We start from the raw sequence: 212,885 nt of genomic DNA on the forward strand, positions 1-212,885 counted from the left end.
GCTGCCGTCGGGCAGCAGGATGTCGCAGAACATGCGGGCGGACTCGCCGCTGGCGCCGCCCTCGAAGGGGAAGACCTGGAAGGTCGTCGGGTCGGGCATGGCCACCATGTCCGACTCGTAGACCCGGGCGAAGCCCTCGATGGCCGAGCCGTCGATGCCCATGCCCTCCTCGAAGGCGGACTCGAGCTCGGCCGGGGCGACGGACACACTCTTCAAGGTGCCCAGCACGTCGGTGAACCAGAGCCGGACAAAACGGATGTCGCGCTCCTCGAGAGTGCGAAGCACGAACTCCTGCTGTCGGTCCAACGTTCACTCCATCGTCCGTGGTGGCCTAGCAGGCCAGTCTTCCCTGGTCCGGTTACGCCGACATTACGCTGACCGGGGGCTGTGAGGATGTCCCGGGTGGCGATAGGCGTGCGGCGTCTTGGGGAAGAATAAGGGTCATGCCCACGCTGCGGATCGCCCTGGCCCAGGTCAACTCCACGGTTGGCGACATTGCCGGAAATGCCGCTTCTGTGCGGTCGTGGACCCGGCGCGCCGCGGACGAGGGGGCGCAGCTGGTCGCCTTCCCCGAGATGATGCTGACCGGCTATCCCATCGAGGACCTGGTCTTCCGCAACTCGTTCGTCGACGCGTCACGCTCGGCCCTGTCCGCCCTCGCCGGTGATCTCGCCGCCGACGGCCTGGGAGATATGGCGGTCGTTGTCGGATATGTCGACTCGGACGGGCCGCCGCACACCAGCGCCGACGCGGTCCCCGGACGGGGCCGGCGGGACGCCTCGGCCCTGCTGCTGGGTGGCGAGGTCGTGGCCACGTACTACAAGCACCACCTGCCCAACTACGGCGTCTTCGACGAGGACCGCTACTTCGAGCCGGGCACGTCACTGACCGTGGTGCGCCTGGGCGGGGTCGATGTCGCACTCACCGTCTGTGAGGACATCTGGCAGGCCGGGGGGCCGTTCACGGCGGCCCGGGAGGCCGGCGTGGGGCTGGTGGTCAACATCAACGCCTCGCCGTACGAGCTGAACAAGGACGACGTGCGGCTGCCGCTGGTCAAGCGGCGGGCGGCCGAGGCCGGGGCCACGGTCGCGTACGTGAACATGGTCGGCGGGCAGGACGAGCTCGTCTTCGACGGTGATTCGCTGATCGTGACCGCCGGCGGGGAACTGCTGGCCCGGGCCGGGCAGTTCTCGTCGCAGCTCCTGGTGCACGATTTGTCCCTGCCGGCGGCGGATCCCACGCCGAACGTTTGCGGTAAAACCGATGAAACGGACGTTCCGCCCGGCGAACAGCACATCGATGACGACATGGTGATCAACCGGGTGGGCGCTTTGGGTGATCTGCGGCCGCACCCGGGCGACAAGCGGGACGGCGGGATCGCCGAGCGCGTGGTCGACGAAGAGGAGATCTGGTCGGCCCTGGTGCTCGGCCTGCGCGACTACGTCGACAAGAACGGGTTCCGCTCGGTGGCGCTCGGCCTGTCCGGCGGCATCGACTCGGCCGTGGTGGCCGCCATCGCCGTCGACGCGCTGGGCGCCGACCGCGTCACCGGCGTCTCGATGCCCAGCGGATACTCCTCCGAGCACTCCAAGGACGACGCCGCCGACCTGGCCAAGCGCACAGGCCTCGACTACCGCACCGAGCCCATCCAGCCGATGGTCGACGCGTTCCTGGCCAACATGTCGCTCTCCGGCCTGGCCGTGGAGAACCTCCAGGCCCGCGTCCGCGGTGTCATCCTGATGGCGCTGTCGAACCAGGACGGGCACCTCGTGCTCACCACGGGTAACAAGAGTGAGCTTGCTGTCGGTTACTCCACGCTCTACGGCGACTCGGTCGGCGGCTTCAATCCGCTCAAGGACGTGCCGAAGACGATGGTGTGGAAGCTGGCCCGCTGGCGCAACACGCGGCCGGGCACGCCGCCCATCCCGGACAGCTCGATCACCAAGCCGCCGAGCGCCGAGCTGCGGCCGGACCAGAAGGACTCCGACTCGCTGCCCGACTACGAGTTGCTCGATCCGATCCTGGCCGGCTACGTCGACCACGACATGGGCCGCGACGACCTCATCGCCGCCGGGCACGACCAGGCCCTGGTCGACCGGGTCCTGCGCCTGGTCGACCTGGCGGAGTACAAGCGGCGCCAGTCCGCTCCCGGCACCAAGATCTCGGGCAAGGCGTTCGGCCGCGACCGCCGCCTGCCGATCACCAACAGGTTCCGCGAAGGGCTGTGACAACCTCCACTGCCGCGCGGGCGCGCCAGGTGCGACGATTCGAACGTACCCGGGGACCGCATCACGGCGGCCTCGAGGGAAGGAGTCGGAAATGTCGGAAATTCCCACGCTGTACGGGGGGCCGGCCACTCGCCGGGTCCGGACCCGCGACCTCCAGGCCGCCAAGGCCAGGGGCGACCGCTGGCCCATGCTGACCTCGTACGACCAGTACACCGCCGCGATCTTCGACCAGAACGGCGTACCCGTCCTGCTCGTCGGCGACTCGGCCGCCAACAACGTCTACGGCTACGAGACCACCCTGCCGGTCACCGTCGACGAGCTGCTCCCGCTGGTCCGCGCCGTCGTCCGCGCCACCACCACCGCGCTGATCGTCGCCGACCTGCCCTTCGGCAGCTACGAGGAGGGCCCGACCCAGGCCCTGCGCACCGCCGTCCGCTTCATGAAGGAGGGCGGCGCCCACGCCGTCAAGCTCGAGGGCGGCCGCCGCGTCGCCGCCCAGATCGAGGCCCTGACCGGCGCCGGCATCCCGGTCATGGGCCACGTCGGCTTCACTCCGCAGAGCGAGCACACGCTCGGCGGCTATCGCGTGCAGGGCCGCGACGACTCGGCCGCCCAGGTGGTGGCCGACGCTCGCGCGGTGGCCGACGCGGGCGCCTTCGCCGTCGTGCTCGAGATGGTTCCGGGCGAGGTCGCCAAGACCATCACCAAGGAGCTCGACATCCCGACCGTGGGCATCGGCGCCGGCCCCGACACCGACGCCCAGGTGCTCGTCTGGCAGGACATGGTCGGTCTGCGTACCGGCAAGGCGCCGCGCTTCGTCAAGAAATACGCCGACATGTCGGGCATCTTGGCCGAGGCCACGCGCCAATACGCGGCGGAGGTCCGAGGCGGCGAATTCCCTTCGACCGAACACACCTTCTGACTCAGTGTCCTTCTTGGGCCGGGCCGTTCGTGGAACTAGTGTCCGGCCTGAACCGAGAGGGAGCGACCATGACCGAGTACCTGATCACCTTCAATGACGAGTGGGTGCAGGAGCACACCTCCGACGAACTGGCCGGCAAGGCCAAGGCGGCGCGGGTCGTGCTCGACGAGATGCGCGACCAGGGCGTTCTGATCTTCACCAACGGCGGGCTCGACCGGTCCACCGCGGTGTGCAGTGTCGAGGCGGTCGACGGGAAGCCGGTCTTCACCGACGGCCCGTACGTCGAGACGAAGGAGCACCTGGGCGGCTTCTGTGCCGTGGAGGTCCCCGACGACGAGACGGCCCGCTACTGGGCCGGCCGGCTCACCGTGGCGCTCGACTGGCCGCAGGAGGTGCACCGGTTCCGGGGCCCGGGCGTCACCGCGAAGTGATCGACGCCGAGCAGGCGATCATCCGTGCCCACCACGAGGAGTGGGCGCGGGTGGTCGCCGGCCTGGCCCGCCGCTTCGGCGACCTCGACCTGGCCGAGGAGTCGGCCGCCGACGCCTTCGCCGCCGCGGCCGAGCGGTGGCCGCGTGACGGCGTACCCCCTAATCCTGGGGGTTGGCTCGTCACCACCGCCACCCGCAAGGCGATCGACTGGCTCCGTCGCGAGTCGCAACGCGACGCCAAGCACGAGGCGGCCCGGATCATGCACCCCTTCGCCGAGCCGGCCGGGCCGATCGAGGACGACCGGCTCCGGCTGGTGTTCACCTGCTGCCATCCCGCGCTGGCCATGGAGGCCCGGGTGGCGCTGACCCTGCGCCTGCTCGGCGGCCTCACCGTGGCCGAGATCGCCCGCGCCTTCCTGGTGCCGGAGGCGACCATGGCGAAACGTCTCACCCGGGCCAAGACGAAGATCAAGGCGGCCCGCATCCCGTACCGGGTGCCGTCAGCGGCCGACATCCGCGACCGGCTGGCCGGCGTCCTGGCCGTGGTCTACCTGGTCTTCAACGAGGGCTACCTGGCCGGCGACGGCGACGATCCGATCCGCGCCGACCTCACCGACGAGGCGATCCGCCTGGGCCGGCTGCTGCGGAGTCTCCTGCCCGGCCGGGGCGAGGTGACCGGCCTGCTGGCCCTGATGCTGTTCATCGACGCCCGGCGCCCGGCCCGGATCTCCGCCACCGGCGAGCTGGTGACCCTGACCGAGCAGGACCGCGCCGCCTGGAACGGCGACCTCGTCGCCGAGGCCCAGGCCCTGATTCGCGAACGGATCGCGGCGGTCGCGGCCGGCGGCGACCCACCGGGCCGCTACCAGGTGCTGGCCGCGATCAACGCGGTCCACATGGAAACCGGGGGCACCGACTGGCCGGCGATCGTCGCCCTCTACGGCACCCTGGCCCGGCTCGACCCGTCACCGATCGTCCACCTCAACCGGGCGGTGGCGCTGTCCGAGGTGGACGGCCCGGCCGCCGGCCTGACCGAGATCGACCGCCTGGCCGGGCCGCTCGACGGCTACCACGCCTTCCACGCGGCCCGCGCCGACCTGCTCCGGCGCCTGGGCCGCGGCGGGGAGGCCCACGCCGCGTACGGCCGAGCCCTGGCCCTGACCGGCAACTCAGCCGAGCGGGCCTATCTCGGCCGCCGCCGCGATCAGCTCGATGTCGCTTCCCCAGCTGTCGATTAGGTCGCCGTGCCCTCCGCGACGGGCCAGATCGATCACCGCCGGGAACAGGCGCAGCGCGGTGTCGCCGCCCGAACAGCGCGAACACGGTACCGTCCCGGCGGCTCTTGGCACACCGACAAAGCTGATTGATGTACGAGTCCAGGTGGTCCCCGGCCATCGCCGGCGCCTCCTCGGCGGACAGCGTGGCCTTCCGCTCGACCAGCTCGGCGATGCCCCTGTCGAGGCGGTCGAGCAGCGCTTTCGCGCCCCGGTAGGAGTACCGGTTCCAGTGCGGCGAGAGGTTGGCGAGCGCCGCCACGGTCCCGACCACCTCGTCCAGCACGCTGGTGCGGGTGTCGTGTCGCCACGGTTGTTCCTGCTCGGCCACGACGATCGTCACGTCGTAGTCGGACCGGGCCGTCTCCACGCCCGGGCCCGCGACCCGGTGAGGATCACGCCGCGCACGTTGGGGTCCGAGGCCGCCCGCTCGAGCACCTGATCGAGGACGTCCACGCGCTGATTGGTACCAGACCGCGTCAGACGCCCCGCGGGTCACCAGGATCGACCACCGCTGATCGCCGTCGGGCGTGACCGAGAGCTTCACCGTGCCCCGGGGCATCGCCTCGTCCCGGCCGCGGTTCACCTCCGTCCCGCCGCAGCCCGTCGTGATCGAGGCCGACTTCCCGTACTCGACGGTCACGGAGCCGCCGCCGGCGCAGGTGACGACCACATCGAGCGCGCCGGTGTCCGTCGCGGCGCCGACGGTGGCCTGCCAGGGCCCGATCTGGTCCTCACGGCGAACGAGGGCGCGCCCACCCGGATCGCCGAGCGCCGCCGGCGCCGATGCCGAGTGGGCCGGCGCCGAGCCGGCCGACGGCGACGGCGCCGTGGTCGGGGCCGCGATCGGAGCCGGCTCGCCGGTGCACGCCCTCACCGACAAAAGCCCCAGAACTACCATGGCGAAGGCGCGGTGAGGTCGATGCACGCCAAGATCAACGGAAGGGCGGACATATGGTCACGCTGGAGACCGAGCGGCTGGTTCTGCGCGAATGGCGGGATGAGGATCTCGACGCGCTCGCCGCCATGAACGCCGATCCTGAGGTGATGCGCTACATCCTCGACGGGGCCGTGCTCGACCGGGAACAGAGCGCGGAGCGGCTGCGGCGGATGCGGGAGGTCTGGGCGCGGCACGGGTTCGGGCTTTTCGCGGTCGAGGGGCGGGACGAAGGCGTACTCCTGGGGTGGGCCGGCCTTTCCGTTCCTGAGTTCCTGCCCGAGGTCATGCCGGCCGTGGAGATCGGGTGGCGGCTGGCGCGGCCGCACTGGGGCAAGGGCTACGCGACCGAGGCGGCGGCCGAGGCTTTGCGGTTCGGCTTCGAGGATCGTGGGCTCGAGCGGGTCGTCAGCATTCGCCACGTCGGCAATGGACGGTCGGGGCGGGTCATGGAGAAGCTCGGGCTGCGGCACGAGTTCGACACTGTCGTGCCGGGGCACGGGCAGCCCGTCGCGGTTCACGCCCGGGACAGGTAGGGCTGGCACCACCATCGATCGGCCAGCTCACCGGATCGGTTGTGGGCAGCCTGCTGCCTAGCGTCATTGCCATGACGACGACACAGCTCGAAGCCCCGGTCATGGCCGTCCGCCCGTTCGCGCGGGTCGGCGCCGACACCCGTTACGTCCTCACCGGATTTCCGGTCGGGATCGCCGCCCTCACCGTCGGCGTGACCGCTTTCTCGCTCGGTCTCGGCCTCGCGGCGGTCTGGATCGGCGTGCCCATTCTCGTCGCCGCGCTGTTCGCGGCCCGCGGCTTCGCCGCCGTGGAGCGCCGCCGCATCGGCGCGGTTCTGGGTCAAAGGATCCAGGACCCGGTTTACCGTACGGGCTCGGCCCGGCACCGCCTGGCCGACCCGCAGGCGTGGCGCGACCTGGCACACGCCCTGATCCGCTTCATCCCGAACACGATCGGGTTCTCCTTCGTGGTGGCCTGGTGGTCGGGCCTGCTCGGCGGCCTCACCTGGTCGGCGTGGGGCTGGGCGCTGCCGGACGGCCCGGACGACCATGGCGTGCCGCACTGGCTGGGGCTCGGGGAGGCGTACAGCACCTCGGTCGTCTTCTATCTCGTCACCGCCCTGGCCTTCGCCGTCACCCTGCCGCTGGTGGTCCGCGCGGCCGCCCGTCTCGAGGCCCGCTTCGCCCAGGCCTTGCTGGCTCAGTAAACGGTGTGCTTGGTCACCTGGGGCCCGTGCCGGGGCCCGGACCAGGGAGTTTCCCTGGGTTGGCTGGAGTGGGCGGCATGTGAACGTGAGTTGCGCGTCCACAGTCGATCTCGCCAGGAGGCTCCTTCCATGGTCACCAACAACCCCCGACGTCAATTCCTGCAAGCGGCCGGCTCGGCCGCGCTGGCCGCGGGTGTCGCCCCGCTCGTCATGGGCGGCGCCGCCGAAGCGGCGGCCCCGGTCACCAGCAGCAGCACCCGGGCCGGGCACTTCGGCCCGGTGCGGCAGATCGACGCCGGCGTCCTCAACCAGGGCTACGTCGAGCTCGGCCCGGCCAAGGGCACCCCGGTCGTCCTGATGCACGGTTTCCCGTACGACATCCACAGCTATGTCGACGTGGCGCCGCTGCTCGCCGCGCGCGGCTACCGGGTGATCGTTCCCTACTTCCGCGGCCACGGCAGCACCACGTTCCGGTCCGCGTCGACGCCGCGCAACGTCGACCAGGCCGCGTTCGCCCTGGACATCCTCGCGCTGATGGACAAGCTGAAGATCCGTCGCGCGGTGCTGGCCGGCTACGACTGGGGTTCGCGGACCGCCGACATCATCGCCGCCCTGTGGCCGGAGCGGGTCAAGGCTCTCGTCTCGGTGACCGGATATCTGATCACCAACCTGGAGGCGAACCTGTCCCCGCTCGAGCCGGCGGCCGAGAACGACTGGTGGTACCAGTACTACTTCGCCACCGAGCGCGGCGTGAAGGGCCTGACCAAGTACACGTCGGAGATGGGCCAGTTCATCTGGAAGTTCAACTCGCCGACGTGGAAGTTCTCGCAGGCCGTCTACGACCGGACGGCCGCCGCGTTCAAGAACCCGGACTACGTGCCGATCGTCATCGGCAACTACCGGTGGCGGCAGAGCCTGGCCCCGGCCGAGCCCGAGTATGCCGCGATCGAGAAGAAGCTCCAGGTGCTGCCCCCGCCGCCGATCTCCGTACCGACCATCACGATCGACGGCAAGTACGACCCGTTCACGCCGGAGGGCAACGGCAGCTCGTACCGGACGCACTTCACCGGCAAGTACCGGCACCGCACATTCAACGTCGGTCACAACGTCCCGCAGGAGGCCCCGCGCGAGTTCGCGCAGGCCGTGGTGGACGCCGACCGCCTGTAGAGCCACATTGGGGGGAGGGTGGCCGCCCGGCGGGGCACACGCCGGGCGGCCATCGGCAACAATGTCCCGATGCCCATCGATCTTGAAGTTGAGCTGACGCCGGTAACCGCCGGAAACTGGCGCGACTGCGCAACCCTGACGGTGCACCCCGACCAGCAGCGCTTCGTCAACGCCGTCACGTACTACCTGTGCCTGTGCAACTACGGCAACTTGTGGAACCCGTTGGCCATCACCCGCGACGGCGAGGTGGTGGGCTTCGCCATGTGGGCAAAGGACGACGACGGCAGCGCCTGGATCGGCGGCCTGGTCATCGGTTCACAGCACCAGCGCCAGGGCATCGGCCACGCGGCCGTACGAAAGCTCCGCGAGCAGTTGATCGCCGAGCCGGGCACCCCGAACGTGGCCCTGAGCTACGAGGCCGACAACACCGCGGCCCGGCACCTTTACCGCACCCTGGGCTTCCACGAGACCGGCGAAACCGAGGACACGGAGCTCGTGGCCCGCTGGACCCCCTGACCCGGACAGTGCGTGGGCCGGTAACGGCAATGCCTCGAGGGTCGTGACCCGGGTCGATGTTCGGCTACTGAGACAAGATGCTGGTGTACGCGGGAGCAGTGGTCAGAGCACTCGTCGTCTTTCCGCCAGAACGCAGCGTGCGCCTGGCCCATGGCCGAGCGGATCGCGGCAGATGAGTGCAGACCTTGCCTGCATCCGACACTCTTACATAGTGGACGACTCCAACGAGAGTGCTGTAACTGCGCCGAAAGAGCGGTGCCCAAACTGTGGCACTCTGACGAACCAAGAAACCTGTCCCTGCTGCCAAAGATACATGTGGCCCTGTGATGATCTAGTCGACGACCCTCGGCCTCATTCAGGAGCTGCCCTGTGGGAGTCGGCTGCGGTATGGATCGCCGGGTCGATCGGCTCTGGCGTACTCGGCAATGCCGCATACGACGGCCTTCGTCAGTTGGTTGCGAAGATCCGTCGCGGAGGACCTCGGAAGCGGGACGACGCTGTTCTGCTTGCGACCCTTGCGGTGATCATTCGTTGCAAGCAGTCCGGAGAGACACCGCCGGCACAAGAGGACCTGAAAGTGCAGGACATTACCCAATATGTTCGGGGACTCTGGAAAATCACACTTTATGACGGGCGCAACACATTCTTGGCGACCGTCCCCTCAGGAGACCTGGCGAACATAAGCGTCACCGTTTCGAGGCCGATCACGATCAGCCCGCCTGCATCATTTTTGGCAGAAATCGACCCGGACGACATAATATAGGACAGGCAAGTTCGACTTGAATTAATGGAGTCGGTCGATACGCACTTAAGAGGCGTGAGCGGCACAATCTCATCGGCATGAGCGCGCAATCAGCGCTTACGGTTTCGCGGCGGTCTCGGTGGTCGACCGCGCACGGGGCGGTGGCATGAGCGGATGGCCCCTTGGCGCCCTCAGGAAGCGGGCTGCCGCAGGCGAAGCCCCGTACGGTACAGCTCGATGAGCAGCGGGCGCAGCTGGTGCCCGGAGTGGGTGAGCGAGTAGGTGACGCGGCTCGGGAAGCCGGTGGTGGACCGGCGCTCGACGAGGTGCTGCGAGCGGAGACGGCGGAGCCGCTCGTCCAGCACCTTGTCGCTGAGCTGCGGGAGTGCGGTGCTGAGGTCACTGAACGACAGCGGGCCGTGCATCAGTTCGCGTAACACCAGGGTGGTCCAGCGTCCGCTGATCGCGGCTAGGGCCACCTCCACGGGGCATTCCGCGTCGGGACGGTCGGTGCGGCCGGCGTCGTCGGGGACCAGGTCGCCGTCCCATCGGCGGCTCACCGTTTGGTGAGCCACGATGCCGTCCTCTTGGCTGTGGTCATGGCTGGACATGATGACATCGTGGCTCGGACCGCCGATGCGGCGCACCATCCGGCGGCCTTCGCCGCGGCGTTCGGCAGCGGCGATCCGGTTGCCGTCGAGGCGATGTACGAGCAGGGTGCGATTCTCGTGCCGGAGCCGGGTTCACCGGTGACCGGGGCGCACCGGGTCGCCGCGAACGAGCGGTTTCTGGCGCTGGGGCTGCCGATGCGGGTGCGTCCCCGGCACGTCTATGTCGTCGAGGACATCGCTTTGATGATCGTTGACTGGACGATCGAGGGCGCCGGACCGGATGGCGAACCCGTACGCATCGAGGGCACGGCCACCGATGTCGCCCGGCGCGGTGCGGACGGGACCTGGCGGTATGTGATCGACAACCCGTTCGGTGTGGCGTGAACGGGTGTCAGTCGTCGGCGGGGGTGCGGCCGAAGTCGCCTATGGCTGTGGAATGGGTTCGGCGCACCTCGGGGAGGTCTTCGATGATGGCGGCGGCGACCATGATGAGGACCACCGCTATCAGCTGGGCCAGGGCCAACGTGTGGCCCAGCGGGATAGTGGCCAGCGCGACCGCCGCCGCGGCCAGGCGGTGGTAGACGCCCCGCAGGCGTAGCAGGGCCAGGAAAGCGGCGTGGCCCACCAGATAGAGCGCCACCCCTCCGCCGAGGGCCAGGGCCGGGCCCCAGCCCAGGCCGTCGGAGGCGTGGCCGACCGTCTTCTTGACGCCGACCGCTGTCACCACGATGCCCAGCACCATCGGGTAGTGGGCGAAGCCCCAGCCGTTCAGGGCCAGCCTCGCCCGCCGCAGCGGGTCGGTCGTGGCCGCCAGGACTCGTTCGGCCCGGGAGTCGTCGCCGGCGAAGTAGAACCACCACAGGTAGTACGCCACGCAGAGGCCCAGCACCGCCACCAGGACCTCGCCCAGGCCCAGGTCGACGCCGTGGAAGCCGAGGCCGATGGACAGGATCGACTCGCCGATGGCCACGATGACCACCAGGCCGTGGCGTTCGACGAAGTGGCCGGCGGCGATCGGGAGGCGGTCGAGCCGGCGGAGGTAGCCGGTGCCGATCTGCACCAGCGGCGCGGCTATCCACAGGATGTGCCGCCACGGCTCCGGCGCCAGGCCGCCGCCCAGCACCAGCAGCGCCGACACGATGTTCAGTGGGGCCAGCAGCCGCATCGCGGGGCGGGTGGCCGGGCCCGTCGTGAGGAACAGCGCCGAGTGCACCAGGTTCACCACCAGGTACGCCACGCCGAACAGCCAGCCGTATCGGCCGAACGCCTCGGGGATGGCCAGCGCCATCACCAGGAAGCCGGCCATGCCGGTCAGCAGCAGCGTGCGTCTTGTCGTGCTGCTCGGCGCCACCGCGTTCGTCAGCCAGGCGTATCCGGAGTACATCCACCAGACCACGAACAGGATCAGCATGATGTCGCCGAACGTGGCCAGGCTGAGGTGGTCGGAGAGCGTCTCCGAGAGCTGGATGACCGTGAACACGAAGACCAGGTCGAAGAAGAGTTCCAGCGTCGAGACTCGTACACGCTGCGGCGCTGTCATGGGTGAACACGTTAGCCTCGTGGACGTGGCGACCGCACTTGTCATCGAGAACGATCCGAGCGACGACCCGCGCCGGCTGGGGGAGTGGCTGACCGAGGCCGGCCTGGAGCTGACCGTGCTGCGCCCGCATGCCGGGGACGAGCTGCCGGCCGACCTGGACGGCTTCCTGGCGCTGATCGTGCTGGGGGGCGACCAGAACGCGTACTCCGACGCCGAAGGCTCCCCCGGAGCGCCCTGGTTCCCGGCGCTCGAAGGGCTGCTGCGCAAGGCCGTACGTCACCGGGTGCCCACCCTCGGCGTCTGCCTCGGTGGCCAGCTGCTCGCCTCCGCGCACGGCGGACTGGTCGAGCGCAGCACCTCCGGCCCCGAGATCGGGCCCGGCCTGGTCGGCAAGCGTGACGCGGCCGACACCGATCCGCTGTTCAAGTGGGTGCCGCTGCTGCCCGACGTGATCCAGTGGCACCGCGACGAGATCACCGAGCTGCCGCTCAAGGCCGTCCTGCTCGCCGCCTCCAGCCGCTACCCGCATCAGGCGTTCCGCCTCGGCGACCGGGCCTGGGGCGTGCAGTTCCACATCGAGTGCGACGCCGTGATGATCGAGCAGTGGGCCGCGAGCGACCGCGAGAGCATCGACGAGCTGGGCTACGACGCCGAAGCGGTCGTGTACGCCACGGCCCAGATCCTGGCCGACGTCGAGGAGGTGTGGCAGCCGTTCGCGGCCCGGTTCGCCTCGCTCGCGCTGGGCACGCTGCCCGACGCCGACATACCGAACCCCGGCACCGGCCGCACGCTCCCGCTGCTGGGGCAGTAAGCCGTGACCAGGCCCAGCCGGCTCGCCCGGTACGGCTTCGCCGACGACGGCGTGCGCGCGGCCGACCTGGCCGGGCCGAGCGGCCTGCGGCTGTGGGACGTCGAGGCGCAGGCGCCCACCGGCGCCGAGGCGGCCGAGCTGCTCACCGCCCTGTCCCGCGCCGCCGACCCGACCCTGGCCCTGCGCCAGCTGCACCGGCTGGTCGACGCGGCCGGCCGGGCCGCCGCCCGGGTCAACGGGGGCCCGGTCACCGGGCCGGGCGGCGAGATCACCATGAACACCGCCACCGGCGAGGTGTTGAAAGCATTGGCCGAGGACACCGGCCTGCGCCGCCGCATGATCGCGGTGCTGGGCGCGTCGTCCGCGCTCGGCGACCACCTGGTGGCCAATCCGGACGACTGGCGGGTGCTGGCCACCGGCAAGACCGGCATGCCGCCGAACGCCGAGGGCGGCCTCGAGGTCGACGGCGTCCCGAGCATCCCCGACCTGCGCCGGGCCTACCGTGTCGCGTTGCTGCGGATCGCGGCGGCCGACCTGACCGGCGGGCGCGGGCTCGAGCCGACCATGGCCGCTCTGTCGCGGCTGGCCGACGAGACGCTCGGGGCCGCGTACGCGATCGCTGTCGCCGGGGTGAAGACAGAGCCCCGCCTGGCCGTGGTCGCGATGGGCAAGTGCGGCGGCAACGAGCTGAACTACGTGTCCGACGTGGACGTCATCTTCGTCGCCGACAGCGACGAGGACCTGAGCGCCGGCACGACGGTCGCGGCCCGGCTGATCGAGATCTGCGGGCAGGTCGCGTGGCCGGTCGACGCCGCGCTGCGTCCCGAGGGCAGCCGCGGCCCGCTGGTCCGCACGCTGGCCAGCCACCAGGCGTACTACCGGCGCTGGGCCCGCACGTGGGAGTTCCAGGCGCTGCTCAAGGCCCGTCCGGCCGCCGGCGACCTGGCCCTCGGGCAGCAGTGGATCGACGACCTGGCCCCGCTGGTCTGGCAGGCGGCCGAGCGGCCCGAGGCGGTGGCCGACGTCCGCGACATGCGCCGCAAGATCATCGAGAACGTGCCGGCCAACCAGGTCGACCGTGAGATCAAGCGCGGGCCGGGCGGGCTGCGCGACATCGAGTTCGCCGTCCAGTTGCTCCAGCTCGTGCACGGCCGCGTCGACGAGACGCTGCGCTCGGGCGGCACGTTGCCGGCGCTGCGCGCGCTGGTCGCCGGCGGCTACGTCGGCCGCGAGGACGGCGAGACCCTCCTGCGCGGCTACCGCTTCCTGCGCGGCGTCGAACACCGGCTTCAACTGCAACAACTCCGGCGTACGCACACCGTGCCCGACGATCCGGAAGGGGTGCGCTGGCTCGCGGCGGCCCTCGGATATACGGCCATGCCGGGCCGCGACGCGGTCGGCGCGTTCCGCTCGGACTGGGTCGGCCACGCCGCCCAGGTACGCCGCCTGCACATCAAGCTGCTCTACCAGCCGCTGCTCGAGGCGGTGGCCCGGGTGCCGGCCGAGGCGCTGCGGATGACCACCGAGTCGGCCGGCCGCCGGCTCAAGACGCTCGGCTTCGCCGACCCGGCCGGCGCCCTGCGGCACCTGCAGGCGCTCACCGGCGGCGTCACCCGCACCTCGGCCATCCAGCGCCACCTGCTGCCGATGCTGCTCCAGGAGTTCGCCGACGCCCCCGAGCCCGACCGCGGCCTGCTCAACTACCGGACCGTCTCCGACAAGCTCGGCAGCACCCCGTGGTATCTGCGCCTGCTGCGCGACGGCGGCCCGGTCGCGCTGCGGCTGGCCCGGGTCCTCGGCCTGTCCCGCTACGCGACCGACCTGCTCACCCGCGACCCCGAGGCGCTGCGGCTGCTGGCCGACGACGCCGAGCTCCAGCCCCGCCGCCGCGCGTCGCTGATCGACGGCTTCGCTGCGGCCGCCGAGCGGCACGCCGAAGATCCGGTCAAGGCGATCACCGCCATCCGGGCCCTGCGCCGGCGCGAGCTGTTCCGGCTGGCCTGCGCCGACATCCTGAGCCGGGCCGGCGAGCTGGCCCCGGCCCAGCCGCTCGACGTGGACGCGATCGGCATCGCGCTCTCCGACGTCACCGACGCCACGCTCAACGCGGCCCTGTCGGTGGCCCGCCGGGCCAAGCCGGGCCCGCCCGGCATGCGCTTCGCGATCATCGGGATGGGCCGGCTCGGCGGCTACGAGATGAGCTATCCGTCCGACGCCGACGTGCTGTTCGTCTACGACGGCGCCGACAACGGCGCGCCCGCCCTGGCCATGGCCGAGGAGCTGCGCCGGTCGCTGAGCGCGCCCGCGCCCGACCCCGAGCTGGGCATCGACGCCGACCTGAGACCGGAGGGAAGGCAAGGTCCGCTCGTCCGCAGCCTGGCCGCGTACCAGCAGTACTACGCCCGCTGGTCGAAGGTGTGGGAGGCGCAGGCGCTGCTGCGGGCCCGCTTCGTCTGCGGCGACGAGACGCTCGGCCGCGAGTTCGAGAAGCTGGCCGACCCGATCCGCTATCCCGACGGCGGTCTCACCCGCGAGCAGGTGGTGGAGATCCGCCGGATCAAGGCCCGGGTCGAGGTCGAGCGCCTGCCGCGCAACGCCGACCCGCATACGCACACCAAGCTCGGGCGCGGCGGTCTGTCCGACGTGGAATGGGCGGTGCAGTTACTGCAATTGCTTCACGGGTACGCCGTGACGGGGCTGAAGAAGACCCGCACGCTCGAAGCTCTCGACGCGGCGGTGAAGGCCAAACTGGTCGACAAGGTCGACGCGGCGGCCATGGCGGCCGGCTGGACCCTGGCCGCCCAGGTGCGCAACGCCCTGACGCTGGTGCGCGGCCGCCCGACCGACCAGCTGCCCCGGCACGGTGTCGAGCTGGCCGGCGCGGTGCAGCTGCTCGGCGGCGGCGACCCGGGCGAGTTCGTCGACCGCTATCTGCGCCTGACCCGCCGTTCCCGGGCCGCGATGGAACGGGTGCTCGACTCTTGACCCGTTCGCTGGTTCCCCGGCTGCCGGTCGCGCCCGGCGTCTACCGGTTCCGCGACGAGCGGGGCCGCGTGCTCTACATCGGACGGGCCACCGAGCTGCGCTATCGCGTCGGCTCGTACTGGACCGATCTCGGCAAGCGCCGCCACCTGGCCCGGATGGTCCCGCAGATCACCCGGATCGAGGCGTTGACCTGCGCCTCCGTCCACGAGGCGGCCTGGCTCGAGCGGAACCTCCTGGAACGTTCCAAGCCACGCTGGAACCGGATCCGCGGCGGCTTGGAGGTGCCGTTCTGCATTCGTCTCGCCGACGACACGCTGCAGGCGGTGCACTGGCCGCCGGTCGCTCCCGGCGGCCTGGTCTTCGGACCCTATCTCGGTGGTACGCAGGCACGGCTGGCCGTCTCGGCGCTGGAGCGGGTGCTGCCGCTGCGCTACACGAGTGACCGCCTCGGCGGATCGCAGCGCGACATGGCGGCGATCCTCGGCGTCGGCGCGGGCGATCGTGACCGCTTCGTCGCGCTGATCACCGCGGTCCTCCGGCGCGAGCCGCCGGCGGTGTCCACGCTGAGATCAGGGCTGCTCGAGCTGCGGGACCGGGCCTCGGAGCGGCTCGGCTTCGAGCTGGCGGCCCGGATCCAGCAGGAGATCGAGGCGGTCGACTGGATCCTGGCCGAACAGAAGGTCACGACGCTGACGCCGGGCGGCGACGCCGAGGCGTACGGATGGTCCGATGGGGTATTGGTTCGTTTCCAGATCCGAAGTGGTCGCTTGAGCGGCTGGGAGCAGCGCAAATGCTCCCGGGCGGCGGCGGAGCCGCACCTGGCGCGGACCGCGCCGCAGTGGCGGGACTTCGCGGACCGGAACGCGGAGCTGGCCACACAATTGGTCGCGGAGAGTGTTCGACCCGGTTCCTAGGGGTATGTACGTTCCATGATTTTCAGCCTGATTCGCCGTTTCGTCATCATGGCCGTCGCGATCCCCCTCGCCGCCGCCGGCTTCCGCAAGCTGAGCGACCGGCTGGAGGCCCGCAAGGGCCCGACCCGCACCACCCGCTACATGCGCCAGGGCGCCGACCTGCTGGCCGGTTTCGGCCGCCAGCCCCAGAAGAAGCGCCGCCGCTTCGCCTGGTGACCCGCGCCTTACTCCGCAGTCTCGGCTGGTGCCCGGGCCTTTGGCCGCCGCTTCGGCTGGTGCCCGGGCCTTTGGCCGCCGCTTCGGCTGGTGCCCGGGCTTGGCCGCCGCTTCGGCTGGTGCCCGGGCCTTTGGCCGCCGCTTCGGCTGGTGCCCGGGCCTTTGGCCGCCGCTTCGGCTGGTGCCCGGGCCTTTGGCCGCCGCTTCGGCTGGTGCCCGGGCTTTAGGCCGCCGTTCGGCTGGATCCGGGCTTCAGCCGCCGCTTGGCTTGTTTACTCGCGCTTTTCCGATGCCGGTTCGGCGTGCCGGCTGATCCGGCGCTCGGCTTCGGCGGCCGCGGCCGACGCCGGGGTGACGCCCTCGCGCTCGGCCGTGGCGAAGACGCCGGCCAAGGTGGTGGCTATGCCGTTCAGGCGGGCGGTCACCTGGGCCGGCGTCTCGTGGTGCAGTTCGACGGCCGTGGCGCGCAGGACGCCGCCGGCGCTGACGATGAAGTCGGGCGCCCACAGGATGCCCCGCTCGTGCAGCAGGCCGGCGGTGGACGGGGCGTCCAGCTGATTGTTGGCCGGGCCGGCGACGGCGGCGCAGCGCAGGGTGGGCACGACGGCCGGGGTCAGCAGGCCGCCCAGCGCGGCCGGGACCAGCACGTCGACCTCGGCCGTCAGGCACTCGTCCGGGGTGGCCCAGGTGGCGCCCAGCTCGGCGGCCACCTCGCGCCGCGCCGGGTCGATGTCGCTGACCACGAGCTTGGCCCCCGCCTCGGCCAGCAGACGGGCGACGCGCTCGCCCACATGCCCGAGCCCCAGCACAGCGAAGCTCCGCCCGGCCAGCGAGCTCCCGGCGGTGCTCCTGGCGGACAGCGAGCTCCCGGCGGTGCTCCTGGCGGACAGCGAGCTCCCGGCGGTGCTCCTGGCGGACAGCGTGTTCTCGGCGGCGCTTCGGGTGGCCAAGGTGGCGCAGACGGCTTCGAGGGCGGCCACTGTTCCCAGGGCGGTCGCGGGGGAGGAATCGCCGCTGCCGCCGGACTCGGCCGGGCGGCAGAAGACGTGGCCGGTGCGCTCGGCGATCGTGAGCATGTCGGCCGGGCCGGTGCCCACGTCGGGGCCCGTCGCGTACAGGCCGCCCAGCTCCTCGATCACCGTGCCGACGTCGTGCAGGGCGGCCGCCCGGTCGAAGGAACGCGGCGCCACGACCACGGTCTTGCCGCCGCCGTGGGGCATGCCGGCCAGGGCGCACTTCTCCGACATCGCCGCCGACAGGCGCAGGGCGTCCTCCAGGCCGTCCCGCCAATCGCCGTACTCCTTCATCCGGCATCCGCCCAGCGCCTGCCCCAGGACGGTCGAATGGACGGCGACGATGATCGGCAGGCCGGATTCGGGGCCACGGCGGATCACCACTCGTTCGTGCGGGAGCATTGCTTCCTCCGTACAAATAAATCGGTCTCTGCTGCGAAAGCTAGACGCCTGGCCGGACCCAGCGCAGACTTGCCGAACGAAGTTCGGCGAGAGCCGGAAAGTGGGGGACGGTGGACGACATTGATTCGGCGATCGTGCGGGAGTTGCAGCACAACGCGCGGCTGACCAACCGCGACCTGGCCCGGCTGGTTGGCGTGGCCCCCTCGACGTGCCTGGAGCGCGTGCGGCTGCTGCGTGACCGGGGCGTGCTGACCGGCTACCACGCCGAGGTCGACCTGGGCGCGCTCAACCGGCACGTCCAGGCCTTCCTCCACCTTCAGGTCCGGCCGATGAGCCGTGACGTGATCGAGGGAGTCAAGGCGTACGTCACCGGGTTGCCCGAGGTTTTGTCGGTCTTCGTGGTGGCGGGCGGCGACGATCTGCTGGTGCACGTGGCGGTGCCGAGCGTCGACGCCCTCCACTCCTTCCTGATGGACAAGTTCAGCCAGCGGCGCGAGATCGTGGGCTTCCGCAGCTCGGTGATCTACCAGCACACGCGCAACCGGGTTCTCGGGGCCTTATAGCTCCAGTCTCGGCCAGTCGGACAGATCGGACAGCAACCGCCGGTCGTGCGTCGCCACGATCACCGCCGCCGGCGTCGTGCGGATCGCCTGGGTCAACTCGTCCACCAGGGCCGCCGACAGGTGGTTGGTGGGCTCGTCGAAGATCAGCAGATCGGGCCGGGTGGCCAGATGGGCGGCGAGGTCGAGGCGGCGCCGCTGGCCCAGCGACAGCCGCTCGGCCGGGGTGCGCAGCGCCTCGGCGTCCAGCAGCCCGAAGTGCTCGCGCGGGACTGTGACCGCCGAGACCTCCTGCTCGACGAACGCGATCCGGTGGAACCGCCGCACGGTGCCGGCCGTCGGTTCGAGCCGCCCGGCCAGCAGGGCCAGCAGCGTCGACTTCCCGGCCCCGTTCGGCCCGGTCACCAGAAGCCGGTCACCCCCGTCGACACTCACGGTGAGTGGGTGGTCCAGGCGACCTTCCAGCTGTACGCCGTGAGCCCGCACCAAAGGCAGTCCAGGCCGGACCTGGAGCTCGGGGAACCGCAGCGCCGGCGGCGGCGCGGGCGCCGTGACACGGTGCGCGTCGAGGGCCTCCCGCTCCCGGTTGAGGGCCTGCACGACACCCGGCGCGCGGGTCTGGCGCTGATGCCGGCCGGTGCCCTTGGGCGGGCGCCAGCCGGTGCTGAGCCGATCGCGGGCCTTGCCGACCGCGGTGGTGAGCCGCTGGTGCTCGGCCTGCTGCTCCTCGAAGTCCTGTTCCCAGCGCCGCCGATCACGCCGGCGCCCTTCCTGCCAACCCTCGTAGCCACCGGCGTACACCCGGGGGAGCCCGTCCTCGGTGGGGTCGAGGTCGAGGAACTCCCCGGCCACGTCGCGCAGCAGTGCCCGGTCGTGGCTGACCAGCGCGAACCCGCTGCCGTGCTCACGTAGCCGCTGGGTGAGGAAGTCGAGCCCGCCGGCGTCGAGGTGGTTGGTCGGCTCATCGAGCAGGAGCAGGTCATAACGGGCGCCGAGCAGACAGGCGAGCCGCACCCGGTACCGCTGCCCGACGGAGAGGGTCCGCAACTCCCGCTCCCGGTCGGCGCAGGCCCCGAGAGCTTCGAGCGCGATGTCGACCCGCCGTTCGGCGTCCCAGGCGTCCAGCCGGGTGGCCAGCTCGAGCGCGGCGGCGTAGCGGTCCTCCGGGCTCGCACCATCGGCGCCGACGTTCGTGTCGGCGCCGACGGGGCCGTCACCGCGGGCGGCGTCGGCGTTGGTGGGGCCCTTGCCGCGGGCGGCGTTGGTGTTCGTGCCGGCCAGGTCGTGGGTGGCCTGGTCAAGGGCGGCCAAGGCGGCGTGGGCGTCGCGGAGGGCCTCGCCGGTGAGGGTGCCTACGGTCAGGCCCGGGGTGGCGGGGAGCGCCTGGTCGGCCAGGCCGAAGCTGCCGGCGCGGTGGACGCGGCCCTCGTCGGGAGCCAGGAGGCCGGCGAGGACACGCAGCAGTGTCGTCTTGCCGCGGCCGTTCTCGCCGACGATGGCCAGGCGGGACCGGGTCGAGACGGTGACGGAGACGTGGGTGAGGATCCGGCGGGCGCCGAGGGTGACGCTGACGTTCTCGGCGCGCAGATGCGCGTGGTCGCCGGTGAGGTGGTCGCCGGACGCGGCCGGCGTGAAGGTGCGAACAGACACAGGGAAGCTCCGCAGCTCGGAAAGGGAGCCGGGGCAGCGTCGAACGGCCGCTCCGGCGGGAACACCGAGAGACGGCGGCGACAGAAGAACGAGATGCGCCGCCGTCAGCGGCGGGTGCGCAACCTCATGAACGCCATGCCTGTGTACATGGCGGCAAGGTTATCGGGCCTCGCGAGCGACGGCATCCGAATTAATTCAGCTGGTCAAGGTGTACCGGCCGGGCGCGCGGAGGTGGACGCGGACCCAGTCGCCGTCGCGGTCGACACGGGCGCCGTTCGAGGCGGTGAGCCAGCGGGAGAAGCGGACGCGGAGAGCCACGTCGCCGGCGAAGGGGGCGTCGAAGGTGATCGAGCTCGCGGTCTGGGTGACCAGTGTCGCGGGCGCGCCGACGAGCGGGCGGGCGGGCGTGACGGCGTACAGGCGCCAATGCTCTCCGCTCCACACCTGCGTCAGGTAGGGGAGTCCGCCGGTGATGAGCTCCGCCTCGGGACGGCCCGACCAGGAGAGCTCGGCGTCGGGTACGGCCACGAACTGCACCGCCAGCTCGTCGAGCCAGGCACGGTACGTCTCGGCGGTGAGCGGAACGCCCGTGCCCGAGGTGCCGGGGATCTCGGTGAAGAAGAGCGGGTTGCGGTCGATGTCGGCCTGGCGCAGCCATCCGCGGGCCAGCGGGACGTCGCCCATGTGGGCGGCTTCCCAGTAGTCCCGCGTCGAGGGGATCTCGACCCGCCCGGTCAGCTTCTCCCGGGCGAGCCGGTCGAGAAGGGGAGTGAAGTAGCTCCGCTCGGCGGTTGGATTGCCCATGTCCCGGAGGTCGCCGGTCACGACGGGCGGCTGCCACCAGCAGGCCGCCACCAGGAGGAGCGCGACGGCCCACAGCGGCGCCGAGCGTTCGCGGGACCGCCAGGAGGGCCACGTCGCGTAGGCGGCCAGCACCGGCAGCGTGAACATCACCGCGAGGCGGGTCGCGTTGAGCCCCACCGGGGTGTGGATCAGCGCGGAGGCGAGCACGCCGGCCGCCGAGAGGAGAGCGGCCACCCGCACGGGCCGGCGCGGGACGAGAACGGCCACGGCCAGGCTCGCCACCACGGCCCGGACGGTGTCGGTCCGGCTGATGTTCATCCAGCCGCCGTCGCCGAAGAAGAGGGAGAGCGCCGCCAGCGGGATCGCGGCCGGCACCGCGATCAGAAGCCCCCGCCAGACCCGCCCGTGCCCCGGATCACCGGCCGTCGGCACCGCGCCGGCCGTCGGCACCGTGCCGGCCGTCGGCACCGCGCCGGCCGTCGGCACCGCGCCGGCCGTCGGCATCGTGCCGGCCGTCGGCACCGCGCCGGCCGTCGGCGCCAGGCGGCCGCTCGTGGCCAGGGCGACGCCAGCCAAGCCCAGGAACAAGCCGGCCACCGGGCTGGTGGCGCCGGCGAGCAGGGCCGGGATGGCGGCCAGTCCGGGGCGGCGGCCGGTCACCAGGACAAGGGCGGCAAGTCCGAAAAGTACCCCGAGTCCATACGTGACGCGGCCGCTGGCCAGGTTTCCGGCTATGCAGACGGTGCCGGCCAGGGCGCCCAGCCACGGGCGCGGGGCCGCGGTGGCGCGCAGCAACATCGCGAACAGGGCGGCGGCGCCTACGAGAGAAAGGGCGCCGGTCAGACGTACACCCAAAAATGCCATAAAAGGCTGGGAGATCAGGCTGTAGCCCAGCTGGTTGACGCCGGCGTACCACCGCAGGTCGATCGGGGTGTAGCCGTGGGCGGCGAAGAACTCGGCCCGGGCGACCTGGGCGGCCAGGTCGGAGCCCATCGGTGGCAGCAGGAGATAGACGGCACCCAGCACCGCCGCGACCACGGCGGTGACCCACTCCAGCCGGTGCCGAGCCCACACGCGCCCGACCCTACCCGGCGTTGCAGCGCGTCACGGTAGGGTGCTCGCCATGCCCCGCCCCACCGCCGTCCGATATGTGGGCCTGGCAGGAAGTCTGCTGCTCGCGGGGTCGGCCTGGCTCGGCGGCGCCAGCAGCCCGTGGGAGCCCACGGTGACGCCGCGCACCATTTTCGCCGGGGAGAACGGCGTCGCGCTTCCGCTCACCTGGCTGCTCGGCACCCTCCTGATCATCGGCGCGTGGGTGGCCGGCGTCCGCGCCGCGCCGACGGCCCGGTGGGCGTACGTCACCGCGGGTCTGTGGGCGGTTCCATTGCTGCCGTTTCTCCCGCTGGGGAGCTATGACGCGTTCTCGTACGCCTGTCAGGGCTGGCAGCAGTCGGCGGGCCTGGACCCGTACGCCGGTGGGGTGACCGACCTGGGCTGCCCGTGGGCCGACGCGGTGGCGCCGACGTGGTTGTCGTCGCCCGCGCCGTACGGCCCGGTCTTCCTGCTGCTGGCCGCCCTGGCGGTCAAGGTGGGCGGCTCCCTGACCGGCACCTTGGCCGCGTTGCGGGTGATCGCCCTGCTCGGCGTCGTGCTGATTGCCGTGTGCCTGCCGAGGCTGGCGCGCTGGTCGGGCGTACCCCTCGGTCGTGCTGTCTGGTTGACCCTGGCCTGCCCGCTCATCCCGATCCACCTGATCTCGGGCGCTCACAACGACGCCGTGATGGTCGGATTTGTGGTGGCCGGGCTGGCGGTGGCGATGGGCGGCCGGTGGACGTGGGCGGCGGGGCTGCTGTTCGGGCTGGCGATCGGGGTGAAGGCGACCGCGGTCGTGGTGGTGCCGTTCGCCTTCTGGGTGGCTTTGCGCTCGCGGAGAGCCGGTCCCCTGCGGGTCGGCGGTGAGCTGGTCGCCGGCGTGCTGGTGGCGCTGGCCGCGGCGTCCCTGATCTCCGGGCGGGGCTTCGGCTGGATCACCGGCCTGGCCGGGAGCGGAGCCTCCGTCCAGTGGACCTCGCCGGCCACCGCGATCGGCATGACCATCGACCTGTTCGGGCCCGATGCCGTGCCCGTCACCCGGGTCGCCGGCATCGTGCTGCTGTCCGTCCTGCTCGTGCTGCTCTGGTGGCGGGCCCGCGTCCGCGATCCGCTCCTCTACACCGGCTACGCGCTGGCCGCCACGGTTCTGCTCTCGCCGGTCTTTCATCCGTGGTACGCCGTCTGGGCGCTCCCCGTGCTGGCCGCCACCCTGCACGAGCACCTGCGCTGGCTGATCGCCCCGTGCGCGGTGGCGGCCGCCCTCTGCCTGCCGGACGGCTACAACCTGGCCCTCGCGGTGAAGGCCCAGGGCGCCATTCTCATGACGGCCTTCGTAATCTATTCAGCGTGGAAAGCACTACATGAAGCGAAAAATCGGAATCGTAGCGGTCCTGGCGCTGATCGCGCTGTTCATCGTCTACCTGGCTGAGACGCGCAACGGGTACTTCGACTCGAAGGTCTACTACGGCGCCATCCAGTACTGGTTCCGCGGCGACGGCGGCATGGTCTACGACTGGCTGCGCCCCGGCACGCCGTACGGCTTCACCTATCCGCCCTTCGCCGGACTGGTGATGGCGCCCATGGCGTTCCTGCCGTTCGGCGCCGTCGTCGTGATCGCCGTGATCGCCACGGTGCTGACCACCGCGCTGCTCACCTGGTGGTTCGTCTCTCCGCTGATCAAGCGCAAGGGCTGGACCGTCTGGTTCGCCTTCGCGATCGCGGTGTGCCTCGCGATCGCCTTCGAGCCGGTGCGCGAGACGATCACCTTCGGGCAGGTCAACACCCTCCTGCTGACGCTGGTCGCCGGTGACCTGCTGCTCGGCCTGGCCAAGGGGCGCAAATGGGCCGGCGTCGGCATCGGCCTGGCCACCGCGATCAAGCTCACCCCGGGCGTCTTCATCCTCTATCTGCTGGTCACCCGGCGCTGGCGGGCCGCGATCACCGCCTCCGGCACCGCCGCCGGTGTGACGCTCGTGGCGGCCGCCGTCTTCCCGGACGAGTCGCGCGAGTTCTGGACCTCCGCGCTGTGGGACACCAACCGGGTCGGCGTGCTCTCGTTCCTGTCCAACCAGTCCGAGCGCGGCTTCCTGGCCCGCCTCCCGATCGACCAGGCCGAGTCGAAGGTCTGGCTCGCCTGCGTCCTCCTGACCCTGGCCGGCTGGGCCTGGCGGGTCCGCAGGGAGCCGGACGACATCATGGGCGGGCTGGCCCTGACCGGCGTCCTCGGGTGCCTGATCAGCCCGGTCACCTGGATCCACCACTGCGTCTGGCTCATTCCGGCCATCGTGCGCTGCGTCGACGCGGGACTGTCCGGAACGGACAAGCGGCCTTTGTGGCTCGGCGGGGCCGCGTACGTCATCATGACCTCGCGTTTGACCTGGCTCTGGGAGAAGCGGCCGCGGCCGCCGCTGGAGCTGATCGGCGGGAACTTCTATGTCTGGTTCAGCCTGGCCCTGCTGATCTGGACACCCATCGGCACCCGTCGTTCGTCTGACGTCCATCAGGAGGACAAGATCCTTCTGTAGTCAAAACCCATGTCAAAGCGCCGTACCACCTCGGCGATCGCTCTCGCCGCTCTCGTCGGAGCCGCCGGCTTCTCCCCGCCGGCGTCCGCGCACCACAAAGACACCGCATTCCAGCGCCTCGCCACCTTCCCGGCCTACCTGAACTCGTCGATCGACGACACGGCGGCCGCCGAGATCTCCACGGTGACCGAGGACGGCCGTACGGTCGTCTACACCGACAGCCCCGGTGAGCGCCTCGGCTTCGTCGACATCACCAACCCGGGAAAGCCCCAGCCGAAGGGCACCCTGGCCGTCGGCGGCGAACCCACCTCGGTGGCGCACCTGGGCCGCCTGCTGCTGGCCGGCGTGAACACCAGCGCGAGCTTCACCGACCCGTCCGGCAAGCTCGTCGTCATCGACGACCGCACCCGCAAGGTGGTGCGCGAGCTCGACCTGGGCGGCCAGCCCGACTCGGTGGCCGTCGCCCCGAGCGGCCGCTACATCGCGGTGGCCATCGAGAACGAGCGCGACGAGGACGTCAACGACGGCGCGATCCCGCAGCTGCCGGCCGGCTACCTCGTGGTGATCGACACCAGGACGTGGAAGACCGCCCGGATCGATCTGGCCGGGATCGACCCCGAGCCCGAGTACGTCAGCATCAACTCCCGCGACGAGGCGGTGCTCTCGCTCCAGGAGAACAACCAGATCGCGATCATCTCGCTGGCCTCGAAGAAGGTCATCCGCCAGTTCGACGCCGGCCAGGTCACGGTGTCCGAGGTGGACACCAAGGACGACGACAACATCACGCTCGACGGCACGATCACCGCCAAGCGCGAGCCGGACGGCGTGGCCTGGATCTCCGACGACTACTTCGCCTCGGCCAACGAGGGCGACTACGAGGGCGGCAGCCGCGGCTGGACGATCTTCAACCGCGACGGCAAGGTCGTCTGGGACGCGGGCAACACGCTCGAGCACATCGCGGTCGAGCACGGCCTCTATCCGGACAAGCGCTCGGACGCCAAGGGCATCGAGCCGGAGAACGTGGCGTTCGCCCGTATCAACGGCACGCCGTACGTCTTCGTCAACGCCGAGCGCGGCAACTTCACCGCGGTGTACGACGTGTCGAACCCCCGCAAGCCGAAGTTCCAGCAGCTCCTGCCGACCACGAACGGCCCGGAGGGCGTGGTCGCGGTACCGTCCCGCGGCCTGGTGATCGTCTCCAGCGAGGAGGAGATCCCCGACGCGAACATCCGGGGCTCGCTCAACATCTACGGCCTGGGCAAGGCTCAGTTCCCGTCGATCGTCTCCGACCACGAGATCCCGTTCGGCACGCTGTCGGCCCTCTCCGCGGTTCCCGGCACCCGCGACAAGCTGGTCTCGGTGACCGACTCGGCGTACACCCCGACCCGGATCTTGACTGTCTCGGTTTCGCGCAGCCCGGCCGAGATCACCCGCCAGCTGACGGTCACGAAGGACGGCAAGCCGATCGGGTACGACGCGGAGGGCATCGCCGCGCGCAAGACCGGCGGTTATTGGCTGGGCGTCGAGGGTTCCGCTTCAACCCCCAACTTGCTCGTACGCCTGGACGCGCGTGGCGCCGTACAGCAGGAGATCCCGCTGCCGGCGGAGATCGCCGCCGCCGTGACCACAAACGGTTTCGAGGGCGTGGCCGAGACGAACGGCGCGGTGTGGGTGGCCATCCAGCGCCCGCTGAAGACGGACCCGGCCAACGTCGTGCGCATCGGCCGCTACGACATCGCCAAGGCCACGTGGTCGTGGCTGGCCTACCCGCTCGACACGGCCCCGCTGGGCTGGACCGGCCTGTCCGAGCTGGTGGCGGTCGACGGCAACACGTTCGCGGTGATCGAGCGCGACAACCAGAGGGGCCCGCAGGCCTCCATCAAGAAGGTCTACAAGTTCGACGTCCCCACCACGTGGACGGGCGTCCCCACGCTGAAGAAGAAGCTGGTCAGGGACTTGCTGCCGGCTTTGAAGGCCGACAACGGCTGGGTGCAGGACAAGGTCGAGGGCTTGGCCATCGCCGGCAACGGCCAGGCCTACGCGGTCACTGACAACGACGCCATCGACGACGCGACCGGCGAGACGGTCTTCCTCCGTCTGGGCCGCCTCTTCTGATCTCAGCGGCGGTCACGTCCGGCTCCCGGGCGTGGCCGCCGTTCAGGTCCTGGCGGCAGCGGTCAAGATCCTTATCGTCCCTGACCGTCGTCTGCTTCGGTCGGCCGGTCCGCCGCCAGGTAGGCGTAGACGAGGTTGTCCCGTGTGGCCAGCGTGGTCGGGTGTCCCTCGCCCAGCAGCCGCCGGCTGTCCGCGAACACGCTTTCGAGCTCGCGAACAGCCTCACCGAGCCGACCCGCCGCCCAATAGGCGCTGCCAAGGTTGTTCCGTGTGATCAGTGTGTATGGATGATCTTCGCCCAGCAGCCGCCGGAGATCGGCCAGCACGCCTTTGAACCCGCGGACCGCCTCATCGAGCCGCCCTGCCGCCTGGTAGGTGCCGGCGAGGTTGTTCCGTGTGGTCAACGTGTCCGGGTGATTGTCGCCCAGGAGTCGTCGCCGGTCGGCGAGCACACTTTCGAACCCGCGGATCGCCTCGTCCAACCGTCCCGCCGACTGATAGACGCCGGCAAGACTGCTCCGCGAATTCATCGTGTTCGGGTGTTCGTCGCCCAGCAGTCGCTGCCGGTCGGCGAGCACACTTTCGAATTCGCGGATCGCCTCGTCCAAGCGCCCCGCCGCCTGATAGGTGATGGCGAGGTTGTTCCGTGTGGTCAGCGTCTCCAGATGTTTGTCGCCCAGGAGCCGTCGCCGGTCGGCGAGCACACTTTCGAGTTCGCGGATCGCCTCGTCCAAGCGGCCTGCCGCCTGGTAGGCGCTGGCGAGGTTGTTCCGTGTGATCAGCGTGTTCGGGTGTTCCTCGCCCAGCAGCCGCTGCCGGTCGGCAAGCACTCCTTTCAGCTCACGGATCGCCTCATCGAGTCGTCCCGCCGCCTGGTAGGTGTTGGCGAGGCCTTGCCGCGAGGTCAGCGTGTCCGGGTGTTCGTCGCCCAGGAGTCGTCGCCGGTCGGCGAGCACACTTTCGAATCCGCGGACCGCCTCATCGAGTCGTCCCGCCGTCAGGTAGCTGTCGGCGAGGCCTTGCCGCGAGGCCAGCGTGTCCGGGTGTTCGTCGCCCAGGAGTCGTCGCCGGTCGGCGAGCACGGTTTCGAATCCGCGGATCGCCTCGTCCAAGCGCCCAGCCGCCCGGTAGGTGTCGGCGAGGTTGTGCAGGGAGGCCAGCGTGTTCGGATGTTCCGCGCCCAGCAGCCGTCGCTGGTCGGCTGTCACGTTCCCGTACTCGCGGATCGCCTCGCCCAGCCGCCCCGCCGAATCGTAGGCGCTGGCGAGGTTGTGCCGGGAGGTCAGTGTGCTCAGGTGCTCGTCGCCCAGCAGCCGCCGGCTTTCGGCCAGTACCAGCTCGAATTGATCGATCGCTGCCTTGGTCTGGCCTTGGAACTGCCGATAGGTGGCGGCCCGATCCCCGAGTGGAATAGAGGTTCCGATCAGGTGATCATCAGGGAGGCCGGCGATGAGCGCGTCAATGTGAGGCAGCAGGGCACTCCAGCGGGGCCATCCCCGGGCGTTGTTGATCGGATCGTCGGGAATCGCCGCGGCAAGCAGCTCGGCGGTGTCCTGCTGCGCGGCTTCGGCGGTGGCGTTCTCCTGCTGGCTGTGCCGTGTCACGGCCTGGACGAGCCGGTGCACACTGACCAACTCGCCGACCTGGTTGATCATGCTGTAGGACGCCAGGAGGGCCAAGGCGTCGTAAACGTCCGCGGGATCGTCGGCCAGAGGAGTCAGGACCTCGTCGGGCAGGTCGTCGGGAGCCAGCCAGGCCAGCACGTCCATCACCTGTCCGGCCAGGGGACTGCTCTCGGCGATGGTGGACATGGTCAGCGTCCACACCAGGGAGACGGCGCGGTCGTCCTTCCCGCCGAAGCCGGCGGCCGAGGCCACGCGCGCGAACTGGCTGTTCAGGAGGGTGCGGTAGTCGTCGAAGCTCATCCGGGCGTGCTGGCTGACGTACGCGGCGGCCTGCTCCAGCGCCAGCGGCAGATCACCCAGGTCGTCCGCCAGCCGGTCGGCGCCCTCTCGATCGCCGGCGCGGCCGGTCAGGCGGGTCAGCAGGTCGATCGAGGCCGGCCGGGCCAGCACGCCCAGCCGGAACGGGGTCAGGCCCAGCGTCGCCCAGCGGGCCGCGCCCAGGTCACGGCGGGTGGTCACCAGGATCTGGCCGTTGCCGCCGACTATGCCCAGCAGGTCGGCGATGTCGTTGACGTCCTCGACGTTGTCGAGCACCAGCAGCCAGCCCGTGTTCCCCTGCAGCCAGCCGAGCGCCCACGCCTGCGCGTCGGCCAAAGTCGCCACCGGGTGCAGTCGGCGGGTCAGTGCGGCCAGCCCCAGATTCAGGTTCTCGACGTTGTCGGCGGTGATCCACCAGACCAGCGAATAGCGCGACAGATATTCGCGGGCGTAGTGGTTCACCAGCTCGCTTTTGCCGATGCCGCCCAGTCCGTGTACCGCCCCGGCTTGGCCGACCACCACGCCGACGTCGTCGCCGCCGAGCTGGTCGGCGAGCACGCGCAGGTCGCGGCCGAGGAACACCGCCGACTGCCGCGGCAGGTTGTGCACCACCGCGCCGGCCGCGGCCGACTGCGGTGGCGGCAACCCGCCCGCGTCCACACCGATGTTGGTCTGGGTGTTCCCCGAACCGACCTGCACACCTTGGCCGCCGGTGACGTCGACTGTGAAGTCGCCGGTGCTCACGCCGGCGACGTGAAGGTGTTCGTCTGGGTGTTGTGAGAGCCGATCTGCACGCCCTGACTATCGGAGACGGTCACCTTGTACCGGTCCGCGCCGACCCCGGCCTCACCCAGAATCTGCGACAGGTCCTGCCTCAGCTGCGGATCCTGCGACAGGGCCTTCAGCAGCTGGGCCCGCAACACCGCCGCTGACGCCTCGTCGTCGGGGGACTCGCCGACCTCGACCACCGCGGCCTCGATCTGGTCGCGGCGGCCGGAGGTGAACAGCCGGCGCAACAACCGCCGTCCTATCCCCACTGTCGCGTCCGCTCCCGCGTCGGCGGCCGCGTCGGTGACCTTCTGCACCACGGCGCCTCCGTACACCCCGGCCGCGGCCGTGACGTACGGGACAACGTCCTGAACCAGCACTCCAAGATCAGCCACAGGTGATCAGCTCCTCGCGCAATGTCACCATCCGGTCTATCAGCATGTTGCAACGCATGCGGCACCCCATCCACCGAGCGGATGACCGATTCCAGGAAGGCCGCCGTTCAAGCAGTGTCCAACTGCGGTGGCTCCGGCGCGAACCAGGCACGCACGCTCGGCCTTGTCAGCAGGAAGGGATAGACCGCCGGACCCACGATCTGCGCGACGGCGCGCAGCCCGAACAGCCCGATGAGCAGCGCGCCGAGCAGTGCCGACACCGTGCAGATCACCACCATGACGCGCCACGTCCAGCGCTGTCCCAGGTGCAGCGCCACCGCCAGCCCGATGAGGACCACGGCGTACAAGCCCCGGCCCCACACGGGCCGCCGCTCTTCGCTGAGGTCAGTCGGAGTTGGGCCAGATGAGGATGCCGGGGCCGTCCGGGGTCTCGACCGGGATCCAGGCCTCGTCGACGTCGGCCAAGCGGGACTCGTCGAGGTTCAAAGGCTTCGGTTCCTCGCTGCGGCCGTCGTCGGAAGCCCAGTACGAGACCTCGCCGATGACGCGGCGCAGATGGTCGAGCTCGTCTTCCGGCCAGTGGTAGTTCCACGTGCCGACGCTGTCCAGGTGGACCTCGAAGATTTCGCGGAGCTCGTCGAGGGCGCTGAACGCCGCCAGCGGGACCAGGAAGCCCTCCTGCTGGCCCTGGCGGCAGGCCGTGCCGCCGTACTGATGGTGGTAGACGACTCCGGTCGGGGCGGCGACGAGGACGCACAGGCCGGCTAGGCCGTCCGGGTCGAGGGAGACGTGCCGGGGGGCGCGGATCACCGGAGGATTCTCGTCCTTGATCGTCGTGTAGCGCCACCCCACCAGGGAAGAATCGGGGGATGCAGACATTCCTGCCTTACCCGGATTTCGTCGCTTCGGCGGAGGCGCTCGATCAGAAGCGGCTGGGCAAGCAGCGGGTGGAGACCATTCAGGTGCTGCGGGGGCTGGTGGTCGAGGGGTACGGCTGGCGCCACCACCCGGCCGTGAAGATGTGGCGGGGATACGCCGAAGGGCTGGTCCGCTACGGCCTCGACATGTGCGCCGTCTGGACCGCTACCGGGCGCTCCGACACCTGCGCGGCGACCCTGGTGGCCGATCTTGGCTTGGGGCATCCCATCCGTACGCAGAAGGAATTGGCGGTTGTGAACGAACTTCCCCCGTGGCTCGGAGACCCGGACGTCCATCGGAGCCACCAGTCGGCGCTGCTGCGCAAGGATCCGGATTTCTATCGCCCGCTGTTCGGCCCGGACGTGCCGGACGATCTCCCCTATGTGTGGCCGGTAAGTTGAAGGCGTGACCGAGCGGGAGATCCTGACCTGGGACGACTTCGGGCGGGCGGGGCGCGCCCTGGCCCAGCAGATCGCCGGCGACGGCTGGCGGCCGAGCCTCATCCTCGCGGTCGCGCGGGGTGGCCTGTTCGCGGCGGGCTCGATCAGCTACGCCCTCGAGATCAAGAACCTGCACGTGATCAACGTCGAGTTCTACACGGGTGTCGACGAGCGCCTGGACACCCCGGTCATGCTCGGCCCGGAGCCCAGCGTGGCCGACATGACGGGCGCCGACGTGCTGATCGTGGACGACGTCGCCGACACCGGCGAGACCATCAAACTGGTCCGCGATTTCTGCGCGGCCCACGCGGCCGAGGTGCGCACCGCCGTCATCTACGAAAAGCCACACACCATCACCCCTTGCGAGTACGTCTGGAAGCGCACCGACAAGTGGATCAACTTCCCCTGGTCCAGCCTCACCTGAGAACAACCGATTTGCCAGAGCGGGCAGAATCGTACGGGTGGAGATCGCGGTTCTCGGGCCGGTGGAGCTGCGCGCCGACGGTGGTGAGACCGTGCCGGTGGCGGGCGTGCGACTCCGTACCCTCCTGCTGCTCCTCGCCCTCGACGCCGGCCGGGTGGTCTCGGCCGACCGGCTGATCGACGGGGTCTGGGCCGACGATCCGCCCGCGGCGGCCGGCAACGCGCTCCAGGCCCTGGTGTCGCGGCTCCGTAAAGCCGGGCTCGTCATCGAGAGCGGACCGGGCGGATATCGGCTGGTCGTCGAGGCCGACCGGGTCGACGCCCACCTGTTCACCCGGCTCGCGCCGGCCGACCCGGCGGCCGCGCTGCGGCTGTGGCGGGGCGAGCTCGACTTCCCGGATGTGGCGCGGGCCGAAGCCGTACGGCTGGAGCAGTTGCGGGACACCGCGCGGCGGCAGAGCCTCGCCGCCGAGATCGGCACGCGCGACACCGTACCCGAGCTGGAGGGTCTTTTCGCCGCTCATCCGCTGGACGAGCGACTGGCGGCGGTGCTCATGCGGGCGCTGCGGGCCGGCGGCAACCCGGGCCGCGCGCTCGAGGTCTTCGCACAGATCCGGCGCGGACTGGCCGACGCGCTCGGCGCCGATCCGTCGGCCGAGCTCACGGCGCTCCATCGGGAAACGCTCCGCGAGGAGCCGGCGAAGGGGCGCGGCAACCTGCCGGCCGAGGTGAGCAGCTTCGTCGGCCGGGAGCAGGAGATCACGTACCTCCAATCCGAAATTCGGGCGAATCGTCTCGTCACCCTTCTCGGTCCGGGTGGCAGTGGAAAGACTCGCCTTTCGGTCGAAGTGGGCGCCAGGGTGCCGGGCGAGGTGTGGCGGGTGGAGCTGGCCCCGGTCACCGATCCGGCCGAGGTGCCGCAGGCCGTGCTGAACACGCTGGTGCCGCGCGGCCAGCCCGTCCTCGACGTGCCGGGCCGGGTGCCGCTCGGCGAGACCCTCGGCCGCCTGATCAGCGCGGTCGCCGGCCGCGAGATGCTGATCATCCTGGACAACTGCGAGCATCTGATCGCCGCCGCCGCGCAGGTGGCCGACGCCCTGCTGCGCGCGGCGCCGGGCGTCCGCCTGCTCACCACGAGCCGCGAGCCGCTGGGCATTCCGGGCGAACGGCTCTGCCCGGTCGAGCCCCTGGCCCTCCCGCCGGTGGGTGCGGGAGCTGCCGTCGCTTCCGCTTTCCCGGCCGTACGCCTCCTGCTCGACCGCGCCGCGGGCTTCACGCTGACCGAGGAGAACGCCGAGGCGGTCGTACGGATCTGCCGCGCCCTGGACGGCATGCCGCTCGCCATCGAATTGGCCGCGGCCCGGCTGCGTACCCTCCCGGTCTCGGTCCTGGCCGACCGCCTGGCCGACCGTTTCCGCCTGCTGACCGGCGGAAGCCTGGTGTTGCCCCGGCACCAGACGCTGCGGGCGGTGGTCGACTGGAGCTGGGACCTGATCGACGAGCCGTCGCGCCGTCTGTGGCGCCGGTTCGCGTTGTTCTCCGGGGGCGCCGACGCCGACGCGGTCGAGCGGGTCTGCGGCACCGGCCTGGACGTGCTGGGCGGTTTGGTGGACAAGTCGCTGCTGGTGCTGGGCCCGGACGGCCGCTATCGCATGCTGGAGACGATTCGGGAGTACGGCTTGGAACAGCTGGCCCAGGCCGGCGAGACCGAGTCGCAGCGGCTCGCCCTGGCCGCCTGGCTGATCGAACTGGCCGGCGAGGCCGACCCGCAACTGCGCGGGGCCGACCAGCTGGTGTGGCTGCGCCGCCTGGCCGCGGAACACGACAACCTGCACGCGGCGGTCCGGGCGGCGATCGACGCCGGCGACACGGTGACCGGGGCCGCGCTGGTGGCCCGGCTCGGCTGGTACTGGTGGCTGAGCGGCCACCGCTCGGAGGGCGCGGTGCTGGCGGCCGGCGTCTCCACGATGCCACCGGGCGAGGCCGACATCGACGAGCTGGCGCTGGTGCACACGTACGCGGCGATCAACGGTCTGGAGGGGGCGCTGGGGCTGGAGGAGGTCGAGCGCGAGTTCCGCCTGGCCCGCGACACGGGCGCCCACAGCCAATCGGCCCATCCGGCCCTCCGCATGATCGGCCCGCTGTCGGTGATGTTCGACGACCGCAACGACCCCGAGGCCGGCTTCCGCATGACGGAGCCGCTGTTCGACGACCCGGACCCGTGGCTGCGCGCGGTGGCCAAGATGATGGTGTCGCAGCTGCGCCTGAACTTCGGCCAGAGCCCCGAGGTCGCCGAGCGCGAAATGCGCGAGGCCCTGGCCGGCTTCCGGGCGATCGGCGAACGCTGGGGCATCGGTTTCACGCTGAGCTCCCTGGGCGACATGGCCGCGTCCCGGGGCGACTTCGCCCAGGCGGTGACCTGGCAGCGTGAGGCGATAGCCCTGGTCCGCGAGGTGGGCGTACGCGAGGACCTGCCCCAGATGGAAGTCAAACTGGCCCACCAGCTGTGGCTGGCGGGCGAGGCGATAGAGGCCCGAACGGTCCTGAAGAAGGCCCGAGCGGCCGCCGAGGAGATCAACCTCCCCGAGGTGAACGCGTCGGTGGCCTACGGAAGCGCCACGTTCGCCCGCATGGAGGGCGACCTGGAAGAAGCCAGAAGAAGCATGGAGGCCGCCGTACGCCTGATGCGCCACCCGGCAGCGGTACCCCAGTTCCGGGCCATCACGATGAGCACGCAGGGCCTGGTGGACGCGGCATCAGGCGACTTGGCGGCGGCCCGAACGTGCCACGAGGAGGCGATGGAGGCGGCCATGTCCTCCCGGGACTCCCCGGTGATCGCGGTGGTCCTGGTCGGAATAGCCGACCTGGTACTCCGAGAGGGCAACCCGTCAAAGGCGGCGTTCCTGCTGGGCGCGGCCGACGCCGTACGAGGATCAGAGGACAGGGCAGTCCCCGACGTGGACCGCATAACCGCCGAGGCCCGAGCCGCCTTGGGCGATGTCGCCTTCGACGAGGCTTACGCCCGAGCCGCCGGCGTCACAGCGGCAACCGCCGCCGAGGCGGCCGGCCTGTCCTGACCCTCCTCGGGCATCACAGTGTGACCATCGTGGGTGCGCACAGCCGGCCCGTCCGGCCGGAGCGCGCCGAGAATCCGGACGGCATGAACGGCGTCCATCCGCCCGCTGACAGTTTCCGGGGCCCACCACTCGGCCCGGGCCGTCTCACGCCGGACGCCGTCCAGGATGGACTCGTCAAGCTCCAGCACACCACCGGGCGGCTCCCAGCGCCCGTTGTCGCGGCGCTGGATGACAAGCACCCACCCGCGCTCGTCGACCACCGTGGCAGCGACGCTGACCGAGTGACGAGGGCCCCGGCAGTGACCGGGCGGTCTACCGGCAGATCGCGGACGCGCTCCGAGCGTCGATCGAGTCGCGGGATCTGCCGCCCGGCGCGCAACTGCCGCCGGAGAGCAGGCTGGTCGCCGACTACGGCGTCAGCCGGGTGACCGCCCGGCGAGCCCTGTCCGTGCTCGTGACCGAAGGCCTGGTCACGGCCGAACACGGTCGAGGCTGGTTCGTGCGGCGTCAGCCACCGGTCCGGCGCCTGTCCTCGGACCGTTTCGCCCATCGGAGCGAGGGCAAGGCCGCCTTCACGGTCGACATGGAGGCCGGCAACCGCGCGTTCACGGTCGACGTGCTGTTCGTCGGCCGGGGAAGCGTCCCACCCGGAGTAGCGGAACGCCTGTTACTGGAACCCGAAGCCGACGCCATCATCCGGCGCTGCCGATATCTGGCGGAGGGCCAGCCGATCGAGCTCGCGACGTCGTACATCCCGCTCGACATAGCCGAGGACACGCCGATAGCGGAAGCCAATCCCGGCCCCGGTGGCATCTACGCGCGCATGGAGGACAAGGGCTTCGTCTTCGAGCGTTACGACGAGGAGGTGACCGCCCGGATGCCGTCCGGCGAAGAGAGCCGGGCCTTGTCACTGTCGCCCGGTTCCCCCGTGATCCATCTGGTCCGCACCGCCGTGGCGTCCGGACGAGCGGTGGAGGTCTGCGACACCGTCATGGACGCGGCCGCGTTCGTCCTGCACTACAGGCTGCCCGTCAGCTGAGCGCACGCTTTGCCCCATAACGCCGTTCTGTCGAGCAGCACGCAGGTTCCCACTTGCTGATCCGCAAGAGACAAAACGGCGGCCACGCCGGCGGGAAGCCGGACGTGACCGCCGTTTTCGACGTCAGTGTGGGTCAGACGTTGTAGTACATCTCGAACTCGTGCGGGGTCGGGCGGAGGCGCACCGGGTCGATCTCGTTGGAGCGCTTCCAGTCGATCCACGTGCTGATCAGGTCGTCGGTGAAGACGCCGCCGGCCGTCAGGAACTCGTGGTCGTTCTCGAGGCTGTTCAGGACCGCGTCCAGGGAGCCCGGGACCTGCTTGACGGTGCCCCACTCCTCCGGCGGGAGGTCGTAGAGGTCCTTGTCGATCGGGGCCGGGGGCTCGATCTTGTTCTTGATGCCGTCGAGGCCGGCCATCATCTGGGCCGAGAAGCTCAGGTACGGGTTGCCCGACGGGTCCGGTACGCGGAACTCGACGCGCTTGGCCTTCGGGTTGCTTCCCGTCACCGGGATGCGGGTGCAGGCCGAGCGGTTGCGCTGCGAGTACACCAGGTTGACCGGGGCCTCGTAGCCGGGGACCAGGCGACGGTACGAGTTGACCGTCGGGTTGGTGAACGCCAGCAGCGAGGGCGCGTGGGCGAGCAGGCCGCCGATGTACCAGCGGGCCGTGTCGGACAGGCCGGCGTAGCCGGTCTCGTCGTAGAACAGCGGCTCGCCGTTCAGCCACAGGCTCTGGTGGGTGTGCATGCCCGAGCCGTTGTCGCCGAACAGGGGCTTCGGCATGAACGTCGCCGTCTTGCCGTGCTCCCAGGCCGTGTTCTTGATGATGTACTTGAACATCTGCATCTGGTCGCCGGCGTGCAGCAGGGTCGAGAACTTGTAGTTGATCTCGGCCTGGCCGGCGGTGCCGACCTCGTGGTGGGAGCGCTCGACGGTGAAGCCGACGTCGATCAGGCGGCGGACCATGGAGTCGCGCAGGTCGCTGTAGTGGTCGACCGGGGCCACCGGGAAGTAGCCGCCCTTGTACGCGGTCTTGTAGCCGCGGTTGCCGCCCTCCTCCTGCTTGCCGGAGTTCCAGGCGCCCTCGATCGAGTCGATGTAGTAGAAGGCCTGGTGGGCGCTGGTCTCGTGGCGGATCGAGTCGAAGATGTAGAACTCGGCCTCGGCGCCGAAGTACGCGGTGTCGGCGATGCCGCTGGAGGCCAGGTAGGTCTCGGCCTTCTTCGCCACGTTGCGCGGGTCACGCGAGTACGCCTCGCGGGTGAACGGGTCGTGGATGAAGAAGTTCAGCGCCAGCGTCTTCTGGATGCGGAACGGGTCGATGAAGGCCGTCGTGACGTCCGGCAGCAGCATCATGTCGGACTCGTGGATGGCCTGGAACCCGCGGATCGACGATCCGTCGAAGGCGAGGCCGTCGGTCACGACGCTGTCGTCGAACGACTCGACCGGCATGTTGAAGTGCTGCATCACGCCGGGCAGGTCACAGAACCGCACGTCGACGAATTTGACGTCCTCGTCCTTGAGGTATCGCAGGAGTTCCTCGGGATTGGCGAACAACACGTCCTCCTGGCGCGAAAAATCGATACCGGGGCGGCGTGGTTCCGCCGCGTGGCTAGGCTGGCAGCGACGCTATGGGGTGGGAGTTGCCCCGGCGTATCCCAAATGTTTCTGCCGTGTTACGAACACTGTGGGTGAGGCTATCGCGTGTCGGCCGAGGCGTGTGCCGGGTCACCGAAACCGCCCCGCGTACCCTTTCACGCATGGCGGAAGCGATCGACCTCAGACAGGTGCAGCTCGCGGGCTTCGGCCGCCGGCTCGTCGCCCTGGCGATCGACTGGGCACTGGCCACCCTCGTCGCCACCTTCTTCGTCGACGACCTGCGGACCAACCCCTGGGCCCAGCTGGGCGTCTTCGTCGTGGTGCACGCCTTCTTCGTGGGCCTTTTCGGACAGACGCTCGGCATGATGCTGGCGAAGATCCGCATCGTGTCGGTCACCGACGGCGGCGCCATCGGCATCGTCCGCGCGCTGATCCGGGCCGTGCTGCTCGCCCTGGTCATCCCCGCTCTGATCAATGACGGTGACGGGCGCGGCCTGCACGACCGCGCCGCCAAGTCCGTGGTGATCAGAACAGAGAAGTGATCAGAACAGAGAAGCAGTAAGAGGAGACACCACCGCAAGAGCGTCCCGCAGCCGAGGCTCGGCTGAGGGCGGAGCGCCGAGCGCATCCATGGCCAACAGCGCCGCCCCCGTGATCGGCGGCACGGAAGGCACGGAGATCTCCACGTGCGGGGCCTGCCGCCGCGCCCCGGCCACCACCTCGTCGTGCAGTTGCGGATGCCGAGCCCTCAGCACGGCGCCACCCAGCACCAGCGCGTGCGGCCGCCACAGCAGGTCGAGCCGTCCCGCCGCCACCCGATGCTGGGCCAGGATCTCGGTCGCCTGCCGGCTGACCAGCCCGGCCGCCACCACATCGCCGGCCGCCGCCACCTCGAAGAGCAGCTCGCTCAGCGACGGCACCTCGTCCCGGTCGATCTCTCCGAGGTGCAGGGCGATCGACACCGCCTCGACCGTGGGCCGGCCGAAGTGGGCGGCCACGGCCGCGCTCAGCGCCGTCGGCCGGCCCCGGCCGTCCTCGCCCCGGGCGGCCAGCCGCAGCGTGTGCTCGGCCAGGTCATGACCGCCGCCCCAATCGCCGGAGATCGGTCCCAGGGCGACGAACCGGGCCGTACGGCCGTCGGCCGCCCGCCCCACGCAGTTGGTGCCGGCGCCGCAGACGACGGTGACCGCGTCGGGCATCGACGTGCCCGAGCGCAGCAGCGCGAAGCAGTCGTTGTCGACCAGCGCCCGCGAGGCCCAGCCCGCCGCCGCGACCGCCTCGTGCAGGCGGCTCACCTCGATCGGGAGGTCGGCCCCGGCCATGTAGGCCGCGACCACGTCGACCGCCGTCCCGGACGGGACCACCGACCGGACGAGCTCGTCCAGGACGGCGATCGCCCCGTCGAGGCCGACGTTGTGCGGTGACGACGTGCCGCCGCGGGCCACGCCCAGCACCTCGCCGGAGGCCGTGCCGAGCACCACGTCCGTCTTCGAGTTGCCGCCGTCGATCGCCAGGTAGAGCCCGCTCATCGCGCCCACGCGAGGTGGTCGCGCCCGCTCGCGATCAGCCGGTCGGCCAGCGACAGGGCCACCGAGTGCTGTCCGACCAGCGGATGGGCGAGAAGCGCCCGGTACACCCGCTCGCGGCCGCCCCGCAACGCCGCGTCGAGCGCGAGTTCCTCGTACCCCCAAACGTGCGTGACCAGACCGCTCAGATCGGGCGGCAGGGGGTTGATCGGCAGGATCGAGGGGCCGGAGACGCCGGCGCGGGCCGAGACCTCGATGACCGCGTCGTCCGGCAGGAACGGCAGTGTGCCCTCGTTGCGCACATTGACCGAATGGACGGCATTGTCGTCATAGCCGTGCAGCGAGGCGATCAGCCCGACCGCCGCCTCCGAGTAGTAGGCGCCGCCGCGCTGGCCCAGCAGCTCCGGCTTCTCGGTGAGGCCGGCGTCGCGGTACATCTCCAGCAGCGTCGCCTCGATCTCCGCGACCCGCTGACCGCGGGTCGGCGCGTCGAGCGATTCCCGCACGTGACGGTCGTGCTCGTAGAAGTACGACAGGTAGTACGACGGAACATTGCCGAGGGTCGTCAGCACGTGCGGCGGCAGGTCTACCTCAGCCGCCAATTCCGGCAGAAAGGACGCCAGTAGATCGGGAAGCCGATCGACGCCGTCCACATAGGCCGCCCGTTCCCACGTCAGGTGGTTGAGGCCAACGTGCTCCAGCGTGACCTGCGACGGCTCGACGCCGAGATGCCCGGCGAACCGTCGCTGGAAGCCGATCGCCACGTTGCAGAGCCCGACCGCGCGGTGGCCCTCGTCGAGCAGCGCGCGGGTGACGATGCCGACCGGGTTGGTGAAGTCGATGATCCACGCATGCGGCGCCGCGCGACGCCGGACGCGGCCGGCGACATCGAGGACGACCGGCACCGTGCGCAACGCCTTGGCCAGCCCGCCGGCGCCCGTCGTCTCCTGCCCGACGCAACCGCAATCGAGCGGAAAGGTCTCGTCCGCGATCCGGGCATTCTGGCCGCCGACTCGCAACTGAATGAGCACGACATCGGCGTCGGTCACTCCCGCGTCCAGATCGGAGGTCCACCAGATCTTCGCCGCATGACCGTGGTGGGAAAGGATCCGGGCCGCGAACGAGCCCACGATCTCGAGCCGTTCGGCGGCCGGATCGACCAGGACCAGCTCGGTCACCATCGGTCCCAGACGGGCAAAACCATCGATCAATTCCGGTGTGTACGTCGACCCGCCGCCGACGACCGCGATTTTCATCCCTTGAAGCCTGTCAGTGTGATGCCCTGCACAAAGGCGCGCTGAGCGAAGAAGAAGATGACGATGAGCGGGGCCATGGCCAGCACGGTGGCCGCCGTGACCAGATTCCAGTCGACGTGATGGACGCTGTGGAACGACGCCAGCCCGAGCGACAGCGTCCACGAGCTCTCGTTCTCGCTGGTGTAGAGAAGCGGCCCGTAATAGTCGTTCCAGCAGTAGAAGAACTGGAACAGACCGGCCGCCGCGATGCCCGGCCGGGCCATCGGCAGCACCACCCGCAGCAGGGTCCGCCACTCACCGCAGCCGTCGACCCGGGCCGCGTCCAGATATTCGGTGGGGATGGTGAGCAGGAACTGCCGCAGCAGGAAGATGCAGAACGCGTCGCCGAACAGCGCCGGAATGATGAGCGGCCACAGCGAGCCGGTGAGGCCGTACCGGGCCCACATCAAATAGAGCGGCACGGTGACGACCTGCGGCGGCAGCATCATCACGCAGATGACGAGCAGGAACAGCGCGTTGCTCCCACGGAACTTCAACTTCGCCAGGGCGTACGCGGCGGGAACGCTCGACAGGAGCACGAGAGCCGTCGACGTCACCGCGTAGATGACGGTGTTGAGCAGATAGCGGGGGAGTGGCGTGACCTCGAAGACCCGGATGTAGTTCTCCGGATGCCACGTGTTCGGCCAGTAGTCGCTCGTCAATGCCTGGTCGCTGGTCATCAGCGAGAGCAGTACCAGATAGACGACGGGGGTCACGAACATGACGCCGATCGCGATGGCGATGCTGTGCTTGGCGATCCAGGCGAGCCTTTTTTGCCGGCGGACGCGCCGATCGGGCGCCGGCTCGATTTTCAAGGGCGCTTCGAGAACGGCCGTCACGATTCCTCCCCGGAGAAGGCCTTGGCCCGGCGCAGCAGGATCAGGGTGACCGCGAGGGCCACCACGAACAGGCCGATGGCCAGCGCGTTCGCATAGCCGAGGGCGCTGTAACGGAAGCCCACGGTGTAGAGCCACAGCGGATAGGTGAAGGTCGAGCCCTCAGGGAAGCCGAAGTTCGACGAGATCCCGCCGCCGACGGTGGCCTGCCCGCTGGCGATCGAGCCGGCCACCGCCGCCTGGTCGAAGTACTGCAACGTGTAGATCACGCCGGTGACCGCGGCGAACAGGACCACCGGGCGGATCGTCGGCAGCGTGATCGACCGGAAACGCTGCCAGGCGTTGGCGCCGTCCAGCGACGCGGCCTCGTAGAGGCTGGACGGCACGCCGAGCACGGCGGCCAGGAAGATCACCATCAGGTCGCCGATCGCCCACAGGCCGAGCAGGACGAGCGACGGCTTGGCCCACGCCGGCGAGTTGAACCAGAGCGGGCCGTCGATGCCGATCTTCTCCAGGAAGTGGTTGACCGGGCCGGTGCCCGGCTTGAGCAGATAGACGAACGCGATGGTGGCGGCCACCGGCGGCACCAGGGCCGGCAGATAGAACAGCGTCCGGAAGAAGCCGGCGCCGCGCTTGAGCTGGGTGAGCAGCATGGACAGGCCGATCGCCCCGACGATCCGCGCCGGGACGAAGACGGCCACCATCCACAGGGTGTTGCGGATCGACTGGAGCAGGAACGGGTCGTCCGCCATCCGCCGGTAGTTGTCCAGTCCGACCCATTCCGGCACCGAGAGCAGGTCGAATTTGGTGAACGAGAAGTAGACCGCCGAGCCCAGGGGATAGAGGAAGAAGACGGCGATGCCGATCAGGGCCGGGGCCAGGAAGGAGAAGGTCGTCAGGCCTCTCCGCACTTTGGCGGACATCGGCTATCCGCCCAGGGTCATGACGCTGTTGACCTGCTTGTCGGCGTCGGCCAGACCGGCATCGAGGTCCTTGATCTTGCCGGACTGGTAATTGTTGAGGAACTGCCCGAAGGTCTCCTGATAGGCCGGTCCCGAAGCGGACGGCGGGGTGGTCGACGAGTTCGGGTTGCTGAAGATGTCGATGAACGTCTTGAAATCGGCGTCCGACTGCAGGCCCGGATCGGCGATGGCGGCGGTCGTGGTCGGGATGTTCTTCAGCAGCCCGGCCAGCTTGATGACGGCCTGGTCGTCGGTGGTGAGATATTTGATGAGCTCCCACGCGGCCTCGGGATTCTTGGCGTTCTTGCTGATGCCGAGAATGTTGCCGGTGACGTAGCCGCCGCCGTACTTGGCGGGATCGCCGGCCGGGATGGGCGCCACGCCGTACTTGAGGTTCGGCGCCTGGTCCTTGACGAAGGCGAGGCGGTACTCGGCGTCGATGTTGATCGCGACCTGGCCTTTCTGGAAGGCGTTGTCGGCGCTGTACTCGTCGCCCAGGCCGGCCCGGAACTTCGTGAGGTTCTCGTAGCCGTACCAGTCGACAAGGTTTTTCTGCCAGGTCAGCAGCGTCTTCCAGGCCGGGTCGGCGCCGATCGCGGATTTGCCGTCGTCGGTCAGCCATTTCGCGCCGACGGCCGGGGCGAGATGGGCGGCCGCGTTCTCGTAGAAGTCGTACAACGGCAGGAACCCGACCGTCTTCAGTGACCCATCGGCGTTCTTGACGGTCAGTTTCTTGGCGTACGCCGTGAGTTCGTCCAGCGTCTTGGGAGGCGCGGTGAGCCCGGCCTTGGCGAACAGGTCCTTGTTGTAGAACATGCCGTAGGCGTCGGCCAGGAACGGCATCGCGCAGCGCTTGCCCTGGAATTCGGTGTACGAGCGGGTGGTCGCGTTCAGCTTGCCCAGGTCCACTTTGTCGCGGTCGATGTACTGCTTCAGGTCGACCCAGGCGCCGGAGGAGCAGAACTTGCCGACGGTGTCGGTGGAATAGGACAGGCCGACGTCCGGGCCGTTGCCGGCGCCGATGGCCTGGGTGACCTTGGAGTCGTCCTGGCCCGCCTTGATCGTCACCTTGATCTTGGGGTGCGTGTTCTCGAAGTCCTTGACCACCTGGGCGACCGCGTCGGCCTCCCGCTCGGTGAAGAAGTGCCAGAGCTCGACGGTGCCGGACACCTCCGTACCGGGATCGGCGATCTTGTTCTCCTTGGGCGCGGGCGTGCAGGCCGCCGTGACCATAAGCGCGGTTGTCAGGGCAAAAAGGGCATGGGGGAGCCGTTTGTTCACAATGGCCTTCCTTGGGGTGAGGGTCAGCTATCGCGGATGGTGGCCAACAGGGCGTTGTGCACCGCGGTGAGACCGGCGTCGAGCGCGCCGAGCAGCACCGCGTCGTCGTCGATGGCGGTCACGGCGATCTCGCTCTCCAGAGGGGCGGCCTTCTTGAGGGCCGCCCGGACCGCGGAGAGGAGCGTGACGCCGCCGGCCTGAGCGATCGGGCCGGCCAGTACTACCAGGTGGGGGTCGAGCACCGCGATCACCGCGGCCACGCCGACCGCGATCCGGTCGGCGATCTCAGCCAGAAGCCCGCCTTCGGCGTCCCGGGCGACGTCAGAGGCGGTCCGGCCTTTGTGCCCGGCCGGCTGTTCCTGGACTGTCTTGTCACCGTCCGGCCGGGCGTCGGCCGGCCTTCGACCGGCCAGCCGTTCTGTGCCAGCCGGCCGTTCTGTGCCGGGCAGATGTTCCGTGCCGGGCAGTCGTTGCGTGCCGGGTGGTTGTTCCGCGCCGGCCCGTCCTTCCGTGCCCGACAGTTTCTCTGTGCCGGGCGGGCCTTTCTCGTCGGCCAGTTTGAGGAGGGCGGGGCCGGCGATCAGGTCGTGCAGGTCGTGCTTCTCGCCCGGCGCGTAGAGGGGCATGTAGCCGATCTCGCCGGCGCCGCCCCGGGCGCCGCGCATCAGCGTGCCGCCCAGGTCGATGGCCAGGCCGAGGCCGTCCTCGCCCAGCCAGAGCAGGGCGAAGCTCTCGGTGTCGCGGCCCACGCCGCGCCGCCGTTCGGCGATCGCGGCCAGGTTGACATCGTTGTCGACGCCGATCTCGGTCTTGAGCGCCGCGGCGAGGTCGGCCACCAGGCCGGTGCGGCCGAGGCCGGGAACGTCGACGTGGTGGATGGTGTCGGTGCGCGGGTCGTAGGACCCGGGCACCCCGAGCTGCACGTGCCGGACCCGGTCGGCCGGGACGCCGGCCGCGACGCAGAGCTTCTCGAAGACGCCGGACAAAGCGGCCAGAGGCCCGGCGCTCTCGCCTTGCCCGGCGCCGCCGTCTTGCCCGGTGCTGTCGCCTTGCCCAGCGCTTCCGTCCTGCCCGGCGCTTCCGTCCTGCCCGGCGCTTCCGTCCTGCCCCGCGCTCTCGCCGTGCTCGGCGCCGCCGTCGTGCCTGGCGCTCACGCCGTGCTGCCTGGCGTTCTCGGCTGCGAAGTCGATGGCGCACTCGAGGCGTGCCCGCACCTTGCCGGTCAGGTCGCAGAGGGCGGCTACCACCGACGGGGCGGCGCCGGGGGCTACGTCGCGGATGGAGAGTGCGGCGGCGTACGCCGCGTCGGGGTTGGCGTTGTAGATCTCGGCCGAAGGGCCTGGGCGGCCGCTGTCGTGGCCGGCCACGACCACCAGGCCGGACTCGGTGAGGCGGCGCAGCACCTCGGAGATCGTGGGGGTGGAGAGCGCGGTCAGCTTGCGCAGGTCGGCGCGGGTGAGCATGCCGGGGTCCAGCAGGTGGGCCAGCGCCGCGCTCTCGTTCATGGTGCGCAGCAGCTTGGACGAGCCGGCCGGACGGGTCACGTCGCCCCCCAACGTTGATTGGCAAACTCTTTAACAGTTGGGCCGGACGTTAGGCCGTACGATCGACGGGTGTCAAGGTTTTCGGTCCTTGCACGCGAAAAAGGCCGGCGCCGCACGAGCGGCACCGGCCTTTGTCAGCTTTGTCAGCGTGGACGCTGCTGCCTGAACGCTCCCTTGCTGGGGCGCATGTTCTTGGGGATGGCGCCCTTCGGCATCTGCGGGCGGGCCATCAGCGCGCCGAGGCGCTTGTCGAGCGAGTTGACGTCCTTGCCGGTCAGATTTCGCGGCATGCGCATGAGCGTGGTGCGCAGCTTCTTGATCGGGAGCTCGCCCTCACCGTTACCGATGATGTAGTCGTACAGCGGCGCGTTTCCGATGACCTTGGACAGGCGCTTCTTCTCCTGGCCGAGCAGGCCGCGCACGCGCTGCGCCTGGCCCTCGGCCAGCAGGATCACGCCGGGCTTGCCGATCACGATGTGCACCATGTCGAACTGCGTCGTCGACGAGGCGGCGGGACGCACCCGCCAGTCGCCGCGCATGTTCTCGACCAGGGAGGCCGCGGCGCCGGGCTGGCCCTCGGCCGCGTTCATCATCGCGGTGTTCGACCGCAGGTTGAGCACGATCACGGCGGCCAGCAGGGTGACCAGGATGCCGACCGGGATGTAGATCCAGCCGGCGCCCAGGAGCACGACGAGCACGGTGAGCGCGAGCGGGATGACCACGGCCGCGATCAGCAGCGGGACGAACCACTTGTCCTGCTTCGCGGTGAACGAGAACACCTGCCCGATCTGCTTCAGGCGCGTGCCGAACGACACCTTCTCCTGGGGTTTTGCCATAACACGGAAGTGTAGTGGTGTGCGTACGCCTTACGTGGGGTGGGCGGTCTTACGTCTCCCGGAGCCGGTGGGACGGGTGTAAATAAGGCTCCTGCCTCATGCCCGCGGGGTGCCTTCGGGCGAACAGTTATCGGTGTTCCCGCTGAAGGAGGCACCGATGTTCCCGTACAACGACCCGCACATCCAGCTCGACCTGCACCACCAGCGCGTCGCCACGCTGATCGACCAGGCCGCGGCGCGGCGGATGGTCCGCACCGCCCGCCCTCGCCGCTCTCGTCGCCGCGACCGGGCGGCCACTCCGTGAGAAACGGGGGAGCGGAGTTGTCGTACCCCCATGGGATGCTCGACCTCGTGACGGCTTACAGCGAGGTTCTGGTCGGGCGCGAGCCCGACCTGACAGCGCTGCGCGACGCGCTGAAACGCACCCGTTCCGCCGAGCCGTCGACCATGCTGGTCGGCGGCGAGGCCGGGGTGGGCAAGACCCGCCTGATCGAGGAGTTCCGCCGCGGGCTGGCCGGCGAGCCGGTCCGCGTGCTCACCGGCCAGTGCCTCGAGCTCGGCGAGGAGGGCCTGCCGTTCGCGCCCTTCGCCGGCGCGGTCCGCGACCTGGTCCGGGCCGAGGGCACGGCGGTGCTCGACGGGCACGAGCGCGAGCTCGCCCTGCTGCTGCCCGAGCTCGGCCCGCCACCGCAACAGCGCGGCATCCTGTTCGAGGCGGTCGGTGCCCTGCTCGGCCGGCTCACCGCCGAGCAGCCCCTGGTGCTGGTCATCGAGGATCTGCACTGGGCCGACCGGTCCACCCGCGACCTGATCGGCTTCCTGGTCCGCGCGCTGCGGCTGCCGCGGCTGCTGCTGATCGCCACCTACCGCACCGACGAGCTGCACCGCGGCCATCCGCTGCGCCCGTTCCTGGCCGAGCTCGACCGGGTCCGGGGTGTGCAGCGGCACGAGGTCGACCGCCTCGACCGCGACGGCACGGCCGAGATGCTGGCCCACCTGCTCGGCGCCGAGCCCGACCCCGGCGTCGTCGACACGGTCAACGAGCGCGCGCAGGGCATCCCGTTCTTCATCGAGCAGTTCGCCGCCTCGGCCGACCCGGCCTGCGGCGACATCCCGGGGAGCCTGCGCGACCTGCTGCTCGCCCGGGTCGACCAGCTGCCCGAGCCCGCCCAGCGGGTGCTGCGGGTCGCGGCGGTGGGCGGCACCCGGTTCGGCCACGAGCTGCTGTCCCGCGTCGCCGGCATGGCCGAGTCCGACCTCGAGTCGTCGCTGCGCGCGGTGGTGGCCGCCCAGCTCGTGGTGGTGCTCGACGACGACGGTGGCTACGAGTTCCGGCACGCGCTGGTCCGCGAGGCGGTGCACGACGACCTGCTGCCCGGCGAGCACGCGCGGCTGCACGCCCGCTTCGCGCGCGCGGTCGAGGCCGAGCCCCACCTGGCCGGCATCGGCCGGGCCGCGGCCGAGATCGCCCACCACTGGCACGCGGCCCGTGACCACCCCCGGGCGCTGGTCACCGCCAAGGTCGCGGCCGACGAGGCCGGGCGCCGCTTCGCCTACGCGGAGCAGGCCCGCCTGCTCGACCGGGTCCTCGAGCTGTGGGAGGACGTGCCCGACGCCGAGACCCAGCTCGGCATCGACCACCTCGACCTGCTCGAGGAGGCGGCGCTGGCCGCCATCGAGTCGGGCGACCACATGCGCTCCCTCAGCCTCACCCGGGCCGCCCTGAGCGACCTCGACGCCGAGGCCGAGCCGCTGCGCGCCGGCCGCCTGCTGGTCCGCCGGGCCAAACTGCTGCGCACCGCGGGCAAGGCCGACGGCGCCGCCGAGTGTGAAAAGGCCTTCCAGCTGCTGCGCGTGGCGCCACACGGCGCCGACCGCATCCGGTTGCTGGCCGATCTCGCCCACGTCTTCGCCGGCATCGACCGTGATCGCGCCGTCGAGGTGGCCGAGGTCGCCAAGTCCGACGCCACCGACCTCGGCGACCTCAGCTCCCTGGTGCGGGCCGAGATGGCGTACGGGCTGGCCTGCGCCGGCCGCATCCCACCGGCCGAGGCCCGGCCCACCATCCTCGCCGCGATCGACCGCGCCCGCGAGGCCGGCGACGTGCCCAGCCTGGCCCGCGGCCTGGTCAACCTCTCCGACCAGCTGTACGAGACCGGCGACTACGAGGAGTCGGCCGAGGCGGCCGCCGAGGGCCTGCCCAACGCCCACCGGGTCGGCGTCAGCCGCACCATCGGCGTCTACCTGCTGGCCAACTACGCCGAAGCCCTGATCGCGCTGGGCCGCTGGGACGAGGCCGACGCCCGCCTGGCCGAGGCGGCCCGCCTCGACCCGCCCAACACCCTCGCCCTGCACTGGCTGCGCCTGCGCGCCCGCATCCGTCTGGCCCGCGGCGGCGACGGCGCCGAGGCCCTGGTGAGCCGCTCGCTCGGCTTCCTGTCCCGGCCGTTCCTGGTCACCGAGGTCCGCCTGGCCATCCATGAGCTACGCGTCCTGGCCGCCCTGGCCGCGGGCGACCCCCAGGCCGCGGCCGAGGTCGCGCGCTCCTCCCTGGCCGAGCCGGCCACCGGCAGCCTCCCGCGCTACACGTGGCCCATCCTGGCCGGCGCGGCCCGGGCCGCCCAGGCCGCGGACGACACCGCCCTGGCCGGCGAGGTGAGGGAGAAGGCGGCCGCGCTGCCCCGCCGGTTCCCGGCCGAACGGGCCTACGCCGCACAGACCGAAGCCCTCCTGCACGGCGGCGAGCCGGCTTGGCGGGCCACGGTCGACGCCTGGCGCGCCGACGGACACCCCTACGAGCTGGCCGTGTCGCTGCTCGCCCTGGCCGAGACCCTCGCCGCCGACCGCTCGACATCCCGAGCCCACGCCGCTGACCGCTCCCAGGCCGCTGACCGCTCCCAGGCCGCTGACCGCTCCCAGGCCGCTGACCGCTCCCAGGCCGCTGACCGCTCCCAGGCCGCCGACGGGGCCGCCGCCGGCGTCGGCGCCGCGGAGCCCGGGCTGGCCGAGGTGATCGCTGAAACGGCCGCGATTGCCACTGGCCTGGGTGCCACGCCCTTGATCGACGCGGCCGACACCCTTGCCCGCCGGCTGGGTCTCCGCGCCGCGGCCGCTACGCCGGGCACCGAGATTCTGACCGCGCGGGAGCGGGAGGTCCTCCGCCTCGTGGCCGAGGGCCACAGCAACAGCCAGATCGCCGCCGGGCTCTACATCTCACCCAAGACGGCCAGCGTCCATGTCTCCCGCATCATCGCCAAGCTCGAGGTCGCCAACCGGGTCGAGGCCGCGGCCGTGGCCCACCGCCTCGGGCTCTACTGACGCGGCGCCGAGACGCCGGGCGATCTTCGCTAAGGCCGCCCGCAGTTCGGCCGGGTGGATCTCGCTCAGCTCGGTGTCGAAGGTGATGAACAGGCCCGCTATGCCCACCCAGGACCAGCCGCCGATGGTCAGGCGACAGCGACGTTCGCCGATCGCCTCGACCACCGACCCGCCGGGCGCCCAGCGGGCGACGATGTCGGCGGGCACCTCCAGGACCGCGGCGCCCACGCACTGCCACCGGCCCGGCGTGTCGCCCCGGCGGGGATTCTGGACGACGAGGCGGGTGAGGTCGTCGGCGGTGAGCGGCAACGGGTCGAAGGCGGCGCCCACGGGACTGCGGGGGTGGATCCGGTCGACACGGTAGGTCTGCCACCTCGGATGGCGGTGGTCGCGGGCCAGGAGGTACCAGCGGCCGGCCCAGACGACGAGATGATGAGGCTCGACCTGGCGGGGAGGCCGGTCCGGGACGCGGCCGTCGGGGCCGGCGTAATCGAAGCGCAGCACGCGGCTGGTGCGGATCGCGGAACCCACGGCCCGCAGGGTGGCGACGTCGACCGGTGGGGCCGAGAACTCCCAGTAGTTGCGCAGGCTGGTGACCTGCAAGGCCTCGCTGGCGGCCCGGAGCCGGGCCGGCATGACCTGGCGCAGGGTGGTCAAGGCCCGGGTCACGGCGTCGTCGATGCCGGTCACGGTGGCCGGCGCCGTCTGCAGCGCCAGGGCGATGGCGATGGCCTGGTCGTCGTCCAGCACCAGCGGCGGCAGCTTGCCCCCGCGCCCGAGCCGGTAACCGCCGCCCGGGCCCTTGACGGCATCGACCGGATAGCCGAGCTCGCGCAAGGTGTCGATGTCACGGCGCAAGGTCCGGGCCGAGACGTCGAGGCGCTCGGCGAGCTCACCGCCGGCCCACTCGACGCGTGCCTCGAGAAGGGACAGCAGGCGCAGGATGCGTGCGGAGGTGTCGGCCACGCCGCCACCCTGGCAGAGGTAGCGGCCATTCGATGTCCGCTACCTCTGTGACGGTGTTCGGCATGACCACTTCCACCACGGTTTCCCCGTCCCCGGGCGCGGCGTCCGTCACGGGCCGGCGCGCCTCGCTGGTCCTGATCGTCGTCCTGCTCGCGTCGTTCATGGATCTGCTCGACGTCACCATCGTCACCGTCGCCGCCCCGGACATCGCCGCCGATCTGGGCGCCGGTCAGGCCCAGCTGCAGTGGACGGTCGCCGCGTACACCCTGGCCCTGGGGTCGGGCCTGATCACCGGCGGCCGGATCGGCGACGGCTACGGCCGCCGCAAGGTCTTCCTCATCTCGCTCGCGTGTTTCGCGGCGGCGTCGGCGGCCTGCGCCCTGGCACCGAGCGCCGGCGTCCTGATCGCGGTCCGTGCCCTGCAGGGGCTGGCCGCCGGGTTCATGGTCCCGCAGGTCTTCGGGATCATCCGTTCCTCGTTCCCGCCGGCCGCGATGGCCAAGGCGTTCGGCGCCTACGGGGCGGTGCAGGGTCTGGCCGCGGTCGCCGGCCCGCTGCTCGGCGGCGCGCTCGTCGAGGCGGATCTGCGGGGTCTGGGATGGCGCACGATCTTCTGGATCAACCTGCCGGTCGCCATGGTCGCCCTGGTGCTGGCGGTCCGGGTGCTGCCGGAGTCGGCCACCCCGGCGCGGGCGCGGCTGGACGTGGCCGGAGCGGTCCTGGCCGCGGCCGCGGTGGTGCTGATCCTGCTGCCGCTGGTGCAGGGCCGTGACTGGGGCTGGCCGGTGTGGGGCTGGGTCATGCTCGCCGTGGGCCTCGGTCTGCTGGCCCTGTTCCTCGCCTACGAGCGGAGCGTGGCGCGCCGGGGCGGGCAGCCGGTCCTGGACCCCGCTCTGCTGGCCGTCCGGCCGTTCACCGCCGGCCTGCTCGTCTCGGTGTTGTTCTTCGGCGCGCTGGCCTCGTTCTTCCTGGTCCTCTCGATCTATCTGCAGGCCGGGACCGGGCGTACGGCGTGGGAGACCGGCCTGGTGATCCTGCCGTACGCGATCGGGTCGCTGGTCACCTCCGGCGTCGGGGTCGCGCTGGCCGCTAAGGCCGGCCGCGCCCTGGTCATCACGGGGGCCCTGAGCCTCGCCGCGTCACAGGGGCTGCTGTGGCTCCTCGTCCGCGACGGTTCCTCGCCGGGGTACTGGGCTCTGGCCGGCGTCATGTTCCTCGGCGGTCTCGGCCTCGGGCTCGGCGCTCCCATCCTGGTGAACGTCGTCCTCGCCGGCGTGCCCGGTCGTCAGGCCGGCGCCGCGGGCGGGGTCCTGTCGACGGTCAACCAGATCGGTGGCGCCCTGGGGATCGCCATCCTGGGCACGGTCTTCTTCAACGCCCTCGACGCGGGCCCGGCCACTGGGGAGTCCGCTCTGGCCTCCGCTCTGGCCGAGGTGATGCTCTGGCAGTTCGGCGCCTACGTCGTGGCCGCCGTCGCGATGCTCGCGCTACCGAAGACCGCCACCCACGAGCGTTGACGGCGCCGGGTCAGTGGAAGACCTTCAGGCCGATGATGCCGGCGATCACCAGCAGGAGGGAGAGCACCCGGGGGAGGCTGGCGCTCTCGCCCAGGGCGACGATGCCGACCACGGCGGTGAGTACGGCGCCGATGCCGACCCAGACGGCGTAGCCGGTGCCCACCGGGATGGTGCGCAGGGCGTAGCCGAGGCCGGCCATGCTGAGGAGCAGGCTCACGGCGAAGACGACGCTCGGCAGCGGGCGGCTGAAACCGGCACTGCGGTCGAGGGCGATCGCCCAGACGGATTCGAGCATGCCGGAGACGACAAGAACGAGCCAGGCCATGGCGGACACACCTTCCTCGGTGGTCGTCTTGTCAGGCCGGGTACGACTCACACTCGTCCGGGATGTCCGCGAGGCGGCATCGCCTCCAGCATGTCACCTCAGGGCTCCTCGCGGAGGGTTCGGAGGACCCGGACCAGCAGGAAGCCGCCGCCGACCATCAGGAGCAGGCCCAGGGCGATGGCCAGGACACTGCCGGTGCTCATGGTGGAACTCGACGTGGAGGCGGTGGCGGCGGCCGGCGTGGTCGGAGTTGCCGGGTACCAGGCGCCGGCGTCGGTGAGGTCGGCGGTGGTGGTCGTGGCGGAAGGGGCGGAAGCGGCCGGAGAAGCGGGGGTGGAGACGGGGGTACCCGCGCCCTCGCCGCCGGTGGTGGTCGTGGGAGTCGGGGTGGAGGTGGCCGGTGGGGGCGTGGTGGCGCATGTCGTGGGGCGGCGCCAGGAACCGGCGTACGTGGTGAAGGTGTTGGTCCGGACGGTCATCGTGGTGCCGGCCTTGGCGGTGAGCTTGCGGGACTCGCCGGGGGACAGGCGCAGCAGGCGGTCGCCGGTCAGGAAGACGGCGTCGGTGGCGGCCTGGTCGCCGTTGGCGAGGGTGCCGGTGAACGAGCCGTCGCAGTCGTTGTCGAAGGTGACGGTGGGTGCGGGGGAGCACTGCCTGGTGCCGCCGCTGTAGGTGGCGGCGGGGAGGAGCGCGGCGGGGGCGTTCGTGCCCTCGTACGCCAAGGCGGTGCCCCGGATGGCCTCGACCTGGGTGTAGCAGGCGGGGACGGTGACCTTCAGGGACAGGGTGCGCTTCGCTGACGTGATCGACCCGCGGTCGGTGGAGTAGACGAACGGGCGGGCGTTCGAGGACGGGGCGCCGGCCGTGTACGAGGCCAGGGCGAACGTCTGGGTCTGGCCGGAGCAGAGCGGCTTCGTGGCCGTCACCGTGGCGGAACCGGATGGGCCGTCGAAAGTGTGGCTGTAGGTGGCGGCGGCCGCTGAGACGCAGGCCTGGTCGGTGATCGGTGTGGCGGCGTACGCGGCGCCGGGCGCGAGCACGGCGGATGAAGCGGCCAGCAAGATGACGAAACGACGCAGCACGGCCGAGCCCCCCAGTTCGGTCATGGCGAAATCCCCGAAAAATGAGATTAGGGGGATTTGTGCCAGGGAGCCATAGCTGACGGCGGCGGGAAACAACACACGCGGTTTCCCTCAGGAACGCAGCAAGGCGGGCGAGGAAGCGGCACGGCTCGCGCGATGGGGAGGGGGCGAGGGCGCGCGACGCGAGGGGGCGAGGGCGCGCGGCGCGAGGGCGTGAGGGGGCGAGGGCGTGAGGGGCCGAGGGCGTGAGGGGCCGAGGGCGTGAGGGGGCGAGGGCGTGAGGGGGCGAGGGCGTGAGGGGCCGAGGGCGTGAGGGGGCGAGGGCGTGAGGGGGCGAGGGCGTGAGGGGGCGAGAAACGACGATGCCCCGGCCGTTGAGGGCCGGGGCATCGTGGGAGCCGGTTACTTGCGGGCGTCGAGAGCCTGCTGGTAGAGGCGGCCCGCGCGGTACGACGAGCGGACCAGGGGGCCGCTCATCACGCCGGAGAAGCCGATCTGCTCAGCCTCCTCGCGGAGCTCGATGAACTCCTCGGGCTTCACCCAGCGCTCCACGGGGTGGTGGCGCGGGGTCGGCCGGAGGTACTGCGTGATGGTGATCAGCTCGCAGCCGGCCTCGTGCAGGTCGCGCAGGGCCTGGGAGATCTCCGCGCGGTCCTCGCCCATGCCCAGGATCAGGTTGCTCTTCGTCACCAGGCCGGCCGCTCGGGCCTGGGTGATGACGTTCAGCGAGCGCTCGTAGCGGAAACCGGGGCGGATGCGCTTGAAGATGCGCGGGACCGTCTCGACGTTGTGCGCCAGCACCTCGGGGGTGGCGCCGAAGACCTCGGCCAGCTGGGCCGGGTCGGCGTTGAAGTCGGGGATGAGCAGCTCGACGCCGCAGCCGGGCTGAAGCTTGTGGATCTGGCGGACGGTCTCGGCGTAGAGCCACGCTCCGCCGTCGGGCAGGTCGTCGCGGGCGACGCCGGTGACGGTGGCGTAGCGCAGGCCCATGGTGGCGACCGACTCGCCGACACGACGGGGCTCGTCGGCGTCGAACTCCGCCGGCTTGCCCGTGTCGATCTGGCAGAAGTCGCACCGGCGGGTGCACTGGTCGCCGCCGATCAGGAAGGTCGCCTCACGATCTTCCCAGCACTCGTAGATGTTCGGGCAGCCCGCCTCCTGGCAGACCGTGTGCAGGCCTTCTTTCTGCACCAGGCCGCGCATCTGCGTGTACTCCGGGCCCATCTTGGCCTTGACCTTGATCCACGGCGGCTTCCGCTCGATGGGAGTTTCGGCGTTGCGCGCTTCGATGCGCAGCATGCGGCGGCCCTCGGGAGCAATAGTCACAGCCCCGAGATTACGCCTGTGGAGACCTCTGCCTAGACAGGGGCGACGAGGCTCACTAGGCGGCTCATGTGACTGCGCTCACATAACACGTGTAAATGCGCTTTCGCACGCTGGTCGCCTGCTGTTAACGTCCGGCCGACGGCGAAGACGGAACCGAGTACCACCCCGATCCGACGGTCGAGAGAGCCACCGGCAGCTGTGAAGGTGGCCCGTTCGCCGGGGTGCGAAGACACTCCCGAGCCGTTGCACGACCAAGAGGCGCCTCCAAAAGAGGCGCGAAGGTGTGGTGGCACCGCGAGGATCCCGCTCGCCCACACCTCCCTGGGGCCGCGTTGCAGTCACCAGAGGAGGTCCCCGCCATGCAACGCATCCTCTCCACCCAGTTGGCGTCCCACGTGCACGAGACCGTGACGATCGCCGGCTGGGTCCACCGCCGCCGCCTGCTCAAGTCGGTGGCGTTCCTGATCGTCCGCGACGCCGAAGGGCTCAGCCAGGTCGTCGTCACCGACCAGAAGATCCTCGAAGGGCTCACCGAGGAGAGCGTCGTCGAGGTGACCGCCACGGTCACTCCCAACGAGCAGGCACCGGGCAAAGTGGAGCTGACCGGCCCGGAGATCCGGGTGCTCAGCGCCGTCTCCGCGCCGCTGCCCTTCGAACTGCACCGGCCCGAGCTCGGCGCGAGCCTGCCCACCCAGCTCGACCACGCGGCGCTGGCGCTGCGTCATCCGGCCCGCCGGGCCGCGCTGAAGGTCGCGGCCGCGGCCACCGAGGGTTTCCGGGCGGCGCTGACCGAGCAGCGGTTCGTCGAGATCCAGACGCCGAAGATCGTGGCGTCGGCGACCGAGTCGGGGGCGAACGTGTTCCAGCTCGACTACTTCGGACGGCCGGCCTACCTGGCGCAGTCGCCGCAGTTCTACAAACAGCTGATGGTCGGCGTCTTCGAGCGGGTCTTCGAGGTGGGGCCGGTGTTCCGGGCCGAGCCGAGCGACACCGTGCGGCACCTGTCGCAGTACACGTCGCTCGACGCCGAGATGGGTTTCATCGAGGACCATCGGGACGTGATGGCGGCCCTGACCCGGACGCTGACCGTGATGATGGAGACCATCACGATGCGTGCCGGCCTTCCCATAAAACCGGTGCCCAGTGAGATCCCGGCCGTGCACTTCCGCGAGGCACTGAAGATCGCTGGGGCGCCGGAGGGCGAACCCGACCTGGCGCCGGCGCACGAGCGGGCGCTGGGGGAGTGGGCGCTGAAGGAGCACGGGTCGGAGTTCGTCTACGTGACGGGTTATCCGATGCGAAAGCGGCCGTTCTACACGCACCCGGACCCGGTCGACCCGGCGTACTCAAACGGCTTTGACCTGCTCTTCAAAGGTTTGGAGATCGTCACCGGGGGTCAGCGGCTGCATCGATATGAGGACTATGCCCGGGTTTTGAAAGGACAGACCGAACCGTACGAGGGCTATCTGGACGGCTTCCGCTACGGGATGCCGCCGCATGGGGGCTGGGCGATCGGCCTGGAACGGTTCGTGTCCCGGCTGATGAACATCAAGAACGTCCGGGAGGTCACCGCGTTCCCGCGGGACCTGCAGCGGATCACTCCCTAGACGAAGTAGGCGATCGTCACGGCGGCGACGATCACGAGAGGGACGATCGTCATGCAGACGAGGATCGTCCAGGCGATGGGGTGGCCGAAGTTCAGGACCACCCCGCCGCCCTTCTTGGGCACGAAGACCCGCTTGTCCTGCGGATTGCGGTAGAGCGGCATCAGAGCAGGGTACGCAGGTGCCTCTCGACCACCGGCAGCACCTCCGCGACTCCCACGTCACGGCCCAGCTCGGCGCTGAGCGAGGTGACGCCCGCGTCGCGGATGCCGCACGGGGTGAAGCGGTCGAAGTTGGCCAGGTCGCAGTCGCAGTTGATGGCGAAGCCGTGCTGGGTGACGCCGCGGGCCACCCGGATGCCGATCGCGGCGATCTTGCGGTCGGGCCCGCGGTCGTCGGCCAGCACCCAGGCGCCGCTGCGGCCGGCGATCTCGGATCGGGCGGCGACGACGCCGAACTCGGCGCAGACGTCGATCAGGAGCTGTTCCGTACGGCGGACGTACGCCACCACGTCGATCGGGTCGGGCAGCTTGAGGATCGGGTAGCCGACCAGCTGACCCGGCCCGTGCCAGGTGATCTTGCCGCCGCGGTCGACCTCGACCACGGGCGTGCCGTCGATCGGCAGGTCGGCGGGCTCGGTGCGCTTGCCGGCGGTGAGGACGCTGGGGTGCTCCAGCAGCAGTACGGTGTCGGGCTTGTCGCCCTCCACCACGGCCTCGTGCAGGCGGCGCTGCTCGTCCCAGGCCTCGCGGTAGTCGACGAGGCCCCGGCGCAGCACGGTGAGCGTGGGTGTTGTCACGCCCCAACCGTACTGCTGCCACTACCTATCGATCGGATCCACTCCTGGCCGAATGCGCCACACCAGGGCGTCCTCCACGTGTTCCGGCTTGCCCAGCAGGTCGGTCGCGGTGGTCTCCACGGCCTGGCGGAAGAGCGGGCCCTCGGGGCCCGTGATCTCGCCGTCGGGCAGGTAGACCGCGGTGACGCCCCAGCGCTGGAAGTCGGCGCGGGCCGAGGCGCGGTCCCAGTTGTCCAGGTCGGCGATGTATCCGTACAGCGCCGCCCGCAGGAACAACCAGTCGGTGGCGCGAGGGATCGCGCCGATCCGGCCCTTGCCCTCCTTGCCCTGCACGTCGGGGCCGAGGAAGTAGCCGTCGGGGATCCGGAACTCCTCGCCGCCGCGGGCCATCGTGTACGCCTGCCAGCGCTGGCCGTCGGCGGCCACGTTGATCGCGAACGGCAGCGCGCTGATCACGCCGCCGTCGGTCGTGTAGTCCTTCCACGCGCCGCTGCTGATGAACTTCGGCTCGGCCGCCCGCTCCCGGTAGAGCAGCGGCAGCGGGTAGATCGGCAGGAGCGCCAGCACCAGGGCCGCCACCAGCGTCTTCCGGTGCGCCGAGGCGTACAGGCGGTCGATGATCAGCGCCAGCACCACCGCGAACACGCCGACCAGCACCAGCGCGAACCGCAACGGCAGGGCCGCGTCGAACAGCGGGAGCTTCTGGAGCAGCGCGTACGGCAGCGGGATCGGCGTCTCCGTGTCGAGGACCCGCAGCCTCGGGCCGAGCGCCACCACGAAGAAGACCACGCCGACCACGATCAGGGCCCGCAGGGTCGCGCGCCGGGCCACGTCGGCCCGGCGCCACAGGACGATCAGGGCGCCGGCCATCAGGACCATCAGGGGCACGCCGAAGAAGGACGTCTCCTCCGTCGGGTTCGGGGCCAGATCACTGCCGAGGCCCAGACCGGCCGCGATGCTCCGGTCGGCGAACGCGAAGAACGAGATGATGTCCTCGGAGTAGTGCCGCTGGTTGAACCCGGTGCCCTTGAACGTCTGCGGACCGGCGAAATGCATATAGAGGGGGTACGCCAGCAGCGCGCCGGCCACCACGGCGGTGAGACCCAGCGCGCCCAGGAACCTCGGCAGCAGCTTGCGCGCCTCGGCCCGGTTCGGCTCGGCCAGCGCCCACGCGATCACGAAGACGCCACCGGCCAGCGCGGTGAAGAACAGGCCCTCGGCGGCGATCGAGAAGCTCACCGCGAGCACCACGCCCAGGATCAGGCCGCCGCGCACCCAGTGGCGCTGGTCGCGCATGCGCAGCAGCTGCCAGAGCACGAGCGGGGCGATCCAGCCCGAGGTCCAGTTGAGGTGGCCGTTGGCGTGCGAAATGAAGCCGGGCGCGAACCCGGCGAACAGCCCGCCGACCGCCGCCGCGACCCGGTTCGGGGTCACCCAGCGGCACAGGAACAGGTACCAGGCGAAGGCCGAGCCGGCCAGGTTGAGCGTGAGGATCGTGACGAAGGTGACCTGTGGCCCGGCCAGCATGGTGAGCGGGGCGAACAGGATCGCGTACACCGTGATCGACGTGTTGGCGGCCAGGTTGACGCCGTCCGGCGCGTTCAGCAGGTCGGTGAAGAACGGATCACCGCCGTGCTGGAGCAGGTGCACGCCGTACGACAGGACCCACTCGAAGAAGGCCTGGTCGCCGACGTTGTCGGCGACCGCGTGCCGGTAAGGGTTGCTCCACAGTCCGGAGGTGACGTAGAGCGCGAGAGCGAGGGCGGCGAGGGCGACCAGCAGATGAGCGCGGAGGCGCCTCGTCGCCGCTCGGGCGTCGGGCGCGGCCGGCCGGTCTGCTGCGGCTGGGGTGGTGGGGGCGGCGACGGACATCAGCCGCAGGTTAGCAAGGGCTCGCCGTCTATCAGTGCGATGCCGCCGGTTCCTGACCCAGGGCCGCGTGCAGGGCCGAGGCAACTGTCGGATATGTCCATTGGAATCCGGCCCTTTCCAGCACGGCCGGCACGACCCGCTGATTGCGGCGGGCCTCGCCGCCCAGCTCGCCGACCGCGAGGTCCATGGCCGGGCCGGGCACGAAGAACAACGCCGGTCGATGCAGGATGCCGGCCAGGGTGCGGGTGAACTCGGCGTTGGTGACCAGCTCGGGGCCGACCAGGTTGACCGGGCCGGCGATGTCGTCGCGCTCCATGAGGAACTCGACCGCGCCGAACCAGTCGGCCAGCGCGATCCACGGCATCCACTGCTTGCCGCTGCCGAGCTTGGCCCCGGCGCCGAGCTTGAAGAGCGGCAGCAGCGGCTTGAGGATGCTGCCCTCCTTGTCGAGCGAGGGCGCGGTGCGCAGCAGCACGAGCCTGGTGCCGGCGTCCTCGGCCGGGCGGGCGGCGGCCTCCCAGACCCGGCACAGATCGGCCAGGAAGGTGGTGCCGGCCGGCGCCTCCTCGGTGACCGGAGTGTCGCCGGTGTCGCCGTACCATCCGGCGCCGGACGCCTGGAGCAGGGTGCGCGGCCGGTCGGCCTCGGGCAGCAGGCGGATCACGCGGGCGATCGTGCCGGTGGTGTCGACCCGGCTCGAGCGCAGCACGCTCTTGTAGCGGGCGGTCCAGCGCTTGTCGCCGATGTTGGCGCCGGCCAGGTTGATCACCACGTCGTGGCCGGCCACCACCGCGGGGTCGAGCTGACCCTGCGAGGGCTGCCAGGTCGCCTCGCCGGGCTTCTCGGCGGGCCGGCGGACCAGCCGGGTGACGTCGTGCCCGGCGTCGCGCAGGCGCTGCGCGAGAGGCGTGCCGAGATAACCGGACGCACCGGCCATGAGGATCCGCATGCCTTCGATTGTGCCCCGTCTCGAACCCGTTCAAAACGCGAAAAGGCCCGCTCGATCACGAGCGGGCCTTTTCGGTGACTAATTACGCGAGACCGAGGTCTCCCTCGAAGTGGCCGCCTTCCAGGCGCTCCTTCAGCGTGACCAGGAAGCGGGCGGCGTCGGCGCCGTCCACGATCCGGTGGTCGTAGCTCAGGGCCAGGTAGACCATCGAGCGCGGGACGATGATCTCGCCGAGCTCGGGGTCGCTGACGACCACGGCCCGCTTGACCACCGAGCCGGTGCCGAGGATGCCGACCTGCGGCTGGTTGATGATCGGCGTGTCGAAGAGCGCGCCCCGGCTGCCCGTGTTGGTCAGCGTGAACGTGCCGCCCGAGATCTCGTCCGGGCCGATCTTGTTGTTCCGGGTGCGGTCGGCGACGTCGGCGATCCGCTTGGCCAGGCCGGCCAGGTTGAGGTCGCCGGCGTCCTTGATCACCGGAACGATCAGGCCCTTGGGGGTGTCGACCGCGATGCCGAGGTGCTCGGTGTCGTGGTACGTGACGGTGCCCGCCTCGAGGTCGATCGAGGAGTTGACCACCGGGTGCTGGCGGAGCGCCTCGACCGCGGCCAGGGCGAAGAAGGGCAGGAAGCTGAGCTTGACACCGTTCTTGGCCAGGAAGTCGGCCTTGGCCTTGTTCCGCAGCTGGGCGATCTTGGTGACGTCCACCTCGACCACGGTGGTGAGCTGGGCCGAGATCTGCAGCGACTCGACCATGCGCCGGGCGATCGTGGCGCGGGTGCGGGTCAGCTTCTCGGTGCGGCCACGCAGCGGGCTCGGCGCGGGAGTGGCCGGCTTCGCGGCCGGGGCCTTCGCCGCGGGAGCAGCCTGAGCCGGAGCCGCCTTGGCGGCGGCGGCCTTCTCGGCGGCGTCGATGACGTCCTGCTTGCGGATGCGGCCGCCGACGCCGGTGCCGGTCAGGCTCGACAGGTCGACGCCCTTCTCGGCGGCCAGCTTGCGGACCAGCGGGGTGACGTAACCGGCGTCGCCGGCGCCGTTGGCCTGCACCGACTCGCGGGACGGGCTCGACGTCGGCGCCGGGGGCTCGGCGTTGCGCTCGGCCGCGGACGGGTCCTTGGCCACCTCGGCCTCGGGGGCCGGGTCGGCGTACGACTCGCCGCCGGAACCGAAGTCGGGAGCCGGCTTCGACTCGATCTTCGGAGCGGCCGGCTGCTGCGGGGCCGGCTTGGGGGCCTCGGGAGCCGGGGCCGGCTTGGAGTCCGCCGAGCCGATGATCGCGAGGTCGGCGCCGACGTCGGCGGTCTCGTCCTCCTGGACCTTGATCTCGAGGACCGTGCCGGCGACCGGCGACGGGATCTCGGTGTCGACCTTGTCGGTGGAGACCTCGAGCAGCGGCTCGTCGACCTCGATGGTCTCGCCGACCTGCTTGAGCCAGCGGGTGACGGTGCCCTCGGTGACGCTCTCGCCCAGCGCGGGCATCTTGACCGCGGTGCCACCGGACGACGAGGAGGCCGTCTGGGGCGCGGGCTGCTCCTGCTCGACCGGCTTCTCGGTCGAGGGGGTGGCCGGCGCGGCGGGCTCCGGCTCGGGCTCCTGCTCTTGCTGCTTCTGCTCCGGCGCGGGGGCCGAGCCCGCGTCCTCGCCGTCACCGGCGATGACGGCGAGCTCGCTGCCGACGTCGGCCGTCTCGTCCTCACCCACGACGATCCGGGTCAGGACCCCGGCCGCCGGCGAGGGGATCTCGGTGTCGACCTTGTCGGTCGAGACCTCGAGGAGGGGCTCGTCCGCCTCGACGCGCTCACCCTCCTGCTTGAGCCAGCGCGTGACGGTGCCCTCGGTGACACTCTCACCCAGCCGCGGCATGGTGACCGATACCGGCATGTCTCAGTACTCCTTAACCACGTCTTTGACGACGATCAGCTGTGTGCGTGCAGGGGCTTGCCGGCGAGCGCGAGGAACGCCTCACCCAGCGCCTCGTTCTGCGTCGGGTGGGCGTGGACCAGCTGCGCGACCTCCTCGGGGAAGGCCTCCCAGTTGTAGATCAGCTGGGCTTCGCCGACCAGCTCGCCCATGCGGGCGCCGACCATGTGCACGCCGAGCACCGGGCCGTCGTTGAGACGGACCAGCTTGACGAAGCCCGCGGTCTTGAGGATCTGGCTCTTGCCGTTGCCGCCGAGGTTGTAGTTGTACGACGTGATCTTGTCAGCGCCGTACTTCTCCTTGGCCTTGGCCTCGGTGATGCCCATCGAGGCGACCTCGGGGTCGCAGTAGGTCACGCGCGGGATGCCGGCCTCGTCGATCGGGGCCGGGTTGAGCCCGGCGATCTCCTCGGCGACGAAGATGCCCTGCTGGAAGCCGCGGTGCGCGAGCTGGAGGCCGGGGACGATGTCGCCGACGGCGTAGATGTTGCCGACGCCGGTGTGCAGGCGCTCGTTGGTAATCACGAAGCCCCGGTCGAGCGTGATGCCCTGCTGCTCGTAGCCCAGGTTGGCCGTCGACGGGCCACGGCCGACGGCGACCAGCAGCACCTCGGCCTCGACGGTCTCGCCGCCGGCGATGGTGGCGCGCACGCCGTTCTCGGTGTGCTCGACCTTCTCGAACGGCTTGCCGACCTTGAAATTGATCTTGCGCTTGCGGAACGCGCGCTCGACCGTCTTCGAGATGTCCTCGTCCTCGGCCGCGACCAGGCGGGGCAGCGCCTCGATGATGGTGACGTCGGCGCCGAACGACTTCCACACGCTGGCGAACTCGACGCCGATGACGCCGCCGCCGAGCACGATCGCGGAGGAGGGCACGCGGTCGAGCTTGAGGGCGTGCTCGCTGGCGATGACCCGCTTGCCGTCGATCTCGAGACCCGGGATGGAGCGCGAGTAGGAGCCGGTGGCCAGGATGACGTTGCGGCCGGTGTAGCGCTTGCCGCCGACCTCGACGGTGTCCTTGCCGACGAGCTTGCCCTCGCCCGACACGATCGTGATCTTGTCCTGCTTCAGCAGGCCGGTCAGGCCCTTGTACAGGCGGGAGACGACACCGTCCTTGTACGCGTTCACGCCGGCCATGTCGATGCCGACCAGGTCGGCCTTGACGCCGAACTGCTCGCTCTCGCGGGTCTGGTCGGCGATCTCGGCCGCGTGCAGCAGGGCCTTGGTCGGGATGCAGCCGCGGTGCAGGCACGTGCCGCCCAGCTCGGCCTTGTCGATCAGCGCGACGGAAAGATTGAGCTCGGCCGCGCGCAGGGCGGCAGCATAGCCGCCGCTACCGGCGCCGAGAATGACGATGTCGAAGTTTCCGCCGTTCGGCTGGCTCACGTTGACTCCAGTGTTCGCGTCGTTGCCATGCGGGTCACACAATGGAAACGGTCACAGTATGTCCAGGCCATCTTGTCACTTGTGGAACCGGTCGATGCAGCCAGGTTCCCCACAGTCATGCCCCTTCGACGTACTCTTGCGGCACACGAGAGCGTGAGGAGCGGGTGTTGGCCTGGTTTCGGCGGAGCCGGGAGCCGCGTCGGGCGGCCGGCCGGCCGGTTGACCGTGCCGATCTTGAGTATCTCGCGGAGTTCGTCCGCAGTCGTCGCGGGGTCGAGGCGTTCATCGAGCCTCGCACCACGGTGACCGAAACCACCGTATTGCTTGTGGCACACGACGGCGAGTGGACCCGCCGACGGATCGAATCGCCGGAGATTGCCCGGCGATGGGCACACCAGCTCAGCGTACCGATCTACGACATCCGCCTGCTCGGTTATCCGCAGCGGATGCGCGATTACATGGCACGGCAGAAAAAGCTCGGCCGTGATCCCGGGGGCTCCGGGGCGTACCGCCCCGAAACCCCCGCCTGAGCCTTAAGCGAGGCTGTCGATCGCGGCCAGGAAGGTGCGAACCGGCACGCCCGTGCCGCCCTTCGCCCAGTACCCGGTGGCCTCACCGGTGTGGTAGCTCGGGCCGGCGATGTCGATGTGCGCCCACTCGACGCCGTCCTCGACGAACTCGCGCAGGAAGACGCCGCCCTGGAGCATGTGCCCGGCCCGGTCGAGGTTCGCGTTCGTCTGGCAGATGTCGGCGATGTCGGACTCCATGCCCTTGCGGACCTCCTCCGGCAGCGGCATCGGCCACACCGGCTCGCCGACCGCGTCGCCGGCCGCCTTCACCAGGTCGATCGCGCCCTCCGAGCCCATCAGGCCGGAGATCCGCTTGCCCAGCGAGATCACCTGGCCGCCGGTGAGCGTGGACGCCTCGAGCACGTAGTCGGTGCCGTCGGCGCAGGCCCGGGCGATCGCGTCGGCCAGCACCAGGCGGCCCTCGGCGTCGGTGTTGAAGATCTCGACCCGCTTGCCGTTGAACATGGTGAGCACGTCGCCCGGCCGGTAGGCCGAACCCGACGGCATGTTCTCGGCGATGGCCAGATAGCCACTGACCGCGACGCCCGGCTTGAGCGCGGCGATGGCCAGCATGGTGGCGCCGACCGCGGCCGCGCCGGCCATGTCCGACTTCATCTCCCACATGCCGGCGGCCGGCTTGATGCTGATGCCGCCGGTGTCGAACGTGATGCCCTTGCCGACCAGGGCCACCCGCGTCGGGTCCTCGACGCCCTCGGGCACGTAGGTCAGCTTGACCAGGCGCGGCTTGGCCTCGGAACCCTGGCCCACGGCCACGATGCCGCCGTAGCCACCGGCCTTGAGCTCGTCGAAGTCGAGCACCTCGACCTCGAGGCCGGTGCCCTTGGCGGCGGCCACGACGGCGTCGGCGAACTCCGGCGGGCGCAGCGCGTTCGGCGGGGTGTTGACCCAGTCGCGGGTCAGGCGCACGGCCTTGGCCACAGTCTCGGCCCGGGCCACCTCGGCCGCGGCCGCCGCGTCGGAGGCGTCCGGCACGTGGATCTGCAGGGCGGCGACGGGCTCGCGGCGGTTCGGCTGCGGCTTGGTCTTGTAGCCGGCGAACTTGTACGACCCGAGCAGCGCACCCTCGAGGATCGCGCGCAGCACGCCAGGGGCGTCCGCGTCGTCGGGCAGCGGCAGGGCGAGCGCGACGGTGCCGCTGCCGGCCAGCGCGCGCACGGCGGCGCCGGTGCCCCGGCGCAGGGTCTCGAGGTTGGGCGCGGAGCCGGACGGCTCGTCGCCGAGGCCGACGGCCACGATCAGCGGCGCGCTGACCGTGCCGAGGGTGGCGAGCTTGGTCACCTCGCCGGGGGCGCCGCTCGCGCCCAGCAGGGCCAGCGTCGAGGTCAGCTTGCCGTCGAAGGCGGCGGCGATGCTCTCGGCGCCGGCGGCCGGAAGCAGGGCGCCGCCTTCGTCGGGCTGACTGTGCAGGCCGATGACGATGGCGTCGACGGCCAATTCGGCCGGGTCGGTGTCGACCAGGCTGAGGCTGGGCTGGCTCACTCGGGCTCTCCGCGGACGTTCAGGGCCGGGCGCCTCTTGGGCGCGCGCCGGCTGGTTCGATGTGGGGTGTCCCCGCGACTCTAACCACATGCAAGGTCACGGGTAAGTTGACTCTCATGTCTGCCGAGGTCACCGATGCCCTTTTCCGGTCTCCCCTGCACGAGCGCCACATCGCGCTGGGTGCCAAGTTCGCCGCCTTCGGCGGATGGGAGATGCCTTTGGAGTACGCCGGCGGCGGTGTCCTGAAAGAGCACGCGGCGGTCCGCGAGGCGGTCGGTGTCTTCGACGTCTCCCACCTGGGCAAGGCCCGGGTCCGCGGAGCGGGCGCGGCGGCCTTTGTGAACTCCTGCCTCACGAACGACCTGGGGCGTATCGAGCCGGGCAAGGCGCAGTACACGCTGTGCTGCGACGACAACGGCGGCGTGGTGGACGACCTGATCGCGTACCTCATCTCGGAGGACGAGGTCTTCCTGATCCCGAACGCGGCGAACACGGCCGAGGTGGTGCGCCGGCTCGCGGCGGCGGCGCCGGCCGGCGTCGAGGTCGTGGACGAGCACCAGGCGTACGCCGTCCTGGCCGTGCAGGGACCGCAGTCGGCCTCGGTCCTGGCGAAGCTGGGCCTGCCGACCGACCACGGATACATGTCGTTCGCCACGGCCACGCTGGACGGCGTCACGCTGATCGACTGCCGCACGGGGTACACGGGCGAGCACGGCTACGAGCTGGTGGTGCCCTGGAACGACGCGGCCGCGGTGTGGGACGCGCTGATCTCGGCCGGAGTGCGGCCGTGCGGTCTCGGCGCCCGTGACACGCTGCGCACCGAGATGGGCTATCCGCTGCACGGGCAGGAGCTGTCGCTGGACATCTCGCCGGTGCAGGCGCGCTCGGGGTGGGCGGTCGGCTGGAACAAGCCGGCGTTCTGGGGGCGCGAGGCGCTGACGGCGGAGAAGGCCGAGGGGGCACGGCGGACGCTGCGCGGGCTCGAGCTGACCGGGCGCGGCATTCCGCGGGGGCACATGGAGGTGTACGCCGGCGAGCAGCGCATCGGCGAGACCACGAGCGGCACGTTCTCGCCGACCAAGAAGGTGGGGATCGCGCTGGCCCTCGTCGACACCGCGGCGGGTGTGGCCGACGGCGACCTGGTTCAGATCGACATCCGGGGCAAGCGTGTCGAGGCCCGCGTGGTGAAGCCGCCGTTCGTGCAGCCGTCGGTGCGCTAACGGAGCGACAGGACGACTAGTGCGGCCGCCGTCGACAGTTCGACGGCGGCGCCCAGGACGTCGCCGGTGATGCCACCGAAGCGGCGGACGCAGTGCCGGACCAGCAGCGTCGTCACCGCGAGGGAGAGGGCGACGGCGAGCGGTCCGTGCCACGGGTGGACGGCCGCGGCGGCGCCGGCGATCACGACGGCCGCGGCGGCGACGACGGGCAGCGGGACGGTGCCGGCCACCAGCGCGCCCAGGCCCTCGGGGCGCGCCGCCGGGACTCCGCGGCGGCAGGCGAGCGGGATGGCCAGGCGGCCGGCGGCCCACGCCACGATCAGCGCGGCCGGGGTGAGAGCGTTGATCGTCGCCGTCTGGATCAGCATCGTCGCGGCGATCGCGGCCACCCCGAACGGGCCGATGTCGGACTTTTTCATGATTTCCAGGGCCGCGTCGCCTCGGCGGTAGGAACCCAGGGCGTCGATGGTGTCGGCCAGGCCGTCCAGGTGCATGCCGCGGGTCAGCAGGGCGGCGGCGGTGACGGTCACCGCGGCGGCGACCAGGGACGGAGCGTGCGCCTCCCGGAGCAGCCACAGCACGGCGGCCAGGATCGCGCCGAGCAGGGCGCCCACCGCGGGGGCCGCGCTCATGGCCACGGCGGCGGTCGCGCGGTCCACGCGGCCGCCGCGTACGGGCAGGACCGTCAAGGTGGTGAGGCTGAGCCTCAGGCCGTCGAGCAGGGTCACTCGGTGGTCGAGGCGGGGCCGGGGCCGCCGGGTTCCGGCTCGGCGAAGTCGACGTCCTCGTCGTCGTTCGGGACGATCAGGTCGGACGCGCCGCCGTCGCCGAGCTCCGCCAGCATGGCCGGGTGGACGGCCACGGTTCCGGCCAATCCGATTGCCGTACGCAGCAGGGGCAGCGTGGCAAGCGCATTGGCGCCCTCACCGAGGCCGAGCCCCAGGTCGAGCACCGGGGTGAGGCCCAGGAAGTCGCCGCCCTCCTTGACCAGCTGCAGGCCGCCCGAGTCGGCCAGCAGGGACCAGTGCTTGGCCTGGCTGCCCAGGTCGCGGGCGATCAGGCCGGCGGCGACGCCGAGCGGGCCGTCGACCAGCACCGGGAGCTTGCGGGCGGTGGCGCCGAGCAGGGCGCCGACGGCGATGGCCATGTCGGCCCCGCCCAGCTCGCGGAGCAGGTCCTTGGCGCCGCGGGGCTCGCGGCGGATGCGGTGCAGGGCGTCACGGACGGCGCCGGCGCGGCGCATCCAGGACTCGTCGTCGTACGTGCCGCCGGGCAGCAGCACGCGCGGCAGGATGGCGACGGCCTCGGCGCCGGTGGTGGCGGCGGTGACGGCGGCGGCCACGGCGTCGGTGCCGACGCCGATCGCGGCGAGCACGAGCAGGTCCTTGCCGGCGTCGGCGGCGGCCTCGGCCAGCTGCCAGCCGGTCTGCAGGTTGTTCTCCACCTCGTCGGCGGACAGGACGGGGCCGTCCTCCATGGCGGTCGACTCGCCGGTGCGCAGGATGGCGATGTCGGCACCGGCCGCGCCGGCCAGGCGGCTGAGGACGCCCTCGCCGTTCTCGACCTGGGCCACGCGGCGCTCGACGTCCACGACGTCGTCGCCGGCCCCGGCGCCGCCGGCGTGGCGGCCCGAGAGCAGCAGCACGCGCAGGGACGACCAGGGCTGCGGAGTGACGGTGCCCTGGGTGGCGGCGGCGAACTCGACGGCGCCGACGAGGGCGCCCAGGCCGGAGCCGGGGAAGTCGACGGTGGCCAGGCGGTCGCGGGCCTCGGGGCCGGTCTCGGTGTCGGGCAGGGGCAGGTCCATGCCGGGCTCGAAGACCGGGCGGGCGCCGATCGCCGGGAGGCTCATGGTGGGCTCGTCGAGCACGCGGGCCAGCGGGGTCGCGGCGGGCGCCGCGACTGTCGCGGCCGGGGCGGCGAGAGGGGCCGCGGCTGGGGTGGCGACCGGGGCGGGCTGGACGACGGGGGGCTCGACCGGCGGCGGGGGCTGGATCGGCTCGGTCGGCGGCTCAGCCGGCGATGAAGCCGGCGGCGAGGCGACCGGCGTCGCCGCGACCGGGGACGCGGTGGGGGCCGGCGCGGCCGGTGCGGCGGTCACGCGGTCGTGGACTGTCGAGGCCGTCGGCTGCGGTTGGGTGGTTGTGTAATTCCGTACATCTGCCGTTTTAAGCCAGACGGCCTGGCCCGCGATGATCAGCGCGACCCCGTCGCAAGCTTGCGCCAAGGCCTGGTTGGTCGTGCCGAGAGCGTCGGCGAAAGCCCGGCCCACCGGCGTCGTCGGCACCAGCGTGAGGCCCACCTCGGGGCTGACCAGCACGACACGCGCCTCGCAGTCGCGGACCGCCGCGGCCAGAGCGGCCACGTCGGCCTCGTCGTCGTTGGGCTGGCGGGCCGGGTCGAGCAGCGCCGCCACCCAGCCGCCCAGATCGTCGATCAGCAGCGTGTCGTCCGGCTTGGCCCCGGTCAGCAACTCGGTCAGCCGGGCCGGATCGGCGCCGGTCTCCTCGGTCGACCAGGCCTGCGGGCGGCGCCGCTGATGCGACTCGATCCGCTCCAGCCACTCCGGATCGTCCTCACCGCCCACGGCCGTGGCGACATATCGGACTGCGGGGGCGTCCGCCACGAGCGATTCCGCGAACTCGGACTTGCCGGAGCGGATGCCGCCGAGCACCAGGACGCTGTGCCACCGATCATCGGACATGCCCCGTACCTTAAGGCCGGGGCGCACAGCGTGACGCCGTAGGGTGGAGACGCACCGACCGAGGACGTGAGGGGGCGGCGAATGCCGTGGAGTTGGCGGTACGAGAACGTCGACGGGCAACCGGTTGCCGGTCCGCCGGAGACGTTCAGCAGCCAGTCCGACGCCGAGTCGTGGATCGGCCAGGAGTGGCGGCAGCTGGCCGAGTCCGGCGTGGCGGGTGTCGTGCTGGTCGAGGACGACCGGGTGGACTACCGGATGAGCCTCTTGCCGGCGGAGTGACGTGACTTACGAACCGGTCTACACGCGGACGCCGCGCAACGCCTTCATCCCGAGCCCGGTCTTCGTCGGCATCGTCGCGATCTTCGCGGTCAGCGGCTGGATGACCTGGACGGGCTTCGGCAACGTACGCGTCGACGTCTTCCTATTCATCGTCTCCGGCTGGCTCGTGTCGCTCTGCCTGCACGAGTACGCGCACGCGCTGATCGGATACTTCTCCGGCGACCACACCGTGGCCGAGCGCGGATATCTGCGGCTCAACCCGCTGAAATACACGAGCCCGCTGCTCTCCATCGTGCTGCCGGTCGTCGTGGTCATCCTCGGCGGCATCGGCCTGCCCGGCGGCGCGGTCTGGGTCGACCACCGGTACATCCGCAGCAAGGTCAAGGATTCGCTGATCAGCTTCGCGGGCCCGTTCACCAACGTGATCCTGGCGCTGGTGGTGTCGATCCCGTTCCTGATCGGCGCGGGTCCCAAGCTGGTGCCGTCGCTCGGGGGGTACGCCCTGACCGGCTCGACCGACCACCTGGAGTTCTGGGCCGCGCTGGCCGCGCTGGCGTTCCTGCAGATCACCGCGAGCGTGCTGAACTTCCTGCCGATCCCGGGCCTCGACGGCGGCGGCATCATCGCGCCGTGGATGAGCCCGGCCTATCAGCGGGCGTGGAACCTCTTCGCGCCGTACGGCTTCATCCTGCTCTTCCTGCTGCTGTGGCAGACGAAGGTCGGGCAGTACTTCTACGACGTGGTGTTCTGGCTCGGCGAGAAGATCGGCCTGTCCGAGGCCCTGATCCAGGTCGGGCTCGAGCTCATGCGCTTCTGGAGCTGAGCTGGCTGGCTCCGCTTCGCTCCGCGGGCGATCGCCTTGTAACCGGTGAGATGGCAGGCGGTTCTCCGCCACCCGCAAACCCCGCGGGCGTCGAAGAACCGACTGCCATCTCACCGGCGGCGATCGCGGGTGAGGGGCTCGACTGGGATCAGGGCCGGCGGGCCGGTGAGCGGGTCTGGGCGGGGTCGCGTTCGACGACCTCGTCCAGGGCCGCGTCGATCGCCTTCATGAGGTCGGCGTCGAGCTTCACGCCGGAGGCGGCCGCGTTGTCACGCACCTGCTCCGGGCGGGACGCGCCGATGATGGCGGCCGAGACGTTCGAGTTCTGCAGCACCCACGCCACGGCCAGCTGGGCCAGCGACAGGCCGGCCTGCTCGGCGAGCGGCTGGAGCTTGGCCACCGCGCCCAGCACCTCGTCGTTCAGGTAGCGCTGGATGAAACCGGCGCCGCCCGACTGGTCGGTGGCCCGGGAACCCTCCGGCGGCTGCTGGCCCACCTTGTACTTGCCCGTGAGCACGCCCTGCGCGATCGGCGAGAACACGACCTGGCCGAGACCCAGCTCGATCGAGGTGGGCACCACCTCGGCCTCGATGACCCGCCACAACGCCGAGTACTGCGGCTGGTTCGACACCAGCGGGATCTTCAGATCCTGGGCGAGCTCCCACCCGGCGCGGATCTCCGAGGCGGTCCACTCGGAGACGCCGATGTAGAGCGCCTTGCCCGAGCGCACCACGTCGGCGAACGCCTGCATGGTCTCCTCGAGCGGCGTCGAGTAGTCGTACCGATGGGCCTGGTAGAGGTCGACGTAGTCGGTCTGGAGCCGGCCCAGCGACGCGTCGATCGACTCCATGATGTGCTTGCGGGACAGGCTGCGGTCGTTCGGCCCCGGCCCGGTCGGCCAGAACACCTTGGTGAAGATCTCCAGCCCGGCGCGGCGCTCACCCTTCAGCGCGCGGCCGAGCACCTCCTCGGCGCGCCCGCCCGCGTACGCGTCGGCGGTGTCGAACGTGGTGATGCCGACGTCGAGCGCGGCCCGCACGCAGTCACGCGCGGCGTCCTCCTCGACCTGCGAACCGTGAGTGATCCAGTTGCCGTAGGCGATCTCGCTGATGAGCAGGCCGGAACGGCCCAGATGACGAAACTCCATGCCCTGACACTATTGCCTTCTCACAGAACCGGCCGGGTGGCCGGCACACGCCGTTCGATCTCCTCGATCACGTCGGCCCGCTCGGAGTGCGTCAGCTCGACCATCGGCGCGCCGTCCCGCCCGAGAGCCCCCCACAGCCCGAACCGGTCGGCGACCAGGAACGCGGCCGGGTGGATGCGCACCTCGGCGTGCTCCAGGGGAAGAACGACCTGCCCGGTGCGGTCGATGACGCCCTGCCGGCCGTCGCTCTCGACCACGGCCAGCCCTTCGGCGGTGAAGCCGTCGATCGTCCCGCCCCCGGCGAGCACGGTGGCGAACCGGTCGTACCGGGCCTCGACCACGACCTGCCCCTGCTCGTCGACGGCGCCCCAGCCGTTCTCGTCCTGGAAGAGAGTGGGTCCCACGGCCGGCCGAAGGCCGCCGATCTCTTCTTCGGTACGCGGGTAGGGCCCCCACCCCTCGGTGGTCAACCCGGTGATCGTGTCGAGGGCCAGCTCGATCCGCTCGACCAGATCGGGGTCGGTGCCCTTCCGCAGGTCGAGCGCGGTCTCGAAGTGGTTGACGGCCTCGAGATAGCGCCCCTGCTCGAACGCCGACCGCCCGGCCAGCTCATGAAGCTCGGCCAACAGCCGGGTAGGCAGCTCGGGCGAGGAGGCCTCGGCATAGAGCCGGTCGGCCTCGGCGTACTCACCCCGCCAGTGCCGCACATGGGCGAGCCGCCCGAGGACGGTCGCCTCGAGAACAGGATCAGCGGCCCGGCGCGCGTGCTCAAGCCCGGCTTCGGCGTCTTCGAGGGCGGGATCGAGCTCGTCGAGGAGCCGCTCGGCGACGGCGCGAAGGCTCAGGAGGCGGGCCCGGACGGAGTCGCGCTCGGCGTACTCCAACTTGTCGGTGAGGCGGTCGATGACAACCCCCATGGGGTCGGTCTCCTCGATACGCTCACGCAGGGTCGCCGGATCAAAGACCCAGGGGTACGCCGAGAGCACCTGCTCGGGATCGGCACGGCGATCCTGCGGCCCGACCTTGTCCCCACGCTGCCGAATGGGCACGGCCGGCACGCGGGGCACCGCCACGAGACTGGGCGCCGTCGTCGTCGTGGGCATTTCGGGCGTTTCCGGCTCGGAGTCCGCTGCCGGCTCGGGCTCGGCTTCCGCGGCGTCCTCCGGCGCGGCGTCCTCCGGCGCTTCGTCCTCCGGCGTTTCGTCGTCCTGCTTTTCGGGCTCGGCGTCCGTCGGCTCGGGATCCGGGCCCTCTACCGCGGCGGCAAGCTCCGGCCGCGACTCATCGACCAGCTCGGCGTCGACGATCTCGTCCGCGGGCTCCTCGGCCGGCGGCTCCGGCGTAGGCTCCAGAAGCTCGACATCGACGGCTTCCCCATCGGCCGACTCCGCCGAACCGAACTCAGCCGAAGGCGCCTCAGCCACCTCCAGCAGCTCGTCGACCGTGGGCTCGGCCTCCGGCGCCACTTCATCGTCCTGAGCCCATTCGGGCCCCAGCTCGAACTCGATGTGCGGCGCCTCGTGATCCTCAACGACCGCCGAGTCGTCGTCATCCACCGGCTGCTCGTCCGCGTCCGATGCCACAGCCCCAGCGGCTGAATGGTCGTCGGCCTGTTCGGCGTCTTGAACCTCGACCGCGGGTCGTTCGTCTTGCCGCTCGACGTCCAGAACTTCGACGTGCTCATCCTGCGGCTCAGCGACCTGATGATCAACGGCTGGCTGGTGATCGGAGGCGGCCGGTGTCTCCGTAGCCGGGTGTTCGAAGGAGGGCTGCTCGTCCCACAGCTCCGCAGCCGGTTGATCCACAGCGGGCTGGTCAGCTTCGGGCTCGGCAACCGGGTTGGTGTCGAGGTCCTCCGCAGCCTGATCGTGCGTGTAGGGCTCCGGCTCGACCGCATAGTCGGCGGCGGCCTCGTCCGCTTGCGGTTCCGAGTCCAGGTGGTCGGCGGCGGCCTCGGGGGCCTGCGGTTCCGAGTCCAGGTGGTCGGTGGTGGGCTCGTCGGCTTGCGGTTCCGAGTCCAGGTGGTCGGTGGTGGGCTCGTCGGCTTGCGGTTCCGAGTCCAGGTGGTCGGTGGTGGGCTCGCCGGCTTGCGGTTCCACGTCCAGGTTGTCGATGGCGGGCTCGTGGGCCTGCGGTTCCGGGTCCGGGTGGTCAGCGGCGGGCTCGGGGGCCGGGTGTTCGGCGGGTGACAGGTCGACGTCGAGTTCTTCCAGTGGGAACTCGAGGACGGCAGGTTCTTCCGCCGGGATCTGCTCAGTCCGGGACGGAGCGGCCGCGTACTGGTCGGCTTCCGGCTGCTCGGTAATGACCGCGTGGTCATCGTCGGCCACGGTGTCGAGCTCGTCGTCGGCGGGCGGGACGAACCAGTTCTGCTTCTCCGGGGCGCCGCTTACCGGCTGGATCTCTTCGGGCTCGGGCTCGGGGACCGGCTGCTCGATCATCGCCAGCAGAGGCTCCGGCGGCGGCAGCGGCGTGATGGCGCCGAGGCCACTCTGCGACAGCAGCCAGCCGAGCCCGCGGGGCTGCTCGGCCGCCGGCGATCCAGCATCGGGAGCCTCGACGGCGAGCCCTTCAGTAGCGGACCTCGATGCCCCTGCGGCGGGGAGATCGACGGCTTCGGGAGCGGCGACCGGCTCGGTTCTGGGGCCGGCGACCGGGCCGGTCGGCAGCGGGTGATCCGTGGGTAGCGAGGAGACAGGGCTGACCGACGGGTCGTACTGCTCGAGGCCGATGGCTCCGGCGTCGGCAACCAGGTAGGGCGGTGCGGTGACAGGCTCCGGGCGGTCGTACTCGGCCGCGTCACGGTCGGGCGTGGTCGTCTGGTCCGGGCGCGGCTCGTAGTACTCGCCCTGCCGGAACTCGCCGACTACCGGTCCGTGCTGCGAAGCGTTCGCGTCGAAGTCCCCGGGAGCGGACACCGGGTGGACCGGCGAACCATGCGCTCCCGCGCTCGGCTGCACGACCCCGGAGACCGGCCGCGCCGAGTCTTCCGACCGGACAGGAGCCTGAGCGTGCGACTGCCCGGCGTGCGGGTGATCGCCCCAGGCCGACCCGGACTGCACAGCGCCCGAAGCCGGCCACACCGATTCCCCCGGCTGCGCAGGCCCGAAAGCAGGCTGCGCGGATCCGGAGATTGGGTGCGTCGGCTGGACCGGTCCGGAGACGGGCGGCACGGGCCCGGAGCCAGGCTGGGCGGCTCCAGAGACCGGTGGCACCGGCCCGGAGCCGGGCTGGGCGGCTCCGTAGGTGGGTGGCACGGGTCCGGAGCCGGGCTGGGCGGCTCCGTGGACGGGATCTGCGGGGCCGGAGACAGGCTGCGCAGATCTGAAGTCGGGCTGTATAGGTCCTGAGATGGGCCGTGCGGGTCCGGAAACCGGGTTGGCGGGGCCGGAGACGGGAGGGGTGGGGCCTGAGCTTGGGAAGGCCGGCTCGGGTGCGGGATATGCCGGACCGGAGGTGGGGCGGATTGGTCCGGAAGGGCCGGATTGTCCGGGAATCGCCGCGGGGTGGGCTGTGCCTGCTGAAGGCCAGGAAGGTTCGCCCGCTGGGACCGGTGCGGCGTGAGGCGGTGAAGACGCGGGGTTGGCCGAGGCAGCGGGCTGCATGGGAACGACGGGCGGCTGGGCCGGGGCCGATACCGGATAGGCCGGGGCTGAGTGGATCGGTCCCGGGCCGGAGACCGGGTGAGCCGGCGCTTGAACGGCGGACGGCTGGATCGGCGCTTGGGCGGCGGACGGCTGGATCGGCGCCGGGGCGGAAGCCGGGTAGGCCGGGGTAGGGGCCGAGACCGGGCGGACGGGGGCGGAGGTCGGCTGGACCGGAGTGGGGGCCGAGACCGGGCGGACTGGAGCAGAGGCCGAGTGGGTCGGAGTGGGGGCCGAGACCGGGCGGACTGGAGCAGAGGCCGGGTGGGTCGGAGTGGGGGCAGAGGCCGGGCGGACTGGAGCAGAGGCCGGGTGGGCCGGGGCCGACGCCGGGTGGGTCGGGGCCGGGGCCGAGACCGGGCGGACCGGGGTCGGGGAAGGGATGGCGGAGCCGGGGGCGGTGGGGTACAGCGGGGCGGGGTCCGCCGGGCGCTGTGGAGTGACGCGGGTCGGCTGTGGGGCCGGGCGGGACTGGGCGGGGGCGCCCCGGTCCTGTGGGGCCGGGCGCAGGTCGAAGGGTGTGTCGGAGTCGCGGCCGTCGCGCTGGCCGGGGGCCGGGCGCTGGCCGGGGCGGGACGGGAAAGCGTCGGCCGGGGCCGGGCGGGCGTTGCCGTAGGCGCCGGAGGAGACCGGGCGCGGAGTGTCCTGTTGTTCCTCGTCGGTGGTGTGGCGGCGGCCGTAGTAGGCGCCGTCAGGTGTGGCAGCTGCCGGAGGGCGGGCGGCGCCGTAGACGCCGCGGCCGGGGGCGGCGGGGGACTCCGGGGTTGGTGAAGGGGACGCGTACGGGTTGGCGGCCCGCGGGCCGGCCGAGGAATAGGGGGCGCCGGGTGGGTAGGGAGGCTGCGGCACGACGGCGGCGCGGAACGCATCACGTGGGGGGAGGTCGCGCTGCTGGGCCGCGGGCTCCGAGGCGCCGCGCTGCGCGGGGCCGCCTTGAGGCTGGTTGCGCTGGGGGTAGCCGCCCTGGGACTGCTGGGGGTAGCCGCCCTGGGGTTGCTGGGGAAGGCCACCCTGGGACTGCTGGGAGTAGCCGCCCTGGGGTTGCTGGGGGAGGCCGCCCTGGGGCTGGTTGCGCTGCGGGAGGTCGGTCTGCGGGCGCTGCGCGTGACGCTGGGGCAGCTCGGCCGGTGACTGGCCCCGGGGATCGCGCGGGGGCGCGTCCTTCCAGCCTTCGCCGCCGGCGGGGGACTGCGGGCGGGGCTCGGAAGCGGATCGGCCGTAGACGGGGGCCGCGCCCCGGCGCTGGTCGGCTCGGTAGGCGTCGGGGGCCTGCTCGCGTGGCGGCATGGCGTGGCTCTGGGCGGGGCGGTTCCACAGGGGCTGGGTGTGCTCCGGTGAACCCTGCGGTGGGGCGCCCTCCCAAGCGCGGCCGGGCGAATCGGCGTACCTCGGCGGGGGTTGATCCTCAGGGCTGGACCACGACGCGGGGGAGGCGCCGTCCGAAGCCTCGTAGACCGGCGTGTGTACGGCCTTTCGGCGGCCCGGGTCGCCCGGGTAGCGCTGGCCCGGCACCGGCTCCCACTCCCAGGTGATCTCGTAGACCCATGCCGGCTCGTCGGCCCAGGCGCCCCAGCTGCTGGCGCCGCCGCCCGAGGAGGAGTCCGAAGAAGAGCCCCAGCCCTTCATTGGCGACGCTCCGTCACGGCGAGATCCACTTCTGGTCGTAATTCTGAGGCAGCCGTCCGGGGATCCGGGTAAGGTCGCCCGGCTTTCGTAAGGGAAAAGGGCACTAGGAGGTTAACGGCGTGAGCGGGACTGACGCCAGGGTGCTGACGATCTCTCCCGGCACAAGGTCGCGGGCCTCCATCGCTACTTTCGGTGCGCTCGTCTGGTCAGGTTTCCGGCGGTACGCGACCTATCGTCAGGCCACCGCCGCCGGAGCGTTCACCAACATAGTCTTTGGCTTTCTCCGCTGCTACGTGCTCCTGGCCGTTGCCGCGGGGGCGCCGGGCGGCCGGCCCGGTGGTTACGACACCGAGCAGCTCGCCACGTTCGTCTGGGTGGGCCAGGGGTTACTGGCCGTGGTGGGCATCTGGGGATGGACCGACCTTTCCGACCGGATCCGCTCGGGTGATGTCGCGGCCGACTTGTTACGACCGATCTCTCCGGTGACCGCCTATCTGGCCGCCGATCTGGGCCGTGGCCTGCATGCCGTGCTCACCCGGTTCATCCCGCCGGTGATCGCCGGGGCGATCTTCTTCGATCTCCGGGAGCCCGAGCGCTGGCAGACCGTGCCGCTGTTCGCGGTCTCGGTCGTGCTCGCGGTGGTCGGCTGTTTCGGGTGCCGCTATCTGGTCAACGCGACCGCGTACTGGCTGCATGACGCCCGTGGTCCGCTGATCCTCTGGACCTTGGCCAGTGGGGTGCTGGCCGGCCTCTACTTCCCGTTGCGTCTGCTTCCCGACTGGCTGACGGTCACCCTCTGGGTGTCCACCCCGTTGCCCGGACTGCTCCAGACGCCTCTGGACGTGCTGGTCGAGCGGGACGGCCCGGGCGTACAGGCTGGTCTGGTCGTGTTGCAGGCGGTCTGGGCCGTGATCATGATCATGGCCGCCCATGTCGTCCAGAAGAGGGCGGAACGCAAGCTGGTGATCCAGGGTGGCTGATCTCCAGAACCCCTATCTGGCCCTGCTCGGCGGCAAGCTGCGGTCGATGGCCAGCTACCGGGTCAGCTTCGCGGTCGAGCTGTTCACCAACGCGTGCGCCACGGTCATCGACGTGGCCACGGTCTTCGTGCTGTTCGGGGCGGCGGCCACGATCGGCGATTTCTCCCTGGCCGAGGCGCTGATGATGACCGGCATCACCAGCGCCGGATTCGTCCTGGCCGACATGACGGTCGGCAACATCGACGATCTGAGGACGTACGTCCGGACGGGCGCCCTCGACGCCGTGCTGGTCCGCCCACTCGGCGTGCTGCCGCAGCTGGTGTGCATGGATCTGCCCCTCCGCAAGCTGATGCGCATGCTCGTGGGCATCGGGGTGCTGGTCACCGCGGTCGCCATGAACGACATCGACTGGACGCCGGGCCGGGCCCTGCTGCTGGTCGTCTCGCCGGTGTCGGCCGGGGTCTTCTTCGGATCGCTCTTCGTGATCGCCGGGAGCCTGTCGTTCTGGTGGGTCGAGTCGGGCCAGGTCGGCAACGGTTTCACCTACGGCGGCCGCGACTTCGCCTCCTATCCGATCACGGTCTACGGCGGGTGGTTCCGGGCGGTTTTCGCGTACGCCCTGGGCTTCGCCTTCGTCGCCTATCAACCGGCCCTCGTGATCCTGGGCCGTACCGACCCGCTGGGCCTGCCGGCCTGGGCGGGATACACCGCGCCGTTGGTCGCGCTGGCCGCGGCGGGCATCGCCGGGCTGGTGTGGCGCACCGGCGTCCGTCACTACCGGAGCACCGGCTCATGATTCACATGCGGGACCTTCGCAAAGATTTCACCGTACGTCTGAAGACCGGCCGCCTGAGACGCGAGAAGCGCACGGTGAGCGCGGTCGACGGGGTGGACCTGGCCATCGAGCGGGGCGAGATGGTCGGGTACATCGGCCCGAACGGCGCCGGCAAGTCGACCACGCTGAAGATGCTCACCGGCGTCCTGACCCCGACCAGCGGAGAGGTGCGCGTGTGCGGGCTGGAGCCCGTACCCCGGAGAACGAAGTTGGCCCTTCAGATCGGTGTCGTCTTCGGCCAGCGGTCGCAGCTGTGGTGGGACCTGCCCCTGGCCGAGTCGTTCCGGCTGCTCCGGCACATCTACCGGGTCGATCCGGCGGCCCACCGGGAGCGGCTGGACCGGTGCCGTGAGCTGCTCGACCTCGACGCGTTCATGGACACCCCGGTGCGGCAGCTCTCGCTCGGCCAGCGCATGCGCGGCGAGCTCACCGCCGCCCTCCTGCACGGCCCGAAGGTCCTGTTCCTGGACGAGCCGACGATCGGCCTCGACGTGGTCAGCAAGCAGGCGGTCCGCTCGTTCCTGGGTGAGCTCGGCCGGAGCGGCGACGTGACGCTGGTGCTGACCACGCACGACCTGGCCGACATCGAGCGGCTGTGCCGCCGCCTGGTCGTGATCGACCACGGCCGCGTGGTCCACGACGGCACGATCGAGGAGCTGCATTCCCGGTACGGCTCCCGGCGGCGCCTGGTGGTCGACCTGGACACGCCGCTGCCGCCGAACTTCACCCTGCCCGGCGCCACGATGACCGGCACCGAGGCGGACGGCCACCGGGTGACCTTCACCCTCGACTCGATCGCCGCCGGCGCCGCGGTGGCCGGCCTGGTCGGAGCGGCCGCGGTGCGCGACCTCTCGGTGGTCGAGCCGGACATCGAGGACGTCGTAGCGAAGCTCTACACCTCGTCTTGACGGAGTTAGGCCGGCGGCATAGATTACCAATCGGTTATGAACACTGATCTAGACGCCACCTTCGCCGCGCTGGCCGATCCCACGCGGCGTGCCATCCTGGCCCGGCTCGCCCAAGGCTCGGCAACCGTCACCGAGCTGGCTTCGCCGTTCGCGATGACGCAGCCGGCGATCACCAAGCACCTCAAGGTCCTCGAACGGGCCGGTCTGGTCTCGCGCGGGCCGGGCAACCGGCGCGCGCCCTGCCGCCTGGAAGCGCGGCCGCTCCGCGAGGCGGTCGGCTGGTTGCAGGACTACCGCGAGTACTGGGAGGAGTCGTTCCAGCGCCTCGACGAGGTGCTGGCCTCCCTCGAGGAGGAGCCGTGACCCTCGACGTCTCCGCGCCCGGCGACCGCGACATCGTGCTGACCCGTGCCTTCGCCGCCCCGCCGTCGCGGGTGTTCGCCGCGTGGACCGAGCCCGCCCTGCTGACCCGCTGGTACGGCGCCCGCGGCTGGCACCTGGTCGAGTGTGAGATCGACCTGCGGGTCGGCGGCGCCTACCGGTTCGTCAGCGAGGGCCCGGGCGGCGACCGGATGACCCAGCGCGGCGCCTACCGCGTCGTCGAGCCGCCGCACCGGCTGCTGCACACCGAGCGCTTCGACGACCAGTCCTACCCCGGCGACACCCTGATCAGCCACGAGTTCCGCGCCGAGGGGGCCGGAACCGTGCTGACCACCGTCGTCCGCTACGCCACGCCTCTCGGCCGTGAGCGTGCGCTGTCGTATCCGATGGCGCGCGGGATCGGCGAGGGATTCGTACGACTCGACGCTTTGCTCTCTGGAGGAACATCGTGAACTGGACCCTGGAAGTCGTCGTCGTCCCCGTCACCGACCTGGACCGCGCGAAGGAGTTCTACGCCGACCGGCTCGGCTTCACCGTCGACCACGACACCCGGGTCGGTGACGACGTGCGCATCATCCAGCTCACCCCGCCCGGCTCCGGCTGCTCGGTGGTGATCGGCAAGGGCGCCGTGCCCGAGATGCCGCCAGGCTCGCTGAAGGGCCTGCAACTGGTCGTCCCCGACATCCGCAAGGCGCACGCCGAGCTGGTCGAGCGCGGCGTCGAGTGCACCGAGGTGCAGGTCCTCGGCGAGAACCCGCGCCCGATGCCCGACCCGCTGGACAACGTCGGCTTCGTCTTCTTCAACGACCCCGACGGCAACAGCTGGGGCGTGCAGCAGATCTCCAGCCGCGCCTAGCGATGCTCCATGACGAGCACGGCCCAGGCCGGCTCCAGCGCCTCGTAGTAGTGCGGCACGTCGCCCGGGAATGACACGTAGTCGCCGGGCCCCAGCTCCACCTGCTCGCCGGCCGGGCCCGCGAGGATCCGGCCGGCCGCCACCACCAGGTGCTCGACGCTGTCCGGGATGTGCGCGGCCGCCTCACGCGCCTCACCCGGCTCCAGCTCCATGACGTAGAGGTCGCGCCGGACATGGGCCGACCCCGCCGCGAGCAGCGTGGCCACGAAGTCGGCCCGGTCCGACTGCACCCGGGGCCCCTCGCCGGCCCTGATCACCCGCACCCGCGTGGGCGGCGGCTCGACCAGCCGGCTGAACGGCACGCCCAGCGCCACCCCGAGCGACCACAGCGTCTCGATGCTCGGGTTGCCGGTCCCCGCCTCCAGCTGCGACAACGTCGACTTGGCCAGCCCCGCCCGCCGGGCCAGCTCGGCCAGCGAGATCCCCGCGCGTTCGCGCTCCCGCCTCAACGCGGCGGCGATGGTCGCGAGCGGCGGCGCCGATTCGTGCATGTTCGCTCCATCGATCGAGTCGTTCGGTTTGACGAACGCGGCCGTAGCGTTCACTATTCTGAACCATGCGTACGTTACAGCGAACGCCCGACTCGCTGCTCCGCGACGCCGCCGCCATCGGAGCCGCCATGATCGCCGTGGGAGCCTCCTTCGGGGCCATCACCATCGCGTACGGCCTGCCGACCTGGCTTCCGTTCCTGATGTCCACGGTCGTCTTCGCGGGCGGCTCCCAGTTCCTGGCCGTGGGCCTGTTCGCCGCCGGCAACCCGATAGCCGCCGTACTGGCCGGCCTGCTCCTGAACGCCCGCCACCTCCCTTTCGGCATGGCGGTGGGCACAGCCATGGGCACCAGCCTGCGGGACCGCCTCCTGGGCAGCCACGTGATGACCGACGAGGTGGTCGCCTTCACCCTGGCCGAGCCGGCCCCGGCCCGCCGCCGCCACACGTACTGGCTGATCGGCATAACCCTCTTCACGTCGTGGAACATCGGCACGGCCCTGGGCGTGCTCCTGGGCGGCGCCGTCTCCGACACGGACGCCCTGGGCCTGGACGCCGCCTTCCCGGCCGCGCTGATCGCCCTGATCCTGCCGTCCCTGAAAGACCGCCGGACCCGCCTGGTCGCCCTGACCGGCGCGGTCATAGCCGTGGCCCTGACCCCGCTGCTCCCCGCCGGCCTGCCCATCCTGTGCGCCTTGCTGGGCCTGCTGACCCTGCTCCGTCGCCCCACGAAGGAGTCCTGATGCTGATCGCCGCGGTCGTCATCCTGGGCATCGGCACCTACACCATGCGCCTGGGCGGCGTTCTGCTGCGAGAACGCCTGCACCTCTCCGACGCCATGCAGCGCCTGCTACCGATGGCCGCCGCCGCACTGCTGGCAGCCCTGGCCGCCACCTCCACCATCATGGCCGGAAGCGACTTCGCCGGCGTGGCCCGCCCCGCCGGCGTAGCCGTAGGCGCCCTCCTGGCCTGGCGCCGGGCCCCGTTCGTCGTTGTCGTAGTGGCCGCCGCCGCTTCCGCCGCCCTCCTGCGCCTGGCCGGCCTGCCCTGACGCGGCCGGCAGCGACGCGAGGAGCTGGAGCCGCTCGGCGTCGCCGCTGCCGGGTTCGGCCGTGAAGACCAGCAGGACCGGCCCCGGGCTGCCCGGCAGCGGATAGGTGTCCCAGGCCAGGTCGATGTCGCCGACCTCCGGCACCCGGAACGTCTTGGTGCCGGACACCCGCTCGCGGACGTCATGGCGGCCCCAGAGCCGGCGGAACTCGGCGCTGCGGATGCTCAGCTCGCCGACGATCGCGGTCGCCCTCGGATGGGTCGGGTCGGTCGCCACGGCGGCGCGCATCATGCCGATGTAGTCCAGCGCCTGTCGTTCCCAGTCCGGGCAGCTGCGCCGGCTGGTCAGCGTGTCGTCGAACATCAGCAGGAGCATGTTGAGCCGGTCGGCCGGGTAGCCGTCGGGGTCACCGAGCAGCGCCTCGGCCATCCGGTTCCAGTCGAGCAGGTCCAGGTGGCGGCCGAGCACGACGGCCGGGGTGTCGAGCACCCGCAGCAGTCGCCGGGTGCTGTCGGGCACACGCTCGGGCATGGCCTCGGCCCGGGCCGGCATCGGCCGGCGGGCGGCGCGGGCCAGGGTGAACAGATGCCGGCGTTCCTGGTCGTCGAGGGCGAGCGCGCCGGCAATGGCGTCCAGGGCGCCGTCGGACGGGTGCACCTCCCGGCCCTGTTCCATCCGCTGGTAGTAATCGGTGCTCAACCCGGCCAGCAGGGCCAGTTCCTCGCGGCGCAGCCCGGCCACCTTGCGCCGGCCGCCCGGCTCGAGGCCGACGTCGCGGGGGCTGAGGCGGTTGCGCCGGGCGCGCAGGAAATCGCCGAGCTCACGGGCGTACGGATGGGTCATGCCGCAAGTGTCCCGCCCGGCGTGACCACCAAGGTAGGTCTCCCGGAACGACCGAACTCCTCCCCGGCACGCCTAGCGTCGCCGTGACCGCACCGACCCGAGGAGCAGCAGATGACCGGATGGACCGCCGACCGCATCCCCGACCAGCACGGCCGGACCGCCGTGGTGACCGGCGCGAACTCGGGGCTCGGCCTGATCACCGCGACCGAGCTGGCCCGGCACGGCGCCCACGTCGTGCTGGCCGTCCGCAACACCACCGCCGGCCGGGAGGCGGCCCGCCGGATCGGCGGTGACGTCGAGGTCCGCGAGCTGGACCTGGCCTCCCTGGCCTCGGTGCGCGCCTTCGCCGCCGGGCTGGCCACCGACCACCCCGTGCTCGACCTGCTGGTCAACAACGCCGGCGTGGTGCTGCTCGGCCCGCGCCGCACCACCGCCGACGGCTTCGAGCTCCATCTCGGCACCAACATGCTCGGCCACTTCGCCCTGACCGGCCTGCTGCTCGGCCCACTGGCCGCGGCCCCGGCGGCCCGGGTGGTCAGCCTCAGCTCGATCACCCACAAGAACGCCCACCTGGACTTCGACGACCTGATGTACGAGCGGAACTACCGCGCCGCCCCCGCCTACGGCCGTTCCAAGTTGGCCACCACGATCTTCGGCTTCGAACTGGACCGCCGCCTGCGCGCCACCGCTTCACCGATCGCCAGCACCCTGGCCCATCCCGGCCTGACCCGCACCAACCTCACCCCGCGGGCCTGGGAGCACCGCCCCCGCCTGGGCCGCCTCATGGCCTGGGCCGGCCTCCTAGCCACCCAGCCCCTGAACCAGGGCACCCGGCCCCAGCTGCGAGCCGCCACCGACCCCAACGCCCACAGCGGCCAGTTCTTCGGCCCAGCGCACTGGGCCGAGACCAGAGGCCCCGTAACCGAGGCCCGAGCAAGCCGCGACGCCCGAGACCCGGCCACAGGCGAACGCCTCTGGAAAGCAGCCGCAAACCTGACCGGAGTCACTTACTTGGATCGCGTCCACCGAAGTGGTGCATGACCTGCGCTTCCCCCGCATGCGGTCTGTTCGGCGAGACCACGCCGACGAGGCGGATGATCACGCCCTGCCGCAGTTTCGGGATGGCGAGCTCGACGGTGGCGGTGCGGGTGTCCCCATCGCGGTGTCGGTAGCCGTTGCGGGAGTTGATCCGCTCGTCGCACCCGCCCAACCCGCGCAACCGGCCTGGAATTGCCGATGGACCCACCACCCAGCGTGCCTGCGTGACCGTCCCCGCCGCCCAAACCACAGCGCGGCAGCGAACAGCACCCATAGGCGCCACCGCGAGGTGACCACAGACCCCGGCCCCGCGCTCAGAGACCAGCAACCAAGTTCCTGGCAGCTACAAAGCGACCATGCAAGGTTGGGGGGAGGGGGTGCCCCAACAGAGCATCAAGCCTGACGGGTCTGTTGGGGCACCCCCTCCCCCCAACCGTCCCAGCGCAGGAGAGTCAGACAGCCTGACCGAGATCAACCTTAGGCTTGGGCACCCGCATCCGCCGGAACGTGAGACCACGCATCACGCCGTAAAGCTGAAGCGACCCCATCCGCTGCGTGTGCTTCGGGAAGCGCTCATTGACGAGCCGCTTCACCTTGCGCGAGATCAGAACGCTGTCCACGATCACACCGAGCGCCAACAGCAGCCACAGCACATTGCTCGCCAGCTGCACCGCCGCGATCTGCACGGTCGACCCGATCAGCACGATCAGCGCCCCACCGAAGAACCACGTGCCCACCGTGCGGCGCGCGTCGACGATGTCGCGGACCAGCGACCGCTCCGGCCCCCGGTCGCGGGCCAGCAGGTAGCGTTCGTCCCCCGCCTTCATGCCCGCCGAGGCCTCCGCGCGCTCTTCGCGCTGGCGCTCACGCATCTGCTTGAGCTGCTCTTTGCGGTTCGTCGGCGTCGGCTCGGACACGCGGCGGCCCGTGCTCGTCCGCTTGGGCGTGGCCACACCCAGCTCTTTCTTGCTGGGGGTGTAGCTCTTGGGGCGCGCAACCTCGGGCGTCACCTCCTCCACGACCTCGGTGGTGGGGGCGTCGTCTTGCTTGCGGCGGAAAAGCGAGGGCACGCTCAGAGAGTAGCCAAGCGGCGCGGTGTCTTTCACACCGCGCCGCTGATAGTGATGAAACCGGAGCCTGTTACAGCCTCTCGACGTGTGCGCCGAGGGCGGCCAGCTTGCCTTCGAAGTCCTCGTAGCCCCGGTTGATCAGGTCCACCCCGTACACCCGGGAGGTTCCTTCCGCCGCCAGCGCCGCGATCAGGTGGGCGAAGCCCGCCCGCAGGTCGGGGATGACCAGGTCGGCCGCGTGGAGCTTGGACGGGCCGGCGATGACCGCCGAGTGCATGAAGTTGCGCCGGCCGAAGCGGCACGGGGTGCCGCCCAGGCAGTCGCGGTAGACCTGGATGGTCGCGCCCATCTGGTTCAGCGCGTCCGTGTAGCCGAGGCGCTGCTCGTACACCGTCTCGTGCATGATCGAGATGCCGCGGGCCTGGGTGAGCGCCACCACGAGCGGCTGCTGCCAGTCGGTCATGAAGCCCGGGTGGACGTCCGTCTCGAGGGCCACCGCCTGGAGCTCGTGGCCCGGGTGCCAGAACTTGATGCCACCTTCGACCGCGGTCACGCCGTCGCGGGCCACCCGGTCGTCGGTGATCTCGCATTCGCCGCCGATGGAGCGGAAGACGTTCAGGAACGTCATCATGTCGGCCTGGCGGGCGCCCAGGACCTCGATCTCGCCCTTGGTCGCCAGCGCGGCCGCGGCCCAGCTCGCCGCCTCGATCCGGTCGGGGATCGGCTTGTGCTTGTAGCCGTGGAGCTTGCGGACGCCCTGGATCTCGATGACCCGGTCGGTGTGCACCGTGATGATCGCGCCCATCTTCTGCAGGACGCAGATGAGATCGATGATCTCGGGCTCGATGGCGGCGTTGCGGAGTTCGGTCACCCCTTCCGCCCGTACGGCGGTGAGCAGCACCTGCTCGGTCGCGCCGACGCTCGGGTAGGGCAGTTCCAGCTTGGCCCCGTGCAGGCCGTTGGGCGCGCTCAGGTGCATGCCCTCGGGCGCCTTGTCGACGACCGCGCCGAACTCGCGCAGCGCCTGGATGTGGAAGTCGATGGGCCGGGGGCCGATGTGGCAGCCGCCGAGGTCCGGGATGAACGCGTGCCCGAGGCGGTGCAGCAGGGGACCGCAGAGCAGGATCGGGATGCGGCTGGAGCCCGCGTGCACGTTGATCTCGTCGGTGCTGGCGCTCTCGACGTTCGTGGGGTCCATGACGATCTCGCCGTCGTCGGCGCCGTCGCTGACCTTCACCCCGTGCAGCGCGAGCAGGCCGCGGACGACCTCGACGTCGCGGATGGCCGGCACGTCGTACAGGTGGCTCGGTGACTCACCCAGCAGGGCGGCGACCATCGCCTTGGAGACGAGGTTCTTGGCGCCACGGACCCGGATCTGACCTTGCAGCGGCGTACCGCCGTGCACGACCAGGACGTCGTCGGTCAACGTAACCTCCAGCTGGCGGGCGTTGGGGCGCCCGAGATGATCGAGGGGGCGGAAGCCGGATGGGGGTACCCGCTTCTGCAACCGAGGAAGCATAGCGCTGAGTGACAAATTAGGAAGCCATCACAACGCCCAGCGGGCGGTAAATAGGACAGAGTTAAGAATCCCGGACGCGCTGCGGATCTTGATGACTACCCAGAGTCACTACGGCAATGCGAGCATCTGGTCCAGCGCGACACGCGCGTTGTGCGCCGTGTCCTCGTCCACCGTGATCACGTTCGGCACCCGGCCGGCGACGAGCTCCTCGAGCGCCCACACCAGGTGGGGCAGGTCGATGCGGTTCATCGTCGAGCAGTAGCAGACCGTCCGGTCGAGGAACATGATCTGCTTGTCCGGGTGGGCCAGGGCCAGGCGGCGTACGAGATTGAGCTCCGTACCGACCGCCCAGGCCGACCCCGACGGCGCCGCGTCCAGGGCCTTGATGATGTATTCGGTCGAGCCGACGTAGTCGGCCGCGCGCACCACGTCGTGCCGGCACTCGGGGTGGACCAGGACGTTGACGCCCGGCACCCGCTCGCGGACCTCGCGCACGCTGTCGATGGTGAAGCGCCCGTGCACCGAGCAGTGCCCGCGCCACAGGATCATGCGCGCGTTCCGCAGCTGCTCGTCGGTCAGGCCGCCGCCGGGCTTGTGCGGGTCGTACAGGACGCAATCATCAAGATCGAAGCCCATTTCCAGTACGGCTGTGTTGCGCCCCAGGTGCTGGTCAGGGAGGAAGAACACCTTGCTGCCCTGCTCGAACGACCAGTCCAGGGCCCGCTTGGCGTTCGACGACGTGCAGACGACGCCCTTGCTGCGGCCGACGAAGCCCTTGATGTCGGCCGACGAGTTCATGTACGTGACCGGGACGATGTCGCCCGCGATGCCCAGGTCCTCGAAGCGCTCCCACGCCGTCTCGACCTGGCCCAGCACGGCCATGTCGGCCATCGAGCAGCCGGCCGCGAGGTCGGGCAGGATCACCTTCTGGTCCGGCTTCGTCAGGATGTCGGCGCTCTCGGCCATGAAGTGCACGCCGCAGAAGACGATGAACTCGGCGTCGGGGCGGGCCGCGGCCTGCTGGGCGAGCTTGAACGAGTCGCCGGTGACATCGGCGAACTGGATGACCTCGTCGCGCTGGTAGTGGTGGCCGAGCACGAAGACGCGGTCGCCGAGGGCGGCCTTGGCCGCGGTGGCGCGGGCGACCAGGTCGGGGTCGCTGGGTGCGGGCAGGTCGCCCGGGCAGTCGACGCCCCGCTCGGAGGCGGGGTCGGTGCCCCGGCCGAGCAGCAGCAGTGCGGTAGCGGTGTTCGAGGGTTCGGTCCAGGTCGACGTCACGTTGGTCATCGTCGCACAGCGCGAGATGGTCATCGCTTCCTGAAGGAGTGGGCTGTCACACTCATCGCGTGCGCGTATTGATCTGCCCCGACAAATTCGCCGGCACGCTGTCCGCCCCCGAGGTCGCCGAGGCGGTGACCGAGGGATGGACCGGCTCGGGCGACGAGCTGATCAGCCGCCCGATCGCCGATGGCGGGCCGGGCTTCATCGAGGTTCTGGCCGGATCGCTCGGCGGACGCCGCATTCCCGTCGACACCGTCGACCCGCTGGGCCGGCCGACCTCGGGTGAGGTACTTCTGGTGGGTTCCACGGCTTATGTCGAGAGCGCCCAAGCCTGTGGGCTGCACCTGTTGACCCGCGAGGAGCGGGACCCCAACACCACCAGCTCGTACGGGCTGGGCCTGCTGCTCCTGGCGGCCGTGGAGGCGGGTGCGGCCGAGGTCGTGATCGGGCTGGGCGGCTCGGCCACCAACGACGCCGGGGCCGGGATGCTGGCCGCGCTCGGCGCCCCACCGGTAGACGTAGCCGGGTACGCGCTCCCGTACGGGGGCGCTTATCTGAACGCGGCCGCCTCGCTCGGTGGGACGCCCATGCTGCGCCAGGTGAGCCTGATCGCCGCCACTGACGTCGACAACCCGCTGACCGGCCTGCATGGGGCCAGCAAGATTTTCGGGCCGCAAAAGGGCGCGAGCGAGGAAGACGTCTACCGCCTCGACGCCGCGCTCGAACAGTTTTCCGGCGTCCTCGAAAGAACGTTCGGTCTCACAGATCTGGAGGTCGCTCCCGGTGGGGGAGCGGCCGGTGGGATCGGAGCCGCGTTGATCGCCCTCGGCGGACGGGTCGTGTCCGGGATCGGCCTGGTCTCGACCGCGATCGGCCTGGAGAAGGAGCTGGACGCGGCCGATCTGGTGATCACGGGAGAGGGATCTTTCGACCACCAGTCGCTGCGGGGAAAGGTCGTGGCGGGCATCGCCGGAGGCGCCCGGGACCGCGGTCTGCCCTGCGTCGTGCTCTGCGGCCGGAACGAGACCGGCTTCCGGGAGGCCGCCTCAGCAGGCGTCACCGAGACTTATTCCCTGACCGAGCACTTCGGCAGCGAAGAGACCGCCATGCGGGAACCCGCCCGTGGCCTGCGAGAACTCTCGGCCCGCCTGGCGAATCAGTGGAGCCGGTGAAGTAAGCCACCCCAATTGGGAATCTCAGGGAATGGGGTTAGCGTTGGCAAGTACTGCACCTGACCGCACCCTGCAGGGAGATACGCAGTGACTGCTGAAGCGCACACCCCGTCGACCGAGGCGACTGCCGCCCCGACCGGCGTCCTCTTGACCGACGTCGCCGCGGTGAAGGTCAAGGCCCTGATCGAGCAGGAAGGCCGCGACGACCTGCGCCTGCGTATCGCCGTGCAGCCCGGTGGCTGCTCCGGCCTGCGCTACCAGCTCTTCTTCGACGAGCGCTCGCTCGACGGCGACGTCGTCAGCGACTTCGGCGGAGTCGAGGTCGTCGTCGACCGCATGAGCTCGCCCTACCTGGCCGGTGCCACGATCGACTTCGCCGACCGCATCGACGCGCAGGGCTTCACGATCGACAACCCGAACGCGCAGAACTCCTGCGCCTGTGGTGACTCGTTCCACTGACAGCGCGTCAAAAACAGAACCACCCAGCAGGCCGCTCCGTTAACGGGGCGGCCTGCTGTGCGTTACCCAGCCGGTAGGCTGCGTACGTAAGCCCCCCGTTTCCCGACCCAAGGGCCCATCATGAAGATCGCCGTGACCGGCTCGATCGCCACCGACCACCTGATGCACTTCCCGGGACGGTTCGCCGACCAGCTCATCGCCGACCAGCTGCACAAGGTGTCGCTCAGCTTCCTCGTCGACGACCTGGTGGTCCGGCGCGGCGGCGTGGCCCCCAACATCGCGTACGGGATGGGCAAGCTCGGTCTGCACCCGATCCTGGTGGGCGCGGTCGGCGCCGACTTCGCCGACTACCGCTCGTGGCTCGAGCGGCACGGCGTCGACTGCGACTCGGTGCACATCAGCGACGTCGCGCACACCGCCCGCTTCGTCTGCACCACCGACGAGGACCTCAACCAGATCGCCTCGTTCTACGCGGGCGCGATGGCCGAGGCCCGCAACATCGAGCTGGCCCCGGTCGACGCCCGGGCCGGCGGCCTCGACCTGGTGATCATCGCCGCCAACGACCCGGCGGCCATGGTGCGCCACTCCCAGGAGTGCCGCGCGCGGGGCTTCAAGTTCGCGGCCGACCCGTCGCAGCAGCTCGCCCGCATGGACGGCAGCGACGTGCTGACGCTGATCAGCGGCGCCGAATACCTGCTGACCAACGAGTACGAGCGCTCGCTCCTGGAGACCAAGGCCGGCCTGACCGCGGAAGAGGTGCTCGACCAGGTCAAGATCCGGGTGACCACGCTCGGCAAGGACGGCGTCGAGATCACCGGCCGCGGCATCGAGCGGATCCACGTGCCGGTCGCCCGCGACGTCATCCCGGCCGACCCGACCGGCGTCGGCGACGGCTTCCGCGGCGGCTTCTTCGCCGCGATCTCGTGGGGCCTCGGCCTGGAGCGGGCGGCCCAGGTCGGCTCGCTGGTGGCCGCGCTGGTGCTCGAGTCGGACGGCGCTCAGGAGTACGACGTGCGCCCCGGCGACTTCGTCAAGCGTTTCGCCGACTCGTACGGTGACGATGCCGCCGCCGAGATCAAGTCGTTCCTGCCGGTCGTGTAAGGAAGAACCATGGTGTTGGCGGTCTTTGCCGGTCTGCCCGGCGTGGGGAAGAGCACGCTCGCCGCGAAGGTGGCCACCGAGCTGCCGGCGTGCGTGCTCGCCGTCGACACCGTCGACTTCACCCTTCAGCGGTACGAGGTCACGGAGCCGCGGCCGGGCTATGCGGCCTACGGCGTCGTGGCCGCCCTGGCCGAGGTGCAGCTGGCCAACGGCCAGCACGTGATCATCGACGCCGTGAACCCGGTGAAGGCGGCCCGGCAGCTCTGGGTCGACCTGGCCGAGCGCCTGGGCGTGCCGCTGCGGGTGGTCGAGGTGGTCTGCGGCGACGACGCCGAGCATCGCCGCCGGGTCGAGAAGCGCTACGAGGCCCGCGACCACGACGGCGTCCCCGACTGGGTGCGTGTCCTGGAGCGGCAGAAGGAGTACGAGCCCTATCTGGGGCGGCGCCTGGTCGTCGACACCTTCTTCGCGAAGGACCCGGTCGGCCCGGTCCTCGAATATCTCAGCTGATACGTCTGACCTCGAATGCCTCCGGTGAAGGGGAGCCCAGGTACTCCTGTTCCTTCATGCGGCACCAGGCCGGGATGTCGTTGGCCGCGGCCGGGTCGTCGGCCAGAACCCGTACGGTCTGGCCGATCTCGACGTCTTTGATCTTCTTGGCCAGATGGATCACCGGCAGGGGGCATTTCTCGCCCCGGCAGTCGAGCTCGATCACATCCCCGCCTCCTTCCGGATCTTTTCCACCAGCCCGGGGAGTACGCCGAGGAACCGCTCCACCTCGTCCCCGGTCGTCCCACGGTGCAGCGAGATCCGCACGTTGCCGTGGCTCAGCACGCCCATCGCCTCCAGCACGTGGCTGGGCCGCAGCGTGGACGCTGTGCACGACGAGCCGGACGAGACCGCGAACCCGGCCCGGTCCAGCGCGTGCAGCAGCGCCTCGCCGTCCACATAGAGACAGGAGAAGGTGACCAGGTGCGGCAGCCGGTCGACCGGGTCGCCGACCACCTCGACGTCGGGCACCGTTGCCGCCACCCGCTCGCGGATCCGGTCGACGAGGGCCGACAGCCGTACGGCCTCGGTCCGCTCCTCGGACAGGACGGCCCGCAGGCTCGCCGCCGCGGCCACCACCGCCGGTAGATCGACGGCGCCCGACACGCCCGGGCGATAAAGATCATCCTGGGGAAACGGCGAGATCCAGCGCACACCTTTACGTACGATGAGGACGCCGACCCCGGGCGGGCCGCCCCACTTGTGCGCGCTCGCGCTGAGCAGCGACCAGCCCGGCGCCACCGGCGCGCGCCCGATCGACTGGGCCGCGTCCACGTACAACGGAACGCCGGCCTCGTCGCAGTAGCCCGCGGCCGCCGCGACCGGCTGCTCCGTGCCCACCTCATGGCTCGCGCTGATCAGCGCGGCCAGCGCGACGCCCGGAGTGGACACCGCGCTGTCCCAGGCGCCCAGGTCGAGCCGGCCGAGACGGTCCACTCCCACCTCGACCGCTTTGCCGCGGCGGGCCGCGTGCAGCACGGCCGAATGTTCGATCGCCGAATGCACCAGCGTGTCGCCCTGCCGGGCCCGTCCACCCAGGGCGCCCAGCACCGCCGCCTGCGCCGCCGCGGTGCCCGAAGGCCACAGGGACACCTCGTCGTGGCGTACCCCCAATGCCTCGGCGAACGCGGCCGTCGCCGCCTCGGAAAGCTGTTGGGCCCGCCGGCCCGCGGCATAGAGGCGGGCCGGGTCGGCCCATCCGTCGTCGAGCGCGGCCAGCAGCGCCTCGCGGGCCACCGGATGCAGCGGAGCGGCGGTCGCAGCGTCCATGTATGCCGCCGGACCACCGGGAACGCCCATGTATTCCACTCGGGAACGGTATCGTCCGGTTGTTGAGGGGTAACCGTGCACCGTCGAAGATCCGACCCCCCGGCCCGGAGGTTAGGGCCAGGTCGAGTAATCTGCGACCGACGGTGACGCCTTGCCGCTCGGTGTCCGGTTTCGGGCGGGGCGGCGCTGCTAAGGGAGGCAAAAGCAGGTGGGCGCAAAGAGTTCGGCCGCACGGCCGCGATCGGCAGTCCGGTTCGCCGGGCTCGGCCTCGGCGGGGCGACCCTGCTGTTGCTGCTCTCGGGCTGTTCGGTGAACGGCATCGGCGACGCGTTCAGCCACTTCGGATGGCCGAGCAACGGCATCAGCCTGCAGGCACACCGGATGTACGACCTGTGGATCGCCTCGGTGATCGCGGCCCTCGTCGTCGGCATCTTCGTGTGGGGCCTGATCTTCTGGTGCATCATCCGGTACCGCAAGCGCGGCGACGAGCTGCCCGTGCAGACCCGGTTCAACATGCCGATGGAGGTGCTCTACACGGTCACCCCGGTGCTGATCGTGGCGGTGCTCTTCTACTACACGGCCATCATCCAGACCGACGTGGACAAGCTGTCGAAGAACCCCGACCAGGTGGTCGAGGTCGTCGCGTTCAAGTGGAACTGGCAGTTCAACTACCGCGACGGGCTGGGCGAGGACGCGAACACGGTGGCCTCGACGGTCGGCTCGTCCGACGTCATCCCGCTGCTGGTCCTGCCGACCGGTGAGAAGATCCGGTTCGAGGAGACGAGCAAGGACGTCATCCACTCGTTCTGGGTTCCCGAGATGCTGTTCAAGCGCGACGTCTTCCCGGGCAACGTGCGCAACCAGTTCGAGGTGACCCTCGACCGCGAGGGCCGGTACGTCGGACGGTGCGCCGAGCTCTGTGGCACGTACCACGCGTTCATGCAGTTCGAGCTGGTCGTGGTCTCGCCCGAGAAGTTCGACCAGTACCTCGCGGCCCGCAAGAACGGCGCCACCACCCAGGAGGGCATGGCGGCGATCGGCTACACCGGCGACCAGCAGTACGCGGTGACCACCGAGCCGTTCGACACGCGCCGCCAGCAGCACAGCTGGAACCAGACCAACTCCGTCGCCGCCGGCACCACAGCGGGGAAGTGAGCTAGACCGTGAAGACCGAATACAAGATCTTCGTCGGGGTCGCCGCCTTCCTCTTCGGCGCGGCGATCGTCTACGGGTTCTACTCGCAGAGCTACGAGGGCCACGTCGAGTGGATCGGCACGGTCGCGCTGATCCTCTCCGGACTGCTCTGCTCGATGTGCGGCGGCTTCTTCTGGTTCGTCTCGCGGCGCATCGACCTGCGCCCCGAGGACCGGGAGGACGGCGAGATCGCCGAGGGCGCCGGCGAGATCGGCTTCTTCAGCCCTGGCAGCTACTGGCCGTTCGGCATCGCGCTGTCGGCCACGATCGCCGGCATCGGCCTGGCGTTCTGGATGTGGTGGCTGGTTGTGGTCGGCCTGATCCTCGTGATCGTCGCCTCGAGCGCCATGATCTTCGAGTACTACTCGGGAACCCGGCACCCCGCCGAGCACTGAGCTGGCTTTGGAGAAGGGCCCGCGGTCATCGACCGCGGGCCCTTCTTTCATGCTGCTTGGCGTTGCCTCGGGGCTATCTTGCGGGGCCTGGTGGCGCCGTACCAGTGGACGACTATCGGTGCGACGACCTCGGCCGCGCCACAGCGGGTGCAGACCATCTCGGGGCAGTCGTCGTGGCCGTCCGAGCAGGGCGGCACCTCGAACATCATGTCGCCGTCACAAATGACGCAGCGCATCTCGCGATCCGACACGGGTGGGCTCCTCTCTTCGCCGTCTCTTCGCCGGAAGGTGGATATACCCGAATTCGATTCTGACGCTGCCACGGAAATGGGGCATCGTGGTGTATTAGCGACGGCGTGTTACCTGTGAATCTGCCTTACTCGGCAGCTTTGGCCGCCTGCGCCACGGCCACCCAGCGCTCCAGGAGGGCCGTGGCGGCCCCGGAGTCGATCGTCTCCTGGGCCCGCGCTATTCCGGCCCGCAGCGTGTCTCTGAGATCGCCGGGGAAGCCACCCTGTGCGGCCAGGGCGGCCGCCACGTTGACCACCACAGCGTCGCGGACCGGGCCAGGCTCGCCGGCGAAGGTGCGGTGGGCCACGTCGGCGTTGTACGCCGAGTCGCCACCGCGCAGGGCGGCCGGCTCCGAGCGGGGGAGACCGAGCTCGACGGCGTCGATCACCAGTTCCTCGACCTTGCCGCCGCTCGCCTGCCAGACGCGGGTGGGCGCCGCCGTGGTGAACTCGTCGAGGCCGTCCTCGCCGCGCATCACGATGACCGAGTCGCCGCGCCGGGCGAAGACCTCGGCCATCACCGGCGCCATGCGGACGTCGAAGCAGCCCACGGCGCCCGCGGTCGGGCGGGCCGGGTTGGTCAGCGGGCCGAGCACGTTGAAGAACGTGGGCACGCCCAGCTCACGCCGCGGCACGGACGCGTGGCGCATGCCGGGGTGATAGCGGGCGGCGAAGCAGAAGCCGATGCCGGCCTCGGACACCGTGCGGCCCACGCCGGCCGGGCCCAGGTCGAGCGGGATGCCGAAACGCTCGAGCAGGTCGGCCGTGCCGGTCGTGGACGACGCGGAGCGGTTGCCGTGTTTGACCACCGTCACACCCGAAGCGGCCGTGATTATCGCCGCCATGGTGGAGATGTTCACGGTGTTGGCCCGGTCGCCGCCGGTGCCGACGACGTCGACCGCCGACGTGCGGACGTCCTCGGGCAGCGGGACCAGGGTGGCGTTGTCGAGCATGGCCTCGACCAGGCCGGCCAGCTCGCCCGGCGTCTCGCCCTTGGCCCGCAGGGCGATGGCGAAGCCCGCGATCTGGGCCGGTGTGACGTTGCCCGCCATGATCTCGCCCATCGCCCAGGCGGTGTCGGCCGAGGCGAGCTCCTCACCGCGGAGCAGGGCCATGGTCAGGTTGGGCCAGGTGCGTACGCCCATGTCTCAGGCGAGCTTGCCGAGCGTGCCCAGCGGGATCGCGCCGTCACGGCGGGCCCGGAGCATCGCGGCCACGGTCTGACCGGTGGTGACCGGGTCGAGCGGGGCGACGAGGGTCTGGTCGACCTGCGAGTACGCCGCCAGCCAGCGGTCGGCCGCGCGGGCGATGACCACGCAGACCGGCGGGGGAGTGGCGTATTCGTCCTTGGTCTGCCGGGCGATGCCCAGGCCGCCGGCGGGCGCGGCCTCGCCGTCGAGGACCATCAGGTCGATCTCGTACTTGTCGAGCAGATTGCGGCAGTCTTCCCAGGTGGCGGCGTCCGCGAACTCGACCTTGAGGTCGGCCGCCGGACGCTCGCCGATGGCGAGCCGGATCCGGTCGCGCACCGCGGGATCGTCGCTGTAGAGCAATACCGTGTACTCGTCGCTCATGATCGACTGCCTTCAGTCCGGTTAAGGGTGGTGGCGGGGTGGTTGGAAGGGGGCCCCGGTTCACGTCGTAGGTGCCGACAGATCGTAACGGACCCGCTTACTCGGTGGCGGACCCCGGTCGTCCGGCGCTCTCCACATTTGTGATCTTGGCGGCAGCTTTGAGCTCCTCCGCCTCCTGGCGGTCCAGGGCGCGGTCGATCCGGCGGGCCTCACGCTCGGACTGGCGGATCCACTGGAGGACCAGGATGCCCAGCATCGTGACGCTGACGATCTCGCCGCCGGCCCAGAGGATGCCGCCCGCCGTGACCTGGTCGCTCTTCGGATCGGCCCAGCTCAGGCCCAGACTCGGGTAGTAGTCGCCGGCCAGCAGCGTGCTGGCCTGCATGATCGTCAGACCGAGCACGGTGTGGAACGGCACCGACAGCACCATCAGCAGGGCGCGGCCCGGATAGGGCCAGCGGTTGGGCAGCGGGTCGAGGCCCAGCAGCGGCCAGAAGAACAGGCAGCCGGTGATGATGAAGTGGATGTGGATGAACTCGTGCAGCCACGGGTGCAGCAGCGTCTGCCGGTAGAGGTCGGTGAAGTAGAGGACGAACGGGTTGGCCACGAAGATGCCGAACGCGACCAGCGGGAACGTCAGGACCCGGGCCACCCGGCTGTGCACCACGGCCAGCAGAGTCTTGCGCGGACTCGTGGGCAGCACCCGCAGGGCCAGCGTCACCGGGGCGCCCAGGGCCAGGAAGATCGGGCCGACCATGGACAGCGTCATGTGCTGGATCATGTGCACCGAGAGCAGCGCCGTGTCGTACTTCTCGATGCCGGTCACCGTGACGGCCGCGATGGAACCCAGTCCACCAGCGACGAAGGCCACCGTGCGGCCCGCCGGCCAGTGGTCGCCGCGCAGCCGTAACCGGTAGACGCCGTAGCCGTACAGCGCCGCCGCCACCACCAGGAACAGGGCGACCAGGCTACCGATGTGGATCTCGGTGAAGATCGCGGCCGGCGTGAACGGCGGAAGAACAGTATCCCCGCTGGACGCGGCGAGTGTGGGCGTTTCGGCTAGGTGCACCATTCGAGGCTAGGCCCATCCGGTCGGGACCACTTCTTCCGGGCTGGAATCTCATGACGGATTCGACCCCCCGCATCACCTTGGACTGATCGCGGGGCAATAATGAGCCTCGTGACAGCGGCCTCAGCCATCGACAAGAGCAGGATCCACTCGCTGACGCGACCGAACATGGTGAGCGTCGGCACGATCGTGTGGCTCTCCAGCGAACTCATGTTCTTCGCGGCGTTGTTCGCCATGTACTTCTCGATCCGTGCGGCAGCGCCCGAGTTGTGGGAAGAGCACACGCAGCACCTCGAGATCCCGTACGCGACGACGTTCACGGTGATCCTGGTTCTCTCCTCGGTCACCTGCCAGCTCGGCGTGTTCGCCGCGGAGAAGGGCGATGTGTTCGCGCTCCGTCGCTGGTTCACCATCACCTTCGTGATGGGCCTGATCTTCGTGCTCGGGCAGGCGAACGAGTACCGCAACCTCGTCCACGAGGGCATCAAGCTCAACGGCGACGGCTACGGCTCGATGTTCTATCTGACCACCGGCTTCCACGGCCTGCACGTGACCGGCGGTCTGATCGCGTTCATCGTCTACATGATCCGTACGACCATGGGTAGGTTCACCCCGGCGCAGGCCACCTCGGCGATCGTCGTGTCGTACTACTGGCACTTCGTGGACATCGTGTGGATCGCGCTGTTCGCCATGATCTATTGGCTTCAGTAGCCCGCATCCGTCCATGAGCTTCAGGTCAAAACCCAGAGGGACTCAGCCCATGACTTCAGACACCCCCGCCAAGCGGCGTCTCAGGGTGTTCTCCCGGGGGCGCAAGGCGCCGAGCCGGGCGCGCCGGCGGTTCGGCGCGGCGGTGCGCATGCTCGCCGCCCTCGCGCTCGCCGGCGGCATCTACACCGCCTTCGCCCCGGGAGCCTTCGCCGAGGACAACCGGCAACTCTCCGCGGCCGCGCTCGAGGGCAAGCAGCTGTTCGACAACAGCTGCATCAGCTGCCACGGCCGCGACGCCGAGGGTGTCGACGACAAGGGACCGAGCCTGATCGGCGTCGGCGCCGCGTCCGTCGAGTTCCAGGTGGGCACCGGCCGCATGCCGATGACCCGGCAGGAGGCTCAGGCCGAGGAGAAGAAGCCGCAGTTCGACGAGACGCAGACCAAGCAGCTCGCGCAGTACATCCAGGAGCTGGGTGGAGGCCCGCAGCTCCCGCAGGGTGAGCTGACCGAGGATCTCAAGTCGAACCCCGAGGCGCTGGCCCGCGGTGGCGAGCTCTTCCGGGTCAACTGCACCTCGTGCCACGGCTTCGGCGGTGGCGGTGGCGCCCTGTCGTCCGGCAAGTTCGCGCCGGCCCTGCACGACGCCACGCCCGAGACGATCTACGCGGCCATGCTGACCGGCCCGCAGAACATGCCGGTGTTCGGCGACAACCAGCTCACGCCGGACGAGAAGCGCGAGATCATCACCTACATCACGGTGCAGCTCCAGCAGGACCGTGACCCGGGTGGCCTGTTCAACCTCGGCCGTTACGGCCCGTCGACGGAGGGCGTGGCCGTCTTCCTGGTCGGCATCACGCTGCTGGTCTTCACGGCGCTGTGGATTGCGGGGAAGTCATGACGACTGTGCACCACGACACCGAGCCGGCCCAGCCGGTCGATGTCCACGACCCCAAGATGACGCGTTTCGACATCGTCAAAGAGGGTCTGCGCCGCGACGAGATCGAGATCATCACCTACGAGTCGCAGTTCCAGGGCCGCGACTCCAAGGCGGAGAAGCGGGTCGTCCGCAACATCGCGCTGCTGTTCATCGTCTCGGGCCTGGCCGCCCTCGTCTTCCTGGTCGCCTACATCTGGTGGCCGTGGCGGTTCGAGCTCGGCGAGACCACGAGCGACTTCTACACGCCGATCCTCGGCATCAGCCTCGGCATCTCGCTGTTCGCCCTGGGCTTCGCGATCCTGGCCTGGGCCAAGAAGCTGCTGCCGCACGAGGTCTCGATCCAGAAGCGGCACGACGGCGCGTCGCCCAGCGACGAGCAGCTGATCACCGGGCAGACCGCGCTGTTCGTGGGCGACGAGCTCGCCGGCGGCGTCCAGCGCCGCCCGCTGCTCAAGGGCGCGATCGGCCTCGCCGCCGCGCCGCTGGGCATCGTGGCCGCGGCCCCGCTGATCGGTGGCCTGATCGAGAACCCGCACAAGGGCTCGCCCCCGCCGCTGTTCTCGACCGGCTTCAACCCGGTGCACAACAACGGCCAGCCGGTCCGGCTGGCCCGCGAGGACGGCACCCCGATCCGGCCCGAGGACGTCAGCGCCGGCGGCCAGGCGACGGTCTTCCCGGGCATTCCGCACGGAGCGACAAATGAGTACGCCGACTCGCCCACCCTGCTGATCCACCTGCGTCCCGACGACGCCGAGGAGACGCGGCGCAACGCGGAGGGCGACCGGCGCAACGCCGGTTCGATGTACGGCGACTACGTGGCGTACTCGAAGATCTGCACGCACGCCGGTTGCCCGGCGAGCCTGTACGAGCAGCAGACCAACCGGCTGCTCTGCCCGTGCCACCAGTCGCAGTTCCTCATCACGCGGAACGCGCAGCCGGTCTTCGGCCCGGCCAGCCGCCGTCTGCCGATGTTGCCGCTGGGCGTGGACGACGAGGGCTACTTCGTGGCAAAGTCCGACTTCAAGGACACTGTCGGACCTGACTTCTGGGAGCGGCCGTGAAGCGGCGCAAAGTAGACCTCGCGCAGGCCCCGGTGGCCGTCGCGCGAGGCACCGATGAGCGGTTCCAGGCGGCGACCCCGCTACGAGCCCTGCTCAACAAGGTGTTCCCCGACCACTGGTCGTTCCTGCTCGGCGAGATCGCGCTCTTCTCGTTCATCGTCCTGCTGCTGACCGGTGTCTTCCTGACCCTCTTCTTCGACCCGTCGATGAAGGAGGTCGCGTACGACGGCCCGTACTCGGCCCTGCGCGGCACCGAGATGTCGGCCGCCTACGAGTCGTCGCTGCGGCTGTCGTTCGAGGTCCGCGGTGGTCTGTTCATGCGGCAGATGCACCACTGGGCGGCGCTGCTGTTCATGGCGTCGATCGTCGTGCACATGGCCCGCATCTTCTTCACCGGCGCCTACCGCAAGCCGCGCGAGATCAACTGGTTGATCGGCATCATCCTGTTCCTCCTCGGCTTCTTCGCCGGCTTCACCGGCTACTCGCTGCCGGACGACGGCCTGTCGGGCACCGGTCTCCGCATCGCGTCGGCGATCATGCTGTCCTTCCCGATCATCGGCACCTGGCTCTCCGCCGCCGTCTTCGGCGGCGAGTTCCCGGGCCACCTGATCATCGGCCGGTTCTACATCGCCCACGTGCTGCTCATCCCGGGCGGTCTGCTGGCGCTGATCAGCATCCACCTGGCCCTGGTGTTCAAGCAGAAGCACACCCAGTGGCCCGGCCCGATGCGGACCAACACCAACGTGGTCGGCGAGCGCATGTTCCCGCGCTACGCGCTCAAGCAGGGCGGCTTCTTCATGGCCTGCTTCGGGACGATCGCGCTGCTGGCCGGTCTCTTCCAGATCAACCCGATCTGGCTGTTCGGCCCGTACCGCGCGTCCGAGGTCTCCTCGGCCTCGCAGCCCGACTGGTACGTCATGTTCATGGACGGCCTGGTCCGTCTCATGCCGAACTGGCAGATCTACATCGGCGACTACAGCATCCCGCCGCTGTTCTGGCCGGCCGGCGTCGGCCTCGGCGTGATCTTCACGCTGCCGATGCTCTGGCCGTGGCTCGAGGCGCGCAAGTCCGGCGACAAGCGGATCCACAACCTGCTCGAGCGTCCCCGCGACAACCCGGAGCGGGTCGGCATCGGCGCCATGGCGTTCACGTTCTTCCTGGTCGCCACGCTCTCCGGCGCCAACGACGTGATCGCCGACAAGTTCCACATCAGCCTCAACGCGATGACCTGGGCCGGACGTATCGGCCTGATCGTCGGGCCGCCGCTGATGTACTGGCTGGCCGTCCGCATCTGCCTGGGCCTCCAGCAGCACGACCGCGAGGTGCTGGCGCACGGCGTGGAGACGGGCATCATCCGCCGCCTGCCGAACGGCCAGTTCATCGAGGTCCACCAGCCGCTCGGCCCGGTGGACGACCACGGACACCCGGTGCCGCTGGAGTACGGCGGCTGGGTCGTCCCGAAGAAGATGAACCGGGTCGGCGCTCTCGCGCCGGCGATCAAGGGCTTCTTCTTCCCGGTCGAGAAGCCGGCCGAGGCCCCGGTCTCGCCCGGCATGCCGCCGGTCTCCGGAGAGGACCGCGAGGAGATCACCTCCGGCCGCTGATCCGGCACGCTGTCACAAGAAAGGGGCCCGCTTCGGCGGGCCCCTTTCTCTCTCTAAGATTGATCGGTCCACTCCCTCAGAGGCGAGGAGCCCGCTGGTGAACACCGCGATCGTGCACATCGACTGCGCCACCGACTCGATTCCCGAGGTCGCCGAGGCGCTGGCGGCTCTGGACGGCGTCAGCGAGGTCTACTCGGTGGCCGGCAACGTCGACCTGATCGCCATCGTGCGGGTGCCCCGCTTCGACGACATCGCCGAGGTCATCGCCGGCAAGATCTCCAAGACCCCCGGCGTGATCAACACGGAGTCGCACATCGCGTTCCGCGCCTACTCCAAGCACGACCTCGAGGACGCCTTCGCCATCGGCCTCCCCGACGCCGACTAACTCACCCCGGGGACTCTCACCGTTATCGGGCCGGGGGCGCGGATGACGTCGACCAGCTTCTCGCCGGCGGCGACCACGGCGCCCGGCCACACCACGCAGCGGGTGATCTCGCCGTGGACGGTGGCGCCCGCGCCCACCACGGCGTCGGTGACGGTTCCGGTGATCGTGGCCGAGGGGTCGATGAGGGCGCGGGCCTTCGCGGCGTGCAGATTGGCCGTGAGGTAGTCGCCGGGCGTCCCGGTGTCGATGTAGGAACCCTCGTAGTTGATCAGCTCGAGCGCGCCTTCGGCCTCGGCCGGGCGCCACACCGTACGGACGAGGTTGCTCATCTCGGTCGACAGCTCGCGGACGTAGCGCCACGGCAGCAGTGAGAAGCCCGCGAACCGGCGCCCGCTGAACCCGCCGGTCGCGCCGGGCGGATTGGTCTTGGTGAGCATCCGGACGGTCTCGCCCGACCAGCCGTCGAGCAGCGCCGCGATGTCCTTACCCGGCTCACGACCGGGATCCGAGAGGTACGCGTCGGCGTTGCCGACAAGCGCACCCCGCCCGTCGATCCAGCCCTTGAGCCGCCCCACCCCACCCGAGGTGCCGACCGGCCCGTCCGGCTCCACGGACAGGTGAGCCCGATCGCCGACGTGGGCCACGACCTGCTCACCGAGGTAGGCCGCGTTCACCGCGGCCGTCCTGGTGCCGGCCAGCCCCAGCGCGGCCAGCCGGGCCAGCGCGCGATCGAGCAGCGCGACATTGCCGACCGGGCACAGCGCCTTGGGCAGGATCTCGGTCAACGGCCGCAGCCGCTGCCCTTCGCCCGCGGCCAGCACCACACCGCAGACCTCGGTCACTTGTCCTTGGCCTCTTCGCCGGCCTCAGCCCCAGCCCCGGCCGTGCCGGCTGCGCCGTCCTCAGCCTCGGTGCGGGTCTCGGCGGTCTGCGCGAGCGCGGCCTCAGCCTCGACCTTCCTGGCGGCCAGCGCCGCGGTCTTCTGGCCGCCGATGCCGTACTGGCTCAGCAGGTGGGCGGTGTTGACCGTCACGCGGGGGAGGTCGTCGACCGGGAACCACGCCGCCTCGAGGATCTCGCCGCCGTCGACCTTGAGGGACGTCGTGGAGGCCGGGACCGCGCCGAAGAAGACCGTGTCGACCACGCCGACCGGGTGGATGATCGCGTTCGGGTTGCCGGGCGTCAGGTCGGCCGGAGCGATGCGGACGCCGGTCTCCTCGAACAACTCGCGGGCCGCGCCCACGTCGGCCCGCTCGTGCTTCTTCAGCAGGCCGGCCGGCAGGCTCCAGCCGCGGTTCGGCGGCTGGCGCAGCAGCAGGATGCGGTCGGGGCCGCTCGACTCGGCGTCGCGGATCACGGCGACGGCGCCGACCAGATATCTCGGGGCCACCAGTCCGGCGATGCGACGGCGGGCGGCGCTCGGCAGCCGATAGAAGGCTTGATATGCGTACGCCCGTACGACCCGAGAGAAGCTCACACCGGCAAGGCTACTGGGACGTCAGTCCGGGTGGTCGACGAGGGCGATGAGCTGCTCGACGACCGCGTCCGGCTCGAGGTTGCGCTCGCAGACCGCGACCAGCATGGTCTCGAGGTCGGGGTAGCCCAGCTCCTCGGCCAGGCGGCGCAGCGGCACCTCGCTGGCCAGGCCCCGGTCGTGTTTGCGCAGGGTCAGGCCGATCGTCGCCCGGCCCAGCCGCACCTTGTCGGCGATGCTGATGCCGGGCTCGTTCTTCTCGTCGAAGTAGCGGTTGATCTGCATCTGGGCCTGGCTGGACTTGACGAAGCCGAGCCATTCCTTGCGCGGGCCCCGGGGAGCGTTCGGCTCGAGTTCGACCTGTCCGTCGGTCTCGGAGAAGATCTCGACCACGTCGCCGTCCCGGAGCTGGGAGCTCAACGGGGCCAGCCGGCCGTTGATCGTCGCCGCCAGGCACTGGTCGCCCTTTTGCGGGCCGAGCTCGTAGGCCAGGTCGACCGGGGTGGAGCCGCTCGGCAGCTCGAACGCGTGCCCGTGGGCGAAGACCGTGATCTGGGCCTCGGCGAGATCACACCGCAGCGAGGCGAGGAACTGGGCGGCGTCCGTCGTGTCCTGCTGCCAGTCGAGGACCCGCTTGAGCCAGGTGAGCTGGTCGGCGCCGGAGGCCTCGGCGTCCTGCGCGTACTTGGGATAGCGATAGGTGGTCGCTACGCCGTACTCCGAATAGTCGTGCATCGTCTCGGTGCGGATCAGCACCTCGACCAGGCGGCCGTCCGGGCCGGTCACGGTCGTGTGGAGCGAGCGGTACAGGTTGTTCTTCGGTGAGGCGATGAAGTCTTTGAACCGGCCGGCCACCGGCCGCCACTGCCCGTGGATGGCGCCGAGCGCCGCGTAACAGTCCGTCTCGGGGCCGTCCACGATGACCGCGATGCGGGGCAGGTCGAACGGCACCTTGTGGTTGCCGGCGACCGTGTCCTTCCAGATCGAGTAGTAGTGCCGGGGCCGGACCATGACCTCGGCCGACACTCGCTGGCGGCGCAGCGCCGTGCGGGCCTTCGCGCTCACCTCGGACAGGTATTCGTCCCAGCCCGGGCGGTTGCGCACGTGCTCGTCGATCCGCGCGTACGAGTCGGGCTCGAGGTGGTAGAGCACCACGTCGTCGAGGTCGCGCTTGAGGGCCTGGATGCCGAGGCGGTCACAGAGCGGCACCAGTACGTCGAGGGTGGCCGTCGCGATGCGGGCCCGGCTGGCCGGGGAGCGCGCGTCGAGCGTGCGCATGTTGTGCAGCCGGTCGGCCAGCTTGATGACCAGGACCCGGACGTCCTTGCCGGCCGCCACGATCATCTTGCGGATCGTCTCGGCCTCGGCCGCCTTGCCGTAGAAGGCCTTGTCGAACTTGGTCACACCGTCGACGAGATGGGCCACCTCGGGGCCGAAGTCGCCGTGCAGCGCCTCCAGCGTGTAGCTCGTGTCCTCGACCGTGTCGTGCAGCAGCGCGGCGACCAGAGTGGTCGTGTCCATGCCGAGGTCGGCGCAGATCTGCGCGACGGCGAGCGGATGCGTGATGTACGGATCGCCGGACTTGCGCATCTGACCGCGGTGCATGTTTTCCGCGATCGCGTAGCTGCGGCGCAGCACGCCGGCGTCGGCCGAGGGGTGGATCGCGCGGTGAGTGCGCGTGAGGACGGTCACCGGGTCGTCGTCGTTGCCCTGAAAGCTCAGGAAGGACCGCAGGCGACGACCGATCGTCAACTCGGGGGCAGGCTTCGGGAGGGCACGTCCAAGGGCGGCGCCGTGGCCGGCGTCGACGTCCACCTGGACACCCCCTCACCGCAAGAGGCTCGCGCGACCGCAAGCCAAATCACCGTGAAGCCCCGCGAACCAGACTCGCGGATTTCACTTGCCTTACAGCCTAAGCGAGCGAGCGTCATCCGAACGGTCAGTTACGGATGAGCGAACGGACGAGTCTTTGCCCGAAGCTGCCGCTTCTGCCCGGTTGAGCAGGTCAGTGAAGCGCGCGGCGCCACGAACCGGTGACACCCAGTCGCCGGAAGTTTCCACCAGTCGGGTGTCGGGCCGTTCGAGCCAGGCGAGGATCCGCTCGGTCTCCTCGGCCGACGCGGCGGGCACCGGGCCCGGTCCGGGTAGGACCGTCTCGGCCGTCATCCGGGCCGCGTCGAGCGTCGGGCGAGGATGTTCGTACGGCGGGGAGGTGGCCGCGGCGGCGAGCCGGCCGTGGCGCACGACGACGATCTCCCAGCCGCCGACGTCGTTGCGCCGGGCCGCGACCATCTCGGCGATCCTGGTCACACCGGACAGCCGCTGCATGCGGACGGTCGCTCTGAGTAGCGCGATCAGGCGCGATCGGAGGGTGGCCGCCTCCTCGTACCGCCGGCGCTCGGACAGCGCCTCCATCCGGTCGACCAGGGCGCGGATCACCGGCTCGGGATCACCGTAGGTGGCCGTCCGAAAGGGCAGGGCGGCGCTCGCCGCGTACTCCTCCGGGGTGATCTTGTGTTCGCACGGCGCCGGGCATTTGCCCAGCTCGGCCAGGGCGCAGGCGGGGATCGGCGTGCGCAGCGAGAGCTTGTGGGTGCACTGGCGCAGCGGCACGGCGTCGTAGACACCGGCCGCGGCCAGCTCGGCCGTGCGCCGCGACGAGAACGGGCCCAGATAGGCCGCGTTGTCGTCGGCCAGCGACCGGACCACGGACAGCCGGGGATAGGGCTCATCGGTCAATTTGAGCCAGACCACACGATCGGGATATTTGGATCGGCGGTTGTACGGCGGCGCGTGCGCCGCGATCAACCGCAACTCCCTGACCTCGGCTTCCAGTGAATGAGCGCACTCCACCGCTTCGATCCGGGTCGCGGCGCCGATCATCTCGGACATCCGGGCGCGTTTCTCGCTGGCGGTGAAGTAACTCCGTACGCGGGTCGCAATATCTTTTGACGTGCCCACATAGAGCGGGCGGTCGTCGGCGGCCCGGAAGACGTAGACCCCCGGCACGTGCGGCAGGCCGTCGGCGAGATGGCGCTGGCGGCGCTGGGTGGGTGTGACCGCGCGGGCGAAGTCGATCGCGTCGCCCAGCGTGTGTACCCGGAAGCTGCCCATCCGCTCGATCAGCCCGTGCAGCACGTCGACCGTGGCCCGGGCGTCGTCGAGGGCGCGGTGGTTGGGCTGGACCGCCGAGCGGAAGAACTGGGCCAGCGTGCCGAGCTTGCGGTTGGGCACCTCGTCGCGGGTCAGCGCCCGGCGGGCGATCGCGGCGGTGTCGAGCACCCGGGGGTTGGGCCAGGCGTAGCCGTGGCGGGCACAGGCGGCCTTGAGGAACCCCACGTCATAGGGCGCGTTGTGCGCCACCAGGACGGCGCCGCGCAGGAACTCGAGCAGGCTGGGGAGCACCGACTCGATCGGCGGGGCCGGGGCCAGCATGGCCTCGGTGATGCCGGTCAGCACGGTGATGAAGGGCGGGAGCTTCTCACCCGGGTTGACCAGGGTCTGGAACTCGCCGATCTCGGCGCCGCCACGCACCTTGACCGCGCCGATCTCGGTGATGCCGGCGCCGTCGGCCGCGCCGCCGGTCGTCTCGAGGTCGAGCACGACGAAGGTCGTGTCGGCGAGGGAGAGCGCCGCCGGCTCGACCGAGCCGTCGGCGCTGAGAAGCGTGTCCAGAGTGCCCTGGACATATGCCGGTTGTGCCACGCCGGGGACTTTAAAGAGGGGGTACGACATGTTCCGGCCCGGGCCTTATAAAAGATCACTTGCTTCGACAAGCTTTTCCGCAGCCCGCGGTGTGAGAATAGGTAGATGTCCGCACCACTGCCCTCGAACGACCGCCCCGACACGGAGGCGGTCGCTCAGGATGCGGACTTCGCTCCGGAGCCGACCCTGCCCGAGCCGGTCCGCCAGCGGATCATGACGCTGGCCGCGGCCGCGCTGCCCGCGCTGCCCGGCGACGAGATCCCCGTGCCGATGCGCAAGGTGGCCCGTTTCGCCCCCAACCGCCGGGCCCGGCTCGGCGGCCGGGAGATCGCCGCCCAGCTCGCGGCCGACCCGCTGTTCCGCCAGCGGATCAGCACCCGGGTGGTCGCCGACGCCGGTGACCTGGGCGCCGCCGTCGCGAGCGGCATGGCCCCGGCCGCCGCCGACCCGGTCGAGGTGGCCGCCCTGGCCTATCTGGCCCGGCCCGAGGGCTGGCGTGAGCTGATCGAGGAGGCCGGCCACGCGGTGATCGCCGAGGCCGACAGCGCCGCCATCGCCACCCAGGTGCGCGAGGCCGAGAAGCGGGCCGTCCGGGCCGAGCACGACCGTACGGTGGCCAAGGTCGAGGCCGACAAGCTCCGCGACGAGCTGGCCCGGGTCCGCGAGGAGATGGGCCAGCTGCGCGAGGAGGCCCGGTCGTCGGCCAAGGCCCTGCGCGAGGCCCAGGCGGCCACCAAGCGCGCCACCGACCTGCTCGCCACCGAGAAGGGCCGCATCGCCCGCACGGCGGCCGACCACGACGCCGAGCTGCGCCGCCTCAAGACCCGCCTGGCCGAGGCCGAGGCGGCCGCGGCCACCGGCAAGCAGAGCGCCAAGGACGCCCGGGCGGTCGACGACGCCCGGCTGTGGCTGCTGCTCGAGACCATCGGGCAGGCCGCGTCCGGCCTGCGCCGTGAGCTGGCGCTCAACCCGGCCGACAAGCTTCCGGCCGACTTCGTGGCCGACACCGCGGCCGAGCTGCCCGGCTCGCCCGAACGCTCGCGTGCCCGCGCCCAGGACACCGACGATCCGGGCCGGCTCGACCAGCTGCTCGCCCTGCCCCGGGCCCACCTGATCGTCGACGGCTACAACGTGACCAAGCGCGGCTTCGCCGAGATGTCGCTCGAGCAGCAGCGCAAGCGCCTGATCACCGGCCTCGGCGGCATCGCGGCCCAGACCGGTGACGAGGTGACGGTCGTCTTCGACGGCGCCGAGCGGGTGCACGGGCTGCCGCCGTCGCCGCGCGGTGTGCGGGTGCTGTTCTCCCGCAAGGGCGACACCGCCGACGAGCTGATCCGCCAGCTGGTGCGGGCCGAGCCGTCCGGGCGCCCGATAGTGGTCATCTCGTCCGACCGTGAGGTGGCCGACGGCGTGCGCCGCCACGGGGCGTACCCGATGGGCGCGGACTCTCTGCTACGGCGCCTTTCCCGCTCCTGACCTGCGGTTTCCCGTTTTTGTCATACCCCCCTCGTACCGTGATGGTCACTGATGGTGGTCGTCATTTCCCCCGGCCACCACAGGGGAGGAGGAGTGATGATCATCGACTGCGGTCGCTGCGACCGGGCCCCCGGCGAGTGTTCCGGCTGTCTGGTCTCCGCGCTGGCCAACACCCCCGACGGCATCGAGGACCTGACGCCCGGCGAGCTGCGCGCGATCGAGGTGTTCGAGCTCGCCGGCTTCGAGGTCGAGCTGATCGAGACACCGGAGCCGCCGGTGGTCGTCCCGCTCTACCCGCGAGGCCGTCACGTGGCGTGATCGTTCGTCTCTCTAAGATGGGCTTTTCTTTCGTCAGGGAGGTCACGCGATGCGGCTCTGGGCTTTCCTCGCCCTTCTGGCGCTGCTCGCCGGCCTGGCCGTCGTCGCCGCCCTGACGATCCCGTGGCACCGGGCGCCGGCGCCCAGGGCCGATCAGCTTTCCGCGCTCGATTCGTTCCCCTCCGGCCAGGTCGTGCGGTCCCGCGCGTTCCATTCGGCGCTTCGCCCGGGCTCGTACGGGTCGATGGCGATCGGCCTGATCGTCGCGCTGGTGCTCGGCCTCACGCCGCTCGGCGCGTGGATCGTGACCCAGGCCGGCCGGCCGTTCGGCGGCCACTGGCTGGCCCAGGCCGTGCTCGGCGGCTTCGCGGTGGTGCTGGTGGCCGAGATCGTCACGCTGCCGTTCGCCGCCTGGCGGCGTTCCGTCCTGGTGGAATATGGCATCTCGACCCAGACCTGGGGCGCGTGGACGGTCGACCTGCTCAAGTCGTGGGCGGTCGGCGCGGTGATCGGCGGGCTGGCGCTGGCCGGGTTCTTCGCGGTGACCCACTTCGCGCCGCGCTGGTGGTGGGCGATCGGGGCGGTCGGCGCGGCCGGGCTGGTCGTGCTGCTGTCGTTCGTCCTGCCGGTGCTGGTCGAGCCGGTCTTCAACAAGTTCACCCCGATGGCCGACGGCCCGCTGCGTACGTCCCTGATGCAGTTGGCCGAGCGCGACGGCGTGCCGGTGAAGGACGTGCTGGTGGCCGACGCGTCGCGGCGGACGAAAGCGGTGAACGCGTACGTCTCCGGCATCGGCCCGACCCGCCGGATCGTCGTCTACGACACGATGCTGACCGAGGCCACGCCGGACGAGGTCGTCTCGGTGACCGCGCACGAGCTCGGCCACGCCAAGGACGGCGACGTGCTCATGGGAACGATCCTGGGCGCGCTGGGCGCGGCCGTGGCGGTGATCGCGCTCTACCTGCTCGGCTCCTGGCAGTGGCTGCTCGACCGGGCCGGCGTCGACTCGATCGGCGAGCCGCGCGCCATCGCCCTGCTGCTCGCCATGGTCACGCTGGCCGGCCTCGTCTCCGGCCCGGCCCAGGCGTTCGTCAGCCGCCGGGTCGAGGCCCGGGCCGACACCCACGCGCTCGACCTGACCGCCGACGCGGCCACCTTCGAGGCCATGCAGCGCCGCCTCGGCACGGTCAACCTGTCCGACCCCGACCCGCCCGCCTGGGAGCACACCTTGTTCGCCTCACATCCGTCCACCGTGGAGCGCATGGCCGCGGCCCGCGCGTACGCCCGGGGTGAGCGCTGATGTCCCGCACCCTGCTGATCACGAACGACTTCCCGCCCCGCCCCGGCGGCATCCAGCAGTTCGTGCACAACCTGGCCGTCCGCCAGCCGGCCGGCTCCCTGGTTGTCTACGCCTCATCGTGGCGGGGCGCCGAGAAGTTCGACGCCGAGCAGCCGTTCGAGGTGATCCGCGAGAAGACCACCGTCCTGCTGCCGACCCGCGCCGTCGCCAAGCGCGCGGCCGAGATCGCCCGCGCCCACGACTGCGACCGCGTCTGGTTCGGCGCCGCGGCCCCGCTGGGCCTGCTCGCCGACGGCCTGCGCCGCACCGCCGGCATCGAACGGGCGGTGGCCCTCACCCACGGCCACGAGACCGGCTGGGCCGCCCTGCCCGGCGCCCGCCAGCTGCTGCGCCGCATAGCCCGGGGCAACGACGTGATCACCTACCTGGGCGAATACCAGCGCGGCCGCCTCGACAAGGCCCTGCACGGCCTGACCGACCTGGAGCGCCTGGCCCCCGGTGTCGACGTCGACACGTTCCACCCCGGCGTCGACGGCAGCGAGGTCCGGGCCCGCCACGGCCTGACTGGCCGCCCCGTGATCGTCTGCGTGTCCCGCCTGGTCCCCCGCAAGGGCCAGGACAGCCTGATCAAGGCCCTCCCGGCGGTCCGCCGCCGGGTCCCCGACGCGGCGCTGCTGCTGGTGAGCGGCGGCCCGTCCCGCCCGAGGCTGGAACGCCTGGCCCGCGACCTCGGCGTGGCCGACAGCGTCGTCTTCACCGGCTCGGTCCCGTGGCCCGAGCTGCCGGCCCACTACGCGGCCGGCGACGTGTACTCGATGCCGTGCCGCACCCGGGCCGCCGGCCTGGACGTGGAGGGCCTGGGCATCGTCTACCTGGAGGCCTCGGCCATGGGCCTCCCGGTGGTGGGTGGCGACTCGGGAGGCGCCCCCGACGCCGTACGGGAGGGCGAAACCGGCTATGTGGTCGGCGGCCGTGATGTGCCGGCCCTGGCCGCCCGCTTGACCGAGCTCCTGACCGACGAGCCCCTGGCCCGCAAGATGGGCCAGGCGGGCCGGGCGTGGGTCGAGCAGGAGTGGCGCTGGGAGTCGCAGTCGGCCCGCTTGACCCACCTCCTCGGCCAGGCCTGACCACCACGGTGGTCAGCCGGGCAGCTCGGCGGTGTTCGGCCCGGTGACGAAGGGGGTGTCCTTGAAGAGGCGACGAACCTGGGCGCCGTCGTCGAAGCCGTTGCCCACACAGCCGGAGTAGCGCAGAAAGATTCCGGACCGGCCGGCCGCGCTCTGTGCGATGAGGACGATCGCCTCGTCTCCGTAGGCGACCTCCGGCGCGCACTCCTCGGGATGATCGGGGCCGCCGCCGATGGAGGAGTGGGCGATCTGCTGGATGGCCTGGGAGGCGGCGTCGCCCTCCAGGCGGAGGCTCGAGATCAGCCCCGCTCCGGTCGCGGTGGCGGCTCGGGGACCGAGGCCGGAGCCGGGGTGCGGGTCGAGGCCGGGCTGCGGGCTGGAGTTGGGCTGCGGGCTGGAGTCGGGCTGCGGGCTGGAGTCGGGCTGTGAGCGGGAAGTGTCGTTGAGATCGTGGAGCTCGTAGCGGCAGGCGGCGATCGCGGTGACGGTGCGCAGTGCGGTGACGGCGGTGGGTGGGTGCGGGCGTAGGGGCGGGTGGCGGCTGATCGGGTGGCTGGTGGGGCAGCCGGAGCTGTCGATCGTGACGCGATGGATGGTGGCGACGATGCGGTCTCGTAGAGGGCGCGGGGCCTGCACGATGATCTCGACGCCGGCCTGGCGGACCGTGGTTCGGTCGTCCTTCTGGTCGATGCCGTCGGGGGACAGGGCGTGGGCCAGGCCGACCACCTCGCCGGTGTTCTTGAGCAGCTTTCCGCCGTCCGGGCAACCGATCGCGGGGACCGCGCCGCCGGGGCGGGCCACGGCCGGTGGGTGGCCGGGGCCGGGGTCGATGCACCAGGCGTCCAGGCGCAGGCCGCTGTCGGCCCAGCCCCAGGTGGCGGGGACGCCGACCTCGATGCCGCCGTACGACTCCCAGCGCCACCCGGACGGCAGTGCCGGAACCGCCGCCTGAGCGATCCCCGCCGGCGAGGGCGGCGGCGTTGAAAGCGGCGAGGTCGGCGGCGTTGAAAGCGGCGAGGTCGGCGGCGTTGAAAGCAGCGATAAGCGCGGTGGCTGCGACGGCGACAACCGCGGCGGGGAATCGGATGGCGAGGGCTGTGAGCCGCCTGCTGTGAGCAGCAAGGCTGCGATGGTGGCGGCCAACGGGCGTACACCCGGCATGGTTCCCCCGCTCCTCGAGATGATCAAGTGGGAGTGGGACGGGGGAGAGCGACCTGGGGTTCCCGTTCACGGGAGCGTGAGTGAACTGATCACTGTCCGTGATCGTACAGACGTGGATCGGGGGAGCGGCGTAGGAAAGGCGGAGGGCTTCCGGTGCGTCGCGGCGTGCCGTCCGTGCGTTGCGCGTGCCCGGTCGCGGACGCGGAGCCTGTGCTGAGGGACGTCCGAGATGGAGCTTCTATGCGGGACGCCGACTCCGGCCAGGAACACGGCAACGCGACCAAGGGTACCGCCGACGCTGATGTGCAGACCGAGTTCGAAGATGGTGAGCTCTCGCTGCCCTACTGGCTGACCAGCACCGAAGAGGCGGCCAACACCTCGTTCTGGCAGATGCTCAAACGACTGCCGAGGCTGCTGCGGGAAGCCTGGCTTCTGGCGTGGCGGGCCGATCGGCGCACCACCACGGCGCTCGTCGTCCTGCAGCTCGCGGCCGGTGTGGCCAGCGCGGTCGGGCTGATCAGCGTGGTCGGCGTCTTCGACGGGCTGCTGCAGGACGTGCCCACCCCGGACCGGGTGCGCGCCGCCGTGCCCTCGTTGCTCCTGGTCGTCGGGGCGGCGGCCGCCCGCGGCGCGCTGACCTCGGCGGCGGCCGCCGCCAACGGGCGGCTGTCGCCGAAGGTCTATGAGGCGGCCGAGATGCGGCTGCTGACGCTCACCACGCGGGTCGATCTGTCCACCTTCGACGATGCTGACTGGCGTGACGCCATGGAACGGGCCCGCGACCGCGGCATCTCGGCCGCCGAGCAGCTCGTCGACCGGGCCATCGAGCTCGCCACCAACGTGATCGCGCTGACCGCCGCGGCCGGCGTGCTGGCTGTGCTGCACCCGATCCTGCTGCCGCTGCTCGTGCTGGCCGTGGTGCCGATCGGGTGGGCGGCGGTGCGGTCGGCCCGGCTCGGCTACCGGCGGGTGCTGCGGCTCATCGCGGTGTGGCGCCGGCAGCGCATGCTGGCCGAACTGCTCGCCGCGCGGGAGCCGGCGCCCGAGCTCAGGGCCTTCACGCTGCGGTCGTTCCTGCTGGACGAGGTGCGGCGGCTGCTGTCGATCTCGACCAACGAGGAGATCAGGATCTCGTCGCGGCAGGTGCGGACCACGCTTGTCGGCACTGTCCTGAGCGCGATCGCGACCGCCTTCGCGTACGTCGTCCTGCTGTGGTTGCTGTGGACCGGGCGCATGGAGCTGGCCGCGGGCGGCGCGGCGGCGTACGCCATCAATATGGGCATCGGCAAGCTCAGCGAGATCGCCTTCTCGGCCAACCGGGTCTTCGACCAAGGCCTCTACTTCGCCGACTTCCAGGGCTTCTGCGAGTTGTCGCGCTCGCGGGCCGAACCCTCGCCGGGCGGGGTGGCGCCGCCGTCGTTCCAGGAGATCGCCCTGGAGAAGGTCACCTTCCGCTATCCGGACGCGGACCATCCGGCCGTACGGGATGTCAGCCTGACCCTGCGCCGCGGCGAGGTGGTCGCCCTGGTGGGCGAGAACGGGTCGGGCAAGTCGACGCTGGCCACGCTGCTGGCCGGGCTGCACCGGCCGCAGCAGGGCCGGATCCTGTGGGACGGCGTCGACGCCGAGCGCCTCGATCCGGACTCGGTGCGCGAACAGGTGGCCGTGGTCATGCAGGAGCCGACCAGGTGGCCGCTGTCGGCCCGGGCCAACATCACGATCGGGCGGCACGACCGGGTCGTCTCGATGCCCGAGGTGCGCGCGGCCGCCGGCGCCGGCAACGCCCACGACTTCGTGATGGAGCTTTCCCGGCAGTACGAGACGTTGCTGTCCCGCCATTTCATCGACGGCGCCGATCTCTCGGGCGGCCAGTGGCAGCGGCTCGCGGTCAGCCGGGCCTTCTTCCGCGACGCGCCCCTGCTGATCTGCGACGAGCCCACGGCCAACCTCGACGCCCGCGCCGAGCACGACGTCTACCAGCGCCTGCGGGAGCTGGCCGAGGGCCGCACGGTCGTCCTGATCACCCACCGCATGGCGAGCGTGCGGGAGGCCGACCGCATCTACGTCCTCGATCACGGCACGGTCGTCGAACAGGGCGACCACGAGGAGCTGATGGCGGCCGACGGCATCTACGCCCAGATGTTCACGTTGCAGGCCAGCGCGTACCAGATGGCCTGATCGCTTTCGAGGCGCCCGCCGTGGCACGCTAGTCCTATGGATTCGATAGGCCTGGTAGCCGTAGCGGCCGTGCTGCTGATCGGCGTCGCGGTCGGGTTGTGGCGCCGGCGCACCGAGGGCCGCTTCCGCGACGTCGCCCCGGCCGGGCTTCTTGTGGAGACTGGTGCGGTGAACGGCGGGACGGAACGGCGAGTGGTGCCGGATGCGCGGGAGGAACCGGGCGTGATCGAGGAGGCGGGTGCCGACCTGAGCGCGGAAGGCGCCCGGCTGGAGCCGGAGCTGCTGCGCGCGCTGGGCGTGGAGGCCGCGGCGAAGGCGACGCTGTTGCAGTTCTCGTCGGCGTTCTGCGCCCCCTGCCGGGCCGTGCGGCGGGTGAGCTCCGAGGTCGCCGCCATGGTTCCGGGGGTACGCCACGTCGAGGTCGACGCGGAGAGCCATCTGGACGCCGTGCGGGCGCTCGGCATCTGGCGCACCCCGACCCTCCTCGTGCTCGATGCGGAGGGCCGGGTCGCCAAGCGTGCTACAGGCGTACCGGGAAAGCCGCAGTTGATCGCCGCCCTGGGCGCCGTGCTCTGATCAGTTGCCGGTGGCCTCGGCCAGCTCCGGCGTCGTGGCGGCCGGAGCGGGCTCGGCGCGAGGCCGGGTCAGCCGGCGGGTGCCGGGCACCAGGAACTGGGCCGCGGCCGACAGGAAGAGGACGGCCGCGCAGGCGGTCAGGACGGGCGAGGTGCCGTACTTGGCCGAGAGCGGGCCGGCCAGGACGTTGCCGATCGGCATGGCGATGAACGACGTCAGGTAGTCCCACGAGGAGACGCGGCCCAGCATGCGCTGCGGCACCTGGTCCTGGATGGCGGTCTCCCAGGCGACGTCGAAGAAGATCAGGCCGGCGTAGCCCACGATCGCGCCGGCGATCACGGCGATCAGTTCGGCCGGCCAGACGTACGCCAGGGCCCAGAGCGGCATGAGCAGCAGCGTCAGCCAGCCCGCGCGGAGCAGGCGCCGGGGCTTGAAGCGCAACGCGACGGCGGCGCCGATGACGCCGCCCAGTCCTTCGGCGGCGGCGATGAAGCCGGCGGCGGAGGGGCCGCCCAGGCGTTCGATGGCGACCACCTGCACGAGGACCAGGATGACGCCGTTGGCGATGTGGTAGACGGTCGCGCCGAACAGGCCGAACATCAGCCAGTCGCGCTTGCGGATCTCGCGCCAGCCGTCGCCCAGCTCGCTGATCATCGAGGCGCGGGGGCCGCGCTCGGCCCGGACCCGCAGCAGCAGGGCGGCGATGGTCGAGGCGAGGAAGCTGAGCGCGTTGACGGTGAAGCCGGCCGAGGCGCCGAAAGCGGCCACGGTGACGCCACCGAGAGCGGGCCCGGCCACCTGGCTGCCGGTCTGGAGCATGCTGATGGTGGCGTTGGCCGACTGGCGTTTCTCGACCGGGACGAGCAGCGGCCGCAGCGCGCCGAAGGCCGGATCGAAGAAGCTGGCGGCGCCCGTGGAGATCGCGGCGAGCGCGCAGAGCAGGGCGAGGTGGTAGCCGCCGCTGAAGAACATGACGGCCATCGCGCCCGCCGCGGCCATGCGGACCAGGTCGGAGACGACCATGACCCGCTGCGGCTGGAGCCGGTCGGCCCACACGCCGCCGAAAAGCGTGCAGGCGAGCCGGGCCACGATCGAGGCGGCCATCACCATGCCGAGGTCGCCGGGGCCACCGCCGGCTTTGACCACGGCGACGGCGAGCGCCACCGTCTGAAAGCCGTTGCCGACCCAGGAGAGCGTCAGCCCGCTCACCAGCAGCCGAAAATCACTGATCCGTCGCATGGGACGAAACAGTAGTTCACCGTCTAACTATTCACAATCAAAAAATTAGACGTACGATGGTGAAGTGGAACCGGCGGCGGGTGGGTGAAGAGCGGGGCGGCAGAATGGCCGGCATGGCGGAGGAGCGGGACAGCGTGGACCAGCACGTGGCTCGGTGGGCGGCCTTCTGGAAGGACGAGCCGGCGTTCGCGCCCGAGATCGAGGGGGCGCTGGTGCGGATGAACTACATCCAGCGCGAGGCCCGGCGGGCCGACTCGGCGGCCTTCGCGGAGTCCAAGGAGCTCACCTTCGAGGACTACAAGACCCTGCACGTGCTGATGATCCAGCCGTGGCCGGTGGAGGCCACCCCGGCCCAGCTGGCCGAGGCCGCCGCCGTCACCCGGGCCGCCATGACCAGCCGGCTCGACCGGCTCGTGGCGGCCGAGCTGGTCACCCGGCAGCACGACGACATGGACCGGCGGCGGGTGATCATCCGGCCCACGGCGGCCGGGCGGGCCGCCTGGAGCAAGTACATCTTCGAGGGCATGAAACGCGATCGAAAGCTGCTCGGCGCGCTCTCGCACGAGGAGTTGATCCAGCTCAACGGCCTGCTGCGGAAGGTGCTGCTCGACCTCGAAAGTTGATCGGAACAGTGGGTGATGAGCCTCACGCAGCCCACCCGGCCCCCGGGGTGCGAAGCTTCCGGGCATGGAGCTCGATCCCCGCGGCCAGCGTTTCGCGGCCACGCTGACCAGCGTTGTCCTCGTTCTCGTGCTGGCCACCGGATGGGGATGGCTGGCGCTCGTCCAGACGGTGATCTTCGCGGTCACCGCCGCCGATCCGCGGCGCGGCCCTTACTCGTACGTCTATCGCGCCCTGGTTCTGCCCCGCATCGGGCCGCCGAGGGAGCGGGAGCCGGTCGCTCCCGTGCGGTTTGCCCAGTTAGTCGGATTTAGCTTTTTGGCTGTCGCGAGTGTCGGCTACCTCACCGGGGTGACCGCGCTCGGCGTCGTCTTCACGGCGTTCGGGCTGCTCGCGGCCTTCCTCAACGCGGCCTTCGGCCTCTGCCTGGGCTGCGAGGCCTACCTGGCGATCCGCCGCGTCACGGCCAGAAACGCATAAAGCCCGGCGGGGAGCCGGGCTGCATGCGAAACGACCAGATGATCAGAACTTGGGCGCGTCCGGAGCCTCGAGCAGGCCCAGCCGCAGCGCCGTCATCAGCGCCTGCGCCCGGTTGGCCGCGCCCAGCTTCTCGTACAGCTTCGAGATGTGGGTCTTGGCGGTCGACTCGGAGACGAACAGCTGCTTGGCGATGCCGGCGACGCTCATGCCGTCGGCCAGCAGGCGCAGCACCTGACCCTCACGCGGGGACAGCTGCGGGCCGGACGGGGCGAGGCGGCGCTTCATGGCCTCGGCCAGGTCGGCCGCGGTGAACGCGCTCGGCGCCGAGGCGGCGTGCCGGGCGGCCGCCACGACCTCGTCGGCCGGCGCGGTCTTGGGGACGAACGCGCTCGCGCCCGCCTCGAGAGCGCCGAAGAGCTGGTCGTCACCCGCGTACATGGTGAGGACGACGATGCCCATGTTGGCGTTGTTCTTGCGGAGGGCCTTGGTGGCCTCGAGGCCGCTGCCGTCGGGCAGGCGGAGGTCCATGATCACGACGTCCGGCTGCAGAGCACCGGCCTGACGGACCGCCTCGGCGGCCGTGGCCGCCTCACCCACGACCTCGAACTGACGGTCGCGCTCGAATGCGTGTCGCAGCCCCTTACGAATCAAGTCATGATCGTCAACAAGGAGGACCTTGGTGCGCGTCGTCGGCGCCGGACTGGTCGACATGCTCGGGTTACTCCCCTTCTGGAGCGGAAACGCTATCCCGCACGCTATCGCGCCTGGCCGGAGAACCGAGCACTACGGCAACGGTTGTCCCGCTGGGGTGTCGCGGCGTGATCTTGAGTCGGCCCCGGATCCGTTCCGCCCGCTCGGCCATGATGGTCAGACCATAACGACCGTCCGGGCGGTCGTCCGCGAAGCCCCGTCCGTCGTCGGATACCTCAATCTCGGCGTACGGGGGGTCGACGGTGCAGGTAACCCACAGATTAGAGGCTCCGGCGTGCTTGCGCGCGTTGGTGATCGCCTCCTGGGCGATCCGCAGCAACTCGGCCTCGGTCGCGGCGGGCAGCCGGGCCGTCGATTCGTCAAAAGTGAAGTGCACCCGCAGACCGGCCGAGGTGCCGAGCGTACGGGCGTACTCGGCGATCGCGGCCGCCAGGCCGCCGTTGCGGTCCACCTCGGAACGCAGCTCGAACAGGCTCAGCCGCAGCTCGGTGATCACGCGGGTCACCTCGCTGCGCAGCGAGCGCAGCTCCTCGGCCGTCTCGTCGGCGCCCTCGGGCAGGGTGGCCTGCGCGTTGTCGATGCCGTAGCCGACCATGACGAGCTCCTGCGCGACCCCGTCGTGGATCTCACGGGCGAGCCGCTGACGCTCCTCATTGGTGGCCAGCGACCGCACGTCGTCGAAGAGAAGGGCGGCTTCCAGCCGCAGGGCGGCGGGGTCGGTCACCCAGGTGACTTCACCGACGACGCTTGAGGGGTACGCATTCGCGACATCCGTCTCGAGGATGACGAGCCCGATCGTCCGCACCCCGGCGACCAGCGGCACGACCAGCGACGAGGTGTCGCCACGCCGGCCGGAGCGGGCCTGCGACCGGTTGGCGGTCATCGGCTGCTGGGTGGCCCACGCGTCGGCGATGGCCGAGTCGGCGTCGAGCGTCGTCTCCCAGTCGACCCGCTCGGCGCCGGTCTGCGCGAGCACCACGAGCCGGCCGCCGCCGCTGGCCGACAGCACGGCCGACCGGTCGGACGGGGTGACCAGGCGGAGCTCCTCGAGCAGGTGCTCGGAGATGCCGCCCGGGTCGAGGGTCGCGCCGGGAAGGGACCGGGCCACGCTGCGCAGCTGAGTGAGCAGGCGGGTGGCCTCGGCGTACGGCTGCGGTGTCGGCTCTGTGGGCTGCATCAGCTGGCGCATGGTGTCGGCCGCGAACGTGATGATCGCGCCGAGCACCAGCCACTGACCGCCGGCCGCGAGGAAGCCCGGCTGGGTGATCGGGCTGACCTCGCCGATCAGGGTGCCGCCGACCACCAGCGAGACGGCCGCGACGCCGAGCAGCGCGGCGCCCTCGGTGGGGCGGCGGCGAAGGGCCGCGGTCAAGAGCGGGACAGTGAGGTACGGCAGTACGACCTCGGCGCCGAAGCCGGCGTCCAAAGTGCCGTGCACGTCGGCCGCGGCGGCGATCGAGCCCGCGGCCAGTCCCGTGATCGTGACCTCGGCGAACCGCCCGAGAGGAGCGAACAACCGGTGATCGGGGGAGAGGAAGGCGGGCAGGGCGGCCACGGCGAGCAGGGCTATCCAGCCGAGCTGGCGCACCTCGCCGGTGGCGATCAGGGTGAGCGCCGCGACCAGCGCGAGCATGACGATGCGCGCGGCCACCGCAAGCGGTTGGACGCGCGCGGAGACGCTGGCTAGGACCGGCACCTGACGGATGGTAGTCGCCCCGGCCCGAAGCGGCTCGTGGCGCGGGTGCGTCGCCGTTCGTGGCGCGGGTGCGTCGCCGTTCGTGGCGCGGGCCCGTCGCCGTTCGTGGCGCGGGCCCGTCGCCGGGAATGTCGTACCGAGCGGGTAGCCTCCCGTGCATGGCGGACACCTCGACGCAGTCGATCCAGGTCCATGCGCCCCTCGACCGCGTGGCCGCGGTGATCAGCGACTTCCCGCGCTACCCCGAGTGGGCCGAGGCGATGAAGACGGTGGAGGTCCTCGAGGAGTACGAGGACGGCTACGCGGCCACGGTCCGGTTCGTGATAGACGCCGGGGTGATGGCCGACGACTACACGCTGGAGTACGCGTACTCCGACGACCTCTCCCACATCGAGTGGCATCTGGTCCAGCCCTCGAAGACGCAGAAATCCCAGCGCGGCTCCTATGACCTTGCCGACGGTGGCGACGGCACCACCAAGGTGACGTACACACTTGAGGTGGAGCTCTCCATCGGCATGCTCGGCATGTTCCGCCGCAAGGCCGAAAAGATGATCATGGACACGGCGCTGAAGCAGCTCAAGCGCCGCGTCGAGAGCCTCCCGCCGAGCTGAGAGCACCACCCGAGGAGCGCCACATGTCCGGTTCCGCCCGAGAGGAGGCCGAGCGCCTGATCGCCACGGCCCTGGCCGCCCTGTCCAACGCAGTCGGCTCGCCCGGCGGCACCGCGTCCCCGCAAGAATCCGCCTCGGGTGTGACCGGCGACTCAGGCGGCGACGCGCCCGGCAATTCAGGCGGCGGCTCCGGTAGCGGCGGCGACTCGCCCGGCTCCGGCAGCGGCGGGTCGGCGGGCGGCTCTGGCAGCGGCGGGTCGGCGGGCGGCTCTGGCAGCGGCTCGGCCGGCGATCCCGGCGATGGCTCAGGTGGTCTCGGCGGCGAGCGGGCCGGTGGCTCGGGCGGTGGGCCTGACTGGGGCCGGCTCGGCAGTGGACTGGCCTCGGCGATCCGAACGGCGGGCGACCGCCTCGGAGACCTGGGCGGTCTCGCCGAAGGTTCGCAAACCCGGACGAAGCCGGCTTCCGGTGGAGGACGTTGGGCGACCGGAAGCCCGGAATGCTGTGTATGTCCGGTGTGTCAGGCGATCGCGGCGACGCGCGACCCGAGCCCGGTGACAGCGGCCCGCCTGGCGAGCCGGGCCGGGGACATCGCCACCGGCATGGCCCATCTGATGCGCGCGGTCTCCGCGATGACGGGGGAGAGGAGCCGTCCCCCGGCGCGCCCGGCCCCGAAGGAGACCCGCCCCGGCAACGCCGACCAGACGTGGTCGTCGGCCACCCGTTCGGCGAACGCCCGGAACACCGCGGACCAGGCATGGACCGCCGCAACGAACACACAGCCGACGGCCGGAACCAGCGGTGCCACCGCGACCAGCGATGCGGCCGCGACCAGCGGTGCCACCGCGACGGGCGGTGCCACCGCGACGGGCGGTGCCACCGCGACGGGCGGTGCCACCGCGACGGGCGGTGCTGCCGCGACTGGCGGTGCTGCCGCGACTGGCGGTGCGGCCGATGCAGCCGCGACGGCGGGTGACGCCTGGGCGGCCGCCTCGACGGACAATGCTGCCGCGACGAGCGGTGATGCTTGGGCGGCGGCCACGACGGCCAGTGCGGCCGCGGCGGCGGCCGAACACGCGGCCGAGCTCAAGGCCCGCCGCGAAGCGGCCCAGCAGGCGGCGGCCGAGGCGGCCCGCCGTGTCGCCGAGGCCGCCGAGCAGGCGCGGGCCCGCCGAGACGCCGAGGCCGCGCGGGAAGCAGCAGCCGCGCGGGAGGCCGCAGGCGCGGGGCAGAGCGCGAACGCGGGATCTGGCGATTTCGGGAATGCGGGTACAAAGCCGGGCGGCTCGGAACCGAGCGCGGGCGCGCCGGCCGGCGGTTCCCCGTCAAGTGCGAGCGCGGCAGCCGGTGGGGGCGGTGAGCGCGGTCCCAACGAGACCGGCGACACTGCGCGTGGGGTGGGGCGGGAAAGCCGTACACCCCGAAGGTTTGATGTGTGGGCCGCGGCCACCGCGGATGCGGGTGTTGCCGACGTGGCGCCGAGTGCGACGGTGGATCATGATGTGGCGGGCGCGGAGGCGCCCTCGGACAGTGAGGCCCGTGACGCCCTCGACGGTGGCGCGGAGTGATGGGACAGAGGGGACGGGCAGCGTGACGCTGACCATCGGAGTCGACGTCGGCGGCACCAAGGTTGCCGGTGGGGTGGTCGACGAGCACGGGACCGTGTTGGCTTCGAACCGCCGGGACACGCCCGCCGAGGACCCGGCCGGCACCCGGGACACGATCGTCGAGGTCGCCGCCGAGCTTGCCGCCGCCTATCCGGACGCCACCGCCATCGGCATCGGCGCCGCCGCCTGGATCGACGCCGCCGGATCGACCGTGCTCTTCGCGCCGAACCTGGCCTGGCGTGACGAGCCGCTGCGCGACTACGTGAGCAAGGCCGTCGGCCTGCCCACCGTGCTCGAGAACGACGCCAACGTGGCCGCCTGGGCCGAGTTCCGCTTCGGCGTCGCCCGGCACGCCGACGACTCCATGGTGATGATCACCGTGGGGACCGGGATCGGTGGCGGCATCGTCCTCAACGGCAAGCTGTGGCGCGGCGCCAACGGCATCGCGGCCGAGCTCGGCCACATCCAGTCCGTGCCCGACGGTCACCCTTGCGGTTGCGGGCGGCTGGGCTGCCTCGAGCAGTACGCCAGCGGCAACGCCCTCGTCCGGTTCGCCCGAGCCGGCGCCCGGCAGGAGCCCGAGCGGGCCGCCCAGCTGCTCGAACTGGCCGGCGGCGATCCCCTCGCGATCACCGGGCGGCAGATCACCGAGGCCGCGCGGGCCGGCGACGGTGTCGCCCGTGACGCGTTCGGCCAGATCGGCTACTGGCTCGGCGTCGCCATGGCCGACCTCGCGCAGAGCTTCGACCCGCAGATCCTCGTCGTCGGCGGCGGTGTCGTCGACGCCGGCGACCTGCTCATGACGCCCACCCAGACGACCTATCGCGACCAGCTCAAACAGCGCGGCCGCTTCCCGGTCGCCGAGCTGCACGCCGCCGAGAGCGGCAACACCGCCGGCATCCTCGGCGCCGCCGACCTGGCCCGGCGTCCCTGATTTCATGACCGGGCCCGCGCTGCGCGTCATCAGCTACAACGTTCACGGCCTGAAGGACGACCGGGGCGCCCTCGTCGATCTGATCCGCGAGCTCGCCCCGGACGTCCTGGTCGTGCAGGAGGCGCCGCGGCGCTTCCGCTGGCGGCACCGCTGCGCCGCCCTGGCCGACGACCTCGGCATGGTGGTGGCCGCCGGCGGCCTGCCCGCCCTGGGCAATTTGCTGCTGGTCAACCTGCGGGTGCGGGTGCTCGACACGTGGGTGATGCGCTATCCGCTCACCCCGGGCCGTCATCTGCGCGGCGCCGTCTTCGCCCGCGGGTCGGTGCGCGGCGGCACCTTCACCGTGGCCGGCTCCCATCTGGCCACCGACCCGGCCGAGCGGCCCGCCCAGGCCGCCCTCTGGAAAGAGGCGCTCACCGCCGTCGACGGCCCGCTGATCGCCGCGGCCGATCTCAACGAGGGCCCGGGCGGCGGCGCCTGGCGTACGGTCGAAGACGGTTTTGTCACCTCGGCCGACAACCGGCCCACCTTTCCGGCCACCGTGCCCGCCCGGCGCATCGACGGGCTGTTCGTCAGCCCCGACATAGCCATCGACAAGTACGAGATCGTCGAGAACGACCGGGCCCGTCGCGGGAGTGATCATCTTCCGGTCGTCGCGGACCTGGTTCTGCCTTCCGAGTAGGCCCATCGGTCTGGCAATATCTCGGCCGTGCCCGACACCGAGATCGCCGACCGTCGAGACGCCATCTGCGTCGTGGGCGCCGGCGCCAGCGGCCTGGCCGCCGTCAAAAGCCTGCGTGAGCAGGGCTTCGAGGTCGACTGCTACGAGCGCGAGACCGCCGTGGGCGGCGCCTGGAACTGGCGTCACGACCGCAGCCCGGTCTCTTCCGGAACCCATCTGATCTCGTCGCGGCCGCTCACCGAGTTCCCCGACTTCCCGATGCCCGACACATGGCCCGACTATCCCCACCACAGCCAGGTGCTGTCCTATCTGGAGCGTTACGCCGAGCACTTCGGGATCACCGGCGACGTCTGGTTCGGCACCGAGGTGGTCGAGGCCGTGCCGGTGGGGGACGGGCGCTGGGACGTGACGACCAGGTCGACCGGCGGCGGGTCCGAGGAGAGGATTCAGCGGTACGCCGGGCTGGTCGTGGCCAACGGCCACAACTGGTCTCCCGCCCGGCCCGCGATCCCGGGCGACTTCCGAGGTCAGGTGATCCATGCGGCGGCGTACAAGGACCCGGCCCAGATCCGCGGCAAACGGGTGCTGGTGATCGGCGGCGGCAACACCGGTTGCGACATCGCGGTGGAGGCGGCCCAGCAGGCCACGGCGGTCTGGCATTCCACCCGGCGCGGTTATTGGCTGGCGCCGAAATACGTCCTGGGGCGCCCGGCCGACCAGGTCAACGACCGTCTGTCGAGATTCAAATTCCCATTGCGTGTACGCCAGTGGCTGTACCGCCGCATCCTGACCCTCACGGTCGGCGACCTGACGAGATACGGCCTGCCCACACCGGACCACAAGCCGTACGAGAGCCACCCGGTCGTCAACAGCCAGCTCCCGTACTACCTGGGCCACGGCCGGATCACCCCGGTGCCGGACGTGACAGCGTTCGACGAGAAGAAGGTCGAGCTGGCCGACGGCTCCCACATCGAACCCGACCTGGTGATCACGGCGACCGGCTACCGCCCGCGCTTCGACTTCCTAGCCCCGGAACTGCTCGACACCGACCCCGCCGGCCGCCCCGACCTGCATCTGCACGCCTTCGCCCGCAAGCACCCGACCCTGGCGGTGATCGGCCTGCTCCAGACCGACGCGGGCTTGTTCCCCCTGGCACATTGGCAGAGCGTGGCAGTCGCCCGCTGGCTGCGCCTGCGCCTCGACGCCCCGGCCCTCGCGGCGGCCGTGCAGCAGAAGGAGTCGGCCCGCCCCTTGGCATCGTGGTCCCGCCGCCGCATGGTGCCGTCCCGCCGCCATTGGTTCGAGGTCGACCACATCGACTACCTCAGGGCCGTCGACGGCCTCCTGCGCGAGATGGAGCCCGCCTGATGCTCGAAATGGGCCCGATCCGCCTGAAGGACTGGACATCACCCGTACCCCCACACGCCCGCGAGGTCCTCTCCCGCTTCCCCGACGACACTGACCGCCTCGCCGATGGCACCGACCGCCTCGCCGATGGCGCTGGCCGCCTCGCCGATGGCGCTGGCCGCCTCGCCGGTGGCCCGGGCCACCTCGTCGACGGCGCTGGTCGCTTTATCGACAGCGCTGGACGCGTCTCTGGCAGCGCTGGACATCTCTCCGGCGGCACTTATAGCGACAAATCCGTAAATATCCTTTTCGTGCCTGGGAGTGAGGGCGGACGCGGACTTTGGGGTATGCGCGGACCTTGGAGCCGAGGCAGGCTTGGGGGCCGCGCGACCGGGCGCAGCGGCGAAGGGCGCGGCGGCGAGGGCGTGGCTGGGCGTGGCGGCGAGGGCGTGGCCGGGCGCGGTGACGCGGGCGTGGCCGGGCGTGGCGACGCGGGCGTAGCCGGGCGTGGCAGCGAGGCCGTGGATGAGCCACGCGGCGAGACGCGCGACGGCGCGGGTGCGGCTGGGCATGACGGCGCTGGGCGTGGTGGCGCGGGTGGGCGTGGCGGCGCTCGGCGTGGTGGCGCGGGTGGGCGTGGCGGCGCTGGGCGTGGTGGCGCGGGTGGGCGTGGCGGCGCTGGGCGTGGTGGCGCGGGTGGGCGTGGCGGCGCTGGGCGTGGTGGTGTCGGGGCTGAGGCGTTTGCTGAGCACTGGCTGCCTCGGGCTGCGGCTCGGGGGTATGCGGCGCATGTTCTTGTGCCGCGGCCCGGTGGAGGGCTGCGCGAGCATGTGCATGATGTTGTTCAGGTGGCGGCCTCGCTGCCGGCCCGTGTGGTGTTGGTGGGGCACGATGAAGGGGCTCGCGTCGTGGCGTACGCGATGGGGCGTTATCCGGCGAAAGCTGGGGTTTTGATCTGTCCGGTCGTCAAGGACAAAGTGGTTCCCCGGGTTGTCGGGCGGGCCTCTGTGCTCGTGGCGGGGAGCCCTGATGATCGTGTTGTGGGGCGGAAAGGGCTTGACCGTGTGGCCGCTCTCTACGGGGTGGCGCCGTTGCTCTTTCCGGGCATGGGCCATGACCTGATGCTCGGTGATGACGCGGCCGAGCCGATCGAAGCTGTTCTCGATTGGCTCGAGAAGGAGAGTGTCGTCAGGTAGTCCTGGGCCCACGCGTGGATGTCGTGGACCGTCAAGTAGTGGCGCATCGCGGCCATCCGGCGGGCCAGGTCGGACGGGGTGGCGCTCATCGCCTGCAGCAGTGTCTCCTTCAGGCCGTCCACGTCGTGCGGGTTGACCTGGAAGGCGTCCTCCAGCTCGGCCGCCGCGCCGGCGAACTCGCTCAGCACCAAGGCTCCGCTGTCGTCGCGGCGGGCCGCCACGAACTCCTTGGCGACCAGGTTCATGCCGTCGCGCAGCGGTGTCACCACCATGACGTCGGCCGTCTGGTAGAGGGCGGCCAGGTCGGCCCGGTCGAACGGCTGGTTCAGATAGTGAATGGCCGGCTCGCCCACTCGTCCGTACTCGCCGTTGATCCGGCCGACCTCGCGTTCGATGCGGTCGCGCAGGCCCCGGTACGTCTCCACGCGCTCCCGGCTCGGCACCGCCACCTGCACCATCACCGTGTCGCGGACCTTCACCCAGCCGTCGCGCAGCAACTCCGAATAGGCCGTCAGGCGATGTTCGATGCCCTTCGTGTAGTCGAGGCGGTCGACGCTGAGCAGGACCTTCTTCGGTGACCCGAGGTCGTGCCGCAACTGCTTGGCCTGATTGATGACGTACGGACGGGCCGACAGCGACCGCATCTCGGTCACATCGATCGACACGGGGAACGCTCCCGTGCGTACCACCCGGTCCTCGAGAACTATCGCGTCGTCCGCGCCCTCCGCGCCCAGCAGCTTCGCCGCCAGCTGGGCCACGTTGTGGGCCGCCTGTGGGCGCTGGAAGCCGACCAGGTCGGCCCCGAGCATGCCGCGCAGCAGCTCCACCCGGCGGGGGAGCTGCATGAACAGCTCCGGAGGCGGGAACGGCACGTGCATGAAGAAGCCGATCAGCAGGTCGGGCCGCAGCTCCCGCAGCATCTGCGGCACCAGCTGCAGGTGATAGTCCTGCACCCAGACCGTCGCCCCGGGCTCGGCCACCTCGGCCGCCGCCTCGGCGAACCGGCGGTTGACCGCCCGGTACGTCTCCCACCAGCCGCGGTCGAAGACCGGCGGCTCGACCGCGTCGTGGTAGAGCGGCCACAACGTCGAGTTGGCGAACCCCTCGTAGTAGCCGCGGGTCTCGTCCTCGTCGAGGGCCATCGGGCGCAGGCGCAGGGTGCCCAGATCGGCCAGGGGGCGGGCCTCACCGACCGTCCCGTCCCAGCCCACCCAGGTCGCCGACGTCTGCTGGAGGATCGCGTGCAACGCTCCGGCCAGGCCGCCGGGACTTCGGCGCCACTCGCACGCCCCGTCCGGGGCCGCGCTGTCATCGAGCGGAAGACGGTTGGCGACGACGACCAGCGAGCTCTGGCGCATCACCGAAGGTTACCGGACGACTACCGACGATCTATAGGGACGGTGGTCTATACAACAGCGCCGTCGTCGTAGTCGTCGTCCTCGTCGTCACCGGACCGCAGCCGCCAGACCAACATCACCGCGCCCGAGACGATCGCGGCGAAGCCCAGCACCGTCACGTAGTCGCGGTCGATCGGCAGCAGGCGCGGAAAGAGGAAGAGCACGAAGCCGACGACCACGCCGAGGATGCCGAACACCGCGTATTTCGAGATCTTCGGCAGCGGCGGGGGAGGAGGCGGTGTGTACCGCTCGTCCTCGTCATCGTCGTCCGGGTTGTCGGGCAGGTCGTCGAGACCCTCGAGCACCGACGGGTCGGGCTTGTCGGTGCGCCGCCGGTTGAGCGAGACGCCGGAGAAGTCGGCCGCCGACTGGAGCCCGCCCAGGCGCGGCGGCTCCTTGTCCTTGGGCGGCGCGTCCATGCCCTCGGCCTCGGGCCACGGCGCCGCGGTCGGATCGACCGTCGTGTGGAAGCCGGCCACGATCTTGGCCCACTCGGCCTCGATGTCGGGCTCGGCCGTCGGGTCGTCGGGCGGGGTGGGCAGCGCGCCGCCGGTCACCTTGTGCAGATGTTCGCGGGCCGTGTCGAGGTGGGCCCGGTCGACGAAGAGCCGGTCGGTCGGCCGCGCGGGCAGCGTGGTGGCGCGAAGAATCGGATTGAGATCGGCCGTCGGCTGCAGGTAAGCAGCGATGCCGCCGGCGGCCAGCACATCCAAGAGGTGCTCACCGACGCGCGGATCCACGTCGCCCGCGGCCGCATAGTCGGCCGCGTCGAGACCGTTGTCCCGCCGCCCGCGGCGAGCCCCACCCGCTGTCACCCTGCAACACTCCCTCGCCCCGACCGTGCCTTGAATGGTGACACGACATGGACCGGTTGCGGGAGTGCGTTGTGGCGCGCCGTCCCGCTTCGTACGCTTCCTCTGCGCCCGGATGTCCCGGTCGTCCGAGAAAGGACCCCCGTGTTCTACTCGCTGCTCAAGTACGTGGTTCTCGGGCCGCTTCTCAAGTTGCTCTTCCGTCCCGACGTACGCGGCCTGTCCCACCTGCCCCGTAACGGCCCGGTGATCCTGGCCTGCAACCACCTGTCGTTCTCCGACTCGATCTTCACACCACTGGTCGTCGATCGCAGGGTGACCTTCGTCGCCAAAGCCGAATACTTCACCGGCAAGGGGATCAAGGGCTGGCTCATGCGGCAGTTCTTCGCGGGCACGGGGACGATCCCGGTCGACCGTTCCGGTGGCAAGGCCGCCCAGGCGGCCCTGGAAACCCTGCTGAGAGTGCTGCGTGAGGGCGGAATCGCGGGCATCTATCCCGAGGGCACCCGGTCACCCGACGGGCGGCTCTACCGCGGCAAGACGGGTGTGGCCCGGCTCGCCCTCGAGAGCGGCGCCCTGGTGGTGCCGGTCGCGCTGCTGAACACCGACGAGATCCAGCCCACCGGCACCCTCATTCCGAAGATCCAGCGGGTACGCATGCGCTTCGGCGCCCCGCTCGACTTCTCCCGCTACGCCCAGTCGAAGGGCGACCGCTTCGTCGAGCGAGCCATCACCGACGAGATCATGTACGAGCTGATGGCCCTCTCCGGCCGCGAGTACGTAGACGTATATGCGGCAAGCCTGAAGACTTCAATCGAGTCACCGATGAAGCGCGACCAAAGTCGCACTGCGCCCGTCGGTGTCGAGGGCTCCGAAAAAGGCTAGGCGCAGCCGAGGTCTTCTTCGGCGCCCTCGACACCGACCTCGTGGGGCGCAGTGCCCGCCGAGCGGAGCGAGGCCAGCCAGCTCAGCTAACTCAACATTCCGGCGCGACGGCGTAGGGCCGGGAGGTCGGTGACGACGATGCGGCGGCCCTCGGTGCGCAGCCAGCCGCGGCTCGCGAACGAGCCGATGGCCTGGTTGACGCTCTGGCGCGAGCCGCCCGCCATCTCGGCCAGCTGACTCTGGTTGAGCTCGATGGTGATCATCGGGGCCTGGCTCTCGCCGGCCAGCCGGACCAGGGTCTTGGCGACCCGGCCGGGCAGGTCGAGGAAGACATGGTCGGTGTTCTGCTCGGTGAGCCGGCGGATCAGCGCGCCCACCGACCGCATGACCGCGTCGAGGATGCGCGGGTTGGAGTGCACGAGGTCCATGAAGGCGGCCCGCGACAGGGTCAGCGCCTGGCAGTCCTCGATCGCCTCGGCCGAGGTGCTGCGGGTCGAGGCGTCCAGAAGAGACACTTCCCCGAGTACGCCCGGAGGCCGCACCACGGTCAGGACGGCCCGCTCGCCGGTCGGCGCCGTGCGGAAGATGGCCACCGCGCCGCGCCTCAGGATGATCAGCGATTCGCCCGGATCGTTCTCGACGAAGAGGATCTGTCCTTTGCGGTACGTCCGTGGCACAGCGGCCGCGATCACTCGCTGACGGACGTCCGGCTCGAGTCCGGCGAACATGTCGACGCCGGTCAGCGCGTCGCCGTTGTCCGGCATGCGATTGTCCACGGCGTCATCCCTCCCCCGGTGGGACCGCGTGTGTTGCGAGCGGCCGAATCGCGCCGCCCCCCGGCGCGAACGATCACTCTTAGCACAGAGCCACCCACCGGCGCCATTTCTGCGCACGTGTGCCCGCGAGCGCCTCATAGGATCATGTCGCGCCGGTCGCTATCTGTAAACCTCTCAATTGCGAACGGTGAGCGTAGTCGGGGCGTCACCCTGGTTGTCCGTTGTTTTTTACAGATCTGCGCCGATAATCCCGCCGTGCCGGATGACGAGCTTCTTGAATCGACGCTGCGGGCCCAGTGGCATCTGGTCCCCGCCGAGATCACCGCCCTCCCGGACGTGCTCATGTCATACGGATGGGAGGTGACGGCCGGGTCCGAGCGGTACGTCGTGCGGCTCTCCGAGACCGGCTGCCGCCAGCCGGTCGAGGCCGGCCTGGCCGCGGCCGAGCACCTGCGCGGCCGCGACATCGCGGCCGGCGAGCCGGTGCGCACGCTGTCCGGCGGCCTCACCGCGCAGACCCCGGACGGCGCCTTCGCCGTGCTGCGCCGGGTGCCCGGCCGCCGCCTGGACGGGGCCGACCCGATCGACCAGCAGTTCTGGGGCGACCGGCTCGGCGCCGCCCACCGGGCCCTGCAGGGCTTCCACCATCCGGGCCTGCGGCCGTGGCAGCTGCTCGACCCGGACGCCCCGCATCTGGCCGCCGAGCCCTGGCTGCGCGGCGTGGTCCTCGACGCGGTCACGGCGGCCACGCGGGTCACGGTCACCGACCGGCTGACGTACGGGGTGCTGCACGGCGACCCGGCCCCGGACGTCTTCGTGGTCGATCCCGGCACCGGCCGGGCCGGCCTGCTCGACTGCGGCGCCAGCGGCCTGGGCCCGCTGGTCTACGACGTGGCCGCCGCCGTCGCGTACGCCGGAGGCCTCAGCCAGGCCGCCGAGCTGATCGACGGCTACGCCGCGGCTGGGCCGGTCGGAGCGGACGAGCTGTACGCCGTACTGCCAGTGCTTCTGAAGTTGCGCTGGGCCGTCCAGGCCGACCGGGCCGTACGTCTGGGCCTGCCGGAGACCCTGCGGAGTGCAAAAGCGGCCCTCGACGCCATGCCGAGCTGATCGTGGTGGAGGATGTCCCCCGATGCCATACCGCTATTTCTATGACTGCGAGTTCATCGAGGACGGGGTCACCATCGACCTGGTCTCGATCGGCGTGGTCGACGAGTTCGGTCGCGAGTTCTACGCGATCAGCACGGAGTTCGACGACAGCAAGGCCATCCCCTGGGTGCGCCGCAACGTCCTCGACAAGCTCCCCTCGCCCTCCGACAAGGCGTGGCGCTCGCGCGAGCGGATCCGCGACGACCTGTACGCCTTCCTGACGGAGCCGGTCGAGGGCCGCAGCGAGCAGATCGAGCTGTGGGCGTGGTTCGCCGCCTACGACCACGTGGCTCTGGCCCAGCTCTGGGGCGCGATGCCGGCCCTGCCGCGGGACATCCCGCGCTTCACCAAGGACCTGCGCCAGCTCTGGGACGACCAGGGCCGCCCGCACCTGCCCTCGATGTCGGGCCGGCACGACGCCCTGGTCGACGCGAAGCACAATCTGGCCCGCTGGCGGGCGATGGGCGGTTGAGCCGCCCCCGGCGGGGAACTGCCGGAATCATGACGAACACCGAGCAGGAACAGCGCGACAAGGTCAAGCAGATGATCGCGGACGCCCGCATCTGCATGGTGACCACCATGACCGCCGACGGCAAGCACGTGAGCCGCCCGATGGCGCTCCAGGAGGTCGAGTTCGACGGCGACCTCTGGTTCTTCACCTACACGACATCCGACCTGGTCGAGCAGATCGGACTGCATCCGCAGGTGAACGTCGCCTTCAGTGACCAGAAGCAGAACAACTGGATCTCCCTGTCCGGCACGGCAACCCGCGCCGACGACCCGGAGAAGGCGCGCGAACTGTGGAATCCGGCGCTCAAAGCCTGGTTCCCGGACGGACTCGAGACGCCGGAGCTTACGCTGGTCAAGGTGCATGCGGAGACCGCTGAGTACTGGGCGGCGGCACACAGTTCCAAGGTCGTCACTCTGCTGGGCTACGCCAAGGCGGCCGTAACCGGAAAGACCCCGGACGCGGGGGAGAACGAAACCGTCAGGCTGTAGCGGGGCGCTTCGGGGCGGTGTGAGCCGGACCGCTAAAGTTCGGCTTGCGGCCCGCCCCGGGCCCGGCAACGCTGCCGATCACTCGCTCCCTGGGGCTCGACGGGCCTGTGCAACTCGCACCTGAAATCAGGGAGGACGAGCAATCATGCGTATCGGCGTGCTCACCGGCGGCGGCGACTGCCCCGGTCTCAACGCGGTGATCCGGGCGGTGGTCCGCAAGGGCGTCGCCGCTTACGGTCACGAGTTCGTCGGGTTCCGCGACGGCTGGAAGGGCCCGCTCGAGGGTCTGACGAAGCCGCTCGGCATCGCCGAGGTCCGCGGCATCCTGCCGCGCGGCGGCACCATCCTGGGCTCCTCGCGCACCAACCCCTTCAAGATCGAGGGCGGCGTCGAGAAGATCAAGGCGAACCTGGCCGAGCAGGGCGTGGACGCCCTGGTGGCGATCGGCGGCGAGGACACCCTCGGCGTCGCCACCAAGCTGAACGACCTGGGCGTCAACGTCGTGGGTGTGCCCAAGACGATCGACAACGACCTCAACGCCACCGACTTCACCTTCGGCTTCGACACCGCGGTCAACATCGCGATGGAGGCCATCGACCGGCTGCACACCACGGCCGAGTCGCACCACCGCACGCTGGTCGTCGAGGTCATGGGCCGCCACGCGGGCTGGATCGCGCTGCACGCCGGTCTCGCCGGTGGCGCCAACGTGATCCTGCTGCCCGAGCGCCCGTTCGACGTGGAGCAGGTCGCGACGTACGTGACCAAGCGCTTCCAGGTCGAGTACGCGCCGATCGTCGTCGTCTCCGAGGGCGCCCAGCCGCTCGACGGCCAGATGTCGCTGCAGAGCAAGGAGCTCGACTCCTTCGGCCACGTCCGCCTCGGCGGCATCGGCCAGTGGCTGGCCGAGCAGCTCGAGGAGAAGACCGGCAAGGAGGCCCGTACGGTCGTCCTCGGTCACATCCAGCGCGGCGGCACCCCGTCCGCGTTCGACCGGGTGCTCGCGACCCGCTTCGGCCTGCAGGCGATCGACGCCGTCCACGAGGGCGACTTCGGTAAGATGATGGCGCTGCGGGGCACCGACATCGTCCGCGTGCCGCTGATCGAGGGCACCGGCGAGCTCAAGACCGTTCCGCTGTCGCGGTACGAAGAGGCCGAGGTCTTCTTCGGCAGCTGATCCACGGCTTTCAAAGGGCGGCCGAGAGGCCGCCCTTTGTCTTTCTTCGAGTTGTCTTTCTTCGAGGGGCGCGGGAATGACCAAGCAAACTGTGGCCGTGATCGGTGCGGGCAAGCTCGGCGAGCTGGTCCTCTCCGGACTGCTGCGCTCCGGCTGGCCGGCGCAGCAGCTGCTGGCCACCACCCGCCGCCCGGAGCGGGCGGCCGAGCTGGCCGACCGTTACGGCATCCGCCCGGTGCTCAACCTGACCGCGGTGACCCAGGCCGACGTGCTGCTGATCGCGGTGAAGCCGCAGGACGCGGGCAAGCTGCTCGACGACTTCGGCTCCAAGGTGCCGCCGGAGACGCTTGTCGTGTCGCTCTGCGCGGGCCTGCCCACGAGCTTCTTCGCCGAGCGCCTGCCCGGTGGCATCCCGATCGTGCGGGTCATGACCAACACGCCGGCCCTGGTCGACCAGGCGATGACGGTGATCTCCCCGGGCCCGTACGCGACGGTCGAGCACCTGACAGTGGTCGAGGAGATCTTCAAGCCGCTCGGCCGCACGCTGCGGGTGCCCGAGTCGCAGCAGGACGCGGTGACCGCGCTCTCCGGCTCCGGCCCGGCCTACTTCTACCTGCTGGTCGAGGCGATGATCGACGCCGGCATCCTGCTCGGACTGCCCCGTCAGGTGGCACACGAGCTGGTCGTGCAAACCGCCATCGGCTCGGCCACCATGCTGCGCGACTCGGGGGAGCACCCGGTCAAGTTGCGCGAGGCGGTCACCTCGCCCGCCGGCACGACCATCGCGGCCATCCGCGAGCTCGAGATCCACGGCGTCCGCGCCGCGTTCCTGACCGCCCTTGAGGCCGCGCGGGACCGCGCCCGCGCGATCGCGGGCGAGATGTCCTCTTAATACCAGATGGCGATCTTGGAACCGTTGTTCTCCTCGGGTGGTGAGGGATGGCTCAGGGCCGTCCCGGACGCCATCCGATGGGCCGACCAGGCGACGGCGGCCGCGTCCAGGATGTCGTCCGGCGGGGCCTGACCGGCCGGGCCGATCCCGTCGGGCAGCACGATCCCGTTGCGGGCGAGCAGCTCACGGCGGCGGGCCTGCCCGGTCCACGTCTTCTTGGCGTACTGGAGGGGCTCGCCCGCCATCGTGCGGAACGAGACCTCGGGGTGCGCCTCGAAGAGCAGGCCGGGGTGGCGTTCCCAGATCGCGTTGGCCTCGAGCAGCTTGGGCCGCAGGGCCCAGGACTGCCGGCTGAGCCCGGCCCCGGTCAGCTCCCGGCAGAGCCGGTTGGCCGCGGCGAAGTCGGACTCCTGCCAGACGGCCCGGGGAGGCACGCGGAAGACGCTGCCGCGCCGGGGGCCGAGCTGGTCGGCGGCGAGGGTGTCGGCCGCGCGCCAGGTGTCGGGGAGCATGCCGAGCGGGATGTCCACGCCGATCACCGACGCGCCGGAGCTGCCGGCGACTATCTCGTAGAGCGTGGAGGCCAGGACGGCCCGCCCGAAGGCCCCGTCGCGGAGCTCGACCCCGACCCAGCCGAGAGCGTAGGCATCGACTCCGATAACTCGGATGGTCATCGGCGGCGCGCGGGCTCGAGGGCTACGACGTCGAGGATGGTCATGACCGAAGACTACGCGTTGTGTCCGTGGATGTGCACCCCGTAGCGGTCCGCTCCGCAAAGTTAAGCCTTTGCGTAATCCCTTCACGCCATCTTGACGACTGTGAATATCTGTGACTACCGTCTCCCTCACTGAACTTTCAGGAAAGTTTCCTAAACGTTCGACGAGGAGTCAGAAGTGCAGAAATCCCTCCGCCGCGCCACCCTGGTGTCGGCGATCGTGGTGGTCGCGGCGACCGCCACGGTCCCGGCGACCCAGGCGTCGGCTGCTGCGGCCTGTGCCCCCGCCTGGTCCTCCACCGCCACGTACGTCAAGGACAACGTCGCCTCGCAGAGCGGCCACAACTACACCGCCAAGTGGTGGACTCAGAACGAGTCGCCGGCCACGCACAGCGGACAGTGGGACGTCTGGATCGACAACGGTGTCTGTGGCGGCACGACGCCCCCGACCACGCCCCCCACCACCCCGCCGACCACTCCGCCCACGACGCCGCCGACCACGCCTCCGACCACCACGCCTCCGGGAACGAGCGGCAAGAACGTCGTCGGCTACTTCGCGCAGTGGGGCGTCTACCAGCGCCAGTACTTCGTCAAGAACCTGGTCACCTCGGGCTCGGCCTCGAAGCTGACGCACATTCTGTACGCGTTCGGCAACACCACCGGCGGCCAGTGCACGATCGGTGACTCCTACGCCGACTACGACATGGCGTACACCGCGGCCAACAGCGTCGACGGCGTAGCCGACACGTGGGACGCCGGCGCGCTGCGCGGTTCGTTCAACCAGCTGCGCAAGCTCAAGAAGCAGTACCCGAACATCAAGATCATCTGGTCGTTCGGCGGCTGGACCTGGTCGGGCGGCTTCACCCAGGCCGCGGCCAACCCCACCGCGTTCGCCAACTCCTGCTACAACCTGGTCAAGGACTCCCGCTGGGCCGACGTCTTCGACGGCATCGACATCGACTGGGAGTACCCGAACGCCTGCGGCCTGAGCTGCGACGCGAGCGGACCGGCGGCGTACAACAACGTCATCACCGCGCTGCGCAACAAGTTCGGCTCGAGCTTCCTGATCACCTCGGCCATCACCGCCGACGGCTCGAACGGCGGCAAGCTGGACGTGGCCGACTACGCGTCGGGCATCTCGAAGCTGAACCTGGTCTTCCCGATGACCTACGACTACTTCGGCGCCTTCGCCGCGCAGGGCCCGACCGCCCCGCACTCGCCGCTCACCTCCTACACCGGCATCCCGCAGGCCGGGTTCTACTCGGACGCGGCGATCCAGAAGCTCAAGAGCAAGGGCGTGCCGGCCAACAAGATCCTGCTCGGCATCGGCTTCTACGGCCGCGGCTGGACCGGGGTCAGCCAGGCCGCGCCGGGCGGCACGGCGACCGGGGCCGCGCCGGGCACGTACGAGGCCGGCATCGAGGACTACAAGGTCCTCAAGAACAGCTGCCCGCCCACCGGAACGGTGGCCGGCACGTCGTACGCCAAGTGCGGCAGCAACTGGTGGAGCTACGACACCCCGTCGACCATCGCCGGAAAGATGACCTACGCGAAGAACCAGGGTCTCGCCGGGGCGTTCTTCTGGGAGTTCTCGGGCGACACCAGCAACGGTGAGCTGATCTCCGCCATCAAGAACAACCTCTGACCAGCAACACAACTCCCCATCCAACCGCCCCACCACCGCCCTTGACCTGACTGAAGGCTCATCTCCTCAGGTGAGAAGAGGGGCACCGCCCGCAAGGTCGGTGCCCCTCACTCGTAGGCTTTCCGTCATGCGCCGTGAGTGGCATCAGCTTTCGTATCCGGGGGTCGGCAACCCCGCTCTGCAGACCTCCCGCCCCTCGACCGACTCCGCCGAGGACGAGGCCCTCGGCCTCGACGTCTGGCGAGGCCTGCCCCGCGTGCAGGTGCCGCCGTGGGAGGACCCGGCCGAGGTCGCCTCCGTCTGCGAGGTGCTCGACGTCGTCCCGTCGATCGTCGCCCCGTACGAGGTCGACCAGCTGCGGGTCAAGCTGGCCGAGGTCTGCGAGGGCCGCGCCTTCCTCCTGCAGGGCGGTGACTGCGCCGAGACGTTCGCCGACAACACCGAGAGCCACTTGCTGGCCAACGCACGCACCCTGCTGCAGATGGCGGTCGTGTTGACGTACGGCGCCTCCATGCCGGTCGTCAAGGTCGCGCGGGTCGCCGGGCAGTACACCAAGCCCCGCTCGTCGGCCACCGACTCGCTCGGCCTGCCCGCCTACCGCGGCGATCTGATCAACTCGCTGGACGCCAACGAGGCCGCCCGCCGGGCCGATCCGCAGCGGATGATCCGGGCGTACGCCAACTCGGCCGCCGCCATGAACATGCTCCGCGCCTATCTGGCCGGTGGCCTGGCCGACCTGCACGGCCTGCACGACTGGAACAAGGACTTCGTCCGGGCGTCGCCGGCGGGTGAGCGGTACGAGGCGATCGCCCGCGAGATCGACCGGGCCCTCGACTTCATCCGGGCCTGCGGCATGACCGACAACGAGGCCCTGCGCACGGTCAGCCTGTACTGCTCGCATGAAGCCCTGGCTTTGGAGTACGACCGCGCGCTGACCCGGGTGAGCGACGGCAAGGCGTACGGCCTCAGTGGTCATTTCCTCTGGATCGGTGAGCGGACCCGTCAGCTCGACCACGCGCACATCGACTTCATCAGCCGGATCGCCAACCCGATCGGCGTCAAGCTCGGGCCCGGCACCTCGCCCGAGACCGCGCTCGAGCTGTGCGAGAAGCTCAACCCGGAGAACATCCCGGGCCGGCTCACGCTGATCAGCCGGATGGGCAACGGCAAGGTCCGCGACGCGCTGCCGCCGATCGTCGAGAAGGTCACCGCGGCCGGGGCCAAGGTCGTGTGGCAGTGCGACCCGATGCACGGCAACACGCACGAGTCGTCGAACGGCTACAAGACCCGGCACTTCGACCGCATCGTCGACGAGGTGCTCGGCTATTTCGAGGTCCACCGCGGCCTGAGCACCCACCCGGGCGGCATCCACATCGAGCTGACCGGCGAGGACGTGACCGAGTGCCTGGGCGGCGCCCAGGGCATCGAGGACCTCGACCTGCCGGACCGCTACGAGACCGCCTGCGACCCCCGCCTCAACACCCAGCAGAGCCTCGAGCTCGCGTTCCTCGTTGCGGAGATGCTTCGTGGTTGATCTTCGATCCGACACCGTCACCCGGCCGACCCGCGAGATGCGGGAGGCCATGTTCAGTGCTGAGGTCGGCGACGACGTCTTCGGGGACGACCCGACCGTCAACGCGCTCGAGGCCCATGTGGCCGGGCTTTTCGGGCACGAGGCGGCGCTGTTCGCCCCGTCGGGGTCGATGGCCAATCAGATCGCGCTCCAGCTGCACGTTCCTCCGGGTGGTGAGCTGCTGGCCGGTGCGGACGCGCACGTCGTCACGTACGAGGTGGGGGCGGCGGCCGCCATCGGGGGCATCTCGTCGCGTACGTGGCCGTCGGTCGGCGCCGATCTCGACGTCGACCAGATCGCTTCGATGATCCGCCCCGCCGGTTACCCCTCGGTGCCGACGCGGGCCATCGCCGTCGAGCAGACGCACAACCTGGGTGGCGGCTCGGTGGTGCCGCTTTCGACGCTGACTGCTTTGCGTGATTTGTCGAAAAAATCGGGCATCGGACTGCACTGTGACGGCGCTCGGATCTGGCACGCGCACGTCGCCGACGGGGTGTCGCTGTCTTCCTACGGTGCCTGCTTCGACACGCTGTCGGTGTGCCTCTCCAAGGGCCTCGGTGCGCCTGTCGGCTCGCTGATCGTCGGCAGCCGCGAGCGCATCGCCCAGGCCCGCGTGATCCGCAAGCGGATGGGCGGCGGCATGCGCCAGGTGGGCATCCTGGCCGCGGCCGGCCGGTACGCCCTCGACAACCACATCGAGCGGCTCGCCGACGACCACGCGCGGGCCTCGCGCATCGCCGAGGCGCTGGCCCCGCTCGGCGTGGTCGACCCGTCCCGGGTGCGCACGAACCTCGTACTGCTGGACCTGTCGAAGTCCTCGCTGGACGCGCCCACCCTGGCCGCCCGCGCCGCCGAGCGCGACGTCCTGATCGCGCCCATGCTGCCGAAGATCGCCCGGGTGATCACCCACCTGGACGTCGACGACGACGGCGTCGACCAGGCCATCGAGGTGCTGAGCGACATCCTGTCGCACTGACCGTTCGGCCGGCGCCGAACGATCGGCACGGTCTCATGGGGCCATGACCGACCTCCCCGAGACCGACGACCGCCACCCGGCCGACGTGGTCACCACGATGATCGGCGCGTGTCTCGCGCGGGCCGCCACCTGGCCCGCGTGGGACGGCGTCCCCCGCCCGGACGGCGACCGCGTCTACACGCCGCACAAGGCCGTCCGGCGGATCACCGACCACCTGATCGACCACCTGGCCGAGATCGAGGCACGCCTGGCCGGCGTGCCCACGATCCCCGACCACTGGCACGCCTCGGCGATCACCACCGCCGCCGACCTGGCCCCGTTCACCACCGACGACCTCGACGAGGCCCGCAGCCGCCTGACCCGCCTGGCCCAGATCTACGACCTGCGCCTGCGCGCGGCCACCCCGGCCGCCCTGGACCACCGAGACGGCGACGCCTGGTCACCGAGGCAGATCGCCTTCCACCTGGAGGGCTCCCTCTACTACGCCGAGGCCCTGGGCTTCCCGCGCTGATCGCGGGAAAGGCTCAAGCTCGCGGTCGTGTGGCCGAAGGTGGGGCATGCGTGAAGTCGCCGTTCGCCGCCCGGCCCGGAGCGATTTCGAGGCTGAGCTGACTGCGCTGGTCGGGGCGGTCTACGCGAGCCACGACGGGCTGGCCGATCGGGCTCGTGAGCTCGAACGGGTGGCGCTCGCGGCCGGGGACCGGCAGTACGCGGCGCTGGCCCGGCTCGTCGTGGCTGACCTGGACAACCGGGGTGGGCGGCAGAATCAAGGGATCCGGGCCGCGCACGCCGAGCTGGGTGCGGCCGGTGACCGGCTCGTGGTGGCCAAGGCGCACGCGGTCATCGCCGGTGGGCTGTGGCGGCTCGGTGACAACGCCGAGGCGGTCAAGCACGCGTACGAGGCGGACCGGCTCCTCGCCGAGGAGGATCCGCTCGTTCTGCGGGTCGACCATGCGGTCATCCTGGCCGCGCAGGTCAACGACCAGCGGCTGGGCCGGGTCTCGCACGAGGAGTACCGGGTCGCCCAGCGGCTGGCCGACCTTCTCGGGCAGCCCGACCTGATCATCGCCAACCTGAACAACTGGGCCTGGTCCTGCTATCGCGAGAACGACCAGCCGATGGCCCGGCGGCTGGCCCGGCGCATGGAGGAGCACTCGGCCCGGGCCGGCCACCCGATGAACACCTCCTGCGCCGACACCGTGGCCCGGGTTCTGATGGCCGATGGGCAGACCGGGCGGGCCACCCGGATCCTCCAGGACGCTCTGGCCCACGCCCCGTCCACCGACGTCGACGCGGTGCCGGCCTGTCTGATCACGTTCGCCGAGATCAAGCGGGCCGAGGGGGACGTGCCGGGCGCGCTGGCCCTGCTCGAGCAGTGCCGCGAGCTGACCCGGCGCGACGAAGTGCCCGAGATGGACGCGATCGCCCTGCAACTGCTGGCGACCTGCCACGCCGACCTCGGCAACTTCGAGAGGGCGTACCGGGAAATGGTCGAATTCCACCAGGCCTGGACCGCCCGCCGCACCGAGCAGAGCGAGGCGCTGGCCTCGGTCACCCAGGCCCGCTTCGCGATCGACGAGGCCCGCCGCGACCGGGAACGCTTCCGTGAGCTGGCCGAACGGGACGCGCTGACCGGCCTGTGGAACCGGCGCCGCTCCGACGAGCACCTGGCCACCGTGCTGGCGGCCGACCACGCCCCGATGAGCGTGGCCATCCTCGACCTCGACCACTTCAAGCGGGTCAACGACACCTTCTCGCACGAGGCCGGCGACAGCGTGCTGCGCCGGGTCGGCGACCTGCTGCGCGGCATCGTCGAGCCGAGCGGCCACGCGGCCCGGCACGGCGGCGAGGAGTTCGTGCTCTACCTGGACACCGGCCCGGCCCGCGCCCTGGAGATCTGCGAACGCCTGCGAGCCGCCGTCGAGTGCCACGACTGGTCCGAGATCGCCCCCGGCCTGCGGGTCACCACCAGCATCGGCCTGACCCCGCTGCGACCCGGCGACGACGCCCGCACGGTCCTGGCCCGGGCCGACGCCCACCTCTACGCGGCCAAGGAAGGCGGCCGCAATCAGGTGCGCGCGGGCTGACGTGCGGCCAGGGCGAAGCCGCGGATGACCGGGTGCGGATCGGCGCCGTCGCCCGCCAGCTCGGGCTGGAAGAGCGTGGCCAGATAGAAGGGATGCCCGGGCAGCTCGGCCACCCGGACGTCGCCCTCGTCGTCGGTGCCGGAGAAGCGCATGCCGTGCTCCCGCAGCATGGCGATGTAGCCGGGAGCGATGCCGTAGGCGCAGTGGTAGCGCTCGACGGTCCGGCCGCCGCCCAGCAGCGACTCGATCAGCGAGCCTGGCGCCAGGTCGACCGCACCCTCGTGCCCGGCCAGCGAGCAGGACAACTCGGTGATGAGCTCGTCGCCGCCCGCCGCGTCCTCGTACTCCGCGTGCCGGGCGCCGGGCAGCGCGCAGACGTTGCGGGCGAACTCGAGCATGGCGTGCTGGAAGCCCCCGCACGTCCCCAGGAACGGAATGCCCTCCTCGCGGGCGGTCCGGGCGGCGGTGACAGCGCCGGCTTCGCTGCGGTACGGGCTGCCGGGCGTCAGCCAGATGCCGGCGTACCCGCGCAGCACCTCGGGATCGGCCGCCTCCGGGGTCGGCACCCAGTAGACGTCGAGGTCGATCTGTTCCCGTTCGCGAAGCGCGTCGATGATCCGCGGAATGCGCGAGTGCGCCCGCACGGCCGGCGACCGGTCTCCCACCAGGGCAATCGAAATCATGCACCCATCGTGGGCCCGCCGGCGGCATCAGGTCCAACGATGGCTGCTGACCGTGGCATTAGCATCCCTGATGTGGACCCCCACCTGCTGCGCACCTTCCTGGCCGTCGCCGAGACCGGTTCGTTCAGCGCCGCCGCCGAGCGCCTCCGCTACACCCAGTCGGCCGTGTCGCAGCAGATCGCCGCCCTCGAGGCCGACCTGCGCACCCCACTGCTGACCCGGCGCCCGGTCGCGCTCACCCCGGCGGGGGAGCGGCTCCGCCATCACGCTTCGCTTCTTCTCGTACGCCTGGAGGCCGCCCGCGCCGACGTGACGAGGGTGGTCGCCCCGCCGGGCCGGCTCATCGTCGCCCTCACGCCCCTCGCCTGGCACCCGGAGCTGGCCGGGGCGCTGGCCCGGCTGCGTACGGAATCGGCCCGTCTCTCGGCCCGGCTCCGGATCGCCGGCCGTGACCAGGTCGTCGCGGGCGTCGCCACCGGCGAGGCCGACCTGGGCCTGGCCGACGGCTTCACCGCGCCCAGCGACCCCCTGCGCCTGCCCGACGCCGGCGCCGCCCGGGTGATCGGTGTGGCCGAGAGCCCGGCCGTGGTGGCCGTTCCCGTGGACCATCCGGTCGCCCGCCGCCGCGCGGTCGAGCTGAGCGACCTGGCCGACGCGTACTGGATCGACGCTCCGGACGTCACTCCCTTCACCCGGCTGCCGGTCGACGGGCTCCGCCCGGGGCTGCGCTACGACGGCGCCGACGTGACCGTGCTGACCGGGCTGGTCGCCGCCGGCCACGGCCTGGCCGTCCTGCCCGAGCCGGCGGTGGCGGCCCACCCGGGCCTGGCCGCGGTGCCGGTCGTCGCGCCCCGGCTCGTGCACCGGATCGAGCTCCTGCGCATTCCGGAGCAGCTCACGGGCGGTGAGCCGGCCGCGCGCCTGGCCGCGATGTTAAACGGCGGTAACGAATCACAGTGATCTTTTCAACACCGCCCACGGTGGCCACAGCTACTGAACAGGTGGAATAGCGGAGAGCGGTCCCCGCGTCACCCGCGGTGATCTTCGCGGGGTGGGGGCGGCCCCACGGCCCTACTATCGTGCGCTGGGCCATGTCTGAGATCTTGAGCGCGCCGGTCGGCGCCGCACCCGCCAGCGCACCCAAAGTCCAGCGTATGGCCTGGCTGGACGCGCTCCGCGGCTTCGCCGCGGCCACCGTGGCCCTGTTCCATCTCAGCCCGTTCGTCATCGGGCGCGAACGGCACCTCCAGATCTACGACTTCTTCGACTTCGGCAAGTACGGGGTCCTGCTCTTCTTCCTGGTCAGCGGATATGTCATCCCGATGTCCCTGGAACGGCACGGCTCCCTGCGCAAGTTCTGGATCGGCCGGCTGTTCCGGATCTACCCGACCTATCTGTTCGCCGTCGTCACGGTCGGGCTCTTCATGGCCCTCGGGTTCATGCCGCTCAACAAGACCATGGGCGCCGAGACCATCACCGCGGTCCTCGGCCAGGCCACGATGCTCCAGGACTTCGTCGGCGTCGGCGGCCTGATCACGCCGTTCTGGACCCTCTCCTTCGAGATGGCCTTCTATCTGATCGTGGCCGGCCTCTTCGTCTGGGGCCTGCACAAGCTCAGCGCCTGGTGGGCGGCCGGTCTGGCGCTGCTCGCGGTGGTGGCCGGCACGCGCCTGCCGGACGATCTGCTGGGCGGGGCCTTCGCCCACCGGCGGGCGCTGGCGGCGCTGCTGGTCCTGATGCTCGCGGCCAGCCTGTACGCCTATCTGCAGGGCCGCCGCGTCTTCGTGCTGGCCGCCGGCGCGGCCGGCATCGGCCTGGTGCTGCTGCCGATGGTCAACGGCCATGCCACGAAGACGGTCGTCGCCACCTCGTCCTGGCAGGCCGTGCTCATGCTGTCGGTGATGTTCGCGGGCACGGTCATCTACCGGCTCCAGCACGGGCAGACCGGGCGCCGGGCGGCCGTCGCGGCCCTGAGCGTCGTCTTCGTGTGCTGCGTCTTCACCAACTGGCTGCACACCGGCCAGCGCACCGAGCTGGTCCGCTGGACCCTCGTCTCGATCGCCGTGGCCGGCAGCTTCGGGCTCGCCTTCGCGCTGCGCGGCAGGCCCATGCCGGCCGTGCTGACCTGGCTCGGCGCGATCAGCTTCTCGGTCTACCTGACCCACATCGCCGTGATGAACGTCGTCCTGCACATCACCCCCGACGTGGTGATCGACTCGGCGTTCGGGTGGATCGTGGTCGGCGGCGCCTTCATCGCCGGCACCCTGGCCCTGAGCTCGTTCGCCTACCGCTTCGTCGAACAGCCGGGACAGAAGCTCGGCCGCCGTGCCCAGAAGCGCGTCGACGCCGCCTTCGGCCTGGAGGAGCCGCTGCGGGCCGCCCCGTGGTCGCAGCAGCCGGAACCGACCCCGGTGCCCGGCACGTGGCTCTCGTCGGCCGCGGCCCGGCTCCGGCGATCCGGGCCAGTCCAGGGCGGCTCAGTCCAGGGTGTCTCAGTTCAGGGCGGCTCAGTTCAGGGCGGCTCGGTTCGGGGCGGCTCAGCTCAGGGCGCGCCTGACGGCCGCGGCCAGCTGTACGGCGCCCACCACGGCCAGCAGCAGCCAGACGGCGGTGGCCACGGTGGACACGACTGGCAGGGCCGCCGCGCCTATCAGGCCGAAGATCGCTATCAGGACGCGGGTGGGGCGTTCGGCGACCGTCACGGCGCCGATCTCGGACATCCCCGCGGCTGAGGCGCGCGCCCGGGCGTACTCGTGCAGCCAGCTCAGACCGCCCGCGGCGACCACCAGCCAGCCGGGGGCGCCGGCCAGCCAGAACGCGGTCAGCCAGGCCGCCTCGCCCAAGCGGTCGGCCAATGAGTCGTAGACGTAGCCGAGCTTGGTCGTACGGCCGCTGATCACGGCGACCGCGCCGTCCATGCTGTCGGCCAGCGCGGCCAGCAGCGCCAGGGCGGCCGCCAGGACCAGTCCGGGACGGCCCAGCCGGACGGCGGCCGGCACCAGCAGGCACAGCACCAGCCCGGCGGTGGTCACGGCCATCGGGCCGATACGGCGGCGGGTCAGCCAGGACCCGCAGGTGTACGCCAGGCGCACCCACCCGCGTACGAGAAAAGACGCCCGGCGCGGGTCGAAACCGCCGTGCAGGCCGGACCAGGTGGCGGCGTACTCCTCCCAGAGCACTTTCAGACGGCCGCGGCCGTGGGGGCGAGCAGCTGCCAGACCTCGCGGGTCGCGGTGGAGCGGTTCAGGGTGATGAAGTGGACGCCGGGCACGCCCTCGGCCAGCAGGCGGGCACACATCTCGGCGCACACCTCGACCCCGAGGGCCCGCACGGCGGCCTCGTCGTGCGCCACCCGCTCGAAACGGGCCAGCAGGGCCGGCGGGAACGGCGCGCCGGACAGCTGCGAGGAACGCTCGATCGTCGCCATCCGGGTCACCGGCATGACACCGGGGACGATCGGGACGGCGCACCCGGCCGCGGCCACCCGGTCGCGCAGGCGCAGGTAGTCGTCGGCCTCGAAGAACATCTGGGTGATCGCGAAGTCGGCGCCGGCCCGGCACTTGCGGATGAAGTGGGCGGTGTCGGTGTCGACGTCGGCCGAGCGGGGGTGCTTGTACGGGAACGCGGCCACCCCGACGCTGAAGTCGCCGGACTCCTTGACCAGCCGGACCAGGTCCTCCGCGTAGAGCACGCCGTCGGGATGCCGCACCCACTCGCCCATCGGATCGCCGGGCGGGTCGCCGCGCACGGCCAGCACGTTGCGGATGCCGGCGCCGGCCAGCCGGCCGACGACGTTGCGCAGCTCGGCCACCGAATGGTTCACCGCGGTCAGATGCGCCATCGGCAGCAGGGTGGTCTCGGTGGCCACCCGCTCGGTGACGGCGACGGTCGTGTCGCGGGTGGTGCCCCCGGCCCCGTACGTGATCGAGACGAAGTCGGGTCTGAGGGGCTCGAGCTCCCGGATCGCCTGCCACAGCAGGCGCTCGCCCTCCGGGGTCTTGGGCGGGAAGAACTCGAAGGAGAAGGTGGGTTCGGGCCCGGCGATCAGGTCACCGATCGCGGGGGTGCCGGGCAGGCGCGAAGGCAGTCCGAGAGCCACACACCGACTCTACCGTCAGCAGCTCACAGCGATTGGGCTAGCGTCGTGGCGTGCTTGCCACCGATGCCTCCGACCTGCGTGCCCGGGTCGACAAGGCGCTCGCCGCGTTCCTTGCCGCGCAGCGCGACCGCCTGACGACGATCGACCCGGCCCTGGCCGACGTGTCGGCCGCGCTCGAGGACTTCGTGCTCGGTGGCGGCAAGAGGCTCCGGCCGGCCTTCGCGTACTGGGGTTACCGGGGCGCCGGCGGGGCCGACTCCGACCAGATCGTGGCCGCGGTGGCGGCGCTGGAGCTGGTGCAGGCCAGCGCGCTGATCCACGACGACCTGATGGACCGCTCGGACACCCGGCGCGGCGAGCCGTCGGTGCACCGCCGCTTCGAGAAGCTGCACACGTCGGCCGGCTGGCGGGGCGGCTCGGCCGCGTTCGGCGACAGCGCGGCCGTGCTCCTGGGCGATCTGGCCCTGGTCTGGTCGGACGAGATGCTGCAGAGCTCCGGCGCCGGCGTGGCCGAGATCACCCGGGCCCGCCCGATCTTCGACGAGATGCGTACGGAGGTTACGGTCGGCCAATATCTGGACGTGCTGACGCAGGCCACGGCGGACACGTCGGTGGAGCGGGCCGGCAAGGTGGCCCGCTTCAAGTCGGCGAAATACACGGTGGAACGCCCCCTGCTGCTGGGCGCGTCCCTGGCCGGCGCGGGCGAGGAGGTGTTCGCCGCGTATACGGCGTTCGGCCTGCCCCTGGGCGAGGCGTTCCAGTTCCGCGACGACGTGCTGGGCGTCTTCGGCGACCCGGCCGAGACCGGAAAGCCGGCCGGCGACGACCTCCGCGAGGGCAAGCGCACCTATCTGGTGGCGGCCGCGTTCGCCGCCCTGGGCGAGAAGGAACAGGCCGAGCTGGACGAGGGCCTGGGCAACCAGGGCCTGGACGACGCCGGCGTCGAACGCCTCCGCGACCTGATCCGCGACTCGGGCGCCCTGGCCGCGACCGAACAGCGCATCGGCGAGCTCATGACGGCGTCGCTGGCCGCCCTGGACGCGGCCCCGCTGGACGACGAGGCCCGCCAGGTCCTGCACCGCCTCGCCGACGCGGCGACGCGGCGAACGGTCTGAGGCCGGGACGGCACAGGGCTTTGCGGGCAGTCTGAAGCGCACGCCGCGCTCAGCTCGGCCCCACGATGAAGCGGGGCAGCGCCAGTTCGGCGTGCGCTGCCGGATGCGTACCTCTTAGAAACCCACGGCCTGGGCCCGGCGCTTGACCTCGCGCGCGCGGTGACCGCCCAGGCCCTTCGCGGCGTTGCCGTCCAGGGTGTCGTCGGGCTCGTAGAGCCACCGCAGAGCCTCTTCGTCGTTATACCCGGCGTCGCGCAGCAAGGTCAGTACGCCGGGGAGGTGCTTGAGCACGGTGTCGTTGGCAACGAGATCGGCGGGGACCACGCGGACGTTGTCGCGCCTCACCGCGAGCAGGTGCCCGTCGCGGATCATCTGGTGCACCTTGCTGATCGACACGTCGAGCTTCGCGGACACGTCCGGCAGGTTGATCCACTCGGTCGGTCCGGCGGTTACGGAATCGCTCACTCCTACAGCGTGCCAGAAGAGCGGAGAGACAACCCCATGAGCCTGCTGCGCAGGACCCGTACGGAGATGGCCGGGGCGTGGCGTTCGCTGCGTTACGACATGGGCCGGGCGCCCGCCGAGCCGCCTGCGGGCGGGCCCGACGTGACGTCCACGGGTATGAGCACCTTCGGCGGCCTGGTGCCGCCGGAGAGCTCGACGGCGCCGGACACCAAGCCGCGGCGGCCTCGGCGGGCGCTGGCGGTCACGGCCTTCGGGACGCTGACGGTGGTCGGGGCGGCGGGGGCCTATCTGGGTGTGGTGAACGGCCTGGGGTCGCTCATCTCCGAGCGGCCGGCCTCGGCCGACACCGTGGCGATCTCCGAGGCCCGGGCGGGTGCCGGGCCGGCCGCGGCCTCCTCGCCGGGGGCACAGGGCGTCGCGCGGGCGCCCGTCTCGACCGGAGCGCCTCGAGCCGGCGCTGTCAGCGGTGCCGCCACCGGCGTCGTCGCCGGGGCCGGTGTCGCCGCGGCCGCGGGAACAGCCACCGGCGCCGGCGTCAGCGAGGGCGGGCCGATCGCCGCGCCGCCGCCCGCTTCCGTTCCGCGTCCTGCGACAAATCCGACAAGTCCGTCGAGGCCGGTGAAGCCGACGAAGACGGAATGCCATTGCGAGCAGCCTCCGGCGCCGACGCCGACCGCTCCGGCCTCGTCACCCTCGCCCACGCCGTCGGCATCGAGCAGCGCCGAACCCTCGCCCGGTGAGACAAGCGCCACTCCGGGCGAATCGGTGGAGCCGAGCCCGAGCTGGCAGGGCCGGCGACACCGCCGACATAACCATTAAATCCGGTTTTGTCGTGGTGAATGTCCCGCTTGGAGTCCACGCGCGTACCCGTTTGGACTCAGCTATGACATCCTGGACCGCCCCCACGCGAAAGACACATACACTTCACGCCGATGGACACCACAGTCGCCGACACGTTGATCGGCACGACGATTGACGGCCGCTACCGGATCACCGGTCGCGTGGCCCGTGGTGGCATGGCGACCGTCTACACGGCCACCGACGAACGACTCGAGCGCACCGTCGCTCTGAAGATCATTCACCCGTCGCAGGCGACCAACGTCCACTTCGTGGACCGGTTCACCGACGAGGCCAAGACGATCGCCCGGCTCACCCACCCCAACATCGTCGCCGTTTACGATCAGGGCCGCCACCAGGGCCTGCCCTATCTGGTCATGGAATACGTGCAGGGCCGCACCCTTCGCGACCTGCTCACGCAGCGGCGCCGGCTCAACCCGGTGGAGGCGCTGGCGATCCTCGAGCAGATGCTCGCCGCGATCGCCGCCGCCCACCGGGCGGGCCTCGTGCACCGCGACGTGAAGCCGGAGAACGTGCTGGTCGCCGAGGCGCCGAGCGGCGGTGCCGGCAACCTCGTCGACTCCGTCGTCAAGGTGGCCGACTTCGGCCTGGCCCGCGCCGTCGAGGCGAGCACGGCCGACGACTCCGGCCAGCTCATGGCCACGGTCGCCTACGTGGCGCCCGAGCTCGTCACCGACGGGCACGCCGACGCGCGCACCGACGTCTACTCGGCCGGCATCGTGCTCTTCGAGATGCTCACCGGGCGGGTGCCGTTCGACGGCGACGATCCGGTCGCGGTCGCCTGGGAGCATGTCGACAACGACGTGCCCGCCCCGTCGAGCGTGGTCAAGGGCCTGCCCTCGGTGCTCGACGACCTGACCGCCCGGGCCACCCGGCGCGATCCGGGCGCGCGGCCGACCGACGCCGGCGCGCTGCTGGCCGAGGTGCAGACCGTCCGCGACGACCTCGGCGCGGCCAATGTCGAGACCGCGCTGCTGCGCCAGGTGCCCGCCTCGCGCGCCGCCATGGCCGACGCGACGACCGTGGTGCCCGCCGTGGCCGACCGGCCCCCGTGGGCCCGCCTGCCCGGGCAGAACGGGCCGAGCGGGCCGGGTGGCCCGCCGCCGCGCGGCCAGGAATACACGGCCGGCCGCGTTCCCCGCTCGCGCTCGCAGAAGAGCGGTCCCGACCGGCGCAAGATCTTCCTGTCGGCGGCCATCGCCGTCATGGTGCTCGTCGTCGTCGGCAGCACGTGGTGGGTCTTCCTGGGCCGCTACAGCGACGCGCCGGCCATGGTCAACATGACCAAGGCCCAGGCCGAGTTGTTCGCCGACCAGAACGGCTTCGAGCTGTTCTACGCCGAGGGGCAGTTCAACGAGAACATCCCCAAGGACACGGTGGTCAACCAGGACCCGGCCGCCGGTGAGCGGATCGTCCGGGGCGGCGCCATCACGCTGACCCTGTCGCTGGGCAAGGAGCGCTTCGGCGTGCCCGATCTGGCCGGTCTGGAGCTGACCGCCGCGCAGGGCGAGCTCGAGCAGCTCGGCTTGAAGATCAAAAAGGGCAACCACCAGTACAGCGACACGATCCCCGAGGGCGCGGTCATCTCGTCCGACCCCAAGGCCGGCACGGAGCTCAAGCGCGGCGACACGGTCACCGTGGTGACCAGCGACGGCAAGGCGCCGATCCAGGTGCCCGACCTCGTGGGCAAGAACATCAACGACGTCCGCAACGAGCTCGCCGGTCTGGGCCTGCAGGCGCAGGAGCGCTACAAGGACAGCGACCAGCCGGCCGACACGGTGATCGCGCAGACGCCCAAGCCGGGCACCGGCGCCGCCCGCGACGACGTGGTGACCCTCGACGTGAGCAAGGGCCCGCCGCTGGTGACCGTGCCCGACCTCACCAACCAGCCCTGCCGGCAGGCCGAGGCGACGCTGAAGGGCATGGGCCTCAACGTCCATATCGACTTCAACGCCGACGCTTTCGTACGGAGTCAGCAGCCGGCCGGCAACACGCAGGTCGCGCCGGGCAGTGAAGTAAGGATCCAGTGCTTCTAAACCGCCGTATCGGTTCACACACCAAGACGTCGGGAGGGCTGGCCAAGGCCGCCCTCCCGTATGTCGACGCCGCGGGGTCCGAGACCTTGCAGGTGTACGTCTCCAACTCGCGCGGCTGGGCTCTCCCGTCGGGCGACCCCAAGCAGGACGTCCTGTTCCGCGACGGCTGCGGTGAGCGCGGCGTCCCGGCGTACATCCACGCCTCTCTGCTCGTGAATCTGGGCTCGCCGACCGAGCTGACGGTCGAGCGCTCGGTGGGTGTGCTCGCGCACGCCCTGGAGCGCGGCCAGGCGATCGGCGCGACCGCCGTCGTCTTCCACGCCGGCAGCTCGGTCGACGAGTCCCACGACGACAAGGCGTTCCACCAGCTCCGCGAGGCCCTGCTGCCGCTGCTCGACACGGCCGCGGCCAAGGGGATGCCCCGCCTGCTGGTCGAGCCGAGCGCCGGCGGCGGCCGCAGCCTCGCCTCCAAGGTGCAGGACCTGGGCCGCTACCTCGACGCGGTCGACCGGCACGAGTGGCTGGGCGTCTGCTTCGACACCTGCCACGCCTGGGCGGCCGGGCACGACCTGGCCACGCCGGGCGGCATGACCGAGACGCTGGACGCGCTGGTGGCCACGGTCGGCCGCGAACGCCTCCAGCTGATCCACGCGAACGACTCGAAGGACGAGTGCGGCTCGACCCGCGACCGTCACGAGACGATCGGCGCCGGCCGCATCGGCACGGCCGCCTTCGCCGAGCTGATGGCCCACCCGGCGACCGAGAACGTCCCGGTGATCGTGGAGACCCCGTCGGTCGAGCACGTGGGCCACGCGGCCGACATCGCCCTGCTCAAGTCGCTGCGCCCTTAATCGGTTGTCGAGGCGCCGGGCCCCCTCGTAGGTTGTCCACATCGGAGCCGCCGGGTCGGACGGCGGGCCGACACGGGGGCAGGCCCGCCGACCGTCCCGGCCCCGGATCATCCCGTTGCAGATGATCCGGGATATGCTGCGTGCATGCCCGCCCCCGAACGCACCGAGCGCGACATCGCCGGCCTGCTCAACGTCGCCGGTCACGCGCTCTCCAATCGGCTGGCTGCCGCCCTGTCCGAGATTGATCTGACGCCGCGGATGCAGTGCGTGCTCGTGCACGCCCTGGAGGAGGAGCGCACCCAGATCCAGCTGGCCGCCCTGGCCGACCTCGACAAGACCACCATGGTCAGTACGGTCGACGACCTCGAGAAGCGTGGCCTGGCCGAACGCAGGCCCTCGGCCGTCGACCGCCGCGCCCGGATCATCTCGGTCACCGAGAAGGGCCGCCTCAAGGCCGAAGAGGGTCAGCGGATCGTCGACCGGGTGCACCGCGACGCCCTCGGCGGGCTCCCGGCCGAGACGCGCACCGCCTTCGTCGAGGCCCTCGGCCTGCTTGCCGACTCTCCCCGCGATCCCGGCCCGCAGCCGGTGCGGCGAGCACGAGGAAGGTAAGTCGCTACGGGATAGTCCGCAAGCAGACTATCTGTTACGGTCGGACCATGAGTCCTTCCGTGCCCCGGCGCGCGGCCGCGTTGGCGGTCCTGTGCGCGATGTCGTTGATGATCGTTCTCGACAGCACGATCGTGGCTGTCGCCCTGCCCGACATTCAGCGCGAGCTCGGCTTCTCGGCGGCCGGCGTCTCCTGGGTGGTGAACGCGTACCTGCTGGCCTTCGCCGGCCTGCTCCTGCTGGCGGGCCGGCTCGGCGACCTGCTGGGCGCCTGGCGGGTGTTCCTGGCCGGGCTCGGCATCTTCGTGGCGGCCAGCCTGCTGTGCGGCCTGGCGACCAGCGCCGGCCTGCTCATAGCGGGCCGCTTCCTCCAGGGCGCGGGCGGCGCGTTCGCGGCGGCGGTCGTGCTCGGCATGATCGTGCGGCTCTACCCGTCGCCGCGCTCACAGGCCCGGGCGCTGGGCATCTACAGCTTCACGCAGGCCGGCGGGGCGGCCCTGGGCTTCGTGGTCGGAGGCGTGCTGACCGACGCCCTCGGCTGGCCGGTGATCTTCCTGATCAACGTCCCGATCGGCGTGGCGGTCTGGTTCTCCGCCCGCGGCGTGCTGCCCCGCGAGCAGGGCCAGGGCCTGGGCGCGGGCCTGGACGTGCCCGGCGCGGCGCTGATCACGCTGGGCCTGGCCCTGGGCGTGTACGCGATCACCCGCACCGGCTCACCCGAAGCCCTGATCCCGGCAACCGCGAGCGGAGCGGCGGCCCTGCTGCTCATTTCAGGTTTCCTCGTACGTCAACACGCCGCACCCCGCCCATTGATCCCACTCCGCCTGCTGGCCCGCCCGTGGCTGCTCCGCGCGAACGCGGTGGTGGTGCTGGTGTTCGCAACCGGCATGGGCTTCCAGTTCGTGAACGCGCTGTTCGTACAGCAGGTCATGGGCTACGACGCCCTAGGCACCGGCCTGGCCTTCGTGCCCACCCCGATCGTGATCGGCGTGGTGTCGCTGTTCGTGGCGGCGAGGCTGACCGCCCGCTTCGGCCCACGCCCGGTCCTGATCGCCGGCCTGGCCACTTTGCTGGCCGGCCTGCTCCTGCTGGCCAGGGTGCCGACCCAGCCGTCGTACGTGCTCGACATGCTCCCCCCGCTGATCGTGATGGGCCTGGGCATAGGCGTCACGATCCCGTCGATAGTCATGCTGGCCATGGCCGGCGCGGCCCCATCAGAGACAGGCATGGTGTCCGGCTTCAGCAACACGGCCCAGCAGGCAGGCGGAGCAGTGGGCTTGTCATTGCTGGCCGCCGTGGCCGCCGCCCGAGCCGACTCGGCCGCCCTTTCCTCCCCGGTGGCCGCCTTGCACGCCGGCTACACCTTCGCCTTCCTGGTAGCGGCCGGTTTCGTGCTGGCCGCCCTGATCTTGACCGTGCTCCTGCTACGCCACCCACCCCAGCAGTCCACCCCGGCATCGGAGCCCCTCCCGGCCACCGCAGCCTGACCGCTTCCACTCTCGCCTTCGTCGCGCCGTCGCCCTGAATTCCTCTCGCCCCTCCCGCCGCTCATTCCCCCTCCCTAGTGCCTCCTGCCCCTCGCCCTCACGCTTCGCGCCTCGCGTTCCCGTCGCTCGCCCTCGCGCCCTCGCTCCTCGCGCCCTCGCCCCTCGCGCCCTCGCCCCTTCAGCCCTCTCGCGCCGTCGCCCCTCGCCCCTCCCGCCGCTCGGGCCCCTTCCGCCACTAGCGCCCCTTGGGCCGCAAACGCCACTCGCGCCACTAGCGCCCCTCGGTTCACGACGCCACTCCCGCCACTCGCGCCCCTCGGGCCACTCGCCCCTCGCCGCTCGCGCCACCCCGGCCCTTTCCGCGACCCGTGCCGGACCGGCAACCCATGCGCCACTCCCACCCCTCGCCCTTCGCCCCTCCCGTCACTCGCCCCTCGCCCTTCCCCCCGTGGTCCCTGCCAGCTCATGTGCCCGAGCGTTGGAAAGGCGCCCCGCATGCGGCTTGCGCAGCTTGCCAAAAAAGACAAAACGACGCTGTCGTTGTCGCCTGGCCTCGCCTCGCGCCTGAGAGCGGACCCGCAGGGAGCGCGGAGGCACCGGAGGAACGGGCGGGCGAGGGAGACGGCCGGGAGGCGCGGAAACGGAGGGCGAGGGGCACGAGGAGTGGAGAGGCGAGGGACGCGAGGGACGGGGGCGAGGGGCGGGGGCGAGGGACGGAGGGCAAGGGGCGGGAGGAGTGGAGCGGCGAGGGGCGGAGGGTCGAGGACGGGAGGGGCGAGGGCGGGACCCTGCCTTCGGTTGTCAATGATTCATTGACAACCGAGGTAAGCTCTTGGCGTGGATGGACTTGAAGGACTGCGGGCGATTCCCGAAGCTCGGGCGCGCCTCGATGCCGAAGAGCTTGAGCTGATCGACCAAGCGCGGCGGGGTGGCGCCACCTGGTCGGATATTGCGGGTGCGCTTGGGCTGAGCAGTCGGCAGGCCGCTGAGCAGCGGCGACTTCGGCTGGCGGCGGCCGCTGGGCGGCCGGCTGGGCCGGAAGAGTTCGGCGATCGGGTCGCCGCGCTTCGGGCGGCAGCCGTTGAAGTTCACCGCCGGATCGGGGCCGACCGCCGGTGGGATCGTCGCTTCACCCGGGCCGCCCTTGTTCGCGACACCCTCTCCACGGCGGCTGATGCGCCCGCCGGTGCTCTCTTCTCCCTGGCTGCGGCCTCGGTCGATGACCTCTCGCAGGCCGCCGGCTCCATGCCTGGGCCCACCCGGGCTGCCATCGAGCGGCTCCGTCGCGCCCTGGAGGATGCCACGCCTCAGACTTGACACATTGACACTCAACTCCCGAGGATGTGAAACCAACCTCGGGGAGCCTCCATGCGCCGTAACGCGTTCCTGCTCGTCCTGATCTCGATCCTGTCCGGGTTCGGCAGCACCACGATGAGCATCGCCGCCGGACTCTGGGTTCTCGATCTCACCGGCTCGGTGAGCTTTGCCGCGCTGACCGCCGTCTGCCTCTACCTGCCGACCTTCGCCGGGCCGTGGCTCGGTGCTCTGGCCGACCGCCTTCCGCGCCGTCCGCTGCTGATCGGGACCGACCTTCTTCTCGGCGCGGTTCTGCTGACCCTGCTCGCCGTCCACTCGGCCGCCGGCGTCTGGCTGATCTTCGCCGTTCTGCTGGTTCGCGGGGTCAGCTACGTGGTGAGCGACGCCGGCGAGACCGCCATCCTCCCGTCCGCCCTTCCCCGGGAGCGGCTGGGTGACGTCAACGGCTGGCGCTCCAGCGCCCAGGAAGGCATGAAACTCGTCGCCCCGCTGGCCGGCGCCGCCCTCTACGCCTGGCGTGGCGCCACGCCGGTGATCCTGCTGAGCGCTGCGATGCCCCTGCTCACCGCCGTTTGCTACGCCCTCCTACGGGTGAGCGCCGCCGCGCCCGTGGAGCGCCACCGGCGTGGCCTGACGGATGGGCTCCGGGCGCTCTTCGGGATTCCCGCCGTCCGTACGCCCGTGGTGGCCGCCGGGATCGCCATCGGAATGTCCGGCCTTTGCAATGCCGCGGTGCTCGCTCACCTCGTACGGGACCTCGATCTGCCCTCGACGCACCTGGGTTTTCTCGCGACCGCCCAGGGCGCCGGATCCATCGCCGGTGGCCTGATCGTCGGCCGTCTGCTCGCCCACAGCAGCCCGGTGGCCGTCGCGGCGCTCGGCTCCGCCTTCTTCGCCGCCGGGTGCCTCTCGTCCTCGCTGCCCTGGTGGCCCGCGATGATCACCGGAAGCGTCCTGATCGGGGTCGGCCTGCCCTGGACGCTGATCGCCGGCATCACCGCCGTGCAGACCCGGACCCCCGACCACCTGCTCGGCCGGGTCGCCGCGACCGCCACCACCGTCATGTTCGGCCCGGTCGCCCTCGGCATCCTGGCCGGCTCGGCCCTGATCCACCTCGGCACCGTGCTGCCGTTGTGGATCGCGGCCGCCGTCACCGTCACGACCGCTGTCCTCATCCGGCGCCACCACGCGGCCCGGCCGATGGCTCAGCGGGGCGCGTGAGCCGCCAGGAACGCCTTCGCTATGGCCGACGACAGATCGGCCGGGTTCGTCGCGGCGAAAGCCTTGCCACCCGTCGCGGCCGACATGTCGTTCAGGGCCTTCATGTCGACGTCCGGGCCATAGCCGACCGCGAGGACCGGGACCGGCCGGTTCGGGTCCTGCTGGGCGGTGAGCTTCTGCATGAACTGGGCTTGCGTCATCTTGTACGTCGACTCGCCGTCCACGCCGTCGGTCAGCACCACGACGAGCGTGACCGCGCCCTGCTGCACCTTCGGCCGCATCTCGGCGACACCGTCGAGGACCGACTGGTAGAGCGGCGTGCCCGAGTTGTCGGCCGCCTTGTACCCGGCCATCGCCGCGCCCAGCGCCTCACGCCGCGTCGCGCCCTCGACCTGGCTGGTGATCGGCCCGAACGGGACCGCCTCGACGTGCGGCGGGCTGGACGGCGTCGGCTGGCCGAAGAACCACATGCCGACGCTGGTGTCCTCGGCGAACAGCTCGGCCGCGATGCCACCGGACTGCCGCAGCAGCGCGGCCCGGGTGGTGCTGCGGCCGCCGGGCGCGGTGATCTTCTGGTTCATCGAGCCGGAGGCGTCTATCAACAACAGCACCTGCGTGGTCAGCGACTTGTATCCGGACCACATCGCGGCCGAGGCGAGCAACTGCTGCGGATCGCCGACCAGCGGCATCGCCTTCGGGTTGGCCGTGGTGCGGAAGCCGGCGCGGGTCAGGGACGCCTTGGTGATGGCCGCGCGCAGCCGCTCGGTCAGGTCGGCGTCCCGGTTGTTGTGCGCGATCGCGAACGGATATTCGGCCTCGACCAGCCCGTCGACCGGAACGGCCCCCTTGAGGGCCACCGTGTGCTTGCCGGCCTGGTACGCCTTGAGCTGCTGCTCGGTCGTCGCGAAGACGCCGACTGAGGACGTGACGCTGCTCGTGTTCCACTCCCCGGCGAGTCGCGTCATGAGCTGAGCGGGGTTCGCCGCCGCCTCCGTGAGCCGGCTGCGCAGGGTGAGCGCGCGCAGTTGCGCGATGCCCGCGTCCGGCGTCGTGCGAGCCATGGCCTTGTTGACGGCGTACACCGAAAGCATGCCGATGGTGTTGTTCTGCGGGTCCGGCATGGTCACCGCCGGGATCTGACCGCTGGCGGCGGCCGCGGTCAGCTTGGCCCAGGACGTCTGCCCGTTCGGCGCGAGCTGGTTGGTGAGGGCGGCGGGTGCGGCGAGGATCACGGGCGTACGGGCGATCGGCTCACCCTCGATCTTGTAAGCGGCGCCCCGTATGCCCGCGAGGGTCACCCAGGCGCTGCTGGAGGGGATCCACACGTCGTACTTGACGGAGGCGGCCGCCGTGGCCGCCGGCTCCTCGGCGATGACCTCGATCGGCCCGCACTTGTCGGACGGGTCCTCGTTGAAGGTGCGCGCGGCGGCCTGGATCACCGGAGCGATGTCGGGCGCGGCGGCGACGGTGAGATCGGCGTCCGGGCACTGGGAGGCGGACGCGGCCGGGGCGGGCACGGCCGTGGGGTCGGCCGGCTCGCGGCTGTACATCCACCAGGTGGTGGCGCCGGCGACGGCGACGAGCATGAGGACGATCGCCGCCGCGAGCAGGAAGCGGCCGACGCCGCCGCTCTCCGGCGACCGGTGCGAGCTCGGTTCGTCCATGGGCGGCTGGTTACGCCGCGCTATATCCGACATCGCACCCACCTCTCCATCACAAGGTCCACAACTGTTACCGATTCCTCGGACGAGAGCGAATAGTAGTCACATATTCATCGTTGACAACGCCCGGCCCCGGATTGGCAGGTTCCCGACAGTGCGCCGGGCGCCTAGGCCGTACCCTGCGGCCGCACCACCGCAACGATGATCAATTCGCCGTCTTCGCCCAGGCCAACGGGCTCGCGGGCCCATCCTCCATAGACACGGTCGACGTCGAAACCGGCCGCTTCGACATCAGCACGAAGTTCCTCTTCGGACCGAAAGCGGAGCGTGGCCTCGCTGATCAACTCATCACTCTCCGTGAATGCGAAGTGATGCGTGAAGGAGACCGTTCCCTCGTTTCGGCCATTTACCTCCGTCCATGCCTCAACCGAGCCGCCGTCCGGCAGCACGATGACCCGTCGCGAGTCGGTGGGGTTCCACCTCTCCCACTCCCGATATACGGGGTCGCGGCTCTCAAAGATCAATCGCCCGCCCGGAAGCAGCGACCGCCGCAGCGCGCGCAGGGCACTCGACCACTCGTCGTCACTGATGAGGAACTGCGCCACGTGACTGGTGAGGAGGGCGGCGTCGAACGACCGCTCCGGCAGCACCTCGGCCGACCCCTCGATCCACCGCACCCGATCGGCCCCCGGCTTCCGCCGCGCCGCGTCGAGTGAGGGCCGCGCCGGGTCGACGCCGGTCACCTCATGACCGGCGGCCGCCATGGCGATGGCGAGCCGCCCCGTCCCACATCCGAAGTCCAGTACGCGGGGCGCCGTCCTCTCGGCCAGCACGGCCATGAAGAAGTCGTCGTCCCACCCCCACACGTTCTCGGCGTCGTACACCGCCACGAGCCGAGGATCCCGGAACTCACCGTGCCACACAGCGACGATGCTAAATCTTCGGCGGCCCACACTCCCATCGCTCGTGAAGGTAAGGTCCGGCCATGAGCTGGCTGCCGCCCGAGCGATACGCCGAGGAGCTGAAGGCCGAGACTGCCCGCTTCGCCGAGGCGACGGGCAAGGAGCCGCCGGCCCGGGTGGTGCCGAACTGCCCCGAGTGGACGGTCCGCGACCTGGTGACCCACGTCGGCACGGGCCACCGCTACGCCTCGCTGATCATCAAGACGGATCAGGCGCAGCCGTACGAGCTGATCGCAGCACCCGAGAACCAGAAGTCGTGGCCGTCATGGCTGTCGGCCGGCGCGGAAGAACTGCTCGCGACGGTGGAGGAGCGGGGCTTCCACCAGCAGGTGTGGACGTGGCAGCCGAAGCACCTGATCGCCGGGTTCTGGTTGCGGCGGATGGTGCACGACCTGGTCGTACACCGAATTGACGCCTCCGCCCCGGACGACCTGGCCACTGACCTGGCCGCCGACGGGGTGGCCGACCTCCTGGGTTCGTTCGAGATCTTCGACCGTCTGGCCGGGAGAGGCGAGACGCTGCAGTTCGTGGCGTCAGACATCGAGCGCGCCTGGCACGTGACCCGAGCGGAGGAGGGCATCGAGTGGAGTGAGGCCGTGGCCCCCGCTGACGTGAGGGTGGTCGCTCCGGCGCGCGACTTGGTGCTGATCCTGAACCGGCGATCGCCTGCGCCCGAGGTCGAGGGTGATCAAGCCGTGTGGGAGTCGTGGCGGGAGGCGTCCCGGTTCTGACCTCTTCGGCCGAGGGCTCCCGCGAGCCTGAGTGCCCGGGTTGCGGCATTGGGGCGATTTGCCAGGGGCGGTGATGCCGGTCGGGCTTGGGTGGTCGGGTTGAGGTTGCTCGCCACGGGCTGTGGGCGCGGGGTTGCGATCTGGTGGGTAGTTGCTTTCGCGTCATTGTTGTTCTGGTCGTTTCCGAGCTTATTTAAAAGCGTGATGTTGTGGCTCGGTCATTGTGATGATCTTGTCGAAGTTTGGCACGATCAACATCGGGCGCGGATGGAATTGGTGGGCCGGGCGCGGGATAATTGGTCATGCGATACCAACAGCTTGGACTGTTCTCCCGGAAGCAGATGGAAGCCATGCGTGACCGCACTCTGGCGCGTAATTGGTCACCCGAGAACGATGCGTTCCGTCGTGAGCACGAGCGTCACCGTGCGTGGGGACTCGCTCAGCGCCATGGCTTCAAGCTGCTCTGGCTTCGACGTCAGCGCGACGGGCCGGCACAACAGGAGACCCCGCCTCGGCCGCAGGCGGGAATGGCGCCGGAACTGCTGCCCCAGCCCCAGCCCCAGCCCCAGCCGTTGACGCAGCCGTTGACGCAGGCGCAGGCGCGGTCTATTGAGGACTCGCCCGCGCCCGCGCCCGCGCCCGCGCCCGCGCCCGCGCCCGCGCCCGCGCCCGCGCCCGCGCCCGCGCCCGCGCCCGCGCCCGCGCCCGCGCCCGCGCCGGCGCCCGCGCCGGAGTCTGAGGTCGGCGTGTCGGTGCCGGAAAGTCACTCGCCGTCGCGGGAGCGGCTGGTCGTGCCTAAATACCTGCGCCTGGGTGAGCGTTTCTTCTAAGGCCTTGGCCCGGTGGTCGAGTGCGTCGAGAATGGCGCTCTATTGCGGTGCTGTGATTTTGGGAAAATGCCCGAGTTTGGAAATGGGGTCGGTCGGGCTTCATTGGAATAGGGAGGGGATTGGATCGGCTATAGGGGGCGCACTCCTGCGGGTAACTGCTGGGTGGCTACGTGTTTGAGGAGGGTTGTTCGTAAGGCCTCGGCGGCGTGCGGGAGCACCGACCTTTTTCGGTGGGCCAAGGCGATCGTTCTGCGCATGCCGGGTGGGGCCAGGGGAGTGGCTCGCAGCAACGGGCGGTTGGCCAGCACCATGCTGGGGACCAGGGCTACGCCCAAGCCTGCCTCCACGAAGGCCAGTACGGCGTCCATCTCGCCGCCCTCCACGGCGAACTTCGGGGTGAAGCCTGCCTTTCGGCAGGCGTCCAGGGTTACGCCTCTGATGTCGTAGCCGGCTCTGAACATGACCAACGGGGTGTGTTCCAGCTCGGACAAGGCGATCTGGGCGTGGATCGTGGGTGGTGGGCCATCGGCCACCGAGGCCACGACCAGGCTCTCGCGGAGTACGGGGGTGGCCGTCAAGGCCTCGTCCACGCCCTCCTCGGGCTGCACGATCAAAGCCAGGTCCAGCGTGTGCGCGTGCAGGTTTTCGATGAGGTCCTGTGAGCCGCCCTCGTTGACGTACAGCTGGATCTCGGGGTGTTCGGCTCTGAAGGTGCGCAGCACCTCGGGGACCAGGGACGAGCAGAGGCTGGGGGTGGCTCCCAGGCGCACCTCGCCTCGCCGTAGGCCGACGATGTCGGAGACGGCCTCCTGGGCGGCGTCGGCGTCGGCGACCATGCGCTGGGCTATCGGCAGCAAGGTGTGGCCGGCCGCTGTGAGGGTCACCGCGCCTCGGATGCGTTCGAACAGCGGGGCGCCGAGGGTCTGTTCGAGGGTGTGAATTTGCTTACTGAGAGTCGGCTGGGAGACGCCCAGATTGTCCGCTGCTTGGGTGAAATGCCGGGTTTGTTCGACTGCGAGAAAGTAGCGAAGCTGCTGGAGCTGCACCTTCATAGCCTATCTCTATGATGACTGCTTGGATCATGCATTAGACGAATCGCGCAGGGGTTCCTACCGTCCAGGGTGTGGCGGTAGATACGACTACGACCCGGAAGGCGGCGGCCTCGAAGGCCCCGGCCCCGGCTGAAAAGGCGCGGCGGCGCTCCTCGGTCGCCCTCAAGTTCCTCATGGCCGGCACCGGCATCCTGCTGGTGCTGTTCCTGTTCGCGCACATGATCGGCAACCTGAAGATCTTCTTTGGCGAGGAGACCTTCGATCACTACGCGCACTGGCTGCGGACCATCGGCACGCCCCTGCTGCCGGACGAGTGGTACCTGTGGATCCAGCGCGGCGGGCTCACCCTCGCCGTTGTCGGGCACATCTACGCGGCCACCGTGCTCGCCATCCGTGCCCGCAAGGCGCGGCCGGTGAAGTACGCGCACCGGCCCAAGGTGCAGGGCAGCTATGCCGCCCGCACCATGCGCTGGGGTGGCGTGATCGTCCTGCTCTTCGTGATCTACCACATTCTCGACCTCACGACGCTCACCCTGAACCCGCACGGGGTGCACGGCGAGGCGTACCGGAACGTGGCCGAGGACTTCGCGCCCGGCCGTTGGTACGTGACCTTGTTCTACGTGGTGTCGATCGTGGCCGTCGGCTTCCACCTGCGCCACGGCATCTGGAGCGCCGTGCGCACCCTGGGCCAGCAGACCCAGCGGGGTGAGCGGATCGCGCGCGTCAGCGCCCTCGCCCTGTCCCTGGTGCTGGTCGTCGGCTACCTCTCGGTGCCGTTCGCGGTGACGATCGGATTGGTGGATTGATCATGAGTGACTTCTGGACCGAGGGCGACCCGATCGCCGACACCGCCGCGCCGGACGGGCCCATCGAGACCCGCTGGGAGCGCCGCCAGTTCTCCGCCAAGCTGGTCAACCCGGCCAACCGCCGCAAGCTGACCGTGATCGTGGTCGGCACCGGCCTGGCCGGTGGCTCCGCCGCCGCGACCCTGGCCGAGGCCGGGTATCACGTCAAGTCGTACTGCTATCAGGACAGCCCGCGCCGGGCCCACTCGATCGCCGCCCAGGGTGGCATCAACGCCGCCAAGAACTACCGCAACGACGGCGACTCGATCTACCGGCTCTTTTACGACACGGTCAAGGGCGGCGACTTCCGCGCCCGCGAGTCGAACGTGTACCGGCTGGCCAGCGTCTCCGTGAACATCATCGACCAGTGCGTCGCGCAGGGCGTCCCCTTTGCCCGCGAGTACGGCGGCCTGCTCGACAACCGCTCGTTCGGCGGCACCCAGGTGTCCCGCACGTTCTACGCCCGGGGGCAAACCGGCCAGCAGCTGCTGCTCGGCGCCTACCAGGCCATGGAGCGGCAGATCGGCCTCGGCAACATCGAGATGAACGCCCGGCACGAGATGCTCGAGCTGATCATCGTCGAGGGCAAGGCGCGCGGCATCGTGGTCCGCGACATGGTCACCGGCGAGATCACCACCGAGATGGCCGACGCCGTCGTGCTCGCCTCCGGCGGCTACGGGAACGTCTTCTTCCTCTCCACCAACGCCAAGGGCTGCAACGTCACCGCGTCGTGGCGCGCGCACCGCAAGGGCGCGCTGTTCGCGAACCCCTGCTACACGCAGATCCACCCGACGTGCATCCCCGAGTCGGGCACGCACCAGAGCAAGCTCACCCTGATGAGCGAGTCGCTGCGCAACGACGGCCGGGTGTGGGTGCCGAAGCGGGCCGAGGACTGCCAGAAGCCGGCCGGCCAGATCGCCGAGGAGGACCGCGACTACTACCTGGAGCGGATCTACCCGTCGTTCGGCAACCTGGTCCCGCGTGACATCGCGTCCCGCGCCGCCAAGAACGTCTGCGACGAGGGCCGCGGCGTCGGCCCCGGCGGTCTCGGCGTCTACCTCGACTTCGCCGACGCGATCAAGCGGCTCGGCAAGAAGGCGGTCGAGGCCAAGTACGGCAACCTCTTCGAGATGTACGCCCGGATCACCGGCGAGGACCCGTACGAGACCCCGATGCGCATCTACCCGGCCGTGCACTACACGATGGGCGGCCTGTGGGTCGACTACGACCTGCAGTCGACCATCCCCGGCCTGTTCGTCGTCGGTGAGGCCAACTTCTCCGACCACGGCGCCAACCGCCTCGGCGCGTCGGCGTTGATGCAGGGCCTGGGCGACGGCTACTTCGTGCTGCCGACGACGCTCGGGAACTATCTGGCCGCGGGGCCGTTCGCCCCCGTAAAAGCCGATCATGAAGAGGTCGTCAAAGCCCGCAAGGCCGTCGAGGACCGTATCGAGAAGTTCCTGACGATCAACGGCGACCGCACCGTGGACTCGTTCCACCGCGAACTCGGCCACATCATGTGGGAGTACTGCGGCATGGAGCGTACGGAGGAGGGCCTGACCAAGGCCATCGGCCTCATCCGCAGCCTGCGCGAGGAGTTCTGGACCCGGGTGAAGGTGCCCGGCACCGGCGAGCAGCTCAACCAGAACCTGGAGAAGGCCGGCCGGGTGGCCGACTTCTTCGAGCTGGCCGAGCTGATGTGCATCGACGCGCTGCACCGCCGCGAGTCGTGCGGCGGCCACTTCCGCGCCGAGAGCCAGACCCCCGACGGCGAGGCGCTGCGCCACGACGACCAGTTCAGCTACGTCGCGGCCTGGGAGTACGCGGCCGGTGACGCCGGCAAGCCGACCCTCCACAAGGAACAACTCGAGTTCGAGTACGTCCACCCGAGCACGCGGAGCTACAAGTAATGGACATCAAGGTCAGGGTGTGGCGTCAGCCGTCTTCCGACGAAGCCGGGCAGATGGTGACGTACGACGTCAAGGACATCTCGCCCGACGCCAGCTTCCTCGAGATGCTGGACGTCCTCAACGAGACGCTGATCCTGAGCGGCGACGACCCGATCGCGTTCGACCACGACTGCCGCGAGGGCATCTGCGGCATGTGCAGCATGGTCATCGACGGCACGGCGCACGGTCCCGAGAAGGCGACCACGACCTGCCAGCTGCACATGCGGCACTTCTCCGACGGCGACGTGATCGACGTCGAGCCGTGGCGGGCCGCCGCGTTCCCCGTCATCAAGGACCTGGTCGTCGACCGCACGGCCTTCGACAAGATCATCCAGGCCGGTGGCTACATCACCGCGCCGACCGGCACGGCGCCCGACGCGCACGCCACCCCGGTGCCCAAGAAGGACGCCGATCTGGCGTTCGAGGCGGCCACCTGCATCGGCTGCGGCGCCTGCGTGGCGGCGTGCCCGAACGGCTCGTCGATGCTGTTCACCGCGGCCAAGGTGGCCCACCTGGGCCTCATGCCGCAGGGCCAGCCCGAGCGTGACTCCCGCGTCGTCGACATGCTCCAAGCCCAGGACGACGCCGGCTTCGGCGGCTGCACGAACATGGGCGAGTGCGCCCAGGTCTGCCCCAAGGGCATCCCGCTGCACCTCATCGGCCGCCTGAACAGCGACTACCGCAAGGCCCTGCGCAACAGCAACTGAGCGCAGCGTTCTCCGAGGCCGGGCACAACGGCGTGCCCGGCCTTCGGCTTTCCCGGATCCTTGGGGTGTACGCCGTGACGACCGGCCCAGCCTCAGCGGCCGACGGCAGCGCCCGCGCTCCTCTCGGCACGGGAACGCCGGTGAGTGAGGTTGCCTAGGCGCCGCCGATTCCGCGGTGGATGAAGGTGGTCAGCGTCTCGATCGCTTCCTCGTCCGGGATCTTGCCGAACCACGTGGCCGCGAAGCCCTGTGCCAGGGTCCCGAACATCGAGGCCACCACGAGGGGCCGGCCCGGCAGGGTGAGTCCCTCCAGGTGTTCGGCCAGGTGGTGCTGGTCGGGCTCCATCATCTCGTCGACGATGCGGGCGAACGACTCGTCGACGATCGCCGCCTGCTGGAGGGCGCCCAGCACTGTGCGGTGCCGCCGGTAGAAATCCCAGTACTCCGCCACGTGGAAGCGGACCGCCTCCCGGTCGGCGAAGTCGCTCTTGTGCTCGGGCCGCATGGCGGCCACGTCGCTCTCGGCCAGCAGGTCGGTCAGCAGCGCCTGCAGCAGCTGCTCCTTGCTCGCGAAGTGCTTGTAGAACGAGCCCGTGGCCCGCCCGGCCTCGGCCGTGATGTCGGTGATCTTGGTGTTCAGATAGCCGGCCCGCTCGAAGACCCTGATCGCGGCCGCCTTGAGCTCGGCGCCCGTCTGCGCCGCCTGCTGCTGCCGAACTCCCGTCACTTGACGCAGGTTATCAGTCCGCTCTACGGTGAATACATGTTCACTGAATCCAAGTTCACTCTAATCGTGGGTGCCGGGCCGACCGGTCTCACCCTCGCCCGCGTCCTCCAGCGCCACGGCGTCCCGTTCCGGATCGTCGAGCGGGCGCCCAAGCTCTTCGACGGCTCCCGGGCCAAGGGCCTCCAGCCCCGCACCCTCGAGATCCTCGACGACCTCGGCCTGATCGACCGGTTCCTCGCGACCGGCGGCGACTATCCGGAGCTGCTGGTCCACCTGCCCGGCGGCGGCACGACGACGCGGCGGATGGCCGAGCCGCAGGAGCCGACCCCGGCCGTGCCCTATCCGAACGGGCTCATGCAGCCGCAATGGCGCACCTCGGAGCTGCTCGCCGACGGCATCCCGGTCGAGCTCGGCGTCGGCGTCACCGGTCTCTCGCAGGCCGAGGACCGGGTTCACGTCACCCTCGATACCGGCGAAACGGTCACGGCCCGCTATGTCGTCGGAGCGGACGGCGGTCGTAGCACCGTACGGAAAGCCCTGGGTGTGGCCTTTGAAGGTGAGACCTTCGAGACCGAGCAGATGATCATCGCGGACGTCCGCGTGGAGGGCCTGGACCGCGGCAACTGGCACGTCTGGCCGGGCGACGACGGCAAGTCGCTGAAGCTGGGCCTGTGCCCGCTGCCCGGCACCGAGGACTTCCAGCTCACCGCGTCCCCTTCGGACAAATCGGTGGAGGAGCTCGTCGAGGAGGCCGGCCTCAAACTCACCCATATCGGCTGGCGGTCGCTCTACCGCGCCAACATGCGCATGGTCTCGCGCTATCGCGTCGGCGACGTCTTCCTGGCCGGCGACGCCGCGCACGTGCACTCGCCGGCCGGCGGCCAGGGCCTCAACACCGGCATCCAGGATGCCTACAACCTCGGCTGGAAACTCGCGCTGGGTTCGCCTGAGCTTATTGAGTCGTACGAGTCGGAGCGGCTCCCGGTGGCGGCGGACGTCCTGGGCATCACCACGCGCCTGCACCGGCAGGCCACCATGCGCCGCGACGACCCGGCCCTGCGCCAGCTGACCCTGAACTACCGGGACAGCCCCCTGTCCCGCGACCACCGTCCCCGTCCGGGCCGGGTCCAGGCCGGCGACCGGGCCCCCGGCCCGATCTTCGACCTGCTGCGCGGCCCCCGGTTCACCCTGCTGGCCTTCGCCTGGACCGGCGACCTGCCGGACGGCGCCCACCGCGTCGACGACCCCGGGGTCCTGGATGTCTACGACGTCCACGAGCCGACCCTGTTCCTGGTCCGTCCCGACAACTACATCGGCTGCGTCTCGCACTCGCCGGACGACATCCGCCGTTACCGTTCGCTGCTCGGCGTCTGAAGAGCGTCGCCGGCGGCCCGCACGAAGGCGCGGACCAGGGAGGTCTCGCCGGCTGTGCGCCACACGGGCGCGTACCGCAGGAGCGGCGCGTCGGCGAGCGGCAGGAAGGTGACGTCGTCACGCCGCCGGGAGACGGCCGCGAACGACCCGATGGGGCTGATCACGGCGCCGGTGCTGATCGCCGAGAAGGCCTCGGCCAGGGTGGTCACGGTCATCCCGGCGCGGACCGGCCGGCCCGACGGCGTCACCGGCGGGGTGTGCGCCGCCCACACGTAGTCCGGGATCGGTCCTTCGGGGTGGACGACCGGATAGTCGCCGAGGTCCTCCAGCACGGCGTGGTCCCGCCGGGCCAGCGGATGATCGGGGGCGACGGCCAGCACCCGGGACTCGGTGAACAGTTCCGGCCCGACGGCGAGGTCGGGCTCGCGGACCGGCAGCCAGAGGACCCCGACATCGATGCGGCCGGCGCGGAGGCCGTTGAACGGGTCGGTCGGCAGGATCTCCCGCATCCGCAGCTCACACTGCGGATGCCGCTGCCGGAACAGGTCGAGGGCGGCCGCGATCTGCTGCGACTGGGTGTCGAAGGTGCCGACGGTCAGCGTGCCGGACTGCCCGCGCGCGGCCGCGGTGGCCTCCTCGACACCGGCCATGATCTCGCCGTAGCCGGCGGCGAGCCGCTCCCGGAGCCGCTCGCCGAGCGGGGTGAGACGCACGCTGCGGCTGGTCCGCTCGAACAGGGCGCCGCCGATCCGGCGTTCCTGCTGCTTGATCGACTGGCTGACCCGGGCCTGTGAGACCCGCAGGCGTTCGGCCGTACGCCCGAAGTGGAGCTCCTCGGCCAGCGCCAGGAAGATCTCGATGTCGCGCATCTCCACCGACCGGCCTCCTTCCCCCGGACGAGTCTGGTCGCCGGAACGATAACCGACGGCTTATCCGGCGGTGCGATCTCTCCCGTTGTTCGACGGCGGCGGCCCCGCGAGGGTTGGTCGCATGAACGAACTCGTGGTCGACATCCCGCGGGCCGGGATGACGCGATGGCTGGCCGTGGCGCCGCACGGCTTCGTGGCCGGGAGAGCCGGCCTGTGGTCCCTGCCGCCGCCGGCGTCGCCGGGCGCGGCCCGGCTGAGCCTGTCGGTCGAGCCGAGGTGGCGCCGCCGAGGCATCGGATCCCGGCTGCTGGCCGCCGTCCGGGACGCCGCGGCCGGCCGCCGCCTGCTGGCCGACGTGGGCGCGGGCTCCCCCGGGGAGGCGTTCTGCCGGCGGCACGGCTTCCGCCGCACCGGTTCCCGCCGCCACGACCTGCTCACCTACTGCGACGTCCACCAGGCGTGGCTGGCCGAACTGGTCGACGCCGACCACCCCGGCTACCGCCTGACCTCCTGGACCGGCGACTTGCCGGCCCGCCCGGGCGCGGCTCTGCTGACCGGGGCCGAGGTCGAGGCTGAGGCGGGCGGCGGCGCCCTGGCGGCCTATGTCCTGGCCGTCACGGGGCCGGGGGAACGGGCCCGGCAGTACGGGCCGACGGTGCTTCCCGGGCACGGCGAACAGCAGATCGGCCTCTGGGTCAACGCCGCCCTGATCCAGCGCCTGCGAACGCTCCACCCGTACGTCACCGAGATCGAGGCCGCCGGCCCCGGCCACGACGCCGGGCTGCTGGCCGTACGCCGCCACCTCGGCTTCCGCCCGGTCCGGCGGACCCGCCTCTACGAGCTCGAGACCAGCCCATGAAAACGAGAAGTCCCTGCCTGCTGGCCGCGGGCGCCCTCATCACCCCGAAACCGAGGAGAAGTTCCCATGCCCACACTCGCCATCGCCGCGAAAGCCCTCCGCAAGTCCTATGGCGACAAGGTCGTGCTCGACGGTGTCGATCTGGCCGTGCCCGAAGGTTCCATCTTTTCGCTGCTCGGCCCGAACGGGGCCGGCAAAACCACCGCCGTGCAGATCCTGTCGACCCTCATCTCCGCCGGCGGCGGCGACGTGCGGGTCGGCGGGCACGACCTGAACGCCGACCCGCAGGCCGTGCGGGCCGCGATCGGCGTGACCGGGCAGTTCTCGGCCGTCGACGGCCTGATCACCGGCGAGGAGAACATGCTGCTGATGGCCGACCTGCACCACCTGCCCCGCGAGGAAGGCCGCCGCCGGGCGGCCGAGCTGCTGTCCCGCTTCGACCTCGGCGACGCCGCCGGCAAACCCGCCTCCACCTATTCCGGTGGGATGAAACGGCGCCTGGACATCGCCATGACCCTCCTCGGCCGCCCGCGGATCATCTTCCTCGACGAACCCACCACCGGCCTGGACCCACGCAGCCGGCACAACATGTGGCAGATCATCCGCGAACTGGTCACCGACGGCGTCACCGTCTTGCTCACCACCCAATACCTGGAAGAAGCCGACCAACTCGCCGACCGCATCGCCGTGCTCAACAACGGCACGATCGTCGCCGAGGGCACCGCCGCCGAACTCAAACGCCTCATCCCCGGCGGCCACGTCCTGCTGCGCTTCACCGACCCGGCGACCTACCAGAACGCGGCCGCGGCGCTGCCGGAGGCCGGCCGTGATGACGAGGCGCTGGCCTTGCAGATCTCCAGCGGTGGCACCCAACGCGAACTGCGCACGGTGCTCGACCGTCTCGACACCGCCGGGGTCGAAGCCGACGAGTTGACCGTGCACACCCCCGACCTGGACGACGTGTTCTTCGCCCTGACCAAGCCCGTGGAGGTTCCCCGATGACCACGTTCGCCGTTCGTGATTCCTCGACCATGCTGCGCCGCAACCTGCTGCACGCGCGCCGCTACCCGTCGCTGACACTGAACCTGCTGCTCACCCCGATCATGCTGCTGCTGTTGTTCGTCTACATATTCGGCGACGCGCTCAGCGCCGGGATAACCGGCGGCGAACCCGACCGCGCCAGATACATCGCCTACCTGGTCCCCGGCCTGCTACTGATGACCATCGGCAGCACCGTGATCGGCACCGCGGTATCGGTGTCGAACGACATGACCGAGGGCATCATCGCCCGGTTCCGCACCATGGCCATCCACCGCGGCTCGGTGCTCGTCGGGCATGTGATCGGCAGCGTGCTGCAGTCGGTGGCCAGCGTCATCCTGGTCGGGGCGGTGGCGGTGGCGATCGGGTTCCGCTCGACCGACGCGACCGTGCTGGAATGGCTGGCCGCGTTCGGGCTGCTGGTCCTGTTCGCTCTGGCCCTGACCTGGATCGCGGTCGGGATGGGCCTGGTCAGCCCGAACGCTGAGGCGGCCAGCAACAACGCGATGCCGCTGATCCTGCTCCCGCTGCTGTCCAGCGCCTTCGTCCCGGTCGACTCCATGCCGGGCTGGTTCCAGCCCATCGCCGAATACCAGCCGTTCACCCCGGCCATCGAAACCCTGCGCGGCCTGCTGCTCGGCACCGGCATCGGCCACAACGGCTGGCTCGCCGTCGCCTGGTGCGTGGGCCTCGCGATCCTCGGCTACCGCTGGTCCACCGCCCGCTTCAGCGGCGACCGGCGTCGCTGACGAGCTGCTCCGCGACGCGGCGGGCCGCTTTCTGGCCCGCCCGTTGGCGGATCAGGCCCTCCTTGGCCACGCCACGAACCGTGGCGACGACCGTCCCGTCCTGTTCCCGGAGCGTCACCGTGACGACGGCCGGGTTCATGTTCATCGCGCCCGAGCCCATCACGGCCTGCGATTCGGCCGTTCTCGTGCCCAGGGCGTCCAGCGTCCGGCCCGTCAGCTCCCCGGCGTCCGGCAACGACAGCGGAAGCTCCACCGTGGTCTCGAAGATGTCGGCCCGCATCCTCCGGGCCGCGAATCGGGCCCCCGCCGCCGCGCCCGGTTCAGTGCGTTTTCCCACCGCTTCGAGTCCCGCGACCAGCAGCTCGTTCTCCTCGGGAGTCAGTTCCATGACCGGCAGTAGATCATGCTGAGCCGATCTCGCCGGCCACCATCTGGGCCGAGAGGGTGACCATGGGAAGGCCGCCGCCCGGGTGGACCGAGCCGCCGACCAGGTACAAGCCCTTGACCGGGCCGTGGTTGACCGGGCGCATCAGGCTGCCGGCGGTGCCGTAGATGGCGCCGCCGGGAGCGGCCGTGGACGCCGCCAGGTCGGCCGGGGTGCGGGTCTCGGTGAACACCAGCCGGTCGCGGACGTCCAGGCCGCGGCGGGCCAGAAGGTCAAGGACGTGTTCGCCGTACGCCTCGGCCAGCCCCGTCCGCCGCCAGTCTGTCGACTGCCAGCCGGTGCCGTGCGGGGGAGCGTTGACCAGCACGAACCAGGCCTCCGAGCCGGGTGGCGCCACCGACGGGTCGGCGGCGCGGGTCACGAAGACGGTCGGGTCGGAGGCGGGACGGGCCCGGCGCGAGGCGGAGCCGAAGATGGCGTCGAACTCGGCGTCGTAGTGGCTGGGGAAGAAGACGTTGTGGTGGGCGAGCGACGGCGTCGCGTCCCGCACGCCGAGCAGCATCACGAAGCCGGCCAGGCTGCGGTCGGTGAGCCCGGCCAGCCGGCCGGGGCTCGGCAGCAGGTCGCGGTAGACCGTCAAGGCGTCCACGTTGGACACGACGATGTCGGCCGGAAGGAAGTCGCCGGTGATCTCCGCGGAAGGGCCGGCGGTGGTGGGGCCGACCCGCACGCCGCAGACCCGGCCGTCGGCGGTGTCGATCGCGGACACCGGGGCGTTCAGGATGATCCGGGCCCCGGCGGCGGTGCATCGGTCGGCCAGCGCGGTCGCGATCGTCCCGAGGCCGCCGGGGAGATACCAGCCGCCGAAGGCGAGCTCCGCGTACGGGACCGCGGCGTGTGCGGCCGGGGCCCGGCGTGGATCGGCCCCGGTGTAGGTGGCGTACCGGTCGAGCATCATCCGCAGCCGCGGGTCGCGCAGATAGCGGTAGCCCAGCCCGCGCAGCGTCATCCCCGGTGCGATCGCGGCCAGGTCACCGACCCGCCACGTCAGGCCCAGCAGCGAGGCCGGGGTGACCGGTTTGCGCAGCACCGAGCGCCACGACGCGTTCCAGATGCGGGCCGCCCGCTTCCAGAAACGATCCCAGTCCCCGGCGGCGTCCCGGCCCAGGACGTCGGCGATCCGGGTGAGGAAGACCTCGTGGTCCGAGGACGAGTCGAGGACCGTGCCGTCGGCGAACACGTGCCGTACCACCGGGTCGAGCTTCACCGGGTCGAGGTCGAGCTCGGTGAAGACCTGCGGCAGGGTCAGCAGACTGGGGCCGGTGTCGAAGCGGAAACCGTCCCGCTCGAAGACGCCCAGCTTGCCGCCGAGCGAGCCCGAGCGCTCGAGGACGGTGACGTCGTGGCCGGCGGAAGCCAGGCGGGCCGCCGCGGTCAGCCCGCCGACGCCGGCGCCGATGACGACGATCCTGCTCATACCGGTCTTCCTCGCCAACTCAGCCCGCCCCTCCGGCGCAGCCGGAACGACCTCGCCACCAGCCACGCGAAAACCACGATCGAGATCGGCTGGGCCAGGGCGTCGGGCCAGCTTCGGCCGCCGGTCACGCTTGCGGAGATCACCCTTCCCCCCACACCGAGGACGTACGCCGCCAGGGCGACCCCCGCCACGCCCCACGAGCCCGTGAGGGCGAGGACTGCGGTTGCGAGCGGCGGGGACGCGTACAGCAAAAGAAGAAGGACCACGACGGCGCCGGCGCCGAAAGGCGTGCCGAACGATTTCCAGAGCGACTTGGCGTATCCGCCGGTGAGCTCGCGCCACGAGTCGTACATGCGGCAGGTGGCCAGCGCCGCCCCGGCGGCGAGGGCGATGCGGCCGCCGGAGCGTTTGACCGCGCGGGCCAGCTCGATGTCCTCGAGGATCTCGCCGCCGACCGCCGCGTGCCCGCCCGCCTTCCGGTACGCCTCGTTGTCGATGACCAGCCATTGACCGCCGGCCGCGGCGAGCGACGTCCGCGGTGACCGTTCCATGGCCCGCAGCGGCAGGAACGTCAGCCACGACCACTGCAGCAGCGGCTGGACCAGGCGGCCGGCCCCGACGATCTTGGGGTAGGGGGAGAGCAGATCGACCCGGGCCTGCCGCATCAACGTGACGGCTCCGGCCACGGCGTCGGGCGCGAGCACCACGTCGGCGTCCACAAAAGACAGCACGTCGGCGTCGCTCGCGGCATCGGCCAGCTGCTGGCAGGCGTGCGGCTTGCCCAGGCGGCCCGGCGGCGGGGGAGCACCGGTGAGCAGCACGACCTTGTCGCCCGCGATCGAGCGGACGATCTCGGCCGTGCCGTCGGTCGAGCCGTCGTCGAGCACATAGATGGTCAGGTCGGCGGCGCCGCGCTGGGCCAGCAGCGACTCGAGGCAGGCGGTGACGCGCAGGGCCTCGTCGCGGACGGGAAGGAGCAGCGCCACCTTTTCCTCGGTGACCGCGTCGCGGGGCGGGCGGCGCAGGAGCATCGCGTTCACGGCGGTGTGCGCGGTCAGCGCGACCAGGGGGAGGAGCGCGAGCCAGATCATCGGCGGGGCCGTAGCCGCCACGCCACCGGCAGGACGGCGGCGCCCATCACCACGCCGCCCCAGACGGCGGAGCCGGGGAGATCCAGGAAGACCGCGTGGGCGAGCACTGACGAAGCGTACGTCCAGAACCAGAGGGCCAGCATGGGCGTGTCCTCCGGTTGGGGCCCTTTCACTCCGGCCGTCTTCCACAGGACTGTCATGAGGACCAGAGCGAAGCCCAGCCAGCCCAGATAGTTGCCGATCGGGATGCCCGGGACGCCGGGCAGGGCCGGGGTGGGCGACTCCCACACCCAGTAGCCCTCGGCGACCATCTGCGGATCGAGGAACAGATCCCAGGCGGCCAGCCCGACCGCGGCCGCGGCTATTTTGAAGCGCGGCAGGCGCTGCGCCGCGAGCCACGCCGGCCAGGCCATCCAGGTCCAGGCGAGCGGGATGATCAGCGGGACGCCGAGCAGCTTCGGGCCGAGCTGGCCCGAGTAGACGTACGTGCCGAACGGGAAGCCGGTGGCGACGCCGAGCGCCTCGACCGCGAAACCGCCCAGGGTGGCCGTGCCGACCAGGGCCAGGGCCGCCCGCGGCCCCCGGCTGAGGTAGGCGTGCGACACCGAGAGCACATAGCCGATGAGCACGGTGGCCACGGTGAAGCCGGCCCGGGTGTCACCTTCGGTGAGCGGGTAGCAGATCTGGAGCAGGACGAGCGCGCCGAGCAGGAGCCAGGGGATTCGCATTCAGATGCCGACGATGCCCGGTGCTTCCTCGGCCGGGCGCTCGACCAGCGGCAGACCCCGGCCCAGGATGGCGAACTGGCGCTCGTCGCCCGGGAACAGGAAGTCGCGCAGCACGTCTTCGAAGCCGAACCGGCGGTAGAGCCGCCAGGCCCGCGACTTGCGCTCGTCGGCCTCGGGGGTGGAGAGCAGCACGGTCTCGCCCTCGGCCATGGCCAGCAGGGCGCGCAGTTGCCGCGCGCCGACGCCGTGGCCCTGGGCGACCGGCCGCACGTGCAGCTCGACGACCTCGAAGCAGTCGGCCAGCCAGCGCCGCCGGGCCCCGTCGTCGAGGGCCGAGCGCACCTGGTCGTGCCACCACTGGCCGGGACCGGAGGTATATCCGTAGCCGAAGCCGGCCAGCCGCCCGTCGGTGGTCAGCGTGGCCACGGCCCGGAAGCCGGCCCGGCGGACGTGGGCGCCGATGTAGCCCCGGCGGGTCTGCAGAAGCTCCCGGCGGTAGCCCATCGCCTCGCCGTAGACGCCGACCACGTCGTCGAGACGACGCAGCAGGTCGTCCGGCTGCCACGCAACGAGCCTCATCGTCCGGTCCCGCCCCCTGCTCCGACATCTTCCGAAAGCCAGCCCAGCACCGCCCGGTCGCCGCTGATCTCCTGAACGGCGAACCGGGCGAACAGCTCCTCCGCATACCACCGATCGGTGGGCGTACGAGCGATCACCGCGCGATGCTCCGGCTGACGGTACGCGAATCGGGCCAGGTCCGCCGCATCACTCCAAAGGCTGACGGTCCCTTGCCAGCCGATCGGAGCCTCACCCATCCCGAAGTAGGCGAGCAGCCCAGGAGCCCGATCGAGCTCCTTCACCACAGGCGGAATGGCCCGCCAGAACGTCAGAGCCCGCGCCGGCCGCAGCCTCGCCCGGGTGAGAGAGAGAACCATGCCACCCCGCTCGCGCCCCACCTCGCCGGCCCCGCGCCCTTCCGCGCCGCCGGTCCCGCGCCCTTCCGCGCCGCCGGTCCCGCGCCCTTCCGCGCCGCCGGCCTCGCGCCCTTCCGCGCCGCCGGCCCCGCGCCCTTCCGCGCCGCCGGCCTCGCGCCCCTCCGCGCCGCCGGCCCCGCGCTCCTCCGCGTCGCCCGGCCCGCGAGCCTTCTTGCCGCCTTCCATATCCGATTTTTCGCCTTTGTCGGGCGAGGAGAGTGGTGTAGCGGATGACGCGAACGGGGCGTGAGGTGGTGCGATCGCCGTGTGGTGTTCCGCGGACGGCGTGCGAGGTGATGCGAACGGTGTGCGGCCTGACCATGTGCCTCGGCTGTGCAGGGGGATCAGGTCCACTCTGGCCGCGGCGCTCGCCAGGCGGTCCCACTCCGGGAAGCGGACCGGCTCGGCGCTGACGGTTACCGCCGCGTACCGGGTCAAATCGGCATCTCCCGGGCGGAACCCGTCGGCCGTACCCAGGAATTTGGCGAAGGAGACGCCGGCCGGAACCCTTCGACGGGCCAAGCGGAGCAGGGCGAGGCCGGTCCGCCGCGGCGGCACCCGCCAGACGTGCAGGGTGACCGGCATCAGGCCACGTCGGCCGGTGTGCCGGCGGTTACCCGCACCAGCTCGTCGTAGGTGATCGGGAAGACCGCCTGCGGGACGCCGCCCGCGGCCCAGATGACCTCGTACTGCCGCAACGCCGTGTCGATCAGCGTGCGCACCGGCTTCGGATGGCCCAGTGGGGCCACGCCCCCGATCGCCTGGCCCGTGTGCTGGCGGACGAACTCGGGAGTCGCGCGCTTCAGGCGTCCGATCTGGAGGCTTTCTGCGACTTTATCGGTATCCACCCGGTGGGCGCCGGATGTCAGCACCAGGAGCGGCTCGCCGTCGGCGTCGAAGATCAGCGAGTTGGCGATCTGGCCCACCTCGATGCACAGGGCCTCGGCCGCCGCGGCCGCCGTGTGCACGGCCTCGTCCAGGATGATCACCTGGGAGTCGGTGGCGCCGGCGGAGTCCAGCGCGTCCTGCACGGCGATGACGTTCGGGTGTGCCCGCATCCCGCTATTCTCACCACCCGAACCGCTCCCGGTGCAGGCGGGCCGGTGGCACCCCCACCCGGCGGGCGGCCCGGAAGACCGCTTCGGCCCACGGGTCGGGCCCGCAGACATAGACGTCGTGGCCCGCGATGTCCGGGGCCAGCGCCCGCAGCGCCTGCGCGTCGTCGTACTCCGCGTAGCCGGCCGGCAGCCAGCTCGCCGCCGACGCGCGCGGGCCCACCAGCGGCACGAGCCGCACCCCGCGATCGGCGGCCAGCCACTCCAGCTCCTCCAGGAACGCCACCTCGTGCGGATGCCGGGTGCGGTAGACCAGCGTGGCCTTGCCCCTTCCGTACGGCAGATCCCACAGCAGCGCCAGCAGCGGCGTGACCCCCACGCCGCAGGCCAGCATGGTCACCGGGCCGCCGGCGTACGTCGCCGCGGTCATCCGCCCGAACGGGCCCTCGATCAGCACGCGGGTGCCCGGCCGCAGCGTCGCCACGCGGGCGCTGCCGTCGCCGACCGCCTTCACCGTGATCCGCAGGGAGTCGCGGCGGGGCGGGCCGGACAGTGAGAACGGGTTGCCGCGCAGCCCGGCCCGCCCGTCCAGGAAGCGCCACACGAAATATTGCCCGGCGCGGGCCGGGAGCCGCTCGAGCCGTCGCCCGCGCAGATGGACCGAGACCAGGCCGGGCGCTTCGGTCTTGATTCCCTGTACGACCAGACGGTGCCTCAGCGTGCGCCAGATCGGCAGGCCGACGCGGAAGATCACCACCGAGGCGGCGGCGATCAGGTAGAGGCCCCAGAAGTAGGCTTTCGCCGCTTCATGCTGGAAATCGCTGCCGAGGATCAGCATGTGCGGCAGGGCCAGGGCGATGCCCGCATAGGCGTACAAATGAAGCAAATGCCATGACTCATAGCGCAACCGACGCCGACGGTGCCTCGTCGAAGTGATCACCACGAGCGTCAGGGCGGCCAGGGCCGCCACGGCCAGGACCATGCTTTCCAGGGCCAGGGTTTCCAGGAGACGGCCCATTCGGGTGTACGCCACGACGGCCAGCGCCGCGTGCGCGAGCAGCAGGACGAACGACGCGAAGCCGGTCCAGCGGTGCCAGCGGGCCAGGGCGTCCTGGCCGTACGCCCGCTCGACCCACGGAATCCGGGCCATGAGCAGCACCTGGATCAGCAGCAGGTCGGCCGACCAGAGCGCGGCCAGACGGCCCGCGGCCGCGATCCCGCCCGGCGCCTCGCCGAGGTTGGACGTCCACAGTGCCGTGACGACGATCAGGCTGAACGCGGCGATGAGCTTCGGCACGAGGCCTTTGTACGGTCTGCCTCGCGCGCGCGGGAGGGTCTCGTGAAGAACCTAACGACTTATCAGATTTCGGTTATTCGCCCAGGCCAGTGGCCTCCGCGCTGGCCTCCCAGAGATCGTGGGCGCGCTGCGGGTCGGCGGCGTGCCGCGACGGCCGGCGCGGCTGGTGGCCGACGTAGTAGGCGCCGTTGACGACCGGGTTGTCGGCCAGCCAGACCAGAAGCTCGCCGGCCGTCTCCGGAGTCGTCAGGAAAGGGGCGAAGCGGTAGAAGAAGCGGGTCAGCTTGCCCGAGCCGAAGTCGCTGCGCACCACGCCGGGGTGGAACGAGACGCTGGTGATGCCCGGCCAGCGGCGGGCGGCCTCGGCCGCGAACAGGATGTTGGCCGCCTTCGCCTTGCTGTAGGCCTGCCAGGAGGTGTTCTTGCGGGTGAGGTCGCCGGGGTCGGGCCGGCCGCGCATGTGGGCCCGGGAGGCGGTGACCACCAGCCGCCCGATCCGGTCGTGCAGCAGGCCGGCCAGCAGGAACCCGGCGAGGTGGTTGCTCTGCATGGTGGCCTCGTAGCCGTCCCGGGTGATCCGGTGCTCGGCCACCATGCCGCCGGCGTTGCCGGCCAGGACGTCGATCCGCGGGTAGGTCCGTTCCAGGTGCGCGGCGAGTTTGCGTACCTGGTCGAGGTCTTCGAAGTCGGCCCGCTGGACGTCGGGCTCCTTGTAGGGGTCGGGCGCGTAGATCCGGACCGCGGCGTTCACGCGCTTCGCGGCCTCGGCGAGCTTGGCGGGGTTGCGCCCCACGAGAACGAGCTGGTCACCCTGGCGGGCGAACTGCTCGGCGGCGGCCAGGCCGATGCCGGAGCTCGCTCCGGTGACCACGACGATCCGGTCCATCTCCGGATCCTCCCTGTCGATCCTTTGTCGTGCAATCTCTGACTCAGGTCTTAGGTTGTACGGGTGGACGACATCGACCTGGTGCGCGACTTCAACCGGTACTACACGCGGCGCATCGGCGTGCTGAATGACGAGTATCTGGGTCAGGGGCGGCCGCTGGGCGAAGCCCGGCTGCTGTTCGAGATCGGGGCCGGGGCCGACCTGCGCGACCTGCGGCGCCGGCTGGGGCTCGACTCGGGCTATCTGAGCCGGATGCTGCGCTCGCTGGGCGATCAGGGCCTGGTCGCGGTGGCGCCCCGGCCGGGCGACGCGCGGGTCCGGACGGCGACACTGACCGAGGCGGGCCGGCGCGAGCTGGCCGACCTGGAGGACCGTTCCCGGGCCGGCGTGGCCGGGCTGCTGGGGCCGTTGAGCCCGGAGCAGCGGTCCCGGCTGGTGGGCGCGCAGGCCGAGGTCCGGCGCCTGCTGCGGCTGGCCGCGATCACCCTGACCCCGGTACCCGACTCTTCGCCGGAGGCCCGTTCCTGCCTGAAGGCGTACGCGGGGGAACTGGCTCTTCGCTTTCCGGAGGGTTACGACGCCGAGGGTGCCCTGCTGCCGCCCGGCAGCCTGAGCGACGGCACCTTCCTGCTGGCCGCCGAGGAGGGCAACCCGATCGGCTGTGGCCTGTGGCAGCTCTTCTCGCCGGGCTCAGCGGAGATTCGCCACCTTTGGGTGAGTCCTGCGGCGCGGGGCCTGGGGTTGGCTCGGCGGTTGCTCGCGGCGCTGGAGTCCGATGCCGCGGCCCACGGCGTCGCGACGGTCCGCCTGGGCACCCACTCCACGCTCGTGGAGGCGATCGCTCTCTACCGGAGTGCCGGTTATCGGGAGATTCCGCCGTACGACGAGTCGCCGTACAACCAACTCGCCTTTGAGAAGCCCATTTGATCCTTTTCTTCTTGTGTGACGCGCCAGGCCCGCGGGGTTGCTTTTTTGTCGTACACAAGTGCTAGTCTCTTCCTTAGTTAGAACGGATGTTCGAACGAGCGTCCGCTCTGGCGCCGGGAGCTGAGTTTCGCGGCTCGGCCCCCGGTGCGCGGCACCCGCGAAGTGCCGCGCGTGAGGCTCCGGGCATTCGCGGGTCCGGCGCCTTCAGACAAGGCAGGACCGTCGTCCGCTGCCCCCGACCCCCGGGTGGCGGGCGACGGACCCGCCGGTGAGTCCGGCCGGGTGTGGTGTGGGGAAGCTTCACGCCCGGCCGGCTGCCCTCCGGGGCATGCAAGCTGCTGCGTCTTCCTCCGCAGCTGATCGGTTCGACCAGTTCGTCGGATGCGACACACGCGAGGAGAAACACCATGGCGAGCAACACGGCGCCGGCCCTCACCCAGGTGCCCGGTCTGGCCCATGCGCCGACCGCGGCCGCCCGGGCCGAGGCGCCCACGGTTCCGGCGCACATGCTGCCGCAGCGCACCCCTGCCCAGCTGCTGACGATCGCCCGACAGGGCCTCGACGAGGCGGCACGCACCCGCCCCGACGGCTTGCGCTACGCCGCGGCTCACCTGGCCGCCCTGCGCGCCGCCGCGGCGGTCCTCGCCGCCCGCGCGCGCCCGGCCACCTCCACGAGACGCAGCCGCGTGACCAGTGTCTGGTCTCTGCTGGTCCTGGTGGCGCCCGAGTTCGGCGAGTGGGCCAACTACTTCGCCCTGGGCGCCGGCAAACGGGCCGCCGCCGAGGCCGGCATCCCCCGCGTGGTGAGCCCCCGAGAGGCCGACGACCTCCTGCGAGCCGCCGAGCAGTTCGTGGCCGTCGTCGAGTCCGCCTTGGGCCTGACCTACCAGCCGCCCTTGGCCGCCTGACCCGCCGCCGGCCCCACGGGCTCCACGCCGATCCGACAAGCCTGGTCCACGGCCTGGCTCTGATCCGCGTGCCCGGGGTTCGGCGGCGCGACAAGTGATGCAGCCGGTGGGAGCGACCGGCGGACAGTGAGCTGCGGGTTTTCGCGATCGTGCGGAGACGCGGGCTCGGGGCGGGAGCCGCCATGGAGGGCGGCCCGTTCGAAGCGCCGGTTCGTGCGCCGGGACGAGAGCAACAGAGCGAGGCACCATATGGCGGGACGCATGAGCAGCGGTGCGGCCGCCCTTGCCGAGCTGGTTCGGGCGGCCGGGGAGACCGAGACCAGCGGTGTGCAGCGGATGCTGCCGGTGGCGCCCGAGCTGAGCGGCCTGCTGCCCGGGCGCGGTCTCCGGCGCGGCAGCACCGTCGCCGTCACCACCGGCCGCGAGGCCACCGCCGGCGGCGGAACGTCACTGCTGCTGGCCCTGCTCGCCGAGGCTTCCCGGGCCGGCTCGTGGTGCGCGGTGGTCGGCGTACCCTCACTCGGCGCGATCGCCGCCGCCGAGAGCGGCATAGCCCTGGACCGCCTGGCCCTGGTGCCCGACCCAGGCCCGGAGTGGCCCACGGTCGTGGCCGCCCTGATCGACGGCGTGGACGTGGTCGTCACGGCAGTGCCCGGCGGCGTCTCCGGCTCGACAGCCTCCCGTTTGGTGGCCCGGGCCCGCCAGCGAGGAAGCGTCCTGGTCCCCTTCGGCGACTGGTCAGGAGCCGACGTCACGTTGAGCGTGACCGCCGCCCGCTGGGAGGGCTTGGGCACAGGCCACGGCCGCCTACGCCGCCGCGAACTGACAGTCAGAGCCCACGGCCGGGGAGCAGCCGCCCGCCCCAAACAGGCCACCATGTGGATGCCAGGCATCACCATCCGCCCGATCACCCTGCCTCCGGCCCCCTCCACCCTCGACCCTCACCCCACCCGCACCCAGCCGCAGGCCCCTCAACCCACCCGGCCTTCCGCAGTCGCGCCCGCTCGGCCTTCCGCGGTCCCGTCCACCCGGCCTTCCGCAGTCGCGCCCACCCGGCCTTCCGCGGTTTCGACCGTTCGGCCTTTCGCGGTTGCGCCTTTGCGGCCTTCTGGGGTCTCGTCCGCCCAGCCTTTAGCGGCTTTGCCTGTCCGGTCTTCTGGGGTTGCGCCTGCCCGGCCTTCCGCAGCTCTGCCTGCTCGGCTCTTGGCGGTTGCGCCCGCCCAGCTTTCCGCGGTTGCGCCTGCTCGGCCCTCTGCGGCTTCGTCCGCTCTGCACTCCGCGATCGCGTCCGTTTTGTCTTCTGTGGTTGGGGCCACTATGGATGACTCCTCGGTCCTGCCGGTGGGGTCGTCCACCTCGGGGGCGGGGCGGCGGCTGGTCGCTGTCGGATCGCCGTCCCGGGTTCTCTCCGTCGACGCCGACCGGGCCGTCATGGTGGGGCGGCCGGCGGCTTCGTCGGTTGTCGCCAGTGAGGAGCGGAAGTCCTCTGTAGATGATCGGCCGATGGAGGGACCGTGGAAGGCCCGGTCGAAGGACGTCTCGTCGGTGGCGGTGGGCTGAAGTGGCTGTTGCGGGGACTACCGGGGTGGCGGGGGCCCGGACGATGTTGCTCTGGTGTCCGGACTGGGCTGTGGTGGCGGCCGAGATCGTGGAAGGAGTGCCGGCGGCGGGTGCGGTTGTCGTGTTGCGGGGGAATCGGGTGGTGGCCTGTTCCGAAGGGGCGCGGCGTGAAGGCGTACGGAAAGGACTGCGGCGCCGGGAAGCGCAGAGCCGATGCCCTCAGCTTGTTGTCGTCGAAGACGACCCTGGGCGTGATGCCCGGGCCTTTGAAGCTGTGGTGGCGGCGGTGGAGGAAGCCGCGGTCGGGGTCGAGGTGATTCGGCCGGGGGCCTGTGCGTTCGCGGCGCGGGGGCCGGCCCGGTACTTCGGTGGGGAAGAGGCCGCGGCCGAGCGGATTGTGGAGCAGGTCGCGCAGCAGTGTGAGGTGGAAAGTCAGGTCGGTGTGGCCGAAGGGGTCTTCGCGGCGGGGCTCGCGGCGCGGAAAGGGCTGCTGATCCCGCCGGGGGAGACGGCGGCCTTTCTGGCGGGGGAGCCGGTCGAGGCGCTGGAGCGGCCCGAGTTGGTCGATCTGCTGAAGCGGCTCGGGATCAAGACGCTGGGGGACTTCGCGCGGCTGCCGGCGGGGGACGTGCTGAGCCGGTTCGGGTTCGACGGGGCGCTCGCGCACCGGCTCGCGGGTGGGCTCGACCATCGGCCGCTCGCTGTGCGGAAGCCTCCTCCGGATCTGGAGGTCGAGGAGACGTACGACGAACCGCTGGAAAGAGTCGATGTGGCGGCCTTCGCGGGAAGGGCTCTCGCCGAGCGGTTGCATGACGGGCTTTCGGCGTACGGCCTGGCCTGCACCCGCCTCGGCATCGAGGCGATCACCGCCGACGGCCAGGAACTGCACCGGGTCTGGCGCCACGACGGCACCCTGACCGCCGCCGCCATCGCCGAACGTGTCCGCTGGCAACTCGACGGCTGGCTGACCGGCGCCCGGCGAGGCGCCCCGGCCCGCCCCACGGCCGGCCTCGTACGCCTGCGGCTGATCCCCGACGGCGTCCTGGTCCACTTGGGACTGCAGCCCGGTCTGTGGGGCGACACCGGCGCCGAACGGGAACGGGCCCACCGGGCCTTCAGCCGTGTGCAGGGCCTGCTGGGCCCCCATGCCGTGGTCACACCGGTCCTGGGCGGAGGCCGCTCCACCGACGACCAGATCCGCCTGGTCCCCTGGGGCGACGAACGCGACCCGGCCCGCCCGTCCACCACCCACGACGACCCGATCCCGGGCGTCCGGACGGCCCCGCTGCTGCCCCGTTCGACGGCGCCGGCCCTGACTCCCGACCTGCCCGATTACGAACCCCCGACCCCCGACCCCCTTCCGGATGTACGCCCGGAGCCCTCCGCCGACGGCACCGTGATCCCTTTGTCCTCGCGGCGAAAGATCCCCGCCCCGGTCCCATCCTGGGATGATGTGGAGCAATTTCCCGAGACCTCACCACCGGACTTTTCGGGCAGGGGTCGAGGATTGGCGTCGGTTTCCCGCCTTTCCGATCATCGCCCGGTGCCGCCACCCACCGACGAGACCTCCGCGGCCCCTCCTGGTCATCTCCCGGCGCAGGCCGCGTCTGCCGGCGAGTCCGCCGCGCCCGTCAGTGAATCCCCGGCGCCCGCCGTGCCTGTGGGCCGCCTTCTGGCGCCTGCGGCGTTGCCGGTGTCTGACGCGGCTGCCGGCGCGGCTTCGGCCTCCGCGGTGGGCTCGGAGCGGCGGGACACGGAGGGCTCAGGGTGGCAGGACGCGGGGGGCTCGGAGCAGCGGGACACGGAGGGCTCGGGGCGGCACGGCGCGGGGGGCTTGGAGCGGCGGGACGAGGTCACTCTGCTTGCGGTGCGGGCCTGGGGTAAGCGGGTCGGGCGCAAACCTCCCAAACCGCCCGTTCTGCCGCCTTGGCCGGGGCGGCTTCCGAAGCCGGCGCCGGCTCTTGTGCTGCCGCAGCCGGTCGGGGCCGTGGTGATCGATGAGGCGGGGACGCCCGTGGGGGTCAGCGCGCGGCTCGAGCTCACCGGGGATCCCGCCGCGCTCGTGGTTGATCGGGGGCGGCCGGTGGAGATCACCGGATGGGCCGGGCCGTGGCCGATCGACGAGCGGTGGTGGGCGGCCGGCGAAGGGCGGCGGCGGGCGCGCTTCCAGGTGGTTCTTGTCGATGAGCGGGCGTTTCTGCTGGTGCTCGCTTCGGGGCACTGGGCTGTCGAGGCCGTCTATGACTGAGCTCGGAGGGTCTCGTGGGCTTCAATAACCCTGGTATTCCCTGGTCCGAGTTGGAAGGGAAGCTTTCGGGGCGGAAGACGGCGTACGTCGTCGATCCGCTGGCCGTGGACGGGGACGGTGGGGACTCGCCGGCCTGGTCGCGGAAACGGCAGCCCTACGAGGCGCCCGCCCTTGTCGCCTCCGAGAGCCGCACCCCGTACGCCGAACTGCACTGTCATACGAACTTCAGCTTTCTCGACGGGGCCAGCCATCCGGAGGAGCTGGCCGAGGAGGCGGCCCGGCTCGGGTTGAAAGGGCTGGCCGTCACCGACCACGACGGGTTCTACGGGGTTGTCCGGTTCTCGCAGGCCGCTCGGGAGCTGGGGCTTCCCACGATCTTCGGTGCCGAGCTCTCCCTCGATCTCTCCCGGCCGCAGAACGGGGAGCCCGACCCCGAAGGGCGTCATCTGCTCGCTCTCGCGCACGGGCATGAGGGTTATGCCCGGCTGGCCCGGGTGATCTCCCGGGGGCAGCTCGCCGGTGGGGAAAAGGGGCGGCCCGCGTACGGCGATCTCGAGGATGTCGCGGCGGAGCTGCGTGACCACGTGCTCGTGCTGACCGGGTGCCGCAAAGGCAGTGTGCCTCTGGCTCTGGCCACCGAGGGGGTGGAGGCGGCGGCGTACGAGCTGGACCGGCTTGTCGCTCTTTTCGGCAAGCCCAATGTCGCGGTTGAGTTGATATCGCACGGTGACCCGTACGACGACGACCGTAACGATGTGCTTTTCGCGCTGGCCGAGAGCCGGCATCTGGAGGTCGTGGCCACCAACAACGTGCACTACGCCGTTCCGGCCCGGCGGCGGCTCGCCACCGCTCTCGCCGCCGTGCGGGCCCGGCGCAGCCTGGACGAGATCGACGGCTGGCTGCCCGCGGCCGGCACCGCGCATCTGCGGAGCGGGGATGAGATGGCCCGCCGGTTCGCCGCCTATCCGGGTGCCGTCGCCAACGCGGCCATGTTCGGTGAGGATCTCGCCTTCGACCTCAACCTGGTCGCGCCCAAGCTTCCCGACTTCCCGATTCCCGAGGCCGGGCACACCGAGATGAGCTGGCTGCGCGAGCTCACCATGCGCGGCGCCCGTGACCGCTACGGGCCGCCCGAGGCGCATCCGCGGGCGTACGAGCAGATCGAGTACGAGCTGCGCATGATCGAGGAGCTCGGCTTCCCGGGGTACTTCCTGGTCGTCTACGACATCGTCGAGTTCTGCCGGGACAACCGGATCTACGCGCAGGGGCGCGGGTCGGCCGCCAACTCCGCCGTCTGCTACGCGCTGCGCATCACCAATGTGGACGCCGTCGCCCACAACCTGCTCTTCGAGCGCTTCCTCGCCCCGGAGCGGGACGGGCCGCCTGACATCGACGTGGACATCGAATCGGACCGGCGCGAGGAGGTCATCCAGCACGTCTACCGCAAGCACGGCCGCGAGCACACCGCGCAGGTCGCCAACGTCATCTCCTACCGGCCACGCTCCGCCGTGCGGGACATGGCGAAGGCCTTCGGCTTCTCGCCGGGCCAGCAGGACGCGTGGAGCAAGCAGATCGACCGCTGGGGCAGCGTGGCCACGGTCGACGTCGAGGACATTCCGGAGCAGGTCGTGTCGTACGCCAATCAGGTCCAGGATTTTCCGCGGCACCTGGGCATCCACTCGGGCGGCATGGTGATCTGCGACCGGCCGATCATCGAGGTGTGCCCGGTCGAATGGGGCCGGATGCCGGGACGGACCGTGCTCCAGTGGGACAAGGACGACTGCGCGGCGATCGAGCTGGTCAAGTTCGACCTGCTCGGTCTGGGCATGCTGTCGGCGCTGCGCTACGCCCACGAGATGATCGAGTCCGAGTTGGACATCGGGTCGATGGATCTGACCGATTCCGAGGTGTACGACATGTTGTGCCGGGCCGATTCGGTCGGCGTTTTCCAAGTGGAGAGCCGCGCGCAGATGGCGACCCTTCCCCGGCTCAAGCCCCGCGAGTTCTACGACCTGGTGGTGGAGGTCGCGCTCATCCGGCCGGGTCCCATTCAAGGGGGCTCCGTCCACCCGTACATCCGAAGGAAGAACGGCCTGGAGGAAATCGCCTATCCGCATCCCCTCATGCGTAATGCCCTGGAGAAGACGCTCGGCGTGCCGCTCTTTCAGGAGCAGTTGATGCAGCTCGCGATCGACGTCGCCGGCTTCGATCCGGCCGAGGCCGATCAGCTGCGGCGGGCCATGGGCTCGAAACGGTCGGCCGAGAAGATGGACCGCATCAAGGACCGCCTCTACCAGGGCATGGCCGAGCGGGGCATCACCGGCGAGCTCGCCGACGACCTCTTTCTCAAACTCTCCGCTTTCGCCAGCTATGGCTTTCCGGAGAGCCACGCGATGAGTTTCGCTTATTTGGTGTACGCCAGCGCGTGGCTCAAGCGCTATCACCCCGCCGCCTTCTGCGCGGCCCTGCTGAACGCGCAGCCGATGGGCTTCTATTCACCGCAGTCACTGGTCGACGACGCCCGCCGGCACGGTGTGGAGGTCCGCCGCCCCGACATCAATCTCAGCGACGCCGCGGCCGTTCTCGAATCGACACCGCAGACCCGATGGGGGTCGATGCGCGGTGAGCCGCCGCACGCCTGGGGATTGGGTGGCCCGGCTGTGCGTCAGGGTCTTTCCTCCGTCCGTACGCTCGGTGAGGAGCTGGCCAAGCGCATCGAGGAGGAACGCCGGGAGCGCGGGCCCTTCACGAGCATGACGGATCTGTCCCGCCGGACCGGATGCACGACGGCCCATCTGGAGGCGCTCGCCACGGCCGACGCGTTCGCGGGCTTCGGGCTGACCCGTCGCGAGGCCCTGTGGGCGGCCGGCGCCGCCGCCCAGGACCGGCCCGACCGCCTCCCGGGCACGGTGACCGGCACCGACGCCCCGATGCTGCCCGGCATGAGCGAGGTCGACGAACTGGTGGCCGACGTCTGGGCCACCGGGCTGTCCCCGGACTCGCATCCGGCCCAGTTCATCCGGGCCGACCTGGACAGGGCGGGCGCCCTGCCCATCTCCCGGCTGGGCGCGGTCGAGGCGGGCACCCGGATCCGCGTGGGCGGCATCGTCACCCACCGGCAGCGGCCGGCGACCGCGGGCGGGGTGACCTTCGTCAACCTCGAGGACGAGACCGGGATGCTCAACGTGACCTGCTCGCCGGGGCTGTGGCAGCGCTACCGGCGGGTGGCCCGCACCAGCTCGGCGCTGATCGTCCGGGGCCGGCTGGAGAAGGCCGAGGGCGTGCTCAACCTGGTCGCCGACCGTCTGGAGGCGGTGACCCCGCCGGTGACGCCGGCCTCCCGCGACTTCCGGTAACCACCGCCCCCGGTCCTCGTTACTCTTGAGGATGATTTGTCGGTTTTAGGGGGCTTTTGTGTTCACGACTCTGCTTACTTCCGTCGCTGCTCTGGCCGCTCTCCTTCCCGGGCCGGTGGCCGACCCCAAGCCCTACGGTTCGCCGCCGCGCCCTCAGGAGCCGAAGGTGGCGCTCAAGCTGCAGTACACGTCGGAGTCCGGTTTCGCGATGGCCGTCACGCTGGACTGCGAGCCCGCCGGTGGCGGCCACCCGAAGCCCGAGGCGGCCTGCGAGACGCTGAGCGCGGTCGGCGCCGATCCCGGCCGGATCGAACCGAAGACCACCGCCTGCGTGATGATCTACGCCCCGGTGACGGCCGAGGTCACCGGCGTGTGGCGCCGCATGCCGGTGAAGTGGACGCACAAGTTCGGCAACACCTGCGAGATGCGCCGCGCCACGGGCGTCCTGTTCGAGTTCTGACCGGGCCTCCACGAGCGCGGCACCGGCGAACGGCCGTTACGCTGCGCGTGTGGAAATCGCATCGACGCGTACCGCCCGACCGCTCGTGACCACCCGGACCGCCGCCGTCTGGGCGGTGCTGCGGCGGGAGCTGGAGCGGAACGCCGGCCGCGAGCTGACCGTGATCGACGTCGGCGGCGGCACGGGCGGTTTCGCCGTGCCGCTGGCCGAGGCCGGCCACACCGTCACCGTCGTCGACGCCAGCCCCGACGCGCTGGCCGCCCTGACCCGCCGGGCCGCCGACGCCGGCGTGGCCGACCGGGTCCGGGCCGTGCAGGGCGACGGCGACGCGCTCGCCGGCCTGGTCGAGCCGGCCAGCGCCGACCTGGTCCTCTGCCACGCGGTCCTCGAGGTCGTCGACGACCCGGCCTCGGTGGTCGAGGCGATCGCGGCCGCGCTGCGCCCGGGCGGTGCGGTGAGCCTGCTGGTGGCGAGCAAGGCCGCGGCCATCCTGGGCCGCGCGATAAACGGTCACCTCGGCTCGGCCGCGGCCGTGGCCGCCGATCCCGAGGGCCGGGCCGGCGCGCGCGACACCCTGCGCCGTCGCTTCGACGCCGAGAGCGCCACGGCTCTCCTGCGCTCGGCGGGTCTCGAGCCGGAGGAGACCCATGGCGTACGGGTTCTGGCCGACCTCCTGCCGGCCGCGGTGGTCGAGGAGGACCCGCAGGCCCTGCTGGCGCTGGAGCTCGAGCTGGCCGCACGGCCGCCGTTCCGCGACATCGCCTCCCAGCTGCACGTCTTCGCCCGCCACTCCTGACTGTCGCCGCCCCCGATCGCCGCCGCCCTTGGCCGCCGCCACTTCTGGCCCTCGCCGTCCCGAGCGTCGTCGCCCCTGAGTCCGGGAGCTGCTGATGTCTGAGATCAACGCCGAGTCCTCGGCCCGGCCCGCGCCCACGTCTTCTCCTTCTCGGCGCTCGGCGGCGTCGCTGTCCGAGGAGGAGGCGCTGACCGGGCGGATCCCGCCCGACACTCAGCCCTCGATGAGCGGGCCGCTCGTGGTGCCGGACGATCGGTTGCCGGACGCTGCTTTCGTGGCGGTTCGTCCGGCGTACGGCAAGGGAAGCCTTTCCGATGTTCTTCCCAGCGCGAGCGCGGTGCTCGGGGTTCCGGGCGCGGCCGACACGCTGGGCCTGCGGGAGCAGCTGGACGGGGTGGACCGGATCGCGGTGCTGCTCGTGGACGGGCTCGGCGCGCATCAGCTGCCGGTCGCCGAGCCGTACACGCCGATCTTGAACGAACTGGCCACCGGCGCACGCACCTTGACCACCGGGTTTCCCTCGACGACACCGGTCAGCCTGGTCACGGTGGGCACGGGAGTGCCGCCGGGCGCGCACGGGGTGCTCGGCTTCACCACGAGGCGCCCGGACGGGCGGGTGCTCAACCACGTCCACTGGAACGACGACCCGGACCCGGCGGGCTGGCAGCCGGTGCCGACCCGCTTCGAGACGGCGGCGGCCGCGGGGGTGAAGGTCACCCAGGTGGTACGCCCGGAGTTCGAGGGCAGCGGCCTGACGGTGGCGGCCTATCGGGGCGCGTCCTTCCGGAGCGCCTCGGAGGGGGCCGAGCTGGCCGAACGGATGCTGGAGGCGCTGGCGGCCGGTCCGGCCCTGGTGTACGGCTATCACGCCGATCTGGACAAGACCGGTCACTTGTACGGGGTCGACTCGCGCTACTGGCGGATGGCCGCTCAGGGAGTGGACGACCTGCTGGACCGCCTGGTACACGGCCTGCCGCCCCGCTCGGCGCTGCTGGTGATCGCCGACCACGGCCAGCTGAACGTGCCGGTCGCGTCCCGCTACGACATGGCCGGCAATCCGGGCCTGTCGGACGGGGTGACGACGGTGGCGGGGGAGCCGCGGGTCCGCTACCTGCACACGGAGCCGGGAGCGACGCCCGACCTGATAGCGGCCTGGCAGGAGGTCATGGGCGACGACGCGTGGGTCGCGACCCGCGAGGAGATCATCGACGACGGCTGGTTCGGCCCGGTGCCGTCCGGCCACCGCTCCCGCATCGGCGACGTGGTGATCGTCTGCCGCAACCGGGCGGTAGCCCTGGCCAGCGGCTGGGAGCCGCCACCGGTGGGCCGGTTGATCGCCTACCACGGCTCAGTGACCGCGGCCGAGATGACAGTGCCGCTGTTGATCGCCCGAGCCTGACCCCGCGCCGACTCTTTGTCCTCGCCCAACCCCCTTGCGCTAAATGTACGTTTTATTCCTCGATGTTTTTGTCAGGGGGTGCCGCTAGTGCGGTGTCCATGAACGTTGACCGGGTTCGACGTCCGTGGCATCCTTGCTCCATGCCTAGACGTCGCAGCGCTAGTGCTGGTCCGGTGGTACACCGCACCGCCTGGGTCGGCCTGCGCCTGACCCGCGCCCAGCGGCAGCGTTGTTTCGGTTTGCTGCGCTCCGCCGGGGACGTGTGGGCGTGTGTGCTGGAGGTCAACGGCTGGCGGCGCCGGCGTGGGGACGCCCCGGCGGCGGGCTATCAGGAGCTGTGCCGCCTGCTGGCCCAGTCCGGGCCCGGCACGTTCAGTGAACTCGACAGCACAGGTGCCCGGTCGGTGTTACGGCGTTACTCCGATGCCTGGTTCTCCGCCGCCGCCCGCCGCAAAGCCGGCGCCCTCGAGGTGCGGTTCCCGCGCCGCCGGCGCTCGTTGATGCCGATCCGCTGGTACCACGGCACCTTCGGCCTTGACGGACACCGCCTGCGGCTACCGGTCGCCCGGGGCTGCCGGGCGTTGCTGCTGCGGCTGGATCGGCTGGTGCCGTATCCGGCCGAGACCCTGCGGTCGGTGACCCTGCTGTTCGCTGACGGCCGACTGTGCCTCGACGTCACCGCCGAACTCCCGATCGCCACGTATCCGGCCGGCAAGCAACCTGACCCGGGCCGCGTCGCGGGGGTGGATTGCGGGATCATTCACCCGTTCGCGGTCGCCACCCGCGACGGTGCGGCGCTGCTGGTCTCCGGCCGCGCGATTCGGGCCGAGCACCGCCTGCATCTGGCCGACACCAAAGCCCGCCGCCGCGCCACCGCCACCCGGGCACCCAGCAAACGGCAACGCGGATCGCGGCGCTGGCGCAAGACCCGCCGCCGGGCCCGGCTGATCGAAGGCCGGCACCGCCGCCGCGTGCGGCAGGCCTTGCACGAGGCCGCCACAACAGTGGTCGGCTGGGCGGTCGAGCACCGGATCGGCACGCTGACCGTCGGGGACCCGCGTGGTGTGCTCGATCTGCCGGCCGGGCGGCGGCACAACCTGCGGCTCCGGCATTGGCAGATCGGCCGCACCCTTAGGATCCTGCAAGACAAAGCCGCCCTGGCCGGAATCCAAGTCCATCTGGTCGACGAACGCGGCACCTCCTCAACCTGCCCACACTGCGGCAAGAAGATCACCAAACCACGCGGCAGGACCATGACCTGCCGGCATTGTCAGTTCGCCGGGCATCGCGACCTCGCCGCGGCGTTCACCATCGCCGCCCGAACCCCGGGCAGCGCTCTCACCACCTGCACCCCTGTCATGGGTCAGATGGTCACGCACCGTCGAGCCGGACGGCACCTTCCCGGTGCCGGACCAGCACGGCGTGACCCCCGCCGCCACCCACGGGCGGCGGCCGGCGGGTCAGTTGGCCGGCGGAGGCCCGCCCCACCCACACCGGTGGGGAGTCGCTCGTCCACACTCATGGGCGAGGATCCACAACACCACCGGAACCCACCCGGCAAACGTTCGTGGACACCGCACTAGCCTTCCTGACGTGGGACGAAGCCAGGCTGTGCCGAGGGAGCGTGACCCGCGTTTCGGGCCCGGCGCCGACGACGCGGGGTGCACGATCCTGCATGTCGACATGGACGCCTTCTTCGCGTCCGTCGCCGTGCGGTCCGACCCCTCGCTGCGGGGCAAGCCGGTGGTCGTCGGCGGCGTCGGGCCGCGTGGTGTGGTCAGCTCGGCCAGTTATGAGGCGCGGAGATTCGGCGTACGCAGCGCCATGCCCACCGCCCGGGCCCGGCTCCTCTGTCCTCGGGCGATCTTCCTGCCGGTCGACGGTCCCGCCATCGGTGAGGCCTCCCGGGCCGTCATGGCGATCTTCCGGGACGTGACGCCGCTGGTCGAGCCGCTCTCCTCCGACGAAGCCTTCCTCGACGTGGCCGGCGCCCAGCGGCTCCTGGGGCGGCCGGTCGAGATCGCCCAGCTGATCCGCCGCCGCATGCTCGAGGAGCAGCGGCTGACCTGCTCGGTCGGTGTCGCCTCGACCAAGTTCGTGGCCAAGCTCGGTTCCACCCGGGCCAAGCCCGACGGCGTGGTCGTCGTCCCGCACGGGCTCGTGCTCGACTTCCTCCATCCGCTGCCGGTCGACGCGCTCTGGGGCGTGGGGGAGCGGGCGGCCGAGACGCTGCGCCGGCTCGGGCTCACCACGGTCGGCGAGATCGCCCACGCTCCGGTGAACATGCTCCGGGGCGCGCTCGGTGACGCCGCGGCCACCCATCTGCACGAGCTGGCGTGGGGGCGCGACCCGCGGCGGGTGACGCCCGAGCGTGAGGAGAAATCGATCGGCGCCGAGATGACGTTCGATACCGACGTCGCCGATCCGCTCCTGATCCGGCGCAGCCTGCTCGCCCTCTCCGAGAAGGTCGGGGCCCGGCTGCGCGCGAGCGGGTACGTCGGCCGCACGATCGCGATCAAGGTCCGGCTGGCCGACTTCCGGACGGTCAACCGATCTCGTACGGTGCCCACGAGCACCGATGTGGCACGTGAGATTTTCGAGACGGTTTGGAATTTGTTCACGGCGCTGGGCGCGCGCGACCACATTCGTCTGGTCGGCGTCCGGGTCGAGGGCCTCACCGACGCGGCGACCACGTCACGGCAGCTCAGCCTGGGTGAGCCGGAGCGCGGCTGGCGCGAGGCGGAGGCCGCCACCGACGCGGTGATCGCCCGGTTCGGCCGGGCGAGCGTCGGTCCGGCCAGTCTTTTGGGACAAAGCGATCTACGCCGAACCGAAAATCACCCGCACTCGACGGTCGTCCCGCTTTCCGACCCGCCAACCCCCTCGTAGACTTGCTCGGTAAGGCAGCCGACGGCTGTCCCGAGCCACTTACCTTAGTGACACCCCGGTCCCAACCCGAGGGACCGGTTACCGCGCCCGGGGAGGAATGCCGTGCCGCTCTCGGAGCACGAGCAGCGGCTGTTCGATCAGATCGAGCGGTCGCTTGCCGAGGACCCCAAATTCGCCTCGGCTGTGCGGGCCAGCGACCCGCGTTTCCACGCACGGCGCCGGCTCCTCATCGCCGCGTTCGTGATCATCCTTGGCCTCGCCCTGGTCGTCTACGGGACGGTCAGCAGCAACACGCCGCTCGGCGTGGCCGGCTTCGTCGTCATGCTCGGCTCGGCCGCCCTGGCGATGCAGTCCCGTCGCAAGGGTTCGGCCCCCGACCTCCACGCGGTGGGCGGCACAGCCACGCGCCGCACCCGCCAGACCCGCAAGTCAGGCTTCCTCGACCGCCTGGAGGACCGCTGGCGCCAGCGGCCCGAGGGTCACCGCTGACGACCACAACCACATAGCGAGCCTGCCGGCCCAGCCGGCCGGCACCAAAGGCCAGCTGCCCCGCCTCGGCGTCCAGCAGGCCCCGAGCCGATGCCGACAGCACCGGCCAGAGCAGGATGGCGGCCTCAGGCCGCCATCTGCCGTTTCCCCACGCCTGGCCCCCCGGCCCCACCGCCCGTACGCCCGGCTGCCTCGCACCCGCCCGGCGGGCCGACGCCGAGCCACACGCCCGGATGCGGGCCGACGCCAACCCGCCCGCCCGGCTGTCTCGCGCCTGGCCTCCGGGCCTGCCGCCGCCCGCACGCCGCCTCTCTCGCGCCCAGCAGTCGAACCCGGCGCCGGGCCGGCCGCTGCTTGCGTGATGGGTTGTCTCGCGCCCAGCCGTTGAATCTGTGTCCGGGAAACCGCCGCCCGCATGCTTGGCTATCTGCGCCCCGCCGTTGGGCCTGCGCCCAGGAACCTCCCCACCCGCATGCTCGGCTGTCCTTGCGCCCGTAGCCGCCAGCGCCGCGTCAAGCCGTCCGCCGCCCCGCACGGTCGCCGTCGTCGCCGCTGCCGCTGCCGTCGCTGCCGTCGCCGTCGTCGCCGCCGGGGTTCGCGCCGGGCGCCAGTCGCCCCTGGCCCCTGCCCGCGCCTGTCTGCGGTTGGAGGCCGGCGGTGTCGAGTGGGCTGGTGCCGGCCAGAAGTTCTCGCAGTTCCGATCGGGCGGCCATCCTGTGGTCGTCGGTGGGCATGGGCTCGTATGTCGACGCCTGAGGGACGTGACCTCGCCCGAACAGCGGAACCGCCTTCTGGGCGCGGGCGGCTACCGTTTAGTTGATCTAGGTGAGGGTGCGATGGGTGACTATCTGGGCTGGCTGGCGTGGCTGGTGATCATCGGCGCCTTCTACCCGGTGAATCAGCTGCTTGTTCGTCGTAAATGTCTGGATCATCGGCCGTACTTTGTTCCCAGCCTGTGGGGTCCGCTGGGAACCCTGATCATCGTCCTGGCTCGGCCGGTGGGGTGGCGCAGGTTCCCGTCGTAGCCCGTGGCGTGTCAAGATCCGGGCGTGCTGGAAGCCGTGCTTTTTGATCTGGATGACACGTTGGTCGATCAGGAGACGGCGTTTCGTGCCGCCGCTGTCGAGTGGGCCTCAGGGTTCGGTGACGACCGGGCCGATGTTCCCGCTCGGTGGGCTCTGGTGTCGGAACGGCACTACGAGCGGTATCAGCGGCGGGAGATCGCTTTCGAGGAGCAGCGGCGGGAGCGTGTCCGGGACTTTCTCGGGGTGGCTCTCAGCGACGCCGAGGCGGATGGGCTCTTCGCGGGCTATCTGGAGCGGTACGAGGCCGGGTGGGCCCTTTTCGACGATGCTGTTCCGGCGCTTCGGCGGGCCCGCGCGGCGGGGCTGACGGTTGCCGTGTTCACCAACGGGGAGGACGCGCAGCAGCGCCGCAAGCTTGAGCGGCTCGGGCTGGTGCCTGAGGTTGATCTTCTGGTGTCCTCGTCGACTCTGCCGGCCGGGAAGCCTGATCCTCGTGCTTTCCGGCATGCCGTTGAGCGGGTGGGCGTCGACGCCTCCCGGGCGCTGATGGTGGGGGACTCGCTCCACAAGGATGTGCTCGGCGCTCGGGCGGCCGGTCTGGCCGCGGTCCTCCTCGATCGGGCGGACGTCCACGCCGGCGTCGACGGGCCCCGGATCATGTCGCTGGACGATCTGAGCTACGCGGCCTGAAAAGAGGATGCCGCCGCCCGGGGTGGGCGGCGGCATCTTCGGCGTCAGCGGCTCCTGTTGGCCAGCAGGCGGCGCGGGCTGAAGCGGGACAGGACGTCGCGGGCGCGGCTCCCGGCCCCGACCAGCTTGGCCGAGGTGTCGGCCAGGCCCAGGCGCCAGCGCATCAGGACCGACGGGGGCAGCAGGGCCGCGGTCAGGCGGGTGCGCCTGGTGGCCGAGCGGGACAGGCCCCGCCGTACGTGGTTGAGCGCCGCGGTCAGCTCGCCGCCCTGCAGGGGCTTGCGGGCGTACCGTGCCCTCTCCTCGGCCGTGCCCAGCAACGTGGCCGAGGTGGCCGACTCGTCGATCAGGACGGCGTCCTTGATGAGGCGCTGGGCCGTGACGCGCGGGGTCTCCGACGGGTCCAGCGGGACCCGGTAGTCGACCATCGTGTCCAGCAGTTCGTCCCAGGCCGCGTGGGCGTCCTCTCTGGCCTTTGTGGTCTCCGCCGTCACCACCACGTCGGGGCGGCCCGCCTGGGCCTCCGACAGCGCCGTCACCTTGGGGACCGTCGCCGCGTAGCGGTGGCGGCGGACCAGGACGCGGCGCAGGGCCGGCACCAGCAGCAGGGCCAGCACCAGGGCGATCAGCGCGACGATGAGCAGCGTGCCGCCCAGGTTGCTCGACTCCGTGGTGGTGGTCGAGCCGGCCACGCCCGGGTCGTTCAGGTCGGGACGGTCGGGGCGGTCGATGGTGCCGGGCGCGCCCGAGGCCTCGGCGCCGGGGTCGGCCGTGGTCGCCGCGGACGGGGCCGTCGACGGCGGGAGCTCGGTGTCGGGCGCCCAGTCGGAGCGGGCCGCTCCGCGGACTCCGGCCGACGGGGTCGCGTCGAACGGGATCCAGCCGAAGCCCTGCAGGTAGACCTCGGTCCAGGCGTGGGCGTTCTTGTTCGTGATGACGTACGTGTTGCCCTCGCGGCTGTCGCCCCGGGTGAAACCGAACGCCACCCGGGCCGGGATGCCGGCCTGGCGGGACATCCAGGCCAGCGCCGCCGCGTACTGCTGGCAGTAGCCGACCTTGTTCTGCAGGAACGCCGCGATCTCCGTGCTGTTGTTCGCCGCCTGCGTCGACAGGCTGTACGTGAAGCCGTTCTTCGACGAGAAGTAGTCGTACAGCGCCCGGACCTTGTCGTAGTCGTTGGTCTTGCCGGCGGTGAGCCGGGTGACCAGCGCCGCCACCGTCGCGTCCTCGGGGTGGGCCGTGTTCAGCCGCACGATCGGGTCGTCCGGGGCCAGCGGCTCGGCCTGGCGCAGGTCGACCGGCTGATAGCGGGCCCGCACGTAGTCGAACTTGTACTCCAGCTCCTTTGTGGAGTTGCGGTTGGAGTACACCACCTGCTGGTTGTTGTCGTAGAACCAGCCGCGCTGCAGGCCGTCGACCGACACCGTGTTCTGGTAGACCGGCAGCATGCCCTGGTTGAGCTTGTTGCTGACCTTCACGTCGGCCGTGTACTCCTGGTAGTTGCCGCCCGCCGTGGCCGTACGCGGGTCGGGCATGCCCGCCGCGACCGCCTGGCCGCTGGGGGAGCGGCTGCCGAAGCCCAGGTTGGTGAGCTGGTCGGCCACGCCGAAGCGCAGGTAGAACGGCGTCGTCTCGTTGGTGGTGAGCCGGACCAGCTCGACCGTCTCGCTCTGGGTGAGGTTGCCGCTCAGCGAGGCGAACAGGTTGATCCGCCCGCCGTTGCCGCCGCCGCCCACGCCGTTGCCGGCGCCGGCGCCGGTCTGGGTGAGCTGGGAGAGCAGGCCGCCGGTGATGGTCGGCACGGCCAGCGGCAGCAGCACCGCGGCGGCCACACCGATCACGCCGAGGCGGCGGCCGGCCGCGGCCAGCGGGGACGGCTCCCACACGTCGACGTCGCGGCCGTCGCCGGTGAAGCGGCGCCCGAACCGGCGTACCCGGTCGATGTTGTCCGAGACCAGCAACCAGAGGAAACCGATCGCGCCGATGATGAACGGCAGCACCGGGACGCTGTCGATGTAGACCGCGACCGGCACCGAGTAGATCGCCAGCATCGGCAGGCCGGCCAGGGCCGGGCGGCGCACCACCACGGTCAGCAGGTCGACCGCGATCGCCACCGACCCGATGCCGAGCACCGTGACGAAGAGCAGGCCGTCACGGTCGGGGACCGGCACGGCGTACGACCGGGTGTCCTGACCGGCCTGGGTGAACAGATCGGCGAAGTGGCCGAAGGTGGACGGGGTCGGCACCAGGAACTCGTGACCGCTGGGGAACATCCAGGTCAGCATGAGCAGCAGTACGACGATCATGCTGAGCGCCTGTGCCCACGTGGGGAACCGCAGCGACCGCGCGGCGAACGCCGCGCCGGCGATGAAGCCCACCACGAGCAGGCACATCATCAGCCATTTCCAGGTGTCGAAGATCGACGAGATCGGCGCGGCGGCGAGCAATGTCGCCGCGGCCGCGACGAGCCCCAGTCGGCGGGGGCCGGTCATCGGATGACTCCTCCCACTGTCTCGGCCATCGCGGCCCGCCAGGCGAAGCCGCTGGAGCCGCGGGCGGCGGCCGGCCAGAGCTGCGGCAGCGTCGACCCGTGGACGACCGGCACCGAACGCCAGCCGTTCTGCACCAGGGCCAGCGCCGCCGCCGCGTGCTCGCTGTCGGACTCCTGCCGCTCGCCCGGGGTCAGGTTGACCCAGGTCGAGCTGTCGATGGCGAAGCCGATGCAGGTCGCGCCGTTGCCGCGCAGGCCGGCCAGCAGCTCGGCCTCGGGCACGGTGAGCGAGCCGAAGATGCCGATCACCAGCCCGCCGTCGGAGCGGCGGCGGACCTGCTCGACCAGGATCGAGATGTCGCCGTTCTGCGCGGTCTTGACGTCGGCCAGGGTGTCGAGGATCACGCCCTCGCCGGCCACCTCGGACGCGTCGATGTCGATGCCGGTGCCGGTCACCAGGCGCAGCTTGTATCCCTGCTGGCGCAGGTGCATGGCGATGCTGGCGGCGGCCGACACGGCCCACTCGAAGCTGGCCGTCGGTCCCTCGCCCCGGTGGGCGAAGACCCGGGTGTCGAGCACGACCGTGGCCCGGCTCTCCCAGGGCTGTTCCTCGCGGCGGACCATCAATTCGCCCGTACGGGCCGTGGAGCGCCAGTGCACACGGCGCAGGTCGTCGCCGCGGCGGTACTCACGGGTGGCCGCGTCGTCCTCGCCGTGCACGGCGACCGAGCGGGCGCGGCTGTCGCCCGTGCCCGCGTACTCCCCGGCCAGCCGGACCGTCGGAAGTGTGACCACCTGGGGGATCACGACGAGCTTGTCGACGCTCGGGAACGAGCGGGTCAGCTCGCACAGACCGAACGGATCGGTGAGCCGGATGACCAGGGGTCCGATGGGGTAGCGGCCGCGCACGTCGGCGCGGACCGTATAGGCCACCGAGCTGGCCTGGTGGGCGCCGAGGCGCTCCAGCACCACGCGCGGCCGGCTGCCCAGGGCGTACGGCAGCCTGTCCTCCAGCAGAAGCGTGCCGGTGGGCAGGCGGGACATGTTCTGCAGGCGCAGGATCACCCGGGCGCTGGAGCCGACCGGGGTGCGGCCGGGGTCGAGCGACCGGGTGCAGGCCAGCTTGTAGCGGCTGCGGCCCACGTACGCGGCGGCGAGCAGCGGCAGCGCCGCGAGCAGCACGGCCACCCGCAGCAGGTCGCGCTCGCCGAGGATGATCGCGGAGATGCCCGCCGCGGCGGCCGCCGCGAGGAACGAGCGGCCGCGCGTCGTGAGCCCGCGGAGGGCCTCCCGCATGGTCAGCGCCCCCGCGGCTCGTACTGGGTGCCCGCGCCGCCGGTGTTACGGGTGTCGTACGGCGAACGGTTGCGGTCGTGCGGCAGCGGCAGCCGGTGCACGATCTCGGCCACGATGGCGTCGGTGGTGCGGCGGTTGAGCTGCGCGTCCGCGGTCGGGATGAGCCGGTGCGCGAGGACCGGCACGGCCAGCGCCTGCAGGTCGTCGGGGAGCACGTAGTCGCGGCCCTCGAGGCAGGCGAACGCCTTGGCCGTGCGCAGCAGCTGCAGCGTGGACCGCGGGGAGGCGCCGAGGCGGATCTCCGGGGCCTCACGGGTCGCGGTGACCAGGGCGATCGCGTACTGCTGAACGGCGTCGGCCGCGTGCACGTCGCGCACGGTGGCGATCAGCCGGCGGACCAGGGCGGCGTCGGCGACGGCGCGCAGGTCGCTCAGCGGGTCGTGGGCGCCGTGGCCGCCCAGCATGGCCAGCTCGGCCCGCGGATCGGGATATCCCATCGCGATGCGGGCGGTGAACCGGTCACGCTGCGCCTCGGGAAGGGGGTAGGTGCCCTCCATCTCGATCGGGTTCTGCGTGGCGATCACCATGAACGGCGACTGGAGCTCGTACGTCGTGCCGTCGACCGTGACCTGCCGCTCCTCCATGCACTCGAGGAGAGCGGACTGGGTCTTGGGCGAGGCGCGGTTGATCTCGTCGCCGACCACCAGGTTGGCGAAGACGGCGCCCGGCTTGAACTCGAAGTCGCGCGTCTCCTGGTTGTAGACGCTGACGCCGGTCACATCGCTGGGCAGCAGGTCGGGGGTGAACTGGATGCGGCGAACCGAACAGTCGATGGAGCGGGCGAGCGCCTTGGCAAGCTTGGTCTTGCCGACGCCCGGCACGTCCTCGATCAACAGGTGGCCCTCGGCCAGCAGAACCGCCAGTGCGAGCCGCACCGTCGCGCTCTTGCCCTCGATGACCTGCTCGATGTTGGCCATGATGGCTGTCGTCGCGGCGCGGAAGTCCTCGCTCGGCAGTGGTCCGCCGGGCTCGTCCCAGGTCGGGGTTGTCACGGGCCTCCTCCATGGTGATATGCGCAGCCCGCCTGATGGTGCCGGGGCCCGCTCACACAGGTTAGCCCGATCACAGCAACTCGCCGAGGACGGCCACTGGCGTAATTCGACAACCGTCAACCGGACATGCATATCGGATAGGTAAAGAATCAGACATCGCTCTAGTTATATTTGCCGATCGGCAAGAGCATCAGCCATCGATGGGCCAGTATCTGGCCCGGTCGAGAGGGGCTGAATTGAGAGCGTTATCCGTGCCGTCCGCAACCAAGCGGGTGGGAGCGGCCGCCGCCGGAGTCGCCCTGCTGGCAGCACTGCTGCCGGCACAGGCACAAGCAGCGCCGCTACCCGGCGCCGTCTCCGGGGCCACCGACAGCAAGCAGCAGCGGCGAGCCGACTACGACAGCCGCGCCAACCTGGCCGCCGCGGCGGCCGCCGCGCCCAGCGCCGCCCTGAGCCGCGCGCTCGTCGCGACGCCGTCCGCCACGACGGTGAACACCCTGCGCAACTCCCTGGGCGTCCAGGGCATCGTCGACATCGACCGCGCGACCGGCACCCCGCGCCGGGTCGCCAAGCTCGACGGTTTCCTGACCGGCCCGAGCAAGAAGAAGCCGGCGAAGATCGCGCTGGACTACATCGCCGCCCACACCGACGTCTTCGGCCTCACCGCCGCCGACCTGGCCACGCTCGTACTGCGCCAGGACTACGTCGACATCGAGGGCACTCACCACCTGAGCTGGATCCAGGTCGCCGACGGGGTGCCGGTGTTCGGCAACGGCCTCAAGGCGCACGTGACCAAGGACGGCCGCCTGGTGCAGGTCGACGGCTCGCCGCTCAAGGCGCTGCCGCCGTCCGCCGGCGCCGCCAAGCTGACCCCGGCCGGCGCCCGCGCCGCCGCCGTCAAGGACGTCTTCGGCACGTCCACCGCCAAGGCCACCAAGTCGGCCGCGGGCGTCACCACCTTCAGCGACAACGGCAACGCCAAGCTGGTGTGGTTCCAGACCGCCAGTGGGGTACGTCTCGCGTACCAGACGATCGTCGTCGACGAGGGCTACGTGCACGTCGTCGACGCCGCCAGCGGCGAGGTTCTCTACCGCCACAGCACGATCGCCAACGACACCGCGGGCGAGGTGTGGAAGAACTACCCGGGCGCCCCCAAGGGCGGCACGCCCGAGAAGGTCGACCTGACCGCCAAGGGCTGGCTGCCGAACAACGCGCGGCAGCTCTCCGGCAACGTGGCCCACGTCTGGTCCGACGTGAACGACAACGACCTGGCCGACCCGAGCGAGGAGGTCGGCCCGTCCGGCATCAAGCGCTGGGACTACCCGTTCGTCGACTTCAACGACGAGGTGGGCGGCCTCTGCTCGGACGCGTACCCGTGCTCGTGGGACCCGGAGACGGCGAACTCGTGGCAGGTCAACCGCAAGCAGAACGCGGTGCAGCTGTTCACCTTCCTCGGCACCTTCCACGACCACCTCAAGTCGTCGCCGATCGGCTTCACCCGGGCCGCCGGCAACTTCGAGGCGCAGGACGGCGACGCGGTGCAGGGCCAGGCCATGGACGGCGCGAACACCGCGAACGGCCTGCCCGACGCCAACCACACCGACAACGCCAACATGAACACCCCGCCGGACGGCATCCCGCCGGTCATGCAGATGTACCTGCTGACCCCGGGGCCGGGCTCGGTCGCCGCCAACACCGGTGACGAGGCCGACGTGGTCTACCACGAGTACACCCACGGCCTGTCGAACCGCCTCGTGGTCGACGCGGCCGGCAACTCGACGCTCAGCCAGGTCCAGGGCGGCTCGATGGGCGAGGCCTGGAGCGACTGGTACGCCTCGGACTACATCTTCAGCAAGGGCCTGGAGAAGGACGTCCCGAACAAGCCGGGCGACGTGCTCATCGGCAAGTACTGGACGGCCGGCGGCACGATCCGCACCGAGGCGCTCGACTGCACCGTCGGCGCGTCCGCCACGGTCTGCCCCGGCACCGCCGGCGCCGGCCCCGGCGGCTACACCTACGGCGACTTCGGCAAGATCTACGCCGGTGGTCCCGAGGTGCACGCGGACGGCGAGATCTGGGCGCAGACCCTGTGGGACCTGCGCACCGCGATCGGCAGCAAGGCCTCGCAGTCGATCGTGACGCGGGCCATGGAGCTCAGCCCGTCGAACCCGTCCTTCCTGGACATGCGCAACTCGATCCTCGCCGCCGACCTGGTCGTCAACAAGGGCAAGAACGCCAAGACGATCTGGAAGGTCTTCGCCAAGCGGGGCATGGGCTACTTCGCCGCCGCCATCGACGGCGACGACGCGCAGCCGGTCGAGGACTTCTCGACGCCGCCGTCGGCCAACACCCCGCGGGGCACGCTGACCGGCAAGGTGACCGACTCGGACACCAGCGCCGCAGTGGGCGGCCTGACCGTCGCCTTCGGCGGGCACGCCTCCGGCTTCGCCGGTGACTACCGGGCCACCACGGCCGCGGACGGCACCTACAAGATCACCGGCATCATCCCGGGCACGTACGCCAAGGTGTTCGCGCGCGGCGCCGGCTACGACATCGTCGTGAAGACGCTGTCGATCAACTCGGGCACGAAGACCGAGAACTGGTCGGTCCGCAAGGACTGGGCGGCCTCCTCGGGCGGCGGCTCGATCGTCAGCGCCACCGGACCGGACTACACGCCGTACGGCTGTGGCCCGGCCCAGCTGATCGACCAGTCGCAGATCTCCGGCTGGGGCTCGGACGTCGCTGAGGGTGGCCAGAACGCGGTCATCCGCCTCTCCGGCGCCGTCGACATCTCCGAACTGGTGATCAACCCGTCGGCCACCTGCGGCGACGACATCACCGCCTCGACCGGTGGCTACCGCGTCGAGACCTCCACCGACGGCACGACCTGGGCGGTCGCCGCGAGCGGCACCTTCCCGGGCGGCACCGTCACGCCCACCACGGTCGCGCTGACCGCGGGCACGGGCAACGACGTCGAGTACATCCGGTACACGATGCTGACCACGCAGGGCCAGGACGCCGGCCTCTGCCCGGCCGGCCAGCCGCCCGCGTACAGCGGCTGCGTGTTCCAGGACTCGACCGAGCTGGCGGTCTACGGACCCGCCGCGTAAGGCACCTCTGACACCGGTCGTCGCCATCCGGCGGCGACCGGTGTTTTTTTGTGCCCGGCGTCAAGGACAACCTGGGCCAGCACCTGGGCGTATTGGTGGTATGAGGGTGGAGACGAGAGCGGAAGCCGGTGCCACGTTCACCGACTTCTTCCACGACAGCGGGACCCAGTTGGTCCGTCTCGCCTACCTGCTCCTGGGCGAGCGGGGCGACGCCGAGGACGTGGCGCAGGACGTTTTGGAGCAGTTGTACCGCCGATGGGCGGATGTGCGGCCGGACACCGCCATGTCCTACGCCCGGGCCGCGGTGGTGAACCGGTCGCGCAGCCTCCTCCGCCGTCGTGCCGTGGCCCGCAGGTTCGCGCCACGTCTGGCCCGGCCCGAGGAGGCCGGCTTCGTTCCCGTCGAGGACGGGTGGCTCTGGGATCTGGTTCAGGCCCTGCCTCGCCGGCAGCGTGAGGTGGTGGTGCTGCGGTACTGGTGTGATCTCGGCGAGGCGGAGATCGCGAGGGCGCTGAACATCAGCGCCGGAACAGTCAAGTCCAGCGCGCACCGCGCCCACGCCCGGCTCGCGGCCGCGCTGGCGGAGCAGACGCCGAAGGGGGAGCGGTGATGGACGAGCTCGATCAGCGCCTGACGACCATGCTGACCCAGGTGAGTGAGCGGATCGACCCGGCCGGCACCCGCCTGCGGAACCCGGCCGGCGAGCCACGGCGCGCGCAGGCCCGGCTCCGGTTCGCGGCCTGGCCGGTGGCGATGACGGCCGCCGTCGCGGTCGCGGCCGTGGTGGTGGGCCTGACCGTGGGGATCCGGTCGAACGACGGTGGCGGGCAGGCGGTCGCTCCGGTCGCGACCACACGAGGCCAGGCGGACGGCTCGCATCCCCTGTGGACTCTCGGCGTCTCGGACAAGTACGCCCAGACGTTCGACCAGCTGGCCCCCGGCGGCCCGATCACCGCGCCGGTGCCGCGCACTGTGGATCCCGAGCTGGTGCCGGAGGTCGTGAAGCAGCCGACGCTGGTGACCGAGGCCGGCCCGGTCCGGTTCGCCGGATCGTCGGCGGTGCACCTGCTCGCACGCCGCGACAACGGCGTCTTCGTGGCGGTGACCGGCGCCAAGGGTGGCGACGGGCTGTTCGACGTCGATTTCGTGCTGGTCGGCGCCGGCAACTCCCGCCGCACGATCCTGCACGCCGCCGAGGCGAGCAGCGTCGCGGTCTCCCCGAACGGAACGATGCTCGCCTTCACCACCGGCGGCGGCCGGGCGGTCAAGCTGGCCGACGTATCGTCCGGCCGGGTCGTCCACCAGCTCGCGGGTCGCCTCACGCAGATGGCGTGGGCGTCCGACACCGCCCTTCTCCTCGTCGGCGAGGCCGGCACCGTGGCGTGGCGTGCTCCCTGGACCGGCGGCGGCGAACGGATCCCGGTTCGTGTGAGCTCGGCGATGAGCGTCGCCGGGGGGATCGTGACTCTGGACGACACCACCGGTTGCCTGCTCAAGCTGGACGGCGACGCGAGGGTGACCATGGCCAACTGCAACGGCTGGAAGTCGGCCGGGCCGGTCTCCCCGGACGGCCGGCTCGTCTCGCTCGATTGGGCCAACGGGAGCACGACGCAGCACGGCGTTCTCGACCTCGGCCGGAACCAGGTCCGGTCCTGGCCCGTACCCGGCCTCAACCCCTCCTGGCTGGGGCCCACCGACGTGCTGCTCACCGAGGACACCGTGGAGGACAACCCGCGCACGGCCCGCTGCGATGTGACCGCCGGCGCCTGCGTGCTGGCGGGGGACGAGGGCGTCTTGAGCGGCGCGGACTGGATCGGCCGCTAGCCGTCTGTATACCGGTCGCCGCTCCTGGGCGGCGACCGGTATCATGCAAGGCATGGCTCGGCACTTCCTGCTTCTTAGCCAGCCGTGCGGCCTTCTCTGAGACAGCCTTTCTCCGAGACCGGCCAGCACGGCGACCCCTCCTGCGTGAGGGGTTTTTTTGTGCCCTGCTTCATAAACCACGAAGAAGACGGATGCCGACGATGAGCGAGCCAGAGACCCCGCCGTTCCGATACACCGCCGCCCTGGCCAACGAGATCGAGCCGCGCTGGCAGGCCTACTGGGCCGAGAACGGGACCTTCCACGCGCCGAACCCGGCCGGCGAGCTGGCCGACCCCGGCCACCCGCGGCACGGCGCGCCGAAGCTGCACGTCCAGGACATGTTCCCGTACCCGTCGGGTGCGGGCCTGCACGTCGGTCACCCGCTCGGCTACATCGGCACCGACAGCTACACCCGGTACAAGCGGCAGGCCGGCTTCAACGTGCTGCACCCGATGGGCTTCGACGCGTTCGGCCTGCCCGCCGAGCAGTACGCGGTGCAGACCGGCACCCACCCGGCGGTCACCACCGCGGCCAACATCGAGCGCTATCGCGGCCAGCTGCGCCGCCTGGGCCTGGCCTACGACGACCGGCGGAGCTTCGCCACCACCGACCCCGAGTACTACCGGTGGACGCAGTGGATCTTCCTGCAGGTCTTCAACTCGTGGTTCGACCCCGAGCTGCGCAAGGCCCGCCCGATCTCGGCTCTGATCGCCGAGTTCGAGGCCGGAACGCGACCCACGCCGGGGGCCGAATGGTCCGATATGACGCCGGTCGAGCGCCGCAAGCTGATCGACGACCACCGGCTGGCCTACGTCAGCGAGGCCCCGGTCAACTGGTGCCCCGGGCTGGGCACGGTGCTGGCCAACGAGGAGGTCACGCCGGACGGGCGCAGCGAGCGCGGCAACTTCCCGGTCTTCCAGCGCAGCCTGAAGCAGTGGATGATGCGGATCACCGCCTACGGCGACCGGCTGGTGGAAGACCTGGACACGCTGGACTGGCCCGAGCCGGTCAAGCTGATGCAGCGCAACTGGATCGGCCGTTCGCGGGGCGCGCACGTCGACTTCCCGGTCGGCGACGACACCATCACCGTCTTCACGACCCGTCCCGACACGCTGTTCGGCGCGACTTACATGGTCCTGGCGCCCGAGCACGAGCTGGTCGACAAGATCACACCGGCAAGCTGGCCAAATCCGACAAATCCGAAATGGACCGGAGGTCACGCCACTCCGGCCGCGGCCATCGGCGCATATCGGGCACAGGCGGCGGCGAAAACCGACGAAGAGCGCACCGAATCCAAGGACAAAACGGGCGTCTTCACGGGAGCGTTCGCGACCAACCCGGTGAATGGCGCCAAGGTGCCGGTATTCATCGCCGACTACGTCCTGGCCGGCTACGGAACCGGCGCGATCATGGCGGTGCCCGGACAGGACGAGCGCGACTGGCAGTTCGCCGAGGTCTTCGAGCTGCCCATCATCCGTACGGTGAAAGCTCCTGAAGGTTTTGAAGGCGCCTTCACCGGCGACGGCCCGGCCGTCAACAGCGACTGGCTGGACGGCAAGGGCGTCGTCGAGGCCAAGGCCGAGATGATCGCGTGGCTGGAGCAGCACGGACACGGCCGCGGCGCCACCACCTATCGTCTGCGCGACTGGCTGTTCAGCCGGCAGCGGTACTGGGGCGAGCCGTTCCCGATCGTCTACGACGAGACCGGCCTGCCGGTCGCGCTGCCCGACTCGATGCTGCCGGTGGTGCTGCCCGACGTCGACGACTTCTCGCCGCGCACCTTCGACCCGGACGACGCCGACAGCGAGCCCGAGACCCCGCTGTCCCGCAAGAAGGACTGGGTGAACGTCGAGCTGGACCTGGGCGACGGCCTGAAGACGTACACCCGGGAGACCAACACCATGCCGCAGTGGGCCGGCTCGTGCTGGTACGAGCTGCGCTACCTGGACCCGGAGAACGAGAAGGCGCTGGTCGACCCGGACAACGAGGCGTACTGGATGGGCCCGCGGCGAGATGGCGACTCGGGCGGCGTCGACCTGTACGTGGGCGGCGTCGAGCACGCGGTGCTGCACCTGCTGTACGCCCGCTTCTGGCACAAGGTGCTGTACGACCTGGGCCACGTCTCGTCTTTCGAGCCGTTCCGCAAGCTGTTCAACCAGGGCTACATCCAGGCGTACGCGTTCCAGGACGAGCGCGGGTTCTACGTGCCGGCCGAGGAGGTCGCCGAGCGCGACGGCAAGTGGTTCTACGGCGATCAGGAGGTGAGGCGCAGCTACGGCAAGATGGGCAAGTCGCTGAAGAACGTCGTCACCCCCGACGAGATGTGCGACCAGTACGGCGCCGACACGTTCCGGGTCTACGAGATGGCGATGGGCCCCCTGGATGTCTCCCGGCCGTGGGAGACGAGGGCGGTGGTAGGTTCCCAGCGCTTCCTGCAGCGAGTGTGGCGCCTGGTCGTCGACGAGGAGACCGGCGCCGTCCGCAGCACCGACGCCCCGCTGGACGAGAAGACCCGCAAGCATCTGCACCGCACGATCGCCGGCGTCCGCGACGACATGGACGAGTTGCGCTTCAACACGGCGATCGCGAAGCTGATCGAGCTGACGAACACGCTGACCCCGCTGCCCGTCGCGTCCCGCGAGGCGGTGGAGCCGCTGGTGCTGATGCTGTCCCCGTTCGCCCCGCACATGGCCGAGGAGCTGTGGGCAAAGCTGGGCCACGAGGGCACGCTGGCCTACACCGAGTTCCCGGTGGCCGACCCGGCCCAGCTGGTAGCCGAGTCGATCACCTACCCGGTCCAGGTGAACGGCAAGGTCAAGGCCCGGGTCTCGGTCACCCCGGACACTCCGGAGGCCGACATCCGAGCCGAGGCCCTGGCTTCGGTGGCCGAGTTCCTGAACGGCCGAGACCCGAAGAAGGTCATCGTGGTCAGCGGCCGCCTGGTGAGCGTGGTCGTCTAAGACCAACACCGAGGGGGTACGCGTCCACGGGCACCCCACCGCAAGAGGACAGCCCCGGGAAGCTCAGCGCGACCTCAGCGCAACGAAGGGCCGCAGCGCGCCTCTCGCGCGAAGCCGTGGTCAAGAAGGCCCACCGCCGAAAGCGGTGGGCCTTCGCCGTACCCCCACCCAAAACGCCCCACTCCGAAGCGCCCCACTCCGAAGCGCCCCGCTCCGAAGCGCCCCGCTCCGAAGCGCCCCACTCCGAAGCGCCCCGCTCCGGACCGCCCGGCTCCGGACCGCCCGGCTCCGGACCGCCCGGCTCCGGACCGCCCGGCTCCGGACCGCCCCGCTCCGGACCGCCCCGCTCCGGACCGCCCCGCTCCGGACCGCCCCGCTCCGGACCGCCCCGCTCCGGACCGCCCCGCTCCGGACCGCCCCGCTCTGAAACGCCGCATCCCGAAGCGCTCTGCCCGAAGTATCTGGCTAGAACGCTTCGCCCGAAACACTCCGCCAGAATCACCCACCCGAATGCCGGGCCCAGAGTGCCGCCGCCGGAGAGCCTCAACGGGAGCGCCCTGCCCGAGAGGCTCGGCCGGCGGCCCCCGAAACGCCCGACCCGAGCGTCTGGAGCGGAGCGCCCCCGCCCGGAACGCCCCACCCAGGTCGTCTGCCGAAACGCCCGCACGGTGCGTCTGCCCGAGACGTTCGGTCTGGGGCTTTTCGCCCGAAGTGCCCACCCGAACGCCTGGCCCGAAACGCCTACCCGCGAGCGCAACGATCTGTGCCGGCCTAGCGATGCTGAGCCGCAGCGCGGGGGAGCGCGCGGTCGGCCCGAGAGCGCGGGGTCGGGATGGTGTCAGAAGAGTGGTGGGCGGCGGCTCAGTCGAGGGCTCGGTCGGGCGCGGCTCGACCGGAAGCGCGGGTGCGGCGGTGCGGGAGTGGTGGTGGCGACGGCCCGGGAGCGTGGGGCGGAGCGGGAGCGGTGGTGGCGACGGCCCGGGAGCGTGGGGCGGAGCGGGAGCGGTGGTGGCGACGGGCCGGGAGCGTGGGGCGGTGCGGGAGCGCGGGGGTGCGGCGGTGCGGGAGCGGTGGTGGCGACGGGCCGGGAGCGTGGGGCGGTGCGGGAGCGCGGGGGTGCGGCGGTGCGGGAGCGGTGGTGGCGACGAGTCGGGAGCGTGGGGCGGTGCGGGAGCGCGGGGCGGGTCAGACCGGGAGTGGCCGTCCGGGTGCGGTGTGAGGAAGCGCCGCCGGCCGTGGGTGACGGTTTCAGGGTGACCACGGCTTTTGAGGCCGAGACGCGCTGCGGCCCGGAGAAACGCGAAGGCCGCGCCCGTCGTAGCGGGAGCGGCCCTCTTGTGGTTGGAGCAGTGGAGAATTCGTACCTATGCCGTGGCGATCTTCGGCTCCAAGGCCGCCGCCTTCTTCGAGGAGCGCTTCCACCACAGGACGATGCCGGTGGTCAGCAGGAAGCCGATCGCGGCGGGGGCGAAGGACAGCACGCTCATCTCGCCCGGGCGGGTGACGGCGGCGCCGATCGTCGCGTATGAGATGGCGGACGGGATGGCGGCCAGCGTGGTGCCGAGCAGGTAGCGCTTGCGGCAGACGCTGGTCGTGCCGTAGGCGTAGCCGACCAGGCCGAACGGGGCCAGCGGCAGGAAGCGGACCAGCAGGACCGCCGAGAGGCCGCGCTTGTTGAGCCAACCGTCGAGACGCTGAAGCTTACCGCCGGCCCGGGCCTGGAGGGCGCCCCGGCCGACCCAGCGGCCCGCGTAGTACGTGACCGCGGCGGCGATCACCGCGGCGGCCAGAGCCGTCGCCGCGCCCGTGGCCGCGCCCAGGAGGGCGCCGCACGCGACCGTGATGGCCGTGCGGGGGACGAGAACCGAGAGGAGCAGGCCGCCGACGACGGCGATGATGGCCGCGGCGGCCGGGCCGAGCTTGGCGATGCCGCCGGCGATCTCGTGGATCGGCAGGACGGCGGCGGCGACCGCGATGGCCGCGATGACGACGCCGAGGATGCCGAACCGGACGAGCCGGCGCCGCCAGCCCAAGGACTGAGGAGCAGCAACCTGAGGGTCCGCGAGGGTGGCGCCCCGCGGGGCGATCAGGAGGTCAGTCATGCAGTCGTCCGTCCCAGTGTCTCGTCGTCGTCGTTAACGTCGTCAGGCTCCGGCTGCGGCCAGTCGCTCGGCCCTGAGGCGCTCGGCCCAGGTGTCGTCGACGGGGGCAAGACTATCCGCGCCGATCGCCCAACGCAGTAGCAGATCGGCTATAGCTGGGTTGCGAGCCAAAGCCGGGCCGTGCGAGTAGGTGCCCAGAATCTTCCCTGCCCAGGCTCCCTCGGTTTGGCCGTCATTGCCAATGCCGGCCGTCACCCGGGCCAGCGGGAAGGCGTTCGGGCCCAGGTGGGTGCGGCCGCCGTGATTTTCGAAACCACTCAGCGGGGGCAGCCCCAGCCGGGGGTCGATGTCGCCGCGGAGCTCGCCCACGGCGCGGGTCTCGCCCCGGTCGGAGTGCAGGTCGAGCAGCCCGAGGCCCGGGCATTTAGCACCCTTTGCGAAGAACGAGTGACCGAACAGCTGGTAACCGGCGCAGATGGCCAGGACCGCGGCGCCCTGGTTCACGGCCCGGTGGATGCCGCCGTCGTTGATCAGCCGCTGGGCGGCCAGGGCCTGCGGGCCGTCCTCGCCGCCGCCGATCAGGTAGATGTCGGCCGACGCGGGCATCGGCTGGTCGGAGCGGACCGAGTACGTCTCCACCGGGATGCCGCGCATGGCGGCCCGGCGGGCCAGGATCAGCAGGTTGCCCCGGTCGCCGTACGTCGACAGCAGGTCCGGATAGATCCAGACGATGCGCAAGGCCTCAGTTGACACGGTCAAGCTCCGCTCGGATGTCCTGGAACGCGGTGTAGTTGGCGATCACCTCGAGGCGGCCCGGCGGCACGGTCTGCAGCGCCTCCTCGAAGGTTCTAACGTGCTGGAACGGGATCCCGTTCACCTCGAGGCGCACCGCGAGGTCGTAGGCCCGCTCACCGGTGATCAGCACCGGCCGGCCGTACAGCGGGGCGAAGTCGACGTCGTACAGCCACGAGGTGTCGAAGCCGTCGGGGTCGCGGGCGTTGATGGAGAGCAGTGTCGGCGCCTGCTCGGCCATGTCGAACGCCTCGAGCCAGCTGGCCGGGTTCTTGGCCAGGAGCAGCCGGATGTTGCGGCCGTCCCGGTCGACCTGCGCGTAGCGGCCCGCGATCGAGGTGACCGTGGAGAGCCGGGGGAGGGCCTCGATCGGGCGTACCCCGAACTCGGCCGCCACGGCCAGGGCGGTCGCCGCGTTACCGAGGTTGACCGTGCCCGGCAGCTGGAGCTTGACCAGGTGCCAGTCGCCGCGCGGGTCGATCACGCCCTCGTCCTCGACGCGCCACTGCGGTATCGGCCGCCGCAGCGGGCAACCGGTGCACCACCAGTCGCCGTTCTCCCGCTCGATCGGGTCGCCGCTCTCGGGGCACACCCACGAGTCGTCCTGCCAGCGCTGGCCGGCGCTGAACCAGGTCACCTTCTGCGATCCGTAGGCGGCCCACACGACCATCGGGTCGTCGGCGTTGGCGACCACGTTCACATCCGGGTGGCCGGCGAGGGCGGTGCGCCACAGCTGCGCCATCATCGCCACCTCCTTGGCCCGGTCGAGCTGGTCGCGGGAGAGGTTGAGCAGGGCCACCACCCGCGGCTTGGTCTCGCCGATGACCCGGGGGAGGTAGTGCTCGTCGACCTCCAGCACCGCGAACGGCGTCTGACCGGCCTTGGCCAGCGCCGACGTGTGCCCGGTGGGCATGTTGGCGCCGAAGGAGTTGGTGGCGACCGGGCCGAGGACGCCGAGCGCGGCGGCCGCCAGCCGGGTCGTCGTGGTCTTGCCGTTGGTGCCCGAGACGAGCGCGATCGCGCGTCCGGTCGCCAAGTGGCTCAGCAGCTCAGGATCGATCTTGAGACCGATCCAGCCGCCGATGACCGAGCCGTCGCCGCGTCCCGCGGCCCTGGAGAGCGCCGCCGCGGTCTTCGACACGGAGGTCGCGACCTTGGCACGCAGGGGCATCTTCCCGTCCGTCACGGCGACGAGGGTACCGGAACGGGACGTTACGTCGAGTTGTCGCCGCTGCCGGCTGTTCGGGGGAGCGGATTTCGCCCGGTAGGAAGGGTTTAGACGGCGGAAGAGTGAATATCAGGTGGCCGCCACCCTGCGGGTGACGAGCAATTATGTGTTCTGATTCACCCGTAACCTTCGACAAATCGTATTTGGCTGATCACGAGGCGTGCTGGCAAAAGTTACGGGGCGATCACAAATCGGACACCCTCTCATGTGCCAACTACTCTCGGTTACTGAACCGATTCCGCCGCTTCAGCCGGATCTCAGGTACCAAGGTTGGGCCGACAGCAATCCGCTGGAGGCTTGCGCCGCCCGGTTCACGCCGAGCCCTGCCCCGGGCCAGGCAGCGCGATCATGAGCACCACGTACGACCACAAAGGCATACGGGGGCAGGGACGGGGGACCCAAATAGCGGTCTCCTCCGCGCCACCCGCTCCGGTGGCGGCCAACGGAGAGACCTTGGGGTGAAGCCGCCTCCCAGCGGCCGGGCAAGCCTTCCCGCCCGAACCCGACAGCTAACCTCGCAGGCGTGCCGGAGGGATATCTCTACCGTGCACGAACAACGTTCGAGCCGGGGCCGCCGCGTGTCCGCCGGTGCCGGCAAGATCGCGCTGTCTCTGGGTCTCTGCCTCTGCGCCGGCCAGCTGGTCTCCACGCCGGCCGCGCACGCCGCAACCCCCGCCCCCGTAGTGGCGCAGGTCGCCACCGCGAAGGCCGCGGCGAAGGTCAAGCCCACGGTCCGCACCAGCGTCAGCACCCGGACGCTCGCGTGGGGAGCCAAGGTCAAGGTGACCGCCCGCTACCTCAACCCCACCAACGGCAAGGCCGTCACTTCCGGATACGTACGCCTCCAGGCGCTGCGTAACGGCAAGTGGCAGAACTGGGCCTCCGGCAAGGTGAACAAGAACGGCGCCGTCGCCCTGTACGGCCAGCCCAAGGTCAGCGGCTCGCTCCGCATGGTCTACCTGGGCACCTCGACGTTCGCCCCGCAGGTGGGCGGCCGTCTCTCGGTGAAGGTCGTGGCCAGCGGCGCCAAGGTCCTCGCCGAGGCTCAGAAGCACACCGGCGCGCTGTACCTGTTCGGCGCTTCGGGTCCGAGCCGCTTCGACTGCTCGGGCTTCACGAAGTACGTCTACAAGAAGGCCGCCGGCAAGAACCTGGCCCACAAGGCCAACACGCAGCAGAAGGTCGGCCGCTCGGTCTCGAAGAGCGCCAAGAAGGCCGGCGACCTGATCATCTTCCGCAACGGCTCGTACGGCTACCACGCGGCCATCTACGCCGGCAACGGCTACATGTACGACTCGCCGCACACGGGCGCCCGCGTCTCGAAGCGCAAAATGATCAGCACGAACTACGTGGTCCGCCGCCTCGTCTAACGGCCCACGACAGTAACTCAGAGGGGGGGGGCCCGGGGGGGGGGGGCCCCCCGGGGGGGGGGGTAGGGGGGGGGGGGGGGCCGGTTAGGAGTGTGGGGGTTGGGGGGGGCCCCCCCCCCAGGGGCGGGCCGCGGGGGTGAGGGAGCCCCCAGGC

The 212,885-nt window shown here is 70.9% G+C and carries 191 protein-coding genes, 7 pseudogenes and 2 riboswitches (1 of these 200 only partly in view); of the genes and pseudogenes, 114 read left to right on the top strand and 84 right to left on the bottom strand.

Going from position 1 to position 212,885, the window contains the following annotated elements:
• On the bottom strand, positions 1-306 hold the start of the coding sequence (locus ACFY36_RS36465) for a glutamine synthetase family protein (protein WP_498695642.1). Its footprint begins 1,047 nt before the window's first position; only the first 306 of its 1,353 coding nucleotides appear in the window; the start codon lies at positions 304-306; the stop codon falls past the left edge of the window.
• A gap of 137 nt (positions 307-443) precedes the next feature.
• On the opposite strand from ACFY36_RS36465, the gene ACFY36_RS36470 reads away from it, so the two are divergent.
• From ACFY36_RS36470 to ACFY36_RS36515, 10 genes are all read left to right on the top strand, one after another.
• Entirely contained in the window at positions 444-2,228 is a 1,785-nt protein-coding gene (locus ACFY36_RS36470) for an NAD+ synthase (protein ID WP_499750454.1), read from the top strand.
• A gap of 91 nt (positions 2,229-2,319) precedes the next feature.
• On the top strand, positions 2,320-3,150 hold the full coding sequence (panB, locus tag ACFY36_RS36475; RefSeq protein WP_498657936.1) for a 3-methyl-2-oxobutanoate hydroxymethyltransferase: 831 nt from the start codon (positions 2,320-2,322) through the stop codon (positions 3,148-3,150).
• 68 nt (positions 3,151-3,218) lie between these two features.
• Positions 3,219-3,581: a YciI family protein gene (locus tag ACFY36_RS36480; RefSeq protein WP_499750455.1), complete on the top strand. Its 363-nt coding sequence runs from the start codon at positions 3,219-3,221 to the stop codon at positions 3,579-3,581.
• A complete protein-coding gene (locus tag ACFY36_RS36485) occupies positions 3,578-4,819 on the top strand; it encodes an RNA polymerase sigma factor (protein WP_499750456.1) in 1,242 nt (413 codons plus the stop codon). The genes ACFY36_RS36480 and ACFY36_RS36485 overlap by 4 nt, the downstream gene beginning before the upstream one ends.
• Before the next feature lie 128 nt (positions 4,820-4,947).
• Entirely contained in the window at positions 4,948-5,073 is a 126-nt protein-coding gene (locus ACFY36_RS36490; protein ID WP_499750457.1) for a hypothetical protein, read from the top strand.
• A gap of 312 nt (positions 5,074-5,385) precedes the next feature.
• Positions 5,386-5,772, top strand: coding sequence for a hypothetical protein (locus ACFY36_RS36495; protein WP_499750458.1), 387 nt, complete (start codon positions 5,386-5,388; stop codon positions 5,770-5,772).
• Positions 5,773-5,809: 37 nt separating this feature from the next.
• Complete coding sequence (locus tag ACFY36_RS36500; RefSeq protein ID WP_499750459.1) at positions 5,810-6,328, top strand: GNAT family N-acetyltransferase; 519 nt, start codon at positions 5,810-5,812, stop codon at positions 6,326-6,328.
• A gap of 71 nt (positions 6,329-6,399) precedes the next feature.
• Complete coding sequence (locus ACFY36_RS36505; RefSeq protein WP_499750460.1) at positions 6,400-7,014, top strand: sensor domain-containing protein; 615 nt, start codon at positions 6,400-6,402, stop codon at positions 7,012-7,014.
• A gap of 129 nt (positions 7,015-7,143) precedes the next feature.
• Positions 7,144-8,181, top strand: coding sequence for an alpha/beta fold hydrolase (locus ACFY36_RS36510; RefSeq protein ID WP_499750461.1), 1,038 nt, complete (start codon positions 7,144-7,146; stop codon positions 8,179-8,181).
• 69 nt (positions 8,182-8,250) lie between these two features.
• Entirely contained in the window at positions 8,251-8,697 is a 447-nt protein-coding gene (locus ACFY36_RS36515; RefSeq protein WP_499750462.1) for a GNAT family N-acetyltransferase, read from the top strand.
• A gap of 933 nt (positions 8,698-9,630) precedes the next feature.
• Here ACFY36_RS36515 and ACFY36_RS36520 read toward each other — a convergent pair.
• Positions 9,631-9,924 carry a winged helix-turn-helix transcriptional regulator gene (locus ACFY36_RS36520; protein ID WP_499750625.1) on the bottom strand — a complete coding sequence of 98 codons (294 nt, stop codon included), beginning with the start codon at positions 9,922-9,924 and terminating at the stop codon, positions 9,631-9,633.
• Positions 9,925-10,038: 114 nt separating this feature from the next.
• Between ACFY36_RS36520 and ACFY36_RS36525 the strand changes: the two genes are divergently transcribed.
• Positions 10,039-10,434, top strand: a complete 396-nt coding sequence (locus tag ACFY36_RS36525) for a YybH family protein (RefSeq protein WP_499750626.1) — start codon at positions 10,039-10,041, stop codon at positions 10,432-10,434.
• Between the two features lie 7 nt (positions 10,435-10,441).
• Here the strand turns inward: ACFY36_RS36525 and ACFY36_RS36530 are convergent, their stop codons facing one another.
• Positions 10,442-11,590: a low temperature requirement protein A gene (locus tag ACFY36_RS36530; protein ID WP_499750463.1), complete on the bottom strand. Its 1,149-nt coding sequence runs from the start codon at positions 11,588-11,590 to the stop codon at positions 10,442-10,444.
• Positions 11,591-11,615: 25 nt separating this feature from the next.
• Here ACFY36_RS36530 and ACFY36_RS36535 point away from each other — a divergent pair, with 25 nt between their 5' ends.
• Genes ACFY36_RS36535 through ACFY36_RS36550 form a run of 4 tightly spaced genes read left to right on the top strand, consistent with a single transcriptional unit; the run spans position 11,616 to position 16,516 of the window.
• The gene (locus tag ACFY36_RS36535) at positions 11,616-12,401 is read left to right on the top strand and encodes a type 1 glutamine amidotransferase (protein ID WP_499750464.1); all 786 of its coding nucleotides are present in this window, start codon (positions 11,616-11,618) and stop codon (positions 12,399-12,401) included.
• Positions 12,402-12,404: 3 nt separating this feature from the next.
• Positions 12,405-15,386: a bifunctional [glutamine synthetase] adenylyltransferase/[glutamine synthetase]-adenylyl-L-tyrosine phosphorylase gene (locus ACFY36_RS36540; protein ID WP_499750465.1), complete on the top strand. Its 2,982-nt coding sequence runs from the start codon at positions 12,405-12,407 to the stop codon at positions 15,384-15,386.
• Complete coding sequence (locus tag ACFY36_RS36545; RefSeq protein ID WP_499750466.1) at positions 15,383-16,300, top strand: GIY-YIG nuclease family protein; 918 nt, start codon at positions 15,383-15,385, stop codon at positions 16,298-16,300. Before ACFY36_RS36540 ends, ACFY36_RS36545 begins: the two co-directional genes overlap by 4 nt.
• Positions 16,301-16,315: 15 nt before the next feature.
• The gene (locus ACFY36_RS36550; RefSeq protein ID WP_097320045.1) at positions 16,316-16,516 is read left to right on the top strand and encodes a hypothetical protein; all 201 of its coding nucleotides are present in this window, start codon (positions 16,316-16,318) and stop codon (positions 16,514-16,516) included.
• Between the two features lie 272 nt (positions 16,517-16,788).
• Here ACFY36_RS36550 and ACFY36_RS36555 read toward each other — a convergent pair whose 3' ends face one another.
• A complete protein-coding gene (locus ACFY36_RS36555; RefSeq protein ID WP_499750467.1) occupies positions 16,789-17,931 on the bottom strand; it encodes a Glu/Leu/Phe/Val dehydrogenase dimerization domain-containing protein in 1,143 nt (380 codons plus the stop codon).
• A 110-nt stretch (positions 17,932-18,041) separates the two neighbouring features.
• On the opposite strand from ACFY36_RS36555, the gene ACFY36_RS36560 reads away from it, so the two are divergent.
• Entirely contained in the window at positions 18,042-18,494 is a 453-nt protein-coding gene (locus ACFY36_RS36560; protein ID WP_499750468.1) for an Lrp/AsnC family transcriptional regulator, read from the top strand.
• Here the strand turns inward: ACFY36_RS36560 and ACFY36_RS36565 are convergent.
• Positions 18,489-20,141 (bottom strand): ATP-binding cassette domain-containing protein, encoded by a 1,653-nt coding sequence (locus ACFY36_RS36565; protein ID WP_499750469.1) that lies wholly within the window; start codon positions 20,139-20,141, stop codon positions 18,489-18,491. The two genes, ACFY36_RS36560 and ACFY36_RS36565, sit on opposite strands and share 6 nt — an antisense overlap.
• A 195-nt stretch (positions 20,142-20,336) precedes the next feature.
• Positions 20,337-22,019, bottom strand: coding sequence for a hypothetical protein (locus tag ACFY36_RS36570; protein WP_499750470.1), 1,683 nt, complete (start codon positions 22,017-22,019; stop codon positions 20,337-20,339).
• 49 nt (positions 22,020-22,068) lie between these two features.
• Between ACFY36_RS36570 and mptB the strand changes: the two genes are divergently transcribed.
• The 3 genes from mptB to ACFY36_RS36585 are packed head-to-tail and all read left to right on the top strand — an operon-like array spanning position 22,069 to position 26,677.
• On the top strand, positions 22,069-23,466 hold the full coding sequence (mptB, locus tag ACFY36_RS36575) for a polyprenol phosphomannose-dependent alpha 1,6 mannosyltransferase MptB (protein WP_499750471.1): 1,398 nt from the start codon (positions 22,069-22,071) through the stop codon (positions 23,464-23,466).
• Positions 23,399-24,562, top strand: a complete 1,164-nt coding sequence (locus ACFY36_RS36580) for a glycosyltransferase 87 family protein (RefSeq protein ID WP_499750472.1) — start codon at positions 23,399-23,401, stop codon at positions 24,560-24,562. Before mptB ends, ACFY36_RS36580 begins: the two co-directional genes overlap by 68 nt.
• A gap of 9 nt (positions 24,563-24,571) precedes the next feature.
• Positions 24,572-26,677: an esterase-like activity of phytase family protein gene (locus ACFY36_RS36585; RefSeq protein ID WP_499750473.1), complete on the top strand. Its 2,106-nt coding sequence runs from the start codon at positions 24,572-24,574 to the stop codon at positions 26,675-26,677.
• A gap of 71 nt (positions 26,678-26,748) precedes the next feature.
• Here the strand turns inward: ACFY36_RS36585 and ACFY36_RS36590 are convergent, their stop codons facing one another.
• The 4 genes from ACFY36_RS36590 to ACFY36_RS36605 all read right to left on the bottom strand — a co-directional run bounded on the left by ACFY36_RS36590 (position 26,749) and on the right by ACFY36_RS36605 (position 30,635).
• The gene (locus ACFY36_RS36590) at positions 26,749-29,364 is read right to left on the bottom strand and encodes a tetratricopeptide repeat protein (protein WP_499750474.1); all 2,616 of its coding nucleotides are present in this window, start codon (positions 29,362-29,364) and stop codon (positions 26,749-26,751) included.
• Entirely contained in the window at positions 29,361-29,783 is a 423-nt protein-coding gene (locus tag ACFY36_RS36595; protein ID WP_499750475.1) for an RIP homotypic interaction motif-containing protein, read from the bottom strand. The genes ACFY36_RS36590 and ACFY36_RS36595 overlap by 4 nt, the downstream gene beginning before the upstream one ends.
• Positions 29,784-29,890: 107 nt before the next feature.
• Complete coding sequence (locus tag ACFY36_RS36600; protein ID WP_499750476.1) at positions 29,891-30,145, bottom strand: hypothetical protein; 255 nt, start codon at positions 30,143-30,145, stop codon at positions 29,891-29,893.
• A 22-nt stretch (positions 30,146-30,167) separates the two neighbouring features.
• Positions 30,168-30,635 carry a DUF6210 family protein gene (locus ACFY36_RS36605; RefSeq protein WP_499750477.1) on the bottom strand — a complete coding sequence of 156 codons (468 nt, stop codon included), beginning with the start codon at positions 30,633-30,635 and terminating at the stop codon, positions 30,168-30,170.
• Between the two features lie 17 nt (positions 30,636-30,652).
• On the opposite strand from ACFY36_RS36605, the gene ACFY36_RS36610 reads away from it, so the two are divergent.
• Genes ACFY36_RS36610 through ACFY36_RS36620 form a run of 3 tightly spaced genes read left to right on the top strand, consistent with a single transcriptional unit; the run spans position 30,653 to position 34,641 of the window.
• Positions 30,653-31,102, top strand: a complete 450-nt coding sequence (locus tag ACFY36_RS36610; RefSeq protein ID WP_499750478.1) for an MSMEG_6728 family protein — start codon at positions 30,653-30,655, stop codon at positions 31,100-31,102.
• Between the two features lie 4 nt (positions 31,103-31,106).
• The gene (locus tag ACFY36_RS36615) at positions 31,107-31,565 is read left to right on the top strand and encodes a phosphoribosyltransferase (protein ID WP_499750479.1); all 459 of its coding nucleotides are present in this window, start codon (positions 31,107-31,109) and stop codon (positions 31,563-31,565) included.
• 37 nt (positions 31,566-31,602) lie between these two features.
• Positions 31,603-34,641 carry an AfsR/SARP family transcriptional regulator gene (locus ACFY36_RS36620; protein WP_499750480.1) on the top strand — a complete coding sequence of 1,013 codons (3,039 nt, stop codon included), beginning with the start codon at positions 31,603-31,605 and terminating at the stop codon, positions 34,639-34,641.
• Here the strand turns inward: ACFY36_RS36620 and ACFY36_RS36625 are convergent.
• Positions 34,581-34,913 (bottom strand): annotated as a pseudogene (locus ACFY36_RS36625) (NUDIX domain-containing protein); the annotation flags it as partial. The gene ACFY36_RS36620 and the pseudogene ACFY36_RS36625 sit on opposite strands and share 61 nt — an antisense overlap.
• A gap of 50 nt (positions 34,914-34,963) precedes the next feature.
• On the opposite strand from ACFY36_RS36625, the gene ACFY36_RS36630 reads away from it, so the two are divergent.
• The gene (locus ACFY36_RS36630; protein WP_499750627.1) at positions 34,964-35,680 is read left to right on the top strand and encodes a GntR family transcriptional regulator; all 717 of its coding nucleotides are present in this window, start codon (positions 34,964-34,966) and stop codon (positions 35,678-35,680) included.
• Positions 35,681-35,813: 133 nt separating this feature from the next.
• Here the strand turns inward: ACFY36_RS36630 and glnA are convergent, their stop codons facing one another.
• Positions 35,814-37,238, bottom strand: coding sequence for a type I glutamate--ammonia ligase (glnA, locus tag ACFY36_RS36635; protein WP_499750481.1), 1,425 nt, complete (start codon positions 37,236-37,238; stop codon positions 35,814-35,816).
• A 203-nt stretch (positions 37,239-37,441) separates the two neighbouring features.
• On the opposite strand from glnA, the gene ACFY36_RS36640 reads away from it, so the two are divergent.
• Complete coding sequence (locus tag ACFY36_RS36640; protein WP_499750482.1) at positions 37,442-37,822, top strand: RDD family protein; 381 nt, start codon at positions 37,442-37,444, stop codon at positions 37,820-37,822.
• Here the strand turns inward: ACFY36_RS36640 and ACFY36_RS36645 are convergent, their stop codons facing one another.
• From ACFY36_RS36645 to ACFY36_RS36675, 7 genes are all read right to left on the bottom strand, one after another.
• Entirely contained in the window at positions 37,823-38,809 is a 987-nt protein-coding gene (locus ACFY36_RS36645; RefSeq protein WP_499750483.1) for an N-acetylglucosamine kinase, read from the bottom strand.
• Positions 38,806-40,062: a 6-phospho-beta-glucosidase gene (locus ACFY36_RS36650; protein WP_499750484.1), complete on the bottom strand. Its 1,257-nt coding sequence runs from the start codon at positions 40,060-40,062 to the stop codon at positions 38,806-38,808. The genes ACFY36_RS36645 and ACFY36_RS36650 overlap by 4 nt, the downstream gene beginning before the upstream one ends.
• Positions 40,059-40,940: a carbohydrate ABC transporter permease gene (locus ACFY36_RS36655; RefSeq protein ID WP_499750485.1), complete on the bottom strand. Its 882-nt coding sequence runs from the start codon at positions 40,938-40,940 to the stop codon at positions 40,059-40,061. The genes ACFY36_RS36650 and ACFY36_RS36655 overlap by 4 nt, the downstream gene beginning before the upstream one ends.
• On the bottom strand, positions 40,937-41,860 hold the full coding sequence (locus ACFY36_RS36660; protein WP_499750486.1) for a carbohydrate ABC transporter permease: 924 nt from the start codon (positions 41,858-41,860) through the stop codon (positions 40,937-40,939). The genes ACFY36_RS36655 and ACFY36_RS36660 overlap by 4 nt, the downstream gene beginning before the upstream one ends.
• 3 nt (positions 41,861-41,863) lie before the next feature.
• Positions 41,864-43,180 (bottom strand): ABC transporter substrate-binding protein, encoded by a 1,317-nt coding sequence (locus ACFY36_RS36665; protein WP_499750487.1) that lies wholly within the window; start codon positions 43,178-43,180, stop codon positions 41,864-41,866.
• 23 nt (positions 43,181-43,203) lie between these two features.
• Positions 43,204-44,724: an ROK family transcriptional regulator gene (locus tag ACFY36_RS36670; RefSeq protein ID WP_499750488.1), complete on the bottom strand. Its 1,521-nt coding sequence runs from the start codon at positions 44,722-44,724 to the stop codon at positions 43,204-43,206.
• Between the two features lie 143 nt (positions 44,725-44,867).
• Positions 44,868-45,560 (bottom strand): DUF4191 domain-containing protein, encoded by a 693-nt coding sequence (locus tag ACFY36_RS36675; RefSeq protein ID WP_499750489.1) that lies wholly within the window; start codon positions 45,558-45,560, stop codon positions 44,868-44,870.
• Positions 45,561-45,717: 157 nt separating this feature from the next.
• Between ACFY36_RS36675 and ACFY36_RS36680 the strand changes: the two genes are divergently transcribed.
• Both ACFY36_RS36680 and ACFY36_RS36685 read left to right on the top strand, forming a co-directional pair.
• Positions 45,718-45,864: a hypothetical protein gene (locus tag ACFY36_RS36680; protein WP_499750490.1), complete on the top strand. Its 147-nt coding sequence runs from the start codon at positions 45,718-45,720 to the stop codon at positions 45,862-45,864.
• A gap of 47 nt (positions 45,865-45,911) precedes the next feature.
• Positions 45,912-48,878 carry a helix-turn-helix transcriptional regulator gene (locus ACFY36_RS36685; protein ID WP_499750491.1) on the top strand — a complete coding sequence of 989 codons (2,967 nt, stop codon included), beginning with the start codon at positions 45,912-45,914 and terminating at the stop codon, positions 48,876-48,878.
• Here ACFY36_RS36685 and ACFY36_RS36690 read toward each other — a convergent pair.
• Positions 48,774-49,844 carry a helix-turn-helix transcriptional regulator gene (locus ACFY36_RS36690; protein ID WP_499750492.1) on the bottom strand — a complete coding sequence of 357 codons (1,071 nt, stop codon included), beginning with the start codon at positions 49,842-49,844 and terminating at the stop codon, positions 48,774-48,776. The genes ACFY36_RS36685 and ACFY36_RS36690 overlap by 105 nt on opposite strands.
• Before the next feature lie 62 nt (positions 49,845-49,906).
• Here ACFY36_RS36690 and ACFY36_RS36695 point away from each other — a divergent pair, with 62 nt between their 5' ends.
• On the top strand, positions 49,907-51,361 hold the full coding sequence (locus ACFY36_RS36695; protein ID WP_499750493.1) for an MFS transporter: 1,455 nt from the start codon (positions 49,907-49,909) through the stop codon (positions 51,359-51,361).
• 10 nt (positions 51,362-51,371) lie between these two features.
• Here the strand turns inward: ACFY36_RS36695 and ACFY36_RS36700 are convergent, their stop codons facing one another.
• From ACFY36_RS36700 to lipA, 3 genes are all read right to left on the bottom strand, one after another.
• The gene (locus tag ACFY36_RS36700; protein ID WP_499750494.1) at positions 51,372-51,686 is read right to left on the bottom strand and encodes a DMT family transporter; all 315 of its coding nucleotides are present in this window, start codon (positions 51,684-51,686) and stop codon (positions 51,372-51,374) included.
• A gap of 16 nt (positions 51,687-51,702) precedes the next feature.
• A riboswitch (guanidine-III (ykkC-III) riboswitch) is annotated at positions 51,703-51,769 on the bottom strand.
• Positions 51,770-51,784: 15 nt separating this feature from the next.
• On the bottom strand, positions 51,785-52,792 hold the full coding sequence (locus ACFY36_RS36705; RefSeq protein ID WP_499750495.1) for a hypothetical protein: 1,008 nt from the start codon (positions 52,790-52,792) through the stop codon (positions 51,785-51,787).
• Positions 52,793-53,170: 378 nt separating this feature from the next.
• The gene (lipA, locus tag ACFY36_RS36710) at positions 53,171-54,067 is read right to left on the bottom strand and encodes a lipoyl synthase (protein WP_499750628.1); all 897 of its coding nucleotides are present in this window, start codon (positions 54,065-54,067) and stop codon (positions 53,171-53,173) included.
• Between the two features lie 386 nt (positions 54,068-54,453).
• Between lipA and aspS the strand changes: the two genes are divergently transcribed.
• The gene (aspS, locus tag ACFY36_RS36715; protein WP_499750496.1) at positions 54,454-55,701 is read left to right on the top strand and encodes an aspartate--tRNA(Asn) ligase; all 1,248 of its coding nucleotides are present in this window, start codon (positions 54,454-54,456) and stop codon (positions 55,699-55,701) included.
• On the opposite strand, the gene ACFY36_RS36720 is transcribed toward aspS, so the two are convergent.
• The 6 genes from ACFY36_RS36720 to lpdA form a co-directional block, all read right to left on the bottom strand.
• Positions 55,698-55,862, bottom strand: coding sequence for a peptide ABC transporter substrate-binding protein (locus ACFY36_RS36720; protein WP_097320019.1), 165 nt, complete (start codon positions 55,860-55,862; stop codon positions 55,698-55,700). The genes aspS and ACFY36_RS36720 overlap by 4 nt on opposite strands.
• On the bottom strand, positions 55,862-56,497 hold the full coding sequence (lipB, locus tag ACFY36_RS36725) for a lipoyl(octanoyl) transferase LipB (RefSeq protein ID WP_499750497.1): 636 nt from the start codon (positions 56,495-56,497) through the stop codon (positions 55,862-55,864). Before lipB ends, ACFY36_RS36720 begins: the two co-directional genes overlap by 1 nt.
• 21 nt (positions 56,498-56,518) lie before the next feature.
• Positions 56,519-58,369, bottom strand: a complete 1,851-nt coding sequence (locus ACFY36_RS36730) for a DUF6311 domain-containing protein (RefSeq protein WP_499750498.1) — start codon at positions 58,367-58,369, stop codon at positions 56,519-56,521.
• 31 nt (positions 58,370-58,400) lie between these two features.
• Positions 58,401-59,318 carry a TIGR01777 family oxidoreductase gene (locus tag ACFY36_RS36735; RefSeq protein WP_499750499.1) on the bottom strand — a complete coding sequence of 306 codons (918 nt, stop codon included), beginning with the start codon at positions 59,316-59,318 and terminating at the stop codon, positions 58,401-58,403.
• 82 nt (positions 59,319-59,400) lie between these two features.
• A complete protein-coding gene (gene sucB / locus ACFY36_RS36740) occupies positions 59,401-61,197 on the bottom strand; it encodes a 2-oxoglutarate dehydrogenase, E2 component, dihydrolipoamide succinyltransferase (protein WP_499750500.1) in 1,797 nt (598 codons plus the stop codon).
• Between the two features lie 35 nt (positions 61,198-61,232).
• A complete protein-coding gene (gene lpdA / locus ACFY36_RS36745; RefSeq protein WP_499750501.1) occupies positions 61,233-62,621 on the bottom strand; it encodes a dihydrolipoyl dehydrogenase in 1,389 nt (462 codons plus the stop codon).
• 167 nt (positions 62,622-62,788) lie between these two features.
• Between lpdA and ACFY36_RS36750 the strand changes: the two genes are divergently transcribed.
• On the top strand, positions 62,789-63,151 hold the full coding sequence (locus ACFY36_RS36750; RefSeq protein WP_499750502.1) for a hypothetical protein: 363 nt from the start codon (positions 62,789-62,791) through the stop codon (positions 63,149-63,151).
• 3 nt (positions 63,152-63,154) lie between these two features.
• On the opposite strand, the gene ACFY36_RS36755 is transcribed toward ACFY36_RS36750, so the two are convergent.
• Positions 63,155-64,690 (bottom strand): leucyl aminopeptidase, encoded by a 1,536-nt coding sequence (locus tag ACFY36_RS36755; protein WP_499750503.1) that lies wholly within the window; start codon positions 64,688-64,690, stop codon positions 63,155-63,157.
• A gap of 116 nt (positions 64,691-64,806) precedes the next feature.
• On the opposite strand from ACFY36_RS36755, the gene gcvT reads away from it, so the two are divergent.
• A complete protein-coding gene (gene gcvT / locus ACFY36_RS36760; RefSeq protein WP_499750504.1) occupies positions 64,807-65,910 on the top strand; it encodes a glycine cleavage system aminomethyltransferase GcvT in 1,104 nt (367 codons plus the stop codon).
• Here gcvT and ACFY36_RS36765 read toward each other — a convergent pair.
• Entirely contained in the window at positions 65,907-66,638 is a 732-nt protein-coding gene (locus ACFY36_RS36765) for an adenosylcobinamide-GDP ribazoletransferase (RefSeq protein WP_499750505.1), read from the bottom strand. The genes gcvT and ACFY36_RS36765 overlap by 4 nt on opposite strands.
• On the bottom strand, positions 66,635-68,614 hold the full coding sequence (locus ACFY36_RS36770; protein ID WP_499750506.1) for a bifunctional adenosylcobinamide kinase/adenosylcobinamide-phosphate guanylyltransferase: 1,980 nt from the start codon (positions 68,612-68,614) through the stop codon (positions 66,635-66,637). Before ACFY36_RS36770 ends, ACFY36_RS36765 begins: the two co-directional genes overlap by 4 nt.
• 81 nt (positions 68,615-68,695) lie before the next feature.
• Here ACFY36_RS36770 and ACFY36_RS36775 point away from each other — a divergent pair, with 81 nt between their 5' ends.
• Positions 68,696-68,893: a hypothetical protein gene (locus ACFY36_RS36775; RefSeq protein ID WP_097320010.1), complete on the top strand. Its 198-nt coding sequence runs from the start codon at positions 68,696-68,698 to the stop codon at positions 68,891-68,893.
• 1 nt (position 68,894) lies between these two features.
• Complete coding sequence (locus tag ACFY36_RS36780) at positions 68,895-69,716, top strand: site-2 protease family protein (protein WP_499750507.1); 822 nt, start codon at positions 68,895-68,897, stop codon at positions 69,714-69,716.
• A 148-nt stretch (positions 69,717-69,864) separates the two neighbouring features.
• Here ACFY36_RS36780 and ACFY36_RS36785 read toward each other — a convergent pair whose 3' ends face one another.
• Together ACFY36_RS36785 and ACFY36_RS36790 are read right to left on the bottom strand one after the other, a co-directional pair.
• On the bottom strand, positions 69,865-70,863 hold the full coding sequence (locus ACFY36_RS36785; RefSeq protein WP_499750508.1) for an aldo/keto reductase family protein: 999 nt from the start codon (positions 70,861-70,863) through the stop codon (positions 69,865-69,867).
• A gap of 20 nt (positions 70,864-70,883) precedes the next feature.
• The gene (locus ACFY36_RS36790) at positions 70,884-73,781 is read right to left on the bottom strand and encodes a WG repeat-containing protein (protein ID WP_499750509.1); all 2,898 of its coding nucleotides are present in this window, start codon (positions 73,779-73,781) and stop codon (positions 70,884-70,886) included.
• A gap of 2,471 nt (positions 73,782-76,252) precedes the next feature.
• On the opposite strand from ACFY36_RS36790, the gene ACFY36_RS36795 reads away from it, so the two are divergent.
• Genes ACFY36_RS36795 through ACFY36_RS36820 form a run of 6 tightly spaced genes read left to right on the top strand, consistent with a single transcriptional unit; the run spans position 76,253 to position 80,093 of the window.
• Positions 76,253-77,113 (top strand): ABC transporter permease, encoded by an 861-nt coding sequence (locus ACFY36_RS36795; protein WP_499750510.1) that lies wholly within the window; start codon positions 76,253-76,255, stop codon positions 77,111-77,113.
• Positions 77,106-77,909 (top strand): ABC transporter permease, encoded by an 804-nt coding sequence (locus tag ACFY36_RS36800; protein WP_499750511.1) that lies wholly within the window; start codon positions 77,106-77,108, stop codon positions 77,907-77,909. Before ACFY36_RS36795 ends, ACFY36_RS36800 begins: the two co-directional genes overlap by 8 nt.
• Complete coding sequence (locus ACFY36_RS36805) at positions 77,906-78,856, top strand: ABC transporter ATP-binding protein (RefSeq protein ID WP_499750512.1); 951 nt, start codon at positions 77,906-77,908, stop codon at positions 78,854-78,856. The genes ACFY36_RS36800 and ACFY36_RS36805 overlap by 4 nt, the downstream gene beginning before the upstream one ends.
• Before the next feature lie 36 nt (positions 78,857-78,892).
• Positions 78,893-79,219: an ArsR/SmtB family transcription factor gene (locus tag ACFY36_RS36810; protein WP_499750513.1), complete on the top strand. Its 327-nt coding sequence runs from the start codon at positions 78,893-78,895 to the stop codon at positions 79,217-79,219.
• The gene (locus ACFY36_RS36815; RefSeq protein ID WP_499750514.1) at positions 79,216-79,689 is read left to right on the top strand and encodes an SRPBCC domain-containing protein; all 474 of its coding nucleotides are present in this window, start codon (positions 79,216-79,218) and stop codon (positions 79,687-79,689) included. The genes ACFY36_RS36810 and ACFY36_RS36815 overlap by 4 nt, the downstream gene beginning before the upstream one ends.
• Complete coding sequence (locus ACFY36_RS36820) at positions 79,686-80,093, top strand: VOC family protein (RefSeq protein ID WP_499750515.1); 408 nt, start codon at positions 79,686-79,688, stop codon at positions 80,091-80,093. The genes ACFY36_RS36815 and ACFY36_RS36820 overlap by 4 nt, the downstream gene beginning before the upstream one ends.
• Here the strand turns inward: ACFY36_RS36820 and ACFY36_RS36825 are convergent.
• Positions 80,090-80,644, bottom strand: a complete 555-nt coding sequence (locus ACFY36_RS36825; RefSeq protein WP_499750516.1) for a helix-turn-helix domain-containing protein — start codon at positions 80,642-80,644, stop codon at positions 80,090-80,092. The genes ACFY36_RS36820 and ACFY36_RS36825 overlap by 4 nt on opposite strands.
• A 65-nt stretch (positions 80,645-80,709) precedes the next feature.
• On the opposite strand from ACFY36_RS36825, the gene ACFY36_RS36830 reads away from it, so the two are divergent.
• Together ACFY36_RS36830 and ACFY36_RS36835 are read left to right on the top strand one after the other, a co-directional pair.
• Positions 80,710-81,384 (top strand): AzlC family ABC transporter permease, encoded by a 675-nt coding sequence (locus tag ACFY36_RS36830; RefSeq protein WP_499750517.1) that lies wholly within the window; start codon positions 80,710-80,712, stop codon positions 81,382-81,384.
• A 44-nt stretch (positions 81,385-81,428) separates the two neighbouring features.
• Positions 81,429-81,692, top strand: coding sequence for an AzlD domain-containing protein (locus tag ACFY36_RS36835; RefSeq protein ID WP_499750629.1), 264 nt, complete (start codon positions 81,429-81,431; stop codon positions 81,690-81,692).
• 78 nt (positions 81,693-81,770) lie between these two features.
• On the opposite strand, the pseudogene ACFY36_RS36840 reads toward ACFY36_RS36835, so the two are convergent.
• Positions 81,771-82,535: pseudogene (locus ACFY36_RS36840) on the bottom strand (helix-turn-helix transcriptional regulator); the annotation flags it as partial.
• Between the two features lie 111 nt (positions 82,536-82,646).
• On the opposite strand from ACFY36_RS36840, the gene ACFY36_RS36845 reads away from it, so the two are divergent.
• On the top strand, positions 82,647-83,576 hold the full coding sequence (locus tag ACFY36_RS36845; RefSeq protein WP_499750518.1) for an oxidoreductase: 930 nt from the start codon (positions 82,647-82,649) through the stop codon (positions 83,574-83,576).
• A 61-nt stretch (positions 83,577-83,637) separates the two neighbouring features.
• Here ACFY36_RS36845 and ACFY36_RS36850 read toward each other — a convergent pair.
• From ACFY36_RS36850 to nadA, 4 genes and pseudogenes are all read right to left on the bottom strand, one after another.
• Positions 83,638-83,733: pseudogene (locus tag ACFY36_RS36850) on the bottom strand (transposase); the annotation flags it as partial.
• Between the two features lie 292 nt (positions 83,734-84,025).
• Complete coding sequence (locus ACFY36_RS36855; protein ID WP_499750519.1) at positions 84,026-84,643, bottom strand: DUF3043 domain-containing protein; 618 nt, start codon at positions 84,641-84,643, stop codon at positions 84,026-84,028.
• 70 nt (positions 84,644-84,713) lie between these two features.
• Complete coding sequence (murA, locus tag ACFY36_RS36860; RefSeq protein WP_498695735.1) at positions 84,714-86,069, bottom strand: UDP-N-acetylglucosamine 1-carboxyvinyltransferase; 1,356 nt, start codon at positions 86,067-86,069, stop codon at positions 84,714-84,716.
• A gap of 201 nt (positions 86,070-86,270) precedes the next feature.
• On the bottom strand, positions 86,271-87,449 hold the full coding sequence (gene nadA, locus ACFY36_RS36865; RefSeq protein ID WP_499750520.1) for a quinolinate synthase NadA: 1,179 nt from the start codon (positions 87,447-87,449) through the stop codon (positions 86,271-86,273).
• A 59-nt stretch (positions 87,450-87,508) separates the two neighbouring features.
• Between nadA and ACFY36_RS36870 the strand changes: the two genes are divergently transcribed.
• From ACFY36_RS36870 to ACFY36_RS36885, 4 genes are all read left to right on the top strand, one after another.
• The gene (locus tag ACFY36_RS36870; protein WP_499750521.1) at positions 87,509-88,615 is read left to right on the top strand and encodes a glycerate kinase family protein; all 1,107 of its coding nucleotides are present in this window, start codon (positions 87,509-87,511) and stop codon (positions 88,613-88,615) included.
• Between the two features lie 87 nt (positions 88,616-88,702).
• Positions 88,703-89,074, top strand: a complete 372-nt coding sequence (erpA, locus tag ACFY36_RS36875; RefSeq protein WP_097319992.1) for an iron-sulfur cluster insertion protein ErpA — start codon at positions 88,703-88,705, stop codon at positions 89,072-89,074.
• Between the two features lie 120 nt (positions 89,075-89,194).
• Positions 89,195-90,175, top strand: a complete 981-nt coding sequence (locus tag ACFY36_RS36880; protein ID WP_499750522.1) for a carbohydrate kinase family protein — start codon at positions 89,195-89,197, stop codon at positions 90,173-90,175.
• A 9-nt stretch (positions 90,176-90,184) separates the two neighbouring features.
• Complete coding sequence (locus tag ACFY36_RS36885) at positions 90,185-90,685, top strand: P-loop nucleotide/nucleoside kinase family protein (RefSeq protein WP_499750523.1); 501 nt, start codon at positions 90,185-90,187, stop codon at positions 90,683-90,685.
• Here ACFY36_RS36885 and ACFY36_RS36890 read toward each other — a convergent pair.
• Complete coding sequence (locus tag ACFY36_RS36890) at positions 90,678-90,890, bottom strand: sulfurtransferase TusA family protein (RefSeq protein ID WP_499750524.1); 213 nt, start codon at positions 90,888-90,890, stop codon at positions 90,678-90,680. The two genes, ACFY36_RS36885 and ACFY36_RS36890, sit on opposite strands and share 8 nt — an antisense overlap.
• Positions 90,887-92,023 carry a cysteine desulfurase family protein gene (locus ACFY36_RS36895; protein ID WP_499750630.1) on the bottom strand — a complete coding sequence of 379 codons (1,137 nt, stop codon included), beginning with the start codon at positions 92,021-92,023 and terminating at the stop codon, positions 90,887-90,889. Before ACFY36_RS36895 ends, ACFY36_RS36890 begins: the two co-directional genes overlap by 4 nt.
• A gap of 178 nt (positions 92,024-92,201) precedes the next feature.
• Here ACFY36_RS36895 and ctaC point away from each other — a divergent pair, with 178 nt between their 5' ends.
• Both ctaC and ACFY36_RS36905 read left to right on the top strand, forming a co-directional pair.
• Positions 92,202-93,149 (top strand): aa3-type cytochrome oxidase subunit II, encoded by a 948-nt coding sequence (gene ctaC, locus ACFY36_RS36900; RefSeq protein ID WP_499750525.1) that lies wholly within the window; start codon positions 92,202-92,204, stop codon positions 93,147-93,149.
• Between the two features lie 8 nt (positions 93,150-93,157).
• The gene (locus ACFY36_RS36905; RefSeq protein WP_499750526.1) at positions 93,158-93,583 is read left to right on the top strand and encodes a cytochrome c oxidase subunit 4; all 426 of its coding nucleotides are present in this window, start codon (positions 93,158-93,160) and stop codon (positions 93,581-93,583) included.
• Between the two features lie 47 nt (positions 93,584-93,630).
• On the opposite strand, the gene ACFY36_RS36910 is transcribed toward ACFY36_RS36905, so the two are convergent.
• The 4 genes from ACFY36_RS36910 to ACFY36_RS36925 form a co-directional block, all read right to left on the bottom strand.
• Positions 93,631-93,834: a hypothetical protein gene (locus tag ACFY36_RS36910; protein ID WP_499750527.1), complete on the bottom strand. Its 204-nt coding sequence runs from the start codon at positions 93,832-93,834 to the stop codon at positions 93,631-93,633.
• Between the two features lie 125 nt (positions 93,835-93,959).
• Positions 93,960-95,018, bottom strand: coding sequence for an anthranilate phosphoribosyltransferase (gene trpD, locus ACFY36_RS36915; RefSeq protein WP_499750528.1), 1,059 nt, complete (start codon positions 95,016-95,018; stop codon positions 93,960-93,962).
• Positions 95,019-95,021: 3 nt separating this feature from the next.
• Positions 95,022-95,447 carry a hypothetical protein gene (locus tag ACFY36_RS36920; protein WP_097319984.1) on the bottom strand — a complete coding sequence of 142 codons (426 nt, stop codon included), beginning with the start codon at positions 95,445-95,447 and terminating at the stop codon, positions 95,022-95,024.
• Between the two features lie 97 nt (positions 95,448-95,544).
• Entirely contained in the window at positions 95,545-96,519 is a 975-nt protein-coding gene (locus ACFY36_RS36925; protein WP_499750529.1) for a cytochrome c oxidase assembly protein, read from the bottom strand.
• A 108-nt stretch (positions 96,520-96,627) separates the two neighbouring features.
• Between ACFY36_RS36925 and ctaE the strand changes: the two genes are divergently transcribed.
• The 5 genes from ctaE to ACFY36_RS36950 all read left to right on the top strand — a co-directional run bounded on the left by ctaE (position 96,628) and on the right by ACFY36_RS36950 (position 101,214).
• Positions 96,628-97,227 (top strand): aa3-type cytochrome oxidase subunit III, encoded by a 600-nt coding sequence (ctaE, locus tag ACFY36_RS36930; protein ID WP_097320326.1) that lies wholly within the window; start codon positions 96,628-96,630, stop codon positions 97,225-97,227.
• A gap of 49 nt (positions 97,228-97,276) precedes the next feature.
• Complete coding sequence (qcrC, locus tag ACFY36_RS36935) at positions 97,277-98,125, top strand: cytochrome bc1 complex diheme cytochrome c subunit (RefSeq protein ID WP_499750530.1); 849 nt, start codon at positions 97,277-97,279, stop codon at positions 98,123-98,125.
• Positions 98,122-99,225: a cytochrome bc1 complex Rieske iron-sulfur subunit gene (qcrA, locus tag ACFY36_RS36940; protein ID WP_499750531.1), complete on the top strand. Its 1,104-nt coding sequence runs from the start codon at positions 98,122-98,124 to the stop codon at positions 99,223-99,225. The genes qcrC and qcrA overlap by 4 nt, the downstream gene beginning before the upstream one ends.
• Positions 99,222-100,829, top strand: coding sequence for a cytochrome bc1 complex cytochrome b subunit (gene qcrB / locus ACFY36_RS36945; RefSeq protein WP_499750532.1), 1,608 nt, complete (start codon positions 99,222-99,224; stop codon positions 100,827-100,829). Before qcrA ends, qcrB begins: the two co-directional genes overlap by 4 nt.
• A gap of 97 nt (positions 100,830-100,926) precedes the next feature.
• Positions 100,927-101,214 carry an Lrp/AsnC family transcriptional regulator gene (locus tag ACFY36_RS36950; protein WP_498695758.1) on the top strand — a complete coding sequence of 96 codons (288 nt, stop codon included), beginning with the start codon at positions 100,927-100,929 and terminating at the stop codon, positions 101,212-101,214.
• Here ACFY36_RS36950 and ACFY36_RS36955 read toward each other — a convergent pair.
• From ACFY36_RS36955 to ACFY36_RS36970, 4 genes and pseudogenes are all read right to left on the bottom strand, one after another.
• Entirely contained in the window at positions 101,211-102,056 is an 846-nt protein-coding gene (locus tag ACFY36_RS36955; protein ID WP_499750533.1) for a nucleotidyltransferase family protein, read from the bottom strand. The genes ACFY36_RS36950 and ACFY36_RS36955 overlap by 4 nt on opposite strands.
• A 146-nt stretch (positions 102,057-102,202) precedes the next feature.
• Positions 102,203-102,691: pseudogene (locus ACFY36_RS36960) on the bottom strand (NUDIX hydrolase); the annotation flags it as partial.
• A gap of 21 nt (positions 102,692-102,712) precedes the next feature.
• On the bottom strand, positions 102,713-104,503 hold the full coding sequence (locus tag ACFY36_RS36965) for a RelA/SpoT family protein (protein WP_499750534.1): 1,791 nt from the start codon (positions 104,501-104,503) through the stop codon (positions 102,713-102,715).
• A 90-nt stretch (positions 104,504-104,593) separates the two neighbouring features.
• Entirely contained in the window at positions 104,594-106,393 is a 1,800-nt protein-coding gene (locus ACFY36_RS36970) for a DEDD exonuclease domain-containing protein (protein WP_499750535.1), read from the bottom strand.
• Between the two features lie 105 nt (positions 106,394-106,498).
• On the opposite strand from ACFY36_RS36970, the gene ACFY36_RS36975 reads away from it, so the two are divergent.
• The 4 genes from ACFY36_RS36975 (at position 106,499) to ACFY36_RS36990 (ending at position 110,614) form a co-directional block, all read left to right on the top strand.
• A complete protein-coding gene (locus tag ACFY36_RS36975; protein ID WP_499750536.1) occupies positions 106,499-107,869 on the top strand; it encodes an NYN domain-containing protein in 1,371 nt (456 codons plus the stop codon).
• Between the two features lie 96 nt (positions 107,870-107,965).
• Complete coding sequence (locus tag ACFY36_RS36980; RefSeq protein ID WP_498658022.1) at positions 107,966-108,187, top strand: hypothetical protein; 222 nt, start codon at positions 107,966-107,968, stop codon at positions 108,185-108,187.
• Positions 108,188-108,236: 49 nt separating this feature from the next.
• Positions 108,237-109,487 carry a M48 family metallopeptidase gene (locus tag ACFY36_RS36985; protein ID WP_499750537.1) on the top strand — a complete coding sequence of 417 codons (1,251 nt, stop codon included), beginning with the start codon at positions 108,237-108,239 and terminating at the stop codon, positions 109,485-109,487.
• Positions 109,487-110,614, top strand: coding sequence for a glycosyltransferase family 4 protein (locus ACFY36_RS36990; RefSeq protein ID WP_499750538.1), 1,128 nt, complete (start codon positions 109,487-109,489; stop codon positions 110,612-110,614). Before ACFY36_RS36985 ends, ACFY36_RS36990 begins: the two co-directional genes overlap by 1 nt.
• Positions 110,615-110,626: 12 nt before the next feature.
• Here the strand turns inward: ACFY36_RS36990 and ACFY36_RS36995 are convergent, their stop codons facing one another.
• Entirely contained in the window at positions 110,627-111,736 is a 1,110-nt protein-coding gene (locus tag ACFY36_RS36995; protein WP_499750539.1) for a hypothetical protein, read from the bottom strand.
• Positions 111,737-112,015: 279 nt separating this feature from the next.
• On the opposite strand from ACFY36_RS36995, the gene ACFY36_RS37000 reads away from it, so the two are divergent.
• Positions 112,016-113,953 carry an ABC transporter ATP-binding protein gene (locus ACFY36_RS37000; protein ID WP_499750540.1) on the top strand — a complete coding sequence of 646 codons (1,938 nt, stop codon included), beginning with the start codon at positions 112,016-112,018 and terminating at the stop codon, positions 113,951-113,953.
• Between the two features lie 36 nt (positions 113,954-113,989).
• Positions 113,990-114,529 carry a TlpA family protein disulfide reductase gene (locus ACFY36_RS37005; protein WP_499750541.1) on the top strand — a complete coding sequence of 180 codons (540 nt, stop codon included), beginning with the start codon at positions 113,990-113,992 and terminating at the stop codon, positions 114,527-114,529.
• On the opposite strand, the gene ACFY36_RS37010 is transcribed toward ACFY36_RS37005, so the two are convergent.
• The gene (locus tag ACFY36_RS37010) at positions 114,530-115,768 is read right to left on the bottom strand and encodes an MFS transporter (protein ID WP_499750542.1); all 1,239 of its coding nucleotides are present in this window, start codon (positions 115,766-115,768) and stop codon (positions 114,530-114,532) included.
• 113 nt (positions 115,769-115,881) lie between these two features.
• Here ACFY36_RS37010 and ACFY36_RS37015 point away from each other — a divergent pair, with 113 nt between their 5' ends.
• Together ACFY36_RS37015 and ACFY36_RS37020 are read left to right on the top strand one after the other, a co-directional pair.
• On the top strand, positions 115,882-116,391 hold the full coding sequence (locus ACFY36_RS37015; RefSeq protein ID WP_499750543.1) for a MarR family winged helix-turn-helix transcriptional regulator: 510 nt from the start codon (positions 115,882-115,884) through the stop codon (positions 116,389-116,391).
• A 64-nt stretch (positions 116,392-116,455) separates the two neighbouring features.
• Positions 116,456-116,869, top strand: coding sequence for a DUF4395 domain-containing protein (locus tag ACFY36_RS37020; protein ID WP_499750544.1), 414 nt, complete (start codon positions 116,456-116,458; stop codon positions 116,867-116,869).
• 42 nt (positions 116,870-116,911) lie between these two features.
• On the opposite strand, the gene ACFY36_RS37025 is transcribed toward ACFY36_RS37020, so the two are convergent.
• Positions 116,912-117,580, bottom strand: a complete 669-nt coding sequence (locus ACFY36_RS37025; protein WP_020512124.1) for a response regulator transcription factor — start codon at positions 117,578-117,580, stop codon at positions 116,912-116,914.
• Between the two features lie 7 nt (positions 117,581-117,587).
• Positions 117,588-119,276 (bottom strand): sensor histidine kinase, encoded by a 1,689-nt coding sequence (locus ACFY36_RS37030; protein ID WP_499750545.1) that lies wholly within the window; start codon positions 119,274-119,276, stop codon positions 117,588-117,590.
• A 158-nt stretch (positions 119,277-119,434) separates the two neighbouring features.
• On the opposite strand from ACFY36_RS37030, the gene ACFY36_RS37035 reads away from it, so the two are divergent.
• From ACFY36_RS37035 to ACFY36_RS37065, 7 genes and pseudogenes are all read left to right on the top strand, one after another.
• Positions 119,435-119,887, top strand: a complete 453-nt coding sequence (locus ACFY36_RS37035; protein WP_499750546.1) for an SRPBCC family protein — start codon at positions 119,435-119,437, stop codon at positions 119,885-119,887.
• 23 nt (positions 119,888-119,910) lie between these two features.
• The gene (locus ACFY36_RS37040; RefSeq protein ID WP_499750547.1) at positions 119,911-121,455 is read left to right on the top strand and encodes a hypothetical protein; all 1,545 of its coding nucleotides are present in this window, start codon (positions 119,911-119,913) and stop codon (positions 121,453-121,455) included.
• Between the two features lie 22 nt (positions 121,456-121,477).
• Positions 121,478-122,428, top strand: a complete 951-nt coding sequence (locus ACFY36_RS37045; protein WP_499750548.1) for an ROK family glucokinase — start codon at positions 121,478-121,480, stop codon at positions 122,426-122,428.
• Positions 122,429-122,432: 4 nt separating this feature from the next.
• Entirely contained in the window at positions 122,433-123,110 is a 678-nt protein-coding gene (locus tag ACFY36_RS37050) for an endonuclease/exonuclease/phosphatase family protein (protein ID WP_499750549.1), read from the top strand.
• Positions 123,111-123,137: 27 nt separating this feature from the next.
• Positions 123,138-124,478, top strand: a complete 1,341-nt coding sequence (locus tag ACFY36_RS37055; protein ID WP_499750550.1) for a flavin-containing monooxygenase — start codon at positions 123,138-123,140, stop codon at positions 124,476-124,478.
• A gap of 8 nt (positions 124,479-124,486) precedes the next feature.
• A pseudogene (locus tag ACFY36_RS37060) lies at positions 124,487-124,615 on the top strand (hypothetical protein); the annotation flags it as partial.
• Between the two features lie 367 nt (positions 124,616-124,982).
• Positions 124,983-125,411, top strand: coding sequence for a hypothetical protein (locus ACFY36_RS37065; RefSeq protein WP_499750636.1), 429 nt, complete (start codon positions 124,983-124,985; stop codon positions 125,409-125,411).
• A 121-nt stretch (positions 125,412-125,532) separates the two neighbouring features.
• On the opposite strand, the gene ACFY36_RS37070 is transcribed toward ACFY36_RS37065, so the two are convergent.
• Together ACFY36_RS37070 and ACFY36_RS37075 are read right to left on the bottom strand one after the other, a co-directional pair.
• Positions 125,533-127,011 carry an alpha,alpha-trehalose-phosphate synthase (UDP-forming) gene (locus ACFY36_RS37070; RefSeq protein ID WP_499750551.1) on the bottom strand — a complete coding sequence of 493 codons (1,479 nt, stop codon included), beginning with the start codon at positions 127,009-127,011 and terminating at the stop codon, positions 125,533-125,535.
• A gap of 47 nt (positions 127,012-127,058) precedes the next feature.
• Positions 127,059-127,865 carry a DUF308 domain-containing protein gene (locus ACFY36_RS37075; protein ID WP_499750552.1) on the bottom strand — a complete coding sequence of 269 codons (807 nt, stop codon included), beginning with the start codon at positions 127,863-127,865 and terminating at the stop codon, positions 127,059-127,061.
• Positions 127,866-128,006: 141 nt separating this feature from the next.
• Here ACFY36_RS37075 and ACFY36_RS37080 point away from each other — a divergent pair, with 141 nt between their 5' ends.
• Positions 128,007-128,747, top strand: coding sequence for a lysophospholipid acyltransferase family protein (locus ACFY36_RS37080; protein WP_499750553.1), 741 nt, complete (start codon positions 128,007-128,009; stop codon positions 128,745-128,747).
• Positions 128,748-128,833: 86 nt separating this feature from the next.
• Here ACFY36_RS37080 and ACFY36_RS37085 read toward each other — a convergent pair whose 3' ends face one another.
• Positions 128,834-129,511: a Crp/Fnr family transcriptional regulator gene (locus tag ACFY36_RS37085; RefSeq protein ID WP_498700876.1), complete on the bottom strand. Its 678-nt coding sequence runs from the start codon at positions 129,509-129,511 to the stop codon at positions 128,834-128,836.
• A 267-nt stretch (positions 129,512-129,778) separates the two neighbouring features.
• Here ACFY36_RS37085 and ACFY36_RS37090 point away from each other — a divergent pair, with 267 nt between their 5' ends.
• From ACFY36_RS37090 to proC, 5 genes are all read left to right on the top strand, one after another.
• On the top strand, positions 129,779-130,633 hold the full coding sequence (locus ACFY36_RS37090) for a phosphotransferase enzyme family protein (RefSeq protein WP_499750554.1): 855 nt from the start codon (positions 129,779-129,781) through the stop codon (positions 130,631-130,633).
• Positions 130,634-130,655: 22 nt separating this feature from the next.
• A complete protein-coding gene (locus tag ACFY36_RS37095; protein WP_499750555.1) occupies positions 130,656-131,144 on the top strand; it encodes a polyadenylate-specific 3'-exoribonuclease AS in 489 nt (162 codons plus the stop codon).
• 29 nt (positions 131,145-131,173) lie between these two features.
• Positions 131,174-131,671, top strand: a complete 498-nt coding sequence (locus ACFY36_RS37100) for a pyridoxamine 5'-phosphate oxidase family protein (RefSeq protein WP_499750556.1) — start codon at positions 131,174-131,176, stop codon at positions 131,669-131,671.
• A 145-nt stretch (positions 131,672-131,816) separates the two neighbouring features.
• The gene (locus tag ACFY36_RS37105) at positions 131,817-132,845 is read left to right on the top strand and encodes a 6-phosphofructokinase (RefSeq protein WP_499750557.1); all 1,029 of its coding nucleotides are present in this window, start codon (positions 131,817-131,819) and stop codon (positions 132,843-132,845) included.
• 76 nt (positions 132,846-132,921) lie between these two features.
• On the top strand, positions 132,922-133,737 hold the full coding sequence (gene proC, locus ACFY36_RS37110; protein ID WP_499750558.1) for a pyrroline-5-carboxylate reductase: 816 nt from the start codon (positions 132,922-132,924) through the stop codon (positions 133,735-133,737).
• On the opposite strand, the gene ACFY36_RS37115 is transcribed toward proC, so the two are convergent.
• Entirely contained in the window at positions 133,734-134,411 is a 678-nt protein-coding gene (locus ACFY36_RS37115) for a DUF429 domain-containing protein (RefSeq protein ID WP_499750559.1), read from the bottom strand. The two genes, proC and ACFY36_RS37115, sit on opposite strands and share 4 nt — an antisense overlap.
• A gap of 219 nt (positions 134,412-134,630) precedes the next feature.
• Between ACFY36_RS37115 and ACFY36_RS37120 the strand changes: the two genes are divergently transcribed.
• The 5 genes from ACFY36_RS37120 to ACFY36_RS37140 all read left to right on the top strand — a co-directional run bounded on the left by ACFY36_RS37120 (position 134,631) and on the right by ACFY36_RS37140 (position 140,733).
• Complete coding sequence (locus ACFY36_RS37120; RefSeq protein WP_499750560.1) at positions 134,631-136,097, top strand: glycosyl hydrolase family 18 protein; 1,467 nt, start codon at positions 134,631-134,633, stop codon at positions 136,095-136,097.
• A 127-nt stretch (positions 136,098-136,224) separates the two neighbouring features.
• Complete coding sequence (locus tag ACFY36_RS37125) at positions 136,225-137,631, top strand: class II 3-deoxy-7-phosphoheptulonate synthase (RefSeq protein ID WP_499750561.1); 1,407 nt, start codon at positions 136,225-136,227, stop codon at positions 137,629-137,631.
• A complete protein-coding gene (locus ACFY36_RS37130) occupies positions 137,624-138,646 on the top strand; it encodes a threonine aldolase family protein (protein WP_499750562.1) in 1,023 nt (340 codons plus the stop codon). Before ACFY36_RS37125 ends, ACFY36_RS37130 begins: the two co-directional genes overlap by 8 nt.
• A 43-nt stretch (positions 138,647-138,689) precedes the next feature.
• On the top strand, positions 138,690-139,157 hold the full coding sequence (locus tag ACFY36_RS37135; RefSeq protein ID WP_499750563.1) for a hypothetical protein: 468 nt from the start codon (positions 138,690-138,692) through the stop codon (positions 139,155-139,157).
• Positions 139,158-139,203: 46 nt separating this feature from the next.
• Positions 139,204-140,733, top strand: coding sequence for a GGDEF domain-containing protein (locus tag ACFY36_RS37140; RefSeq protein WP_499750564.1), 1,530 nt, complete (start codon positions 139,204-139,206; stop codon positions 140,731-140,733).
• On the opposite strand, the gene ACFY36_RS37145 is transcribed toward ACFY36_RS37140, so the two are convergent.
• On the bottom strand, positions 140,715-141,416 hold the full coding sequence (locus ACFY36_RS37145) for a CTP synthase C-terminal region-related (seleno)protein (protein ID WP_499750565.1): 702 nt from the start codon (positions 141,414-141,416) through the stop codon (positions 140,715-140,717). The two genes, ACFY36_RS37140 and ACFY36_RS37145, sit on opposite strands and share 19 nt — an antisense overlap.
• Before the next feature lie 72 nt (positions 141,417-141,488).
• Between ACFY36_RS37145 and ACFY36_RS37150 the strand changes: the two genes are divergently transcribed.
• Together ACFY36_RS37150 and ACFY36_RS37155 are read left to right on the top strand one after the other, a co-directional pair.
• Positions 141,489-142,376 carry a LysR family transcriptional regulator gene (locus tag ACFY36_RS37150; RefSeq protein WP_499750566.1) on the top strand — a complete coding sequence of 296 codons (888 nt, stop codon included), beginning with the start codon at positions 141,489-141,491 and terminating at the stop codon, positions 142,374-142,376.
• Between the two features lie 194 nt (positions 142,377-142,570).
• Positions 142,571-143,692: pseudogene (locus tag ACFY36_RS37155) on the top strand (acyltransferase family protein); the annotation flags it as partial.
• Between the two features lie 261 nt (positions 143,693-143,953).
• On the opposite strand, the gene ACFY36_RS37160 reads toward ACFY36_RS37155, so the two are convergent.
• Complete coding sequence (locus tag ACFY36_RS37160) at positions 143,954-144,595, bottom strand: CDP-alcohol phosphatidyltransferase family protein (RefSeq protein WP_499750567.1); 642 nt, start codon at positions 144,593-144,595, stop codon at positions 143,954-143,956.
• 2 nt (positions 144,596-144,597) lie between these two features.
• Complete coding sequence (gene metF / locus ACFY36_RS37165) at positions 144,598-145,515, bottom strand: methylenetetrahydrofolate reductase [NAD(P)H] (RefSeq protein WP_499750568.1); 918 nt, start codon at positions 145,513-145,515, stop codon at positions 144,598-144,600.
• 50 nt (positions 145,516-145,565) lie between these two features.
• On the opposite strand from metF, the gene ACFY36_RS37170 reads away from it, so the two are divergent.
• Complete coding sequence (locus tag ACFY36_RS37170; protein ID WP_499750569.1) at positions 145,566-146,630, top strand: polyprenyl synthetase family protein; 1,065 nt, start codon at positions 145,566-145,568, stop codon at positions 146,628-146,630.
• Positions 146,631-146,744: 114 nt separating this feature from the next.
• Here ACFY36_RS37170 and ACFY36_RS37175 read toward each other — a convergent pair whose 3' ends face one another.
• Positions 146,745-147,095, bottom strand: coding sequence for an Rv2175c family DNA-binding protein (locus ACFY36_RS37175; protein WP_499750570.1), 351 nt, complete (start codon positions 147,093-147,095; stop codon positions 146,745-146,747).
• A 36-nt stretch (positions 147,096-147,131) separates the two neighbouring features.
• Here ACFY36_RS37175 and ACFY36_RS37180 point away from each other — a divergent pair, with 36 nt between their 5' ends.
• From ACFY36_RS37180 to ACFY36_RS37200, 5 genes are all read left to right on the top strand, one after another.
• On the top strand, positions 147,132-147,914 hold the full coding sequence (locus tag ACFY36_RS37180; protein ID WP_499750571.1) for a hypothetical protein: 783 nt from the start codon (positions 147,132-147,134) through the stop codon (positions 147,912-147,914).
• A 113-nt stretch (positions 147,915-148,027) separates the two neighbouring features.
• Positions 148,028-149,989, top strand: coding sequence for a Stk1 family PASTA domain-containing Ser/Thr kinase (pknB, locus tag ACFY36_RS37185; protein WP_499750572.1), 1,962 nt, complete (start codon positions 148,028-148,030; stop codon positions 149,987-149,989).
• A complete protein-coding gene (locus ACFY36_RS37190; RefSeq protein ID WP_499750573.1) occupies positions 149,980-150,840 on the top strand; it encodes a deoxyribonuclease IV in 861 nt (286 codons plus the stop codon). Before pknB ends, ACFY36_RS37190 begins: the two co-directional genes overlap by 10 nt.
• A gap of 144 nt (positions 150,841-150,984) precedes the next feature.
• On the top strand, positions 150,985-151,452 hold the full coding sequence (locus ACFY36_RS37195; RefSeq protein WP_498695836.1) for a MarR family winged helix-turn-helix transcriptional regulator: 468 nt from the start codon (positions 150,985-150,987) through the stop codon (positions 151,450-151,452).
• 47 nt (positions 151,453-151,499) lie between these two features.
• Complete coding sequence (locus tag ACFY36_RS37200) at positions 151,500-152,936, top strand: MFS transporter (RefSeq protein WP_499750574.1); 1,437 nt, start codon at positions 151,500-151,502, stop codon at positions 152,934-152,936.
• Positions 152,937-153,737: 801 nt separating this feature from the next.
• On the opposite strand, the gene ACFY36_RS37205 is transcribed toward ACFY36_RS37200, so the two are convergent.
• Complete coding sequence (locus ACFY36_RS37205) at positions 153,738-154,268, bottom strand: hypothetical protein (RefSeq protein ID WP_499750575.1); 531 nt, start codon at positions 154,266-154,268, stop codon at positions 153,738-153,740.
• Positions 154,269-154,304: 36 nt separating this feature from the next.
• Here ACFY36_RS37205 and ACFY36_RS37210 point away from each other — a divergent pair, with 36 nt between their 5' ends.
• Positions 154,305-155,474, top strand: a complete 1,170-nt coding sequence (locus ACFY36_RS37210) for an MFS transporter (RefSeq protein WP_499750576.1) — start codon at positions 154,305-154,307, stop codon at positions 155,472-155,474.
• Here the strand turns inward: ACFY36_RS37210 and ACFY36_RS37215 are convergent.
• Both ACFY36_RS37215 and ACFY36_RS37220 read right to left on the bottom strand, forming a co-directional pair.
• The gene (locus ACFY36_RS37215) at positions 155,459-157,138 is read right to left on the bottom strand and encodes a substrate-binding domain-containing protein (RefSeq protein WP_499750577.1); all 1,680 of its coding nucleotides are present in this window, start codon (positions 157,136-157,138) and stop codon (positions 155,459-155,461) included. The two genes, ACFY36_RS37210 and ACFY36_RS37215, sit on opposite strands and share 16 nt — an antisense overlap.
• Before the next feature lie 164 nt (positions 157,139-157,302).
• On the bottom strand, positions 157,303-158,088 hold the full coding sequence (locus ACFY36_RS37220) for a class I SAM-dependent methyltransferase (RefSeq protein ID WP_499750578.1): 786 nt from the start codon (positions 158,086-158,088) through the stop codon (positions 157,303-157,305).
• A gap of 32 nt (positions 158,089-158,120) precedes the next feature.
• Between ACFY36_RS37220 and ACFY36_RS37225 the strand changes: the two genes are divergently transcribed.
• Together ACFY36_RS37225 and ACFY36_RS37230 are read left to right on the top strand one after the other, a co-directional pair.
• Positions 158,121-158,828: a maleylpyruvate isomerase family mycothiol-dependent enzyme gene (locus ACFY36_RS37225; RefSeq protein WP_499750579.1), complete on the top strand. Its 708-nt coding sequence runs from the start codon at positions 158,121-158,123 to the stop codon at positions 158,826-158,828.
• A gap of 302 nt (positions 158,829-159,130) precedes the next feature.
• Entirely contained in the window at positions 159,131-159,658 is a 528-nt protein-coding gene (locus ACFY36_RS37230; RefSeq protein WP_499750580.1) for a hypothetical protein, read from the top strand.
• A 128-nt stretch (positions 159,659-159,786) separates the two neighbouring features.
• On the opposite strand, the gene ACFY36_RS37235 is transcribed toward ACFY36_RS37230, so the two are convergent.
• A complete protein-coding gene (locus tag ACFY36_RS37235) occupies positions 159,787-160,710 on the bottom strand; it encodes a LysR family transcriptional regulator (protein ID WP_499750581.1) in 924 nt (307 codons plus the stop codon).
• A gap of 71 nt (positions 160,711-160,781) precedes the next feature.
• Here ACFY36_RS37235 and ACFY36_RS37240 point away from each other — a divergent pair, with 71 nt between their 5' ends.
• Genes ACFY36_RS37240 through ACFY36_RS37250 form a run of 3 tightly spaced genes read left to right on the top strand, consistent with a single transcriptional unit; the run spans position 160,782 to position 164,211 of the window.
• Positions 160,782-161,516, top strand: coding sequence for a succinate dehydrogenase cytochrome b subunit (locus ACFY36_RS37240; protein WP_499750582.1), 735 nt, complete (start codon positions 160,782-160,784; stop codon positions 161,514-161,516).
• A 2-nt stretch (positions 161,517-161,518) separates the two neighbouring features.
• Entirely contained in the window at positions 161,519-163,465 is a 1,947-nt protein-coding gene (locus tag ACFY36_RS37245; protein WP_498658073.1) for a fumarate reductase/succinate dehydrogenase flavoprotein subunit, read from the top strand.
• Positions 163,465-164,211: a succinate dehydrogenase/fumarate reductase iron-sulfur subunit gene (locus ACFY36_RS37250; protein ID WP_499750583.1), complete on the top strand. Its 747-nt coding sequence runs from the start codon at positions 163,465-163,467 to the stop codon at positions 164,209-164,211. The genes ACFY36_RS37245 and ACFY36_RS37250 overlap by 1 nt, the downstream gene beginning before the upstream one ends.
• A gap of 154 nt (positions 164,212-164,365) precedes the next feature.
• On the opposite strand, the gene ACFY36_RS37255 is transcribed toward ACFY36_RS37250, so the two are convergent.
• The gene (locus ACFY36_RS37255) at positions 164,366-164,938 is read right to left on the bottom strand and encodes a TetR/AcrR family transcriptional regulator (RefSeq protein WP_499750584.1); all 573 of its coding nucleotides are present in this window, start codon (positions 164,936-164,938) and stop codon (positions 164,366-164,368) included.
• Positions 164,939-164,974: 36 nt separating this feature from the next.
• Between ACFY36_RS37255 and ACFY36_RS37260 the strand changes: the two genes are divergently transcribed.
• On the top strand, positions 164,975-166,312 hold the full coding sequence (locus ACFY36_RS37260; protein ID WP_499750585.1) for an FAD-dependent monooxygenase: 1,338 nt from the start codon (positions 164,975-164,977) through the stop codon (positions 166,310-166,312).
• Here ACFY36_RS37260 and ACFY36_RS37265 read toward each other — a convergent pair.
• Positions 166,288-167,181 (bottom strand): LysR family transcriptional regulator, encoded by an 894-nt coding sequence (locus tag ACFY36_RS37265; RefSeq protein ID WP_499750631.1) that lies wholly within the window; start codon positions 167,179-167,181, stop codon positions 166,288-166,290. The two genes, ACFY36_RS37260 and ACFY36_RS37265, sit on opposite strands and share 25 nt — an antisense overlap.
• 121 nt (positions 167,182-167,302) lie before the next feature.
• Here ACFY36_RS37265 and ACFY36_RS37270 point away from each other — a divergent pair, with 121 nt between their 5' ends.
• The 3 genes from ACFY36_RS37270 (at position 167,303) to ACFY36_RS37280 (ending at position 169,827) form a co-directional block, all read left to right on the top strand.
• Positions 167,303-168,040 (top strand): GNAT family N-acetyltransferase, encoded by a 738-nt coding sequence (locus tag ACFY36_RS37270; protein WP_499750586.1) that lies wholly within the window; start codon positions 167,303-167,305, stop codon positions 168,038-168,040.
• 66 nt (positions 168,041-168,106) lie between these two features.
• Positions 168,107-169,042 carry an ATP-binding cassette domain-containing protein gene (locus ACFY36_RS37275; RefSeq protein WP_499750587.1) on the top strand — a complete coding sequence of 312 codons (936 nt, stop codon included), beginning with the start codon at positions 168,107-168,109 and terminating at the stop codon, positions 169,040-169,042.
• Positions 169,039-169,827, top strand: a complete 789-nt coding sequence (locus ACFY36_RS37280; protein ID WP_499750588.1) for an ABC transporter permease — start codon at positions 169,039-169,041, stop codon at positions 169,825-169,827. The genes ACFY36_RS37275 and ACFY36_RS37280 overlap by 4 nt, the downstream gene beginning before the upstream one ends.
• On the opposite strand, the gene ACFY36_RS37285 is transcribed toward ACFY36_RS37280, so the two are convergent.
• The 9 genes from ACFY36_RS37285 to ACFY36_RS37325 all read right to left on the bottom strand — a co-directional run bounded on the left by ACFY36_RS37285 (position 169,805) and on the right by ACFY36_RS37325 (position 177,720).
• Positions 169,805-170,215, bottom strand: coding sequence for a hypothetical protein (locus ACFY36_RS37285; RefSeq protein ID WP_499750589.1), 411 nt, complete (start codon positions 170,213-170,215; stop codon positions 169,805-169,807). The genes ACFY36_RS37280 and ACFY36_RS37285 overlap by 23 nt on opposite strands.
• Positions 170,216-170,228: 13 nt before the next feature.
• Entirely contained in the window at positions 170,229-171,689 is a 1,461-nt protein-coding gene (locus tag ACFY36_RS37290) for a phytoene desaturase family protein (protein ID WP_499750590.1), read from the bottom strand.
• Positions 171,686-172,780 carry a glycosyltransferase family 2 protein gene (locus ACFY36_RS37295; RefSeq protein WP_499750591.1) on the bottom strand — a complete coding sequence of 365 codons (1,095 nt, stop codon included), beginning with the start codon at positions 172,778-172,780 and terminating at the stop codon, positions 171,686-171,688. The genes ACFY36_RS37290 and ACFY36_RS37295 overlap by 4 nt, the downstream gene beginning before the upstream one ends.
• Positions 172,777-173,508 carry a carotenoid biosynthesis protein gene (locus ACFY36_RS37300; protein WP_499750592.1) on the bottom strand — a complete coding sequence of 244 codons (732 nt, stop codon included), beginning with the start codon at positions 173,506-173,508 and terminating at the stop codon, positions 172,777-172,779. Before ACFY36_RS37300 ends, ACFY36_RS37295 begins: the two co-directional genes overlap by 4 nt.
• A complete protein-coding gene (locus tag ACFY36_RS37305) occupies positions 173,509-174,087 on the bottom strand; it encodes a GNAT family N-acetyltransferase (RefSeq protein ID WP_499750593.1) in 579 nt (192 codons plus the stop codon).
• Entirely contained in the window at positions 174,084-175,067 is a 984-nt protein-coding gene (locus tag ACFY36_RS37310) for a hypothetical protein (protein WP_499750594.1), read from the bottom strand. Before ACFY36_RS37310 ends, ACFY36_RS37305 begins: the two co-directional genes overlap by 4 nt.
• Positions 175,067-175,540 (bottom strand): YbaK/EbsC family protein, encoded by a 474-nt coding sequence (locus ACFY36_RS37315; protein ID WP_499750595.1) that lies wholly within the window; start codon positions 175,538-175,540, stop codon positions 175,067-175,069. The genes ACFY36_RS37310 and ACFY36_RS37315 overlap by 1 nt, the downstream gene beginning before the upstream one ends.
• Positions 175,541-175,550: 10 nt before the next feature.
• Positions 175,551-176,834, bottom strand: a complete 1,284-nt coding sequence (locus ACFY36_RS37320) for a ferredoxin reductase family protein (protein WP_499750596.1) — start codon at positions 176,832-176,834, stop codon at positions 175,551-175,553.
• Positions 176,835-176,907: 73 nt separating this feature from the next.
• Entirely contained in the window at positions 176,908-177,720 is an 813-nt protein-coding gene (locus ACFY36_RS37325) for an SDR family NAD(P)-dependent oxidoreductase (RefSeq protein ID WP_499750597.1), read from the bottom strand.
• A 63-nt stretch (positions 177,721-177,783) separates the two neighbouring features.
• Here ACFY36_RS37325 and ACFY36_RS37330 point away from each other — a divergent pair, with 63 nt between their 5' ends.
• The 11 genes and pseudogenes from ACFY36_RS37330 (at position 177,784) to ACFY36_RS37380 (ending at position 192,752) form a co-directional block, all read left to right on the top strand.
• Positions 177,784-178,647 carry a bifunctional helix-turn-helix transcriptional regulator/GNAT family N-acetyltransferase gene (locus ACFY36_RS37330; RefSeq protein ID WP_499750598.1) on the top strand — a complete coding sequence of 288 codons (864 nt, stop codon included), beginning with the start codon at positions 177,784-177,786 and terminating at the stop codon, positions 178,645-178,647.
• 506 nt (positions 178,648-179,153) lie between these two features.
• Positions 179,154-179,555, top strand: coding sequence for an SAV_6107 family HEPN domain-containing protein (locus ACFY36_RS37335; protein ID WP_438865820.1), 402 nt, complete (start codon positions 179,154-179,156; stop codon positions 179,553-179,555).
• Between the two features lie 249 nt (positions 179,556-179,804).
• Positions 179,805-180,560, top strand: a pseudogene (gene imuA' / locus ACFY36_RS37340) (DnaE2-dependent mutagenesis accessory factor ImuA'); the annotation flags it as partial.
• Between the two features lie 580 nt (positions 180,561-181,140).
• A complete protein-coding gene (locus ACFY36_RS37345) occupies positions 181,141-183,363 on the top strand; it encodes a DNA polymerase Y family protein (RefSeq protein ID WP_499750632.1) in 2,223 nt (740 codons plus the stop codon).
• A 14-nt stretch (positions 183,364-183,377) separates the two neighbouring features.
• A complete protein-coding gene (locus tag ACFY36_RS37350; protein ID WP_499750599.1) occupies positions 183,378-186,719 on the top strand; it encodes an error-prone DNA polymerase in 3,342 nt (1,113 codons plus the stop codon).
• 58 nt (positions 186,720-186,777) lie between these two features.
• Positions 186,778-187,179, top strand: coding sequence for an SSI family serine proteinase inhibitor (locus ACFY36_RS37355; RefSeq protein WP_499750600.1), 402 nt, complete (start codon positions 186,778-186,780; stop codon positions 187,177-187,179).
• Positions 187,180-187,228: 49 nt separating this feature from the next.
• Positions 187,229-187,975 carry a methyltransferase domain-containing protein gene (locus tag ACFY36_RS37360; RefSeq protein ID WP_499750601.1) on the top strand — a complete coding sequence of 249 codons (747 nt, stop codon included), beginning with the start codon at positions 187,229-187,231 and terminating at the stop codon, positions 187,973-187,975.
• A gap of 223 nt (positions 187,976-188,198) precedes the next feature.
• On the top strand, positions 188,199-189,374 hold the full coding sequence (locus ACFY36_RS37365; protein ID WP_499750633.1) for an alkaline phosphatase family protein: 1,176 nt from the start codon (positions 188,199-188,201) through the stop codon (positions 189,372-189,374).
• A 140-nt stretch (positions 189,375-189,514) separates the two neighbouring features.
• The gene (locus tag ACFY36_RS37370) at positions 189,515-190,957 is read left to right on the top strand and encodes an RNA-guided endonuclease InsQ/TnpB family protein (RefSeq protein WP_499750602.1); all 1,443 of its coding nucleotides are present in this window, start codon (positions 189,515-189,517) and stop codon (positions 190,955-190,957) included.
• Between the two features lie 10 nt (positions 190,958-190,967).
• Positions 190,968-192,263, top strand: coding sequence for a DNA polymerase IV (gene dinB, locus ACFY36_RS37375; RefSeq protein WP_499750603.1), 1,296 nt, complete (start codon positions 190,968-190,970; stop codon positions 192,261-192,263).
• Between the two features lie 102 nt (positions 192,264-192,365).
• Positions 192,366-192,752: a DUF3040 domain-containing protein gene (locus ACFY36_RS37380; RefSeq protein WP_498658098.1), complete on the top strand. Its 387-nt coding sequence runs from the start codon at positions 192,366-192,368 to the stop codon at positions 192,750-192,752.
• 512 nt (positions 192,753-193,264) lie between these two features.
• Here the strand turns inward: ACFY36_RS37380 and ACFY36_RS37385 are convergent.
• Positions 193,265-193,465, bottom strand: coding sequence for a hypothetical protein (locus ACFY36_RS37385; RefSeq protein WP_499750604.1), 201 nt, complete (start codon positions 193,463-193,465; stop codon positions 193,265-193,267).
• Positions 193,466-193,588: 123 nt separating this feature from the next.
• Between ACFY36_RS37385 and ACFY36_RS37390 the strand changes: the two genes are divergently transcribed.
• Both ACFY36_RS37390 and ACFY36_RS37395 read left to right on the top strand, forming a co-directional pair.
• Entirely contained in the window at positions 193,589-193,777 is a 189-nt protein-coding gene (locus ACFY36_RS37390; protein ID WP_499750605.1) for a hypothetical protein, read from the top strand.
• A gap of 24 nt (positions 193,778-193,801) precedes the next feature.
• Positions 193,802-194,467 (top strand): HAD family hydrolase, encoded by a 666-nt coding sequence (locus ACFY36_RS37395; RefSeq protein ID WP_499750606.1) that lies wholly within the window; start codon positions 193,802-193,804, stop codon positions 194,465-194,467.
• A 44-nt stretch (positions 194,468-194,511) separates the two neighbouring features.
• Here the strand turns inward: ACFY36_RS37395 and ACFY36_RS37400 are convergent, their stop codons facing one another.
• Genes ACFY36_RS37400 through ACFY36_RS37410 form a run of 3 tightly spaced genes read right to left on the bottom strand, consistent with a single transcriptional unit; the run spans position 194,512 to position 199,306 of the window.
• Positions 194,512-196,959 carry a transglutaminase TgpA family protein gene (locus ACFY36_RS37400; protein ID WP_499750607.1) on the bottom strand — a complete coding sequence of 816 codons (2,448 nt, stop codon included), beginning with the start codon at positions 196,957-196,959 and terminating at the stop codon, positions 194,512-194,514.
• Entirely contained in the window at positions 196,956-198,254 is a 1,299-nt protein-coding gene (locus ACFY36_RS37405) for a DUF58 domain-containing protein (RefSeq protein ID WP_499750608.1), read from the bottom strand. Before ACFY36_RS37405 ends, ACFY36_RS37400 begins: the two co-directional genes overlap by 4 nt.
• Positions 198,255-198,256: 2 nt before the next feature.
• Complete coding sequence (locus ACFY36_RS37410; RefSeq protein WP_499750609.1) at positions 198,257-199,306, bottom strand: AAA family ATPase; 1,050 nt, start codon at positions 199,304-199,306, stop codon at positions 198,257-198,259.
• A 251-nt stretch (positions 199,307-199,557) separates the two neighbouring features.
• On the opposite strand from ACFY36_RS37410, the gene ACFY36_RS37415 reads away from it, so the two are divergent.
• From ACFY36_RS37415 to leuS, 4 genes are all read left to right on the top strand, one after another.
• Positions 199,558-202,416, top strand: coding sequence for a M36 family metallopeptidase (locus ACFY36_RS37415; RefSeq protein ID WP_499750610.1), 2,859 nt, complete (start codon positions 199,558-199,560; stop codon positions 202,414-202,416).
• Positions 202,417-202,522: 106 nt separating this feature from the next.
• Complete coding sequence (locus ACFY36_RS37420; RefSeq protein WP_499750611.1) at positions 202,523-203,026, top strand: sigma-70 family RNA polymerase sigma factor; 504 nt, start codon at positions 202,523-202,525, stop codon at positions 203,024-203,026.
• A complete protein-coding gene (locus tag ACFY36_RS37425) occupies positions 203,026-204,240 on the top strand; it encodes a WD40 repeat domain-containing protein (protein ID WP_499750612.1) in 1,215 nt (404 codons plus the stop codon). Before ACFY36_RS37420 ends, ACFY36_RS37425 begins: the two co-directional genes overlap by 1 nt.
• Before the next feature lie 191 nt (positions 204,241-204,431).
• Positions 204,432-207,239, top strand: a complete 2,808-nt coding sequence (gene leuS / locus ACFY36_RS37430; protein WP_499750613.1) for a leucine--tRNA ligase — start codon at positions 204,432-204,434, stop codon at positions 207,237-207,239.
• A 1,364-nt stretch (positions 207,240-208,603) separates the two neighbouring features.
• Here the strand turns inward: leuS and ACFY36_RS37435 are convergent.
• From ACFY36_RS37435 to ACFY36_RS37445, 3 genes are read right to left on the bottom strand one after another with little or no spacing between them, the layout of a single operon-like run.
• A complete protein-coding gene (locus ACFY36_RS37435) occupies positions 208,604-209,341 on the bottom strand; it encodes a TVP38/TMEM64 family protein (protein ID WP_499750614.1) in 738 nt (245 codons plus the stop codon).
• Positions 209,342-209,383: 42 nt separating this feature from the next.
• Positions 209,384-210,094 carry a type 1 glutamine amidotransferase gene (locus tag ACFY36_RS37440; protein WP_499750615.1) on the bottom strand — a complete coding sequence of 237 codons (711 nt, stop codon included), beginning with the start codon at positions 210,092-210,094 and terminating at the stop codon, positions 209,384-209,386.
• Complete coding sequence (locus tag ACFY36_RS37445) at positions 210,084-211,304, bottom strand: MurT ligase domain-containing protein (RefSeq protein ID WP_499750634.1); 1,221 nt, start codon at positions 211,302-211,304, stop codon at positions 210,084-210,086. The genes ACFY36_RS37440 and ACFY36_RS37445 overlap by 11 nt, the downstream gene beginning before the upstream one ends.
• A gap of 465 nt (positions 211,305-211,769) precedes the next feature.
• Positions 211,770-211,900, top strand: a riboswitch (cyclic di-AMP (ydaO/yuaA leader).
• 6 nt (positions 211,901-211,906) lie between these two features.
• Here ACFY36_RS37445 and ACFY36_RS37450 point away from each other — a divergent pair.
• Positions 211,907-212,731 (top strand): C40 family peptidase, encoded by an 825-nt coding sequence (locus ACFY36_RS37450; protein ID WP_499750616.1) that lies wholly within the window; start codon positions 211,907-211,909, stop codon positions 212,729-212,731.
• The last annotated feature ends 154 nt before the right edge of the window (positions 212,732-212,885 follow it).

Source organism: Actinoplanes sp. NPDC000266, assembly GCF_042899005.1.
Lineage (GTDB): Bacteria > Actinomycetota > Actinomycetes > Mycobacteriales > Micromonosporaceae > Actinoplanes.

Bases quoted from the DNA above. Each gene is read 5' to 3' on its own strand.
- ACFY36_RS37100 (WP_499750556.1), top strand. From the start codon at position 131,174: ATGACGAACACCGAGCAGGAACAGCGCGACAAGGTCAAGCAGATGATC.
- ACFY36_RS37265 (WP_499750631.1), bottom strand. From the start codon at position 167,181: ATGCGCGACATCGAGATCTTCCTGGCGCTGGCCGAGGAGCTCCACTTC.
- qcrC (WP_499750530.1), top strand. From the start codon at position 97,277: ATGACTTCAGACACCCCCGCCAAGCGGCGTCTCAGGGTGTTCTCCCGG.
- ACFY36_RS36650 (WP_499750484.1), bottom strand. From the start codon at position 40,062: ATGAAAATCGCGGTCGTCGGCGGCGGGTCGACGTACACACCGGAATTG.
- ACFY36_RS37065 (WP_499750636.1), top strand. From the start codon at position 124,983: ATGAGCCACGCGGCGAGACGCGCGACGGCGCGGGTGCGGCTGGGCATG.
- ACFY36_RS36555 (WP_499750467.1), bottom strand. From the start codon at position 17,931: ATGCTCCCGCACGAACGAGTGGTGATCCGCCGTGGCCCCGAATCCGGC.
- ACFY36_RS37390 (WP_499750605.1), top strand. From the start codon at position 193,589: ATGGGTGACTATCTGGGCTGGCTGGCGTGGCTGGTGATCATCGGCGCC.
- ACFY36_RS37215 (WP_499750577.1), bottom strand. From the start codon at position 157,138: ATGGACGAACCGAGCTCGCACCGGTCGCCGGAGAGCGGCGGCGTCGGC.
- trpD (WP_499750528.1), bottom strand. From the start codon at position 95,018: ATGGGCGTACGCACCTGGCCCAACCTGACCATGGCCCTGCTCCGCGGT.
- lipA (WP_499750628.1), bottom strand. From the start codon at position 54,067: ATGCTGCGCATCGAAGCGCGCAACGCCGAAACTCCCATCGAGCGGAAG.
- ACFY36_RS37025 (WP_020512124.1), bottom strand. From the start codon at position 117,580: ATGTCGACCAGTCCGGCGCCGACGACGCGCACCAAGGTCCTCCTTGTT.
- ACFY36_RS37225 (WP_499750579.1), top strand. From the start codon at position 158,121: ATGAGCTGGCTGCCGCCCGAGCGATACGCCGAGGAGCTGAAGGCCGAG.
- ACFY36_RS36550 (WP_097320045.1), top strand. From the start codon at position 16,316: ATGATTTTCAGCCTGATTCGCCGTTTCGTCATCATGGCCGTCGCGATC.
- ACFY36_RS36785 (WP_499750508.1), bottom strand. From the start codon at position 70,863: ATGGAGTTTCGTCATCTGGGCCGTTCCGGCCTGCTCATCAGCGAGATC.
- ACFY36_RS36830 (WP_499750517.1), top strand. From the start codon at position 80,710: ATGCGTACGTTACAGCGAACGCCCGACTCGCTGCTCCGCGACGCCGCC.
- pknB (WP_499750572.1), top strand. From the start codon at position 148,028: ATGGACACCACAGTCGCCGACACGTTGATCGGCACGACGATTGACGGC.
- leuS (WP_499750613.1), top strand. From the start codon at position 204,432: ATGCCGACGATGAGCGAGCCAGAGACCCCGCCGTTCCGATACACCGCC.
- panB (WP_498657936.1), top strand. From the start codon at position 2,320: ATGTCGGAAATTCCCACGCTGTACGGGGGGCCGGCCACTCGCCGGGTC.
- mptB (WP_499750471.1), top strand. From the start codon at position 22,069: ATGCCCCGCCCCACCGCCGTCCGATATGTGGGCCTGGCAGGAAGTCTG.
- ACFY36_RS37010 (WP_499750542.1), bottom strand. From the start codon at position 115,768: ATGCGACGGATCAGTGATTTTCGGCTGCTGGTGAGCGGGCTGACGCTC.
- ACFY36_RS37365 (WP_499750633.1), top strand. From the start codon at position 188,199: ATGAGCGGGCCGCTCGTGGTGCCGGACGATCGGTTGCCGGACGCTGCT.
- ACFY36_RS36920 (WP_097319984.1), bottom strand. From the start codon at position 95,447: ATGAGCGACGAGTACACGGTATTGCTCTACAGCGACGATCCCGCGGTG.
- ACFY36_RS37280 (WP_499750588.1), top strand. From the start codon at position 169,039: ATGACCACGTTCGCCGTTCGTGATTCCTCGACCATGCTGCGCCGCAAC.
- ACFY36_RS37020 (WP_499750544.1), top strand. From the start codon at position 116,456: ATGGAGCTCGATCCCCGCGGCCAGCGTTTCGCGGCCACGCTGACCAGC.
- ACFY36_RS36610 (WP_499750478.1), top strand. From the start codon at position 30,653: ATGCAGACATTCCTGCCTTACCCGGATTTCGTCGCTTCGGCGGAGGCG.
- ACFY36_RS36735 (WP_499750499.1), bottom strand. From the start codon at position 59,318: ATGCGGATCCTCATGGCCGGTGCGTCCGGTTATCTCGGCACGCCTCTC.
- ACFY36_RS37260 (WP_499750585.1), top strand. From the start codon at position 164,975: ATGTTCACTGAATCCAAGTTCACTCTAATCGTGGGTGCCGGGCCGACC.
- ACFY36_RS36525 (WP_499750626.1), top strand. From the start codon at position 10,039: ATGGCTGGACATGATGACATCGTGGCTCGGACCGCCGATGCGGCGCAC.
- ACFY36_RS37370 (WP_499750602.1), top strand. From the start codon at position 189,515: ATGCCTAGACGTCGCAGCGCTAGTGCTGGTCCGGTGGTACACCGCACC.
- ACFY36_RS36510 (WP_499750461.1), top strand. From the start codon at position 7,144: ATGGTCACCAACAACCCCCGACGTCAATTCCTGCAAGCGGCCGGCTCG.
- ACFY36_RS36480 (WP_499750455.1), top strand. From the start codon at position 3,219: ATGACCGAGTACCTGATCACCTTCAATGACGAGTGGGTGCAGGAGCAC.
- ACFY36_RS36835 (WP_499750629.1), top strand. From the start codon at position 81,429: ATGCGCCTGGGCGGCGTTCTGCTGCGAGAACGCCTGCACCTCTCCGAC.
- gcvT (WP_499750504.1), top strand. From the start codon at position 64,807: ATGTCTGCCGAGGTCACCGATGCCCTTTTCCGGTCTCCCCTGCACGAG.
- ACFY36_RS37385 (WP_499750604.1), bottom strand. From the start codon at position 193,465: ATGGCCGCCCGATCGGAACTGCGAGAACTTCTGGCCGGCACCAGCCCA.
- ACFY36_RS37125 (WP_499750561.1), top strand. From the start codon at position 136,225: ATGCGCCGTGAGTGGCATCAGCTTTCGTATCCGGGGGTCGGCAACCCC.
- ACFY36_RS37445 (WP_499750634.1), bottom strand. From the start codon at position 211,304: ATGCCCCTGCGTGCCAAGGTCGCGACCTCCGTGTCGAAGACCGCGGCG.
- ACFY36_RS36530 (WP_499750463.1), bottom strand. From the start codon at position 11,590: ATGACAGCGCCGCAGCGTGTACGAGTCTCGACGCTGGAACTCTTCTTC.
- ACFY36_RS36640 (WP_499750482.1), top strand. From the start codon at position 37,442: ATGGCGGAAGCGATCGACCTCAGACAGGTGCAGCTCGCGGGCTTCGGC.
- ACFY36_RS37005 (WP_499750541.1), top strand. From the start codon at position 113,990: ATGGATTCGATAGGCCTGGTAGCCGTAGCGGCCGTGCTGCTGATCGGC.
- ACFY36_RS37035 (WP_499750546.1), top strand. From the start codon at position 119,435: ATGGCGGACACCTCGACGCAGTCGATCCAGGTCCATGCGCCCCTCGAC.
- ACFY36_RS36885 (WP_499750523.1), top strand. From the start codon at position 90,185: ATGGTGTTGGCGGTCTTTGCCGGTCTGCCCGGCGTGGGGAAGAGCACG.
- ACFY36_RS37305 (WP_499750593.1), bottom strand. From the start codon at position 174,087: ATGAGGCTCGTTGCGTGGCAGCCGGACGACCTGCTGCGTCGTCTCGAC.
- ACFY36_RS36470 (WP_499750454.1), top strand. From the start codon at position 444: ATGCCCACGCTGCGGATCGCCCTGGCCCAGGTCAACTCCACGGTTGGC.
- ACFY36_RS36660 (WP_499750486.1), bottom strand. From the start codon at position 41,860: ATGTCCGCCAAAGTGCGGAGAGGCCTGACGACCTTCTCCTTCCTGGCC.
- ACFY36_RS37275 (WP_499750587.1), top strand. From the start codon at position 168,107: ATGCCCACACTCGCCATCGCCGCGAAAGCCCTCCGCAAGTCCTATGGC.
- ACFY36_RS37425 (WP_499750612.1), top strand. From the start codon at position 203,026: ATGGACGAGCTCGATCAGCGCCTGACGACCATGCTGACCCAGGTGAGT.
- ACFY36_RS36645 (WP_499750483.1), bottom strand. From the start codon at position 38,809: ATGAGCGGGCTCTACCTGGCGATCGACGGCGGCAACTCGAAGACGGAC.
- ACFY36_RS37200 (WP_499750574.1), top strand. From the start codon at position 151,500: ATGAGTCCTTCCGTGCCCCGGCGCGCGGCCGCGTTGGCGGTCCTGTGC.
- ACFY36_RS36505 (WP_499750460.1), top strand. From the start codon at position 6,400: ATGACGACGACACAGCTCGAAGCCCCGGTCATGGCCGTCCGCCCGTTC.
- ACFY36_RS37015 (WP_499750543.1), top strand. From the start codon at position 115,882: ATGGCGGAGGAGCGGGACAGCGTGGACCAGCACGTGGCTCGGTGGGCG.
- ACFY36_RS36585 (WP_499750473.1), top strand. From the start codon at position 24,572: ATGTCAAAGCGCCGTACCACCTCGGCGATCGCTCTCGCCGCTCTCGTC.
- ACFY36_RS36975 (WP_499750536.1), top strand. From the start codon at position 106,499: ATGTCCGCACCACTGCCCTCGAACGACCGCCCCGACACGGAGGCGGTC.
- ACFY36_RS37180 (WP_499750571.1), top strand. From the start codon at position 147,132: ATGAGCCTGCTGCGCAGGACCCGTACGGAGATGGCCGGGGCGTGGCGT.
- ACFY36_RS36770 (WP_499750506.1), bottom strand. From the start codon at position 68,614: ATGTCCGATGATCGGTGGCACAGCGTCCTGGTGCTCGGCGGCATCCGC.
- ACFY36_RS37210 (WP_499750576.1), top strand. From the start codon at position 154,305: ATGCGCCGTAACGCGTTCCTGCTCGTCCTGATCTCGATCCTGTCCGGG.
- ACFY36_RS36810 (WP_499750513.1), top strand. From the start codon at position 78,893: ATGAACACTGATCTAGACGCCACCTTCGCCGCGCTGGCCGATCCCACG.
- ACFY36_RS37000 (WP_499750540.1), top strand. From the start codon at position 112,016: ATGCGGGACGCCGACTCCGGCCAGGAACACGGCAACGCGACCAAGGGT.
- ACFY36_RS37290 (WP_499750590.1), bottom strand. From the start codon at position 171,689: ATGAGCAGGATCGTCGTCATCGGCGCCGGCGTCGGCGGGCTGACCGCG.
- ACFY36_RS37115 (WP_499750559.1), bottom strand. From the start codon at position 134,411: ATGACCATCCGAGTTATCGGAGTCGATGCCTACGCTCTCGGCTGGGTC.
- ACFY36_RS36980 (WP_498658022.1), top strand. From the start codon at position 107,966: ATGATCATCGACTGCGGTCGCTGCGACCGGGCCCCCGGCGAGTGTTCC.
- ACFY36_RS36990 (WP_499750538.1), top strand. From the start codon at position 109,487: ATGTCCCGCACCCTGCTGATCACGAACGACTTCCCGCCCCGCCCCGGC.
- aspS (WP_499750496.1), top strand. From the start codon at position 54,454: ATGCAACGCATCCTCTCCACCCAGTTGGCGTCCCACGTGCACGAGACC.
- ACFY36_RS37435 (WP_499750614.1), bottom strand. From the start codon at position 209,341: ATGACTGACCTCCTGATCGCCCCGCGGGGCGCCACCCTCGCGGACCCT.
- ACFY36_RS36805 (WP_499750512.1), top strand. From the start codon at position 77,906: ATGATTCACATGCGGGACCTTCGCAAAGATTTCACCGTACGTCTGAAG.
- ACFY36_RS37245 (WP_498658073.1), top strand. From the start codon at position 161,519: ATGAGTGACTTCTGGACCGAGGGCGACCCGATCGCCGACACCGCCGCG.
- ACFY36_RS37250 (WP_499750583.1), top strand. From the start codon at position 163,465: ATGGACATCAAGGTCAGGGTGTGGCGTCAGCCGTCTTCCGACGAAGCC.
- proC (WP_499750558.1), top strand. From the start codon at position 132,922: ATGACCAAGCAAACTGTGGCCGTGATCGGTGCGGGCAAGCTCGGCGAG.
- ACFY36_RS36985 (WP_499750537.1), top strand. From the start codon at position 108,237: ATGCGGCTCTGGGCTTTCCTCGCCCTTCTGGCGCTGCTCGCCGGCCTG.
- ACFY36_RS36580 (WP_499750472.1), top strand. From the start codon at position 23,399: ATGAAGCGAAAAATCGGAATCGTAGCGGTCCTGGCGCTGATCGCGCTG.
- ACFY36_RS36825 (WP_499750516.1), bottom strand. From the start codon at position 80,644: ATGCACGAATCGGCGCCGCCGCTCGCGACCATCGCCGCCGCGTTGAGG.
- ACFY36_RS36500 (WP_499750459.1), top strand. From the start codon at position 5,810: ATGGTCACGCTGGAGACCGAGCGGCTGGTTCTGCGCGAATGGCGGGAT.
- ACFY36_RS37095 (WP_499750555.1), top strand. From the start codon at position 130,656: ATGCCATACCGCTATTTCTATGACTGCGAGTTCATCGAGGACGGGGTC.
- ACFY36_RS37235 (WP_499750581.1), bottom strand. From the start codon at position 160,710: ATGAAGGTGCAGCTCCAGCAGCTTCGCTACTTTCTCGCAGTCGAACAA.
- ACFY36_RS37195 (WP_498695836.1), top strand. From the start codon at position 150,985: ATGCCCGCCCCCGAACGCACCGAGCGCGACATCGCCGGCCTGCTCAAC.
- ACFY36_RS36895 (WP_499750630.1), bottom strand. From the start codon at position 92,023: ATGGGCGTTCCCGGTGGTCCGGCGGCATACATGGACGCTGCGACCGCC.
- ACFY36_RS37050 (WP_499750549.1), top strand. From the start codon at position 122,433: ATGACCGGGCCCGCGCTGCGCGTCATCAGCTACAACGTTCACGGCCTG.
- ACFY36_RS37325 (WP_499750597.1), bottom strand. From the start codon at position 177,720: ATGGACCGGATCGTCGTGGTCACCGGAGCGAGCTCCGGCATCGGCCTG.
- ACFY36_RS37145 (WP_499750565.1), bottom strand. From the start codon at position 141,416: ATGATTTCGATTGCCCTGGTGGGAGACCGGTCGCCGGCCGTGCGGGCG.
- ACFY36_RS37295 (WP_499750591.1), bottom strand. From the start codon at position 172,780: ATGATCTGGCTCGCGCTCCTCCCCCTGGTCGCGCTGACCGCGCACACC.
- ACFY36_RS37400 (WP_499750607.1), bottom strand. From the start codon at position 196,959: ATGACCGGCCCCCGCCGACTGGGGCTCGTCGCGGCCGCGGCGACATTG.
- ACFY36_RS37070 (WP_499750551.1), bottom strand. From the start codon at position 127,011: ATGCGCCAGAGCTCGCTGGTCGTCGTCGCCAACCGTCTTCCGCTCGAT.
- ACFY36_RS36515 (WP_499750462.1), top strand. From the start codon at position 8,251: ATGCCCATCGATCTTGAAGTTGAGCTGACGCCGGTAACCGCCGGAAAC.
- nadA (WP_499750520.1), bottom strand. From the start codon at position 87,449: ATGACCAACGTGACGTCGACCTGGACCGAACCCTCGAACACCGCTACC.
- ACFY36_RS37085 (WP_498700876.1), bottom strand. From the start codon at position 129,511: ATGCCGGACAACGGCGACGCGCTGACCGGCGTCGACATGTTCGCCGGA.
- ACFY36_RS36700 (WP_499750494.1), bottom strand. From the start codon at position 51,686: ATGGCCTGGCTCGTTCTTGTCGTCTCCGGCATGCTCGAATCCGTCTGG.
- ACFY36_RS36720 (WP_097320019.1), bottom strand. From the start codon at position 55,862: ATGCCGCTCTACCGCAATCCGCAGGACAAGCGGGTCTTCGTGCCCAAG.
- ACFY36_RS36675 (WP_499750489.1), bottom strand. From the start codon at position 45,560: ATGGCAAAACCCCAGGAGAAGGTGTCGTTCGGCACGCGCCTGAAGCAG.
- qcrA (WP_499750531.1), top strand. From the start codon at position 98,122: ATGACGACTGTGCACCACGACACCGAGCCGGCCCAGCCGGTCGATGTC.
- ACFY36_RS36705 (WP_499750495.1), bottom strand. From the start codon at position 52,792: ATGACCGAACTGGGGGGCTCGGCCGTGCTGCGTCGTTTCGTCATCTTG.
- ACFY36_RS37040 (WP_499750547.1), top strand. From the start codon at position 119,911: ATGTCCGGTTCCGCCCGAGAGGAGGCCGAGCGCCTGATCGCCACGGCC.
- ACFY36_RS37310 (WP_499750594.1), bottom strand. From the start codon at position 175,067: ATGCCGGTCACCCTGCACGTCTGGCGGGTGCCGCCGCGGCGGACCGGC.
- ACFY36_RS37105 (WP_499750557.1), top strand. From the start codon at position 131,817: ATGCGTATCGGCGTGCTCACCGGCGGCGGCGACTGCCCCGGTCTCAAC.
- ACFY36_RS36490 (WP_499750457.1), top strand. From the start codon at position 4,948: ATGTACGAGTCCAGGTGGTCCCCGGCCATCGCCGGCGCCTCCTCGGCG.
- ACFY36_RS36775 (WP_097320010.1), top strand. From the start codon at position 68,696: ATGCCGTGGAGTTGGCGGTACGAGAACGTCGACGGGCAACCGGTTGCC.
- sucB (WP_499750500.1), bottom strand. From the start codon at position 61,197: ATGCCGGTATCGGTCACCATGCCGCGGCTGGGTGAGAGTGTCACCGAG.
- ACFY36_RS37140 (WP_499750564.1), top strand. From the start codon at position 139,204: ATGCGTGAAGTCGCCGTTCGCCGCCCGGCCCGGAGCGATTTCGAGGCT.
- ACFY36_RS36680 (WP_499750490.1), top strand. From the start codon at position 45,718: ATGTTCCCGTACAACGACCCGCACATCCAGCTCGACCTGCACCACCAG.
- ACFY36_RS37285 (WP_499750589.1), bottom strand. From the start codon at position 170,215: ATGGAACTGACTCCCGAGGAGAACGAGCTGCTGGTCGCGGGACTCGAA.
- ACFY36_RS36925 (WP_499750529.1), bottom strand. From the start codon at position 96,519: ATGGTGCACCTAGCCGAAACGCCCACACTCGCCGCGTCCAGCGGGGAT.
- ACFY36_RS36845 (WP_499750518.1), top strand. From the start codon at position 82,647: ATGACCGGATGGACCGCCGACCGCATCCCCGACCAGCACGGCCGGACC.
- ACFY36_RS36695 (WP_499750493.1), top strand. From the start codon at position 49,907: ATGACCACTTCCACCACGGTTTCCCCGTCCCCGGGCGCGGCGTCCGTC.
- ACFY36_RS37335 (WP_438865820.1), top strand. From the start codon at position 179,154: ATGCTGCCGCAGCGCACCCCTGCCCAGCTGCTGACGATCGCCCGACAG.
- ACFY36_RS37270 (WP_499750586.1), top strand. From the start codon at position 167,303: ATGAACGAACTCGTGGTCGACATCCCGCGGGCCGGGATGACGCGATGG.
- ACFY36_RS37135 (WP_499750563.1), top strand. From the start codon at position 138,690: ATGACCGACCTCCCCGAGACCGACGACCGCCACCCGGCCGACGTGGTC.
- ACFY36_RS36730 (WP_499750498.1), bottom strand. From the start codon at position 58,369: ATGTCCGTCGCCGCCCCCACCACCCCAGCCGCAGCAGACCGGCCGGCC.
- ACFY36_RS37405 (WP_499750608.1), bottom strand. From the start codon at position 198,254: ATGCGGGAGGCCCTCCGCGGGCTCACGACGCGCGGCCGCTCGTTCCTC.
- ACFY36_RS36880 (WP_499750522.1), top strand. From the start codon at position 89,195: ATGAAGATCGCCGTGACCGGCTCGATCGCCACCGACCACCTGATGCAC.
- ACFY36_RS37300 (WP_499750592.1), bottom strand. From the start codon at position 173,508: ATGCGAATCCCCTGGCTCCTGCTCGGCGCGCTCGTCCTGCTCCAGATC.
- ACFY36_RS37315 (WP_499750595.1), bottom strand. From the start codon at position 175,540: ATGCGGGCACACCCGAACGTCATCGCCGTGCAGGACGCGCTGGACTCC.
- ACFY36_RS37230 (WP_499750580.1), top strand. From the start codon at position 159,131: ATGCGATACCAACAGCTTGGACTGTTCTCCCGGAAGCAGATGGAAGCC.